General features: G+C 71.2%; 200 protein-coding genes, 1 pseudogene and 2 riboswitches (2 of these 203 running past the window's edge). Of the genes and pseudogenes, 108 read left to right on the top strand and 93 right to left on the bottom strand.

Features of this window, described 5'->3' with window-relative positions; translation table 11 throughout:
- Together ACIQWG_RS08870 and ACIQWG_RS08865 are read left to right on the top strand one after the other, a co-directional pair.
- On the top strand, window positions 1–1149 hold the 3' portion of the coding sequence (locus ACIQWG_RS08870; RefSeq protein WP_404092198.1) for an HtaA domain-containing protein. 369 nt of this gene lie to the left of the window's left edge; 1149 of the gene's 1518 nt are visible here — the last part of the coding sequence; the start codon falls outside the window, past its left edge; it ends in the stop codon at window positions 1147–1149.
- Window positions 1150–1306: 157 nt separating this feature from the next.
- Window positions 1307–1951 (top strand): PhzF family phenazine biosynthesis protein, encoded by a 645-nt coding sequence (locus ACIQWG_RS08865; RefSeq protein ID WP_404092196.1) that lies wholly within the window; start codon window positions 1307–1309, stop codon window positions 1949–1951.
- 79 nt (window positions 1952–2030) lie between these two features.
- On the opposite strand, the gene ACIQWG_RS08860 is transcribed toward ACIQWG_RS08865, so the two are convergent.
- Window positions 2031–2678: a heme oxygenase (biliverdin-producing) gene (locus tag ACIQWG_RS08860; RefSeq protein ID WP_404092193.1), complete on the bottom strand. Its 648-nt coding sequence runs from the start codon at window positions 2676–2678 to the stop codon at window positions 2031–2033.
- 130 nt (window positions 2679–2808) lie between these two features.
- Window positions 2809–3666 carry a type I methionyl aminopeptidase gene (gene map / locus ACIQWG_RS08855; RefSeq protein WP_404092190.1) on the bottom strand — a complete coding sequence of 286 codons (858 nt, stop codon included), beginning with the start codon at window positions 3664–3666 and terminating at the stop codon, window positions 2809–2811.
- A 69-nt stretch (window positions 3667–3735) separates the two neighbouring features.
- Between map and ACIQWG_RS08850 the strand changes: the two genes are divergently transcribed.
- Entirely contained in the window at window positions 3736–3966 is a 231-nt protein-coding gene (locus ACIQWG_RS08850; RefSeq protein ID WP_404092187.1) for a hypothetical protein, read from the top strand.
- Window positions 3967–3976: 10 nt separating this feature from the next.
- Here the strand turns inward: ACIQWG_RS08850 and ACIQWG_RS08845 are convergent, their stop codons facing one another.
- Window positions 3977–5311 (bottom strand): MFS transporter, encoded by a 1335-nt coding sequence (locus ACIQWG_RS08845; protein ID WP_404092185.1) that lies wholly within the window; start codon window positions 5309–5311, stop codon window positions 3977–3979.
- A gap of 98 nt (window positions 5312–5409) precedes the next feature.
- Window positions 5410–6012: a hypothetical protein gene (locus ACIQWG_RS08840; protein WP_404092182.1), complete on the bottom strand. Its 603-nt coding sequence runs from the start codon at window positions 6010–6012 to the stop codon at window positions 5410–5412.
- Window positions 6013–6118: 106 nt separating this feature from the next.
- Here ACIQWG_RS08840 and ACIQWG_RS08835 point away from each other — a divergent pair, with 106 nt between their 5' ends.
- From ACIQWG_RS08835 to ACIQWG_RS08825, 3 genes are read left to right on the top strand one after another with little or no spacing between them, the layout of a single operon-like run.
- Entirely contained in the window at window positions 6119–7192 is a 1074-nt protein-coding gene (locus ACIQWG_RS08835) for an exo-alpha-sialidase (protein ID WP_404092179.1), read from the top strand.
- 37 nt (window positions 7193–7229) lie between these two features.
- Window positions 7230–7955, top strand: a complete 726-nt coding sequence (npdG, locus tag ACIQWG_RS08830; protein WP_404092176.1) for an NADPH-dependent F420 reductase — start codon at window positions 7230–7232, stop codon at window positions 7953–7955.
- A gap of 53 nt (window positions 7956–8008) precedes the next feature.
- Window positions 8009–8194: a hypothetical protein gene (locus ACIQWG_RS08825; RefSeq protein WP_404092173.1), complete on the top strand. Its 186-nt coding sequence runs from the start codon at window positions 8009–8011 to the stop codon at window positions 8192–8194.
- Window positions 8195–8200: 6 nt separating this feature from the next.
- On the opposite strand, the gene ACIQWG_RS08820 is transcribed toward ACIQWG_RS08825, so the two are convergent.
- On the bottom strand, window positions 8201–9001 hold the full coding sequence (locus ACIQWG_RS08820) for a site-2 protease family protein (protein ID WP_404092170.1): 801 nt from the start codon (window positions 8999–9001) through the stop codon (window positions 8201–8203).
- Window positions 9002–9191: 190 nt separating this feature from the next.
- On the opposite strand from ACIQWG_RS08820, the gene ACIQWG_RS08815 reads away from it, so the two are divergent.
- Window positions 9192–12563 (top strand): AfsR/SARP family transcriptional regulator, encoded by a 3372-nt coding sequence (locus tag ACIQWG_RS08815; RefSeq protein ID WP_404092167.1) that lies wholly within the window; start codon window positions 9192–9194, stop codon window positions 12561–12563.
- A 19-nt stretch (window positions 12564–12582) separates the two neighbouring features.
- Here the strand turns inward: ACIQWG_RS08815 and ACIQWG_RS08810 are convergent, their stop codons facing one another.
- The 3 genes from ACIQWG_RS08810 to panB all read right to left on the bottom strand — a co-directional run bounded on the left by ACIQWG_RS08810 (window position 12583) and on the right by panB (window position 15459).
- Window positions 12583–13410, bottom strand: a complete 828-nt coding sequence (locus ACIQWG_RS08810; protein ID WP_404092165.1) for an ABC transporter permease — start codon at window positions 13408–13410, stop codon at window positions 12583–12585.
- A complete protein-coding gene (locus tag ACIQWG_RS08805) occupies window positions 13407–14432 on the bottom strand; it encodes an ATP-binding cassette domain-containing protein (protein ID WP_404092162.1) in 1026 nt (341 codons plus the stop codon). The genes ACIQWG_RS08810 and ACIQWG_RS08805 overlap by 4 nt, the downstream gene beginning before the upstream one ends.
- Window positions 14433–14583: 151 nt before the next feature.
- Window positions 14584–15459 (bottom strand): 3-methyl-2-oxobutanoate hydroxymethyltransferase, encoded by an 876-nt coding sequence (panB, locus tag ACIQWG_RS08800; RefSeq protein ID WP_404092160.1) that lies wholly within the window; start codon window positions 15457–15459, stop codon window positions 14584–14586.
- Window positions 15460–15648: 189 nt separating this feature from the next.
- Between panB and ACIQWG_RS08795 the strand changes: the two genes are divergently transcribed.
- The 5 genes from ACIQWG_RS08795 (at window position 15649) to ACIQWG_RS08775 (ending at window position 20826) form a co-directional block, all read left to right on the top strand.
- Window positions 15649–17238: an MFS transporter gene (locus tag ACIQWG_RS08795; RefSeq protein ID WP_404092157.1), complete on the top strand. Its 1590-nt coding sequence runs from the start codon at window positions 15649–15651 to the stop codon at window positions 17236–17238.
- Window positions 17239–17313: 75 nt separating this feature from the next.
- Window positions 17314–17943 carry a TetR/AcrR family transcriptional regulator gene (locus ACIQWG_RS08790; RefSeq protein WP_404092155.1) on the top strand — a complete coding sequence of 210 codons (630 nt, stop codon included), beginning with the start codon at window positions 17314–17316 and terminating at the stop codon, window positions 17941–17943.
- Window positions 17944–18131: 188 nt separating this feature from the next.
- Entirely contained in the window at window positions 18132–19184 is a 1053-nt protein-coding gene (locus ACIQWG_RS08785) for an endonuclease/exonuclease/phosphatase family protein (RefSeq protein WP_404092152.1), read from the top strand.
- Between the two features lie 147 nt (window positions 19185–19331).
- Window positions 19332–20552, top strand: a complete 1221-nt coding sequence (locus ACIQWG_RS08780) for an MFS transporter (protein WP_404092150.1) — start codon at window positions 19332–19334, stop codon at window positions 20550–20552.
- 1 nt (window position 20553) lies between these two features.
- A complete protein-coding gene (locus ACIQWG_RS08775; RefSeq protein ID WP_404092147.1) occupies window positions 20554–20826 on the top strand; it encodes a hypothetical protein in 273 nt (90 codons plus the stop codon).
- A 94-nt stretch (window positions 20827–20920) separates the two neighbouring features.
- Here the strand turns inward: ACIQWG_RS08775 and ACIQWG_RS08770 are convergent, their stop codons facing one another.
- The 3 genes from ACIQWG_RS08770 to ACIQWG_RS08760 all read right to left on the bottom strand — a co-directional run bounded on the left by ACIQWG_RS08770 (window position 20921) and on the right by ACIQWG_RS08760 (window position 24271).
- Window positions 20921–22855 carry a protease pro-enzyme activation domain-containing protein gene (locus ACIQWG_RS08770; RefSeq protein ID WP_404092146.1) on the bottom strand — a complete coding sequence of 645 codons (1935 nt, stop codon included), beginning with the start codon at window positions 22853–22855 and terminating at the stop codon, window positions 20921–20923.
- A gap of 130 nt (window positions 22856–22985) precedes the next feature.
- Window positions 22986–23609 (bottom strand): DUF305 domain-containing protein, encoded by a 624-nt coding sequence (locus tag ACIQWG_RS08765; protein WP_404092144.1) that lies wholly within the window; start codon window positions 23607–23609, stop codon window positions 22986–22988.
- A complete protein-coding gene (locus ACIQWG_RS08760; protein ID WP_404092141.1) occupies window positions 23606–24271 on the bottom strand; it encodes a DUF3105 domain-containing protein in 666 nt (221 codons plus the stop codon). The genes ACIQWG_RS08765 and ACIQWG_RS08760 overlap by 4 nt, the downstream gene beginning before the upstream one ends.
- 174 nt (window positions 24272–24445) lie before the next feature.
- Between ACIQWG_RS08760 and ACIQWG_RS08755 the strand changes: the two genes are divergently transcribed.
- Window positions 24446–24880, top strand: coding sequence for an RrF2 family transcriptional regulator (locus ACIQWG_RS08755; protein ID WP_404092139.1), 435 nt, complete (start codon window positions 24446–24448; stop codon window positions 24878–24880).
- A 19-nt stretch (window positions 24881–24899) separates the two neighbouring features.
- Here the strand turns inward: ACIQWG_RS08755 and ACIQWG_RS08750 are convergent, their stop codons facing one another.
- Window positions 24900–26093 carry a globin domain-containing protein gene (locus ACIQWG_RS08750; RefSeq protein ID WP_404092136.1) on the bottom strand — a complete coding sequence of 398 codons (1194 nt, stop codon included), beginning with the start codon at window positions 26091–26093 and terminating at the stop codon, window positions 24900–24902.
- 336 nt (window positions 26094–26429) lie between these two features.
- Between ACIQWG_RS08750 and glnA (ACIQWG_RS08745) the strand changes: the two genes are divergently transcribed.
- Window positions 26430–27791, top strand: coding sequence for a type I glutamate--ammonia ligase (gene glnA / locus ACIQWG_RS08745; RefSeq protein WP_404092133.1), 1362 nt, complete (start codon window positions 26430–26432; stop codon window positions 27789–27791).
- Window positions 27792–27927: 136 nt separating this feature from the next.
- Here the strand turns inward: glnA (ACIQWG_RS08745) and ACIQWG_RS08740 are convergent, their stop codons facing one another.
- Window positions 27928–28833: a LysR family transcriptional regulator gene (locus ACIQWG_RS08740; RefSeq protein ID WP_404092131.1), complete on the bottom strand. Its 906-nt coding sequence runs from the start codon at window positions 28831–28833 to the stop codon at window positions 27928–27930.
- A 138-nt stretch (window positions 28834–28971) separates the two neighbouring features.
- Between ACIQWG_RS08740 and ACIQWG_RS08735 the strand changes: the two genes are divergently transcribed.
- Together ACIQWG_RS08735 and ACIQWG_RS08730 are read left to right on the top strand one after the other, a co-directional pair.
- A complete protein-coding gene (locus ACIQWG_RS08735; RefSeq protein ID WP_404092128.1) occupies window positions 28972–29805 on the top strand; it encodes an inositol monophosphatase family protein in 834 nt (277 codons plus the stop codon).
- A 40-nt stretch (window positions 29806–29845) separates the two neighbouring features.
- Complete coding sequence (locus ACIQWG_RS08730; RefSeq protein WP_404092125.1) at window positions 29846–30442, top strand: NADPH-dependent F420 reductase; 597 nt, start codon at window positions 29846–29848, stop codon at window positions 30440–30442.
- Between the two features lie 157 nt (window positions 30443–30599).
- Here ACIQWG_RS08730 and ACIQWG_RS08725 read toward each other — a convergent pair whose 3' ends face one another.
- Window positions 30600–31043 carry a VOC family protein gene (locus tag ACIQWG_RS08725; protein WP_404092123.1) on the bottom strand — a complete coding sequence of 148 codons (444 nt, stop codon included), beginning with the start codon at window positions 31041–31043 and terminating at the stop codon, window positions 30600–30602.
- Between the two features lie 2 nt (window positions 31044–31045).
- On the bottom strand, window positions 31046–31567 hold the full coding sequence (locus ACIQWG_RS08720) for a pyridoxamine 5'-phosphate oxidase family protein (protein ID WP_404093510.1): 522 nt from the start codon (window positions 31565–31567) through the stop codon (window positions 31046–31048).
- Between the two features lie 210 nt (window positions 31568–31777).
- Here ACIQWG_RS08720 and ACIQWG_RS08715 point away from each other — a divergent pair, with 210 nt between their 5' ends.
- A complete protein-coding gene (locus ACIQWG_RS08715) occupies window positions 31778–34777 on the top strand; it encodes a bifunctional [glutamine synthetase] adenylyltransferase/[glutamine synthetase]-adenylyl-L-tyrosine phosphorylase (RefSeq protein ID WP_404092120.1) in 3000 nt (999 codons plus the stop codon).
- 41 nt (window positions 34778–34818) lie between these two features.
- On the opposite strand, the gene ACIQWG_RS08710 is transcribed toward ACIQWG_RS08715, so the two are convergent.
- Both ACIQWG_RS08710 and ACIQWG_RS08705 read right to left on the bottom strand, forming a co-directional pair.
- Window positions 34819–35802 (bottom strand): phosphatase PAP2 family protein, encoded by a 984-nt coding sequence (locus tag ACIQWG_RS08710; RefSeq protein ID WP_404092118.1) that lies wholly within the window; start codon window positions 35800–35802, stop codon window positions 34819–34821.
- A gap of 142 nt (window positions 35803–35944) precedes the next feature.
- A complete protein-coding gene (locus tag ACIQWG_RS08705; RefSeq protein ID WP_404092116.1) occupies window positions 35945–36979 on the bottom strand; it encodes a LacI family DNA-binding transcriptional regulator in 1035 nt (344 codons plus the stop codon).
- Between the two features lie 378 nt (window positions 36980–37357).
- Here ACIQWG_RS08705 and ACIQWG_RS08700 point away from each other — a divergent pair, with 378 nt between their 5' ends.
- From ACIQWG_RS08700 to ACIQWG_RS08665, 8 genes are all read left to right on the top strand, one after another.
- Window positions 37358–38626, top strand: coding sequence for an extracellular solute-binding protein (locus tag ACIQWG_RS08700; protein WP_404092113.1), 1269 nt, complete (start codon window positions 37358–37360; stop codon window positions 38624–38626).
- A gap of 131 nt (window positions 38627–38757) precedes the next feature.
- Window positions 38758–39762, top strand: coding sequence for a carbohydrate ABC transporter permease (locus ACIQWG_RS08695; protein WP_404092111.1), 1005 nt, complete (start codon window positions 38758–38760; stop codon window positions 39760–39762).
- Between the two features lie 13 nt (window positions 39763–39775).
- A complete protein-coding gene (locus tag ACIQWG_RS08690; RefSeq protein ID WP_404092109.1) occupies window positions 39776–40675 on the top strand; it encodes a sugar ABC transporter permease in 900 nt (299 codons plus the stop codon).
- Between the two features lie 218 nt (window positions 40676–40893).
- Window positions 40894–42555, top strand: coding sequence for a glycoside hydrolase family 13 protein (locus ACIQWG_RS08685; RefSeq protein ID WP_404093507.1), 1662 nt, complete (start codon window positions 40894–40896; stop codon window positions 42553–42555).
- Window positions 42556–42698: 143 nt separating this feature from the next.
- Window positions 42699–44075 carry an alpha-amylase family protein gene (locus ACIQWG_RS08680; protein WP_404092107.1) on the top strand — a complete coding sequence of 459 codons (1377 nt, stop codon included), beginning with the start codon at window positions 42699–42701 and terminating at the stop codon, window positions 44073–44075.
- Between the two features lie 115 nt (window positions 44076–44190).
- Window positions 44191–49599 (top strand): pullulanase-type alpha-1,6-glucosidase, encoded by a 5409-nt coding sequence (pulA, locus tag ACIQWG_RS08675; RefSeq protein ID WP_404092105.1) that lies wholly within the window; start codon window positions 44191–44193, stop codon window positions 49597–49599.
- A 75-nt stretch (window positions 49600–49674) separates the two neighbouring features.
- Window positions 49675–51339 (top strand): SpoIIE family protein phosphatase, encoded by a 1665-nt coding sequence (locus ACIQWG_RS08670; protein WP_404092104.1) that lies wholly within the window; start codon window positions 49675–49677, stop codon window positions 51337–51339.
- A gap of 44 nt (window positions 51340–51383) precedes the next feature.
- Entirely contained in the window at window positions 51384–51740 is a 357-nt protein-coding gene (locus ACIQWG_RS08665) for a 5-carboxymethyl-2-hydroxymuconate Delta-isomerase (protein WP_404093506.1), read from the top strand.
- Here the strand turns inward: ACIQWG_RS08665 and ACIQWG_RS08660 are convergent.
- The 5 genes from ACIQWG_RS08660 to ACIQWG_RS08640 form a co-directional block, all read right to left on the bottom strand.
- Window positions 51737–52426 (bottom strand): TetR/AcrR family transcriptional regulator, encoded by a 690-nt coding sequence (locus tag ACIQWG_RS08660; protein WP_404092101.1) that lies wholly within the window; start codon window positions 52424–52426, stop codon window positions 51737–51739. The genes ACIQWG_RS08665 and ACIQWG_RS08660 overlap by 4 nt on opposite strands.
- A gap of 56 nt (window positions 52427–52482) precedes the next feature.
- The gene (locus ACIQWG_RS08655) at window positions 52483–53505 is read right to left on the bottom strand and encodes a PDR/VanB family oxidoreductase (protein WP_404092100.1); all 1023 of its coding nucleotides are present in this window, start codon (window positions 53503–53505) and stop codon (window positions 52483–52485) included.
- Window positions 53505–54383 carry a metal-dependent hydrolase gene (locus ACIQWG_RS08650; protein ID WP_404092098.1) on the bottom strand — a complete coding sequence of 293 codons (879 nt, stop codon included), beginning with the start codon at window positions 54381–54383 and terminating at the stop codon, window positions 53505–53507. Before ACIQWG_RS08650 ends, ACIQWG_RS08655 begins: the two co-directional genes overlap by 1 nt.
- Before the next feature lie 94 nt (window positions 54384–54477).
- Window positions 54478–56403, bottom strand: coding sequence for a hypothetical protein (locus ACIQWG_RS08645; protein WP_404092097.1), 1926 nt, complete (start codon window positions 56401–56403; stop codon window positions 54478–54480).
- A gap of 70 nt (window positions 56404–56473) precedes the next feature.
- Window positions 56474–57025: a tetratricopeptide repeat protein gene (locus ACIQWG_RS08640; RefSeq protein WP_404092095.1), complete on the bottom strand. Its 552-nt coding sequence runs from the start codon at window positions 57023–57025 to the stop codon at window positions 56474–56476.
- A gap of 69 nt (window positions 57026–57094) precedes the next feature.
- Between ACIQWG_RS08640 and ACIQWG_RS08635 the strand changes: the two genes are divergently transcribed.
- On the top strand, window positions 57095–57526 hold the full coding sequence (locus tag ACIQWG_RS08635) for a hypothetical protein (RefSeq protein ID WP_404092093.1): 432 nt from the start codon (window positions 57095–57097) through the stop codon (window positions 57524–57526).
- 75 nt (window positions 57527–57601) lie between these two features.
- On the opposite strand, the gene ACIQWG_RS08630 is transcribed toward ACIQWG_RS08635, so the two are convergent.
- The 9 genes from ACIQWG_RS08630 to ACIQWG_RS08590 all read right to left on the bottom strand — a co-directional run bounded on the left by ACIQWG_RS08630 (window position 57602) and on the right by ACIQWG_RS08590 (window position 66732).
- Window positions 57602–59167: a DUF1996 domain-containing protein gene (locus ACIQWG_RS08630; protein WP_404092092.1), complete on the bottom strand. Its 1566-nt coding sequence runs from the start codon at window positions 59165–59167 to the stop codon at window positions 57602–57604.
- A gap of 204 nt (window positions 59168–59371) precedes the next feature.
- Window positions 59372–60025, bottom strand: a complete 654-nt coding sequence (locus ACIQWG_RS08625; protein WP_404092090.1) for a LuxR C-terminal-related transcriptional regulator — start codon at window positions 60023–60025, stop codon at window positions 59372–59374.
- On the bottom strand, window positions 60010–61263 hold the full coding sequence (locus tag ACIQWG_RS08620) for a sensor histidine kinase (protein ID WP_404092088.1): 1254 nt from the start codon (window positions 61261–61263) through the stop codon (window positions 60010–60012). The genes ACIQWG_RS08625 and ACIQWG_RS08620 overlap by 16 nt, the downstream gene beginning before the upstream one ends.
- A 52-nt stretch (window positions 61264–61315) precedes the next feature.
- The gene (locus ACIQWG_RS08615) at window positions 61316–62344 is read right to left on the bottom strand and encodes an SDR family oxidoreductase (RefSeq protein WP_404092085.1); all 1029 of its coding nucleotides are present in this window, start codon (window positions 62342–62344) and stop codon (window positions 61316–61318) included.
- 72 nt (window positions 62345–62416) lie between these two features.
- Window positions 62417–62968: a winged helix-turn-helix domain-containing protein gene (locus ACIQWG_RS08610; RefSeq protein ID WP_404092084.1), complete on the bottom strand. Its 552-nt coding sequence runs from the start codon at window positions 62966–62968 to the stop codon at window positions 62417–62419.
- A 248-nt stretch (window positions 62969–63216) separates the two neighbouring features.
- The gene (locus ACIQWG_RS08605; RefSeq protein ID WP_404092081.1) at window positions 63217–64140 is read right to left on the bottom strand and encodes a DUF6891 domain-containing protein; all 924 of its coding nucleotides are present in this window, start codon (window positions 64138–64140) and stop codon (window positions 63217–63219) included.
- Window positions 64141–64238: 98 nt separating this feature from the next.
- Complete coding sequence (gene glnII, locus ACIQWG_RS08600; protein ID WP_404092079.1) at window positions 64239–65270, bottom strand: glutamine synthetase; 1032 nt, start codon at window positions 65268–65270, stop codon at window positions 64239–64241.
- Window positions 65271–65540: 270 nt separating this feature from the next.
- Window positions 65541–66248, bottom strand: a complete 708-nt coding sequence (locus ACIQWG_RS08595; protein ID WP_404092077.1) for a hypothetical protein — start codon at window positions 66246–66248, stop codon at window positions 65541–65543.
- A gap of 118 nt (window positions 66249–66366) precedes the next feature.
- Window positions 66367–66732 (bottom strand): arsenate reductase family protein, encoded by a 366-nt coding sequence (locus ACIQWG_RS08590; protein WP_404092075.1) that lies wholly within the window; start codon window positions 66730–66732, stop codon window positions 66367–66369.
- 232 nt (window positions 66733–66964) lie between these two features.
- Between ACIQWG_RS08590 and ACIQWG_RS08585 the strand changes: the two genes are divergently transcribed.
- Window positions 66965–67291 (top strand): hypothetical protein, encoded by a 327-nt coding sequence (locus ACIQWG_RS08585; protein ID WP_404092073.1) that lies wholly within the window; start codon window positions 66965–66967, stop codon window positions 67289–67291.
- 448 nt (window positions 67292–67739) lie between these two features.
- Here the strand turns inward: ACIQWG_RS08585 and ACIQWG_RS08580 are convergent, their stop codons facing one another.
- Entirely contained in the window at window positions 67740–68930 is a 1191-nt protein-coding gene (locus ACIQWG_RS08580; protein WP_404092070.1) for a winged helix DNA-binding domain-containing protein, read from the bottom strand.
- Window positions 68931–69217: 287 nt separating this feature from the next.
- Here ACIQWG_RS08580 and ACIQWG_RS08575 point away from each other — a divergent pair, with 287 nt between their 5' ends.
- Complete coding sequence (locus ACIQWG_RS08575; protein WP_404092067.1) at window positions 69218–70573, top strand: DUF2252 domain-containing protein; 1356 nt, start codon at window positions 69218–69220, stop codon at window positions 70571–70573.
- 44 nt (window positions 70574–70617) lie between these two features.
- Here the strand turns inward: ACIQWG_RS08575 and ACIQWG_RS08570 are convergent, their stop codons facing one another.
- Complete coding sequence (locus tag ACIQWG_RS08570; RefSeq protein ID WP_404092065.1) at window positions 70618–71376, bottom strand: alpha/beta hydrolase; 759 nt, start codon at window positions 71374–71376, stop codon at window positions 70618–70620.
- Between the two features lie 280 nt (window positions 71377–71656).
- On the opposite strand from ACIQWG_RS08570, the gene ACIQWG_RS08565 reads away from it, so the two are divergent.
- Window positions 71657–71962, top strand: coding sequence for a hypothetical protein (locus ACIQWG_RS08565; protein WP_404092063.1), 306 nt, complete (start codon window positions 71657–71659; stop codon window positions 71960–71962).
- 74 nt (window positions 71963–72036) lie between these two features.
- Here ACIQWG_RS08565 and ACIQWG_RS08560 read toward each other — a convergent pair whose 3' ends face one another.
- The 4 genes from ACIQWG_RS08560 to glnA (ACIQWG_RS08545) form a co-directional block, all read right to left on the bottom strand.
- Window positions 72037–72630, bottom strand: coding sequence for a hypothetical protein (locus ACIQWG_RS08560; RefSeq protein ID WP_404092061.1), 594 nt, complete (start codon window positions 72628–72630; stop codon window positions 72037–72039).
- Between the two features lies 1 nt (window position 72631).
- Window positions 72632–73549, bottom strand: coding sequence for a zinc metalloprotease HtpX (htpX, locus tag ACIQWG_RS08555; protein WP_404092059.1), 918 nt, complete (start codon window positions 73547–73549; stop codon window positions 72632–72634).
- A 105-nt stretch (window positions 73550–73654) separates the two neighbouring features.
- Entirely contained in the window at window positions 73655–73924 is a 270-nt protein-coding gene (locus ACIQWG_RS08550; protein ID WP_404092058.1) for a hypothetical protein, read from the bottom strand.
- 119 nt (window positions 73925–74043) lie between these two features.
- Window positions 74044–75453, bottom strand: a complete 1410-nt coding sequence (gene glnA / locus ACIQWG_RS08545) for a type I glutamate--ammonia ligase (RefSeq protein ID WP_404092055.1) — start codon at window positions 75451–75453, stop codon at window positions 74044–74046.
- A gap of 198 nt (window positions 75454–75651) precedes the next feature.
- Between glnA (ACIQWG_RS08545) and ACIQWG_RS08540 the strand changes: the two genes are divergently transcribed.
- The gene (locus tag ACIQWG_RS08540) at window positions 75652–76119 is read left to right on the top strand and encodes an RDD family protein (RefSeq protein ID WP_404092053.1); all 468 of its coding nucleotides are present in this window, start codon (window positions 75652–75654) and stop codon (window positions 76117–76119) included.
- A 64-nt stretch (window positions 76120–76183) separates the two neighbouring features.
- Here ACIQWG_RS08540 and ACIQWG_RS08535 read toward each other — a convergent pair whose 3' ends face one another.
- The 4 genes from ACIQWG_RS08535 to lipB form a co-directional block, all read right to left on the bottom strand.
- Window positions 76184–76885: a DUF4191 domain-containing protein gene (locus ACIQWG_RS08535; RefSeq protein WP_404092051.1), complete on the bottom strand. Its 702-nt coding sequence runs from the start codon at window positions 76883–76885 to the stop codon at window positions 76184–76186.
- Window positions 76886–76932: 47 nt separating this feature from the next.
- On the bottom strand, window positions 76933–77133 hold the full coding sequence (locus ACIQWG_RS08530; protein ID WP_404092049.1) for a hypothetical protein: 201 nt from the start codon (window positions 77131–77133) through the stop codon (window positions 76933–76935).
- 257 nt (window positions 77134–77390) lie between these two features.
- Window positions 77391–78356: a lipoyl synthase gene (gene lipA, locus ACIQWG_RS08525; RefSeq protein ID WP_404092048.1), complete on the bottom strand. Its 966-nt coding sequence runs from the start codon at window positions 78354–78356 to the stop codon at window positions 77391–77393.
- Window positions 78357–78489: 133 nt separating this feature from the next.
- On the bottom strand, window positions 78490–79308 hold the full coding sequence (gene lipB, locus ACIQWG_RS08520; protein ID WP_404092046.1) for a lipoyl(octanoyl) transferase LipB: 819 nt from the start codon (window positions 79306–79308) through the stop codon (window positions 78490–78492).
- Between the two features lie 282 nt (window positions 79309–79590).
- Here lipB and ACIQWG_RS08515 point away from each other — a divergent pair, with 282 nt between their 5' ends.
- Window positions 79591–81030, top strand: a complete 1440-nt coding sequence (locus ACIQWG_RS08515; protein ID WP_404092043.1) for a regulator — start codon at window positions 79591–79593, stop codon at window positions 81028–81030.
- Window positions 81031–81051: 21 nt separating this feature from the next.
- Here the strand turns inward: ACIQWG_RS08515 and ACIQWG_RS08510 are convergent, their stop codons facing one another.
- A complete protein-coding gene (locus tag ACIQWG_RS08510) occupies window positions 81052–82434 on the bottom strand; it encodes an NAD(P)/FAD-dependent oxidoreductase (RefSeq protein WP_404092042.1) in 1383 nt (460 codons plus the stop codon).
- A gap of 170 nt (window positions 82435–82604) precedes the next feature.
- Window positions 82605–83510 (bottom strand): TIGR01777 family oxidoreductase, encoded by a 906-nt coding sequence (locus tag ACIQWG_RS08505; RefSeq protein ID WP_404092039.1) that lies wholly within the window; start codon window positions 83508–83510, stop codon window positions 82605–82607.
- A gap of 71 nt (window positions 83511–83581) precedes the next feature.
- Between ACIQWG_RS08505 and ACIQWG_RS08500 the strand changes: the two genes are divergently transcribed.
- Window positions 83582–84082: a GNAT family N-acetyltransferase gene (locus ACIQWG_RS08500; RefSeq protein ID WP_404092037.1), complete on the top strand. Its 501-nt coding sequence runs from the start codon at window positions 83582–83584 to the stop codon at window positions 84080–84082.
- An 18-nt stretch (window positions 84083–84100) separates the two neighbouring features.
- Here ACIQWG_RS08500 and ACIQWG_RS08495 read toward each other — a convergent pair whose 3' ends face one another.
- On the bottom strand, window positions 84101–85285 hold the full coding sequence (locus ACIQWG_RS08495) for a MarP family serine protease (RefSeq protein ID WP_404092034.1): 1185 nt from the start codon (window positions 85283–85285) through the stop codon (window positions 84101–84103).
- A gap of 1277 nt (window positions 85286–86562) precedes the next feature.
- On the opposite strand from ACIQWG_RS08495, the gene ACIQWG_RS08490 reads away from it, so the two are divergent.
- Window positions 86563–87306, top strand: coding sequence for a peptidoglycan recognition protein (locus ACIQWG_RS08490; RefSeq protein ID WP_404093505.1), 744 nt, complete (start codon window positions 86563–86565; stop codon window positions 87304–87306).
- Window positions 87307–87310: 4 nt separating this feature from the next.
- Here ACIQWG_RS08490 and ACIQWG_RS08485 read toward each other — a convergent pair whose 3' ends face one another.
- Window positions 87311–88450 carry a lipid II:glycine glycyltransferase FemX gene (locus ACIQWG_RS08485; protein WP_404092033.1) on the bottom strand — a complete coding sequence of 380 codons (1140 nt, stop codon included), beginning with the start codon at window positions 88448–88450 and terminating at the stop codon, window positions 87311–87313.
- Window positions 88451–88631: 181 nt separating this feature from the next.
- Between ACIQWG_RS08485 and ACIQWG_RS08480 the strand changes: the two genes are divergently transcribed.
- A complete protein-coding gene (locus ACIQWG_RS08480; RefSeq protein WP_404092030.1) occupies window positions 88632–88838 on the top strand; it encodes a hypothetical protein in 207 nt (68 codons plus the stop codon).
- 23 nt (window positions 88839–88861) lie between these two features.
- Here the strand turns inward: ACIQWG_RS08480 and ACIQWG_RS08475 are convergent, their stop codons facing one another.
- The 10 genes from ACIQWG_RS08475 to ACIQWG_RS08430 form a co-directional block, all read right to left on the bottom strand.
- A complete protein-coding gene (locus ACIQWG_RS08475; protein ID WP_404093503.1) occupies window positions 88862–89380 on the bottom strand; it encodes a DUF4240 domain-containing protein in 519 nt (172 codons plus the stop codon).
- Between the two features lie 117 nt (window positions 89381–89497).
- Entirely contained in the window at window positions 89498–90472 is a 975-nt protein-coding gene (locus ACIQWG_RS08470) for a helix-turn-helix transcriptional regulator (RefSeq protein ID WP_404092028.1), read from the bottom strand.
- 84 nt (window positions 90473–90556) lie between these two features.
- Entirely contained in the window at window positions 90557–93259 is a 2703-nt protein-coding gene (gene aceE / locus ACIQWG_RS08465) for a pyruvate dehydrogenase (acetyl-transferring), homodimeric type (RefSeq protein ID WP_404092026.1), read from the bottom strand.
- A gap of 370 nt (window positions 93260–93629) precedes the next feature.
- On the bottom strand, window positions 93630–94100 hold the full coding sequence (locus ACIQWG_RS08460) for a hypothetical protein (protein WP_404092024.1): 471 nt from the start codon (window positions 94098–94100) through the stop codon (window positions 93630–93632).
- A 117-nt stretch (window positions 94101–94217) separates the two neighbouring features.
- Window positions 94218–94349, bottom strand: a complete 132-nt coding sequence (locus ACIQWG_RS08455) for a hypothetical protein (protein ID WP_404092022.1) — start codon at window positions 94347–94349, stop codon at window positions 94218–94220.
- 57 nt (window positions 94350–94406) lie between these two features.
- Entirely contained in the window at window positions 94407–99236 is a 4830-nt protein-coding gene (locus ACIQWG_RS08450) for an HAD-IC family P-type ATPase (protein WP_404092020.1), read from the bottom strand.
- 164 nt (window positions 99237–99400) lie between these two features.
- A complete protein-coding gene (locus tag ACIQWG_RS08445; RefSeq protein WP_404092018.1) occupies window positions 99401–100030 on the bottom strand; it encodes a GntR family transcriptional regulator in 630 nt (209 codons plus the stop codon).
- Window positions 100031–100224: 194 nt separating this feature from the next.
- Entirely contained in the window at window positions 100225–102021 is a 1797-nt protein-coding gene (gene sucB, locus ACIQWG_RS08440) for a 2-oxoglutarate dehydrogenase, E2 component, dihydrolipoamide succinyltransferase (RefSeq protein WP_404092015.1), read from the bottom strand.
- A gap of 66 nt (window positions 102022–102087) precedes the next feature.
- Window positions 102088–103476 (bottom strand): dihydrolipoyl dehydrogenase, encoded by a 1389-nt coding sequence (gene lpdA / locus ACIQWG_RS08435; RefSeq protein ID WP_404092013.1) that lies wholly within the window; start codon window positions 103474–103476, stop codon window positions 102088–102090.
- Window positions 103477–103733: 257 nt separating this feature from the next.
- Window positions 103734–105269 (bottom strand): leucyl aminopeptidase, encoded by a 1536-nt coding sequence (locus ACIQWG_RS08430; protein WP_404092011.1) that lies wholly within the window; start codon window positions 105267–105269, stop codon window positions 103734–103736.
- 352 nt (window positions 105270–105621) lie between these two features.
- Here ACIQWG_RS08430 and ACIQWG_RS08425 point away from each other — a divergent pair, with 352 nt between their 5' ends.
- The 4 genes from ACIQWG_RS08425 to ACIQWG_RS08410 all read left to right on the top strand — a co-directional run bounded on the left by ACIQWG_RS08425 (window position 105622) and on the right by ACIQWG_RS08410 (window position 111444).
- Window positions 105622–107664, top strand: a complete 2043-nt coding sequence (locus ACIQWG_RS08425) for a hypothetical protein (protein ID WP_404092009.1) — start codon at window positions 105622–105624, stop codon at window positions 107662–107664.
- A 143-nt stretch (window positions 107665–107807) separates the two neighbouring features.
- The gene (gene pelF, locus ACIQWG_RS08420; protein WP_404092008.1) at window positions 107808–109328 is read left to right on the top strand and encodes a GT4 family glycosyltransferase PelF; all 1521 of its coding nucleotides are present in this window, start codon (window positions 107808–107810) and stop codon (window positions 109326–109328) included.
- Window positions 109329–109342: 14 nt separating this feature from the next.
- Window positions 109343–110791, top strand: coding sequence for a hypothetical protein (locus tag ACIQWG_RS08415; protein WP_404093500.1), 1449 nt, complete (start codon window positions 109343–109345; stop codon window positions 110789–110791).
- Entirely contained in the window at window positions 110788–111444 is a 657-nt protein-coding gene (locus tag ACIQWG_RS08410) for a spherulation-specific family 4 protein (RefSeq protein ID WP_404092006.1), read from the top strand. Before ACIQWG_RS08415 ends, ACIQWG_RS08410 begins: the two co-directional genes overlap by 4 nt.
- Here the strand turns inward: ACIQWG_RS08410 and ACIQWG_RS08405 are convergent.
- Window positions 111433–112212, bottom strand: coding sequence for an adenosylcobinamide-GDP ribazoletransferase (locus tag ACIQWG_RS08405; protein WP_404093497.1), 780 nt, complete (start codon window positions 112210–112212; stop codon window positions 111433–111435). The two genes, ACIQWG_RS08410 and ACIQWG_RS08405, sit on opposite strands and share 12 nt — an antisense overlap.
- A 73-nt stretch (window positions 112213–112285) precedes the next feature.
- Here ACIQWG_RS08405 and ACIQWG_RS08400 point away from each other — a divergent pair, with 73 nt between their 5' ends.
- A complete protein-coding gene (locus tag ACIQWG_RS08400) occupies window positions 112286–113050 on the top strand; it encodes a hypothetical protein (RefSeq protein ID WP_404092004.1) in 765 nt (254 codons plus the stop codon).
- Here ACIQWG_RS08400 and ACIQWG_RS08395 read toward each other — a convergent pair.
- Entirely contained in the window at window positions 112990–113694 is a 705-nt protein-coding gene (locus tag ACIQWG_RS08395) for a hypothetical protein (protein ID WP_404092001.1), read from the bottom strand. The two genes, ACIQWG_RS08400 and ACIQWG_RS08395, sit on opposite strands and share 61 nt — an antisense overlap.
- A 95-nt stretch (window positions 113695–113789) precedes the next feature.
- Entirely contained in the window at window positions 113790–114881 is a 1092-nt protein-coding gene (gene cobT, locus ACIQWG_RS08390; RefSeq protein ID WP_404091999.1) for a nicotinate-nucleotide--dimethylbenzimidazole phosphoribosyltransferase, read from the bottom strand.
- A gap of 216 nt (window positions 114882–115097) precedes the next feature.
- On the opposite strand from cobT, the gene ACIQWG_RS08385 reads away from it, so the two are divergent.
- Window positions 115098–115922: a class I SAM-dependent methyltransferase gene (locus ACIQWG_RS08385; RefSeq protein ID WP_404091997.1), complete on the top strand. Its 825-nt coding sequence runs from the start codon at window positions 115098–115100 to the stop codon at window positions 115920–115922.
- A gap of 97 nt (window positions 115923–116019) precedes the next feature.
- On the opposite strand, the gene ACIQWG_RS08380 is transcribed toward ACIQWG_RS08385, so the two are convergent.
- Window positions 116020–117222, bottom strand: coding sequence for a bifunctional adenosylcobinamide kinase/adenosylcobinamide-phosphate guanylyltransferase (locus ACIQWG_RS08380; protein WP_404091994.1), 1203 nt, complete (start codon window positions 117220–117222; stop codon window positions 116020–116022).
- 113 nt (window positions 117223–117335) lie between these two features.
- On the opposite strand from ACIQWG_RS08380, the gene ACIQWG_RS08375 reads away from it, so the two are divergent.
- Complete coding sequence (locus tag ACIQWG_RS08375; RefSeq protein ID WP_404091992.1) at window positions 117336–117548, top strand: hypothetical protein; 213 nt, start codon at window positions 117336–117338, stop codon at window positions 117546–117548.
- A 38-nt stretch (window positions 117549–117586) separates the two neighbouring features.
- Here the strand turns inward: ACIQWG_RS08375 and ACIQWG_RS08370 are convergent, their stop codons facing one another.
- The 3 genes from ACIQWG_RS08370 to ACIQWG_RS08360 form a co-directional block, all read right to left on the bottom strand.
- The gene (locus ACIQWG_RS08370; protein ID WP_404091990.1) at window positions 117587–118666 is read right to left on the bottom strand and encodes a S1C family serine protease; all 1080 of its coding nucleotides are present in this window, start codon (window positions 118664–118666) and stop codon (window positions 117587–117589) included.
- 56 nt (window positions 118667–118722) lie between these two features.
- Complete coding sequence (locus ACIQWG_RS08365; protein WP_404093495.1) at window positions 118723–119424, bottom strand: class I SAM-dependent methyltransferase; 702 nt, start codon at window positions 119422–119424, stop codon at window positions 118723–118725.
- A gap of 83 nt (window positions 119425–119507) precedes the next feature.
- Window positions 119508–120152, bottom strand: coding sequence for a DUF3043 domain-containing protein (locus tag ACIQWG_RS08360; RefSeq protein WP_404091989.1), 645 nt, complete (start codon window positions 120150–120152; stop codon window positions 119508–119510).
- 320 nt (window positions 120153–120472) lie between these two features.
- Between ACIQWG_RS08360 and ACIQWG_RS08355 the strand changes: the two genes are divergently transcribed.
- The 5 genes from ACIQWG_RS08355 to ACIQWG_RS08335 all read left to right on the top strand — a co-directional run bounded on the left by ACIQWG_RS08355 (window position 120473) and on the right by ACIQWG_RS08335 (window position 126947).
- Window positions 120473–121249 carry a PspA/IM30 family protein gene (locus ACIQWG_RS08355; protein ID WP_404093493.1) on the top strand — a complete coding sequence of 259 codons (777 nt, stop codon included), beginning with the start codon at window positions 120473–120475 and terminating at the stop codon, window positions 121247–121249.
- 41 nt (window positions 121250–121290) lie between these two features.
- On the top strand, window positions 121291–121569 hold the full coding sequence (locus tag ACIQWG_RS08350) for a hypothetical protein (RefSeq protein WP_404093491.1): 279 nt from the start codon (window positions 121291–121293) through the stop codon (window positions 121567–121569).
- Window positions 121570–121653: 84 nt separating this feature from the next.
- A complete protein-coding gene (locus ACIQWG_RS08345; protein ID WP_404091987.1) occupies window positions 121654–122892 on the top strand; it encodes a sensor histidine kinase in 1239 nt (412 codons plus the stop codon).
- Window positions 122893–122973: 81 nt separating this feature from the next.
- Entirely contained in the window at window positions 122974–123657 is a 684-nt protein-coding gene (locus tag ACIQWG_RS08340; RefSeq protein WP_404091985.1) for a response regulator, read from the top strand.
- 176 nt (window positions 123658–123833) lie between these two features.
- Window positions 123834–126947 carry an efflux RND transporter permease subunit gene (locus tag ACIQWG_RS08335; RefSeq protein ID WP_404091982.1) on the top strand — a complete coding sequence of 1038 codons (3114 nt, stop codon included), beginning with the start codon at window positions 123834–123836 and terminating at the stop codon, window positions 126945–126947.
- Between the two features lie 63 nt (window positions 126948–127010).
- On the opposite strand, the gene nadA is transcribed toward ACIQWG_RS08335, so the two are convergent.
- Entirely contained in the window at window positions 127011–128195 is a 1185-nt protein-coding gene (gene nadA, locus ACIQWG_RS08330) for a quinolinate synthase NadA (RefSeq protein WP_403456085.1), read from the bottom strand.
- A 328-nt stretch (window positions 128196–128523) separates the two neighbouring features.
- Between nadA and ACIQWG_RS08325 the strand changes: the two genes are divergently transcribed.
- On the top strand, window positions 128524–128880 hold the full coding sequence (locus ACIQWG_RS08325) for an iron-sulfur cluster assembly accessory protein (RefSeq protein WP_030951236.1): 357 nt from the start codon (window positions 128524–128526) through the stop codon (window positions 128878–128880).
- 70 nt (window positions 128881–128950) lie between these two features.
- Here ACIQWG_RS08325 and ACIQWG_RS08320 read toward each other — a convergent pair whose 3' ends face one another.
- Both ACIQWG_RS08320 and ACIQWG_RS08315 read right to left on the bottom strand, forming a co-directional pair.
- Window positions 128951–130714 (bottom strand): hypothetical protein, encoded by a 1764-nt coding sequence (locus ACIQWG_RS08320; protein WP_404091979.1) that lies wholly within the window; start codon window positions 130712–130714, stop codon window positions 128951–128953.
- Between the two features lie 227 nt (window positions 130715–130941).
- Window positions 130942–131151, bottom strand: a complete 210-nt coding sequence (locus ACIQWG_RS08315; RefSeq protein WP_404091977.1) for a hypothetical protein — start codon at window positions 131149–131151, stop codon at window positions 130942–130944.
- 131 nt (window positions 131152–131282) lie between these two features.
- On the opposite strand from ACIQWG_RS08315, the gene ACIQWG_RS08310 reads away from it, so the two are divergent.
- Complete coding sequence (locus ACIQWG_RS08310) at window positions 131283–132257, top strand: carbohydrate kinase family protein (RefSeq protein WP_404091974.1); 975 nt, start codon at window positions 131283–131285, stop codon at window positions 132255–132257.
- A 76-nt stretch (window positions 132258–132333) separates the two neighbouring features.
- Here ACIQWG_RS08310 and ACIQWG_RS08305 read toward each other — a convergent pair whose 3' ends face one another.
- Window positions 132334–133710, bottom strand: coding sequence for a cysteine desulfurase/sulfurtransferase TusA family protein (locus ACIQWG_RS08305; RefSeq protein WP_404091971.1), 1377 nt, complete (start codon window positions 133708–133710; stop codon window positions 132334–132336).
- Window positions 133711–133997: 287 nt separating this feature from the next.
- On the opposite strand from ACIQWG_RS08305, the gene coxB reads away from it, so the two are divergent.
- From coxB to ACIQWG_RS08285, 4 genes are all read left to right on the top strand, one after another.
- On the top strand, window positions 133998–134963 hold the full coding sequence (gene coxB, locus ACIQWG_RS08300; RefSeq protein ID WP_404091970.1) for a cytochrome c oxidase subunit II: 966 nt from the start codon (window positions 133998–134000) through the stop codon (window positions 134961–134963).
- Complete coding sequence (gene ctaD, locus ACIQWG_RS08295; RefSeq protein ID WP_404091967.1) at window positions 134960–136696, top strand: cytochrome c oxidase subunit I; 1737 nt, start codon at window positions 134960–134962, stop codon at window positions 136694–136696. The genes coxB and ctaD overlap by 4 nt, the downstream gene beginning before the upstream one ends.
- Entirely contained in the window at window positions 136693–137091 is a 399-nt protein-coding gene (locus ACIQWG_RS08290; protein ID WP_404091965.1) for a cytochrome c oxidase subunit 4, read from the top strand. The genes ctaD and ACIQWG_RS08290 overlap by 4 nt, the downstream gene beginning before the upstream one ends.
- A 131-nt stretch (window positions 137092–137222) precedes the next feature.
- On the top strand, window positions 137223–138485 hold the full coding sequence (locus tag ACIQWG_RS08285) for an Ig-like domain-containing protein (protein WP_404091963.1): 1263 nt from the start codon (window positions 137223–137225) through the stop codon (window positions 138483–138485).
- A 33-nt stretch (window positions 138486–138518) separates the two neighbouring features.
- On the opposite strand, the gene ACIQWG_RS08280 is transcribed toward ACIQWG_RS08285, so the two are convergent.
- A complete protein-coding gene (locus tag ACIQWG_RS08280) occupies window positions 138519–138920 on the bottom strand; it encodes a hypothetical protein (protein WP_404091960.1) in 402 nt (133 codons plus the stop codon).
- Window positions 138921–139066: 146 nt separating this feature from the next.
- Between ACIQWG_RS08280 and ACIQWG_RS08275 the strand changes: the two genes are divergently transcribed.
- The 6 genes from ACIQWG_RS08275 (at window position 139067) to ACIQWG_RS08250 (ending at window position 146277) form a co-directional block, all read left to right on the top strand.
- Window positions 139067–139687 (top strand): heme-copper oxidase subunit III, encoded by a 621-nt coding sequence (locus ACIQWG_RS08275; RefSeq protein ID WP_404091957.1) that lies wholly within the window; start codon window positions 139067–139069, stop codon window positions 139685–139687.
- 80 nt (window positions 139688–139767) lie between these two features.
- Window positions 139768–140580, top strand: coding sequence for a c-type cytochrome (locus tag ACIQWG_RS08270; RefSeq protein WP_404091954.1), 813 nt, complete (start codon window positions 139768–139770; stop codon window positions 140578–140580).
- Window positions 140577–141626, top strand: coding sequence for a Rieske 2Fe-2S domain-containing protein (locus ACIQWG_RS08265; protein ID WP_404091951.1), 1050 nt, complete (start codon window positions 140577–140579; stop codon window positions 141624–141626). Before ACIQWG_RS08270 ends, ACIQWG_RS08265 begins: the two co-directional genes overlap by 4 nt.
- Window positions 141623–143260, top strand: coding sequence for a cytochrome bc complex cytochrome b subunit (locus tag ACIQWG_RS08260; protein ID WP_404091948.1), 1638 nt, complete (start codon window positions 141623–141625; stop codon window positions 143258–143260). The genes ACIQWG_RS08265 and ACIQWG_RS08260 overlap by 4 nt, the downstream gene beginning before the upstream one ends.
- 204 nt (window positions 143261–143464) lie before the next feature.
- On the top strand, window positions 143465–144529 hold the full coding sequence (gene trpD / locus ACIQWG_RS08255; protein ID WP_404091945.1) for an anthranilate phosphoribosyltransferase: 1065 nt from the start codon (window positions 143465–143467) through the stop codon (window positions 144527–144529).
- Between the two features lie 119 nt (window positions 144530–144648).
- Window positions 144649–144765, top strand: a riboswitch (SAM riboswitch).
- Between the two features lie 144 nt (window positions 144766–144909).
- Window positions 144910–146277: an aminotransferase class V-fold PLP-dependent enzyme gene (locus tag ACIQWG_RS08250; RefSeq protein WP_404091943.1), complete on the top strand. Its 1368-nt coding sequence runs from the start codon at window positions 144910–144912 to the stop codon at window positions 146275–146277.
- Here the strand turns inward: ACIQWG_RS08250 and ACIQWG_RS08245 are convergent.
- The 3 genes and pseudogenes from ACIQWG_RS08245 to ACIQWG_RS08235 form a co-directional block, all read right to left on the bottom strand.
- Window positions 146232–146902, bottom strand: a pseudogene (locus ACIQWG_RS08245) (glycerate kinase); the annotation flags it as partial. The gene ACIQWG_RS08250 and the pseudogene ACIQWG_RS08245 sit on opposite strands and share 46 nt — an antisense overlap.
- A gap of 265 nt (window positions 146903–147167) precedes the next feature.
- Window positions 147168–147449, bottom strand: coding sequence for an Lrp/AsnC family transcriptional regulator (locus tag ACIQWG_RS08240; protein WP_404091940.1), 282 nt, complete (start codon window positions 147447–147449; stop codon window positions 147168–147170).
- Between the two features lie 42 nt (window positions 147450–147491).
- Window positions 147492–148277 (bottom strand): rhomboid family intramembrane serine protease, encoded by a 786-nt coding sequence (locus ACIQWG_RS08235; RefSeq protein WP_404091937.1) that lies wholly within the window; start codon window positions 148275–148277, stop codon window positions 147492–147494.
- A 163-nt stretch (window positions 148278–148440) separates the two neighbouring features.
- On the opposite strand from ACIQWG_RS08235, the gene ACIQWG_RS08230 reads away from it, so the two are divergent.
- The 5 genes from ACIQWG_RS08230 (at window position 148441) to ACIQWG_RS08210 (ending at window position 153797) form a co-directional block, all read left to right on the top strand.
- Window positions 148441–148680: a hypothetical protein gene (locus ACIQWG_RS08230; RefSeq protein ID WP_404091935.1), complete on the top strand. Its 240-nt coding sequence runs from the start codon at window positions 148441–148443 to the stop codon at window positions 148678–148680.
- A gap of 37 nt (window positions 148681–148717) precedes the next feature.
- Complete coding sequence (locus ACIQWG_RS08225; RefSeq protein ID WP_404091933.1) at window positions 148718–150061, top strand: NYN domain-containing protein; 1344 nt, start codon at window positions 148718–148720, stop codon at window positions 150059–150061.
- Between the two features lie 211 nt (window positions 150062–150272).
- The gene (locus tag ACIQWG_RS08220; RefSeq protein ID WP_404091931.1) at window positions 150273–151307 is read left to right on the top strand and encodes an NlpC/P60 family protein; all 1035 of its coding nucleotides are present in this window, start codon (window positions 150273–150275) and stop codon (window positions 151305–151307) included.
- A gap of 241 nt (window positions 151308–151548) precedes the next feature.
- A complete protein-coding gene (locus ACIQWG_RS08215) occupies window positions 151549–152571 on the top strand; it encodes an NlpC/P60 family protein (protein WP_404091929.1) in 1023 nt (340 codons plus the stop codon).
- Window positions 152572–152603: 32 nt separating this feature from the next.
- The gene (locus ACIQWG_RS08210; protein WP_404091927.1) at window positions 152604–153797 is read left to right on the top strand and encodes a hypothetical protein; all 1194 of its coding nucleotides are present in this window, start codon (window positions 152604–152606) and stop codon (window positions 153795–153797) included.
- A gap of 17 nt (window positions 153798–153814) precedes the next feature.
- Here ACIQWG_RS08210 and ACIQWG_RS08205 read toward each other — a convergent pair whose 3' ends face one another.
- The gene (locus ACIQWG_RS08205) at window positions 153815–155050 is read right to left on the bottom strand and encodes a glycosyltransferase 87 family protein (RefSeq protein ID WP_404091924.1); all 1236 of its coding nucleotides are present in this window, start codon (window positions 155048–155050) and stop codon (window positions 153815–153817) included.
- 118 nt (window positions 155051–155168) lie between these two features.
- Here ACIQWG_RS08205 and ACIQWG_RS08200 point away from each other — a divergent pair, with 118 nt between their 5' ends.
- Window positions 155169–156311: a glycosyltransferase family 4 protein gene (locus tag ACIQWG_RS08200; RefSeq protein WP_404091923.1), complete on the top strand. Its 1143-nt coding sequence runs from the start codon at window positions 155169–155171 to the stop codon at window positions 156309–156311.
- An 84-nt stretch (window positions 156312–156395) separates the two neighbouring features.
- Here the strand turns inward: ACIQWG_RS08200 and ACIQWG_RS08195 are convergent, their stop codons facing one another.
- Window positions 156396–158192, bottom strand: a complete 1797-nt coding sequence (locus ACIQWG_RS08195) for an AMP-dependent synthetase/ligase (RefSeq protein ID WP_404091921.1) — start codon at window positions 158190–158192, stop codon at window positions 156396–156398.
- 296 nt (window positions 158193–158488) lie between these two features.
- Here ACIQWG_RS08195 and ACIQWG_RS08190 point away from each other — a divergent pair, with 296 nt between their 5' ends.
- The 6 genes from ACIQWG_RS08190 to ACIQWG_RS08165 all read left to right on the top strand — a co-directional run bounded on the left by ACIQWG_RS08190 (window position 158489) and on the right by ACIQWG_RS08165 (window position 163643).
- Window positions 158489–159286, top strand: a complete 798-nt coding sequence (locus ACIQWG_RS08190) for a metallophosphoesterase (RefSeq protein ID WP_404091919.1) — start codon at window positions 158489–158491, stop codon at window positions 159284–159286.
- 143 nt (window positions 159287–159429) lie between these two features.
- Window positions 159430–159870 (top strand): SRPBCC family protein, encoded by a 441-nt coding sequence (locus ACIQWG_RS08185; protein ID WP_404091918.1) that lies wholly within the window; start codon window positions 159430–159432, stop codon window positions 159868–159870.
- 79 nt (window positions 159871–159949) lie between these two features.
- Window positions 159950–161128, top strand: coding sequence for an ArsA family ATPase (locus tag ACIQWG_RS08180; protein ID WP_404091916.1), 1179 nt, complete (start codon window positions 159950–159952; stop codon window positions 161126–161128).
- Window positions 161129–161185: 57 nt separating this feature from the next.
- Window positions 161186–161692, top strand: a complete 507-nt coding sequence (locus ACIQWG_RS08175; RefSeq protein WP_404091915.1) for a DUF5304 domain-containing protein — start codon at window positions 161186–161188, stop codon at window positions 161690–161692.
- Window positions 161693–161815: 123 nt separating this feature from the next.
- Window positions 161816–162769 carry an ROK family glucokinase gene (locus ACIQWG_RS08170; protein ID WP_383417090.1) on the top strand — a complete coding sequence of 318 codons (954 nt, stop codon included), beginning with the start codon at window positions 161816–161818 and terminating at the stop codon, window positions 162767–162769.
- Window positions 162770–162896: 127 nt separating this feature from the next.
- Window positions 162897–163643 carry an endonuclease/exonuclease/phosphatase family protein gene (locus ACIQWG_RS08165; protein ID WP_404091912.1) on the top strand — a complete coding sequence of 249 codons (747 nt, stop codon included), beginning with the start codon at window positions 162897–162899 and terminating at the stop codon, window positions 163641–163643.
- On the opposite strand, the gene ACIQWG_RS08160 is transcribed toward ACIQWG_RS08165, so the two are convergent.
- Window positions 163640–164296 (bottom strand): hypothetical protein, encoded by a 657-nt coding sequence (locus ACIQWG_RS08160; RefSeq protein ID WP_404091910.1) that lies wholly within the window; start codon window positions 164294–164296, stop codon window positions 163640–163642. The genes ACIQWG_RS08165 and ACIQWG_RS08160 overlap by 4 nt on opposite strands.
- Window positions 164289–165068, bottom strand: a complete 780-nt coding sequence (locus ACIQWG_RS08155; protein WP_404091907.1) for an alpha/beta hydrolase — start codon at window positions 165066–165068, stop codon at window positions 164289–164291. Before ACIQWG_RS08155 ends, ACIQWG_RS08160 begins: the two co-directional genes overlap by 8 nt.
- A 206-nt stretch (window positions 165069–165274) precedes the next feature.
- Between ACIQWG_RS08155 and ACIQWG_RS08150 the strand changes: the two genes are divergently transcribed.
- From ACIQWG_RS08150 to ACIQWG_RS08130, 5 genes are all read left to right on the top strand, one after another.
- The gene (locus tag ACIQWG_RS08150) at window positions 165275–165991 is read left to right on the top strand and encodes a lysophospholipid acyltransferase family protein (protein ID WP_404091906.1); all 717 of its coding nucleotides are present in this window, start codon (window positions 165275–165277) and stop codon (window positions 165989–165991) included.
- 38 nt (window positions 165992–166029) lie between these two features.
- Window positions 166030–167259, top strand: a complete 1230-nt coding sequence (gene macS, locus ACIQWG_RS08145) for a MacS family sensor histidine kinase (RefSeq protein WP_404091903.1) — start codon at window positions 166030–166032, stop codon at window positions 167257–167259.
- Window positions 167256–167948 carry a response regulator gene (locus ACIQWG_RS08140; protein WP_404091901.1) on the top strand — a complete coding sequence of 231 codons (693 nt, stop codon included), beginning with the start codon at window positions 167256–167258 and terminating at the stop codon, window positions 167946–167948. Before macS ends, ACIQWG_RS08140 begins: the two co-directional genes overlap by 4 nt.
- Before the next feature lie 137 nt (window positions 167949–168085).
- Entirely contained in the window at window positions 168086–169114 is a 1029-nt protein-coding gene (locus ACIQWG_RS08135) for a 6-phosphofructokinase (RefSeq protein WP_404091898.1), read from the top strand.
- 85 nt (window positions 169115–169199) lie between these two features.
- Window positions 169200–170195, top strand: coding sequence for a 2-hydroxyacid dehydrogenase (locus ACIQWG_RS08130; RefSeq protein ID WP_404091896.1), 996 nt, complete (start codon window positions 169200–169202; stop codon window positions 170193–170195).
- Here the strand turns inward: ACIQWG_RS08130 and ACIQWG_RS08125 are convergent.
- Together ACIQWG_RS08125 and ACIQWG_RS08120 are read right to left on the bottom strand one after the other, a co-directional pair.
- Window positions 170147–172027, bottom strand: a complete 1881-nt coding sequence (locus ACIQWG_RS08125; protein WP_404091893.1) for an anthranilate synthase family protein — start codon at window positions 172025–172027, stop codon at window positions 170147–170149. The two genes, ACIQWG_RS08130 and ACIQWG_RS08125, sit on opposite strands and share 49 nt — an antisense overlap.
- Window positions 172028–172137: 110 nt before the next feature.
- Window positions 172138–172194, bottom strand: a complete 57-nt coding sequence (locus ACIQWG_RS08120) for a trp operon leader peptide (protein WP_079033853.1) — start codon at window positions 172192–172194, stop codon at window positions 172138–172140.
- Window positions 172195–172296: 102 nt separating this feature from the next.
- Between ACIQWG_RS08120 and ACIQWG_RS08115 the strand changes: the two genes are divergently transcribed.
- Window positions 172297–173649, top strand: a complete 1353-nt coding sequence (locus tag ACIQWG_RS08115; RefSeq protein WP_404091891.1) for a class II 3-deoxy-7-phosphoheptulonate synthase — start codon at window positions 172297–172299, stop codon at window positions 173647–173649.
- 131 nt (window positions 173650–173780) lie between these two features.
- Complete coding sequence (locus ACIQWG_RS08110; RefSeq protein WP_404091890.1) at window positions 173781–174056, top strand: bacterioferritin-associated ferredoxin; 276 nt, start codon at window positions 173781–173783, stop codon at window positions 174054–174056.
- Here the strand turns inward: ACIQWG_RS08110 and bfr are convergent.
- Window positions 174053–174529: a bacterioferritin gene (bfr, locus tag ACIQWG_RS08105; protein ID WP_383417062.1), complete on the bottom strand. Its 477-nt coding sequence runs from the start codon at window positions 174527–174529 to the stop codon at window positions 174053–174055. The genes ACIQWG_RS08110 and bfr overlap by 4 nt on opposite strands.
- A 175-nt stretch (window positions 174530–174704) precedes the next feature.
- Here bfr and ACIQWG_RS08100 point away from each other — a divergent pair, with 175 nt between their 5' ends.
- A complete protein-coding gene (locus ACIQWG_RS08100) occupies window positions 174705–175337 on the top strand; it encodes a sulfite oxidase-like oxidoreductase (RefSeq protein WP_404091887.1) in 633 nt (210 codons plus the stop codon).
- A 12-nt stretch (window positions 175338–175349) separates the two neighbouring features.
- Here the strand turns inward: ACIQWG_RS08100 and ACIQWG_RS08095 are convergent, their stop codons facing one another.
- From ACIQWG_RS08095 to thiO, 6 genes are all read right to left on the bottom strand, one after another.
- On the bottom strand, window positions 175350–175838 hold the full coding sequence (locus tag ACIQWG_RS08095; protein ID WP_404091884.1) for a DUF4396 domain-containing protein: 489 nt from the start codon (window positions 175836–175838) through the stop codon (window positions 175350–175352).
- Window positions 175839–175914: 76 nt separating this feature from the next.
- Window positions 175915–176805, bottom strand: a complete 891-nt coding sequence (locus tag ACIQWG_RS08090; RefSeq protein WP_404091883.1) for a deoxyribonuclease IV — start codon at window positions 176803–176805, stop codon at window positions 175915–175917.
- Window positions 176806–176877: 72 nt separating this feature from the next.
- Window positions 176878–178815, bottom strand: a complete 1938-nt coding sequence (gene pknB / locus ACIQWG_RS08085; protein WP_404091881.1) for a Stk1 family PASTA domain-containing Ser/Thr kinase — start codon at window positions 178813–178815, stop codon at window positions 176878–176880.
- A 118-nt stretch (window positions 178816–178933) separates the two neighbouring features.
- A complete protein-coding gene (locus ACIQWG_RS08080; protein ID WP_404091878.1) occupies window positions 178934–179728 on the bottom strand; it encodes a thiazole synthase in 795 nt (264 codons plus the stop codon).
- A gap of 3 nt (window positions 179729–179731) precedes the next feature.
- Window positions 179732–179944 carry a sulfur carrier protein ThiS gene (gene thiS / locus ACIQWG_RS08075; protein ID WP_404091876.1) on the bottom strand — a complete coding sequence of 71 codons (213 nt, stop codon included), beginning with the start codon at window positions 179942–179944 and terminating at the stop codon, window positions 179732–179734.
- Window positions 179941–181110 (bottom strand): glycine oxidase ThiO, encoded by a 1170-nt coding sequence (thiO, locus tag ACIQWG_RS08070; RefSeq protein ID WP_404091874.1) that lies wholly within the window; start codon window positions 181108–181110, stop codon window positions 179941–179943. The genes thiS and thiO overlap by 4 nt, the downstream gene beginning before the upstream one ends.
- Window positions 181108–181219, bottom strand: a riboswitch (TPP riboswitch). Its footprint overlaps the gene before it by 3 nt.
- 52 nt (window positions 181220–181271) lie before the next feature.
- Between thiO and ACIQWG_RS08065 the strand changes: the two genes are divergently transcribed.
- The 6 genes from ACIQWG_RS08065 to ACIQWG_RS08040 all read left to right on the top strand — a co-directional run bounded on the left by ACIQWG_RS08065 (window position 181272) and on the right by ACIQWG_RS08040 (window position 186419).
- The gene (locus ACIQWG_RS08065) at window positions 181272–181622 is read left to right on the top strand and encodes a hypothetical protein (protein ID WP_404091871.1); all 351 of its coding nucleotides are present in this window, start codon (window positions 181272–181274) and stop codon (window positions 181620–181622) included.
- Window positions 181623–181654: 32 nt separating this feature from the next.
- Window positions 181655–182872 carry an NAD(P)/FAD-dependent oxidoreductase gene (locus ACIQWG_RS08060; RefSeq protein WP_404091868.1) on the top strand — a complete coding sequence of 406 codons (1218 nt, stop codon included), beginning with the start codon at window positions 181655–181657 and terminating at the stop codon, window positions 182870–182872.
- A 76-nt stretch (window positions 182873–182948) separates the two neighbouring features.
- Entirely contained in the window at window positions 182949–183314 is a 366-nt protein-coding gene (locus tag ACIQWG_RS08055) for an Rv2175c family DNA-binding protein (RefSeq protein WP_404091866.1), read from the top strand.
- Window positions 183315–183614: 300 nt separating this feature from the next.
- A complete protein-coding gene (gene thiE / locus ACIQWG_RS08050; RefSeq protein ID WP_404091865.1) occupies window positions 183615–184277 on the top strand; it encodes a thiamine phosphate synthase in 663 nt (220 codons plus the stop codon).
- A gap of 195 nt (window positions 184278–184472) precedes the next feature.
- Entirely contained in the window at window positions 184473–185396 is a 924-nt protein-coding gene (gene metF / locus ACIQWG_RS08045; protein ID WP_404091862.1) for a methylenetetrahydrofolate reductase [NAD(P)H], read from the top strand.
- 57 nt (window positions 185397–185453) lie between these two features.
- Complete coding sequence (locus tag ACIQWG_RS08040) at window positions 185454–186419, top strand: hypothetical protein (protein ID WP_404091859.1); 966 nt, start codon at window positions 185454–185456, stop codon at window positions 186417–186419.
- A 30-nt stretch (window positions 186420–186449) separates the two neighbouring features.
- Here ACIQWG_RS08040 and ACIQWG_RS08035 read toward each other — a convergent pair whose 3' ends face one another.
- From ACIQWG_RS08035 to ACIQWG_RS08015, 5 genes are all read right to left on the bottom strand, one after another.
- Complete coding sequence (locus ACIQWG_RS08035; protein WP_404091857.1) at window positions 186450–187967, bottom strand: phytoene desaturase family protein; 1518 nt, start codon at window positions 187965–187967, stop codon at window positions 186450–186452.
- A gap of 55 nt (window positions 187968–188022) precedes the next feature.
- On the bottom strand, window positions 188023–188637 hold the full coding sequence (locus ACIQWG_RS08030) for a DUF4126 domain-containing protein (protein WP_404091855.1): 615 nt from the start codon (window positions 188635–188637) through the stop codon (window positions 188023–188025).
- A gap of 394 nt (window positions 188638–189031) precedes the next feature.
- The gene (locus tag ACIQWG_RS08025) at window positions 189032–189661 is read right to left on the bottom strand and encodes a TetR/AcrR family transcriptional regulator (protein WP_404091852.1); all 630 of its coding nucleotides are present in this window, start codon (window positions 189659–189661) and stop codon (window positions 189032–189034) included.
- Window positions 189662–189684: 23 nt separating this feature from the next.
- Complete coding sequence (locus ACIQWG_RS08020) at window positions 189685–191769, bottom strand: YhgE/Pip family protein (protein WP_404091849.1); 2085 nt, start codon at window positions 191767–191769, stop codon at window positions 189685–189687.
- Window positions 191741–192592: an ATP-binding cassette domain-containing protein gene (locus ACIQWG_RS08015; RefSeq protein WP_404091846.1), complete on the bottom strand. Its 852-nt coding sequence runs from the start codon at window positions 192590–192592 to the stop codon at window positions 191741–191743. Before ACIQWG_RS08015 ends, ACIQWG_RS08020 begins: the two co-directional genes overlap by 29 nt.
- A 170-nt stretch (window positions 192593–192762) precedes the next feature.
- Between ACIQWG_RS08015 and ACIQWG_RS08010 the strand changes: the two genes are divergently transcribed.
- The 3 genes from ACIQWG_RS08010 to ACIQWG_RS08000 all read left to right on the top strand — a co-directional run bounded on the left by ACIQWG_RS08010 (window position 192763) and on the right by ACIQWG_RS08000 (window position 195080).
- Window positions 192763–193341 (top strand): SAV_6107 family HEPN domain-containing protein, encoded by a 579-nt coding sequence (locus tag ACIQWG_RS08010; RefSeq protein WP_404091844.1) that lies wholly within the window; start codon window positions 192763–192765, stop codon window positions 193339–193341.
- Window positions 193342–193625: 284 nt separating this feature from the next.
- Window positions 193626–194396 (top strand): methyltransferase, encoded by a 771-nt coding sequence (locus ACIQWG_RS08005; RefSeq protein ID WP_404091841.1) that lies wholly within the window; start codon window positions 193626–193628, stop codon window positions 194394–194396.
- A 291-nt stretch (window positions 194397–194687) separates the two neighbouring features.
- Window positions 194688–195080 carry a DUF3040 domain-containing protein gene (locus ACIQWG_RS08000; RefSeq protein WP_404091838.1) on the top strand — a complete coding sequence of 131 codons (393 nt, stop codon included), beginning with the start codon at window positions 194688–194690 and terminating at the stop codon, window positions 195078–195080.
- Window positions 195081–195191: 111 nt separating this feature from the next.
- Here ACIQWG_RS08000 and ACIQWG_RS07995 read toward each other — a convergent pair whose 3' ends face one another.
- The 4 genes from ACIQWG_RS07995 to ACIQWG_RS07980 form a co-directional block, all read right to left on the bottom strand.
- Window positions 195192–197579, bottom strand: coding sequence for a DUF3488 and DUF4129 domain-containing transglutaminase family protein (locus ACIQWG_RS07995; RefSeq protein ID WP_404091836.1), 2388 nt, complete (start codon window positions 197577–197579; stop codon window positions 195192–195194).
- Window positions 197576–198940, bottom strand: coding sequence for a DUF58 domain-containing protein (locus tag ACIQWG_RS07990; RefSeq protein WP_404091834.1), 1365 nt, complete (start codon window positions 198938–198940; stop codon window positions 197576–197578). The genes ACIQWG_RS07995 and ACIQWG_RS07990 overlap by 4 nt, the downstream gene beginning before the upstream one ends.
- Window positions 198940–199980 (bottom strand): AAA family ATPase, encoded by a 1041-nt coding sequence (locus tag ACIQWG_RS07985; RefSeq protein WP_404091832.1) that lies wholly within the window; start codon window positions 199978–199980, stop codon window positions 198940–198942. The genes ACIQWG_RS07990 and ACIQWG_RS07985 overlap by 1 nt, the downstream gene beginning before the upstream one ends.
- Window positions 199981–200239: 259 nt before the next feature.
- Entirely contained in the window at window positions 200240–200788 is a 549-nt protein-coding gene (locus tag ACIQWG_RS07980; RefSeq protein ID WP_404091830.1) for a beta-class carbonic anhydrase, read from the bottom strand.
- A gap of 420 nt (window positions 200789–201208) precedes the next feature.
- Here ACIQWG_RS07980 and rsmH point away from each other — a divergent pair, with 420 nt between their 5' ends.
- From rsmH to ACIQWG_RS07900, 16 genes are all read left to right on the top strand, one after another.
- The gene (gene rsmH / locus ACIQWG_RS07975; RefSeq protein ID WP_404091828.1) at window positions 201209–202165 is read left to right on the top strand and encodes a 16S rRNA (cytosine(1402)-N(4))-methyltransferase RsmH; all 957 of its coding nucleotides are present in this window, start codon (window positions 201209–201211) and stop codon (window positions 202163–202165) included.
- Window positions 202166–202243: 78 nt separating this feature from the next.
- Window positions 202244–202834 carry a septum formation initiator family protein gene (locus ACIQWG_RS07970; protein WP_404091826.1) on the top strand — a complete coding sequence of 197 codons (591 nt, stop codon included), beginning with the start codon at window positions 202244–202246 and terminating at the stop codon, window positions 202832–202834.
- Window positions 202835–202838: 4 nt separating this feature from the next.
- Entirely contained in the window at window positions 202839–204800 is a 1962-nt protein-coding gene (locus ACIQWG_RS07965; protein WP_404091824.1) for a peptidoglycan D,D-transpeptidase FtsI family protein, read from the top strand.
- A gap of 172 nt (window positions 204801–204972) precedes the next feature.
- Window positions 204973–206502, top strand: coding sequence for a UDP-N-acetylmuramoyl-L-alanyl-D-glutamate--2,6-diaminopimelate ligase (locus ACIQWG_RS07960; RefSeq protein WP_404091822.1), 1530 nt, complete (start codon window positions 204973–204975; stop codon window positions 206500–206502).
- Between the two features lie 28 nt (window positions 206503–206530).
- Window positions 206531–207937, top strand: a complete 1407-nt coding sequence (gene murF, locus ACIQWG_RS07955) for a UDP-N-acetylmuramoyl-tripeptide--D-alanyl-D-alanine ligase (protein WP_404091820.1) — start codon at window positions 206531–206533, stop codon at window positions 207935–207937.
- Window positions 207934–209007 carry a phospho-N-acetylmuramoyl-pentapeptide-transferase gene (mraY, locus tag ACIQWG_RS07950; RefSeq protein WP_404091818.1) on the top strand — a complete coding sequence of 358 codons (1074 nt, stop codon included), beginning with the start codon at window positions 207934–207936 and terminating at the stop codon, window positions 209005–209007. The genes murF and mraY overlap by 4 nt, the downstream gene beginning before the upstream one ends.
- Window positions 208989–210413, top strand: coding sequence for a UDP-N-acetylmuramoyl-L-alanine--D-glutamate ligase (gene murD, locus ACIQWG_RS07945; RefSeq protein ID WP_404091815.1), 1425 nt, complete (start codon window positions 208989–208991; stop codon window positions 210411–210413). Before mraY ends, murD begins: the two co-directional genes overlap by 19 nt.
- A 103-nt stretch (window positions 210414–210516) precedes the next feature.
- Window positions 210517–211878 carry a putative lipid II flippase FtsW gene (gene ftsW / locus ACIQWG_RS07940; protein WP_404091812.1) on the top strand — a complete coding sequence of 454 codons (1362 nt, stop codon included), beginning with the start codon at window positions 210517–210519 and terminating at the stop codon, window positions 211876–211878.
- 6 nt (window positions 211879–211884) lie between these two features.
- Window positions 211885–212976, top strand: coding sequence for an undecaprenyldiphospho-muramoylpentapeptide beta-N-acetylglucosaminyltransferase (gene murG / locus ACIQWG_RS07935; protein WP_404091809.1), 1092 nt, complete (start codon window positions 211885–211887; stop codon window positions 212974–212976).
- 28 nt (window positions 212977–213004) lie between these two features.
- Window positions 213005–213802, top strand: a complete 798-nt coding sequence (locus tag ACIQWG_RS07930) for a cell division protein FtsQ/DivIB (RefSeq protein WP_404091806.1) — start codon at window positions 213005–213007, stop codon at window positions 213800–213802.
- Between the two features lie 287 nt (window positions 213803–214089).
- Complete coding sequence (gene ftsZ, locus ACIQWG_RS07925) at window positions 214090–215289, top strand: cell division protein FtsZ (protein ID WP_404091803.1); 1200 nt, start codon at window positions 214090–214092, stop codon at window positions 215287–215289.
- A 10-nt stretch (window positions 215290–215299) separates the two neighbouring features.
- The gene (gene pgeF, locus ACIQWG_RS07920; RefSeq protein WP_404091800.1) at window positions 215300–216028 is read left to right on the top strand and encodes a peptidoglycan editing factor PgeF; all 729 of its coding nucleotides are present in this window, start codon (window positions 215300–215302) and stop codon (window positions 216026–216028) included.
- A gap of 5 nt (window positions 216029–216033) precedes the next feature.
- Window positions 216034–216753 carry a YggS family pyridoxal phosphate-dependent enzyme gene (locus ACIQWG_RS07915; protein ID WP_404091797.1) on the top strand — a complete coding sequence of 240 codons (720 nt, stop codon included), beginning with the start codon at window positions 216034–216036 and terminating at the stop codon, window positions 216751–216753.
- A 125-nt stretch (window positions 216754–216878) separates the two neighbouring features.
- Entirely contained in the window at window positions 216879–217520 is a 642-nt protein-coding gene (locus ACIQWG_RS07910; RefSeq protein ID WP_404091795.1) for a cell division protein SepF, read from the top strand.
- 51 nt (window positions 217521–217571) lie between these two features.
- On the top strand, window positions 217572–217859 hold the full coding sequence (locus ACIQWG_RS07905) for a YggT family protein (RefSeq protein WP_404091792.1): 288 nt from the start codon (window positions 217572–217574) through the stop codon (window positions 217857–217859).
- Window positions 217860–217914: 55 nt separating this feature from the next.
- A complete protein-coding gene (locus ACIQWG_RS07900; protein ID WP_404091789.1) occupies window positions 217915–219075 on the top strand; it encodes a DivIVA domain-containing protein in 1161 nt (386 codons plus the stop codon).
- A gap of 209 nt (window positions 219076–219284) precedes the next feature.
- Here ACIQWG_RS07900 and ileS read toward each other — a convergent pair whose 3' ends face one another.
- Window positions 219285–222431 carry an isoleucine--tRNA ligase gene (gene ileS, locus ACIQWG_RS07895; protein WP_404091786.1) on the bottom strand — a complete coding sequence of 1049 codons (3147 nt, stop codon included), beginning with the start codon at window positions 222429–222431 and terminating at the stop codon, window positions 219285–219287.
- A gap of 593 nt (window positions 222432–223024) precedes the next feature.
- On the opposite strand from ileS, the gene ACIQWG_RS07890 reads away from it, so the two are divergent.
- From ACIQWG_RS07890 to ACIQWG_RS07870, 5 genes are all read left to right on the top strand, one after another.
- Window positions 223025–224182, top strand: coding sequence for a TraR/DksA C4-type zinc finger protein (locus tag ACIQWG_RS07890; RefSeq protein ID WP_404091784.1), 1158 nt, complete (start codon window positions 223025–223027; stop codon window positions 224180–224182).
- 86 nt (window positions 224183–224268) lie between these two features.
- Window positions 224269–224925, top strand: coding sequence for a signal peptidase II (gene lspA / locus ACIQWG_RS07885; RefSeq protein WP_404091782.1), 657 nt, complete (start codon window positions 224269–224271; stop codon window positions 224923–224925).
- A gap of 43 nt (window positions 224926–224968) precedes the next feature.
- Window positions 224969–225913: an RluA family pseudouridine synthase gene (locus tag ACIQWG_RS07880; RefSeq protein ID WP_404091779.1), complete on the top strand. Its 945-nt coding sequence runs from the start codon at window positions 224969–224971 to the stop codon at window positions 225911–225913.
- Window positions 225910–226380 carry a GNAT family N-acetyltransferase gene (locus ACIQWG_RS07875; protein WP_404091776.1) on the top strand — a complete coding sequence of 157 codons (471 nt, stop codon included), beginning with the start codon at window positions 225910–225912 and terminating at the stop codon, window positions 226378–226380. Before ACIQWG_RS07880 ends, ACIQWG_RS07875 begins: the two co-directional genes overlap by 4 nt.
- An 88-nt stretch (window positions 226381–226468) precedes the next feature.
- On the top strand, window positions 226469–227831 hold the 5' portion of the coding sequence (locus ACIQWG_RS07870) for a Na+/H+ antiporter (protein WP_404091773.1). It continues 224 nt past the right edge of the window; the window shows 1363 of its 1587 coding nt (coding positions 1–1363); the start codon lies at window positions 226469–226471; its stop codon lies beyond the right edge, outside the window.

Genomic DNA, 227831 nt, shown 5'->3' with positions numbered 1-227831 from the left:
CGGTTCGACAGCGCGGCCGCCGAGATCACCGCGGACGTCACCAAGTCCGGTACGACCACACAGGACGTGCCGCTCGCCGACGTCACCGTGACCCGGGCGATGACCGACATGACGACGACGCTGACGAAGGAGGCCGCGGACGTCTTCGGCAGCGCGAGCTACGAGGGCGCGGCGGGCGACCCCGTGACGGTCGTACAGAAGACGCCGCCCCAGTCGCCGACCCCGACGCCCACGCCGACTCCGACGGCCACCGCCACCCAGTCCCCGAGCCCGACGCCGACCGCGACGGCCACGCAGTCCCCGTCGCCGACCGCCACCGCGTCCGAGTCCGCCTCGCCGTCCGCGAGCGCCGACCCCTCCGAGCCCGCCGCCGAGGTCCCGGCTCAGGGCGACATCGCCGACGGCACGCTCGACTGGGGCGTCAAGCAGTCCTTCCGGGCGTATGTCGTGGGCGGTGTGGCGAACGGCGAGATCACGACGTCCGGCGGCGCCTCGCAGGCCGGCGGCAACGGCGTCTTCACGTTCACCGACGCCATCGGGGCGTACGACACCGACGCCGACACCCTCTCCGCGGACTTCAAGGGCGCGGTCACCTTCAAGGGGCACAAGGGCGCCGGCGAGAACGGCGGCTACGGCCTCGACCTCACCCTGGCCAACCTCCGCGCGACCCTCGACGAGGGCACCGGCGAACTGACCGCCGATGTCACCAGCCTCGGCGAGAAGACCGAGGACGTGGTCCTGGCCGACCTCAAGGCGGGCTCGTCCGACCTGACCGCCGAGAACGACGTCATCACCGCCGACGACGTGACGGCCACCCTCACCGCGGCCGGCGCGAAGGCCTTCGGCGGCTTCTACACCGCCGGGAGCGAACTCGACCCCGTGGACCTGTCCGTGGCCCTCACGGCGGACGCCGAACTGCCGGGCGGCGACGACGAGGAGGGCTCGACGGGCGGTTCCACCGGCGGCTCCTCCGGTACGACGGGTTCGACCACCGGCGGCACCGGCTCGACGACCGGCGGCGTCACCGGCGGCCTGGCGAGCACCGGCTCCGACCTGCCGGTGGCAGCCCTGGGCACGACGGCAGCGGTCGCCGTCGCGGCGGGCGCGGGCGCGGTGTTCGCGATGCGCAGGCGCCGTACGGAGGCGTAGGGCTGCCGCCAGGAGCGGGGGCACGGGGGCTTCTCGGGCCAGGGCGGGCGCGTACTTCAGCCCTCCCCGGCCCGGGGGCGGCGGCGTACTTCAGCCCTCCCGGCCCGCCCAGGTTCCCGGGACGCCCCCGTCGCCCCGCTGATGCTTCAATGCCGGAGTGACTGACTACGACGTCCTCCGCGTCTTCTGCGGGCCGAGCGGTGGATACGGCAACGAGCTCGGCGTCGTCCGGGACGGCTCCGTGTTGCCGGACGTCGCCGGGCGGCAGGCGTTCGCGGCGAAGCTCGGTTTCAGCGAGACCGTGTTCGTGGACGACCCCGAGCGCGGGGTCATCGACATCTACACGCCCTCCGTGCGGCTGCCCTTCGCCGGGTATCCGTGCGTCGGCACCGCCTGGCTGCTGGACGTGCCCGAACTGGTCACGCCCGCCGGGGTGGTGGGCGCCCGGATCGACGGGGAGTTCTGCTGGATCGAGGCCCGCCCGGAGTGGGCGCTGCCGCGCACGCTGCGGCAGTACGGGAGCGCCCGCGAGCTGGACGCCCTTCCGGTGCCCCCGGCCGGGGACTGGGTGTACGCCTGGGCCTGGGAGGACGAGGCCGCCGGGCGGGTCCGGGCCCGTGGCTTCCCGGGCCGGGGTGACGGGGTGGAGGAGGACGAGGCGACCGGCGCCGCGGCCATCCAGCTCACCCACCGGCTCGGCCGGGCGCTCAACATCACCCAGGGCGCGGGCTCTCAGCTGCTGACGGCCCCTCAGCCGGGCGACTGGGTCGAGCTCGGCGGCCGGGTGGTCCTGGAGCGCTGACACCTGGGGCGGTTCCGGGTGCGGCCGGTCCGCACGGTACGCATGGACACCGCACGGGCACGGCCACCGTCGGGACGACTCACGCCGACAGTGGGAACTCCTCGCCCAGCGCCCGGAACACGGCCGTGTTGAGCGCGAACGCCCGCTTGCACTCCGCCACGATCCGCTGCTTCTCCAGATCGTCCGCGCGGACCCCGTCCAGCAGCTCGCGGTAACTCCGCTTGAAGGCCGCCGGGTTGGAGATCTCCTCGAAGACATAGAACCGGACGCCGTCGCCCTTGCGCGCGAAGCCCCACGTCTTCTCCGCCTTGTCGCGGATGATCTGCCCGCCGGAGAGGTCGCCGAGGTAACGGGTGTAGTGGTGGGCGACATAGCCGGCCGGCCAGTCCTCGGTGCATTCCCGTACCCGGTCCGCGTACGCCCGGGTGGCGGGCAGCGCGTTCAGGCCCGACCGCCACTGCGGGCCCCGCAGATGCGCCAGGTCGCGCTCCAGCGAGGCCAGCCGGAACAGCTCCGGCCGGACGAAGGGGCCGGCCACCGGATCCGACGCCAGCCCCTCGGAGCCGGTCTCCAGCGCCTCGTACACGAACCACAGCTGCTCGGTGTAGCGCGCGTACGCGTCCACGCCCAGCCGGCCGCCGAGCAGGTCGCTCATGAACGTCGAGGTCTCCGCCTCGGTGTGCTGCTCGTGGGACGCGGTGCGGATGACTGTCGAGAAGGAGTCCATGGGAGTATTTTCTGAGGTTAGGCTTACCTAAGTCAATAGGTTTGCCGACGCCATGTCGGTAAAAGCGTACCGAGTAAACCCGCCCTCCGCAGAGGACGGGTTCCGATGGCTTCTCCGGCTACGGCTGCGGCTACGGCAGGGTCAGGATCTCCGTACCGGTCTCCGTCACCACCAGCGTGTGCTCGAACTGCGCGGTGCGCTTGCGGTCCTTCGTGACGACCGTCCAGCCGTCGTCCCACATGTCGTACTCGTGCGTGCCCAGCGTCAGCATCGGCTCGATCGTGAACGTCATCCCGGGCTGGATCACCGTCGTCGCGTGCGGGCTGTCGTAGTGCGGGATGATCAGCCCGGAGTGGAACGAGGAGTTGATCCCGTGCCCGGTGAAGTCCCGCACCACCCCGTACCCGAAGCGCTTGGCGTACGACTCGATGACGCGGCCGATGATGTTGATCTGCCGGCCCGGCTTGACCGCCTTGATCGCGCGGTTCAGGGACTCCCGGGTGCGCTCCACCAGCAGGCGGCTCTCCTCGTCCACGTCGCCCACCAGGTACGTGGCGTTGTTGTCGCCGTGCACCCCGCCGATGTACGCCGTCACGTCGAGATTGACGATGTCACCGTCGCGCAGCACCGTCGAGTCCGGGATGCCGTGGCAGATCACCTCGTTGACGCTGGTGCACAGGGACTTAGGGAAGCCGCGGTAGCCGAGCGTCGAGGGGTAGGCGCCGTGGTCGCACATGTACTCGTGCGCCACCTTGTCCAGCTCGTCCGTCGTCACGCCGGGGGCGATCAGCTTCGCCGCCTCGGCCATCGCCCGCGCGGCGATACGGCCGGCGACCCGCATCGCCTCGACGGTCTCCGGGGTCTGCACCTCCGGACCCTTGTACGGGGTCGGCGCGGGCTTGCCGACGTACTCGGGACGACGGATGTTTCCGGGTACGGAACGGGTGGGAGACAGCTCCCCTGGTACGAGCAGCGACTGGCCAGACATGCCAGCGAGTCTAAGACAGCCGCGATGGGGGACCATGACGGTGGCGATCTCAGGCGAAAGGAGCGGGTCATGGCCCTGTTCAAGAAGCGCACGGCCGGCAAGGCCGGCGAGTGGTACTACTGCCTCGTCCACAAGAAGGTCGAGGAGGGCCCGGAGTGCCCGGCCAAGGACCGCTTCGGGCCGTACACCAGCCGCCAGGAGGCCCAGCAGGCGATGGACCTGGCCCGCGAACGCAACCTGGAGTGGGAGAACGACCCCAGGTGGCACGACGCCCAGACGGGCCGCTCGGACGAGAGCTGATCCCGGCCGGTCAGCCCTCCGCCGGCGCCGTCACGGGCGCCGGCGTGGCTGCCGCCGCCGTCCGCCGCGCACGCAGCCGTACCGCGTGCTCGTTCGTGCGCGCGTCGTACGTCATCAGCTTCGGCAGGCACAGCGCCAGCACCCCCACCGCGCCCACGCACAGCAGCCCGCCCGACCAGACGGACGCCCGCACGCCCTTCCAGGCGGCGACACCGCCCGTGTAGGTCTGGCCGAGCTGCGGGCCCACTGAGTACGACAGCAGTTCGATCCCGGCGAGCCGGCCGCGCAGCTCGTCCGGGATCGTCTGGTTCCACATCACCCCGCGGAAGATGCCGCTCACCATGTCGGCGGCGCCGCCGAACGCCAGGAACAGCAGCACCAGCCAGACGTTCGGCGAGACACCGGCCACCGCCACGGCCACGCCCCACAGCGCCGCCGCCAGCACCACGGCCCGCCCGTGCCGGTGCACCCGCGAGGTCCAGCCGCTGGTCAGGCTGACCACCATCGCGCCGGCCGGCATCGCCGAGTACATCAGGCCCAGCGACCAGGGCGCGTTCAGCTCGTCCGCGAGGAACGGCAGCACGGCGAGCGGCAGCGCGAACAGCATCGCCGCGATGTCGACGACGTACGTGCCGAGCAGCTCCTTGCGGCTCCAGGCGTAGCGGGCGCCCTCCGCGATGGCCTTCAGGGACGGCTTCGCGGCCTCGTGGGAGGCGGGGGAGGGGGCCAGGCCGACGGCCAGGGCGACGGAGACGACGAACGTCACCAGGTCCGCGCCGTACGCCCAGCCGAGCCCCGCGTACGCCACGACCACGCCGGCCAGGGCGGGACCCGCGATCCCGCCGACCTGCCAGCGCAGCGCGTTGAGGGAAGCGGCGGCCGGCAGGTGGTCGTGGGCGACGATCCGGGGCAACAGGGCGTCCAGGGCCGGGCGTTGGACCGACACCAGCGCGGAGGACAGGGCGGCGACGACATACAGCGGCCAGATCGCCGGGGTCGGCAGCAGCGCGTTGACCAGCAGGACCGCGCTGAGCAGCGCCTGCCCCGCCTCCGTCCACAGGATCAGCTTGCGCTTGTCCAGGGCGTCGGCGAGCGCGCCGCCGTACAGCCCGAACACGATCAGCGGCACCAGCTCCACGGCGCCGATCGCGCCCACCGCCGCGGCGGACCCGGTGAGCTCCTTGATCTGCACGGGCAGCGCGACGAACGTCAGGAAGCTGCCGAAGGTGGTCACCAGCCTCGCCAGCCACAGCCGCCGGAAGTCGGCGGAGGCGCGCCAGGGAGCGAGATCGGGGAGCACGGAGCGCAGGCGGGAGCGTGGCGCCGGGGTGGGGGAGTCGGTCACGAGAGGTCATGGTCGGGTCGGATAGGTGGCGAGTGCAACTTGATTTTGAGTGCCGGTGGCCGCCCGACAGCGGCAGCCACCCCTACCGTCCCGCGCGGTCACCACCGAGGCGGCGGCGGCGCCGTCAGCGACTCCGCCAGCCGCGACAGACGGTCCCGGAACCCCCCGCGCGCCCTCCCGGAGGGCCCCGCGTTCTCGCCCGCCGCCGCGCTCACCAGATGCTGCACCGTGTCCAGGTCCAGCTCCGCCCCCTCGGGCACGACCAGCCGCTCGTGCGCCATCGCGGTCAGCTCCCCCTCATCGGCGCCGAGCGCCAGCACCGTGACCCCGGCCCGCCGCGCGTCGTACACCCGTTCAAGCAGCGGAGCCTTCGGCCCCTGCGGTGACACCACCAGCAGCGTCTCGCCGCGCCGTGCGGCCGCCAACCGCCCCAGGCCGACCGCCAGATGCGCCGGATCCGACGCGCGCGCGTCGTGCCGTACGAGCGTCGGGGCCAGCTCCGGCGTCCCCGACCACGCGGCCTCGTCCACGAGATGGGCCGCCAGATGCCACGGCTCGTACTCCGGCGTGCCGACCAGCAGCAGCCCGCCCCCGTGCGCCACCGCGGACGCCCGCAGCGCCTTCGCGAACCGGCGCGTGGCCCCCAACCACTCGGTCCCGGCGAGCACTTCGCGCAACAACGCGACCCTTACGGCATCCATGCGACCGCATACTGCCGCAGCGGACCACTCGTGACCGGGAGTTCACCGGGAATTCGCCCGGCGTGGGGAAGCAGAGGGCCCGGCGGCCATGGTGAGGAGTCCGAGGATGACCGAGACCACAGTTCCCTTCCGTGCGGGTCAGGAGGGGTACGCCTCGTTCCGTATCCCGGCCGTCGTCGTCAGTGGGGAGGGCACGGTGCTCGCCTTCTGCGAGGGCCGGGTCACCTCCGCCGCCGACCACGGCCACATCGACATCGTGCTGCGGCGGTCGACGGACGGCGGCCGTACCTGGGGCCCGCTCAGAGTGGTCGCCGACAACAACTACCACCTCGCCGGCAACCCCGCCCCGGTCGTCCTCGACACCGGCCGCATCCTGCTCGTCTACATCCGCAACCACACCGCCGCCACCGAGGCCGGCATCCTGCGCGGCGAGGTCAGCAGCGCCGACGGCCGCCGGATCTGGGTGCGGTACAGCGACGACGACGGCGTCACCTGGTCCAGTTCGAAGGAGATCACCGCGCAGGTGAAGAAGCCGGACTGGCGGTGGTACGCCACCACGCCCGGCCACGCCTTCCAGCTGAGCACCGGCCGGGTCGTCGTCCCCGCCAACCACACCATCCCGCCCACCGGTGACGACATCGGCACCGAGCCCCGCTACAACAGCGGCCACTGTCTGCTCAGCGACGACCGGGGCGCCACCTGGCGCATCGGGTACATCGACGAGAACACCGACGGCTACATCAACGTCAACGAGACCACCGGCACCGAACTCCCCGACGGCCGCGTCTACTTCAACACCCGCAACGACTCCCCGTCGCCCGGCAACCGCGCCGACGCCTACTCCGCGGACGGCGGCGAGACACTGGTCAAGCCCTTCCGTCCGCAGGCCGGTCTGACCGCCCCCATCTGCGAGGGCAGCGTCCTGCAACTGCGCGACCCCGACGTCCTGCTCTTCTCCGGCCCCGCCGACTCCGCCGCCCGCGCGCTGATGACCATCCGCGCCTCCACCGACCACGGCGTCACCTGGCGGTCCGCGTACACCGCCGACGGGCTGCCCGCGGCGTACTCGGACCTCGTACGGATCGACGCCGACACGGTCGGACTCCTGTACGAGAGCGGCGACTTCGGCCCGTACGAGAACATCACCTTCCGGCGGGTGCCCGTGAGCCGCCTCACCTGAGCCGACGGGGCGGGCGGGGCGGACGTAAAGTCGGCCCATGACCTCTACCGACAGTGCACAGCAGCCCACCGACGCCCCCGCGAAGGCTCCCGCCAAGGACCCCTGGGACCTCCCGGACGTCTCCGGGCTCGTCGTCGGCGTGCTCGGCGGGACCGGGCCGCAGGGCAAGGGCCTCGCCTACCGGCTCGCCCGCGCCGGCCAGAAGGTGATCATCGGCTCACGGGCCGCCGAGCGTGCCCAGGCCGCCGCCGAGGAGCTCGGGCACGGTGTCGAGGGCGCCGACAACGCCGAGTGCGCGCGGCGCAGCGACATCGTGATCGTCGCGGTGCCCTGGGAGGGCCACGGCAAGACGCTGGAGTCGCTGCGCGAGGAGCTGGCCGGGAAGCTGGTCGTCGACTGTGTGAACCCGCTCGGCTTCGACAAGAAGGGCGCCTACGCGCTGAAGCCGGAGGAGGGCAGCGCCGCCGAGCAGGCCGCCGCCCTGCTGCCGGACTCCCGGGTGACGGCGGCCTTCCACCATCTGTCGGCGGTGCTGCTGGAGGACCCGGAGATCGAGGAGATCGACACGGACGTGATGGTGCTGGGCGAGGTCCGGGCGGACGTGGAGATCGTCCAGGCGCTGGCCGGCCGGATCCCCGGTATGCGCGGCGTCTTCGCCGGGCGGCTGCGCAACGCCCACCAGGTGGAGGCGCTGGTCGCGAACCTGATCTCGGTGAACCGCCGGTACAAGGCGCACGCGGGGCTCCGCGTCACGGACGTATGAGGCGATGGGGGACACTGGTCGAGTAGCAGTGTCCCCCGAAGGAGCCGAGTGAAATGCCCCGCCTTGGTGTCTATGCCCTGATCGTCTGTGTGCTCGCCGTGGCCGCGGCCGTGGTCTCCTTCGCGCAGGGCAGCTGGCTCGGGATCGTGTGGGTGCTGCTGGCGGGGCTGTCGTCCAACATGACCTGGTACTACGTCAGGCGGGGCAGGGACGAGCGGCGCGGCTCCGCCACGAGCTGACCCCGGTCACGAGCCGATCGTGCAGAGTTCGTTCGAGTCGCGCCAGAAGCGGAACAGGTCGTAGCCGCAGTACGTGTCGAAGTCGCTGATGCCGAGGCCGCGCAGGACGGCGTCGATCATGTCGAAGAACACGCTGTTGACCTCCGGCACCCACAGCAGCGCGAACACGAACAGCAGGCCGAACGGGGCGAACGGCTCCACCTGGCGCCTGGTCTTCTGCGAGAGCCAGGGCTCGATCACGCCGTAGCCGTCCAGGCCCGGGACCGGCAGGAAGTTCAGGATCGCCGCCGTGACCTGGAGCAGCGCGAGGAAGGCGAGCGCGAAACGGAAGTCGCGGGGGACGCCGTCCAGCGCGTCCAGCCAGAACGGGGCGGTGCACACGACGGCGAACAGCACGTTCGTCAGCGGGCCCGCCGCCGAGATCAGACTGTGCCGCCAGCGGCCCCGGATCCGCCCGCGCTCGATGAAGACGGCACCGCCCGGCAGACCGATCCCGCCCATGATCACGAAGACCACCGGGAGCACGATGCTGAGCAGGGCGTGGGTGTACTTCAGCGGGTTGAGCGTCAGGTAGCCCTTCGCGCCGACCGAGATGTCGCCGCTGTGCAGGGCGGTACGCGCGTGCGCGTACTCGTGCAGGCACAGGGAGACGATCCAGGCGGCCGTGACGAAGAGGAACACGGCCAGGCCCGGCTGCTCGGCGAACCCGGTCCAGGTGGCCCAGCCCGTCACCGCGGTGACGGCCAGGATCCCGACGAAGACGGGGCTGATCCGTCGCTCGCTGCGACGGGTGAGGGCGGTGGTCATGGGGCTCCTCGAGCACTCGTGCACGCGTGGGACCGCGTGGGGACCTGCCCGACCGTACCGGGCGTGCGGGGAAAACGTCTCGCGATGGGCGGTGGTTCCGGGGAGGGTGGGTGCCTATGGCTTCGGTCCCTGCCGTACGAACCCGCCTCGCCGCCGAACCCTGTGACCGCCCCCGCCCTCACCAGAGACAATGGATCCCGTGCGCTATCGCATTCTCGGCACCACCCAGGTACTCCGCCCCGACGGCCGCCCCGTTCCGGTCGGCGGGGCGCGGCTTCGCGCTCTGCTGACCGTGCTGGCGCTGCGGGCCGGCCGGACCGTGCCCGTAGGGCTGCTGGTCGACGAGGTGTGGGGCGGGGAGCCGCCCGCCGACGCCACGGGCGCGCTACAGGCGCTCGTCGGGCGGCTGCGGCGGGCCCTCGGGCCGGACGCGATCCTCTCGACGGAAGGCGGCTACCGGCTCGCCGCCGCGCCCGACGACATCGACCTGCACCGGTTCGAGCGGCTCGTCGGCGACGGCACGCGCGCGCTGGCCGACGGCGACCCCGCCAAGGCGGCCGGCGTCCTCGACGACGCCCTCGCCCTGTGGCGCGGCCCCGCCCTCGCCGACCTGCCCGACCACACCGCCGAGGCGGTCCGGCAGCAGACCCGCCGGCTCGACGCCCTGCGCGCCCGCCACGCCGCCGCCCTCGCGCTGGGCCACGCCGAACAGTCGCTGCCCGAGCTGACCGCCCTGTGCGACACCCACCCGCTGGACGAACCCCTCCAGGCGCTGCGCCTGCGCGCCCTGCGCGACGCGGGCCGCCCGGCGGAGGCCCTGGCCGCCTACGAGGACGTACGGCGACTCCTGGCGGACCGGCTCGGCTCGGACCCGGGGCCGGAACTGCGCTCCCTGCACGCGGAGCTGCTCCGGCCCATCGGCGGTCACGACGCCCCCCGTGCCGCGCCCGCCGCAGACCTACCCGATGCCTCCGGTGCGCCGCCCCTCGACGGTGACCGAGCCACGGCCGGTCCGACCGCCGGCTCCGACGGGCGTGCCGCGACCGTCGTGCGCGGCAACCTCCGCGCCCGCCTCACCTCCTTCGTCGGCCGCGAATCCGACATCGATGCCATCCGGGGCGACCTGGACACCGCCCGGCTCGTCACCCTGCTCGGACCCGGCGGGGCCGGCAAGACCCGGCTGTCGCAGGAGGCCGCCGAGACCGTCCGGGACCGTGCGCCGGACGGGCTGTGGCTCGCCGAGCTCGCGCCGGTGGACGACCCCGGGGCCGTGCCGGAGGCCGTGCTCACCGCCGTCGGCGCCCGCGAGACCGTGCTGTACGGCGCCGGCGCGGAGGCGATGCGGGCGGGCAACGAGCGCCACGACGACCCCGTGGAACGGCTCGCCGAGCACTGCGGCAAGCGCCGCATGCTGCTGATCCTCGACAACTGCGAGCATGTCGTCGAGGCCGCCGCCCGCCTGGTGGAGGAGTTGCTGGCACGCTGCCCGAGACTGACGGTGCTGGCGACCAGCCGTGAACCGCTCGGTGTGCCCGGGGAGTTGCTGCGGCCGGTGGATCCGCTGCCCGAGCCGGTCGCGCTGCGGCTGCTGGCCGACCGGGGAGCCGCGGCACGGCCGGGGTTCCGGATCGGGGCCGACGACGAGACCGCCGCGGCGTGCGCGGAGATCTGCCGACGGCTGGACGGCCTGCCCCTCGCCATCGAACTCGCCGCGGCCCGGCTGCGCATGCTGACCCCGCGCCAGATCGCCGACCGGCTGGACGACCGCTTCCGGCTGCTCACCTCCGGAAGCCGTACCGTCCTGCCGCGCCAGCAGACCCTGCGTGCCGTCGTCGACTGGTCCTGGGAGCTGCTGGACGAGGGCGAACGTGAGGTGCTGCGGCGGCTGTCCGTCTTCGCCGGCGGCTGTGACCTCGCCGCCGCGGAGGCCGTGTGCGGGCCGGTCGCCCTGGAGGCGCTCGGCTCGCTGGTCGACAAGTCCCTCGTGGTGGCGGCCCCCTTGGGGGACGGCGAGATGCGCTACCGGCTCCTGGAGACCGTCGCCGAGTACGCGGGCGAACGGCTCGACGAGAGCGGGCGGCGGGACGAGGCCGGCCGCGCGCATCTGACGTACTACCGCGAACTCGCCCGCACCACCGACCCGTTGCTGCGCGGCCCCGGCCAACTGGCCGCCGTCGAGCGGCTGGAACGGGAGTCGGAGAACCTGCGCACCGCGCTGCGGTTCGCCGTGTCGCACCGCGAGGAGCAGGAGGCGATGTGCCTGATCCTGTCGCTCGCCTGGTACTGGCAGATGCGTGACCTGCGGATCGAGGCCCGCAACTGGTCCCGCGAGGCCATGGCGCTCGGCCCCGACCCGTTCCCCGATCCACCGCGTCCCGCCGCCCCCGTCGAGCAGCGCTGCACGGACACCCCGCCGCCCTGGAGCGGCGAGGTCCTCGAAGAGGCCCGGCGCGGGCTCCACCTGGTCCATCTCGCCTGCATGGACACCGAGCTGGACGCCTGGCAGACCCCCGCGGCGCAGACGAAGCTGCGGTCCATCGCCGCCACCTACCAGCCCGGCCAGCCGCAGACCTGCCGCGTGCCCGGCATGCTCTGGTTCTTCGGCGTCATGCTGTCCGGGGACGTGGAGCGGCTGCGCACGATCGCGGACGCCACCGTCCGCACCTCCCGGGAGACGCCCGGCTTCGAGTGGGAACTCGCCTCCAGCCTGCAATGGCGCGCCAACCTGTACGCCAACCGCAGCGAGTGGGCGGGCGACGCCACCCGGGACGCCGAGGAGGCGCTGGAGATCTACCGGCGGATCGGCGATCAGTGGGGCACCGCCGAGGCGTACTCCGCGCGGGCCGAGTCCCATGAGCGCAAGGGCCGCTACGACCTGGCGGGGGCCGACTACGAGGAGGCGATCGAGATCGCCGGCCGGCTCGGCGCCCGTGCCCAGCGCGAGGTGCTCAAGGCCCGGCTGGGCAGCGCGCTGCTGGAGAACGGCGAGTCCGAGCGCGGCGAACGGCTGCTGCGCGAAGTGATCGCGGGGCAGGACGGCGCGAGCAACGAGGCGATGCCCTTCGCGCGGCTCGCCCTCGCCGGGTGGCTGTCGATGACCGACCGGACCGCCGAGGCACGCCGGCAGATGCGGCTGCTGCGCGAGGACTTCAAGATCGCCCACTTCATCATCTTCGACGCCTTCATCCTGGGCGGGGAGGCCTTCGTGGAGGCGGCCGACGGCCGTTACGAGGCATGCCTGGACAAGCTCCGGGTGGCGCTGGAACGCGCGGCGGACCCGCTGTCCCAGGCCATGGCCCCGTACATGCGCGCGATGTTCCTGCACATCGCGGCCGACGCCCTCGCGGCCGTCGACGGCGGGAGCCGGGCGCGCGACGGGGCCCGCTGTCTCGCGGCCGGCGACGCGCTGCTGCCGGTAGGGCACGTCCCGACGACCCTTGAGCGGGAGACGCGTGCCAGGGCCATGAAGGCGCTGCGCGCCCTGCTGGACGAGGAGGCCTTCGAGGCGGCGTACGCGGAGGGCGGCGGGCTCTCCCCCCGGGAGGCCGCCGCCCTCGTGTGACGTGTGCGCAGGGCCGACGTCAGCTCTTCGTGCGGAACTTGTGGATCGCGACCGGCGCCATCACCGCCGTGATGGCCACCGACCAGCCGAGCGTCACCCACAGGTCGTGCGCGACCGGCCCGCCCACCATCAGACCGCGCGAGGCGTCCGCCAGCGTGGACAGCGGGTTGTAGTCGGTGAAGGCCTGGAGCCAGCCCGGCATCGATGTGGTCGGTGCGAAGATCGACGAGCCGAACTGGAGCGGGAACAGCACCAGGAAGCCCATCGCCTGCACGGACTGCGCGCTCTTCATGATCACGCCCAGGGTGAGGAACACCCACATGATCGACGAGGCGAACGCCGTGGACAGGGCCACGGTGGCGAGAAGCCCCGCCCAGTTGGTGATGTCGAACCCGACCAGGACGGCGACGATCATCAGTACGGCGGTCGCGAAGAGCATCCGCAGCAGCTCCACCGAGATCTTCGCGAACAGCACCGAGCCGCGCCCGATCGGAAGCGACCGGAAGCGGTCCATCACACCGGAGTTGAAGTCCTGGCTGAAGCCGGTGCCGACGCCCTGGGACAGCGTCATGCTCATCATCGCGATCATGCCGGGGATCACGTACTGCACGTACTGGTCCTGACCGCCGCCCAGCGCCTGCCCGATCGAGCCGCCGAAGACGAACACGAACAGCAGGGTGAAGATGACCGGCATCAGCAGCGCGTCGGCCATCGACTCCGGGTCCTGCCGGATCCACAGCAGGTTGCGGCGCACCAGGGCGCCGGTGTGCCGCAGATGCGCGCGCAGCGAGATACGGGCGTCGTCGGTCGCGGCGGGCTGGGGCGCGGTCATGGTGGTGGCGCTCATACGGCGACCTCCTCGCGGTCGTCGGCGGGCACGGTGTCCTGCGGGGCACTGGCACGGTGGCCGGTGAGGGACAGGAACACCTCGTCCAGGCTGGGCAGTTCGGTGGTGATGGAGGCGAGCGTCACATCGCGCGCGGTGACGGCGCCGACGACCGCGGTCAGCTGCTCGTCGCTGAGGATCGGGACGAGGAGGGTGCCGGTGGTGGTGTCCACGGTGGTGTTCGCGAGCCCGGTGATGCCGAGGTCGTCGAGGTAGCCGGCGAGCGGCCGCAGCTGAAGGGCGTCGACCGGCCGGATCCGCAGGGTCCGCCCGCCGACCTTGGCCTTGAGCTCCTCGATGCCGCCGGCCGCGACGACCTGGCCCTTGTCGACGACGGTCAGCTCGGTGGCGAGCTGCTCGGCCTCCTCCATGTACTGCGTGGTCAGCAGCACGGTCACGCCGTCCCCGACCATCGTCTTGACCTCGTCCCACACCTCGTTGCGGGTGCGCGGGTCGAGGCCCGTGGTCGGCTCGTCGAGGAACAGCACGGCCGGCCGGCCGATCATGGAGGCGGCCAGGTCGAGCCGCCGCCGCATACCGCCGGAGTAGGTGCTGGCGGGCCGCTTGGCGGCGTCGGTCAGCGAGAAGCGCTCCAGCAGTGCGTCGGCACGCGCGCGTGCCTCCTTGCGGGGCAGATCGAGCAGCCGCCCGATCATGTACAGGTTCTCCCAGCCCGGGAGCTTCTCGTCCACGGAGGCGTACTGCCCGGTCAGGCCGATCACCCGGCGCAGCTGCCGGGGCTGCCGTATCACGTCGTACCCGGCGACGGTCGCCTGTCCGGCGTCCGGCTTCAGCAGTGTCGACAGGATCCGCACCAGGGTGGTCTTGCCCGCCCCGTTCGGTCCCAGCACCCCCATGACGGTGCCCTCACGTACATCCAGGTCCACACCGTCCAGAGCCTTGGTCTCGCCGTAGTGCTTGACCAACCCCCGCACAGAGACGGCGCTGCTCACGCCGCCCGGCTTGTTGTCGATTCGCGTCATGGGGACGACGTTGTCAGGGCCCACCGACAAACCGCCGACAAGCCACCGACAGCGGCCGACGTTCACCTGAACAAAGAGGGCAGCCCGCCGACGGGGGAAGATCGGCGGGCTGCCTTTGTGCCGCAATGGTCCAGATGCGGGAGGCCTCGGCTCAGTGCACCGAGTGCTCCTCCAGCGGGAACGTTCCGCCGACGACGTCGTCCGCGAACGCCTTCGCCGCGTCGCCCATGACCTGGCGGAGGTCGGCGTACTGCTTGACGAACTTCGGGACCCGGCCGCCGGTCAGGCCCAGCATGTCCGTCCAGACCAGGACCTGCGCGTCGGTCTGCGCGCCGGCGCCGATACCGACCGTCGGGATGTGCAGCACCCGGGTCACCTCGGCCGCCAGCTCCGCCGGAACCAGCTCCAGGACGACCGCGAACGCGCCCGCGTCCTGGACCGCCTTGGCGTCCCGCAGCAGCTGCTGGGCCGCCTCCTCGCCGCGGCCCTGGACGCGGTAGCCCATGGCGTTGACGGACTGCGGGGTCAGGCCGATGTGGGCCATGACCGGGATGCCGGACTCCACCAGCAGCTCGATCTGGCGGTGCGAGCGCTCGCCGCCCTCCAGCTTGACCGCGCCGACGCCGGCCTCCTTCACCAGCCGGGTCGCCGAGCGCAGCGCCTGCACCGGGCCCTCCTGGTAGGAGCCGAAGGGCAGGTCGCCGACGATCAGGGCGCGGGAGGTGCCGCGTACGACGGCCGCCGAGAGCATGGTCATCTCGTCGAGCGTCACCGGCACGGTGCTCTCGTAGCCGAGGTGACAGTTGCCCGCCGAGTCGCCGACGAGCATGACCGGGATGCCGGCCTCGTCGAACACGGACGCGGTCATCGCGTCGTAGGCGGTGAGCATGGGCCACTTCTCGCCGCGCTCCTTGGCGAGGGCGATGTCCCGAACAGTGATGCGCCGAGTGCCCTTGCCCCCGTACAGCGTCTTGCTGCCGTCGGAGGGCTTCGCCTGAGGCGTCTGGGCAGCCGAAAGCTGCGTCATTGCAACGGCTCCTTCATGTCATCTCGAGGCGCCCTTACGGCGTCCCCGGATCCCCTCCATGGTGGCACTACGTGCCGAGCGGTGCCAGGCCCCCTCGTGTGAGATCCACCCCGCGGGCGTCCGTAAGTTCTCGGTAAGAAAATAAGATACGAGACGGTTCCGTATCGAAAATCTCCTAGGCTCGACGACATGACTTCACCCGTCCCTGACACCGGCTCCCGGATACCGGAGGCCGTGCACCGGCGCCGCTGGGCGATCCTCGGCGTGCTGATGCTCAGCCTGCTGATCGTCGTCCTGGACAACTCGATCCTGAACGTGGCCATCAAGACCATCTCGACCCCGGCCCCGACCGGCCTCGGAGCCACCCAGAGCGAGCTGGAGTGGGCGATCAACGCCTACACCCTCGTCTTCGCCGGCCTGCTGTTCAGCGCCGGCATCCTCGGCGACCGGCTGGGCCGCAAGAAGGTCCTGCTCGGCGGACTCGCCGTGTTCGGCATCGGCTCCGCCCTCGCCGCGTTCTCCGGCTCGCCGGGCGAGCTGATCGGCTTCCGCGCGGTGATGGGCCTCGGCGCGGCCTTCGTCATGCCGGCCACGCTCGCCGTCCTGATGAACGTCTTCGAGCGTGACGAGCAGCCCAAGGCCATCGGCATCTGGGCGGGCGGCGTCGGCCTGGCCATCGCCATCGGCCCGATCACGGGCGGCGTGCTGCTCGACCACTTCTGGTGGGGGTCGGTCTTCCTCATCAACGTGCCGATCGTGCTGCTCGCGCTCGCGCTGATGCTGTGGCTGGTCCCCGACTCGCGCGACCCGAAGCCCGGGCGTATCGACCCCGTCGGCGTCGTGCTGTCCGTCGTCGGTCTCGTCCTGCTGGTCTACGGCATCATCAAGGGCGGCCAGCTCGCCAACTTCACGGACCCGAAGGTCCTCGCGACGATCGCCGCCGGCCTCGCCGTGCTCGCCGCCTTCGTCGTCTTCGAGAAGCGCAGCGACCATCCGTCCATAGACGTCACCTATTTCCGCAACAAGGTCTTCTCGGCCGCGATCGGCGTCATCGCGCTGGTCTTCTTCGCGCTGATGGGCGTGACCTTCTTCTCGGTCTTCTACACGCAGAGCGTGCGCGGGTACTCGCCGCTGGAGACCGGTCTGCTGATGCTGCCGCTCGCCGCCGCCCAGATGATCTTCGCGCCGCGTGCCCGGCTCGTCGTCGACCGGTTCGGCAACCGGGCCACGACCACCGGCGCCATGCTGCTCATCGCGCTCACGCTGGCGGCGTTCGCCACCTTCGAGGCGGACACGCCGATCTGGATCCTGGAGGTCGTCTTCTTCCTCATGGGCGCCGCCATGGCGCACATCATGACCCCGGTCAGCGTCGTCATCATGCAGGCCCTGCCCCGCGAGAAGGCCGGTTCCGCCTCCGCCCTGAGCAACACCTTCCGCCAGGTCGGCGGCGCCCTCGGCATCGCCGTACTGGGCTCGGTCCTGTCGACGGCGTACCGCGGCGGCATCGAGGACCGGCTCGCGGTGCTGCCCGAGGGTCTGCGGCACACCGCCGGCGAGTCCATCGAGGCCACGCTGGGTGTCGCCGACCGGATCGGCCCGCGCGGCGACGCCCTGGTCGGCGCGGCCCACGACGCGTTCCTGCACGCCATGCACATCACGGCCCTGTGGGGAGCGGGCGTCGCGGTGCTCGGCGCGGTGGTCGTGGCGCTGTTCCTGCCGGGGCGGCCGACGGAGCCTCAGAAGGGCGAGGAAGAGAGGGAGTTGGTGGCTTCGGAGTAGCGGAACGCCCCCGTCGCGCGCGCCGGGGGCGCACCCGGGGGACAATCAGCACACCCCATGGAAAGGACCGACCAAGTGAGCCTCGCCGACAGCCGGCCCCGGCAGGACGGGCCCGTACGGGGCCGTCCCCGCAGCGAGGCCGTGGAGCGGTCCATCATCGAGGGCGTCATCAGGCTGCTGGAGGAGGGCGTGCCGCTCGCGGAGCTGTCCATCGAGCGCATCGCCCGCACCGCCGGCGTCGGCAAGGCCACCATCTACCGCCGCTGGAACGGCAAGGAGGAGCTCTTCGTCGACGTCGTGCGCTCCGCCGAGCCCCCGGACCCCGAGCTGCCCGGCACCTCGGTGCGCGACGACCTCGTGGCGCTCATGGAGCAGTTGCGCAGGCGCGGCCTGATGACGCGTTCGTCCGTGCTGCTGCACAACGTCATCGCCCAGATGAAGAGCACGCCGAAGATCTGGCACGCCTATCACGCGACCGTCGTCGAGCCGCGGCGCAGGAAACAGCACGCGATCCTGCGCCGCGCGCAGGAGAACGGCGAGCTGCGCACCGACATCGACGTGGACGTGATGAACGACATGATCTTCGGCCCGATGCTGGTGCGGGCGGTCATGCGCCCGGACGCCGAGCTGCCGGAAGGGCTGGCGGAGCAGATGGTCGACACGGTGCTCGAAGGTCTACGGCCCGTCAGTTCGCGCACTCCGTAGCATGCATGTGCGCGTTTCGTCACAGAGCGCGCTTTCCCCCGAGGTGACCGGAACTCGCGAAGCCGACTTGTACGTCCTCGCCCCCGTACGGCCGTCATCAGTACGGCGGGAACGGAGCCGATCATCCCCTAGGGTTTCTTTGGGCGCGGGGGGACGACGGTGTGCACGGTAGGTAGTGAGGCGACGGTATGGCGCAGCAGGCGTACGTGACGGAGACGGACAGCTCAGGCTCGGGACCCGAGCACCGGGAATCCGGGCTTCGGCGCCTGCGGAGTCGGCTGCTCACGGGCTGGCGCGGTGACCCACGCGTCTGGCGGCGCGGCATCGTCCTGGCCGCTCTCGCGGCGGTCCTCGCGATGGTGATGGGGCTGCACGCGCGGATCCCGAACGCCATCGGCAACCTCGGCAGCCTGACCGAGACGTTTCTGCCCTGGCTGGGGCTGTTCATCCCGGTACTTCTCCTGCTGGCCGTGGTGCGGAAGTCCGCGACCGCGCTGATCGCCCTGCTGCTCCCGTCGGTCGTCTGGCTGAACCTCTTCGGCGGCCAGCTCAGCGACAAGACCGGCGCCGGCGGCGACCTGACGGTGGCCACGCACAACGTCAACGCCGAGAACGCCGACCCGTCCGGCACCGCCCAGGACGTCGCCGCCTCCGGCGCGGACGTCGTCGCGCTGGAGGAGCTGACGGCGGCGGCGGTCCCGACGTACGAGAAGGCGCTGTCGGCGACGTACAAGTACCACTCGGTGCAGGGCACCGTCGGGCTGTGGAGCAAGTACCCGCTGAGCGGGGTGACGCCGGTCAACATCGAGCTGGGCTGGACCCGTGCCATGCGGGCCGCGGTGACGACGCCGTCCGGGCAGGTCGCGGTGTACGTCGCCCATCTGCCGTCGGTGCGGGTGAAGATGGAGGCCGGGTTCACCGCCCGGCAGCGCGACAAGAGCGCCAACGCGCTGGGCGAGGCCATCGCCCACGAGCCGCTGGGCAAGGTCGTGCTGCTCGGCGATCTGAACGGCACCATGAACGACCGCGCGCTCAGGGCGGTCACCGCCCAGATGCGCTCCACGCAGGGCGCCTCGGGCAGCGGGATGGGGTTCAGCTGGCCGGCGTCGTTCCCCATGGCGCGGATCGACCAGATCATGGTCAAGGGCGTCGAGCCGATGAGCTCGTGGACGCTGCCGCAGACCGGCAGCGACCATCTGCCGGTGGCCGCGCGTGTGAAGGTCGACACAGCCGCGTCCTGAAAACCCCAGGTCAGCGCCGACTGGACGGGTGTGTGCCACCGGCATGTCATCTGCCGGAATACTGGGCCAGAGAGACTTTGTTCCGTACTTGAACATAAGAAGTCACGGAACTGACGCTCTCGACACCCGGAAAGGCAACGGCACTTCATGCCCCTGGCCCTGCTCGCCCTCGCCGTAGGCGCCTTCGGTATCGGCACCACCGAGTTCGTGATGATGGGCCTGCTGCCCGAAGTCGCGAACGACCTGCACATCTCGATCCCCACCGCCGGGCACCTGGTCTCGGCGTACGCACTCGGCGTCGTCATCGGCGCCCCGCTGCTCGCGGCGGTCACGGCCCGGCTGCCGCGCCGCACCGTCCTGATCGGCCTCATGGCCCTGTTCGTCGTGGGCAACGCCCTGTCCGCCTTCGCGCCGGACCACCACTGGCTGCTGGCCGCCCGCTTCCTCAGCGGACTGCCGCACGGCGCCTTCTTCGGCGTCGGCGCGGTCGTGGCGACGAACATGGTCGCGCCGGAGCGCAAGGCACGCTCCGTGTCGCTCATGTTCCTGGGCCTGACCATGGCCAACGTCGCGGGCGTACCGGTGGCCACCCTCATGGGGCAGCACCTGGGCTGGCGGGCCACCTTCCTCGGCGTGAGCACGATCGGGCTGGCGGCGATGGCGTCGCTGGCGCTGCTGATACCGCGCGCCGAGGCGCACGCCGCCCCGGCGGCCGGGCTGCGCGGCGAGCTGGCCGCGCTGCGCTCGGTGCCGGTGTGGCTGGCGCTCGGCACCACGGTCGCCGGCTTCGGCGCGCTGTTCGCCGCGTACAGCTACATCACGCCGATGCTGACCGACGCCGCCGGGTACGCCGACGCCAGCGTGACGCTGCTGCTGGCGCTGTTCGGCGTGGGCGCGACGGTCGGCAACCTGCTCGGCGGCCGGCTGGCGGACCACGCGCTGCGGGCGACGCTGTTCGGCGGGCTGGGGTCGCTGGCCGTCGTGCTGGCGCTGTTCCCGCTGCTGATGTCCACGCAGTGGAGCGCGGCCCTCGCCGTGACGCTCCTCGGCACGGCGGCCTTCGTGACCGGCTCCCCGCTCCAGCTGATGGTCATGGAGAAGGCCTCGGCGGCCCCGTCCCTGGCCTCCTCGGCCAACCAGGCGGCCTTCAACCTCGCGAACGCGGGCGGCGCCTGGCTCGGCGGCCTGGCCCTCACAGCGGGCCTCGGCGTGACGTCCCCCGCACCGACCGGCGCGGCACTGGCCGTACTGGGACTCGGCGTGGCGGGCACGGCGTACGCGGTGGACCGGCGTCGGGTGGCTCCGGCGGGGGTGCGGGAGCGTGTGGTGGCCGGGCATGTGCCGGTGCGGGAGGGGGCGTCTCGCTGAGGTGGGGCGTATCGCGGGCCTGCTGGGGTTGGGCTTCGCGGGGTGGCGTCTGTGGTGGACCGGCGGGGCGGGCGGTCGCCGCTTCTGGGCCGACGCCCAGCGGAGGTCGTGGGGGTGCCGCTCCGGGGCATCGGCGGGTGCGGAATTGGCCGGGTCGCGGCTCGGCGTGGCGGGCACGGCGTACGCGGTGGACCGGCGTCGGGTGGCTCCGGCGGGGGTGCGGGAGCGTGTGGTGGCCGGGCATGTGCCGGTGCGGGAGGGGGCGTCTCGCTGAGGTGGGGCTGGGCCTTGGGGTGAAGGTGGCCGTGGGCGCCCTGACGCCCCGCCGGCGTGGGTGATGCTTCCGTCGGCGGGGCGTGCGCAGGGGGTCAGGGGCGGTACGACTCCACGTAGCCGTTCGCGGGTGTGCCCACGCCCGTGACGTCGTCGTAGCCCTTCACGGCGCTCAGGGAGCTGTCCTTGCCGAGGCTGCGTACCGATGTCGTCAGACCGTCCGTCGCGTCATGGCCGTTGACGTAGTCGACGCGGGCCACCGCGAGGCCGGAGCCCGTCGGGTCGTCCGTGACGTCGTGGTACGCCTTCGAGCCGTAGCGCGCGTAGAGCGCCGGGTTGGCGAAACCGAGCGGCTTGCCGCCGCGGGCCTCCTGGGCGAGGGCCTGGACGGCCGCCATCACCGGCGCCGCCAGCGAGGTGCCGCCGAGCCGGTACTCGTCGTACGCCTGCGTCGTGCCGTCCGGCATGGTCTGCGTCTGGCCCACCAGGAACCCGGTGTTCGGGTCGGCGACGGCCGCGACGTCCGGGACGACCCGGTTGCCGTCGGCGCTGTTCGCCCTGGCCAGCGCGTCCGGCACGACGCCCTGCTGGTAGTACGGCTCGGCGACCGTCCTGCTCGTGCCGCCGCCCGCGCCCGAGGTGAAGGCGCCGGGGAAGTCGGTCCAGCTCCCGCCGTCCGCCGACAGGACCGCCTTCTCGGTGCCCCAGCCGGTCTCCCACAGGTACCTGTCGCCCTTGCCGACCGCCAGCGAGGTACCGCCGACCGCCGTCACCCATGCCGAACTCGCCGGGACGTCCACCTGCTTGGTGCCGCTGCTCGCGACCTCGTCGCCGTCGTCGCCGGAGGAGTAGTAGAAGCCGATGCCCTCGACCGCGCCGAACTGGAACACCTGGTCGAACACGGCCGCGAGGTCCGGCGTCTGGGCGTCCTCGGTCTCGCCCCAGGAGTTGGAGACGAGGTCGGCCAGGTGGTTGTCGACGATCTTGCCGAGGGAGTCGAGCAGGTCCTCGTCGGAGCAGGACGCGGCACCCACGTACGTGATCTGCGCGCCGGGCGCGACCGCGTGCACGGACTCGACGTCGAGCGTCTCCTCGCCGTACCAGCCGGCCGCCCCGCACTCCTCGGTCCCCGTGTACTTCGCCGGCAGGACCTGGCGCAACTGGCCGCTCTTCCAGGCCGCGTCGCCGTTGCGCCTGGCGTAGGTACCCGCGTCGAAGGCGATGGTGGGGGAGGCGTACGCGTCGGTGATCGCGATGCGCACGCCCTTGCCGGTGCGCTTGCCGGCGCCGTACGCGGCGCGCAGCTGCCTGCCGGTGTAGCCCTTGACGGCGTACGGGATCTTCGTGCCGTACGCGTCCGGCAGCGTCCTGGCCACGTTCGAGCCGTGGTACGACGAGAAGGGCCCGGCGTTGCGGAACACCGTCTCCGGCGGCGGGAGTCGGTCCTGGTGGCTCGCCAGATGGGGCGCGCTGTCGAGACCGGTGACGGTCAGGACCGCGTCCTTCACCTCGTCCGGCACCGAGGCGGTACCGGTGGGTGCGCGGTAGGTCTTCGCGCCCTTGGCGTAGTTGTGCAGCTGGGTACCGAACGCCCGCTCCGCGGCGGCCACATCACCGGCGACGGAGACATAGTGCCGGGTGACACCCGTGACCTTCAGGCCGGCGGACGTCAACCAGGTCCTCACGGCGGCCACTTGGGCCTGCGTCGCGCCGAAGCGGGCCTGCGCCTCGGCCGCGGTCAGGTACTTGCCGTACGACGCCGAGTGCGGGTCGGACACCGCCTTGGCGTACGCGGCGAGCCCGGTCGCGTCCCTGCCCCGCAGATAGACGCGGACGGCCACCTGAGCGTGGTCCGAGGCCGCGCCCCGGTCCGCCCGGGACGTGGCCCAGGCGGGCTTGGTGCCGGCGAGGGTGTCGCGGCCGTCCGCGGCGTGCGCGGCCGGTATGCCGAGCGCCATCGCGCCGGTGAGCAGAGGCAGTGTCGCCGCCAGGCTCATCGAGGCGCGCAGCGCGGCACGTCGAGATCTCATGGAACCCCCTGTGCGATTCGTTTGCGAGTGGATCACCCGAGGTGGCCACTCAAGCGGCGAACCGTTCACGTCAGGGGAATGCGCGGCTCAAGAAGGTCCCAACTACGTTAATGACACGGCCATTTCGGGGCTACGACCGCGCTTTCGAGCCCCGTTCCCGCAGCATGTCGGCCATCAGGTCGATCTCCGACCGCTGCCCGTTCACCATGGTCCGCGCGAGCCGCTTCTCGACCTCGACCCCGCACTTGTCGAGGCAGCCCTGCGCCATGTGGATGCCGCCCTTGTGATGGGCCGTCATCAACTGGAGGAAGAAGACCTCCGCCTGCTTGCCGCTGAGCGTCCCCAGCTTTTTCATCTCCGCGTCGGTCGCCATACCCGGCATCAGCGACCCCTCCCCGGCGGAGGGCATGTCACCCATGCCCATCCACGTCATCGGCGCGTCCGACGACACCTTGGGCAGCTTCCACAGATCCAGCCAGCCCAGCATCATGCCGCGCTGGTTGGCCTGCGTCTGCGCGATGTCGTACGCCAGCCTGCGCACGTCCTCGTCATCGGTGCGGTCCCGCACGATGTACGACATCTCCACGGCCTGCTGATGGTGCACCGCCATGTCCCGCGCGAACCCGGCGTCCGCCGAGTCGGCAGTCGGCGTATCGCTCGTACCACCGTCCTCGGCGACGGCGTAGGTGAGCGCGCCGACCGCTACGAGAACGGCCGCCGCCGCCCCCGTGATCCAACCGACGTGCTGCTTCACTCCGACAGACCGCCCGTGCACGCCGCGCCCGGCTCGGGCGTCTGCTCACCCTGGACGTACGTCTCGAAGAACTTGCCCACGTTCGGGTCCTTCGCGCTCGTCACCGTGCGCTGGTGCCCCCACGCGGTGAGCATGATCGGGTCCTTCTGCTTCTCGTCCGGGCTCATCAGCGTGTACGGCGTCTGCTTGACCTTCGCCGTCAGCGCCTCGATGTCGGCCTTCGACGCCTTGCTGGTGTACGTCACCCAGACCGCGCCGTGCTCCAGCGAGTGCACGGCGTGCTCGTTCTTGAGCTCCTTGTCGTAGACGTCGCCGTTGCAGTTCATCCACACCTGGTTGTGGTCGCCGCCGACCGGGGGCTCCGAGGTGTACGACACGCTCTTGGCGACATGGGTGCGCCCGAGCTCGCCCTTCCAGGTCCGCACGCCGTCCTCACCGGTGACGAACTTCCCGGTGGTCTTCGCGTCGGCCTGGGCCTTGTCGCCGTCGTCGGACTGCGACCGGACGAGGACGACCCCGCCGACCACGAGACCGGCCACGACCACCACGCTCGCCGCGATGGTCAGGATGCGGTTTCGCCGCTCACGGGCACGCTCGGCACGCCGCATCTCCTCTATCCGAGCCTTGCGTGCCGCGTTGCTCTGGTTCTTGGCGGAGCCCATGAGTGTTGTCCTTCTGGGGAAAGGGACGGTCGGGTCCGCTGATCGTAATGGGGAAGCTGTGACTTCTCGTAGAGAGGGCACGGGAAAGGGCCGGATCGGGACGACCCCGTCCGTCGGCGTGCGCCCGCCGACCGATATTTTGAACCGTGGATGCGCATTATCTACGCTGCTCGCATGCGGCTGTTGCGCTCCACCGACCTGGCACTGCGCCTCCTCATGCGGCTCGCCGTGCTGGGGGACGCCACGCCGACGACCCGCGAGGTCGCGGCGGACATGGAGGTGCCGTACACACACGCCGCCAAGGTCGTCGCCGAGCTCCAGCACATGGGCCTGGTGGACGCCCGCCGGGGGCGCGGCGGCGGGCTCTGGCTCAGCGAGCGGGGCCGTACCGCTTCGGTCGGCGCGATCGTGCGCGCCTTCGAGGGGGACGGGGACGTCGTCGAGTGCGAGGGCGACAACCCGTGCCCGCTGCACACCGGGTGCCGGCTGCGCGGCGCGCTGCGCCGGGCCCAGGAGGCCTTCTTCGCCTCGCTGGACCCGCTGACGGTGGCCGACGTGACCGCGGACCCGACCGGCCCGCTGCTGTTGCAGATCGGCCGGCACCCCTGACGGCCCTCCCGCCCCCGCGCTACCGCGCCGACCAGAGGTCCGGGCCGAACACCTCGTAGTGGATGTCGGCCGGTGCCACACCCTTCCCGATCAGCTGCGTCCGCACCGCCCGCATGAAGGGCAGCGGACCGCACAGGTACGCGCGCGTGCCCTTCGGTACGGCGAGTGGCGTGAGGTCGACCAGGCCGGTGCGGTGGCCGTCGTCGGCGTCGGCCTCGTACCAGAAGTGGACCGAGGCGTCCGGCAGCTTCCCGGCGTAGGTCTCGTGGTCGGCACGCAGGGCGTGCTCGGCGGGGGAGCGGTCGCCGTGCACGACGAGCACCGGGCCCTGGTGCCCGCGGTCCGCGAGCTGCCCCAGGATGGCGACCATCGGGGTCACGCCGATGCCGGCGGAGGCGAGCAGGAGCGGCGCGTCGGTGCCGGTGCTGTCCCCTTCGTCGAGCACGAGGTCGCCGTACGGTGCCGAAAGGAGCAGCCGGTCACCGACGCGCACGCGCGCGTGGAGGTGGTTCGAGACCTCGCCGTCGGGCGTGGCCCCGCCGTGCACCCGCTTCACACTGAACTGGCGTACCGGTGAGCCGGCCGCGGCGGAGAGGCTGTACTGCCGTATCTGCCGGGCCCCGTCCGCCAGCTCGACCTGGACCGAGACGTACTGCCCGGCGCGGAAGTCCGGTACCGGGCCGCCGTCGGCGGGCCGCAGCCGGAAGGTGGCGACGTCGGCGGTCTCCTCGACCCGTCCGACGACCTCCCACTCGCGCCGGCCGCCCTCGCCGTGCTCCTCGTACAGCCGCTTCTCGATGGCGATCAGGGCGTTCGCCATCAGCCAGTAGACCTCGTCCCAGGCGGCCGCGACCTCGGCTGTGACGGCCTCGCCGAGCACCTCGGCGAGGCCGGCGAACAGGTGCTCGTGCACCAGGGCGTACTGCTCGGCGGTGACACCGAGGGAGGCGTGCTTGTGCGCGATCCGGCCCAGCATCGCGTCGGGCCGCTGGTCGGGGTGGTCCACCAGGTACGTCGCGAACGCGGCGATCGACCCCGCGAGCGCCTGCCGCTGGGTGCCGGCCGCCTGGTTGGCGCGGTTGAACAGGTCGCGCAGCAGCTCGGGGCGGGCGGCGAACATCCGGGCGTAGAAGCGCTCGGTGATCTCGCCGATGGCCCCGCCGACGACGGGGAGGGTGGCGCGCACGGTGGCGGCGGACTGCTCGGACAGCATCGGGGGTCTCCTCAGGTTCGGCCGGGCGGTGCGACGGCGGCCGCCCGCCTCCATTAAACTTGCATCTGAGATGCAAATTAAAGCGGGGTGGGTCCTGAGCGGCCGGGCATTACGGATGTCACTCCGAGCAGGCAAGATGGGCGACGGAGCAGCGCACCGACACCGAGGCCGGGCCGGGACACCTGCCGTAGGGCAGGCGTTCGACCTGAGGTCGCCACGGCGATCAAGGTCCGCAACGCGCGCGAAACGCTGGTGTGGTGTGATGCTCAGGTGCCCGACCGCCTCCTCGGGACTCGGAGACAGGCGGCCTGACCAGCAAGGATGGGGAAGCGGAAGATGGACAAGCAGCAGGAGTTCGTGCTCCGGACCTTGGAGGAGCGCGACATCCGGTTCGTACGCCTGTGGTTCACGGACGTGCTGGGCTTCCTCAAGTCCGTCGCCGTGGCCCCTGCCGAGCTTGAGCAGGCCTTCGACGAGGGCATCGGCTTCGACGGCTCGGCGATCGAGGGCTTCGCCCGGGTCTACGAGTCCGACATGATCGCCAAGCCGGACCCGTCGACCTTCCAGATCCTCCCGTGGCGCGCCGAGGCCCCCGGCACGGCCCGGATGTTCTGCGACATCCTCATGCCGGACGGCTCCCCGTCCTTCGCCGACCCGCGCTACGTCCTCAAGCGCGCCCTCGCCCGCGCCTCCGACCTGGGCTTCACCTTCTACACCCACCCGGAGATCGAGTTCTTCCTGCTGAAGGACCGCCCGCTGGACGGCTCACGGCCGACGCCCGCCGACAACTCCGGCTACTTCGACCACACCCCGACCAACGTCGGCATGGACTTCCGCCGCCAGGCCATCACCATGCTGGAGTCGATGGGCATCTCGGTGGAGTTCTCCCACCACGAGGGCGCACCCGGCCAGCAGGAGATCGACCTGCGCTACGCCGACGCGCTGTCCACGGCCGACAACATCATGACGTTCCGCCTGGTCATGAAGCAGGTCGCGCTGGAGCAGGGCGTCCACGCGACCTTCATGCCGAAGCCGTTCTCCGAGCACCCGGGCTCCGGCATGCACACACACCTGTCCCTCTTCGAGGGCGACCGCAACGCGTTCTACGAGTCCGGCTCGGAGTACCAGCTCTCCAAGGTCGGCCGCTCCTTCATCGCCGGTCTGCTGCGGCACGCGGCGGAGATCTCCGCGGTCACCAACCAGTGGGTGAACTCCTACAAGCGCATCTGGGGCGGCTCCGAGCGCACCGCGGGCGCCGGCGGCGAGGCACCGTCGTACATCTGCTGGGGCCACAACAACCGCTCGGCCCTGGTCCGCGTCCCGATGTACAAGCCCGGCAAGACGGGCTCGGCCCGCGTCGAGGTCCGCTCCCTGGACTCCGGCGCCAACCCGTACCTCGCCTACGCCGTCCTACTGGCCGCCGGCCTCAAGGGCATCGAGGAGAGCTACGAACTGCCGCCGGGCGCCGAGGACGACGTCTGGGCCCTGTCCGACGCCGAGCGCCGCGCGATGGGCATCGAACCGCTGCCGCAGAACCTGGGCGAGTCCCTGTCACTGATGGAGCGCAGCGACCTGGTCGCCGAGACCCTCGGCGAGCACGTCTTCGACTTCTTCCTGCGCAACAAGCGGGCGGAATGGCATGAGTACCGGTCCGAGGTGACCGCGTTCGAGATGCGGAAGAGTCTGCCGGTGCTGTAAGTGCGGGCCGCACGGCTCATGGAGCGGTGAACGGCCAAGGGGCCCGGAAGCAGTGTCCGGGTCCCTTCGCCGTGACGGGCCGTTGCAGTTCGGCACGAGCGGTCAGCGGTGAGCGCGGCTCGTGAGGGTGTCCCGGCTAGGGCGCGTCGCCGGCCGCCAGCGCGGTCCGCGCCAGGTCGCGTAGCCAGACGTGTGCGGGGTCGGTGTCATAGCGCTGATGCCATGACAGGTACACCGCGGCCGGTGGCAGTTCGAACGGCAGGGGGAGCAGGGTCAGACCGAGAGCCGTGGCCGCCGAACGCGTCGTCGATTCGGGGGTCGTGACGAGGAGGTCGGAGCCGCGCACGAACTCGAACGCGGCCCCTTCGGTGGGCGCGGTCGCCACTACCCGTCGGGTGAGGTCGAGCCGCGCGAGAGCGTCGTCGAGGGCGTTGCCGAGCCTTCCGCGCCGCGAGACGGTGATGTGCTCGGCCGCGGCGTACCGCGCGGCGGTGACAGCCTCGACCCGGGTGAGCGGGTGTCCTCGCCGCACGACGATGACGTGCTGGGTCTCGGCCACCCGATCGGCGCGAATGTCAGGTGCGGTCGGGCGGTTCGCGTTCGCCTCCAGGTCGACCTCGCCGCGACGCAACTCGGGGGTGTCGACGCTCGATTCCGCGATGAAGCGCAGGCGCACCCCCGGCGCCTGCTCGCGTACGGCCGCGAGAAGCGCGGGACCACCGAGGGCGACGAGTGAATCGTGCCAGCGCAGGGTGAAGGTGCGCTCCAGCGTCGTGAGGTCGAGTTCGCGGCTCGGTGCCAGCACACCCTGGACCTGGTGCAACAGCTCGTGCACCTGTTCCCGGACGGCGATCGCGTACGGCGTCGGCGTCATCGTGCGCCCGGTGCGCACCAGGATCTGATCCCCCGTCGTGCGCCGGATCCGGCCGAGGCTTCGACTCATCGCGGGGGCGGTGACGTGCAGGCGCTCAGCGGCTCCGGCCACGCTGCCTTCCTCCAGGAGCGCGTCGAGCGCGGCGAGCAGGTTCAAATCCAATTGCATGAGAGTCATCCTAGCCGTGCTTTACATGCACTTGCAGTTAATGATGGGCCCTCATACCTTCGAGATGCGGGCGCGGGACAAGCACGGTTCTCGCCCGGTCCGCCTCATCACCCACCCTGCTCAGACGGGAGCACCGCCATGCCCGAGTCGATTCAGACCACCGGAACCGCCGCAACCGCCGGCCCCGCGTCCGACGCCGACCTGCTCGCGCAGACCGCGACCGCCGTACGCGAGGCGGCTTCGGCGCTGCGCGAGCGGTTCGGCGACGTGGTCCGCTACCAGACGCGAGAAGAACTGATGCGCGCGCTCGCCGCCAACGACGACGCGGTCCTCGACGTCCTGCGCCCCCGCCTCACCCTGCTGCGCCCGGACGCCCGCTTCGTGGAGGACGAGCTCGCGGGCGGCGCCCTGCCCCTCGGCGAATGGTGGGTCCTGGATCCGGCCGAAGGAAACGTCAACCACCTGCACGCGCTGCCGGATTGGGCGGTGACCGCCACTCTCGTGCGGGACAACCAGCCAGTGCTGACCGTGGTTCACCTGCCGTTGACCGGTGAGACCTACACCGCGCTCGCCGGCGGCGGCGCCCACCTCGACGGCCGCCCGCTGCACGTGTCCCGGACCACGGACCTCGGCCTGAGCCTCGTGGCCACGAGCCAGGCCAGGCCGGACGAGGACGAGAAGGTCGTGCGGCGTATCGGCTCCTCGATCACGGCGATGCTTCTCGACGCGCTCGTGGTGCGGACATCCGTGCCCGCCACCCTGCACCTGGTGAACGTGGCCGCCGGCCGGATCGACGCCTTCTGGCAGTTCGCCGGGGCCCGCGCGGACCTGCTGCCCGGGGCGCTGCTCGTCGCCGAGGCCGGCGGGCGGGTCACCGACGCCGAGGGCCGCCCCTGGACCCCGGAGAGCGACAGCTTCCTGGCCGCCGCGCCCGGCGTGCACGCCGAAGCCGTCACCACGCTCTCCCGCTGACTTCCACCACAACCACCAGCACCGGAAGGACCACAACACCATGACCATGATCGCCGTGCTCGGAAACGGCCGCGTCGGCGGCAGCCTCGCCTCAGCCCTCACCCGGGCCGGGCACGAGGTGACCGTGGCGGACCGCGCACCGGGCTCCGCCGCCGGCGCCGCCCGGACAGCGCAGATCGTCATCAACGCCACCCCGGGCGCCGGCTCGCTGGAGCGGCTCATCGCGCTGCGCGAGGAACTGCGGGGAAAGATCCTCGTGGACGTCTCCAACGCCACCGTCGACGGACCGGACGGACTGCCGGCCGAACTGCTCTACCCCGGCTCGAGCCTCGCGGAGCAACTTCAGGAAGCTCTCCCCGACACGCGCGTCGTCAAGACGCTCAACACGATGCTCTACACGGTGATGACCGCGCCCGCCGCGCTCACCCAGACACCGACGGCCTTCCTCTCCGGCAAGGACCCGGAGGCCAAGCAGATCGTCCGCGGGCTTCTCGCCGACCTCAGCTGGCAGCCAGAGTGGATCACGGACCTCGGCGGGATCGAGACCGCGCGGGCCGCCGAGGCCGCGATCCTGTTCGTACCGCACGTGATCCGATCCAGCGGGTTCGCGCCCTTCGCCATCTCGATCACCCGCTGAAGGCCCGACGCGTCTCCTCCTGACGACGCTGATGCCGCTGACGAGGCTGACGACGCTTCCTGACGACGACCGCAGGACGTGGCGAGCCCGACGTCGCACGGTCGCCGCAGGGCGCGGGGTTTCGTCGGCCGAGTCCCCCGCGCCCCTTCCGGGCCGGCTACTGACCCGCGGACTTCGCCAGGACCTCGTGCAGCGGCTCCGTCGCCCTGCGGCGGTACTCCTGGACCGACCAGCCGTTGCCGTCCGGGTCCTTGAAGTACATGAACGTGGCGCCGTCGTCCGGGGTGTACTGGACCGGCTCCGACACCTCCAGGCCCCGCTCCACCAGTTCCGCGTGGGCCGCCTTGATGTCGGCCACGCAGAGCTGGAGGCCCTGGTAGGAGCCGGGCTCGGGACGGGTCTCGCCCTTGGTCATGTCCCAGATGCTGTCGCCGAGCGCGATCGAACAGCCCGAGCCGGGCGGTGTCATCTGGACGATGCGCATACCGGGCATGACCTCCTGGTCGATGTCGACGTGGAAGCCGACCTTGTCCCGGTAGAAGTCACGGGCCCGGTCGATGTCGGTCACGGGCAGCGGGATCACTTCGAGGGTGAAGTCCATCGCTAGTCCTCCATGGTGAATCGCCAGCGGGTCTGGCTGAATGGCTCACCCTTACCGAAGCCGAAAACCGTGCCGGGCGCCACCGAAAAGACATAGGCCTGTCCCGCTCCGTGATGGAAGCAGCCGTTCCGTACGTCGAAGTGCCAGAAGCTGCCGTATTTCGCCTCCCACGCGTCCGCCAGCTCACGCAGCCGCGCGTCCTCGGTGATCCGTACCGCCTCGCCCTCGACCACCAGGTCGTACCCCTTGTCCCAGGTGTTCGTGCCGGTCGTCAGGACCACGTCCGGGTTGAGCGCGAGGTTCCTCGCCTTACGTTCCTCCGGGCCCGTGCAGAAGTGCAGCGCGCCCCGCGACCACACCGCGGGCAGCGGTGTCACATGCGGCCGCCCGTCCGGCCGTACCGTCGAGATCCAGAACAGTTCGGCCTCGGCCAGCCGCTTCTCGGCCTCGGCCCAGGGCGTCGCGGTGGCCGTCCCGTCGCTGTAGCGCGTGTCCAGCCGGGTGTGCGGTCGCTTGTCGGTCATCTCGGTCATCGGACGCCTCCGGATGTCTCGCCGGGTGGGGACGGGTGCGGCCCTGCGCCGCCGACTTCTCGCTCGACACGTCCCGCTCGACAGGGCAGACCGTCCCGGCCGCCGGAACTCATCGGCGCCACCGGCAGGTACTCGGGCTAGGCTCGACCGGGTACGACCTTGATCGGGCGCGTACGACCCCGATCGGACGGGAGGGCGAGCATGACGGCGCCGGGGCGCAGGAGCAGTACCTTCACGCGGCTGCTGCGACACGGATTCACCGATCCCTCGGACGCCGAGCGCCTCCTGGAGAGCGTCGAGCTCGCGCCGATCAGGAACGACCCGGTGCTCCTGGAAGCCCTCGGCGGCACCGCCGACCCCGACCTCGCCCTGCACGGCCTGGTCCGGCTGCTCGAAGCCCAGCCGAGCCCCGCCGACCAGCGGGAACTGCTCGACACCGTCATAGCGGCCAAGCCGCTGCGCGACCGGCTGCTCGGTGTGCTCGGCGCCTCCGCCGCGCTCGCCGACCACCTCGCCAGGCACTCCGGCGACTGGCAGGCGCTGGTCATGTACGAACCGCGGGACCTGCACCCCGAGGTGGAGGAGTTCGAGCAGGGCCTCGCCGACGCCACCGACCCGGTGTCGCTGCGCGTCGCCTACCGGCGCTGTCTGCTGTCCATCGCCGCGCGCGACGTGTGCGGCACCGCCGACGTGGCCCAGACCGCCGCCGAACTCGCCGACCTCGCCACCGCGACCCTGCGCGCCGCCCTCGCCATCGCCCGCGCCGCCGCCCCCGAGGACGCCGCGCAGTGCCGGCTCGCGGTGATCGCGATGGGCAAGTGCGGGGGCCACGAGCTCAATTACGTCTCCGACGTCGATGTCATCTTCGTCGGTGAGACCGCCGACGGAGCCGACGAGGACAAGGCGGTGCGGTCGGCCACCAAGCTCGCCTCGCACATGATGCGGATCTGCTCCGAGACGACGGTCGAGGGCTCCATCTGGCCGGTGGACGCCAATCTGCGCCCCGAGGGCAGAAACGGTCCGCTGGTGCGCACGCTCAGCAGCCACCTCGCCTACTACCGGCGCTGGGCCAAGACCTGGGAGTTCCAGGCACTGCTCAAGGCCCGCCCGGTGGCCGGCGACATCGAGCTCGGCGAGGAGTACGTCGCCGCGCTGGAGCCCATGGTCTGGACGGTCGCCGAGCGGGAGAACTTCGTCCCCGACGTGCAGAAGATGCGGCGCCGGGTCGTCGAGAACATCCCGGTGGCGGAGCTGGACCGGCAGCTGAAGCTGGGGCCGGGCGGGCTGCGGGACGTCGAATTCGCCGTACAGCTCCTTCAGTTGGTGCACGGCCGGGACGACGCCTCGCTGCGCAGCGGCACCACCCTGGACGCGTTGCAGGCGCTCGCGGCCGGCGGGTACGTCGGGCGGGCCGACGCCGCCCAGCTCGACGCCGCGTACCGGTTCCTGCGGTCCATGGAGCACCGCATCCAGCTCTACCGGCTGCGGCGCACCCACCTGGTGCCCGAGGACGACGCCGACCTGCGGCGCATCGGCCGCTCGTTGGGGCTGCGCGTCGATCCGGTCGCCGAGCTGACGCGCGAGTGGAAACGGCACGCGAGCGTCGTACGACGGCTGCACGAGAAGCTCTTCTACCGGCCGCTGCTCGACGCCGTCGCCCAACTCGCGCCCGGCGAGGCCCGGTTGAGTGCCGGGGCGGCGCGGGAGCGGCTGATCGCGCTCGGGTACGCCGACCCGGCCGCGGCGCTGCGGCATCTGGAGGCGCTGGCCTCCGGGGTGACGCGCAAGGCGGCGATCCAACGCACCCTGCTGCCCGTGCTGTTGGGATGGTTCGCCGACTCGGCCGATCCGGACGCGGGCCTGCTGAACTTCCGGAACGTGTCCGACGCCCTCGGCAAGACCCCTTGGTACCTACGGCTGTTGCGGGACGAGGGGGCCGCCGCCGAGAACCTCGCCCGGGTGCTGTCGGCCGGCCGGCTCGCGCCCGACCTGCTGATGCGGGCACCGGAGGCGGTGGCGCTGCTCGGTGACGGGGACGGGGGAAGAGGGCTGGAGCCCCGCTCGCGCGGGCACTTGGAGCAGGAGATCCTCGCGGCCGTCCGACGCGCGGACGGCGCCGTCCAGGCGGTGACCGCGGCGCGCGGCGTCCGGCGCCGGGAGCTGTTCCGTACGGCGGCCGCCGACATCGTCGGCTCCTACGGCACCGAGACGAAGCCGGCGGAGGCCGACCAGGGGGCGCTGGTGGACCGCGTCGGGGGCGCGGTCTCGGATCTCACGGCGGCGACGCTGGCGGGGACGTTGCGGGCGGTCGTCCGGGACGGGTGGGGCGACACCCTGCCGACCCGGTTCGCGATCATCGGCATGGGGCGGTTCGGGGGGCACGAGCTGGGCTACGGCAGTGACGCCGACGTCCTGTTCGTGCACGAGCCGCGCGAGGGCGTCGACGACCACGAGGCCGGGGTGGCCGCGAACCGGGTCGTGGAGGAGATGCGGCGGCTGCTCCAGATCCCCAGCGCGGATCCACCGCTGCTGATCGACGCCGACCTGCGGCCCGAGGGGAAGTCGGGGCCGTTGGTTCGCACGCTGAACTCGTACGCGGCGTACTACCGACGGTGGTCGCTGGTGTGGGAGTCGCAGGCGCTGCTGCGGGCCGAGCCGGTGGCGGGGGACGAGGATCTCGCGCGTCGGTTCGTGGAGTTGATCGATCCCCTGCGGTATCCCGCGGAGGGGCTCGATGAGGACGCCGTACGGGAGATCCGGCGGCTGAAGGCGCGCATGGAGTCGGAGCGGATGCCTCGGGGCGCCGATCCCAAGCTGCACACCAAGCTCGGGCCGGGTGGGCTCTCCGACATCGAGTGGACCGTGCAGCTGCTCCAGCTCCGGCACGGGTGGGCGGAGCCGGCGCTGCGCACGACCCGGACCCGGGAGGCGCTCGCCGCGGCCCGTGCGGCGGGGCTCATCCCGGACGAGGAGGCTTCGATCCTGGACGAGGCCTGGGTGCTGGCCACGCGGGTGCGCAACGCCGTGATGCTGGTGCGGGGACGGGCGGGGGACACGTTCCCCTCGGACAGTCGGGAGCTGGCCGCCGTGGGGCGTTACTTGGGGTACGAGCTCGGTCACGTGGGGGACATGCTCGACGCATACCGGCGCACCGCTCGACGGGCTCGGGGGGTCGTGGAGGATTTGTTCTACGGCGGGTGAGGCGTGCTGCCCGCGGTGGCTCATGGAGGTGCGCGTCGCACCTACGGTCTTGTCGTGGGGCGGGGTCGCGCCACGGGGTGGCCGTCCTCGGTCGGACGGTTGCCGTCGGGCAGGACGTGCTCTTCGTCGTCGCCCGCCGCCGCGGGCGGACGCCCCACGGCACGCCCCCTTCGCGCCGTGCGCGGGTGCGGCCGGTTGCGTGGCTGCGGCACCTGCCTCGGCAGCGCGTACGGGAACCTTCCGTACCAGAGGCGTGCCACCCCGTAGCCGAAGGCGAGGCAGATCAGGCCGCCCACCGCGTCCAGCCAGAAGTGGTTGGCCGTCGCCACGATCACCAGGAGGGTGCCGGCGGGATAGAGCAGGCCGAGGACGCGTACCCACGGGATCCTGGCCAGGGCGAAGATCGTCAGGCCGGACCAGACGGACCAGCCGATGTGCATCGACGGCATCGCCGCGTACTGGTTCGACACGTTCTTCAGGTCGCCGGACGCCATCGAACCCCATGTGTCGTGGACCAGGACCGTGTCGATGAAACCGGTGTTGGTCATCAGCCGTGGGGGAGCGAGCGGGTACAGGTAGTAACCGACCAGGGCCACGCCGGTCGTCGCGAAGAGGACCAGGCGGGTCGCCGCGTAGCGGCCGGGATGGCTGCGGTAGAGCCAGACCAGGACGGCCAGGGTGACGATGAAGTGCAGGGTGGCGTAGTAGTAGTTCATGCCGACGATGAGCCAAGTCACCGAGTTCACGGCATGGTTGATCGACTCCTCGAACGCCATGCCGAGGCTGTGCTCCAGTCGCCAGAGCCAGTCGGCGTTGCTCAGTGCCTCGGCTCGCTGTTCCGGGACCGCGTTGCGGATCAGTGAGTACGTCCAGTAACTCACCGCGATCAGCAGGATCTCGAACCAGATGCGAGGACGGCGGGGGGTGCGCAGCCGGCGCAGAGGACCCCGCCCCGTCTCGTCCGCGACAGGGTGCGGAACGGCCGCTTCGCGGCCTTCCAGTGTCGTCACGGTCGTTTCACCCATAGGCACAGAGTCTGCCAGACAAACCTTCCCCGACCGATCATCCCTCGGACGGGTTCAGGACGCATCCGCTACGGCGGACGTACCGTCCCGTTCTCCTACCGACGCACGGGCGGGCGCGCTTGTTCTCCGTCGCGCGGACGACTCAGGGACGGCTTCTGTCCCCGGGTGCCGAAGCCGTCGAACCGCGCACCACCAGCTCCGGCATGAACACGAACTCGCTGTGCGGCGCGGGAGTCCCGCCGATCTCTTCGAGGAGGGTGCGCACCGCGGCCTGGCCCATCGCCGGGACGGGCTTGCGGATCGTGGTCAGCGGCGGGTCGGTGAAGGCGATCAGGGGGGAGTCGTCGAAGCCCACGACCGAGATCTCCTTGGGGACCTCCAGGCCGAGCTGACGGGCCGCCCTTATCGCGCCCAGCGCCATCATGTCGCTGGCGCAGACCACCGCGGTGCAGTCGCGGCCGATGAGGGCCGTCGCGGCCGCCTGGCCGCCCTCCAGGGTGTAGAGCGAGTGCTGGATCAGCTCGGTCTCGATGACGTCCGTCGGCAGGTTCAGCTGGTCCTGCATCGTGCGGACGAAACCCTCGATCTTGCGCTGCACCGGGACGAACCGCTTCGGACCCAGGGCCAGGCCGATGCGGGTGTGGCCCAGCGAGGCGAGGTGGGTGACGGCGAGGGTCATCGCCGCGCGGTCGTCGGGGGAGATGAACGGCGCCTGCACCTTGGGGGAGAAGCCGTCCACCAGGACGAAGGGGACGCCCTGGGCGCGCAGTCGCTCGTAGCGCTCCATGTCGGCCGTGGTGTCCGCGTGGAGGCCGGAGACGTAGATGATGCCGGCGACTCCGCGGTCGACCAGCATCTCGGTGAGCTCGTCCTCGGTGGAGCCGCCCGGAGTCTGGGTGGCCAGCACCGGTGTGTAGCCCTGCCTGGTCAGCGCCTGCCCGATGACCTGGGCCAGGGCCGGGAATATCGGATTCTCCAGCTCCGGGGTGATCAGACCCACAAGGCCCTCGCTGCGCTGGCGCAGGCGTACGGGGCGTTCGTAGCCGAGCACGTCGAGTGCGGCCAGCACGGACTGGCGCGTGGTGGCGGCGACGCCCGGCTTCCCGTTGAGGACGCGGCTGACGGTCGCTTCGCTCACCCCCGCCTGAGCAGCGATGTCGGCAAGCCGTGTGGTCACGGCACTGGACTGTACCGGCCGTATCTCGCCTTGCACACCAATCGGACGCCGTGGGCGACCTGTTGACCGGCCACGCCCGGGCTGCTGCGTCATCGCGCTCCCTCGTGAAAGTGATGGCAAGAGCTTGCAGAGTCTTGCACAAGTGGCGCACATGCCGCTCCACCGCGTAAGAACAGCGTCTCACGGTGGTCGCCGTGCGGTCACGCGCGGATAACTTCAGCGGTCTCTTGCACTTTTTTTCTGCAAGGTCTTTCGTAAGTCTTTCAGCGCTGTTACGTTCACGTCGCCCGGCGGCCGCAACGGCGCAGTCGGCAACACGGCAGGGCAGGCAGACGGGGCCGCCCCTGCAACACGGGCTTTCACCCTCAAGGAGAACTCATGCGGCGTGGCATAGCGGCCACCGCGCTGGTGGCGTCCCTCGCTCTCGCGGCGACGGCGTGCGGCGGGGACGACAGCGGCAGCGACTCGAGCGGGCCGGTCACCATCACCTGGTGGGACACCTCCAACGCCACCAATGAGGCGCCGACGTACCAGGCCTTGGTCAAGGAGTTCGAGGCCGCCAACAAGGACATCAAGGTCAAGTACGTCAACGTCCCCTTCGACCAGGCGCAGAACAAGTTCGACACCGCCGCCGGCTCCAAGGGCGCCCCGGACATCCTGCGCTCCGAGGTCGGCTGGACGCCCGCCTTCGCCAAGAAGGGCTTCTTCCTTCCGCTGGACGGCACCGAGGCCCTCGCCGAGCAGGACAAGTTCCAGTCCAGCCTGATCGAGCAGGCCAAGTACGAGGACAAGGTCTACGGCGTCCCGTTCACCACGGACACGCTCGCCCTCGTCTACAACAAGGACCTGTTCGAGAAGGCCGGCGTCGAGGCCCCCAAGACCTGGGACGACCTGAAGAAGGCCGCCGCCACGATCAAGGACAAGACCGGCGTCGACGGCTACTGGGGCTCCACCCAGGCCTACTACGCCCAGACGTTCCTCTACGGCGAGGGCACCGACACCGTCGACGCCGACGCCAAGAAGATCACCGTCAACTCGGCCGAGGCCAACAAGGGCTACGAGACCTGGCTGAGCCTCTTCGACGGCAAGGGCCTGCACAAGGCCGACACCACCGCCGACGCCTACGCCCACATCCAGGAGGCGTTCGTCAGCGGCAAGGTCGCCGCGATCATGCAGGGCCCGTGGGAGATCACCAACTTCTACAAGGGCTCGGCGTTCAAGGACAAGGCCAACCTCGGCATCGCCACCGTCCCGGCCGGCTCCTCCGGCAAGGCGGGCGCGCCGACCGGCGGCCACAACCTCTCCGTGTACGCCGGCTCCGACGAGGCGCACCAGAAGGCCGCGCTGAAGTTCGTGAACTACATGACGTCGCAGAAGGCGCAGGAGACGATCGCGCTCAAGAACTCCACGCTGCCGGTCCGCGACGACGCCTACACCGCCGAGGTCAAGGCCGACCCGGGCATCGCCGGCTACCAGACCGTCCTCGCCTCCGCCCAGCCGCGCCCGGCCCTGCCCGAGTACAGCTCCCTGTGGGGCCCGCTGGACACCGAGCTGCTGAAGATCGCCGGTGGCAAGGAGTCCCTGGACAAGGGACTCGGCACCGCCGAGACCTCCATCGCCAAGCTGGTCCCGGACTTCACCAAGTGACCCGAGTGGCCGCCGGAACTCCCTGACTTCTGGGGGGAGAGTTCCGGCGGCCACCGGCCTGTGCGTCGGACTCCCTGAGCCGTACAGCCGTACACCCCTGACCTGTCGATCTTCATGAAGGTTGTCGAACCATGACAGTCGCCATCGACCGCGCGACCGGGAAACCCCGAGGTGACCGCCGGCCACGCCGTGGGCTCGGCCGGCGCCTCAAGCACGGCTACCAGAAGCACTGGTACGCCTACGCGATGATCGCCCCGGTGGTGGTCGTCCTCGGGGTGCTCGTCGTCTACCCCCTGGTGTACGGCTTCTACCTCACCCTCACCGACGCCAACAGCCTCAACAGCGCGCGCACCATCGGCGTCAACGAGATCGAGGCCACCTACAAGTTCATCGGCTTCGACAACTACGCCGACATCCTGTGGGGCGAGACGGCCTACGACCGCTTCTGGTCGCACTTCATCTGGACGATCTTCTGGACGGCGGCCTGCGTCACCCTCCACTACACGATCGGCCTCGGCCTCGCCCTGCTGCTCAACCAGAAGCTGCGCGGACGCACCCTGTACCGGCTGATCCTGATCCTGCCGTGGGCCGTGCCGACGTTCGTCACCGTCTTCGGATGGCGGTTCATGCTCGCCGACGGCGGCATCATCAACTCGTTCCTGGAGACGCTCCACCTGCCGACACCGCTGTGGCTGGAGGACACCTTCTGGCAGCGGTTCGCCGCGATCATGGTCAACACCTGGTGCGGTGTGCCCTTCATGATGCTCTCGCTGCTCGGCGGGCTCCAGTCCATCGACTCCTCGCTGTACGAGGCCGCCGAGATGGACGGCGCGAGCCGGTGGCAGCAGTTCCGCTACGTCACCCTGCCGGGCCTGCGGTCGGTCAGCTCCACGGTGGTTCTGCTCGGCATCATCTGGACCTTCAACCAGTTCGCCATCATCTTCCTGCTGTTCGGCGACACCGCCCCGGACGCGCAGATCCTGGTCACCTGGGCCTACTACCTCGGCTTCGGACAGCAGCCGCGTGACTTCGCGCAGTCCGCCGCCTACGGCATGCTGCTGCTGGCCATCCTGATCGTCTTCACCTCCTTCTACCGCCGCTGGCTGAACCGCAATGACCAGCAGCTCGCGATCTGAGGCAGGAGTCCCCATGAGTACGACCACTGTGGAGAACCCGGTGAACGAGCGGGACTCCGTGACCACCGCCGCCCCGCGCGGGGCGCGCCGCCGCGGCCTCGGCACCTCCGTGGCCTCCCACGCCATCCTGATCGTGGCGAGCCTGATCGCGCTCTTCCCCGTGGCCTGGCTGGTCTTCCTGTCCCTCGGCCCGGACAAGGACGACTACCTCCACCCCGGCGGCATCTGGAAGAAGATGACGCTGGACAACTACACGTACGTCCTTCAGGAGACCAAGTTCTTCGACTGGCTGACCAGCACCCTGATCGTCACGCTGGGCACCACGCTGATCGGCGTCATCATCGCCGCCACCACCGGCTACGCGGTCTCGCGGATGCGCTTTCCGGGCTACAAGAAGTTCATGTGGGTGCTGCTCGTCACCCAGATGTTCCCGGTGGCGGTACTCATGGTGCCGATGTACCAGATCCTGTCCGAGGTCCAGCTCATCGACAACTACCTCGGTCTCATCCTCGTCTACTGCTCGACGACCGTGCCGTACTGTGCCTGGCTGATGAAGGGCTACTTCGACACGATCCCGTTCGAGATCGACGAGGCGGGACGGGTCGACGGGCTGAGCCCCTTCGGCACGTTCGCGCGACTGATCCTGCCGCTCGCCAAGCCGGGCCTGGCGGTCGCCGCGTTCTACAGCTTCCTCACGGCCTTCGGCGAGGTCGCGTTCGCCTCGACGTTCATGCTGTCCGACACCAAGTACACCTTCGCGGTCGGGTTGCAGACCTTCGTCAGCGAGCACGACGCGCAGCGCAACCTGATGGCCGCGACGGCGGTGCTCATCGCCATACCGGTGTCCGCGTTCTTCTACTTCGTGCAGAGGAACCTGGTGACCGGGCTCACGGCGGGTGGCACGAAGGGCTAGAACGCCGGTTCCTCAGCGCCCCGTCAGGGGCGCGGGGAACTGCGCGACCAGCCCCGACGGCGCCGCACCAGAACCCGAGGCGGTCGCGGTGGCCATCCGACCCCGCTGCCACCGCGACCGCCTCGTCATCACCGCTGCATGCACACCCTGACCCCATGACCCTTCCCCCGCTCTCGGATTCGCTCCAGCGTGGGGACCCCCACCGCACCAAGGACGCCATGAGCCAGCAGCACTCCGCCATCGCCCCGGCCCCGAACCCCGCCAAAGCCAAGCGCGGCGACTGGTGGCGGGACGCGGTGATCTACCAGGTCTATCCGCGCAGCTTCGCCGACAGCAACGGCGACGGCATGGGCGACCTGGAAGGCGTACGCTCCCGCCTGCCCTATCTGCGCGACCTCGGGGTGGACGCCGTGTGGCTCAGCCCCTTCTACGCCTCACCGCAGGCCGACGCCGGCTACGACGTGGCCGACTACCGGGCCGTCGACCCGATGTTCGGCAACCTGCTCGACGCGGACGCGCTGATCCGCGACGCCCATGAGCTGGGGCTCAGGATCATCGTCGACCTGGTCCCGAACCATTCCTCCGACCAGCACGAGTGGTTCAAGCGGGCCGTCGCGGAGGGCCCCGGCTCCCCCCTGCGGGACCGCTACCACTTCCGTCCCGGCAAGGGCAAGAACGGCGAACTGCCGCCCAACGACTGGGAGTCGATCTTCGGCGGCCCGGCGTGGACGCGCGTCGAGGACGGGGAGTGGTATCTGCACCTCTTCGCGCCCGAGCAGCCCGACTTCAACTGGGAACACCCGGCGGTGGGGGACGAGTTCCGCTCGATCCTGCGCTTCTGGCTGGACATGGGTGTCGACGGCTTCCGGATCGACGTGGCCCACGGCCTGGTGAAGGCGGAGGGCCTGCCCGACCTCGGATCCCATGATCAGCTCAAGCTGCTGGGCAACGATGTCATGCCGTTCTTCGACCAGGACGGCGTGCACGTCATCTACCGCCAGTGGCGCACGATCCTCGACGAGTACGCGGGCGACCGCATCTTCGTGGCCGAGGCCTGGACCCCGACCGTCGAACGCACCGCGAACTACGTCCGCCCGGACGAACTGCACCAGGCCTTCAACTTCCAGTACCTGTCGACGGAGTGGGACGCGGCGGAACTGCGCACGGTCATCGACCGCACCCTGGAGGCGATGCGCCCGGTCGGCGCCCCCGCCACCTGGGTCCTCTCGAACCACGACGTCACCCGGCACGCCACCCGCTTCGCCAACCCGCCCGGCCTCGGCACCCAGATCCGCACGGCCGGCGACCGCGAGCTCGGCCTGCGCCGGGCGAGGGCGGCGACCCTGCTGATGCTCGCGCTGCCCGGCTCGGCGTACGTCTACCAGGGCGAGGAACTCGGCCTGCCGGACGTCGTCGACCTGCCGGACGAGGTCAGGCAGGACCCGGCGTACTTCCGGGGCGCCGGGCAGGACGGGTTCCGTGACGGCTGCCGGGTGCCGATCCCGTGGACGCGCACGGGATCGTCGTACGGCTTCGGCACGGGCGGCAGTTGGCTGCCGCAGCCGGCGGGCTGGGGCGAGCTGAGCGTCGAGGCCCAGACCGGCGACGGCGACTCCACCCTGGAGCTGTACCGCGCCGCCCTGGCCACCCGCCGTGCTCAGCCCGACCTGGGCGCCGGTGAGTCGGTGGAGTGGCTGAAGGCGCCCGAGGGCGTCCTCGCCCTCCGGCGCGGCGAGTTCGTGTGCGTCGCCAACACCGGCGGCGAGTCGGTGACCACCCCGTCCTACGGCCGTGTCCTGCTCGCCAGCGGTGAGATCGGCGAGACGGGCGGCGAGGTGAAGGTGCCGGGGGACACCACGGTGTGGTTCACGACCGCCTGATCTGACGGTTCGTCCGCTCCGCAAGTTCTTTCGTTGAATTTCACACGGCCCGCTGCCCTTTTGGGCAGCGGGCCTCTAACATCTGGCCACCGCAAGGTTTCTGAAAGATTGCAGCAAGAACCTTCAACGGAGAAGGACCCCACATGGCCAGCAACAGAACCCTCGCGAGCGCGCTCGCGCTCGCCGCGGCGGCGACGGTCGCCGCCCCGGTCACCGCCCATGCCTCCCCTCCCGGCACCAAGGACGTCACCGCCGTCCTCTTCGAGTGGAACTTCGCCTCGGTGGCCAAGGAGTGCACCAACACCCTCGGCCCCGCCGGATACGGCTACGTCCAGGTCTCCCCGCCCGCCGAGCACATACAGGGCGCGCAGTGGTGGACGTCGTACCAGCCGGTGAGCTACCGGATCGCCGGGCGCCTCGGTGACCGCACGGCCTTCCAGAACATGGTGAACACCTGCCACGCGGCCGGTGTGAAGGTCGTCGTCGACACCGTCATCAACCACATGTCCGCCGGCAGCGGCACGGGCACGGGCGGCTCGTCGTACACCAAGTACAACTACCCGGGCCTGTACTCGTCCTACGACTTCGACGACTGCACCGGCCAGATCAGCAACTACCAGGACCGCTGGAACGTCCAGCACTGCGAACTGGTCGGCCTCGCCGACCTGGACACCGGTGAGTCCTACGTCCGCGGCGCCATCGCCGGGTACATGAACGACCTGCTCTCGCTGGGCGTCGACGGCTTCCGCATCGACGCGGCCAAGCACATGGACGCCGCGGATCTCGCCAACATCAAGTCCAGGCTGAGCAATCCGTCGGTGTACTGGAAGCAGGAGGTCATCCACGGCAGCGGGGAGGCCGTCCAGCCCACCGAGTACACGGGCAACGGCGACGTCCAGGAGTTCCGCTACGCCTACGACCTCAAGCGGGTCTTCAACAACGAGAACCTCGCCTACCTGAAGAACTACGGTGAGGGCTGGGGCTACATGAGCAGCGGTGTCTCCGGTGTCTTCGTCGACAACCACGACACCGAGCGCAACGGCTCCACGCTCAGCTACAAGGACAACGCCAACTACACGCTGGCCAACGTCTTCATGCTGGCCTGGCCCTACGGCGCGCCCGACATCAACTCCGGCTACGAGTTCTCCGACACGGACGCCGGTCCGCCCAACGGGGGTTCGGTGACCGCCTGCTGGCAGAACGGCTGGAAGTGCCAGCACAACTGGCCGGAGATCAAGTCGATGGTCGCGTTCCGCAACGCCACCCGCGGCCAGTCGGTGACCAACTGGTGGGACAACGGTGGCGACGCCATCGCCTTCGGGCGGGGGAGCAAGGGCTTCGTGGCGATCAACCACGAGTCGAGCGGCCTGAGTCGCACCTACCAGACGTCCCTGCCCGCCGGGACGTACTGCAACGTGCAGAACAACACGGCCGTGACGGTGAACTCCAGCGGTCAGTTCACGGCCACGCTGGGCGCCGACACCGCTCTGGCGATCTACGCCGGCAAGAGCGGCTGCTGAGCGCTCAACTGAAAGTTCTTACCGATGGTTTCAAGCCTCTTGCTGTAAGTGTTGCGGCGGCGATACGGTCGCGCGGGGTCGGACCCAAAGAGCCGTCATCGCAAGGAGCCCATCTGTGATACCGAGATGGCCGACGCCGTCGAGGCGTCGAACCGCCCGTACCGGACGGGTCGCTGCGGTCACCGTGACCGCGCTGGCCGCAGCGCTCGTCCAGCCCCTCGCGGCGCGGGCGGACACCCCGCCCCCGCCCCCCTCCGACGCCAGGCTCGCCGCCGAGCCGGCCCGGCACGACGCCACCCGCGACCAGTTCTACTTCGTCCTGCCGGACCGTTTCGCCAACGGCGACACCGGCAACGACAAGGGCGGTCTGACCGGTTCGCGCCTCGCCACCGGGTACGACCCCACCGACAAGGGCTTCTACCAGGGCGGCGACCTCAAGGGCCTGACCAAGCGCCTGGACTACATCAAGGGCCTCGGCACCACCGCCATCTGGATGGCGCCGATCTTCAAGAACCAGCCCGTGCAGGGCACCGGGAGCGACGCCTCCGCCGCCTACCACGGTTACTGGATCACCGACTTCACCCAGGTCGACCCGCACTTCGGCACCAACAAGGACCTGGAGACGCTCATCTCCAAGGCCCACGCCAAGGGCATGAAGGTCTTCTTCGACGTCATCACCAACCACACGGCCGACGTCGTCGACTACCGGGAGAAGTCCTACGACTACCTCGCCAAGGGCGCCTTCCCGTACCTGACCAAGGACGGCAAGCCGTTCGACGACGCCGACTACGCGGACGGCAAGTCCGCCTTCCCGGCCGTCGACAAGGACTCCTTCCCGCGCACCCCGACCGTCCCCGCCGCGAAGAAGGACCTCAAGGTCCCGTCGTGGCTCAACGACCCGACGATGTACCACAACCGGGGCGACTCGACCTTCGCCGGCGAGAGCTCGGCCCACGGCGACTTCTCCGGCCTGGACGACCTGTGGACCGAGCGTCCCGAGGTCGTCAGCGGTATGGAGAAGATCTACCAGCGCTGGGTGCGCGACTTCGACATCGACGGCTTCCGGATCGACACCGTGAAGCACGTCAACATGGAGTTCTGGACCCAGTGGGCCACGGCCCTCGACTCCTACGCGGCCGAGCAGGGCCGTGACGACTTCTTCATGTTCGGCGAGGTCTACTCCGCCGACACCTCCGTCACCTCGCCGTACGTCACCCAGGGCCGCCTCGACGCCACCCTCGACTTCCCCTTCCAGGAAGCCGCACGGCAGTACGCCTCCCAGGGCGGCAGCGCGGGCGAACTCGCGGGCGTCTTCGGCGACGACTACAAGTACACGACCGACAAGGCCAACGCCTACGAGCAGGTCACCTTCCTCGGCAACCACGACATGGGCCGCGTCGGGTACTTCCTGAACCAGGACAACCCGCAGGCCACGGACGCCGAGCTGGTGAAGAAGGCCAAGCTCGCCAACGAGCTGATGTTCCTCAGCCGCGGCAACCCGGTCGTCTACTACGGCGACGAACAGGGCTTCACCGGCGCCGGCGGCGACAAGGACGCCCGCCAGACCCTGTTCGCGTCGAAGACCGCCGACTACCTCGACGACGACCAGCTCGGCACCGACCGCACCCACGCGAGCGACGCCTACGACACCAGGGCCCCGCTCTACCGGCAGATCAGCGCCCTGTCCCAGCTCCGCAGGGCCAACCCGGCGCTCGCCGACGGCGTCCAGACCGAGCGCTACGCGGCCGACGGCGCCGGCGTCTACGCCTTCTCCCGCACCGACGCGAAGACCGGTACGGAGTACGTCGTCGCGTTCAACAACGCGGGCGACGCGAGGACGGCGACCTTCGCCACCGGTTCGGCCGGCATGACCTTCAAGGCGATCCACGGCACCGACGGCTCCCTCAGGAGCGGCGCCGACAAGAAGGTCACCGTCACCGTCCCCGCCGGTTCGGCGGTCGTCTACAAGGCGGCCGGCAAGCTCGCCGTGCCCGCCACCGCGCCGACGATCACGCTGAAGGCCCCGGCCGCCGGCGCCACCGGCACCGTCGAGGTCGGCGCCGATGTCGACGGCGGACAGCTCAACCGGGTCGTCTTCGCCGCCCAGGCCGGAAACGGCAGGTGGAAGACGCTGGGCTCCGCCGACCACGCCCCGTACAAGGTCACCCAGACCATCGGCGCGGACGTACCGGCCGGCACCGCCCTGCGCTACAAGGCCGTGGTCATCGACACCGCGGGCCGCACCAAGAGCGCCACGGCGGCCTCCACCACGGGCACCCCGCCCGCGCCCGAGACCCCCACCGCCTCCTCCCGCGACTACGCGGTCGTCCACTACAAGCGCGCCGACGGCGACTACGCCAACTGGGGCCTGTACGCCTGGGGCGACCTCGCCGAGGGCGAGTCCACCACCTGGCCGGACAGCCACCCCTTCATCGGCCGTGACTCCTACGGCGCCTTCGCCTACGTCAAGCTGAAGCCCGGCGCCTCGTCCGTCGGCTACCTCGTCATCGACAAGGACGGCAACAAGGACGTCTCCACCGACCGCACGATCGACGTCACCAAGACCGGCGAGATCTGGGTCGAGCAGGGCAAGGAGGCCGTCCGCACCGAGAAGCCGGCGGCCGACTACCCGGCACCGGACAAGTCCAAGGCCGTCCTGCACTACCACCGCGCCGACGGGAACTACGACGGCTGGGGCATGCACACCTGGACGGGTGCCGCGAACCCCACCGAGTGGTCGAACCCCCTGAAGCCGGTGAAGACTGACAGCTATGGTGCGGTCTTCGAGGTACCGCTCACCGACGGTGCCACCAGTCTCAGCTACATCCTCCACAAGGGCGACGAGAAGGATCTGCCCTCCGACCAGTCGCTCGACCTCACGGCCAACGGCCACGAGGTGTGGCTGTTGAGCGGCCAGGAGAAGTACCTGCTCCCGCAGCCGGCCGGGTCCGCCGCCGCGCTCGACCTGACCACCTCCAAGGCGGTCTGGATCGACCGGGACACGGTCGCCTGGAACGGCTCCGACGCGGCCGCCTCCACCCAGCTGCTGTACAGCCGGGACGGCGAGATCGCGGTGAAGGACGGCGCGCTGACCGGCGACGCCAAGTGGCTGCGGCTGTCGAAGACGTCGCTCACCGACGCCCAGAAGGCGAAGTTCCCGCACCTGAAGGACTACACCGCCTGGTCCGTCGACCCCCGTGACCGCGACCGGGTCCGCGAGGCCCTGCGCGGCCAGGTCGTCGCCTCCCAGCGCGCGGCCAACCGGGCCGTGCTCGCCGCGACCGGCGTCCAGATCGCCGGTGTGCTCGACGACCTGTACCCCGCGGCGACGAAGGCGGACCTCGGACCGGTCTTCGACAAGGGCCGCCCCACGCTGTCCGTCTGGGCGCCCACGGCACAGTCGGTGAAGCTGGAGATCGGCGACTCCACCGTCGCCATGAAGCGCAGCGACTCCACCGGCGTCTGGTCCGTCACAGGCTCCAAGTCCTGGAAGAACAAGCCCTACCGGTACGTCGTGAAGGTCTGGGCGCCCAGCGTCCGCGAGGTCGTCACCAACAAGGTCACCGACCCCTACTCGGTCGCCCTCACCGCGAACTCCCAGCGCAGTCTCGTCGTCGACCTCGCCGACCGGCCCCTGGCGCCGAGCGGCTGGTCGACGTACACCAAGCCGAAGGCGGTGCCGCTGAAGGACGCGCAGATCCAGGAACTGCACGTCCGGGACTTCTCGGTCGAGGACCGGACGGCGAAGAACCCCGGCGGCTACCTCGCCTTCACCGACAAGCTCAGCGACGGCTCCCGGCACCTGCGGAAGCTCGCCGAGGCGGGCACGTCGTACGTCCATCTGCTGCCGGCCTTCGACATCGCCACCATCCCCGAGCGGAAGTCCGACCAGGCGAGCCCCGACTGCGACCTCGCCTCCTTCCCGGCCGACTCCGACCAGCAGCAGGAGTGCGTGGCGAAGACCGCCGCGAAGGACGCCTACAACTGGGGCTACGACCCGTACCACTACACGGTGCCGGAGGGCTCGTACGCCTCCGACCCCGACGGCACCGCGCGTACCGTCGAGTTCCGCGAGATGGTCAAGGCGCTCAACGAGGACGGTCTGCGGGTCGTCATGGACGTCGTCTACAACCACACGGCGGCGAGCGGCCAGGCGGACACCTCCGTCCTCGACCGGATCGTCCCCGGCTACTACCAGCGGCTCCTCGCCGACGGCTCGGTCGCGAACAGCACCTGCTGTGCCAATACCGCCACCGAGAACGCCATGATGGGCAAGCTGGTCGTGGACTCGATCGTCACCTGGGCCAAGGAGTACAAGGTCGACGGGTTCCGCTTCGACCTGATGGGCCACCACCCGAAGGCCAACATCCTCGCCGTCCGCAAGGCCCTGGACGAGCTGACCCTCGCGAAGGACGGCGTCGACGGCAAGAAGATCATCCTGTACGGCGAGGGCTGGAACTTCGGCGAGGTCGCCGACGACGCCCGCTTCACCCAGGCCACGCAGGCGAACATGGCCGGCACCGGTATCGCCACCTTCTCCGACCGGGCGCGGGACGCCGTACGCGGCGGCGGGCCCTTCGACGAGGACCCGGGCGTGCAGGGCTTCGCCTCCGGGCTCTACACCGAGCCCAACTCCTCGAAGAGCAACGGCACTCCGGCCGAGCAGAAGGCCCGCCTGCTGCACTACCAGGACCTGATCAAGGTCGGCCTGTCCGGCAACCTCGCCGACTACCGCTTCACCGACACCGACGGCAAGGAGGTCAAGGGCTCCGAGGTCGACTACAACGGCTCACCCGCCGGTTACGCGGCCGCCCCCGGCGACGCCCTCGCCTACGCGGACGCGCACGACAACGAGTCACTGTTCGACGCCCTCGCGTTCAAGCTGCCCGCCACGACCGGCGCGGCCGACCGGGCCCGGATGCAGGTCCTGGCCATGGCCACGGCGACCCTGTCGCAGGGCCCGGCGCTCTCCCAGGCCGGCACCGACCTGCTGCGCTCCAAGTCGCTGGACCGCAACTCCTACGACAGCGGTGACTGGTTCAACGCCATCCACTGGAACTGCGCCGACGGCAACGGCTTCGGGCGGGGGCTGCCGTTGGCGGCCGACAACGCCTCCAAGTGGCCCTACGCGAAGCCCCTGTTGGGCACGGTCAAGGTGGGCTGCGAGCAGATCGAGGGCGCCTCGGCGGCGTACCGGGACCTGTTGCGGATCCGTTCGACGGAGGGCGCCTTCTCGCTCGGTACGGCCGAGCGGGTGCAGTCGAAGCTGTCCTTCCCGCTGTCCGGCAAGGACGAGACACCCGGTGTGATCACCATGCGGCTCGGCGACCTGGTCGTCGTCTTCAACGCGACGCCCGAGCGGCAGGAGCAGCGCGTCACCTCGCTCGCGGGGGAGGGGTACCGGCTCCATCCGGTGCAGGCCTCGGGCGCGGACCCTATCGTCAAGTCGGCTTCCTATACGGAGGAAACGGGCACGTTCGCCATTCCGGGGCGTACTGTCGCGGTCTTCGCGCGAGCCCTCTGATACGGCACTAGCGTGAGTGGGGCGGGCCCGGTCGACGGGTCCGCCCCACTCACGCCTATCCGAGGGCAGCCGACGATGGACGGTTACGGCAAGCGGTCGGGCGCGACCGTGATGGTCGTCGATGACGTCCCGACCAACCGCTACGCCATGGGCGCCGTACTGCGCCGGGCGGGCCATGACGTCGTACCCGTGGGGAGCGCGGGCGAGGCGCTGAGCGAGCTCGACGTGCGGCTGCGGGCGGGCGCCTTGCCGGACGCGGCCCTCGTCGACATCGGGCTGCCCGACATGAACGGCTTCGACCTGTGCCGCCTGGTCAAGTCCCGTCCGTCCACGTCCGCGCTGCCCGTGGTCCACTTCTCGGCGATGGCGATGGACGCGGGGGACCGGTGCCGGGGGCTCGACGCGGGCGCCGACGCCTATCTGACCGTGCCGGCCGAACCCCGGGAGATCCAGGCCGTCATCCAGGCGGCGGTCCGCAGGGCGCGCCGGGGCACCGCCGCCGAGACGCTCGCGCACCGGCTGACCATACTGTCCGAGGCCATCGTCACCGTGCAGACCGCGCGCTGCCTGGGGGAGCTGGCCGACGCGGCGGCCGCGGGCGCGGCCCGGCTGACGGGGACCCCCGCGGTGGTCTTCGTCCTGGGCCCGGAGGGCGAGGCGCACCGCGGCACCTCACGCAGCCGGCTCGCCGTGCCCGACGCGAACGCCTACGACACGGCGGCACGGCTGATCGCCCGGATCGCGCAGCGTTGGTCCGGCCGAAGCGGCGTGCACAGCACGGTGGTCCCGGCACAGCTGTGGCCGACGGGCTTCTTCCGCCCGGGCATCCGGGAGGACGCCCACCTGATACTGGCCTCGGCCCGGGAGAGCCGCGCCAGGGTGTGCATCGCGACACCGGCGGCCACAACGCCCCCCAGGGCAGCGACCAGCCACGACCCGGCCGCGGCACTTCCCGTCGCGCCACTCCCGGCGGAGCACCCCGCGGAGCGCCTCGCCCAGGCCACCGCGCTCGCCGCCGAGCCGCTGCTGATGTACCAGGCGGAGCGGGACATCGCCCTCACCCTCCAGCACAGCTTCCTGCCGCAGCCGCACCGACTGCCGCATCTGCCGGGCGTCGACCTCGTCGTGCGGTACGTGCCCGCCTCCCGGCTGACCGAGATCGGCGGAGACTTCTACGCCGCCCTGCGCACCTCGGACGGGGTGCTCACCGCGGTCGGGGACGTCGTCGGGCACTCGCTGGACGCGGCCACCGTGATGGTCGAGATACGGCACGCGCTGCGCGCCTACTGCGTCGAGGAGAGCGACCCGCGCGCGCTCGCCGAACGGCTCGACCGGATGCTGCTGCACTACCACCCCGAGGTCACCGCCACGGTCTGCCTCGCCCTGGTCGACCCCGGCACGGGGCGGGTCCGGATCGCCAACGCGGGCCACATCCCGCCGGTGATCGTGCGGCAGGAGGGCAAGGCCGAGTACGTGCCGGTGGGCGGTCCGCTGCTCGGGCTGGGTCTCGACCGGCCCGAGCCGACCGAGCTGGTGCTGAACCCGAAGGACCGTCTGCTGATGGTCACCGACGGCCTCATCGAGACCCGGGGCATCGACCTCGCCGACTCCATGGAGCAGCTGCGCACGGCCGCCGCCGACGCCCCGGCCGGCCTCGACGGGCTGTGCGACACCCTGCTGGGCTGCTTCGGGCACGACCGGGAGGACGACATCGCGATGCTGGCGCTGCGGTTAGGGTGAGCGCTGCCGACGTACAAGCATCAACATCTCTTGGGGGCGTGCTCGTGCCGCAGATCACCGTCGACTACTCGGAACAGCTCACGGACGGCTTCGACCGGCCCGGTTTCGCGCGGGCGCTGCACACCGCCGTGGTCGAGATCGCGGCCGCGAAGCCGCCCGCCTGCAAGACGCAGTTCCGCGGCGGCCAGGACACCACCGTCGGCGACGACACCGACGGCCACGCCGTCGTGCACGTCACCCTGGGCCTGCTCGCCGGCCGCACCGACGAGACGAAGGCCCGGCTCACCGAAGCCGTACTGGAGTTGCTGCGGCAGTACGTGAAGCCCGCCGAGGGCCTCGTGCTGCACGCCTCCGCCGAGGTCCGCGACCTCGACGCCTCCTACCGCAAGTTCGACAGCTAGGACGCCAGCGCGATCAGCCGGGTGACCAGGTCGGCGAACGGGCCGTCGGCCGGCTCCTCCTTCAGCATGCCGCGCAGCAGCGTGCCCATCTCCTCGTCCTGGGCGGCGCTCACGGCGGCCAGCGCGGCGAAGTCGTGCACGAGCTGGACCTCCAGCTCGCCGCGCGGGATGCGCCGGCCGTCCAGCCAGATCAGCGCGGTCGACTCGGCGAGCGAGATCCAGGAGCGGACGACCAGTTCCAGTCGCGCCGGCGGATTCTCCACGCGTAGGTGCGAAAGAATCTGGACATACGCGGCCTGCCGGACGGAGTCGATCAGGGCGTTGGTCGCCGTCGAGCCGACCGCCGGGCCGCCGCGCATCAGCGCCGAGAAACCGGGGCCGTGGTCGTCGACGAAGTCGAAGAACCGCCGCATCACCCGCAGCAGCCGCGCCCCCAGCGGCCCGTCGTGCGGCTCGACGAAACGGCCCGCCAGTTCCTCCGAGGCCCGCTTCAACGCGGCTTCGTACAGGCTGAGTTTGCCGGGGAAGTAGTGATACACCAGCGGCCGCGAGATGCCCGCGGCGGAGGCTATCTCGTCGATCGAGACATCGTCGGGCGAGCGCTGGCTGAACAGTTCGAGGGCGACGCCTATCAACTGCTGCCGCCGCTCCTCGACTCCCATTCTTCGCCGTACCCCGGTAGTCATACGAACACCTTACCGATCGATTCCGGCCCCGAACGGACCGGACCGACCGCGGTTGTTCACATGTCCAGTACGAGCCGGTCACCCAGGGCCCGCGACACACAGATCAGCATCGAGTCACCGCGCTCCGCGTCGGTCAGCAACTCGTCCCGGTGGTCCACCTCGCCCTCCAGAACCCGCTGTTGGCAGGTCCCGCAGAAGCCCTGCTCGCAGGAGTAGGCGGTGTTCGGCAGTTCGGCGCGTACGGCGGCCAGTACCGTCGAGTCGGCCGGCACGGTCAACGTCCGCCCGCTGCGCCGGAGTTCCACCTCGAAGGCGCCGCCGGCAGCGGCTCGCGGTGTGAACCGCTCCAGCCGGACCGACGGCAGGCGCCCCGCCACCGCGGCCATCAGCCCCTCCGGCCCGCAGCAGTACACGGCGGCGCCCTCGGGCACGTCCGCGAGGAACGCGTCGACGTCCGGCACCCCCTCCACGACCGTCACCCGGCCGGCGCCAAGCTTCTCGACCTCCTCCAGGAACGGCATCGAGGCACGGTCGCGCCCGCAGTACAGCAGTCGCCACTCGGCGCCCTCGGGCAGCGCCCGCAGCATCGGCAGCACCGGCGTGATCCCGATCCCGCCCGCGACGAAGACGTACGAGCCCGCCTCGACCAGCGGGAACCGGTTCCGCGGCCCCCGCACCTCCAGCTCCATGCCCGCGCGGACCTGCTCGTGCACCTCGCGCGAGCCGCCCCGCCCGTCCGGGACCAGCCTGGTCGCCACCGTGTACGACGAGGTGTCCTCCGGGTCGCCGCACAGCGAGTACTGCCGCACCAGCCCCGACGGCAGCACGAGGTCGAGATGCGCGCCGGGCTCCCAGCGCGGCAGATCGTGCCCCTCCAGCCGTAGCAGTACGACCCCTTCGGCGGCCTCCTCGCGCGCGGCCACCAGCACCCGCAGCGCCCGCGACCGGGGCCGCCCGGACACCGGCTCCTCCAGGGCGGGCATCGGCCACAACGGCGAGACGCGGATACGGCGGCGCATCGCCCGTCGCGCGAGCAGGGCGGCCCCGGCGACGACGGCGACGGTCCTCAGCTTCGGCATCAGGCGGCACCCTTCTCCGCGGCGAGGGCGGCGGGCGAGGTGGCGAGATAGGCGACCGCCTGCTGGGTGGAGCACTCCTGCGAGGGGTGATAGGCCCGGCTCAGATACCGCGGGATGGATCTGAGCATGTCCCCGGCCGCGGGAAGCGTGCCGTGCCTGCCGCGGACGTAGAAGTCCTTGAAGGTGGCCCGGCCGTCGACGAGGGTCGGGTCGTTCTCCATGAAGAACCGTGCCCCGCGCTGCCAGAGGAAGACCAGAGCCGTGAACGCCGTCGCCCAGGTCCGCACCCGCCGCCGGTAGTCCCCGTCGACGTGCGTGAACAGGTCGAAGGCGACCGAGCGGTGCTCGACCTCCTCGGCGCCGTGCCAGCGCAGCAGGTCCAGCATGGTCGGATCGGCGCCCCGGCGGTCCAGTTCCTCGGCGTTGAGCACCCAGTCGCCGAGGAAGGCGGTGTAGTGCTCGATCGCCGCGATGAGCGCGACCCGCTCCATCAGCCACCAGCGCCGCGCCCGGCCCGGCGGCAGCGTACGGTCGCCGAGCAGCTTCTCGAAGAGCCAGTCGACCTGCGCGGTGTACGGCGTCGGGTCGAGCCCCTGCTCCCGCAGATGGGGCAGCACCTCGTCGTGGGCCTGGGAGTGCATCGCCTCCTGCCCGATGAACCCCAGGACGTCCTCACGCAACTGCTCGTCGCGTATGTACGGCAGCACCTGCTTGTACACGTGCACGAACCATCGCTCACCGGCCGGCAGGAGCAGATGCAGCACATTGATGGTGTGCGTGGTGAGCGGATCCCCCGGCACCCAGTGCAACGGGGTGTCGTCCCAGGAGAAGGACACCTTGCGGGCCTTGAGCGGCACCCGGTCCTGCGTATTAGACATGGCGTCAATGTACTGACGGGTAAGTCCCGGGTGAAGCCCCGTGCACGACGTTGTTTACGCGACTGTCAGCAAGGGCTGCTCGCAGCCGCGCCGCTCACTTCAGTCCGCCGATCGACCGCCCGTTCTCCAACGTGCCCTTCAGCTCGGCCTGCGCACCCTGCTTCGCCCGTACGGTCAGCAGATTGCTCCCGGCGCTGCCCCGCACCCCGCCCGTGGCGCGGATCGACTCCGTGTCGCGGGTGCCCGCCGCCATCAGGTACCAGTCGCCCGCCTTCGCCTTCCACAGCACCCCGGCCAGCACATGCGGATCCCGCGCCCCGCACGCCGGCACGTTCTGCGCCTTGGCCACGACTGCCGCCTGGGGGGTGCCCGGCGTGCGGAACTGGGCCAGCACCCGCTCGCCGCCGCCTCGCCAGGTCTCGGCGCGGGTGCACGACCAGTCCGCCGCGCCGCTGCCGTCGGGCAGCGTCTGCCGGGCGAACGACCAGGAGTTGACCGTGCGCACACCCGCGGAGCGCAGCGCGCCCAGCCAGCACGAGGAGGGCGCCCAGGCGTGCAGCGCCCGCGCGCCGGTCACGTCCTGCGCGGCCCCGGGGCGGCCCGAGGTGAGCCGGGCCGGGACCAGTTCGGCCAGGTCGGTCAGCAGCCGGGTGCCGGCGCTGTCGGTCACCTGGAGGACGTTCCACGAGGAGCAGGCGCCGGCCTGCTGGGAGACGGGACTGGACAGCGGTGAGGTGACGCCGTCGGTCACCGTGAGGTCCATGGCCCCGGAGTCCGGCTTCAGCAGGTCCCGCTCGGCCGCCCCCTTCACCCAGGGCGCCAGCAGATAGCGGACGTTGCCGTCGGCCCGGCTCAGCACCACCGCGCTCGCCTCCGCCCTGGTCGCGCCGTCGACCCGGGAGAAGTCCAGGGCGGCACCGGCCGTGCCGTCGGCCGGCTCGGCGTAACGCGCGATGCGCAGACCGTCGTAGAGGATCACCACGCGCGCGGTGTCGACGGTCCCGGCGAACAGCAGCTGCGGGGCGCCGGGCGGGCCGCCCGCGGGGGTGCCGGGTGTCGCCGAGACGGTGACCGTCTCACCGGGACGGGCCCATACGGCGAGGGCCCGGCGCAGCAGGGCGGAGTCGCCGGTCAGGTCGCCGCGCGCGGGCCACACGGAGTAGTCGGTACGGGCGGCGGACTGCCAGGCCAGCGCGGGGACCTTCGTCAACTGGGCCGGGTCCAGCGCGGCCTCGGCCGCCGGGTTCTGCGCATACGAGGGCGCGGCGGGGCCGTCGGGGGCCCAGCCCTCGCCGGGCAGGCCGAGCAGCGCACCGCACACGAGCAGCGCGGCACCGGCGGCCAGCGCGGCCCGCAGATGCTGCCTGCGCCGCATCAGGTCGGTCGGCCGGGCCTGGAGCGAGCAGGGGTCGAACTCGGGGGAGTCGAGCAGCGCGTACTGCGCCGGGACCTCGTCGGCCTCGTCCAGCGCGTCGTCCACGTCCTCGACGCCGGCCGCCGCCAGGATCTCGCGTACGTCGCCGTCCGGGAGCTTCTCCAGGCCGCGCAGGACGTAGGCCGCCCGCGCCGGGCCGGACAGCGCCGACAGCCGCTGGTCCAGGGCGAGTTCGTCGGCGCCGCCCGACCGGGGGAAGAGGCGCAGGCCCCAGACCTGGGGCAGCAGGGGCGGCAGTTGGGAGCGCTTGGGCCAGGCCGCGCGGACCAGGGGCAGGCCCGCCTCCAGCGCCGTACGCAGGACGCGCAGGCGGAGGAAGGTGTACCCCGGGTCGCCGTCGCGGCCCGTCGCCTGGGCCGGGATCACGGGCGTGGCCGAGGCCCGGCCGCGGGGCAGAGCGCGCTGGGTGAGGGAGTGCGCGGTCACCACGCGCCGGTTGCGGCCCAGGCTCGGCGGCAGCACCAGGTAGGCCAGCCGGACCAGACGCGGGTAGTGCTCGACGAGCGCGGCCTCGGCCCGCTCGACGTCGACGACCGGCTCGGCCGGGGCGGGTGCGGGGCGTGAGGCGACATCCTGTGACTGCACGTTCAGCAGAACGAGCGAATCGGCGGTTGGTCACCGTCACCAGGGGGCGCTGGGCGGTCGTGGGCCCGGTTCAGGCCTCGGGCTCCACCAGTGCTCGGGCATAGTTCGTCATGGACCGCTGATACCGGGGCAAATGCCCTGCGAGCGCGCCGAGTACGAGAGACAGACCCTCCCGGTCCCGCCCGAGGCTGGACAGGCACAGCGCCAGGGTCGCCCGCACCGCGTCGTCCAGCTCGTCGGAGGGCGCGTCCAGCTCGGGTGTCAGCAGCTTGACGCCCTCCTCCGCCTGTCCGATGTTGCGCAGCGAGCTGGACAGCTGGATCTTCGCCCGCCGTCCCTCGTAGCCGCTCAGTCCGCGGGCGAGGGCCTCCCGGTACAGCGGCACGGCCCGGTCCGAGTGACCCGTCGAGTCCCAGGCGCAGGCCTCCTCGAACGGGCCGAGGGGGCTGTCGGCGGGCAGTTCGGCGACGAGGGCGTCGATGACGGCCCGGAAGTCGGCCGCCTCCTCTTCGCGGTAGCTGTCGAAGGTCGCCCATGCCGCGGTCACGCGGTCTTCCCAGTCCTGGTTCACCGGGCCACACTCGCACACCCGTGCCCGTGAGAGCCTCTGAATTGAGCGCATCGCCCACCACAGCCGTATGGGAGGCGAGGGCCCCGCCGGGGCTCTGTGCGGCATGGACCGGAGGAACGGATGAGACTGACCCGACCGATGCTCGCGCTGACCGGCGCGGTGGCGGTGCTCGCGCTGGCCGGCTGCGGCTCCGGCGGCGACCAGGAGGCCGAGGTGCCGCAGACGGCGACCGGCAGCCTGGAGCATCTGGCGGCCGTGGCGAAGTGCGACCCGAACATGCAGACCGACGCGGACACGATCCGCCAGGCCATCTGCAAGACGGGCAAGGAGAAGTACATCCTCGCCACCTTCGCCACCGACCGCGGTCAGCGCGAGTGGATCAACCAGGCCAAGGACTACGGCGGGTACTACCTCGTCGGCCGCAAGTGGGTGGCCGTCGGCCACGAGGACGTCGTGGCGGCGCTGCGCGGAGAGCTGGGCGGGGACATCGAGATCGGGACCGACCACTCCGGCGGCCACTCGGGCGGCCACTCCGCCTCCCACCAGGGCTGACCGGCACCGACCCGGACACGCGAAAGCCGGCGGTGGGAGATCCCACCGCCGGCTTCCTCGTGTTCCCGGTGCGGACTACTGGCAGTCCTCACCACTGTTGATGCACTGGACCACCTGGTTCATCAGGTCTTCGGACATGAAGTTGATGAAGTCGTTGTGGTCGGTGATCGGCTTGTGCAACTGCTCCGGGAAGCCGTCCACCGCGAACGGGTTCACCAGCTGCCCGTTCTCGATCTGCGGGGCGGGAACGTCGTAGACCAGCTTGGCCTGAAGCTGGGGGATCGCCTGGAAACCGTTGGCGCAGGTGCCGTCCGCCTGGACGAAGGCCACGTGGTCACGGTGGTTGGCGCTGTCGATGTTCTGGCCGTCCCAGCAGCTCTGGAAGTTGGACGTCCGCACCACCGAGCTGCCCTCGGGGCAGATCGGGTACTGCTCCGTCAACTGCCGGTCCTCGAAGCCGGTGCAGCTCCAGGAGGTGTTGGCGTTCGCGAGACCGTTGGTGAAGGCCTTGGCGTCACCGGTGATGATGCGCAGGGCCGTCGGCATCGCCACGACCTCGCTCGTCCTGTTGCCGACGAACTTCAGCTCCGCCTGGGAGGCGCGCAGGACCGTGCCCACGTTGCCTTCCAGACCGCCACCGGCCTCGTTGGCGTCCGCCTCCTGCGAACCGTCCTGAAGACGCAGCACCGGCCAGTAGTACGTGGACTTGTCGTCCTGGTTCTGGCAGCTGGTGTCGGCCTGGAGGAACTCCTCGTCGCTGGTGAAGGCGTCGTTGTCCTGGTTGCCCACGTAGTCGTGGCGGTGGTGGGCACCGTTGTCGACACCGGGAGCGACGATGATGTTGTCGGTGTTGGCGTTGCCGTTCTCGTTGGTGCCGCACTCGGTGGTGAAGGTACCCGTCGAGCCGGAGTCGCCGTTCGCCGCCAGACCGTTCTGGAGGTTGCGGGAGTTGGGCTGGACGTCCTCGATGTTGACGAAGTCCTGCGCCACCGGGCCGTTGCCGGCCTGGCCTCCGTTGCCCTCGGGTACCGGGTCGAGGCCGTTGTCCTGACCCTGGTCCTGACCGCCGTCCTGACCCTGGTCCTGACCGTCGTTGTTCTGGTCCTGACCGTCGTCGTTCTGGCCGCCGTCGTTGTTCTGACCGCCACCGTTGCCGTTGTTGACCTGGTCGGCCGGGACGCCCTGACACTGGGCGAACTGGCCGAGTCCCCGCGGCGCCTTGCCGCCGGATCGGTTGATGTTGATGCCGATACGGTCCAGGGTCGCCACACGCTTGGACTTCAGCGGGCCGAGGATGGCGTTGTCGACGTAGCTGGAATCACCTGCCTGGGCCTGACGCGTGTCGGCGAGACGCGCATAAGCGTCCGTGATCTGTTTGTCGAGAAGGGCCAGCTCCTTGGCGACCCCTTGCCGCGCGCCCCTCGGTACGTTCCGCAACTTCTGCCCGACATCGGGGCAGTTGATGGTCGCGACCTGGGCGTTCGTGGACTTCGTCCGGTTCCACCCAGAGTTGTTGTCCTCGTGCGCCGAGGCATAGAAGTTGGCCCATACAAGCCCGCCCCCACCGAGCGCTAGGGCTGCCGATGCGGCTATGGCCTTGGTGGCCAGCGGCGTACGGCGTTTTCTTGTGTTGCGTCCCATGGAACTCCTCTGACTTCCTTTTTCGGGGGCATCGAGGGCGCCCGACAGGAGTGAAGCGGCTCCCATTCATACGGAGGCCGTCCCAGGGGTGTTCAGTCGTCCCGGAAATCGTTGAAAGATTCGTGAGAACGCTGTGTGCTCAACCGCCTCTGAAATACCAGGAGTTGTTGATCCCGCACGAGGGGTGAATGAACGAGTCCGGTTTTACCGGCCGTGGTCGAGATACGCGAGAACGGCCAGCACGCGACGGTTGTCGTCGTCCGACACCTCCAGGCCCAGTTTGGCGAAGATATTGGCGGTGTGCTTGGCGATCGCCCGTTCCGTGACCACGAGCCGCTCGGCGATCGCCGCGTTCGTCCGTCCCTGCGCCATCAGCTCCAGCACCTCCCTCTCGCGGGGCGTGAGCCGGGCCAGCGGCTGGTCGCCGGCCGCCCGGCGGCTCAGCAACTGCTGGATCACCTGCGGGTCCATCGCCGTACCGCCCGCCGCGACCCGCCGTACGGCGTCCACGAACTGGTCCGCGTCGAACACCCGGTCCTTCAGCAGATACCCCACCCCGCCACTGCCGTCGGCGAGCAGCTCCCGCGCGTACAGCTGCTCCACATGCTGCGAGAGCACCAGCACCGGCAGTCCGGGCCTGTCGCGCCGGGCCGCCAGGGCGCATTGCAGCCCCTCGTCGGTGTGCGTCGGCGGCAGCCGTACGTCGACCACGGCGACGTCCGGGTCCAGCTCGGCCAGCGCGCGGCTCAGCTCGGGGCCGCTCTCGACGGCCGCCGCGATCTCGAAGTCGTAGGCCTCCAGGAGCCGGACCAGCCCGTCGCGCAGCAGGAACAGGTCTTCGGCTAGGACAACGCGCAAGGAATCTCCATGGTCACCATGGTGGGGCCGCCCACCGGGCTGCTGACGGCCAGGACGCCGTCGAATGTACCCAGTCGCCGTTCGATCCCGGCCAGGCCCGAACCGGCCCCGATCACCGCGCCGCCCCTGCCGTTGTCGGTGACGCCGATGCGCAGCATGCCGTTCGTGTGGTGCAGGTCGATCCAGATCCGGTCGCCGCCCGCGTGCTTGACGGCGTTGGTCAGCACCTCGCTGACCGCGAAGTACGCCGCCGACTCCACCGGCGCCTCCGCCCGCCCGGACAGCTCCACGTTCACCTCGGTGGCGATCGGCAGCCGCAGCGCCAGCGCCCGCACGGCGTCGCCCAGTCCGCGCTCGGCGAGCACCGGCGGGTGGATGCCGCGCACCAGGTCGCGCAGCTCGGCGAGGGCCTCGGCGGAGGACCGGCGGGCCTCAGCCACGAGCTGCTTCGCCTTCGCCGGGTCCTTGTCGAGCAGCATCTCGATGGTGCCGAGGTCCATGCCCACCGCCACCAGCCGGGCCTGCGCCCCGTCGTGCAGATCGCGCTCGATCCGGCGCAGTTCGGCGGCGGAGGTGTCGACGGCGTCCCTCCTCGTCTCCGTCAACACCCGCACCCGTTCGGTGAGTTCACCCTGGTCGGAGCCGAGGACGGCGCGGGTCAGCAGGAAGTGGACCTGGAGCAGGCGCGCGGTGAAGAAGTGCGCGAAGAACAGCAGGACGAGCGCGAGAGCCGCGGCGCCGAGCGCGGACGTCTGATCGGTGACCCGTACGAAGCCGTACCAGTACCCGTCGGGCAGGATCCGCCACAGCCCCGCCGCGATCGCGAACCCCTCCAGCGGATAGACGACCAGCGCGGCCGGCAACACAGCCGTGATGAACCCCGCGGTCATGTCGACCGGCAGCCACAGCAGGTCCCGCCAGGTCGCCGGATCCCTCAGCATCCCGAAGGTCCGCGTCCACGGACCCGCGCCCTTCGGCAACGCCCGGTACGTGGGCGGGATCCGCACCCCGCCCCACTCGGCCGCGAGCACCCGCCGCCAGTCGGCGAAGATCCGCACCCCCGTCAGCACCCACGGCGTCGTGACGATGCCCACGCCGATCGGGATGAGCACGAGGGACACGAGGGAGAGGACGAAGCAGAGGACGGCTCCCGGGAGGGAGACCAGGGCCAGCGCCAGCCCCCGGAGCGCGGCGATCCCCAGGTCCCTCGGCCGCCCGCTTTTCGTGTCGTCGGTCATGGCGTCAGTCTCGCGGAGGCGCCGGCGGCGGTCACGGGGCCGAGCCCCCGGATCAGGGGGTGGTGCCAGATACACCCTCCCCGTCCGCCGCGAGCACCTTCGCCTCCACCTGCGGATCGAGCCCCTTGAACGTCCGGTTCTCCCGCAGGGGCGCGGTACCGCCGAGGCTCTGGAGCCACCGCCAGGTGTCGGCGACGGTCTCCTCGACGGGCCGGCAGCGCAGCCCCGTGGCGACCGCCCGGGACACATCGGCACTGTGCAGGGCGTCATGCATGTCGCTGCCCGGCGGCACCCACACCGGCAACTGGGTCCACGGCTCGATGCCCGCGTCCAGGATCACCTCGGGCTCGGTCCAGCGCAGCTCGGCGCTGCCGCCGACGGCCGCCGTACAGGCGTCGAGCAACTCGCCCATCGTGGCGTGCCCTTGCCGGCTCATCAGGTTGTACGGCCCGCTCAACTCCTGTTCCACCGCCCCCAGAACCCACTCCGCGAGGTCGCGGACGTCGACGTACTGGAGGGGAAGGTCCCGGGGCCCGGGCGCCAGCACCGGACCGCCGCGCGCGATCCGCCCCAGCCACCAGGGCAGCCGCCCCACGTTCTCGTACGGTCCGAGCAGCAACCCGGCCCGCACCAGCACCGAGCGGTCCGACCCGAACGCCTCGACGGCGGCGAGCTCACCGCCCCGCTTGTCGCGCGCGTAGTCGGTCCGCTCGGCGTCCGCCTCGGCACCCTCCACCAGCGGCGCGTGCTCGTCGTAGCCCGCGGGCGGGGCCCACTCGTACACCGAGCAGCTCGACACATAGACATACCGCCCGGCGCGGCCCCGCAGCAGCCGCGCCGAGTCCCGTACGGCACGCGGCGCCGCCGACCAGGTGTCCACGACGGCGTCCCACTCGTCCTCGGTCCCGGCGAGGGCGGCGAGGCCCTCGGGCGCGGTGCGGTCACCGAGCAGCGACCGCACCCCGGCCGGAGGCTCGTGCCGTCCCCGGTGGAAGACGGTCACCTCCCAGCCCCGCCCGAGAGCCGCCTCCACGACGGCCCGCCCCGCGAACTCCGTCCCACCCAGCACCAGAAGTCTCATACCGCCGACTCTGCCCGGGGCCGGCGCCGGACGGAACAGGGCTCTGCCGTCAGCAGAGGGCGGCCGGCGGGATCAGCGCCCGGCCGGCGGCGCGTACTTGTACCCGACCCGGCGGACGGTCCGGATGGTGTTCCGGTGCTCGGCGCCCAGTTTGCGGCGCAGCCGGGCGATGTGGACGTCGACGGTGCGGCCGTCGCCCACATGCCCGTAGCCCCACACCGTGGTGACCAGCTGATCCCGGGTGTGCACTCGGTGCGGGTTGGCCACCAGATGGGCGAGCAGCTCGAACTCCAGGTAGGTCAGATCGAGTTCACGCCCGTCGACCGCCGCGGTACGCCGTCCGGAGTCGACGGTGACGAGCGGGTCGCCGCCGATCTCGGCAGGCTCCGGGACCGGCGGCTGCCGGTCGGCCGGGACGAGCACCAGGTAGCCGATCATCGGCGGCTGTCCCGGCAGCGCGGGCAGGGCGTGCGGGGGAGCGGGCAGCCAGGTGGCGCCCGGGGGCAGGAGGTCCGCGATGTCGATCACCTCGTCCCGGTCCACGGCGCGCAGATGCTGCCGTGTGCCGTTGGACGAAGGAGAGTTGAGCGTGGCGGCGGAGGACAGGGAACGAGTGGTCGCCATGAGAGGTCAGCTCTTTCGCGCGAGAGGTCCGTCGTGGGAAGGAACGTCGTTCGCGCTGGCCGAAGGCCGGGGGTGACGGCTTTAGAGGGCCCGCGCGTTCACCGCGCGGCAACACACCCGGTCGAAGTCGTGGTGCTGACGGGAAGGCCAGAAGGGCTCCAGGTCATGGCGACCCGTCGCGGAGTGTTTCTGGAAGCCGGCCATGACCCCATTGAAGCAGACACCCGCTCGGCGCGGGACCCTTCGTCTCAGCCCTCCAGCCGTTTGTCCCAGGTCAGCGGTGTGACGTTGATCGCCTGCTGCGGGGAGCCGTCCCACTGCGTGGACAGCCCGGCCCCGGCGAGCGCGGCGACGACCTCGCGCCCGACACCGGTGGTGGTCTCCTCGGAGCCGTCGAACCCGCCGTAGTAGAGCGACAGTCCGTGCCCCTCGGCGGCATGCTCGACGACCTGCTGGTGGAAGAAGACGAAGCCGCGCGCGTCCTGCCGCTCGGCGCCGATCTCCGCCATGCCGCAGCTTCGGCAACAGGTGAAGTTCTCCCGGGCGGTGATGCCACTCGCCTCCAGCGCCCGGAAGGCCTCGGTGAGCCGCTCCGGATCGGTCACGCCCTGCCATGCCGCCTGCTCGTCGAGTCTCTCCCGCCACAGCCGGTCGACCAGCTCACGGGCCTGCGCGCCCGACACGGGCCGCTCTTCCTCGTCGTCGACCAGATACTCCTCGGCGGCCTCGGCGAGCGCCGCCCGGTCGTCGTACCCGCACCGCAGCAGCGTGCGCACCCGGCCCTCCACCTCCGCGCGCACCGCGTGGGGAAGCTCCGGCACCTCCTGCGGCGGATCCACGGCGACCGGCGTCCAGGTGAACCCCTCGCCCCAGCCGTCCCGCTGGAGCGCCCACCCCACCAGCGCGTCGGCCACCGCCTCGGTGTCCGCCACCACGGTGCCGAAGAAGCGCTCCCGGCTCTCGCGGTACTCCAGCCGGTAGTCCCCGCCGCGCTCGTGCCACACCTGGGCGAACACCTCCGGCACGTCCGGTATCCGCTGCATCACCAGCCAGCGGTCGCCGGGCTCCCCGAGCCGTCGCACGACCTCTCGCAGCCGCTGCTGGGACGGCCGCGCATACGTCTCGCCGTACTCCGTCCCGACCTTGACGGCCGGCCCCCGTTCGCTCTCCATGTCCCCCACCATGACACCCGCCACTGACATCGCGATCACCGCACGACGAAGGGGCGCCCACCAACGGGTGGACGCCCCTTCGCGAAACCCTGCGCGGATCAGACCTGGCCGGCCTTCTCCAGCGCGGAGCAGCACGTGTCGACGAGCAGGCGGGTCACGACGTAGGGGTCGACGTTGGCGTTCGGACGGCGGTCCTCGATGTAGCCCTTGCCGTCCTTCTCGACCTGCCACGGGATGCGCACCGAGGCGCCGCGGTCGGAGACGCCGTAGGAGTACTGGTCCCACGGGGCGGTCTCGTGCAGGCCGGTGAGGCGGTCGTCGATGCCAGCGCCGTAGTTCTTGACGTGGTCGAGCGGCTTGGAGCCCTCGCCGAGCGACTCACAGGCGGTGACGATGGCGTCGTAGCCCTCGCGCATCGCCTTGGTGGAGAAGTTGGTGTGCGCTCCGGCGCCGTTCCAGTCGCCCTTCACCGGCTTCGGGTCCAGCGTCGCGGCGACGCCGAAGTCCTCGGCGGTGCGGTAGAGCAGCCAGCGGGCCACCCACAGCTGGTCGGAGACCTCCAGCGGCGCCAGCGGGCCGACCTGGAACTCCCACTGGCCGGGCATGACCTCGGCGTTGATGCCGGACAGGCCGAGGCCCGCGGCCAGGCAGTTGTCCAGGTGCGCCTCGACGACGTCACGGCCGAAGATCTCGTCGGCGCCGACACCGCAGTAGTAGCCGCCCTGCGGGGCCGGGAAGCCGCCCTTGGGGAAGCCGAGCGGGTAGCCGTCCTGGAAGAACGTGTACTCCTGCTCGATACCGAAGATCGGCTCCTGCGCGGCGAACTTCTCCGCCACCTCGGTCAGCGCGGCCCGCGTGTTGGACGGGTGCGGGGTGAGGTCGATGTTCAGGACCTCGCAGAGCACCAGGATGTCGTCGCCGCCGCGGATCGGGTCCGGGCAGGTGAAGACCGGCTTGAGCACGCAGTCCGAGGCGTGACCCTCGGCCTGGTTGGTGGAGGACCCGTCGAAGCCCCAGATCGGCAGCGCGTCCAGACCGGCGGGCTCACCCGTGATGATCTTCGTCTTCGAACGCAGCTTGGCCGTCGGCTCGGTGCCGTCGATCCAGATGTACTCAGCCTTGAAGGTCACGGGCCACATCCTTCGGGGGTGTGTCTAGGCGCACTTGCGGGTGCTGCGGCGCTGCGGCACTGGGGCGCCGCTCTCGATGCCCGCGAGCCTGTCAACAGGCGATTTCCCGGTCATTGCTCCGATGTGAACCCCGTGTTACCTGGTGTTCGTGTGCTGCGACTCACGCAGCGGCGGCTGTGCCGAGCGGGGCCCGTACACGTACGCGGGCCCTGCCACCCGTGGCCGCGAGTGGCAGGACCCATGACACGTACGAGGTTGATGCTCCGCGTCTCACCCCACCTTCTCGATCACCGCACGGCGGATGAGGAACTTGCCGGGCTCGCGGACCTGCTCGAAGGCCGCGTTGTTGAGCAGCACACAGCTGCCGGAGACCGAGGTGACCTCCACCGTCGTGGACTTGTTGTTGTCCAGGTTGGTGACCTTCAGCTGGGTGCCGGCCGGGAACTGGCTGCTGGACGCGGCCGGAGCCCCGCCCTCGCCGGAGAGGGTGACGGTGGACCCGTTGCAGACCTGCTGCCCGGATGCCGCGCCGCCGCCGGCGTTGCCCGCGTTCTCGTCGTTCCCGGCATTGCCCGCGTCTCCGGCGTTGCCGGCGTCTCCCGCGTTGCCGGTGTCCCCGGCGCCCGCCGCGGGAGCGCTCGGCTGTGCGGCCTGGGAGTCCTGAGCCGACTCCCCGGCGACACAACCGGACGCTTCCTGCTGGACCTTGATCTGCGCGATGACGGCCTCGCGGTTGGCGATCCGGGCCTGCGACTGCGCGTCGGGATTGGCCCGTTGCCCCTCGATGAACTTCTCGTTGTTGCCGAGAGCCGTGGCGAGCCCCTGGCAGACGGTCGAATCCGCCGCGGACTTGACCGTCGGGGTCTGCGAGGCGTTCGAGGTGCTGGCCATGACGAAGGCACCGCCACCCGCCACCGTCGCCGCACCGACCAGCAGTGCGATCTTCTTCTGCGTGCTGAGGGTTCTCCTGCGCGACATGCGCGCCTCCTGGGGGGTAGGGGAGCGTACGTCGCTATGTACGAGATACCGAACGGTGTTACTCAGCGGTCACGGCAGTCGCTGAAGTAACGTACGTCACACCGCCCCTGACGTCTCGTCAACTCCTGCGAGACAGGGCGTCCTGTACGGCCTCGTCCGTGCGGCCGACCAGGGCCGTGCCGTCGTCCGCCGTGATGATCGGCCGCTGGATCAGCTTCGGGTGCTCGGCCAGCGCCTTCACCCACCGGTCCCGCGAAGCCTCGTCCCGCGCCCACTCCTTGACCCCGAGCTCCTTGGCGACGGCCTCCTGGGTCCGGGTGATGTCCCACGGCTCCAGTCCCAGCCGGTCGAGCACCTCCCGGATCTCGTCCTCGCTCGGCACGTCCTCCAGGTAGCGGCGGACGGTGTAGTCGGCTCCCTCGGCGTCGAGCAGGGTGAGGGCGCTGCGGCACTTGGAACAGGCCGGATTGATCCAGATCTCCATGCGGCCAACGGTATCCCGAGGGGGCGGTGTTCGAATTTTGCGCCCTCCTGGACGCGGCTCCCGGTGCGGGTGTGACGCGGTGGCAACTACGTTTCTGACCAGCGCATTTCCTGGACGTTCTGCCTCTGTTCCGGACTCCCCGATGTCAGTGGCGGGCACTAGAATGTACGTAGTGTTCGAGAGCGTCACCGGGGACCCCGGCCGACGCTCTGACCGCGACAGGAGGATGCCTGTGCCCGCTGCCGCACTGAAGCAGAAGCCCGCCCGCAAGCCGCTGCCCACCCAGTCCACCGCCAAGCACCCGGTGCTGCTCGATCTGCCCTACGCACCGCTGGAGAAGCGGCCCCTGCCGCCGGGCCGCCCGCGCGAGTGGTACATCACCCACAACCGTCGCCTCAAGGCCCTGCGCCTGGCGATAGCGCTGCTCGACTCGGGCGTCTACATGCCGAACCAGGCACGCGACGAGACGATCCGGGACACCGCGGAGACCATCGGCGTCCATCCGCCGTCGGACACGACGTGCCACATGGTCCGGGCGCTGATGCGGTACGCGCGGTAAGCCGTGACGCCGGGCGCCGTCCATTGTGGAGGGCGCCCGGCGTTGTGTCGTCGCCGTCGGGTGTTCGCAATCTCCGGACGGCTGGAACGGAGGGTCGCCGACCGGCTTCTCGTTTCGCCCGCGCTCGCTCGGCCCGCGCCTCCGCCGGGGAAATGCTGCGTCGGCTGCGGCTTTCGGTCGCGGGGCGGGTGAAAGGGATCCGGCGAGCGGGCACAAGGGTCGCCTCAGCATGACAACTCCCGCTTCAGCGGCGTCTGGAGCCGCGAGCGGGACATGACCGCGTCAGCGCGACAACTCCCGCTCCATCGGTGTCCGGAACCGAGGGCCACCCGGGCTGGTCTCCCCTGCGTCCGTGCTTGCTCGGCCTGCGCCGGGATGCTGCGTGGGCCGCGCCTCTCGGGGACGCGGGGTGGGTTGAACGGACCGGTGAGCGGGGGCAAGGGGCGCCTCAGCGCGACAACTCCCGCTCCAACGGCGTCCGGAACCTGGGCGTCACCCGAGCCGGTCCCACCCACCCCCGCACCCGCTCCACCTCAGCCGCGATCGTCGCCTCGGCCGTGTCGCGCTCCGCCTGCTCCAGGTCCGCGAGGAGCCGCCAGGCGATCTCGCCGTCCGGGCGCTGGGCCCACGCGCCGACGACCCGGCCGTTCCACCACACCGTCGGGCCCACATTGCCGCTCCGGTCGAACAGCGACGGACGCAGCTCCGGCGGCAGGTACCAGTCCCGCTGCTGCCATCCCATCGCGGTCGGGTCGAGCCCCGGCAGCAGTGCCGCCCACGGTTCCTCGGGGCCGGCCACCGGGTCGACGTCACCGTCGAGGACGTAACCCGTTCCCTCGTCGAGGGACACGGCCCGTGCCGCGATCGCCGTGAGCGCCCGGCGCACCTCCGTCACCCGCCACCCCGTCCACCACTTCAGGTCGGCCTCCGTGGCGGGCCCGCACACCGCCAGCCAGCGCCGCAGCAGCTCCGCCTGCGCGTCGGCCACGTCCAGCTCGGGATGGGCCGGCGCCACCGCCCACCGGAACTGCGAGGACGTCCAGGAGCCCAGCGGCCGTCCCCGCACGACCTTGCCCTCGACGCCGAGCACCCGCAGCAGCCGCGTCGCGACGGTGTGCACGCCCTCGTAGCTCTTGCCGGCCGCGTACACGAACTGCTCGCGCAACCGCGGTTCGTCCTGGGCGAGTTCGGCCGCCGTAGCCTGCCCGCGCCGGGCGAGCGCGGCCAGGGCCGACTCCTCGACCTCCTTCAGCCAGGCCGCGTCCGGGGCCCCCGCCTTGGCCATGTCCTTGACCAGCAAGGCCCGCTCCCGGGCGGCGACCGCGAGGCCGGTCGAGGCGTGCACGACGGCCGTGAGCTCGGTGGGGAACACGAACACGGTGTGCCGCATGCCGTGCATCCGGACCAGCGTCCGCTCCTCGTACAGCGCCCGCTCGGTCTCGGTGACCGTCTTCGCGGGGTCCGCGAGCCGCGCGCCCACGGCCAGGTACACGGTGGCCGGATCGGTACCGTGCAGCGCGACCAGTGACTCGGCGACCTCGGCCGGTCCCTTCGCCCGCGCCACCCCGGCCAGCCGGTGCCGCAGCCCCAGCCGGGCCCGCCGCTCCGCCACGCCGATGTGCCGCACCCCGTCACCCATCCCGGCCTCCACCCGTCACCACCGAAACACCCCTGTCGGCATCTTGCCGGACCCCACTGACAACGGCCTCGGCGCAGCGGAGGAACCAAGCTCTGCGTCCGCCCCCACCTCCACCCCTCCCGTCACCCGAACCGCCTCCCCGACGTGCGCTCACCCTGCCCTCGCACTTCACTGCAAGACAGGAGGTGACGGACCGCCCCAACGGGCGGCGCCACTGCGGGAGGTGTGATGGGGTTCGGTACACGACAGGCGGAGTGCGGGACGGCCGGGCGCAGGGCCGTCGATTCATGACGAGCCCGATCACCCCCGCCGACCGTTTCGTCCGCGGCAAGGGCGCCCGCAAGCGCGCCCCCCGCTCCGCGCACGGCGCCTGGATCCCCTCCGTCGACCGGCCGGACCCCGTCGCCGTACTGGAGCGGCAGGGACGCGACCGGCTGCCGGAACTGTTGCCGGTCAGGTACGGGCGGATGGTGTCGTCCCCGTTCGCCTTCCTGCGCGGCGGTGCCGCCGTGATGGCCGCCGATCTCGCCGCCGCACCGCACACCGGTCTCACCGTGCAGCTGTGCGGTGACGCCCACCTGCTCAACTTCGGCCTGTACACCTCCCCGGAAAGCGCCCTGCTGTTCGACGTCACCGACTTCGACGAGACGTTTCCGGGCCCGTTCGAGTGGGACGTCAAACGGCTCGCCGCCTCGGTCGCGGTGGCCGCCCGGGACAACGGCCACCCGGAGGCCAAGGTGGCCCGCGCCGCGCGGGAGGCCGTCACGGGGTACCGCATCGCGATGCGCCGGCTGGCCCGGCTCGGCGAGCTCGACGCCTGGTGCACCCGCGTCGACGCCGAGCGGCTGCTGCCCGTGGTCCGCTCCGCCCACCGGCACCCCCACCACCACGTCGAGGACAGTCTCGGACGCGCACGCCGCCGTACCAGCTTGCGGGCCTTCGGCAAGCTGACCGAGACGGTCGACGGTCGCCGGCGCATCATCCACGACCCGCCGCTCCTCGAACGCGCGGGCACCTCCGACATGGCCTCCCTGCGCAAGATCTTCAGCGACTACCGCTCGACCCTCTCCGAGGAACGCCAGCTGCTCCTCGACCGCTACCGCTTCGTCGACGCCGCCCGCAAGGTCGTCGGCGTCGGCAGCGTGGGCCTGCGCTGCTTCATCGTGCTGCTCGCCGGACGCGACGCGGGAGACCCGCTGTTCCTCCAGGTCAAGGAGGCACGGCAGTCCGTGCTGGAGGCCCATCTGCCGAGCGGGCCGTACGTCCACCCCGGCCACCGCGTCGTCGCGGGCCAGCGGCTGCTCCAGGCCGGCGGCGACATCTTCCTGGGCTGGATGTCGGGGCCGCAGGGGCGGGCGTACTACTGGCGTCAGCTGCGCGACACGAAGGGTTCGACGGACGTGGCGGGGATGGGCCCGGACGAGCTGAGCGCCTACGCCCGGCTGTGCGGCACCGTCCTCGCGCGGGCCCATGCCCGCTCCGGCGACCGCATCGCCATCGCGGGCTACCTGGGCGGCGCCGACACGTTCGACCACGCGGTGGCCGAGTTCGCCCTGGCCTACGCCGACCAGACGGTCACCGACCACAAGATCCTCACCAACGCCGTCGAGGCCGGGGTGGTCAGGGCCGCGCCCGAGATCTGACGTACGGACGTACCCGAGGTCTTCGAACTCCTACGGCCGCACGCTCACGACCGCGCGTGGCGCGAGGCCGGTGCCCGGTCGCCGAGACCCGCCAGCACGGTGGTCACGAACTCCCGCCGGTCCTCGGCGTGTTCCTCGAACCACGACCCCAGCATGTGCTCGGCGTCCGGCACATCGAACCGTGTGAACCGGGCGCGGGCGGCCAGCGCGTCCTGCACCGCCTCCGTCACCTCCGGCGGGATGATCACGTCCGTCCCCGGCACCGCGAGCACCGCCCGCCCTTCGTACGCCCGCAGCACATCCAGTGCGGGCGCTCCACGCCAGCCGCCCGGCCGGCGGATGATCTCGCTGAACCGGCCGTCCCCCTCGCCGAACGGCACGTCCCACGCCTCCCGCGCGTACACGGCGGGCGCGCACAGCCCCACCGCGGCCACCCGGTCCCCGTAGTGCCCGACGAGATCCGTCACCGTCTGTCCGCTCATGCTGAACCCGACGAGCACCAGCGGGCCGCCCGCCGGCACATGCGCGTCGATGACGGCGACGGCCTGCTCGAAGCGTCGCCGCAGGCTCAACTCACCCAGCGCACCGGTGCTTTCGCCGTGCCCCGAGAAGTCGAAGGCGAGCCCCCGGCAGCCGCGGGCCACGAAGTCGGCGAGCATCGGCAGCAACCGCTCCTTGCTGCCGACGCCGGCGCCGTGCAGCAGAACGGCGGTCGCCGTCTCCGGGCCGGCGGTGTCACCGCCGTACACCCCGCTGAGCAGTTCACCGTCGTAGGCGCATGTGAAAGAGGAGAGCTCGGTCATGGGCCCATTCATTCACAGCCGTCCCGGCCGTCCGGCCGCAGGGCCACTCGGGTCGCACCGGGTGAACTCCCGCCCCCGGAAAAGGAGATGCACACCGAGTGACCGCCTCCCTACCCTGGACATGCGTAACGGAGCTGTTCGCGCCGCTTCTCGCAGAGAAGGCGTCACTCTGCGGGTGCGGGGCTACTCTCTACGCACCGACGGACGGCCGCCCCTCCCCAGCGCCCCGTCGGGGACACGCACACCGCTCAGAACCGACCCACGCTCACGGAGGCCCGTGATGGGCACCATCGTCATGTCCGGGACCGTCGTCCTGGTGATCCTTGGATTCGGAAACCACGTCTACTGGCTGGCCGCGGTCGCTGTGCTCTTCCTGTACCTGCACTACGGCCGCAGCTCCTCCGCGCCGAGCGGCGGAGCCGGGGGTGCCGGCGGCTCCGGGGGAGGGGCCCCGTCGGCAGGCCCGATGCCTGCGGACTACCGCGCCTACCGCGACCGCCGCGACAAGCAGGCCAAGTGGGAGCGCCGCTACCGCCGCGAGCGCCCCCTGGAGTCCCGCCGTCAGGAGCGCGAGAAGAGCAAGTGAGACCACCTGTGGTGGTGACAGCCGAGGCAAGCGGCTGAGGTGCCCCCGGTCATGGGCCGGGGGCGCCCCCCACCTCACAGACCGGGGGCGCCCCACACCGGGAACCAGCGGCTCAGGTCCTGCTCGATCCGCAGATCGTTCCCCAGCACCGCCTTGACCCGCAGCTCCAGCGGGTTGTCGCGCCGCTGTGCCGTGCCGGGCAGCGGCGCGAAGGGGTAGAAGGTGCCGCGCTTGTAGAGATAGACGAGCGCGAGCCGCCGCCCCCGCTCGCCCTCCTCGTCCTGGAATCCCGCCAGCGAGCACAGCAGCTGCGGGCCGAAACCGTTGACCTCCATCGCGCTGTTCACCGCGTGCAGGTCGTTGACCAGCTCCGGCAGCTGGTCGGGGCCGCGCCGGGACACCAGCCACGAGTAGCCGTAGTCGTCCCGCGTCAGCTCCACCGGCCGGCCCTCGCGCTCGGCGTCCGCGTCCAGCAGCGCCTGGACCTCACGGTGGGTCTGCTCGAAGGCGGCGCCCTCGACCGTGGCGAAGCAGACCGCGCCGCTGCCCGTCGGCCGGAACCCGGCCGCCGCCTCCAGCGTCACCGCCGCCGACGGCAGCCCGAAGAGCTGGTCGAGATCGGGTACGACCGGTTTCGTACGGCCGAGCAGGATGTCCAGCAGTCCCATCTCACGCCCCTCCGGGAGTCGCCGCCTCGCCCAGTTCGGTGGAGATCCGCCCCAGCTGGTCGAGCCGCTGCTCCAGGCTCGGGTGGGTGGAGAAGATCTGCGCGATGCCGGGCTCCCGGCCGAGCGCCGGAGTGAAGTAGAACGCGTTGAAGGCCTGCGCCGTCCGCAGGTCCTTGGACGGGATCCGGGCGATGTCGCCGGAGACCTTGGTCAGCGCCGACGCCAGCGCCGAGGGCCGCCCGGTGAGCAGCGCCGCGGCCCGGTCGGCGGCCAGCTCCCGGTACCGGGACAGCGCCCGGATCAGCAGGAAGCTGATGGCGTACACCGCCGCCGACACCCCGAGTACGGCGGCGAGGATCGCGGCGGTGTTCTGGTCCCGCCGCCCGCCGCCGAGGAGCTGGCTGTAGAGGGCGAACCGCACGATCAGCCCCGCGATCACGCCCAGGAACGAGGCGACGGTGATCACCGCGACGTCCTTGTGCGCGACATGCGACAGCTCGTGCGCGAGCACACCCTCCAGCTCGTGCGGCTCCAGCCGGCGCAGCAGCCCGGTGGTCACACAGATCACGGCGTTGTCGGGGTTGCGTCCGGTGGCGAACGCGTTCGGCATATCCATGTCCGATACGGCGACGACGGGCTTGGGCATGTCGGCGATGGCACACAGCCGGTCGATCACCCCGTGCAGCTCGGGGTACTCCTCCCGCTCCACGACCCGCCCCCGCATCGCGAACAGCGCGATCCGGTCGGAGAACCAGTACTGGGCCCCCAGCAGCCCCGCCGCGACGACCACGACGAGCACCCAGGACTTCAGCAGCACGATCAACGCGGCGACGAACGCCACGTACAACAACCCGAGCAAAAAGAGAGTGATCCCCATCCGGGCGGTCAACCGCCGATCACTCCGGAACCGGCTCTGCATCTCGCATCACCCCGCGCACTCAGGCACTCGTCCCTCTGCCAGTGTGCACCCGACCACGCCCATGAACGGGTCCTGATCGGCCCTAGGAGCAGCAAAGAGCCGGTATCAGTACGTGCGGAAGTTGACGTAGCCCAGCAGGACGATCAGCGCCGCGACGCAGCCCAGGACGATCGCCGTGGACACCCAGCCCGACCGGCGCTGCCGCCGCGCCACATGATCGGCCTCGCCTCGGAACGGCACCGGACCGGGAGGGTTCTCCTTCCAGCGGGCGGCGAGCATACGGGCCCGCGCCGAGGGCTCCTTGTGCTCGGCGTCGTCGGCCCACCTCAGGTCGAACTCATGTTCCTGATCGTCGTGCTCGTGCCGCTCCGGCATCCCATACACCCCCGTGTGGTCTCCTCGGCAGAATAGAACATACGCCCGCGCTCCCGCTGTAGGTACAACAGCGGGGGCGCGGGCGTTCATGCCTCGACGAGGTGCTCGTCAGGCGTCGATCACACGTCGAAGTACAGCTCGAACTCGTGCGGGTGCGGACGCAGCTGGAGCGGGGCGATCTCGTTCGCGCGCTTGTAGTCGATCCACGTCTCGATCAGGTCCGGCGTGAAGACGTCGCCCTGGAGGAGGAACTCGTGGTCGCGCTCGAGGGAGTCGAGGACGGCCGGGAGGGAGGTCGGGACCTGCGCGACGTTCGCGTGCTCCTCGGGAGCCAGCTCGTAGAGGTCCTTGTCGATCGGCTCGGCCGGCTCGATCTTGTTCTTGATGCCGTCCAGACCGGCCAGCAGCAGGGCCGAGAAGGCCAGGTACGGGTTGCCGGAGGAGTCGGGCGCACGGAACTCGACGCGCTTGGCCTTCGGGTTCGACCCGGTGATCGGGATACGCATCGCGGCCGAGCGGTTGCGCTGCGAGTACACCAGGTTGATCGGCGCCTCGAAGCCCGGCACCAGACGGTGGTACGAGTTCACCGTCGGGTTGGTGAAGGCCAGCAGCGACGGGGCGTGCCGCAGGATGCCGCCGATGTAGTAGCGGGCGGTGTCCGACAGGCCCGCGTAACCGGCCTCGTCGTAGAACAGCGGCTGGCCGCCGGTCCACAGCGACTGGTGCACGTGCATGCCCGAGCCGTTGTCACCGAAGATCGGCTTCGGCATGAAGGTCGCGGTCTTGCCGTTGCGCCAGGCCACGTTCTTCACGATGTACTTGAAGAGCTGAAGGTCGTCGGCGGCGGCGAGCAGCGTGTTGAACTTGTAGTTGATCTCGGCCTGGCCGGCGGTGCCCACCTCGTGGTGCTGGCGCTCCACCTTCAGACCGGCACGGTCCAGCTCCAGGGAGATCTCGGCACGCAGGTCGGCGAAGTGGTCGACCGGCGGGGTCGGGAAGTAGCCGCCCTTGTAGCGGACCTTGTAACCCCGGTTGTCCTCCAGCGCACCGGTGTTCCAGGCGCCCGCCTCGGAGTCGATGTGGTAGAAGGACTCGTTCTCGGACGTCTTGAAACGGACGCTGTCGAAAACGTAGAACTCGGCCTCCGGACCGAAGTACGCGGTGTCCGCGATACCGGTCGAGGCGAGGTAGGCCTCGGCCTTCTTCGCCACGTTGCGCGGGTCACGGGAGTACTGCTCGCCCGTGATCGGGTCGTGGATGAAGAAGTTGATGTTGAGGGTCTTGTCGCGGCGGAAGGGGTCGACACGGGCCGTCGACAGGTCGGCACGCAGCGCCATGTCGGACTCGTGGATCGCCTGGAAACCGCGGATCGAGGATCCGTCGAAGGCGAGCTCGTCGTCCGGGTCGAACGCCTCGACGGGCACCGTGAAGTGCTGCATGACGCCCGGCAGGTCGCAGAACCGTACGTCGACGAACTTGACGTCCTCGTCCGCGATGAACTTCTTGGCCTCGTCGGCGTTCTGGAACATCCAGCTCCTCCTACTCCCGACCGTCCGTGCCGGGGTGGTAGTTCGTTCGTGCGGCCCGTGCGGTGGCACACGCTGACTTCGACCCTAGGGACGGGTGATTTCTCGGGCGTGACCCGTTTGTTTCACCCACGTTAACCGGACATCCCGTACCTCACCCCACCTGTCCGTATCGCAAAACGGGCACAGTACCGTGGTCGGGTGGACAAGAGGCAAGCAATCGGATCCTGGCTCTCCGGCCCCCGCGCGGCCGCCGAGAACGCCGGTGTCGACTTCGGATACCGGGGTCAGCAGCTCGGCCTGCCGGAGGAGGGGCCGGGCTCCATCGCCCGCCCGGGACGACGGCTCGGAGCACTCGCCGTGGACTGGGGGATCTGCGTCCTGATCGCATACGGTCTCCTCACCGACGGCTACGGTCAGGCGACCAGCAACTGGGCCCTGCTGCTCTTCTTCGTCATGGGCGTCCTGACCGTCGGCACGATCGGCTTCACCCCGGGCAAGCGCCTCTTCGGCCTGCGCGTGGTCACCCTGGAGACCGGCACGGTCAACCCGCTGCGCGCCCTGCTGCGCACGGCCCTGCTGTGCCTGGCCGTCCCGGCCCTCATCTGGGACCGCGACGGCCGCGGGCTGCACGACCGGCTGGCGGGGACCGTCGAGGTGCGCATCTAGCGGTCGTACGACGAAGGGGGCGCCCGGTGTGGAACCGGGCGCCCCCTTTCTCGTACGAGGGGAATCAGCGGGCCTTCGGCCCGCCCTTCGGCAGCTTCATGCCCTTCGGCATGGGCCCCTTCGGCAACGGCATGTTGCTCATCAGGTCGCCCATGGCCTTCAGCCGGTCGTTGGTGGCGGTCACCTGGGGGCCGGTCAGCACGCGCGGCAGCTTGAGCATGGTGGTCCGCAGCTTCTTCAGCTCGACCTGGCCCTCGCCCGTGCCCACGATCAGGTCGTGCACCGGCACGTCCGCGACGACGCGGTTCATCTTCCGCTTCTCGGCGGCCAGCAGGCTCTTCACCCGGTTCGGGTTGCCCTCCGCGACCAGCACGATGCCCGCCTTGCCGACGGCCCGGTGGACCACGTCCTGGCTGCGGTTCATCGACACCGCGGGGGTCGTCGTCCAGCCCCGGCCGATGTTGTCCAGCACGGCCGCTGCGGCGCCCGGCTGGCCCTCCATCTGCCCGAAGGCCGCCCGCTCGGCCCGGCGCCCGAACACGATCGCCGACGCGAGGAAGGCGAGCAGCAGGCCCAGGATGCCGAGATAGATGGGGTGACCGATCAAGAAACCGATCGCGAGGAAGACACCGAAGGTGACGATTCCGACTGCCGCGAGTACAAGACCGATCTTCTTGTCGGCCCTGCGGGTCATCTTGTAGGTCAGAGCGATCTGCTTCAGTCGCCCGGGGTTCGCAGCGTCCGCTGCGGGTTCCTTCCTCGCCATGCCACGAAGTCTACGTGGCCCCACAAGCGCCTACGACGGCAGCGTCCTCAGAGGCGGGGAGCGGGGGTCTGCTCGAGGACGCGCTGTGCCTCGACGCGGTCCTTGGCGCGGCGGCGGTCCTCCAGTACGGACGTCCAGGCGTTGCGACGGGCGGTGCGCTGGCCGCTGCTCATCAGCAGCGACTCGACGGCACGGAGTGCAGTGGTGAACGACGGAATGGCGGTGGCGCGAACCGGCGCGGCCTGCATGGTGGAGGTCCCCCCTCGGGAATGACGGCTTCGGTGAGTGGTGCACGGGGCGTACAACCAGAGTCACTGATTGGTGTTACCAGGGCGTGACCGACCGGTCAAACACCAATGAAGCCTTAATGCGCCGCCCGAAAAGCTTGACGCGGCCCTGACGGTGCCCCTATCTGCGGGGACGTCCAGGACCGCGTCAACTCGTCGCTGTCGGGGGGTGTTTGCTTGTGCGCGGATTCACACGCGCACGGTGGCACCCCGTGCCATCAGACCGCCTGGGAGGCGATGTACGTACCCCGCTTCTCGACCGCCATCTGGTACAGCCGGCCGGCCCGGTACGAGGAGCGCACCAGCGGTCCGGACATCACGCCGGAGAAGCCGATCTGCTCGGCCTCGTCCTTCAGCTCCACGAACTCCTGCGGCTTGACCCAGCGCTCCACGGGGTGGTGCCGCACGCTCGGGCGCAGGTACTGCGTGATGGTGACCAGCTCGCAGCCCGCGTCGTGCAGCTGCTTCAGCGCGTCGCTGATCTCCTCACGGGTCTCGCCCATGCCGAGGATCAGGTTGGACTTCGTCACCAGGCCGTAGTCGCGGGCCTCGGTGATGACCTTCAGGGAGCGCTCGTAGCGGAAGCCGGGGCGGATGCGCTTGAAGATCCGGGGGACCGTCTCGACGTTGTGCGCGAAGACCTCGGGGCGGGAGGCGAAGACCTCCTGGAGCAGCTCCGGCACGGCGTTGAAGTCCGGGGCGAGCAGCTCGACCTTGGTGCGGCCGGCCTCGCGCCCGGCGGTCTGCTCGTGGATCTGGCGGACCGTCTCGGCGTACAGCCAGGCGCCGCCGTCCGGGAGGTCGTCGCGGGCGACGCCGGTGATGGTGGCGTAGTTCAGGTCCATGGTGACCACGGACTCGCCGACCCGGCGCGGCTCGTCAAGGTCGAGCGCCTCGGGCTTGCCGGTGTCGATCTGGCAGAAGTCGCAGCGCCGGGTGCACTGGTCGCCGCCGATGAGGAAGGTCGCCTCGCGGTCCTCCCAGCACTCGTAGATGTTCGGGCAGCCGGCTTCCTGGCAGACCGTGTGCAGGCCCTCGCTCTTCACGAGGTTCTGCATCTTCGTGTACTCGGGGCCCATTTTCGCCCGGGTCTTGATCCACTCGGGCTTGCGCTCGATGGGGGTCTGGCTGTTGCGGACCTCCAGGCGCAGCATCTTGCGTCCGTCGGGTGCGACTGCGGACACGACCGGCTCCCTAGCGATTGATTCTTCGGCGTCACCCAGGGTACGCCCGTTGATTTGTTGCCCGGCGTGGGCGCTGACCTTTGCTGGGGGCTGCCGCCCCCAGCCCCCCGCTTCGGCCTGAACGGCCTCGTCCTCAAACGCCGGACGGGCTGACAGACACCGGCGTCTTCTCCACCGACCGCGGCTTCAGCTCGGCGTTCTCCAGTACGTCCTTCAGGTGCCGCTCGACGACCGGCAGCACCTCGTCGATCGTGACGTCCCGGCCGAGCTCGTTCGACAGCGAGGCGACGCCCGCGTCGCGGATCCCGCACGGGATGATCCGGTCGAACCACTTGTTGTCCGGGTTCACGTTCAGCGCGAAGCCGTGCATGGTCACGCCCTTGGCGACCCGGATGCCGATCGCCGCGATCTTGCGGTCCTCGCGCCGCTGGCCGGCGTTGGAGGGGGCGTACTCGGGGCCGTCCAGACGCGGGTCGAACTCCTCGTCGGTGAGGCGGGGGTCGAAGTCCAGGGCCAGGCCGCCGAGCGCGGGGCGCTGCTCCACCGGGTCGCCCAGCACCCATACGCCGCTGCGGCCCTCGACCCGGGTGGTCTCCAGGCCGAACTCCGTGCACGTGCGGATCAGGGCCTCCTCCAGCCGCCGTACGTGCGCCACGACGTCCACCGGGCGGGGCAGCTTCTGGATCGGGTAGCCGACCAGCTGGCCGGGACCGTGCCAGGTGATCTTGCCGCCGCGGTCGACGTCGATGACCGGCGTGCCGTCCAGGGGCCGCTCGTTGTCCGCCGTGCGCCGGCCCGCCGTATAGACCGGAGGGTGTTCGAGCAGCAGGACCGTGTCGGAGATCTCGTCCTCGAACCGGGCCGCGTGCACCCGGCGCTGCTCGTCCCACGCCTGCTGGTACTCGACGGCGTCCGCGCCGAATCCCATGCGGACGAACCGCAACTCACTCACGGCAAGCGCCTCCCTGGAAGCAGCCTTGAAAGTCGTAAGGCACAAAGCGTGCCTACGCCACTGTACGACCGGGGCGTTCGAGTGCGGTCTCGCGGTCTGCGTCAGCCCGGTAGGGCAATCCTCACACGATCGGATGAATAGGCGGCGTAATGTGCGATCGACTGCTTACTCTCCGCTACATTCGCGCCGTTCGAGAGGCCAAAAGGGCAGCTCACCGGCAATCCGGGCACTCGGTGGCCGTATGGCTCTGCGAGGCCCGAAAGGCAGGAGACCGCACCGCAGATGACGGAACGACCCGCGCAGCGCACTCCCAACCGCCAGCTCGCCGCGCTCATCGCAGAAGCGGGATTCTCCAACGCGGGTCTCGCCCGCCGAGTGGACCAGCTCGGCCTCGAACACGGGCTTGATCTCAGATACGACAAGACATCGGTCACCCGCTGGCTGCGCGGACAGCAGCCGCGCGGCACCACGCCGGCCCTCATCGCCGAGGTCTTCACACGCCGCCTCGGCCGTCGGCTCAGCGCCCAGGACCTCGGGCTCGACGCCTGCGCGCCCGTGTACGCCGGGCTGGAGTTCGCCGCGTCGCCCGAGGAGGCCGTCGACATCGTCAGCGGACTGTGGCGCAAGGACTCCGGCAGCCACGCCGAACTCCGCAAGATCGCCTTCACCCCGGCCGGGCTCGTCGTGCCCAGCCGGGACTGGCTGATCGGCCGCGCCGACGACAAGGTCGCCCGCGGCGAACCGCTCGCCCGCATCCCGGCCCAGGTCCGTCCCGCGGCGGTGCCCCGCCAGCGCGGCCAGGCCGAGCGCGGCCCCGGCCAGAAGGTCACCGGCGGCGACATCGCCGCGCTGCGCTCGGTCGGCGAGCTGTTCCGCTCCCTCGACGACATGTACGGCGGCGGCCACGCCCGGCAGGCGCTCGTGCGCTATCTGGAGCACGAGTGCGAGCCGATGCTGCGCGGTACCTACGGCGAGCAGACCGGCCGCCGCCTGTTCGCGGCCGCCGCCGACCTCACGCGGCTCGCGGGCTGGACGTCGTACGACATCGCCGCGCACGGGCTCGCGCAGCGGTACTTCGTGCAGTCGCTGCGGCTCGCCCAGGCCGCGGGGGACCGGCCCTACGGCTCCTACGTCCTGGTCACCATGAGCCGCCAGGCCGTCTATCTCGGGCACGGCCGTGAGGCCGTCCAGCTGGCCCGGGTGGCCCAGCAGGGGGTGGGCACGGGCGCGCCGCCGGTGGTGCAGGCACTGCTGCACGCCTGCGAGGCGCGCGGGCACGGCGTGCTGGGGGAGGTGCGCGCCTGTACGGCCTCCCTGGTGCGGGCCGAGCGCGCCCTGGAGGCGGCACGTCCCGGCGACGACGTGCCGTACTGGGCCCGGTTCTTCGACGAGGCGCAGCTGGCCGACGAGTTCGGGCACTGTCACCGGGATCTTCAGCAGTTCCGCGCGGCGGCCCAGCACGCCGAGCGTTCCCTGCAACTGCGGGCACCCGCCTATGCCCGCAGCCGGCTGTTCTGCCGCGTGGTGCTCGCCTCCGCCCGTCTGGGGCTCGGTGAACTCGACCAGGCGTGTTCCCTGGGGGCGGAGGCGGCCGGACAGGCTGTCGAGATGCGGTCGGTGCGGGCGATCGAGTACGTCAAGGACTTCGAGCGGAGGTTGGAGCCGTATCGGGACGCGGCGCCCGTGCGGGGGTACCGGGACAAGGTCGCGGCGCTGTTGTAGGCCGCGCCCGCGCGGGGTGTCTCAGGCCGCCGCCCTTAACGGCTCCGCCCGGTGCATCGAGCCCGCCGCGCCCAGATCCGACAGGATCGCCGCGGCGGCCCGGTGCGCCGAGTGGAGCGCGCCCTGGACCGTGCTGGTGTCCCGGTGGTCGCCGCAGACGTACAGGCCGGCCAGGAGGCGCACCGGGCGGCGCAGGTCGTGCGGTGGGCGCATCGCCGGGACGGCCTCCGGGGTGTGCTGCACGGCGAGGGTCTCCCAGCGGGCCGTGGAGGTGCCGTAGAGGCGGGACAGGTGCATCCGTACGGCCGTGTCGATGTCGGGCGGCGGGGTGCCCAGCACCGTCGAGGAGATCAGGGCCCGGCCCGCCGGGGCGCGGGTCGGGTCGACCTGGCTGATCACCGCCGTGTGCGCGACCGGGCCGCCCCGGTCGGCGTCCAGCAGGAGCGCGGCGCCGGTGGTGGGCGGTTCGTCGGTGGTGTGGTGGACGACCGTCACCGGATGGAAGTCCGGCACCCGCAGCCCCGGCAGCAGTTCGGCGGCGGTCCGCGCGTCCGTCGCCACCAGGACGGCCCGGCACCGTATCTCGCCGTGCTCCGCCGTGGTCACGGACGTCGTGGCCACCGAGGTGACCCGCACCCCGGTGTGCACGGTCCCCGGCGGCAGTGCCTGCGCCAGCAGCTCCGGCAGAGCCTCCGCGCCGCCCTCGGGCACGCACAGCCGCCCGCTGGCGAAGGCGCGCAGGGCCAGATCCGCGCAGCGGCTGGACGTCGCCAGCTCCGGGTCGCACAGCAGGGCGGCCAGCAGCGGCCGCAGGAAGCCGTCGATCGTGCGCGCGGGAAGCCCGCGTGCCGCCAGGGCCTCGGCGGCCGGCAACTCCGGTCGGGCCAGCAGCCGTTCGACCGGGGAGGAGGCGAAACGGGCGAGTGCGGCGCCGAGTCGGGCCTGGTCCACGGCGGAGCCCAGCGGGGCGCCCGCGCGCACCCTCGGGATCGACGCCTGTCCCGCGACGCCCCGCACGGACGAGGGCCGAGGGGCGCTTGCCAGGGCGCGCACCGCGTGCAATGCGCCCCTCGCGCGCCTGGCGCCCATCGCGCTCGGCACCGCTCCCGCGCGCTGCCGACGTCCGTCGCTGTGCAGCAGGACACCTGGCGCGAAGGGGCGCAACGCCAGGTTGTCGAGACCTGGGGTCAGGCGTAGTTCGGGATACGACGTGGACAGCAGTTGCCCGATCCGGTCGAGCCGGAACCCGTCGACCTTCTCGGTCGCCATGCGGCCGCCCGGGCAAGGGGCGGCCTCCAGGACTGCCGTCGTTATTCCTGCGCTGGTCAGGCGATGTGCCGCGGAGAGTCCGGCGACCCCGGCTCCCACGATGACGACGTCCGCCTGGTACGCGGGCTCAAGCACGTGCCCCTCCTCGAGGTTGCGCGGCCGGTGGAGACGTCATGCCCCCAACAGGCTCCGGGAATACCCGAGTTCGGGACGAGGTTAGGGCGGTGATCGGTCAGCAACAGTCGCGCATCGACAGAGCACGGTCGCACGGCGGTCGCATACGGACTTCCCGGTCCGGTCGGCGGTCACCTCGCCGCGGCCCGGATCGCCCCCTCGATCTCCGGGAACGCGAAGGTGAACCCTGACTCCAACAGGCGGGTGGGCAGCACCCGTTGACTGCCGAGAACGTCCCCCGCCATCTCGCCGAGCACTGTCCGCAGCACCGGCGCGGGCACCTGGAACAACGTGGGCCGGTGCAGCACCCGGCCCATCGCCTCGGTGATCTCACGGTTCGTCAGCGGCTGTGGGGCGGTCACATTGAACGGGCCGGACAGGTCGTCCCGGTCGATCAGATGCCGGATGGCGGCCACCTCGTCGTGCAGCGAGACGAAGGACCAGTACTGCCGCCCGTCGCCCAGCCGCCCGCCGACGCCGGCCTTGAACAGCGGGAACAGCCGTCCCCAGGCCCCGCCGTCGCGGGCCACCACCAGCCCCGTGCGCGGGAACACCGTCCGCACGCCCGCCTCGCGCGCGGGCGCCGCCGCGCCCTCCCAGTCGACGACCAGCGAGGGCAGGAAACCCTCGCCGGGCGGGGCGCTCTCGTCGACGGCCCGCTCACCGGTCTCGCCGTAGTAGCCGATCGCGCTGCCGTTCACGAAGACCCGCGGTCGCCGCTCCGGCTCCAGTGAGGCCATGGCCTCGGCGAGCGCCGCCGTGCCCCGCACCCGCCCGGACCGCAACGTCGCCTTGTACGCGTCCGTCCAGCGCCGCGAACCCACGTTCGCCCCCGCCAGATTGACCACCGCGTCGCACCCCGCGAGCCCCGCCGCGTCCACGGACCCGCCGTCCGGGTCCCACCGCACCTCGTCCTTGGACCTCGGCGCGCGGCGCACCAGCCGTACCACTTCGTGCCCGTCGTCGAGCAGGGAGCGCACCAGAGCACCGCCGATGAGGCCGGAGGAGCCCGCCACCAAGATTCTTGAACGTTCCATGAGATCCATCCTGCCCGTGACCCGATAAAGCCCTGGTTGGCATCCCTTCCCCCGGACGTAGGGTGGCGCTCATGCCCGCACCGCACCAGTCGCCGAACATACGCATCGCCCTGCCGGACGACGACGAGGAACTGTCCGCCCTCGACCGCGGCACATGGTCCACGCTGCACGCGGTCACCCCACGCCCGCAGCCGCCGTACGCCCCCTTCTTCGACGAGCGCCACGCTCCCGGCGACCACCTCGTCGCCGAGCTCGACCGCCACATCGTCGGCTATGTCCGGCTGGCCTTCGCCACCCCGCTCGTCTCCAACGCGCACGTGCGGCAGATCCAGGGCTTCGCCGTCGCCGACGAGGCCCGTGGCCGGGGCGTCGGCCGGGCGCTGATCCGCGCGGCCGTCGAGGAGGCCCGCCGCAGGGGCGCGCGCCGCCTCACCCTGCGCGTCCTCGGGCACAACACACCGGCGCGCAAGCTGTACGAGGCGGAGGGGTTCGTGGTGGAGGGGGTGCTGCCGGAGGAGTTCTTCCTGGACGGCCGCTATGTGGACGACGTGGTGATGGGGCGCATGCTCTGACCGCCCTCGCGGCCTGCCTCAGGAGGTGACCAGTTCCCCCGTGTCCACGGGTGCCGTCGCGTTCGCGGCGCGTTCGGCGTCCGCGGCGACCTCGGCCGCCGTCAGGACGTAGCCGGTCTCGTCGTCGGAGGTGGAGCGGGCGAAGACGACGCCGAACACCTTGCCGTCGGTGGTCAGCAGCGGGCCGCCCGAGTTGCCGGGGCGCACGGTGGAACGGATCGAGTAGATCTCGCGGGTGACGGTGTCGTCGTTGTAGATGTTCTGGCCCGTCGCCTGTACGCGGTTCGCGACCGTCGCCGCCTGGAGGTTCAGGTCGCCGTCCTCCGGGTAGCCCGCGACGACCGCCGAGTCGCCGCGCGAGGCGTCGTCGTCGAATCCCAGGACGGGGGCGCGCAGCTCGGGGACGTACAGCACCGCGACGTCCCGCGCCGGATCGAAGAGCACCACGCGTGACTCGTACGACCGCCCGACGCCGCCGACCCGGACGGCGGGCGCGTCGATGCCGGCCACCACGTGGGCGTTGGTCATCACATGCTCCGGGGCGTAGACGAAACCGCTGCCCTCGCGGCCCTGGGTGCCCGAGGCGCCCTCGATCTTGACGGTGCTGAGCTTGGCCGCGTTGGTCGCGGCCGCCGTCACGCTGTCGCCGGAGGGCTCGGCGACCTCGGCGGTGGACTCGTTCTCGAACGGGTTGAAGACCTGTGGGAAGCCTGCCTCGGTGAGCGCGGAGGTGGCGCGGGAGAACCAGGCCGGAGTGGTGTCCGGCATGGCGTCCTGCACGGTGCCGAGGAGCCGGGAGTCCCGGATCGCCGCCGTGAGCACCGGCGAGGAGGACGCGGCGAGGACGCTGGCCGCGACCCAGGCCACGATCAGCACGGCCACCGAGTTGGCCACGGCGCCGCCGACGCCGTCGGCCACCCTGAGCGGTCCGCGGTCCAGCTCCCGGCGCAGCCGCAGCGCCAGCCGTCCCGCCAGCTCGTGCACCACCACGGCCGGCACCAGCACGGTGAGCACCGCGGTCACCGTCGCCTGCGTCGTGCCCGGCGTGACCAGGTCCATCATCCACGGCAGGATCCATACGCCGATCACCGCGCCGCCCACGAAGCCGGCGAGCGACACACAGCCGGCGACCAGTCCCCGGCGGTAGCCGGACGCCGCGTAGGCCAGGATCACCAGCAACAGCAGGATGTCGAGCAGGTCCACTGAGCCGCCTTTCTCTCGGACCCCTTAGTACGCGCGTCAGCCGCCCGTTGATCAGCACACACGCCCACGCAAACCGGGAACCGGCCACGCTGCGTGCACCAGGAGAAACGCCCTGGACCGGGACGATGGTTCCACCGCGTGTCACACCACACATCGCGGGCGGACGGGATCCGTCGGACAGTAGGACCATGCGTGTCTTCCGACGGGTCACCCGAGGGGTCTTCCCAGGCACACGGGGGAGACGAAGACCTCGTGCCGTACGAATACCTTGGGCTGCGCGGATGTGGGAGGCGGGGTGGGTCGCGCGGAGTGGGGGAAGCGAGGGGGAGGGGGCTGGTGTCTCGCCTTCGGTGGAGGGTGGGCGGGGAGGGTCGGATGCGGGGGATGGCGGGAGTGCCGCGCACGCAATCGGTGCGGGGTCTGTAGCGGGATCGGAACGGACGGCCCAGAAGGCCGAGGGCCAGGCGGGCTCCGGCCGGGCCGAGGGCGATGTGCCCGAAGTCCGGGAGCGGCCCGAGGGCCCTGAGCCGCCCCAGGCCCGGCGCAAGGCCCGGATCAGGCGCCGGCTTCGCATCGAGCGGCACGGAGCGATCCTGCGGCCGTCCGGAGCCGAGCCGGGGACCGGAGTCCCGCAGACAGCCGCCGGGACAGGGCCGTGGGCCGGTGCTCAGGAGACGTCCGAGCCGCGGCAGCCCGTCGGCATCCACCGGACACCTCCGGATCAGCGGCCGATTGGAGCCCCGGAGAGCGAGCCACCGGCTGGTACGCACCGGACACCCCCGGATCGGCAGCCGACCCGAGCCCCACGGACACCCGAGGCCAGGCCACCGGCTGGTCCCCACCGGACGCCGGAGGCTCAGCAGCCCGCCGGCACCCACCAGACACCCGGGCCCGGGCAATCGGCCGAGCCCGCCCAGACTCAACGGCCGGCCGCCACCCCCCACACCTCCACCCCCAGCCCGTCGACAGCCGACCCCCATGCCCCCCGTATGCACCGGAAGTCCCGCTCCAAGCTCCGGGCCGAGCGGGGGCGGGAGCGAGGGGTGCGGGGGTCCGGCGCAGGGCAGGTGCCCCGGATTCGGCGGCAGCTTCCCTACGAGCGGCAGGGCCGGTTTCGACGGCGGCCCGCGTACGGGGCCGGCAACCCCGGCGAGGCCGCCCGCTCGGCGCGGGCCGCGCGTCCGCACCGGTGGATCGAGGCCCGGCTGGAGCCCTTCCTCCGGCAGCAGCGTCGGATCTGGTCGCGGAGCGGTCCCGGGGCTCGTGTCCCCGTCGGGCTGCTCGTGGTGCTCGCCTGTCTTCCGGGGCTCGCCGCCCTGTTCGCGCTGGTGCTCTGCGCGCGCGGGGTCGAGCGGAGCGTCGAGGCGGGCGAGCGGCCCGTCGCGGCCCGGCAAGCGGGGGCGTACCGGGCGCCCATGCCGCGCATCGTGCCGCGGACGGCCTGGCTGGACGGCGACGCCCGGCGGGCGCAGCCGCCCCCTCGGTACGACGACGAGGTCGTCGCCGTGTTCGTGCATCACACCGACTCGCCCAACGGATACGACTGCGCCGACGTCCCCCGCATCATCCGGGACGTGTACACCGGCCAGACCGGCTCACGCGACTGGGACGACATCGGCTACAACTTCCTCGTCGACCGCTGCGGCACCGTCTACGAGGGCCGCGCGGGCGGCATCACCCGCCCCGTCACCGGCGCCCACACCCAGGGCTTCAACCACCGCACCACCGGCATCGCGGCCATCGGCACCTTCACGGCCGGCGTACCCGTGCCCAAGGCGATGACCGACGCGATCGCCGCGATCGCCGCCTGGAAGCTGGGGCTCTCCGGCACCGACCCCCGCTCGGCGGTCCGGCTCACCTCCAGCAACAGCCACAGCCGCTACTCCGCCGGCACCAACGCCACCTTCCCCGCCGTCGCCGGCCACAGCATGGGCTACATGACCAGCTGCCCCGGCGCGGCCCTGAGCGCCCGCATCCCGGAGATCAGGGAGGCCGCCGCCCGCCTCCAGGGCAGGCCCTGAGCGCTCACCGGCGCCCCAGATAGACCCCCACCGCCCGCTGGAGCGCCTTCCCCTGGCTCCCCACCGGCCGCTCCCACTCCCCGAGGTACTCCACGGCCCTGCCGCCCGCCCCCGTCTTGAACAGCAGCCGCCCGAGCAACCGGCCCTCGGTCAGGCTCGGCGTGACGGAACGCAGGTCGTACGTCCGTGCCCCCGCCTGCCGGGCGTCCCCCAGCATCCGCCACAACAGCGCGCTGCTCGGCCGCAGTTCCCGCCCCCGTCTACCGGAGGCGGCGTACGAGTGCCACACCCGGGAACCGACGCTGATCATGAGCGCCGCGGAGAGCACCTCACCGTCGTACTCGGCGACGTAGAGCCGCAGCCGGTCCTCGTCCACGGAGTTCAGGGCCGCCCACATGCGCTGGAAGTAGCTCAGCGGGCGGGCCCGGAACCCGTCGCGTTCGGCGGTCGCGGTGTACAGACGGTAGAACTCCGGCAGGTCGGCGGCCGTGGCCCAGGACACATGCACACCCGCCCGCTCCGCCGTGCGCAGGGACTGCTCCCAGCGCGGGGCGAGCGCGTCGCGCAACTCGTCCATCGAGCGCCCCGCCAGCGGCACATGGCAGCCGTAGCGCGGCTGACCGAGGCCGAAGCCGCTGCCGTGCCCCTCCGCGCACCGCCGCCACCCGAGCCGCCCCAGCCGCTCCGCGACGTCCAGCGCCTGTCCGTCGAGGCCGTCGGCGGGCAGATCGTGCAGATCGCGTACGTCGGGGTCGGCGACGCCCGCCGCGACGGTGTCCGCCTCCCAGTGCCGTACGACCAGCGGCGGTCCGATCCGGAGCGAGAACGCCCCGCGCCCCTCCACATGGGCGACCAGGGCGTCCAGCCAGCGGTCCACCCGTGGCGCCCGCCAGTCGATCCCGGGGCCGTCCGGGAGGTAGGCGAGGCAGCGCCGGGTGCCGGGCAGCGGGCGGTACAGGACCAGCGCCGACGCGATCAGGACCTCACCGGCGGGCCCGTCCTCGAACCAGCCGACGCTCTCGGAGTGCCAGCCGGGCTTCACATCCGCCCACTCGGGAATCTGGAGGTGGCTCGCGTCGGGGTACAGCCGCAGATGGGCCAGGTGGTCCTCGCGCGTGATCTCCCGTACGTACGGGCTGGTCATGGGCTGAATGCTCCTGTTCGGGGCGGCCACCGTAAGCCGGAGATCACACACCGGGTCAAGAGACGGAGAGTGAACCTTCCCGGAAGGCACAACCCTCACAGGCTTCTCGTAGCGGGCTCAAGGGGCGCCCCGAGACAGCCTTCCTATCGTCATGGACACGTACCGACCGGAGGTGGGGATCATGAGCAGCAGCAGCGGTGGCGGTAACAGCGGCAAGCGTGTCTGGACGGTCGTCTGCGCGGTCGCGACCGTCGTCCTGGGGCCGGCCGCCGTCACGGCCTCCGCGCTGGACCAGGCCAACAAGGCGCCGATGCACCACGCGGTGAGGGCCGAGCAGACCCAGGCGTACATCCCGTCCGACCCGAGCCGGAGGCGGGTCGTGGCCTGAGGTGCGGCCGGCGGTCCGAGGCCTCAGTCCTTGAATCGCTCCCACAGCCTGGGGAAACGCTCCGCGAGCGCCCGCTCGTTCTCGAAGTCGACCGGCGCGCCCCCTGGTTCCGGGGGCGCGGGCGGGATGCCGAGGTCGGGGGCGACCGTGCCGGTGAGTTGCTCGTACGCCTCGTCCGCGGCGTAGCCGAGCTCCTCGCCGTCGCCGTCGAACTCCTCGTCGAAGTCGTCCAACAGGTCGGCCAGCGAGTCGGGGTCGTGCACCCCGCCCTCGTACACCTCGCGGCCCTGGCCGATCAGCCAGCACCGGAAGAAGTCGAACGCGTCGTCGCTGGCTCCGTCCAGCAGGACCCAGGCGGCGCCCCACAGGTCCCAGGTGTACGCGCGGTTGTAGCGGGCCTCGAAGTGACGGGCGAAGTCGAGCACCGCGTCGGGGTCCCGTTGGAGAAGCCGTTCCACCAGCAGGTCGGCCTGCTCCTCCGGGTCACCCTCGGCGCCTTCACGGGTGCCGTCCACCAGCTCCCAGAACTCGGTCTCGTCCATCACGGGTCAAGCATCGGCCCTGGGCGGGTGGGGCGCACGTGGAGTGTGGCGGATTGTTATGCGCGATCTCCCGAGCGCCTTGCGGCACCCACGGCACGGAACCCCGTTGTCCCCCCCTCACCCGCGATACAGCTCAGCCAGCCGTATCGCATCGTCGGCGAACCGCTCCCTCAGCTCCGGCGGCGCCAGCACCTCCACCTCCGGACCGAGCGCCGCGAGCTGGGTGTGGGCGACCTCCTCGGACTCCACCGGCAGCGTCAGCGTCACCCAGCCCTCCCCGTCCGGGACACCGGCCGTCTCCAGTGCCTCCCGCGCGGACCCCGGATCCACGGTGTACGGCAGTCTGCGCACCCCGCCCGGGGACACCCGCACCACCACCTCGGCCCGCAGCAGGGACCGCGCGAACTGCTCGGCCCGCTCCTCCCAGAAGCCCGGCAGATCGAACTCCTCGTCCCGCTCGAACCGCTCGTCACCGCTGTCCACGGCGGTGAACCGGTCGATCCGGTACACCCGGAACACCCCATGCCCCGCCACCCGGGCGCACAGATACCAGACGCCCGCCTTCAGCACGAGCCCGTACGGCTCCAGCTCCCGCTCGACCTCGCTCTCCCCGCGCCGGTACCGCGCCACGATCCGCCGGTCGTCCCACACCGCGTCCGCGACGGCCGGCAGCAGCTCGGGAGTCTTCGGTTCCTTGAACCAGTTCGGGGCGTCCAGATGGAATCGCTGGGTCGCCGTACGGGAGGCGTCACGCAGGGAGGGCAGCAGCGCGGCGGACACCTTCAGCCGCGCGGCGGACGCGGCGTCCTCCAGCCCCATCTCCCGCAGCGCGCCCGGCACCCCACTGAGGAACAGCGCCTCGGCCTCGCTCCGCGCGAGCCCCGTCAGCCTGGTCCGATAGCCCCCGATGAGCCGGTACCCACCGGCCCGCCCCCGGTCCGCGTACACCGGAACGCCCGCCTCCGACAACGCCTGCGCGTCCCGTGTCACGGTCCGCTCCGACACCTCCAGCTCGCGCGCCAGCTCGGCGGCGGTCATGGACGGCCGGGACTGGAGCAACAGCACCATCTTGATCAGCCGGGCAGCGCGCATACGGCCATGATGCCGGGGCCCACTGACAACGAAGGGGTACGGCAGCCGCCGTACCCCTTCGTCGAGGACCAGGAAGGTCAGCCCTTACAGGCCGTACTTCTCCCGCGCCTCCTTGACCGCCGTCGCCTTGACCTCGCCCCGCTTCGCGAGCTGGGCCAGGGCCGCCACGACGATCGACTCGGCGTCGACGCCGAAGTGGCGGCGGGCCGCCTCGCGGGTGTCGGACAGGCCGAAGCCGTCGGCACCGAGGGAGGAGTAGTCCTGCTCGACCCACTGCGCGATCTGGTCGGGGACCTGGCGCATGTAGTCGGAGACGGCGAGGACCGGGCCCTCGGCGCCGTGCAGTGCCTGACGGACGTACGGCAGGCGCTCCTCGCCCCGCAGCAGCGCCGCGTCCGCCTCCAGGGCGTCCCGGCGCAGCTCCGTCCAGGACGTCGCCGACCAGACGTCGGCGGCCACGCCCCACTCCTCGGCGAGCAGCCGCTGCGCCTTCAGGGCCCAGTGGATCGCCGTGCCGGAGCCGAGCAGCTGGATGCGCGGGGCGTTCGCCGGCACGGTCACGCCCGCCGACTCCGCCGTGTTGAAGCGGTACAGGCCCTTGACGATGCCCTCGTCGATCCCGCTCACCGCCGGCTTGGCCGGCTGCGGCAGCGGCTCGTTGTAGACGGTGAGGTAGTAGAAGACGTTCGGGTCCTCGTCCGGCGCCGCCTCGCCGTACATCCGGCGCAGACCGTCCTTGACGATCGCCGCGACCTCGTAGGCGAAGGCCGGGTCGTACGTCAGCGCCGCCGGGTTCGTCGCCGCGATCACCGGCGAGTGACCGTCGGCGTGCTGGAGGCCCTCGCCCGTCAGGGTCGTACGGCCCGCCGTCGCGCCGACCAGGAAGCCGCGGCCGAGCTGGTCGCCGAGCTGCCACATCTGGTCGGCCGTGCGCTGCCAGCCGAACATCGAGTAGAAGATGTAGAACGGGATCATCGCCTCGCCGTGCGTCGCGTACGCGGTGGACGCGGCGATGAAGTCGGCCATCGAACCGGCCTCGGTGATCCCCTCGTTGAGGATCTGGCCGTTCTTGGCCTCCTTGTAGTACATCAGCTGGTCACGGTCGACCGGCTCGTACGTCTGGCCCTTGGGGGAGTAGATCCCGAGGGACGGGAAGAGCGACTCCATACCGAAGGTGCGCGCCTCGTCGGGGACGATCGGCACCCAGCGGCTGCCCGTCTCCTTGTCGCGGACCAGGTCCTTGACCAGGCGGACGAAGGCCATCGTGGTCGCCACGTTCTGCGAGCCCGAGCCCTTGTCGAAGGAGGCGAACGCCTTGTCGGCCGGGGCCGGCAGCGGGGCCACCGGGTGGACGCGACGGGCCGGGGCCGGGCCGCCGAGGGCCGCGCGGGTCTCCTGGAGGTAGCGGACCTCGGGCGAGTCGGCGCCGGGGTGGCCGTAGGGCACGACCCCGTCGACGAACTGGGCGTCGGAGATGGGCAGCTCGAGAAGGTCACGCATGTTCTTGAACTCGTCCACCGACAGCTTCTTCATCTGGTGGTTGGCGTTCTTCGACGCGAAGCCCTCGCCGAGGGTGTGGCCCTTGACCGTCTGGGCCAGGATCACGGTCGGCGCGCCCTTGAACTCGACGGCGGCCTTGTAGGCGGCGTACACCTTGCGCGCCTCGTGGCCACCGCGGGAGAGGTGGAAGCACTCGAGGATCTTGTCGTCGCTCAGCAGCTTCGCCATCTCGACGAGCGCCGGGTCCTTGCCGAAGAAGTCCTCGCGGATATAGGCGGCGTCGCGGGTCTGGTACGTCTGCACCTGCGCGTCGGGTACCTCGCGCAGGCGGCGTACCAGCGCGCCGGTGGTGTCGAGCTGGAACAGCTCGTCCCACGCCGTGCCCCACAGCGTCTTCACGACGTTCCAGCCGGCGCCGCGGAACTGCGCCTCCAGCTCCTGAACGATCTTGAAGTTGGCGCGGACCGGGCCGTCGAGGCGCTGGAGGTTGCAGTTGATGACGAAGGTCAGGTTGTCCAGGCCCTCGCGGGAGGCCAGGGCGAGGGCCGCCGTGGACTCCGGTTCGTCCATCTCGCCGTCGCCGAGGAACGCCCAGACGTGGGAGTTCGAGACGTCCTTGACGCCGCGCGCGGTCAGATAGCGGTTGAAACGCGCCTGGTAGATCGCCGACAGCGGGCCGAGGCCCATGGAGACGGTGGGGAACTCCCACAGCCAGGGCAGGCGGCGGGGGTGCGGGTACGACGGCAGGCCGTTGCCGCCGGCCTCCTGGCGGAAGTTGTCCAGGTGCTGCTCGGTGAGACGGCCGTCGAGGAAGGCGCGGGCGTAGATGCCGGGGGAGGCGTGGCCCTGGATGTAGAGCTGGTCGCCGGAGCCGTCCGCCTCCTTGCCCTTGAAGAAGTGGTTGAAGCCGGTCTCGTAGAGCCAGGCCGCGGAGGCGAAGGTGGCGATGTGGCCGCCGACGCCGTGTTTCGAGCCGCGGGTCACCATGGCGGCCGCGTTCCAGCGGTTCCACGCGGTGATCCGGCGCTCCATCGCCTCGTCACCGGGCGCGGACGGCTCGGCGGAGGTCGGGATGGTGTTGACGTAGTCGGTCTCGAGGAGCTTGGGCAGCGCGATGCCGTTGCCCTCGGCCCGTTCCAGCGTGCGGCGCATCAGGTACGCCGCGCGATGCGGCCCGGCAGCCTTGGCGACCGCGTCCAGCGAGGCCTGCCATTCGGCGGTCTCCTCGGGGTCGCGGTCAGGGAGCTGGTCGAGCTCGCTCGGCTGGATGGCGTTGGGGTCGGTCATGTCGCCGCCTTCCTCAGTCGAAGGGGGTTCCCTCGTCGTCAAGGGTTCGGGGGTGCCCTAGGTCTTTGGCAGGACAGGGCGGGCGGACTTCGGTGCGGGGTCGATGTGTGACTCCGTCGCGTGTCCGTCGGCGACTGTAACTCGCTGATCGATGATCGATCAAAGGTTGGCGACCCAAAAGGGCTCGATCGCGAGAAATTGGCATCCGGTGCCGGACCATCAGGCACGCGGTGCCGTGTTTTCCCTGCTCACCTGAGTTGCGGGCGGCTAGCTTGGGCGGCCCGCGTCGACCGGAGGCGCTGAACGTCGGTGGGGTCCCGGCGGCCTTCTCGGTGCCGGGATCCCAGCGACGCTCAGGAGGCGGGCGTACTCACCCGGTGACCGTCCGCCCGGTCGTGCCCGGGTCCGCCCGTCCGGTCGTGGACGGCGGGCCCTCCTGGTCCTGGGCGTGGTCCCGTTCCATGTGCTCGTGCTGTTGGCGGTGGCGGGAGGACTGCTCCCGGGTGATCACCTCGGTGGCGGCGCCGACGGCCACCGCGACCGGCCAGGCCATCGCTCCGGCGACGGTCATGCCGCCGAGCAGGCCGTAGAAGGCCAGCTTGCGGGGTGAGGGGACCAGGGAGGTCGCCGTCGCCGCCGCCGAGGTCGCGGCCGTCGAGGTCGCCTTGCGGGCGCCCGAGAACATGTCGCCCGGCGTCACATAGGGAATGGGGACCCGTGGGTGCGCGGTGTGCAGGTGCACCACCTTGCCGCCGGACCGTTTCCGGTCGGCCTGGCCGTTGCCGGCCTCGGCCGGGGTGGACTGGTCCGCGTGCCGGGTCTGCGTCTGTGGGGAAGTCATCGCCGTCCTCCCCTGCTCGGGGATGGGGGTACTGGGTCTTCCCAGCCGCCTTCCATGACCTCACCCGGCTAAACCCGACCTGACCGGACACTTCGCCCAGGTCGGCGGGGGCGCGGATCAGGCCGTGGCCGCCACCGGGCGCCCGCTCGTGCCGAACGCCTTCCAGAGCTGCATGGCCAGGCGCACCAGGACCGCCTCGAGAAGGGCGATGGCCACCTGGGTCAGGATCGTGCTGAGGATGTGCGGCATGATCAGCCGCCTTTCATGTGCGTCGTACTGGGTACGACTCCTTTGTCCGGCCCGATGTCATCCGGCGGACCGCACCCGGGTGTCTTCAGGGTGAACTTTCCCCAGCGTGCCGATGGCGCCCCTGGCCGCCGCGGGCACCAGCACCGACCCCGCCGCCGTCGCCAGCGCGATCGTCCAGCCCGCCGGGCCGAGCGGCCGGCTGCCGAAGAAGTGGCTGAGCCCCGGCACGGTCACGACCACGCCCAGCACCACCAGGGACCCCGCCACGGCGATGGCGACCACCGGATCGCGGCCCGCGTCCTGAAGCGTCTGGAACAGCTGGGACGTCACCAGGGCGACCAGCGCGACGGTGTCGGCGCGCGCCCGGGTACCGGTCGCACGGGCGATGATCCAGGCGGTGCCGGCCGCGACGGTGGTGACCGTGGCGCGCAGCCGGATGTGCCGGGTCAGGGCCTGGCCGAGCGAGGCCTCCGGGCCCTCGGCGAGCAACTGGTCCCGGTCGGCGGCGGGCGGCCGGGCCGCGATGGCCATGGCGGGCAGCATGTCGGTGAGCACGTTGACCAGCAGCAGCTGGCGCGCGTTCAGCGCACTGCGCCCGGTCAGCAGCGTGGTCGCCAGGGTGAACGCGATCTCCCCCAGGTTGCCGCCGAGCAGGATCCCCAGCGCCTTGCGCACCGAGGCCCACATGGCCCGTCCCTCGACGAACGCGTCGACGATGGTCTCGATCCGGTCGTCGGTGACGACCATGTCGGCCGCGGCCCGAGCGGCCGGCGTCGCCCGTGAGCCGAGCGCGATGCCGACGTCGGCGATCCGGATGGCGGGCGCGTCGTTGGCGCCGTCGCCGGTGACGGCGACGATCCGGCCGGCCGAGCGCAGCGCGCTGACGATACGGACCTTGTGCGCCGGGGTGGTCCGGGCGAACACGGTGATGTCCGGCAGCGTCCTGGCCAGCTCCGCGTCGTCGAGGGCGTCCAGCTCCGCCCCCGTCATCAGGCGCGGCTCCTCCTCGGGGCGCAGCTCCCGGGCGATGGCGGCGGCCGTGCTCGGGTGGTCCCCGGTGACCATGACGATCCGCACCCCGGCCCGGGACAGCCGGTCCACGCTCTCGGCGGCGGTGGCCCGCACCGGGTCGGCGAGCCCCAGCAGCCCCAGCAGACACAGGCCGTCCACGCCCTCGTCGTCGAGCTCGCCGTCGTCGTGCGGGGCGCCCTCGGGCAGCACGCGCTCGGCCACCGCCAGCACCCTCAGACCGCGTCTGGCCAGCCGGTCGACCTCCGCCTCCGTCTCCTCGCGCACCCCGTCGTCGAACGGCCGCGTGACGTCCCCCCGGCGCACCCGGTCACAGCGCGCCAGCACGACCTCCGGCGCGCCCTTGACGACGATCCGCGCCTCGCCGTCCGTCCGCCCCCGCACGGCGTGGAAGCCACGCCCCGGCTCGAACGGCAGCTCGGCGAGGCGCTCCCAGGTGTCCGTACCCAGCCCGGCCGCGCGGGCCGGAGCCGCGCCCAGCAGCTCGGCCCCCGCCGCGATGGCCCGGTCGGTGGGATGGGTGAGGTCCGCCGCGGCCCCCGGCGGCCCGGCCAGGGCGGCCGTGGCGACGATCCGCCGCAGCGCCGGCCCGACCCGCTCCGGCGCACCGCGCTGCACACCGTCGGAGACCTGCTGAAGACTGATCCGGCCCTCGGTGAGCGTGCCGGTCTTGTCGAAGCACAGCACGTCGGTGCGGCCCAGTGCCTCGATGGTGGAGGCGCTGCGGACCAGGGTGTCGCGGGTGGACAGCCGGCGGGCCGCCGCCAGCTCCGCGACCGTGGCGACGAACGGCAGCCCCTCCGGTACGGCCGCCACGCACAGGCTGACCGCCGAGCCCAGGGCCGAGCCCAACGGCCGTCCGCGCAGCATGTCGACGGCGAACAGGACCACGCCCGCGCCGACGGACAACGGCAGGAACCAGCGGCCCAGCGCCTTCAGCCGCCGCTCCACCCCGCTCTCCGGCGGTCCGCTCTCGGGGCCCGCCTCGCCCGCGCTGCCCGCCTCGGTGGCCGTGCCGGTGGCCACGACCACGCCGAGCGCGTGACCGGCCGCCACCGTCGTGCCCTCGTACAGCATCGACGTGCGGTCCGCGACCGCGCGGGCCGAGGTCGGAGCCGCGGTCTTGGTGACGGGCAGCGACTCGCCGGTCAGGCTGGACTCGTCCACCTCCAGCCCCTGGGCCCGCACCACCCGGCAGTCCGCCGGCACCGAGTCGCCGGCCCGCAGCTCGATCACATCGCCGCGCACCAGGTGCTCACCGGCCGTCTCCACCGCCTCCGCCCGGCCGGGCCGCAGCACCCGCACCCGCACCGAGGTGGCCTCGACCAGCCGCTCCGCCGCGTCGTCGGCCTGCTGCCGCTGCACCCCGCCGACCAGCGCGTCCACGCCGAGCACCCCGCCGATCAGCACGGCGTCCAGCACGGAGCCGAGCGCCGCCGAGATACCGCCGCCGATCGCGAGGATGGGGGTGAGCGGATTGGCCAGCTCCTCCGCGACCCGGCCGATCAGGGTGACGGCGCCGTCGTGGTGGTCGTCCCCCTCGAACTGGCGGCGCCGCGCGGCCTCCGCCTCGTCCAGACCCCGGGACGAGGTACCGAGCCGGGCCATCACCTGACGTACCGCCATCGCGTGCCAGGGGGTGTGCCCGGTGGCCGCCGGCGCGGGGCGGCCGTGCAGCCGCCACCCCGCCCAGAGACCGGCCGACATCCCGGCGATCGTCACGCCGTCGGCCACCAGCCGGGCCCGTTCCCAGGCACGCGGACGGGGCACCAGCAGCGCGAGCGCCGAGCCCGCGGCGGCACCGGCGCCCTCCAGCCGGGCGCACAGCCTGCTGATCCGCCGGGCCTCCGGCAGAGCGGTCAGCAGCAGGTGGACGACATCCGGTGGGGCGGCGACATCGGCGTCCCAGGGCACGTGCCGGGGGTCGGAGATCGACCCGAGGCCCAGGTCCGCGCGGACCAGGGCACGCCGGGTGCGCGCCGAGATCACGGCCACCCCGTGCCCCTGGGCCTGGAGGGACCGCACCAGCGCGGCCGTGCGCCGGTGCCCGGTCGGCACGGCCTCGTCCAGACCGAAGCGCAGATGCAGTCCGGGCGGGCCGCCCACCAGCCGCACCCGGCCGCACTGCTGTGCCGCGCGCACCAAGTGGTGGGCCAGCGGATGCAGTTGGGGAACCAGAGCGGCCACGGCCACCGGCATCCCCTCCCGCACCACGAGTACGACCCGCGCCCCCCGCTCGCCCCACTCCCGGGCCTGCGCGACGGCGTCCGGGGGCAGCGCGCCGGTGTCCGGCACACCGTCGGAGGGGTCGTCGAAGGGCCGCAACTCCCAGCCGCGCGGCCGCGGTTCGGGGGCGCCGACCCGCTGCCGGCTTCCGGCCGTCCCCTCCGCCTCCACCAGCTCGTGGATCCGTACGTGGATCTCGTCGTCGCCGGGCCCGCCGTCCGGACCTCCGGGCTCGGCGGCGTCCCCGGGTCTCCTGCTCTCCGGGATGCCCTGCGGCTGACCCTCGGCGGGCGGGGAACCGGGCGTCGGCAGGAGCAGCACGCCCTCGACGGTCCAGTCGCGGCCGGCCAGCACCCGGGCGTCGAGCACCACGGTGTCGATCCGGTCCAGGCGCCGCAGCACCTCCGGGCGCAGCACCAGGGCGCCCCGGTCGGACACGGCCCGGCCCACCGTGGCGGCGAACGCCTCGCGGCCGGACAGGGGCCCGCGCGGCGTTCCCGCGATCAGCAGGGCGATCCCCCGGTCGTGGCTCAGCGTGCTGAGTGTGGTCAGCCCGTACGCCGCGAGCGCCACCGGCGCCGCCACGTTCGCGTACCGCTCGCCCGGGCCCGGCGGCAGCGGCGCGGGGCGCTTATGGGCCGGCACCGCGTCATGGCGGTACGTCCCCTCGTGCACGGCCAGCCTGCCCGCCCACTTCGCCCACGCCGTGCGCCGTGCCCGCACCTCCGCGAACCGGGCGGCGGCCAGCGTGGCGGCCACCGTGGCGCCGAGCGGCCGGAAGGTCAGCGTCGTCGCCAGCAGGTTCGCCACGGTGAAGCCGCGTTCCGTGGCGGTGTAGCCGATCCGGCGGGCGAGGCCCTCGCGCAGGGGCGGCGTGGACTCCGCGAGCTGGATCGCCGACAGCACCAGCGGATGCAGCCCGCGCAGCCGCAGCGCGTCCCCCACCGCCGTGACCCCGACCGCCAGCACCCCGGCCCCGAGCCGCACCGCCGCACCGACCTGCGCCCGCGGATCCCCGGGGTAACCGACGGTGGGCCGCCCCCGGTCCGCACCGCCCGGCCCTCGGGCCGCGTCACGCGGCGCGCCCTGCCGGCCGGCCGCGCCGGACGGCGCGCTCGGCGCTTCGGTGGCCTCGCCGGGTGTGCTCCGCTCCTCGGGTTCGCGGTGTTCCGCGTCCTGCGCCTCGGCGGCGTCCTGTCCCTCGGCGGCCTCGCCCGGTGCGCTCTGTCCGTCGGCCCCGTCACCGACCGAGGCATCCGCCGCCGCGACCATCCCGGCGATGGCGTCCAGGTCGGCGTCCGGTCCGCAGCCGACGTACACGCAGCCCAGCGTGCCGTTCACCTCGGCGCGGCTCACCCCCGGCATCCGGCGCAGCGCCGCCTCCAGGCCGCGAGCCGCCGTCACCGTGCCGGGCTGTCCCAGCCGCCGGAGCTCGATCTGCACGCCTCCGGAGGTGGGCCACAGGCCGGGCGCACCGCCGCGCACCAGCGGCCCGAGCACCGGCAGCACCCCCGGTACGGCACCCAGTCCCCGAGCCACAGCCCGTGCCACCGTCGCGGCCGAGGCCACCGTGCCGAGCGTGGAGGGCAGTACGGACCCGGCGAGAACGGAGGTGAGCTGGGTCCAGATCACGCGGCCTCCACCTCGGCGACGGGAGTCGTGAGCACCGCCGCCTCGGAGGGAGACACGGCTCCCACCAGTATTGATGCGCCTCAACAACCCCGCTCGTCACAGCGGACTCCGGCTGGGCCGGGTGGAGGAGTGCCCTCGTCGCACCCGCTGAGCGCTGGGGCCTGTCAGCCCTCGTGCCGCGGAGCGCACCCGAGCACATGCGCCTTGACGATCTCGGCGATCCGCGGATCGCGGCGCTGGAACGCCGCCACCAGCTCCTCGTGCTCCTCCGCGTACGACTGCTGCACGGTCCCCAGCCACCGGATCGACAGCGCCGTGAACACCTCGATGCCGAGGCCCTCCCAGGTGTGCAGCAGCACGGAGTTGCCCGCCGCGCGGACCAGTTCCCGGTGGAAGGCGACCGTGTGCCGCACCTGGGCCGTGCCGTCGGCCAGGCGGTCGGCGTCGTAGAGGGCGGCGACATGGGGTTCGAGGGCCGAGCAGTCCTCGGCGAGGCGCGCGGCCGCGAGTTCGGCGGCGATGGCCTCCAGACCGGCCCGGACCGGGTAGCTCTCCTCCAGGTCGGCGGCCGTCAGATTCCGTACCCGCACGCCCTTGTTGGGCGCGGACTCGATCAGCCGCAGCGACTCCAGCTCGCGCAGGGCCTCGCGCACGGGCGTCTGGCTGACCTCCAGCTCGGTCGCGATCCGCCGCTCCACGATCCGCTCGCCCGGCTGCCAGCGACCGCTGATGATCCCCTCCAGGATGTGCTCGCGGATCTGTTCGCGCAGCGAGTGGATGACGGGGGCGGTCATGAGGGCTCCTTAGACGGGGCCCACAGGCCCCCGGGGGCGTTTTGACGTTTAGACAATACGGCCGGGACCCCGCGCGGGAGGGGCGCACGGGGGCGCTTTTGCGCAGGTGAGACGAGACTTACACACCTGCATGGCGATGCCCCCGCCCGGAGACTTCCGGACGGGGGCATCGAACAGCCGTACCCAGGAGGGGGTTACAGGCCGAGCTCGACCTCGAACTCGCCCGCCTCCAGGATCGCCTTGACCGCGGTCAGGTAACGGGCCGCGTCGGCGCCGTCCACCAGACGGTGGTCGTAGGAGAGGGTCAGGTACGTCATGTCGCGGACGCCGATGACCGTGCCCTCCTCGGTCTCGATGACCGCCGGGCGCTTGACCGTGGCACCGATGCCGAGGATCGCGACCTGGCCCGGCGGCACGATGATCGTGTCGAAGAGCGCGCCGCGCGAACCGGTGTTGGAGATCGTGAAGGTCGCGCCGGACAGCTCGTCGGGCGTGATCTTGTTGGCGCGGACCTTGCCGGCCAGCTCCGCCGTGGCCTTCGCGATACCGGCGAGGTTGAGGTCGCCCGCGTGCTTGATGACCGGGGTCATCAGGCCCTTCTCGGAGTCCACCGCGATTCCGACGCTCTCGGAGTCGAAGTAGGTGATCGTGCCCTCGGCCTCGTTGATCTTGGCGTTGATGACCGGGTGGGCCTTCAGCGCCTGGGCCGCCGCCTTCACGAAGAACGGCATCGGGGAGAGCTTGACGCCCTCGCGCGCGGCGAAGGAGTCCTTGGCCTGCGCACGCAGCCGCATCAGGCGGGTGACGTCGACCTCGACGACCGAGGACAGCTGCGCCTGCTCGTGCAGCGCCTTGACCATGTTGTCGCCGATGACCTTGCGGATGCGCGGCATCTTGACGGTCTGGCCACGGAGGGGGGAGACCTCCAGGGCCGGCGCCTTCTTGGCGGCCGGAGCGGCGGCAGCGGCCGGAGCCGGGGCGGCAGCGGCGGCCTTCGCGGCCTCGGCGGCGGCGACGACGTCCTGCTTGCGGATACGGCCGCCGACGCCGGTGCCCTTGACGGTGGCCAGGTCGACGCCGTGCTCGGCGGCGAGCTTGCGCACCAGCGGGGTGACGTAGGCGCCCTCGTCGGTCGGCTTGGCGGCGGCCGGAGCGGCCGGAGCCGGGGTGACCGGAGCCGGCGCGGCCGGCGCGGGGGCCGGGGCGGCGGGCTGGGCCGGAGCCGGGGCGGCAGCGGCGGGGGCGGCCGGAGCGGCCGGAGCCGCGGGGGCAGCCGGAGCCGCGGGCGCGGCCGGGGCGGCCGGAGCCGGAGCGGCGGCGGGGGCCGGAGCCTCCTGGGCCGGGGCGGCGGCCGGAGCGGCACCCTGGGCGCCGATGACGGCCAGCTTGGCGCCGACCTCGGCCGTCTCGTCCTCGCCGACCACGATCTCCAGCAGGGTGCCGGACGCGGGGGCGGGGATCTCGGTGTCGACCTTGTCCGTCGACACCTCGAGCAGCGGCTCGTCGGCCTCGACGCTGTCACCGACCGACTTCAGCCAGCGGGTGACGGTGCCCTCGGTGACGGACTCGCCGAGCGCGGGCAGGACCACGTCCGTGCCCTCGGCGCTGCCGCCGCCGGCGGCGGCCTCGGCGGTGGGCGCCGGGGCCGGGGCGGCCTGCTCGGTGGACGGGGCCGCGGCCTGCGGGGCCGGCTCCGGCTCGGCGGCCGGGGCGGGCTCGGCGGCGGGGGCCGGGGCGGCAGCGGGCGCACCGGAGCCGTCGTCGATCAGGGCCAGCTCGGCGCCGACCTCGACCGTCTCGTCCTCGGCGACCTTGATGGAGGCCAGGACGCCGGTGGCCGGCGAGGGGATCTCGGTGTCGACCTTGTCGGTGGAGACCTCGAGCAGCGGCTCGTCGGCCTCGACGCGCTCACCCTCGGCCTTCAGCCAGCGGGTGACAGTGCCCTCGGTGACGCTCTCGCCGAGCGCCGGAAGGGTTACGGAAACCGCCATGGTTTCGGTTGCTCCTAACGAATTGCGGAAGTCTGTGTCGTCGCTTCGACGTGTTACGACCGAGGGTCAGTCGTGCGAGTGCAGCGGCTTGCCGGCCAGGGCCAGGTGGGCCTCGCCGAGCGCCTCGTTCTGCGTCGGGTGGGCGTGGATGAGCTGGGCGACCTCGGCCGGCAGCGCCTCCCAGTTGTAGATCAGCTGGGCCTCGCCGACCTGCTCTCCCATGCGGTCGCCGACCATGTGGACGCCGACCACCGCGCCGTCCTTGACCTGGACGAGCTTGATCTCGCCCGCGGTGTTCAGGATCTTGCTCTTGCCGTTGCCCGCCAGGTTGTACTTCAGAGCGACGACCTTGTCCGCACCGTAGATCTCCTTGGCCTTGGCCTCGGTGATACCGACGGAGGCGACCTCCGGGTGGCAGTAGGTCACGCGGGGGACACCGTCGTAGTCGATCGGAACGGTCTTCAGACCGGCCAGACGCTCCGCCACCAGGATGCCCTCGGCGAAGCCGACGTGCGCGAGCTGGAGGGTCGGGACCAGGTCGCCGACCGCCGAGATCGTCGGGACGTTCGTGCGCATGTACTCGTCGACGAGGACGTAGCCGCGGTCCATGGCGACGCCCTGCTCCTCGTAGCCGAGACCGGCGGAGACCGGGCCGCGGCCGACGGCGACCAGCAGGACCTCGGCCTCGAACTCCTTGCCGTCGGCGAGGGAGACCTTGACGCCGTCCTGGGTGTACTCGGCCTTCTGGAAGAAGGTGCCCAGGTTGAACTTGATGCCGCGCTTGCGGAACGCGCGCTCCAGGAGCTTGGAGGAGTTCTCGTCCTCGACCGGGACGAGGTGCTTCAGGCCCTCGATGACGGTCACGTCGGAGCCGAAGGACTTCCACGCGGAGGCGAACTCGACGCCGATGACGCCGCCGCCCAGGATGATCGCGGACTTGGGCACGCGGTCCAGGACGAGGGCGTGGTCGGAGGAGATGATCCGGTCGCCGTCGATCTCCAGGCCGGGCAGCGACTTCGGCACGGAGCCGGTCGCCAGCAGCACGTGGCGGCCCTGGACACGCTGACCGTTCACGTCGACGGAGGTGGGGGAGGACAGTCGGCCCTCGCCCTCGATGTACGTCACCTTGCGGGAGGCGACGAGACCCTGGAGGCCCTTGTACAGGCCGGAGATCACGCCGTCCTTGTACTTGTGGACCCCGGCGATGTCGATGCCCTCGAAGGTGGCCTTCACACCGAACTGCTCGCTCTCGCGGGCCTGGTCGGCGATCTCGCCCGCGTGGAGCAGGGCCTTGGTGGGGATGCAACCCCGGTGCAGGCAGGTGCCGCCGACCTTGTCCTTCTCGATCAGGGCGACGTCCAGGCCCAGCTGCGCCCCGCGCAGGGCCGCGGCGTAACCACCGCTACCACCGCCGAGGATCACTAGGTCGAAAACGGTGCTGGCGTCGTTCGCCACGTCACGTCCTCCATGCATGTGCGCCGTACGCCGGTCTGCGTCGACCGGGCGGCGGCTGGTGTCCGGCCGCTCTTTCTTCGGCCCTGTGGTGGGGGCCCTGTCCTGCCGAGCCCCATCTTCGCACTTGTCCACACCGAACGAGACGCCGGGCCGGTGTGTGAGACGTCCCACGTTCAGTTGAGCGCGCGGGGAAAGCGCTCATGGAAAAGGGGGCTCCGCCCTACCCGCGCGCGGAGCCCCCTCGGTCCAGTACGACGTCAGCCCAGGTCGCCGGCGGCCGTCAGCTCGGCCAGCCGCACCAGCGTGCGCACGGCGGACCCCGTACCACCCTTCGGCGTGTACCCGAAGGGGCCGCCCTCGTTGAACGCCGGCCCCGCGATGTCCACGTGGGCCCAGGTGATCCCCTCGCCCACGAACTCCCGCAGGAAGAGGCCCGCGACCAGCCCGCCGCCCATCCGCTCACCCATGTTCGCGATGTCGGCGGTCGGCGAGTCCATCCCCTTGCGCAGGTGGTCGGGGAGCGGCATCGGCCAGGACGCCTCGCCGACCTCCTCGGCCGCCTCCACGATGGCGGAGCGGAACGCGTCGTCGTTGGCCATCACACCGAAGGTGCGGTTGCCGAGCGCCAGCACCATCGCGCCGGTCAGCGTCGCCACGTCCACGATCGCGTCCGGCTTCTCCTGCGAGGCGGCCCACAGGGCGTCGGCGAGCACGAGCCGGCCCTCGGCGTCGGTGTTGAGCACCTCGACGGTCTTGCCGCTGTACATCCGCAGCACGTCACCGGGACGCACCGCCGACCCCGACGGCATGTTCTCGGCGAGCGCCAGCCAGCCGGTGATGTTCACCTTCAGCCCGAGCCGGGCGGCGGCGACGACGGCGGCGAACACGGCGGCCGCCCCGCTCATGTCGCACTTCATCGTCTCGTTGTGGCCGGCCGGCTTCAGCGAGATGCCGCCCGAGTCGTAGGTGATGCCCTTGCCGACCAGGGCGAGGTGCTTGTCCGCCTTGGAGGGCGTGTACGACAGCTTCACCAGCCGCGGGCCCGCGGCCGAGCCGGAGCCGACGCCGAGGATGCCGCCGTAGCCGCCCTTGGTCAGCGCCTTCTCGTCGAGCACCTGCACCTTGATGCCGTGCTCCTTGCCCGCGGCCGTGGCGATCGCGGCGAAGGACTCGGGGGTGAGGTCGTTGGGCGGGGTGTTGATCAGGTCGCGGGCGCGGTTGAGCTCCTCGGCGACGGCGGTGGCGCGCTCGACGGCGGCCTTGTGCTCCTTGTCGCGGGGCTTGGCGCCGAGCAGCGCGGCCTCGGCGAGCGGCGCCTTGCCGTTCTTCTTGCCCCGGGCGCCGTCGGCGTCGCCGTTGTCCTTGTAGACGTCGAAGGAGTACGCGCCCAGCAGCACGCCCTCGGCGACGGCACCGGTGTCACCGGAGTCGCCCAGCGGCAGCGCGAACGCCGCCTTCTTGGCGCCGGTGAGGGCGCGGGCGGCGACGCCGGCGGCCTTGCGCAGCGCCTCCCCGTCGTACTCGGCGTCCTTCTCGGGTGCGGTGCCCAGTCCCACCGCCACCACGAGCGGGGTCTTGAAGCCGGCGGGTGCGGGCAGCTTCGTCACCTCGCCCTCGGCGCCGGAGGCACCGAGGGTCTCCAGGACGCCGGCCAGCTTGCCGTCGTAGGCCTTGTCCACGGCTTCCGCGCCAGGGGCGACGACCGGGCCCTGGGCGCCCTTGGCGACACCGATCACGATCGCGTCGGCTCGCAGGCCGGGCGCCGCGGCGGTGCTGAGAGTGAGAGCAGTCACGGTGGTGAAATCTCGCTTCCGATGTGAAGTTGCGTTGGCCGAACAGTGTGGGTCGACCGGGCCCGACGGCCGACCCTAATTCCGACCTGCGGATGCGGTGGCAGCGGGGCCTTCCCCGGTACGGCGAACACTCGGCATGAGCCTACGCTCGTGTGAGCGTTCGCTCATTCTTTCGGCCGTTCACCTGTCGGTGGCGTCACGGTCATTTCTTGATCCCGGCACCCGGTGAGCTGAGTCACACTCGTCTGGTTCCGGCGAGCGGCTCGCTCGCCGCTTTGCATGATTTCCACGGATCCTCCGCCGATGCACCGCAAGCGGCCACAAGGGGATCTTCTGGGGGGAAGGACTTTCCATGGCGCACACCGCGCACAGACGGAGAAGCCGCAGAAACGCCGTCGCCGTACTGGCGGCCGCGGGTCTGCTCACGGTCGGTCTCTCGGCGCCAGGCGCCGCGGCCGCCGTGGAACCGCGCGTCGATCTCAAGGTGCTGGTGGTGGACAACGGGGAGAGCCCCGTCCAGGCCATCACCGCGCAGTTGAAGAGCACCGGCATCCCGTACACCACCGTCGACCTGAACGCGGCGAACCGCCCGACCATCACGCCCGCGTTCCTCAGCGACACCGTCAGCGGCAGGCCCCGCGCCAAGTTCCAGGGCGTCGTACTGCCCAACGAGGCGCCCTTCGGGGCGGGTTCGGCCGAGCAGACCGCGCTGGAGAACTACGAGCGGACCTACGGCATCCCGCAGGTCGACGCCTACACCTGGGCCCACCCGGGCGTCGGCCTCGACTACACCAGCGAGGGCGGCTGGTCGGGGACCCTGGACGGCCACGAGGCGTCCGTGACGACCGCGGGCGGGGCCGGGTACTTCGGCTATCTCGACGGCGCCTTCGCCTTCGAGGACAACGACCCGTCCGTGCCCGAGAGTTACGGCTTCGTCGCACGGCCGCGCGCGGGCTTCACCAGCTATGTCGACGTGCCCGTGCCGGGTGGCTCGGGGCGCGGCAGCCTGGTCGGCGAGTACACCGCTGACGGGCGCCGCCAGCTCGTCGTGACCTTCGCGTACAACGAGTACCAGAAGCAGTTCCGCGTCCTCGCCCGCGGCATCGTCGAATGGCTGACCCAGGGCGTCCATCTCGGTCAGGCGCGCAACTACTTCGCGGTGCACGTCGACGACGTCTTCGCGTCCGACGCCCGCTGGGACGCCGAGCGCAACTGCACTCCCGGCGACATCGACTGCGTGGGCGGCGGTGGCGAGGAGGCCCCGCCGATCCGGATGACCGCCGCCGACGCGGTGTACGCCGCGCAGTGGCAGCGGGAGCACGGATTCAAGCTGGACATGGTCTACAACGCCGGCGCCGGCGAGGAGTGGAAGAGCGAGAACGGCGGCACCGACGCCCTCACCGACCGGCTGCTCGCGGACCGGACGCAGTACCGCTGGATCAATCACACCTACACGCACCCGTTCCTCGGCTGCGTCCAGGACACCTCGACCGTGCCGTGGAGCTGCGCGAAGAACGCCGACGGCTCGACGCGGTACATGAGCCGCTCCGAGATCTCGGCGCAGATCAGGAACAACCACAACTGGGGCCTCGCCAAGGGGCTCCCGCTCGACCGCACGGAACTGGTGACCGGCGAGCACTCCGGTCTGAGGACCCTGCCGCAGCAGCCCGACGACAACCCCAACCTCGCCGGGGCCCTCGCCGACAACGGCGTCAAGTGGATCGCCTCGGACAACTCCCGTGAGCCCGCGCAGCGTTCGGTCGGAGCCGCGCTCACCGTGCCCCGGTACCCGATGAACGTGTACTACAACACGGGCACCGACGCCGAGATGGCCGACGAGTACAACTGGATCTACACCTCCGCCGCCGACGGCGGCAGCGGCATCTGCGAGACGAACCCCGCCTCCACCTGCCTGGACGAACCACTGGACACCGCCACCGGCTATGACGACCACATCGTCCCGCAGGAGGCCCGCATCGCCCTCGGGCATGTGATCGCCAACGACCCGCGCCCGCACTACGCCCACCAGTCCAACCTGGCCGAGGACCGGACGCTGTACCCGGTCATGAACAAGGTGCTCGCCGACTACCAGGCGCTCTTCGCCGCCGACACCCCGGTGGAGAACCTCGCGCAGAGCGCCATCGGCACCGAGCTCCAGCGCCGCGTCGCCTGGCAGAACGCCGTCGCCAAGGGCTCCGTCACGGCGTACCGCATCGGCAGGACGGTCACTGTCAACGCCCCGTCCGGGACGCAGATCCCGGTGACCGCGCCGGAGGGCACCAGGAAGCAACTCCTGCTCGGGACTTCCGCGTTCGGGACGCCGTACGCGGGAAGGCGCTCCGCCTGGACCAAACCGGAGTTCCTGCAAAGCGCCGTCACTTTGCACCTGCCGTAGGGGCAGCGCCCCGGCAGGGGCGCGGGGCCGTATCGATGTGCGGCTGCCGCCGCGTGGGCGCGACCAGCGACCACGCGGCGGCAGCCGTGATCCGGAGCGCGGCCCCGCACATCATCCGCACCACAGGGGGGAGCCGCGCAGCGATGCGCACGAGCCGCCACGTCACCATGCTCACCGAAGGCACCTACCCGCATGTCCACGGCGGCGTCAGCACCTGGTGCGACCAGCTCGTCAAGGGCATGCCCGAGGTCGACTTCCACATCGTCTCGCTCACCGGAACCGGCCGCGAACCGGTCACCTGGGAGCTGCCGCCCAACGTCCGACGGCACACCTCCGTACCGACCTGGGGCCCCCGTCCGGGGCGCGAACGAGCGCCGTACGGCCGGGCCCGGCGCCGTTTCACCGACTCCTACGAGCGTTTCCTGCTGTCCTTCCTCGACCCCGCAGCCGGTGGCGACTTCGGCGACGCCCTCGACGAGCTGGCCCGACTCGCCCGCGACGGACGGCTGTCGGCGGCCCTGCGGACGGAATCCGCGCTGCGGTCGCTGATGTGGATCTGGACCATGCCGCATCTGCCGACCGCGACCGCCCGCCCCACCGTGCACGACGCCCTGACCGCCACCGACCTGCTGGAACACGCGCTGCGCCCGCTCGGGGTCCGAGTCGCCGAGGAATCCGTCGCGCACGCCGTCAGCAGCGGCCTGGCGACCCTCCCGGCGCTCGCCGCCCGCAGGCTGGACGGCGTGCCCTTCCTCCTCACCGAGCACGGCATCTACCTGCGCGAGCGCTACCTAGGCCACCGCGGCGAGGCCCGGCGCTGGCCCGTGAAGGCGTTCATGCTCGGCTTCTACCGCGCGCTGAACTCGCACGGATACCGCACGGCCGACCTGATCACACCCTGCAACCAGTACAACCGCCGCTGGGAGGAGCGCGGCGGCGCCGACGCCGACAGGATCCGTACCGTCTACAACGGCGTCGACCCGCACGCCTTCCCGCACGCCGGTCCCGAACCCGACGTCCCCACCCTCACCTGGTGCGGCCGGGTCGACCCCATCAAGGACCTGGAGACCCTGCTGCGGGCCTACGCCATGGTCCGTGCCGAACTCCCGGAAACCCGGCTGCGGTTGTTCGGCCCGGTCCCGCCCGGCGGCGAGGCCTACCGCACCAGGCTGGAGAAGCTCGCCGCCGAACTCGGCGTGACGGACGGCCTGGTCTTCGAGGGCCGCATCACCGAGGTCTGGCGCGCCTACGCCGCCGGACACCTGGTGATGCTGTCCTCCATCTCCGAAGGCTTCCCGTTCTCCATCATCGAGGCCATGTCCTGCGGCCGTACGACCGTCTCGACCGACGTCGGGGGAGTGCGCGAGGCCGTCGGCGACACCGGCCTGGTGGTCCCGCCGCGCGAGCCGGAGAAGATGGCCGCGGCGGCCCTGACCCTCCTCCGCGACGACGAACGCCGCTTGAAACTGGGCGAGTTGTCCCGGCAGCGGGTGATCGACCGGTTCACGCTGCGCCGCTCGGTGGACAACTTCCGGGCCATCTACCAGGAACTCGCGGGCAGCGCCGAGGTGTACGAGCCCACGCTGGAGACGGTCGCCGACTGGACCCTCGAACTGCGCGACCCCTGGTACGAGAAGGTCGCGACGGACGGAACCGGCTGGTGAACGGAGGCATGCGGATGCCGCCCGGCTCCCGCCCCCACACCCTGCCCGCGATCCCACGCCCGCGCGCCAAGCCGAGCTGGGCACAGGCCGACCCCATCGACGAACTCGCCGCCCGCCTCGACGACTTCATAGCCGCCGCCGTCCACCCGGACGAGATAGCCGCGCTGCTGGAGTCCGACGGCCTGTCGGACGACCAGATCCGCGAGCGCTACGGCGTGCGGAACTCCTTCGCCCTCGCCGAGGAACTGTACGAGCGGGTCGGGCGCCGCTACCCCGAGCCGGACGGCCCGGCCGACGACCCGTGGCGGATGGATCTGCTCGGCTGCCTGCTCCGAGGCGTGGTCTTCGCCCTCCCCGGCCTCGGCTACGTCCTCGGCGCCCCGCTCCTCGCGGGCCCGAGGGACGACTACGGCCTCCCGGCGGGCACGGTCCCGCTGCTGGCCGCCGCCCTGTGCGGCTGGACCTGGAACCAGGGGCTGGCCCATCGGGCGTACTCCTGGCTGGGGTTGGGCGATCGAGCGGCCGGCCGCCGCTCGCTGCTGTTCGGCGCGCCGGTGGGTGTCCTGCTGGGGACCCTGGTCGCGTTCGCGGCGGGCGGTACGGGCGATCCGGCGGCGATCGCTTTCGCCGCCGGCCAGTCCTGCTACCTCGGCGCGGCCACGGTCCTGCTGGTCATGGGCCGCGAACGCGCCCTGCTGGCGGCCTTGTCGCCGATGGCGGCGGGCGCGGTGTTCGCCATGGCGGAGGCCGTGCCGGACGCCGTGAGGATCGTCCTGCTGCTGGGCTCCCTGCTCGCGGTGGCGATCCTCGGCCTGCTCGAAGTGGCGCCCGCCGCGCGCACTCCGATCGGCCGCCGGGGGCGGGCGACGGCCCCCCGCCTCGCCGCCTCCCTCCCGCACGCCCTGTTCGGCCTCGCCACCGGTGTCCTCGTGCTCCACGCGGCCCTCGGCGACGTCCTCGCCGACGACCTGACCGGGACCGGCGCGGTCGCCGCCCCGGCCGCCGTCGCCCTGACCCTCAGCATGGGCCCCGCCGAATGGCTCCTGAACCGCTTCCGCAGCGCAGGCCTGGCGGGCCTGCGTTCCAGCAGCACCCCGAGGGCCTTTCGGCGGAGGGCCGTGCTCGCCGTCGTACGGTGCCTGACCGGCTATCTGACCGCCCTCCTCGCGCTCGCCCTCGCCACCTCCGCGCTGTGGCCCGGAACCCCCGGCGCCTCAGCCGTCCGGCTCGCCGGCCTGCTCCTGCTGGGCGTGGTCCTGTGGACGGGCCTGCTGCTCCAGTCCTTCGGCGCGGTGCTCGGCGCGACGACGGTCTGCTGCGTCGCGGCCCTCGCCCAGACCGCGGCCGTGGTGACGCACACGGGCAGCCCGCACTGGATCGCCCTGATCGTCCACGGGACGGCGGCGGCGGCCCAAGGCGCCCTGGTCTGCGCCCTGCTGGGGAGGGCGACCGCCCACCGATGAGCACGCTGCTGATCCCCTACTACGAGCACCCGTCCGTGCGCCCCGCCGAATGGGACGCGATCATCGCGGCGGCGCCCCGCCTGCACGGCGTCGTACTGAACCCGGCCAGCGGCCCCGGCGCGACGCCCGACCCGGCGTTCGCCGAGGTCGCGGCCCGGCTGCGGACCGCGGGGGTGCGAGTGCTGGGCTACGCCGACACCGACTACGGCCGCCGACCGTACGCCGACGTCGTACGCGACATCGCGCGGCACCGCGACTGGTACCGCGCGGACGGCGTCTTCCTCGACCAAGTCGCCGCGGGCCGCGCGGAGTTCGCCCACTACCGACGGCTGGCGGCTGCCGCCCGGTACGCCGGCTGCGACACCATCGCCCTGAACCACGGCACCGCCCCGGACCCGTCCTACGCCGGGATCGCCGACCTGCTGGTCACCTTCGAGGGCACCTGGGCGACGTACCGCGCCCTCGGCCCGCAGGTGTGGCGCGGCGCCGGGGGAGCGCGCGTGTGCCACCTGGTGTACGGCGTCCCGGCCGACGTCGACCTCGCGGAGCCGGCGCGTGCCCGGGGAGCCACCGTGCACTGCGCGGTGCCGGGGACGGGCGATCACCCCTGGGGCACCTTGCCGCATGCACTGGAGTTCGGATCAGCCCAGTGACAGCACCACGAGCGCGGTCGTCGCCGCCGTCTCCGCCAAGCCGCCGAAGACATCACCGGTGATACCGCCGAAGCGGCGGACGCAGTGCCGCAGCAGCAGTTCGGCGACGGCGAGCGCGACCGGCACCGCCAGGGCGGTACGGGCGATGTCGTCCGTCCCGAGCAGCGCGCCCGCCGCCGCGGCGACCCCGGTCACGGCCAGGGCGACGGCCAGCGCGCCCCGTACCGGAACCACGCCGGCCACCGCGGCTCCGAGCCCCTGCGGCCGGGCCGGGGGCACGCCGGTGCGGGCGGCGAGGGTGAGGGCGAGACGGGCGGTGACGGCGGAGACGACGGTCGCGAGGGCGCCCCGGGCCCAGGAGTCGTCGTAGAGCCGCGACAGTGCGGCCACCTGGGCGAGCAGCACGAACACGAGCGTGATGACGCCGAACGGCCCGATGTCCGACTGCTTCATGATCCGCAGCGCGTCCTCGGCGGGCTTGCCGCTGCCGAGTCCGTCGGCGGTGTCGGCCAGCCCGTCGAGATGCAGCCCCCGGGTGAGCACGGCGGGGACGGCGGCGGCCCCGACGGCGGCGAGCAGGGAGCCGGCGCCCAGGAACAGCAGAAGCACGGCGACGGCGGCGGCACCGCAGCCGAGCACCCCCCCGACGAGCGGGGCGCACAGCATCCCGCCGCGTGCCGCCTCCCGGTCCCAGCGGCTCACCCTGACGGGGAGGACGCTCAGGGTGCCGAAGGCGAAACGGAGGCCGTGCAGGGGCGGCGGGGTCATGGACACCGCCGCAGACTAGCCCGGACGTCCTACCCGCCAGGCGGCCCACCCCCGGCGGGAAGACACTGAGAGCATGGGTGACTGGTGGCAGCGCAACATCATCGAACCGGGGAAACTGCCCCTGCTCCTGGCCCTGGCCGCCTTCGTGGTCACCTTCGTGGTCACCCGCGTCATCACCCGCATGATCCGGGCGGGCAAGGGGCCCTTCCGCAACATCGAGACCGGTTCCGTCCACGTCCACCATGTCGTGCCCGGGATCGTGCTCACGATCATCGGCGGATTCTGCGCGGTCGCCGGTGGACAGCGTGGCTTCGGCTCGGCGACCGCCGCCGTGGTCTTCGGGGTAGGCGCGGGGCTGGTCATGGACGAGTTCGCGCTGATCCTGCACCTCGACGACGTCTACTGGACCGAGGACGGCCGCAAGAGCGTCGAGATGGTCGTGCTCACCGCCGCCCTGGCCGGGCTGCTTCTCCTCGGCTACGCGCCCTTCGGGGTCAACGACCTCAACGACCAGGAGACGCAGAGCCGCGGGACGGCGCTCGTCACGATCGCCGGCAACTTCCTCCTCGCGTTGATCGCCCTGGCCAAGGGCAAGGCCCGGATCGCGATCTTCGGGGTGATCATCCCCTTCATCGCGCTGTTCGGCGCCGTCCGTCTCGCCCGGCCCACGTCCCCCTGGGCGAAACGCTTCTACCGCCGCCGCCCGCGGGCCCGCGCCAGGGCCCAGCTGCGCGCCTACCACCACGACCGGCGCTGGGCCGGCCCCAGCCGCAAGTTTCAGGACTGGATCGGCGGCGCCCCCGACGCGGCCCCGGACCGGGCCCTGGAACGCCGCTGACGCACGGCCGCCACGGCGCACAGCACCAGCACCGCCGCGACAGCCGCCAGATGCTCCTTTCCGGCGAGGTTCGGATCCAGTACGACCTCGACGACCAGCGCCGCGATCACCGCACCCGCCGTGGCGTACGCCCTGTACCGCCACGCGAGGAACACCGCCAGCCCCACCACGGCCGCCGACGGTCCGGTGTCCACGACCCGGGCGTCCGAGGCGGGCAGTCCGAACGGGTGGTCGGGACCGAGCGCGATGCCGACGCGCGCGTAGAGGGTTCCGGCGAGGGTCGCGACGTAGGCGATCAGGAGGGTGCGCCACCAGCCCAGGCACATCTCGGCGATCCCGAACACCACGAGGATCTGCGTGAGCGCACCCCACACCGGCAGATCGACGGCCGGCACGAACAGGGACAGCGGGGTCCTCAGGAGCGCCTGCCACGCGGGGTCCTCGGCGCGCACGGCCCCGAGGTTCTGGACGGGCCGGTACCCCCAGGACTGGTTCTGCGCGAACTGCGTCAGTCCGGTCAGACAGACCGCCCCCACGGCCATGGGCGCGGCCCGCCAACGCCGCGTCAGCAACGCCCTTCGCACGGCGAGATACCACGCCCCCCACTCGGCGCGGGCCCAGCGGCCGAGGGTGTCAACGCTCACGAACGTCGAGCATATGAGCGTATGCCCGGGTTTTCCCGTCGTGACAGGACCCTCGACGGCGGCGCGGACCGCCGGTGCCGGACCGCCCGAAACCCCTACTCCGCCTCGGCCGGCTCCGCCGCCTCCGTGTCTTCCGTGTCCTTCGGCTGCTCCGGCAGCTCCGCGGCCAGTGCCGCGGCCGCCTGCACCAGCGGCAGGGCCAGCAGCCCCCCGGCTCCCTCGCCGACCTTCACGCCCTGGTCGAGCACCGGCTCCAGGGCCATCCGGTCCAGCGCCTTCGCCTGCCCCGGCTCTCCGCTGTCGTGCGCGGCCAGCCACCAGTCCGGTGCCCGGAACGCGATCCGCTGCCCCACCAGCGCACACGCGGCCACCACGATCCCGTCCAGCACCACGGGCATCTTCCGGACCGCGCTCTGGAGCAGGAACCCGGTGATCGCGGCGAGGTCGGCGCCGCCCACCGTCGCGAGCAGCTGCAACTGGTCCCCGAGCACCGGCCGGGCCCGCCGCAGCGCGTCCCGGATCGCCGCGCACTTGCGCATCCACGTCAGGTCGTCGATGGCGAGGCCGCCCCGTCCGGTCACCACGGACGCGTCCGTCCCGCACAGGGCCGCGACCAGCACCCCGGCCGCCGTGGTCCCGCCGACGCTCACATCGCCGAGCACCACCAGATCCGTACCGGAGTCGGCCTCCTCGTCGGCCACCGCCATCCCGGTCCGGAAGGCGGCCTCCACCTCCTCCGCCGTCAGCGCGTCCTCGACGTCGATCCGGCCGCTGCCGCGCCGCACCCGATGCCGTACGACCGACTCCGGCAGCGACTCCGGGGCGCAGTCCAGCGCCATGTCGACGACCCGCACCGGGACCCCGAGCCGCCGGGCGAGCACGGACACGGGCCGGCCGCCCTCCAGGATCTCCCGCACCAACTCCCCGGCCCCGCCCGCGGGCCGCCCCGACACGCCCAGCTCGGCCACGCCGTGGTCACCGGCGAACAGAACGACCCGCGGCTGTTCGATCGCCCGCACCGGCACCGCGGACTGTGCCGCCGCCAGCCACTCACCCAGTTCGTCGAGGCGGCCCAGCGCCCCGGGCGGGACGATCTGACGCTCACGGCGCGCCTCGGCGTCACGGCGCACCCCACCGTCGGGGCGCTCGATCAGATCAGAGAAGTCGTCGAGATTAAGCGAGCTCATTCGCCGAACAGTACCGGCCCGGGTCGAACAGAACGGCGCCACATGGCCACCACGGGCCTCGCCACGTCACCCCCGCTTCCACGCGACGTCGTTGCACCCAAGATCGGCATCCCATACGTTCCGTTTTGCAGTGGATTGTCGGGGCATGCTCGCACCGTTCTCGCACCGCCTCCGCCGTACGCCCCACTCGTACGCCCCCACGCCCGGGAGCCACCCATGACCGCGACCGCACCCTCCGAACGCCCCGCCGCCGACTGCGCGTTCACCCTCACCGCGTGCCGGGAGCACACCTACGTCCCCCGCCACCTGGGGCTCACCAGACGCGGGCCACGCCGGCTGAGAGCCGCGGCCCGGGTGGCGCTCGCCTTCCCCGAGCCGGAGAGCTGGCTGGATGTGGGCACCGGCTACGCCCGCTTCCCGGAGACGGCGAAGGAACTCTTCCCGTACACGGCGTTCGACGGCCTCGACCCGACCTACCGCGTCCTGCACGCGCGCGTGGCCGAACGCGTGGAGGAGGCCCATGTCGGCACCCTCACCGACCGGCGCATCACGGCCCGGCTGCGCGGCCGCTACGACGTCGTCAGCATGTTCCGCCACCTGGAACACGCCCGCGACCCCCGCGAGGAACTCCGCGCCGCCCTCGCCGTGCTGCGCCCCGGCGGCCATCTCGTCCTCGAACTGCCCGACCCCCGCAGTCTGTTCGCCGCCCTGCTCGGCGGACTCTGGGTCCCGCACAGCCCCCCGGGCCATCTGCACCTGCTGCCGATGGAGACGTTGTGCGAGGAACTGCGCGCCCAGGGCTGCACGGTCGTCCGCACGGACCACCGCACCGCGCACATCCCCTACGACCTGGCCGCCGCGACCTCACTGGTCCTGTCCCACCTGCTGCCCTCCGTACTGTCGAGCCTGGGCGCCCCCCTGGTGGCCGTGGCCTGGACCCTGGACCACCTCCTGGCCCCGTTCCTGCGCCACACCCGCTTCGCAAACGCCTACCGGGTCATCGCCCGTAAGGAACCAACCCGAGCCGAAGCGCCCCGATAGGGGCGCGGGGCGGGGCCGTATCGATACGCGGCTCCGCCGCGCGGGCGCGACCAGCCACCACGCACCCGCAGCGGCCCGACGACGATCCGCGGCACCCTCACCCGCGAAGCACCACCGCCTGCCCCGCCACCACCAGCACCACCTGCTCGCACTCACTCGCGAACGCCGCGTTCAGCCGCCCCAGCTCGTCCCGGTACCGCCGCCCCGAAGCCGTCGCCGGCACGATCCCCGAGCCCACCTCGTTGGACACGGCCACCACCGTCCGCCGAGTCGCCCGCACCGCCTCCGTCAGCTCCCGCACCCGCTCCCGCAGCGCCTTCTCCCCGCCGTCCGCCCACATCGCGTCGTCCCAGGCCCCGACGGAGTCCATCGCATCCGTGAGCCACAAGGACAGACAGTCGATCAGCACCGGCGCCCCACCCTCGGAGAGAACCGGCACCAGGTCACACGTCTCCGCCGTACGCCACGACCCCGGCCGCCGCTCCCGGTGCACGGCGACCCGCGTCGCCCACTCGTGGTCCCCGCCCCGGGTGCCGCCGGTCGCGACGTACAGCACATCGGGGAAGGCCGCCAGCCGCCGCTCCGCCTCGACCGACTTCCCGGACCGGGCGCCGCCCAGCACCAGGGTCCGCCGCGGCACGTCGGGCACGTCCTCGTACGCCCCCACCATCAGGGTCGTCCCGTCCGGCACCGCCCGCGCCCCGGCCGCGGCCAGCCGCCGCAGCAACTCGGCGCCGGGCGGCACGTCATGGTCCAGATGGACGGCGATGACATCCGTCGTCGGCCCGACGGCCCCCACCGCACGCAGCTTGGCCAGCGCGTCCGGCCGCCCCACGACATCGGCGACCACCATGTCGTACATCCCGGTGGCCCGCTCCTCCAGCCCCGCCGGCGCACCCCCCGGCGGCAGATACAGCAGCCGCTGCCCGTCCGGCCCGGTCACCGCGTACCCCGTCCCCGGCGCGTCCATCGCCACCGCCCGCACCCGATGCCCCGTCAGCAGCGCCAACTCCCGCCCGTCCGGCACCCGCCCGGGCTGCGGCACCCCCGCAGGCACCTCGACGGCGGGCCCGTCGTGCGGATGCGACAGCAGCACCTGCCGTACGTTCGCCAGCGAACGCCCCGCCCGGGCCGCCGCGAACGCCGCCCCGGGCGTCAGATCGAGCAGCAGCGCCCCGTCCACCAGCAGCGCGGTGGCCGCCCGCGCGTCATCGCCGAGCGCACTGGCACAAGCCGCGCACGGACAGTCGGGGCGGGGGAGTCCCGCGGGGGCACCGGTGCCGAGGAGAGTGAGTTCCACGCGACCGATTTTCTCGTGTCCGCGCAGGTCTCGCGCATCCGACTAGGCTCAGGAGAGGAGCCGGACCAAGATCCGGCTTTCACTCTGCCTGTGCTGAGACCTTGGAGGCGTACATGGCGGCATGGACGTGGCGGTTCGAGAAGGCCGACGGGGCGGAGGTCCAGCCCGCGGTGCAGCCCGAGGAGTTCACCACCCAGGGCGACGCCGAATCCTGGATCGGGGAGCACTGGAAGGCGCTGCTGGAGGGCGGTGCCGAACAGGTGCGGCTGTTCGAGGACGCCACGGAGATCTACGGTCCGATGAGCCTGAGCGCCGCGGAGGCCTAGCCGGTCGGGCGGGGGTCCCAGGACCCTCGCCCACCCCGTCACTGCTCGCCCAGCGTCACATCCGCCTTCTTCTCGTCGCCGTCACGGGTGTACGTCACCGACGTCCGCTCTCCCGGCTGCTCGGTGGCCAGCGCCTCGGACAGCGAGGTGATGGTGGTGATGTCCGTGTCGCCCAGCCGGGTGATGATGTCCCCGGGCTCCAGACCGGCCTTGTCGGCCGCACCTCCCGACTGCACCTCCACCACGGCCACGCCCGCGGCCTGGAGGTCGTCGTTCACGACGGTCCGCCCGGTGATGCCGAGCGCCGCCCGGCCCGAGTCGGTCACCCTGCCGTCCTGGACGATCTGCCCGGCGATCGTCCGCACCGTGGAGGCAGGGATCGCGAACCCGATGCCGGGTGCCGTACCGCCCCCCAGGTCGGGGTCGGTGGCGGCGAGGGTCGGCACGCCGACCACCTCGCTGTCCAGGTTCACCAGCGCGCCCCCGCTGTTGCCGGGGTTGATGGCCGCCGAGGTCTGCACCATGTTGGCGATCGTCGCGCCCGTACCGCCGTCGTCGCCTCCCTCGGTGACGGTCCGTCCGGTCGCCGAGACGATGCCCTGCGTCACGCTGGACGACAGACCCAGCGGCGAGCCCATGGCCAGCACGATCTGCCCGACCTCGACGTCCGAGGAGTCCCCGAACCTCGCCGCCCGCAGCCCGTCCGGCGGGTCGTCCAGCTTGATGACGGCGAGGTCCTGCTGCGGGTACGAGGAGACGAGGTTCGCGGTGAGCTGGTTCTCGCTGTTGGCGGTCGTCACCCGGAAGGTCTCCTCGTCACCGACGACATGCGCGTTGGTGACGATGTGCCCCTGGTCGTCGTACACCACGCCCGACCCCAGATCCTGCGGGCCCTGGATCTGCACGACCGACGGCAGCACATCCTTGATCACCTTCAGATAGCCGTCCTGAAGATCGTCGGCCGCCGTGACCGTCCTCGGCACCGCGGCCTGCGTCGTCGAGTCCTCCTCCCGCGAGGACGAGGACGTGGACGTGCAGGCCGAGACCAGGCCGAGGCAGCACAGGAGGGCGCAGGCGGAGACGGACGGCCACCGGGCACGGAAACGCCGAGGATCCATGCCCCGAGTCTCGCCGCGGGAGGGGGGTCAGGCGCGTGCTGCTCACCCGAACGGGATCAGCCGCGCACTCCGCACAGATGCAGCAGCGCCGCCACACCGCGATAGGGGTCGGTCTTCCCGGCCCGCTCCTCGACCGCCAGCAACGCCTCCGGGTCCGCCGGGACCTCCGCCTCGTCGGCGGCCGTGTCGGTGAACACCCGCACCCCGTACCAGGCGTGCAGCGGAGCCCCGATCCCCGCGAGCGTCGCGGTCAGGTCGGACAGCCGGTCGGCCCGTACGTCCAGGCCCAGCCGATTGCGATAGGCGGTGGTGTCGAAGGCCGACAGGGCCCCGGCCCAGTCCCCGCCGAGCCCCGGCCGCATGGCGAGCGCGTCGCCGTTGCGCACCAGGAGCGAGAGCAGCCCGCCCGGGGCCAGCATCCGGGCCAGCCCGGCCAGCATCGGATCGGGCTCGTCGATGTACATCAGCACGCCGTGGCACAGCACGAGGTCGAAGCTGCCCGGCAGGAAGTGCACACCGGTGTCGCGTCCGTCGCTCTGGACCAGGCGGACCCGCTCCCGGATCCCCTCCGGCTCACCGGCCAGCTCCTCGCGGGCCGCCGCGATCATGCCGGGGTCCTGCTCGACGCCGGTCACCTGGTGCCCGGCCCGGGCCAGCCGCAGCGCCTGCGTGCCCTGGCCCATCCCCACGTCGAGCACCCGCAGCCGTTGTCCGACCGGGAACCGCCCGGCTATCTGCTCGTCGAGCTGGCGGGCCACCAGCTCCTGCCGTACGACGTCACGCAACCCACCCAGCCCGCTGAGCCACGCCTCGGCCGCACCCCCGGAGAAAGCCGCAGCGCTCAGGGCCGCTCTCCACGCTTGACCTGCGGCTTGGGCAGCCGCAGCCGGCGCATCTGGAGGGAACGCATCAGGGCGTAGGCGACCGCGCCGCGCTTGTTCTCGTCCGGGAAGCGCTCGGCGAGCTGCTTCCGCAGCCGGAAGGCCGTGACGAACGAGTCCAGCACGATGAGCACGATCACGATCAGCCACAGCAGCAGCGCGATGTTCTGCAACGCCGGCACCTGGACCAGGCTCAGCACGAGGATGACCACGGCCATCGGGAGGAAGAACTCCGCGATGTTGAAGCGCGAGTCGATGAAGTTGCGCGCGAACCGGCGGACCGGACCCTTGTCACGGGCCGGCAGATACCGCTCGTCGCCCCCGGCAAGCGCCTGGCGCTGCTTCTCCAGGGCGGCCCGGCGCTCCTCGCGCCCGCGCTTGGCGGCCTCCTTACGCGTCGACGGCGTCTGGGCGACGCTGCGACGGGTGGTCTGGGCCTCACTGCGCTTGGGCGTGGGGCGGCCCTTCGGGGCCTCGGGGTGACGGGTCTGAGTGGAGTCGGTCACCAGCGCCTTGTCGGCGGACTGGGCCTTCTCTTCCTTCGCACGGCTACGGAACACAAAACCCAAGGGTACGGGGTGCCAGGGGTTGGACCCCAGCCCCATGGGGAACGATCCGGCAACACCAGTCGTCGTAGGGGGACAGAGGGGACGTTGCAGACGGTTCGTCCGGCGGCCACGGGGGAGGCACCTGGGCGGCACCGGATGGTCACCCATGGGCCCGCCCATGAGCCACCCGGGGGTCACCTACTCCTTACGCCGGAGCGGGACCGTCGGCAGTCGTCCTTGGGGATGAGCGCATCCGTCCCCGAACAGTGCGGTAATGGTTGCAGGGCCCGTACTGTGGGTTCTGTCGCAGGAGCTGGTTGGAGTCCGTCAGAAGGGGGCGCGCGAAGCCCATGAGCGGTGTCATGAAGCGTATGGGGATGATCTTCCGCGCGAAGGCGAACAAGGCCCTTGACCGGGCCGAGGACCCGCGCGAAACCCTCGATTACTCGTACCAGAAGCAGCTGGAGCTGCTCCAGAAGGTACGCCGGGGCGTGGCCGACGTCGCCACGTCGCGCAAGCGGCTGGAACTCCAGCTGAACCAACTCCAGCAGCAGTCGACGAAGCTGGAGGACCAGGGCCGCAAGGCGCTCGCGCTGGGCCGCGAGGACCTGGCCCGTGAGGCGCTGTCCCGCCGCGCCGCGCTCCAGCAGCAGGTGACCGACCTGGAGACCCAGCACGCGACCCTCCAGGGCGAGGAGGAGAAGCTCACCCTCGCGGCGCAGCGCCTCCAGGCCAAGGTCGACGCCTTCCGCACCAAGAAGGAGACGATCAAGGCCACGTACACGGCGGCCCAGGCCCAGACCCGGATCGGCGAGGCCTTCTCCGGCATCTCCGAGGAGATGGGCGACGTCGGCCTGGCGATCCAGCGTGCCGAGGACAAGACGGCCCAGCTCCAGGCCCGCGCGGGAGCCATCGACGAACTCCTCGCCTCCGGCGCCCTGGACGACCAGTCCGGCATGCACAAGGACGACATCCAGGCCGAGCTGGACCGGCTCTCCGGTGGTACGGATGTAGAGCTGGAGCTACAGCGCATGAAGGCGGAGCTGGCGGGCGGTTCGTCGGCCGGCCAGCAGGCCATCGAAGGCGGTTCGGGCCAGTCGCAGCAGCAGTCCCAGCAGCAGCCGCAGGACACCCCGCGCTTCGACAAGCAGTAGCCGACGGCCGGGGCCACGCCGAGGAGGGCGAGATGGGCGACATGATCGTCCGGATCATGGGTGAGGGGCAGGTGCAGCTGTCCGACAGCCACCTGCCCGAGCTGAACAAGCTCGACGACGAGCTCCTTGCGGAAATGGAGAACGGCGACGGCCCCGGCTTCCGCCGCACCCTCACCGCACTCCTGTCCAAGGTCCGCGAACTGGGCGAGCCCCTGCCCGACGACTCCCTGGAACCGTCGGAACTGATCCTGCCGTCCCCGGACGCGACCCTGGAGGAGGTCCGGGAGCTGCTGAGCGACGACGGCCTGATCCCGGGCTGAGCCGTCCCGTCCCGGCCCGTCCGGTCTTCGCGGACGAGGCCCGTTCGTTCCGAGCACCGGACGGACGCCGTACCGTAATCAGACGTGAGCATCCTCGAACGAGCCCGGCGCCATCTGAAGGCGCACCCCCTGGCGCTGGACGCGGCGTTGGCCGTGGGTGTGCTCGCGTGCATGGTGGCCGGCTCGTTCGTGGACCCGCACCGGGACGACGGGGTCACCTGGGCCCTGCGCACCCCGGACCTGCTCAGCCTGCTGCTCATCACCCTCGGCTCCGCGGCCCTGGTCTTCCGCCGCCGCGCCCCCCTGAAGGTCCTCGCCGTCACCGGCGCCGTCTCCCTGGTGGAGTCCGTCACCGGCGACCCCCGCGCCCCCGTCGCCATGTCCGCGGTGATCGCCCTCTACACCGTCGCCTCCACCACCGACCGCACCACCACCTGGCGCGTCGGCCTGCTCACCATCACCGTCCTGACCGGCTCCGCGATGCTCGCCGGCCCGCTGCCCTGGTACGCCCAGGAGAACCTCGCCATCTTCGCCTGGACCGGCATCGGCGCCACCGCCGGCGACGCGGTCCGCAGCCGCCGTGCCTTCGTCACCGCCATCCGCGAACGCGCCGAACGGGCCGAGCGCACCCGCGAGGAGGAGGCCCGCCGCCGCGTCGCCGAGGAACGCCTGAGGATCGCCCGCGACCTGCACGACGTCGTCGCCCACCACATCGCGCTGGTCAATGTGCAGGCCGGCGTCGCCGCCCACGTCATGGACAAGCGCCCCGACCAGGCCAAGGAGGCCCTCGCCCACGTACGCGAGGCCAGCCGCTCCGCGCTCAACGAACTGCGCGCGACCGTCGGCCTGCTCCGGCAGTCCGGCGACCCCGAGGCCCCCACCGAACCCGCTCCCGGCCTGGACCGCCTCGACGAACTCGCGGGCACCTTCCGCAGCGCCGGTCTCCGCATCGAGGTCGCCCGCGCCGACCAGGGCACCGCGCTTCCGGCCGCCGTCGACCTGGCCGCCTACCGGGTCATCCAGGAGGCCCTGACCAATGTGCAGAAGCACGCGGGCCCGGACGCCAAGGCCGAGGTCAGTGTCGTCCGGGTGGGCCCGAACGTGGAGATCACCGTCCTCGACGACGGCGCCGGCGAGGACGACACGACCGACGGCGGGGGCCACGGCCTGCTCGGCATGCGCGAGCGCGTCACCGCCCTGCGCGGCACCCTCACCACCGGCCCCCGCTACGGAGGCGGCTTCCGGGTCCATGCGATCCTGCCGGTCAAGAGCCGAACGCGCACGGTGGAAGAGGCCGTACGACCGGCGGAGGGAGCCGTATGACCAGGGGCCGGGTCCGCGCGGGCCGCACCCCCACCGCCGTATGACGACCGATCACCGCCACCGCCCCGCAGAGGACCCCGCATGACCATTCGCGTCCTGCTCGCCGACGACCAGGCCCTGCTCCGCAGCGCCTTCCGTGTGCTGGTCGACTCCGAGCCCGACATGGAGGTCGTCGGCGAGGCCTCCGACGGGGCGGAGGCGGTGCGGCTGGCCAAGGAGCAGCGCGCGGACGTCGTACTGATGGACATCCGGATGCCCGGCACCGACGGCCTCGCCGCCACCCGCATGATCAGCGCCGACCCGTCCCTCGCCCAGGTCCGTGTCGTCATACTGACCACCTTCGAGGTCGACGACTACGTCGTGCAGTCGCTGCGCGCGGGGGCCTCCGGCTTCCTCGGCAAGGGGTCGGAACCCGATGAACTCCTCGCCGCCATCCGTATCGCCGCCGGTGGCGAGGCGCTGCTCTCCCCGGCCGCCACCAAGGGCCTGATCGCCCGTTTCCTCGCCCAGGGCGACCACGCCGACGACGGCCGCGACCCGGCCCGCGCCGAGCGGCTCGACGCCCTCACCGGCCGCGAGCGCGAGGTCCTGGTCCAGGTGGCCGGCGGGCACTCCAACGACGAGATCGCCGAGCGGCTGGAGGTCAGCCCGCTGACCGTGAAGACCCACGTCAACCGGGCCATGTCCAAGCTCGGCGCCCGTGACCGGGCGCAGCTCGTGGTGATCGCGTACGAGTCGGGGCTGGTACGTCCAAGGGTGGAGTGAACTCGACGGCGCATACTGCGCCGGGAGTAGGCGCGGGATAAGGAAATGGACCTGGGGCCTAGGAAAAGGGCCTCCGCGATGGCTCAGGGTGTAGGGGCGGGCGCTCACATGTGCGCCACAGTCGCTCCTGCCACTCCTGCAAACTTCTGCGGCTCACAGAAGAGAGACCCTCACCCATGTCCTGGCTGTCCCGATTCAGCCTCGCCCAACGTGCCCTGATAGGCCTGATGTCGATCATCGCGATCGCCTTCGGCGCCATCGCGATCCCCCAGCTCAAGCAGCAGCTGCTGCCCTCCATCGAACTGCCCATGGTGTCCGTGCTGGCGCCGTACCAGGGCGCTTCCCCGGACGTGGTCGAGAAGCAGGTCGTCGAGCCGATCGAGGACAGCCTCGAAGCCGTCGACGGCATCACCGGCGTCACCTCCACGGCCAGCGAGGGCAACGCCGTCATCATGGCGTCCTTCGACTACGGCCCCGACAACCAGCAGCTCGTCGCCGACGTCCAGCAGGCCGTCAACCGGGCCCGCGCGCAGCTCCCGGACGACGTCGACCCGCAGGTCATCGCCGGCTCCACGGACGACATCCCGACCGTCGTGCTCGCCGTCACCTCCGGCGACGACCAGCAGGCCCTCGCCGACCGGGTCGACCGGACCGTCGTGCCGGACCTGAAGGACATCGACGGCGTCGGCCAGGTCACCGTCGACGGCGTACGCGACCTCCAGGTCACCGTCACCCCGAACGAGTCGAAGCTGGCGAAGGCCGGCCTGACCTCGGCGGCCCTCTCCGAGGCGCTCAAGGCCGGCGGTGCCACCGTCCCGGCGGGCTCCTTCGACGAGGACGGCGACAACCGCACGGTCCAGGTGGGCGGCGGCTTCACCTCGCTCCAGCAGATCGAGGACCTGATGGTCGCCGGCGAGGACGGGAAGAAGCCGGTCCGCCTCGGCTCCGTCGCCACCGTCGAGCAGGAGCAGTCCCCGGCGGACTCCATCACCCGCACCGACGGCAAGCCGTCCCTCGCCGTCACCGTCACGATGGACCGGGACGGCAGCGCCGTCGCCATCTCGGACGCGGTCGAGGACAAGCTCGCGAAGATGCGCAAGGACCTCGGCTCGGACGCCACCGTCACCGTGGTCAGCGACCAGGGCCCGGCGGTGAAGAAGTCCATCGACGGCCTGACCACCGAGGGCGCGCTGGGTCTGCTCTTCGCCGTCCTGGTCATCCTGGTCTTCCTCGCGTCGATCCGCTCGACGCTGGTGACGGCGGTGAGCATCCCGCTCTCCGTCGTCCTGGCCCTGATCGTGCTGTGGACGCGCGACCTCTCGCTCAACATGCTGACGCTGGGCGCGCTCACCATCGCCATCGGCCGGGTCGTCGACGACTCGATCGTGGTCCTGGAGAACATCAAGCGCCACCTCGGCTACGGCGAGGAGCGCGAGGACGCCATCCTCAAGGCGGTCCGCGAGGTGGCCGGCGCGGTGACGTCGTCGACGCTCACCACGGTCGCCGTGTTCCTGCCGATCGGCCTGGTCGGCGGCATGGTGGGCGAGCTGTTCGGCTCGTTCAGCCTGACCGTGACGGCGGCCCTGCTGGCGTCGCTGATCGTCTCCCTGACGGTCGTGCCGGTGCTGTCGTACTGGTTCCTGCGCGCCCCCAAGGGCACTCCGCAGGACGCCGACGAGGCCCGCCGGGTGGCGGAGGAGAAGGAGGCGAAGAGCCGGCTCCAGCGGATCTACGTCCCCGTCCTGCGGTTCGCGACCCGGCGCCGGCTCACCAGTGTGCTGCTCGCGATCGTGATCCTGATCGGCACGTTCGGCATGGCGCCGCTGCTGAAGACGAACTTCTTCGACCAGGGCGAGCAGGAAGTGCTCACGGTCAAGCAGGAGTTGAAGCCGGGCACCAGCCTCTCGGCGACCGACGAGCAGGCGAAGAAGGTCGAGCGACTGCTCGCCGACACCAAGGGTGTCAAGAACTACCAGGTGACGGTCGGCTCGTCCGGCTTCATGGCGGCCTTCGGCGGCGGCACCGACACCAACCAGGCGTCGTACCAGGTGATGCTGGAGGACTCGGCGTCCTACGACGACGTACAGGACCGTATCGAGTCCGGTCTGAAGAAGCTCGACGGCATCGGCACCACCACGATCGCCGCCGGTGACGGCTTCGGCGCCCAGGACCTGAGCGTCGTAGTGAAGGCGGCCGACGCGGACGTGCTGCGCAAGGCGTCCGAGCAGGTCCGCGAGGCGGTGGCCCAGCTGGACCACGTCACGGACGTCACGAGCGACCTGTCGCAGAGCGTGCCGCGGATCTCGGTGCGGGCCAACGACAAGGCGGCCGCGGCGGGCTTCGACGACCAGACCCTCGGCCTCGCCGTCGCCCAGGCGGTCCGTGGCAACACGGCGGCCCAGGCGACCCTCGACGACACCGAGCGGGACGTCGTCATCAAGTCGGCGAAGCCGGCGACGACGCTCAAGGAGCTTCAGGACCTGCGTCTGGGCCCGGTGAAGCTGGGCGACATCGCGGATGTGAAGCTGGTGGACGGCCCCGTCGCGATGACCCGGATCGACGGCCAGCGCGCCGCCACCATCACGGCGAAGCCGACCGGCGACAACACGGGTGCGGTGAGCGCGGACCTCCAGTCCGAGATCAACCAGCTGACGCTCCCGGCGGGCGCGACGGCCTCCATCGGCGGTGTCTCCGAGGACCAGGACGAGGCGTTCGTCAACCTGGGCCTGGCGATGCTGGCGGCGATCGCGATCGTCTTCATGCTGCTGGTGGCGACCTTCCGCTCCCTGGTCCAGCCGCTGATCCTGCTCGTCTCGATCCCGTTCGCGGCGACGGGCGCGATCGGTCTGCTGCTGGCGACCGGCACGCCGATGGGCGTCCCCGCGATGATCGGCATGCTGATGCTGATCGGCATCGTGGTGACGAACGCGATCGTGCTGATCGACCTCATCAACCAGTACCGGAAGCAGGGTTACGGCGTCGTGGAGGCGGTGATCGAGGGTGGCCGGCACCGTCTGCGGCCCATCCTGATGACCGCGCTCGCGACCATCTTCGCCCTGCTGCCCATGGCCCTGGGTGTCACCGGCGAGGGCGGCTTCATCGCCCAGCCGCTGGCCGTGGTGGTGATCGGCGGTCTGATCACGTCCACCCTGCTGACGCTGCTCCTGGTCCCGACGCTCTACGCGATGCTGGAGCTCCGCAAGGAGCGCCGGGCGAAGAAGCGCGCGGCGAAGCGGCAGGCGAAGTCGCAGGCCGCGGCGGAGCCCACGCCGGAACCGGCGCAGGTCTGACGCCATGACGAAGGGGGCCGCACCTTGCGAGGTGCGGCCCCCTTCACGCGTTGCCCGCGCCGGCTACGGCAGCGCCAGCATCCGCTCCAGCGCCAGTTTCGCGAACGCCTCGGTCTCCTTGTCGACCTCGATCCGGTTGACCAGGTTGCCCTCGGCCAGCGACTCCAGGGCCCAGACCAGATGGGGCAGGTCGATGCGGTTCATGGTCGAGCAGAAGCAGACCGTCTTGTCCAGGAAGACGATCTCCTTGCCCTCGGGCGCGAAACGGTTCGCCAGCCGGCGGACCAGGTTCAGCTCGGTGCCGATGGCCCACTTGGAGCCGGCCGGGGCCGCCTCCAGGGCCTTGATGATGTACTCGGTCGAGCCGACGTAGTCCGCCGCCGCCACGACCTCGTGCTTGCACTCCGGGTGGACCAGGACGTTCACCCCCGGGATGCGCTCGCGCACGTCGTTCACCGAGTCCAGGCTGAAGCGGCCGTGCACCGAGCAGTGGCCGCGCCACAGGATCATCTTCGCGGCCCGCAGCTCGTCGGCGGTCAGCCCGCCGTTCGGCTTGTGCGGGTTGTAGACGACGCAGTCCTCCAGGGACATGCCCATGTCGCGGACGGCGGTGTTGCGGCCGAGGTGCTGGTCCGGCAGGAAGAGCACCTTCTCGCCCTGCTCGAAGGCCCAGTCCAGAGCCCGCTTCGCGTTCGACGAGGTGCAGATGGTGCCGCCGTGCTTGCCCGTGAACGCCTTGATGTCCGCGGACGAGTTCATGTACGACACCGGCACGACCTGCTCGGCTATGCCGGCCTCGGTCAGCACGTCCCAGCACTCGGCGACCTGCTCGGCCGTCGCCATGTCGGCCATCGAGCAGCCGGCGGCGAGGTCGGGCAGGACGACCTTCTGGTCGTCGGAGGTCAGGATGTCCGCCGACTCGGCCATGAAGTGCACGCCGCAGAACACGATGTACTCCGCCTCCGGGCGCGCAGCCGCGTCCCGGGCCAGCTTGAACGAGTCACCGGTCACATCGGCGAACTGGATGACCTCGTCGCGCTGGTAGTGGTGGCCGAGCACGAAGACCTTGCTGCCGAGCTTCTCCTTGGCCGCGCGGGCGCGCTCGACCAGGTCCGGGTCGGACGGCGAGGGGAGGTCGCCCGGGCACTCGACGCCACGCTCGCTCCTCGGGTCGGCCTCACGGCCGAGCAGCAGCAGGGCGAGGGGCGTCGGCTGTACGTCGAGCTCCTGGGTCTGGGCGGTGGTCACGACACGCACCCTTTCTGTTCTGCGGCTCGCCGGCACCGGGAAAGTCCGGACCCGGCGGGTCAAGCGGGGCATCTACTACGACTTCTCGTCGGATTGACGTTATCTATCATAACCGCTTCACGTCAGTTTGACGACGGCCATCATGTCGATGTGACGTGAATCCCGGGGCGAGCCCCCGTATTCCCGCATCAGACGTTTTCCGCTGCGCGCGGCGTGTGCGAGCATGAAGAGGACCCGAAAAGACAAGTGCCCGGCCCGGAATGAATCCGCGGCCCCGCCGGTTGCAACCGTCGGCAAGCAGTCTCCGTACAACCCGGGAGAGATGTAGATGTCCGTATCGGACGAGACCAGCACCGCCACCGACGGCATCATCCTCAGTGACGCCGCCGCGGCCAAGGTCAAGGCGCTGCTCGACCAGGAAGGCCGCGACGACCTCGCGCTGCGGGTCGCCGTTCAGCCCGGTGGCTGCTCCGGCCTGCGCTACCAGCTCTTCTTCGACGAGCGCTCGCTCGACGGCGACGTCGTCAAGGACTTCGGCGGGGTCAAGGTGGTCACCGACCGCATGAGCGCTCCGTACCTGGGCGGCGCGTCCATCGACTTCGTGGACACGATCGAGAAGCAGGGCTTCACGATCGACAACCCGAACGCGACGGGTTCCTGCGCCTGCGGCGACTCCTTCAGCTGAGCCCCGCCCACCCGCAGAAAGGCGGCGACCCCCTCCGACGGGGTCGCCGCCTTCCCGTGTCCGAGAGCCCCTACCGGGCCCCGGACGTCTCCGGCAGCCGGGCTCCCGGCTTCTCCAGCGGGACCTGCTGACCGTCCGATCCCACGACCTCGCGGTCACCGAGCGACTCGTCCAGCCGAACGGTCTCGTGGAAAACCTTGGCGATCATGATGCAGACCGTGTCCGGCTGCGTGGTCGCGGTCACCCGGACCGTCACCCGGTCCCCGCTCTCGCTCGCCTTCACGTCGTACTCGGAGCACACACCGCCCGTGAAGGCCACGGTCAGCTCCTTGCCGTCGACGGTGTAGGCGTCCACCGGCACGTTCTTCGTGACCGGCGCCGAGGTCGGCTCGTCCTTCGGGTCGCTCGGCCGCGGAGTCGGCTGCCCCGACGGCTCCTGCGAGGGAGTGGACGAGGCCAGGTACTTGGGGTCGACCGCCGGATGCGTCACCGTGAAGCTGTCCTGAGCGCCCGGCGTCCGCACCTCGAACAGCCAGGACGGCACCAGCGTCTGCCGCGCGTTCACATAGTGCGTGGCCAGCCCGAACACCGCCTTCTCGACCGTGACGGTCTCCCTGGACGGCGCACTCGCCGAGGCCCCCGTGTCACCGCAGGGCGCCTCCATCCGGTCCTTCAGCGGTACGGGGCTGGCACAGCCGCCGATGCCCATGCGGTGGTCGGTCCCCGGCGCCGCGTTCATCAGGCCGAGCGTCCTGTCGGCATCCAGCACGGGGTACGTGTCCCCCTTCACCGGCGCCTTCAACTGGCCGCTTCCGCCCACCACCTCGCCCTGGGCGCTCACCGTCACCCCGGTCGTCCAGCCGTACGTGGGCAGCCCGCCGACCACGGGGTTGGCGTTCACCGCCCGCTGGGCGCCCATGACCTGGCTCGCGTCCAGCTTCGCGTCGTCCTGACCCACCGCCTTGAGCACCGGAGCGGCGGCCTTCTTCGCGACGGCCTCGCTCACCGGATCGCCGCCCTGACCGGCCGGGGACTTCGCGCAGACGGTGGTGCTCTCGCAGGCGTCCGGGCCCGCCGCGTACCGGTAGAAGGTCCAGGTCCCCGGCGCCTGCTTGTTCACCTGGAGGCTGGGCCCCGCCCCGTCCGTCGCCCCGACCTTCCAGGTCTGCCCCTGCGCGACCGGCTTCCCCTCCACCCCGAGCGCCTCGGCCAGCCGCGCCACCTCGTCCGCGCCGACCTCGCCCCCGGCCCGGTACACCGGCGCCGACCCGGGCCCGTCCGGCAGCTCGCCGTCGGCCTTGTAGGTGACGCCGTAGGGGTTGGGCTCCCCGGGTGCGATACCGCTCCTGCCGCCTTCGCTGTCGCCCCCGGTGTAGCCGTCGAGGTGGAGCAGCGGGGGAGTGTCGTCGCCGGACGCCCCGGACGACGTACCGCCGTCCGACCCGCCGGCCGTGTTGGCGGCGATGTAGGCGCCGCCGCCCCCGACGAGCAGGACGGCCGCGGCGACGGACGCGATGATCGCGGGGGAGCGGCGACGGGAGCCGGTGTCGTCGTGGTGTTCGTGGTCGGGGGTGGCGTCGCCGACGGGAGGCACGGGAGGCACGGGAATCTCCGAGGCCTCCGCGGACTCCGCCGAGGCCTCGTCGGTCTCCGGCACGCCGTCCGAGGCGCTGTCCGACGCTTCAGCGGCGTCGGCGGCCTCGGCGGCCCTCTCCTTCTCCTCGTCCTTGGCGGCGAGCCCCTCGGCACCGACGGAGTCCTGCCGCGCCCGTGCCTCCTCCGCGTCCTTGCCGGAGGCGCCCGCGTCGTCGTTGTCGGGTCGCTCGGTGTTCACCGCATCGCTCCTTCGGCTGCGCACATGTCCCATGACCCTGACCCGCCCCTGCCAAGAAGGTCGGTCCATCGGGTCGTATCCCGCATCCCCTTTACGGGGGACAGCGATGGGACGCAGCGGGGGAGCGCACGGTTCCCCGAACTCGCGCCGAAGCCGCCGAACCGCGCGGATTCGGCCTTGGAAGCCCCACAGATGGCCCGACCGGTCGTCCGATCGGGCCGGCCCGGTCAGTCCCCGTAGTCGGACATCGCGTCCAGCAGCCGCGCCGACCTCGACGGCACGCTCACGCCGTGGATACGCGACGGGGAGACCGGACGGGAGAGCGCACGGTCGGGAACGGCCCAGTGCGGAGCCATCCGCGCACAGTCACCGAGCAAAGACGCCAGGCCGGCCTCCGGGTCTACCGGAGCGGGGGAGCGGACCTCGAATTTCGTCATAGCGGCACCGTAGGCACGCTGGAGCCCGCGAAGAAAGATCTACTATCGGGTAGTTTTGCCTGCTTCTACGTCCCGTTCACGAACGGTAGCGTGGAATGTCAACCCAACCTCCCCGCAGGAGACTCCACGCCGTGCGCATCGCAGTCACCGGCTCCATCGCCACTGACCACCTCATGACCTTCCCCGGCCGGTTCGCCGACCAGTTCGTCGCGGACCAGCTGCACACGGTCTCGCTCTCCTTCCTGGTCGACAACCTGGACGTACGCCGGGGCGGCGTAGGCGCGAACATCGCCTTCGGCATGGGCCAGCTGGGCACGAACCCGATCCTGGTCGGCGCCGCGGGCGCCGACTTCGACGAGTACCGGGCCTGGCTGGACCGGCACGGCGTCGACACCGGCTCGGTCCGCATCTCCGAGACCCTGCACACCGCCCGCTTCGTCTGCACCACCGACGCGGATCACAACCAGATCGGCTCCTTCTACACGGGCGCGATGAGCGAGGCCCGGCTGATCGAGCTGAAGACCGTCGCGGACCGCGTGGGCGGCCTCGACCTGGTCTCCATCGGCGCCGACGACCCCGAGGGCATGCTCCGGCACACCGAGGAGTGCCGCTCCCGCGCGATCCCCTTCGCCGCCGACTTCTCCCAGCAGATCGCCCGGATGAACGGCGACGAGATCCGGATACTGCTGGACGGGGCGACCTACCTCTTCTCCAACGAGTACGAGAAGGGGCTCATCGAGTCCAAGACCGGCTGGTCGGACGAGGAGATCCTGGGCAGGGTCGGCCACCGGGTCACGACCCTCGGCGCCCGGGGCGTACGCATCGAGCGCCGGGGCGAGGACCCGATCGAGGTCGGCTGTCCCGAGGAGGAGCGCAAGGCCGACCCCACGGGCGTCGGCGACGCCTTCCGCGCCGGGTTCCTGTCCGGACTGGCGTGGGGCGTGTCCCTGGAGCGCGCCGCGCAGGTCGGCTGCATGCTCGCCACGCTCGTCATCGAGACGGTGGGCACGCAGGAGTACCAGCTGCGCCGGGCGCACTTCATGGACCGGTTCACCAAGGCGTACGGGCATGACGCCGGTGAGGAAGTGCGGGCGCACCTGGGCTGAGCCCGCGGGTCCGTCGTCGACTGCGGGTGCGTGGGGACCGGTCGCACAGGTCCCCGCGCCCCTGGGAGCAGGGCGTTCAGCTCACCCGGCGCACGACGTACGCCGTCCCTCGTTCCGTCGGCTCCTCGCCCACGTACTCCTGTCCCCGCATCTCGCACCACGCCGGAATGTCCAGCCGGGCGGCCTCGTCGTCCGACAGGACCCACACCAGCCCGCCCACCGGTACGTCCCCGATGACCTTCGCCAGCTCGATGACCGGGATCGGGCAGAGCTTGCCCAGGGAGTCCACGACCAGGACGTCGTCCCTCATGAGGGTCTCGGCCGCCGGCGCCCCCAACTTCTCCCGCACGCCCGCCACCGCCCCCGGCAGCACCTCCAGGAACCGCTCCACGTCCTCCGCCGCCGTCCCGAACGGCAGGGACACCCGCACGTTCCCCTCGCTCAGCACCCCCATGGCCTTCAGCACATGGCTGGGCGTCAGCGTGCTGCTCGTGCACGAGGAACCCGACGAGACCGAGAACCCGGCCCGGTCCAGCTCGTGCAGCAAAGTCTCCCCGTCGACATAGAGACAGGAGAAGGTGACGACACCGGGCAGCCGCCGCTCGGGATCGCCGACCACCTCCACGTCCGGCACCAGCGCGGGCACCCGCGCCCGGATCCGTTCCGTCAGCTCCCGCAGCCGTACCGTCTCTTGGGCCGCCTCGGCCCGCACCGCCCGCAGCGAGGCCGCCGCGGCGACGATCGCCGGGATGTTCTCGAACCCGGCCGCCCGCCCCGACTCCCGCTCGTCCGCGGGCCCTTGAGCGGCGAACCGCACGCCCTTGCGTACGACGAGCAGCCCGACCCCCGACGGACCACCCCACTTGTGAGCACTCCCGGTCAACACCGACCAGTCACCCTCGACGCGCCCCCACCCGAGTGACTGGGCCGCGTCCACCAGCAGCGGCACCCCGGCCTCCCGGCACGCGGCGGCCACCTCCGCCACCGGCTGCTCGGTGCCCACCTCGTGGTTGGCCGACTGAAGACACGCCAGGGCGGTGTCCGCACGCAGGGCCTCCCGGTACGCCCCCACGGCCACCGACCCGCCCCGGTCCACCACCACCTGAGTGACCGAACCCCCGCCGGCCTCGTGCGCGTCAGCCGCATGGAGCACAGAGGAGTGTTCGACGGCGGACACGATCAGGTGACGTCCGACGCGACGGCGACCCGCCAACACCCCGGCCACACCCGAGTGGACGGCCCTTGTCCCCGATGAGGTGAACACCAACTCATCGGCTCTGCACCCCACGGCCTCGGCGGTCGCCTCCCGGGCGGCGTCGAGAAGCATGCGCGCCCGTCGCCCCTCCCGGTACAGACGGGCGGGATCAGCCCACCCCTCGTCGAGGGACGCCTGAAGAGCTTGCCGGGCGACAGGATGAAGAGGAGCACTGGAAGCAGCGTCGAAGTAGGCCACACGGCAACGCTAGACGTCCGTTCGCCGGGGCGCCCAAAAGGGGCGCGGGGCGGTGACATCTGCGGCTCCGCCGCGGGGCGCGACAAGCCGCGACGGGCCTTCAGCCGCCAATCAAGCGAACCCCCCACTCGAGTAGGCCCCCCTCCCCGCGAACCCCCGGAGGGCGTCGGCTAGGGTTTGGTCCGCATAAACATCCAAACCCCTGCCCGACGCAGGGCGGCGACCGACCAGCGAGAAGGCCAGGCCGCAGCCGATCCGCGCGGGCGAGACTCTCGGGAAGGCGCTACGTGAGTCCCAACGGCTCCGACCGCTCGCCGCGGCGCCCGATGCGGCGGAAGCTGCTGCAAGGCATGACTGCGGGCCTGGTCCTGGCTACAGCCACCGGTTGCTCGTACAACTGGGAGGACTTCCCCCGTCTTGGTATGCCCACCCCGACCACGGAAGAGGCTCCCCGGATCCTCTCCCTGTGGCAGGGGTCGTGGGCGGCCGCGCTCGCCACAGGCGTGCTGGTCTGGGGCCTGATCCTGTGGAGCACCGTCTTCCACCGGCGCAGCCGCACCAAGGTCGAGGTTCCTCCGCAGACCCGGTACAACATGCCGATCGAGGCGCTGTACACGGTGGTCCCGCTCATCATCGTCTCGGTGCTCTTCTACTTCACGGCCCGCGACGAGACGAAGCTGCTCAGCCTCAAGGACAAGCCCGACCTCACGGTCAACGTCGTGGGCTACCAGTGGAGCTGGGCCTTCAACTACGTCCAGCCCGTCGACGGTTCCACGGGCAACGCGAAGACCGACAAGAACCTGGCGGCCATTCCGGACCGGTTCAAGGAGGACTTCCCGGCGAACGCGGGCGGTGTCTACGACGCCGGCACCCCCGGCACCCGGAACCCGCAGACGGGCAACCCGGGCCCGACCCTGTGGCTGCCCAAGGGCAAGACGGTCCGCTTCGTCCTCACCTCGCGCGACGTCATCCACTCCTTCTGGGTGGTGCCGTTCCTGATGAAGCAGGACGTCATCCCGGGCCACACCAACGCCTTCGAGGTGACCCCCAACCGTGAGGGCACCTTCCTGGGCAAGTGCGCCGAGCTGTGCGGCGTCGACCACTCCCGGATGCTGTTCAACGTGAAGGTCGTCTCCCCCGAGCGCTACGAGCAGCACCTCAAGGACCTCGCCAAGAAGGGGCAGACCGGTTACGTTCCCGCCGGCATCGCGCAGACGAGCCACGAGAAGAACCGGGAGACGAACAACCTGTGAGCATCCTCAACGAACCCCAGGGTGCCGCGGCAGCTGAGGACTCGTACGAGAACGAGCTGCCGGTCCGGCGCAGGCAACCCGGCAACGTCGTGGTCAAGTGGCTCACCACCACCGACCACAAGACGATCGGAACGCTGTACCTCGTCACGTCGTTCGCGTTCTTCGTGATCGGTGGCGTGATGGCGCTCGTCATGCGCGCCGAACTCGCCCGGCCCGGTCTTCAGATCGTGTCGAACGAGCAGTTCAACCAGGCGTTCACGATGCACGGCACGATCATGCTGCTGATGTTCGCGACGCCGCTGTTCGCCGGCTTCGCGAACTGGATCATGCCGCTCCAGATCGGTGCGCCGGACGTGGCGTTCCCGCGGCTGAACATGTTCGCCTACTGGCTCTACCTGTTCGGCTCGCTCATCGCGGTCGGCGGTTTCCTCACGCCGGACGGCGCGGCCGACTTCGGCTGGTTCGCCTACTCCCCGCTGTCGGACGCGGTCCGCTCCCCGGGCATCGGCGCCGACATGTGGATCATGGGTCTGGCCTTCTCCGGCTTCGGCACGATCCTCGGCTCGGTCAACTTCATCACCACCATCATCTGCATGCGCGCCCCCGGCATGACCATGTTCCGCATGCCGATCTTCGTGTGGAACGTGCTGCTGACGGCCGTCCTGGTCCTGCTCGCCTTCCCCGTCCTCGCGGCGGCGCTCTTCGCGCTGGAGGCGGACCGCAAGTTCGGCGCCCATGTCTTCGACTCGGCCAACGGCGGGGCCTTGCTCTGGCAACACCTCTTCTGGTTCTTCGGCCATCCAGAGGTGTACATCATCGCCCTGCCATTCTTCGGAATCATTTCCGAAGTGATCCCGGTCTTCTCGCGTAAGCCGATGTTCGGCTACATGGGTCTGATCGCGGCGACCATCGCGATCGCGGGTCTGTCCGTGACGGTGTGGGCGCACCACATGTACGTCACCGGAGGCGTGCTCCTACCGTTCTTCTCCTTCATGACGTTCCTGATCGCCGTACCGACCGGCGTGAAGTTCTTCAACTGGATCGGAACGATGTGGAAGGGCTCGTTGTCCTTCGAGACACCGATGCTCTGGGCGGTCGGCTTCCTCATCACCTTCACCTTCGGTGGTCTGACCGGTGTCATCCTGGCCTCGCCGCCGATGGACTTCCACGTGTCCGACTCGTACTTCGTGGTGGCGCACTTCCACTACGTCGTCTTCGGCACGGTGGTGTTCGCGATGTTCTCCGGCTTCCACTTCTGGTGGCCGAAGATGACCGGCAAGATGCTCGACGAGCGGCTCGGCAAGATGACCTTCTGGACGCTGTTCGTCGGCTTCCACGGCACCTTCCTGGTCCAGCACTGGCTGGGCGCCGAGGGCATGCCGCGTCGTTACGCGGACTACCTCGCGGCCGACGGCTTCACCGCCCTGAACACGATCTCGACGATCAGCTCGTTCGTGCTCGGCGCGTCGCTGCTGCCGTTCTTCTACAACGTGTGGAAGACCGCCAAGTACGGCAAGAAGGTCGAGGTCGACGACCCGTGGGGCTACGGCCGCTCGCTGGAGTGGGCCACGTCCTGCCCGCCGCCGCGGCACAACTTCCTCACCCTGCCGCGGATCCGTTCCGAATCCCCGGCGTTCGACCTGCACCACCCTGAGATCGCCGCTCTCGACCAGCTCGAGAACGCCCCTCACGGTGAGAAGGCCCTTTCTGGTGGCAAGGAGGCCGGCAAGTGAAGATCCAGGGCAGGATGTTCATGTGGCTGAGCTTCTTCGTGCTCGCCATGGCGGTCGTCTACGGCGTGTGGTCGAAGGAGCCGGCCGGTACCACGGCCCTCTTCCTGGCCTTCGGCCTGTGCATCATGATCGGCTTCTACCTGGGCTTCACCGCCCGGCGGGTCGACGCGGGCGCGCAGGACAACAAGGAAGCGGACGTCGCGGACGACGCCGGCGAGGTCGGGTTCTTCAGCCCGCACAGCTGGCAGCCGCTCTCCCTCGCGATCGGCGGAGCGCTCGCCTTCCTGGCCATCGCGGTCGGCTGGTGGCTGCTGTACTTCTCCTTCCCGCTGATGCTGGTCGGCATCTGGGGCTGGGTCTTCGAGTACTACCGCGGTGAGAACCGCACCCAGTAACACGAGCTGAGCTCATCGGGAGCCCGGACACTCCGTCAGGAGGGTCCGGGTTCCTGCGTTTGCCGTAGTCACGATCACCCGTACGCCTTATCCGGCGCGCCGTGGCCGACGCCGCTTCCTAGCGTGAGGCCATGAGCAAAATACCGAGCAAGGGCACCGTCATAGGCTGCGCGCTCCTGCTGACCGCGGTCGGCGCGGGCGCCGCCGGATGCAGCAGCGACGGCAATCCGCTGTCCGCCGAGCCGTACGACGCGGCGGACCAGATCGCCTTCAACGGCCCCTCGGGCGACGGCGAGAAGGCCGACCCCGACAAGCCTCTGGAGGTCACCGCGGAGGACTCGGACGGCCGGATCACGGACGTCACCGCCAGGGACGCCTCAGGACGCCATGTCGCGGGCGAACTCTCCGCCGACGGCACCCGGTGGCACAGCACCTCCCCGCTCGCCGCCAACGCCCGCTACACGGTCCGTGTGAGCACCGAGGACGAGGACGGCGCGCCCGGCCGCAAGGTCCTCACCTTCGAGACCAGCAAGCCGACCTCCAAGAAGCACCTGACGGCGACCTTCGGTCCCAAGGCGGGCAAGTACGGCGTCGGCCAGCCCGTCACGGCCGAACTGAGCCGGCCGGTCAAGGACAAGAAGCAGCGCGCGATCGTCGAGCGGGCCCTCAAGGTCGAGTCCGTACCCGCGGTCGAGGGCTCCTGGCACTGGGTGGACGACAAGGAACTCCACTACCGGCCCAAGGAGTACTGGCCGGCCGGAGCGAGCATCCAGGCCCGCAGCAACCTGGAGGGCATCAAGATCAGCGACCGTCTGTGGGGCGGCAAGGTCAAGCCGCTCAGAATCACCACCGGCGACCAGGTCATCGCCGTCACGGACGCCGGCTCGCACCAGTTGACGCTCTACCGCAACGGCGAGGAGGTCAGGTCCATACCGGTCACGACCGGCAAGGCGGGCTTCGAGACCCGCAACGGCGTCAAGGTCGTGCTGGGCAAGGAGTACTTCGTACGGATGCGCGGCACGAGCATCGGCATAGCGGAAGGCTCCGCGGAGTCCTACGACCTACCCGTCTACTACGCCACCCGGGTGACCTGGAGCGGCGAGTACGTCCACGCGGCCCCCTGGTCGGTCGGCTCCCAGGGCTCGGCCAACGTCAGCCACGGCTGCACCGGCATGAGCACCGCCAACGCCGAGTGGTTCTTCGACAACGTCCGCGAGGGCGACATCGTGAAGGTCGTCAACTCGTACGGCAACACGATGGAGCCGTTCGGCAACGGCTTCGGCGACTGGAACCTCGACTGGAAGAAGTGGCGAGGCGGCAGCGCCCTGGTCAACGGCGCCCCCGACGGCCCCAGCCCGTCGGAGCGAGCAAGGCTGAGGCCACAGAGCGTCTGAACGTCTCAGGGGTGACGCCGCCGCATCGAAACCCTAGGCGCTCTGAAGTCTCTTGGTCCGCAGCAGAGCGGCGAGCGCCTCGGCGAACTCCACCGGCTCCACAGGCAACGTCACAGCCGCCTCGGCGCGGCTCCAGGTGGCCAGCCACGCGTCCTGCGGCCGCCCGATGAGCAGCAGCACCGGCGGGCAGTTGAACACCTCGTCCTTGATCTGCCGGCAGACCCCCATGCCCCCCATGGGTACGGCCTCACCGTCCAGCACACAGACGTCGATCCCGCCCTTGTCCAGCTCCTTGATGACGGCGGCCGGCGTCGCGCACTCCACGAACTGCACCACAGGCACGTCCGGAGCGGGCCTGCGCCCGGTGGCCAACCGCACCTGCTCGCGGGTGTTGGAGTCGTCGCTGTAGACCAGCACCGTGGCGGTCGGCTGCATTGTTCCTCCGTGACGTCTGCGTCCTAGGGGACAGGCCCGTTGGGCCGGATGCTACTCCTCTGAACACCACGTCAACACCGGTATGAACGGCCGAGACACTCCGAACGGCACCCCCCGGAGTGAGGGCGGGATAAGCGACCGACATAATGTCGGTCGTGGCGACAGCAACGACAGTAGAAACCGGGCACGCGCACCCGTCGGTCAACCGGCCGAACCTCACCAGCGTCGGAACCATCATCTGGTTGAGTTCCGAGCTGATGTTCTTCGCGGCCCTCTTCGCGATGTACTTCACCCTGCGATCGGTGACAGGCCCCGAGTTCTGGAGTGAGAAGGCCGAGGCCTTGAACTTCCCGTTCTCGGCGACGAACACCACGATCCTGGTGCTCTCCTCTCTCACCTGCCAGCTCGGCGTCTTCGCCGCCGAGCGCGGTGATGTGAAGAAGCTCCGGGGCTGGTTCATCGTCACCTTCATCATGGGTGCGATCTTCATCGGCGGTCAGGTGTTCGAGTACACCGAGCTGGTCAAGAAGGACGGGCTCTCGCTCTCCTCCGACCCCTACGGCTCGGTCTTCTACCTGACCACCGGCTTCCACGGCCTGCACGTGACGGGCGGTCTCATCGCCTTCCTGCTGGTCCTCGGCCGCACGTACGCGGCTCGGAGGTTCACGCACGAGCAGGCGACCGCCGCGATCGTCGTGTCCTACTACTGGCACTTCGTCGATGTCGTCTGGATCGGCCTGTTCGCCACGATCTACATGATCAAGTAGTCGGGCCCGATCCCGCGCGCGTTCAACAAACGCACATACCGCAAGCATCGACGCAGAAGATCCTGACACCGGGGTAATCCGTGAAAAAGCTCTCCGCACGACGACGCCATCCGCTGGCGGCGATCGTCGTCCTACTCCTCGCGCTGGCGTGCACGGGGGGGCTGTACGCCGTGTTCGCGCCCGCGGACAAGGCGCAGGCCGAGGAAACCGCCCAGTCCCTCACCATCGAGGAGGGCAAGAAGCTCTACACCGTCGGCTGCGCCAGCTGCCACGGAACCGGTGGTGAGGGCACCTCTGACGGGCCGAGCCTGGTGGGCGTCGGCGCTGCCGCCGTCGACTTCCAGGTGTCGACGGGCCGTATGCCGGCCGCCACCTCCCAGGGCGCCCAGGTCCCGGCGAAGAAGAACATCTACTCGCAGGCCGAGATCGACCAGCTCGCCGCGTACATCGCCTCGCTGGGCGCGGGTCCCTCCGTCCCCACCGAGGAGCAGTACGGTCCGGAGGGAGCGGACATCGCCAAGGGTGGCGAGCTCTTCCGCAACAACTGCGCCCAGTGCCACAACTTCACCGGCAAGGGCGGCGCGCTGACGAAGGGCAAGTACGCCCCGAGCCTCGAGGGTGTCGACCCCAAGCACATCTACGAGGCCATGCAGACCGGCCCGCAGAACATGCCGTCCTTCCCCGACACCACGCTGTCGGAGCAGAACAAGAAGGACATCATCGCGTACCTGCACGCGGTCAACAGCGACGAGACGGTGAACCCGGGTGGACTCGAACTGGGCGGCCTCGGGCCGGTCAGTGAGGGCCTCTTCGCCTGGATCTTCGGTCTCGGCGCCCTGATCGCGGTCGCCATCTGGGTCGCCGCTCGGACCGCAAAGGCCAAGAAGTCATGAGTAGCCAAGACATTCCAGAAGAGAACCTGCCCGCCGAGCACGACGCTCGGGTAGCCGTGGCCGACGAGAAGAACCCCTTCGCCGACCCCGGCCTGGCGCCCCACGAGCACCGGGTCCAGGACATCGACGAGCGGGCCGCCAGGCGGTCCGAGCGCACGGTCGCCCTGCTGTTCACGGTGTCGATGCTGGCCACCGTCGGCTTCATCGCCTCGTACGTCGCGATCCCGCACGACAAGTCGATCTTCGTCTTCCCGATCGGTCACCTCAACGCGCTGAACTTCGCGCTGGGACTGACCCTCGGTGCGGCGCTGTTCTGCATCGGCGCGGGCGCGGTCCACTGGGCCCGCACCCTGATGTCCGACGTGGAGGTCGCGGACGACCGGCACGCCATCGCGGCCGAGCCCGAGGTCAAGGCCAAGGTCATGGCCGACTTCAAGCAGGGCGCCAAGGAGTCCGCGCTGGGTCGCCGCAAGCTGATCCGCAACACGATGTTCGGCGCGCTGGCCCTGTTCCCGCTCTCCGGCATCGTCCTGCTGCGTGACCTCGGCCCGCTGCCCGGCACCAAGCTGCGCCACACGCTCTGGTCCAAGGGCAAGCTGCTCGTCAACATGAACACCAACGAGCCGCTGCGTCCCTCGGACGTCGCGGTCGGCTCCCTCACCTTCGTCAAGCCGGAGGGCCTGGAGGAGCACGACCACGACTTCCAGAACGAGATCGCCAAGGCAGCCCTGATGATCGTCCGGATCCAGCCGGACGACATCAAGGACAAGCAGTCGTACGAGTGGTCACACGAGGGCATCCTCGCGTACTCGAAGATCTGCACCCACGTCGGTTGCCCGATCTCCCTGTACGAGCAGCAGACGCACCACGTGCTCTGCCCCTGCCACCAGTCCACCTTCGACCTCGCCGACGGTGCCCGAGTGATCTTCGGCCCCGCCGGCCACGCCCTGCCGCAGCTGCGCATCGGCGTGAACGACGAGGGCTACCTCGAGGCGCTCGGCGACTTCGAAGAGCCCGTCGGTCCTGCATTCTGGGAGCGCGGATGAGCACTACAGAGACCACCGAGTCCCGCTCTCGCGGGAAGGCGCCGGCCGGCGAGCGCGTAGCCGACTGGGCCGACGGCCGGCTGGGGATCTACTCCCTGGCCAAGGCCAACATGCGCAAGATCTTCCCCGACCACTGGTCGTTCATGTTGGGTGAGGTCTGCCTCTACAGCTTCATCATCATCATCCTCACGGGTGTGTACCTGACGCTGTTCTTCCACCCGTCGATGAACGAGGTGGAGTACCACGGCAGCTACGTCCCGATGCAGGGCCAGCTGATGAGTGAGGCGTTCAGCTCGACGCTGCACATCTCCTTCGACGTGCGCGGTGGTCTGCTGATCCGGCAGATCCACCACTGGGCGGCGCTGATCTTCCTCGCCGGCATGTTCGTGCACATGATGCGTGTGTTCTTCACGGGCGCGTTCCGCAAGCCGCGTGAGATCAACTGGCTGTTCGGCTTCCTGCTGTTCGTCCTGGGCATGTTCACCGGTTTCACCGGCTACTCGCTCCCGGACGACCTGCTCTCCGGCACCGGTGTCCGCTTCACCGAGGGCGCGATCCTGTCCATGCCGATCGTCGGCACGTACATCTCGTTCTTCCTCTTCGGCGGAGAGTTCCCGGGCGTCGACTTCGTGGCCCGGTTCTACTCGATCCACATCCTGCTGCTGCCGGGCATCATGCTCGGTCTGGTGGTCGGCCACCTGATCCTGGTCTTCTACCACAAGCACACGCAGTTCGCGGGCCCCGGAAAGACCAACAAGAACGTCGTCGGCATGCCCCTGCTGCCGGTGTACATGGCCAAGGCCGGAGGCTTCTTCTTCCTGGTCTTCGGTGTCATCGCGGTCATCGCGGCCATCGCACAGGTCAACCCGGTCTGGGCCATCGGCCCCTACCGTCCGGACATGGTGTCCACCGGCGCCCAGCCCGACTGGTACATGGGCTTCGCCGAGGGTCTGGTCCGCTACATGCCGGGCTGGGAGATCAACTTCTGGGGCCACACGCTGGTCCTGGGTGTGTTCATCCCGCTGGTGCTGTTCGGCCTGGTGCTGATGGCGATCGCGATCTACCCGTTCATCGAGTCCTGGGTCACCGGCGACAAGAGCGAGCACCACATCCTGGACCGTCCGCGCAACGCCCCGACGCGTACCGCGTTCGGCGTCGCCTGGGTCACGGTCTACATGATCGGCCTGGTCGGTGGTGGCAACGACCTGTGGGCCACCCACTTCCACCTGTCGATCAACGCCGTCACCTGGTTCGTCCGGATCGGCTTCTTCGTCGGACCGGTCCTCGCGTTCATCATCACCAAGCGGATCTGCCTCGGCCTTCAGCGCCGGGACAAGGACAAGGTGCTGCACGGCCGCGAGTCGGGCATCATCAAGCGCCTGCCGCACGGTGAGTTCATCGAGGTCCACGAGCCGCTCAGCCAGGACGCGCTGTACACGCTCACCGCGCACGAGCAGTACCAGCCGGCCGAGATCGGCCCGACGGTCGACGAGAACGGCGTCGAGCGCAAGGTGAAGGGCTCCGAGAAGCTCCGCGCCAAGCTCAGCAAGTCGTACTTCGGCGAGGACGGCCAGATCCCCAAGCCGACGGTCGACGAGTACAAGGAGATCACGAGCGGCCACGGCCACCACTGATCGCAGCGCACGCCACGGTTGAGGGCCCCGTCCGTTGTACGGACGGGGCCCTTCGCCGTGCCCTGGGCATCCCCTGGGGCTGTGCAGACGGGCCCCTGGTCCGGTCTTCGGGCGGGGCCGTTCTCCGGGTTCCCCGGGTGGATAGGGTGGACCTCGTTGAGATTCTCGTCCCGTAGTGCGGGACGCCTGATCCTGGAGCGGCTTATGAGCGCTGTGACCCCCGCTGGAGGCGACACCGCGGCGGGCCGCTCCTGGCCCCTGCTGCTGAACGGCCTGCTGAACGGTCAGGACCTGGCCGCCGACGACACCGCGTGGGCGATGGACCTGATCATGCGCGGCGAGGCGACGGACGCGCAGATCGCCGGGTTCGTCGTGGCGCTGCGGGCCAAGGGCGAGACGGTGCAGGAGATCACCGGACTCGTGCGGACGATGTACGAGCACGCCAACGTGATCGAGGTGCCGGGGCAGACCGTCGACATCGTCGGCACGGGAGGCGACGGCGCGAAGACCGTCAACATCTCCACCATGTCGGCCATCGTGATCGCCGGCACCGGCGCGAAGGTCGTCAAGCACGGCAACCGGGCGGCGTCGTCGGCGTCGGGTGCCTCGGACGTGCTGGAGAAGCTCGGCGTCAATCTGGAGCTGCCCGTCGGACGGGTCGCTCAGGTCGCCGAGGAGGCCGGGATCACCTTCTGCTTCGCGGTGAAGTTCCATCCGTCGCTGCGCCATGTGGCCGCCGCGCGCGGGCAGTTGGGCATCCGGACCACCTTCAATGTGCTCGGTCCGCTGACCAACCCGGCGAAGGTGCGGGCCCAGGCGGTCGGCGTGGCCGACCCGCGCATGGCACCGATCGTCGCGGGCGTCTTCGCCGAGCGCGGCAACTCCTCGCTGGTGTTCCGCGGCGACGACGGCCTCGACGAGCTGACCACGACGGCCACCTCCCGCGTCTGGGTCGTGCGCGACGGCAAGGTGACCGAGGAGTCCTTCGACCCGCGTGACGTCGGCATCGAGCTGGTGCCGGTGGAGGCGCTGCGGGGCGCGGACGCCTCGTACAACGCGGATGTGGCACTGCGCCTGTTGAACGGCGAGACCGGGCCGGTGCGGGACGCCGTCCTGCTGAACGCGGCGGCGGCCCTGGTGGCGCTGGAGCCGACGGACGCGCCGCTCGCCGAGCAGATCGGGCTCGGCATGGCGAAGGCCGCGGAGGCGATCGACTCGGGAGCGGCCAAGCGGACGCTGGACCGTTGGGTGGCCGCGAGCAACGCGTAGGGCCTGTCGTTTGGACGCCGGCATGATCCAAACGACAGGTCCTGGCCCGCATCGACGTCGTCCCGCGATCCGGACATGGGTTGCGGGACGACGATCATTTGACGTAGCGTCCTTGACCAGGTCATGAGTGACAGTCATGAGGCCCCGGCCGACTGTCCGGCAACCCTCCGTCCGTGGCGGGGTGCCCCGGGTGAAGACCAGGCCGTAGGCAGTGAGGTCTACGGCAAGCGCGGGCCCCTCTCGAAACCAGGGGTCCTGGTCGTTCGAGGGAGTCTTCCGTGAGCAAGCGAATGCGATAGGGCCGCCGAGCCCCGCCTCCGCACACCCATTTCACCTGTTCCGGAATCTTGATTCTTCCCTCACCTGTCGGGAGCCCTCCCATGTCTGTCTCCACTGCTGCCTCCGTCCAGGGCATTTGTGCCCCGCTGCCCGTTCTGGGGGGTGATGTCACCGTCCCGCTCGTCACGGGCGGCGAGGTCACCTACGCGGCGCTGGACTACGCCGCCAGCGCCCCCGCCCTCCAGCGCGTCTGGGACGACGTCGCCGCCTACGCGCCGTACTACGGCAGCGTCCACCGCGGTGCCGGGTACCTCTCGCAGCTCTCCACCGACCTGTTCGAGAACGCCCGCCGCACGGTCACCGAGTTCCTGGACTGCCGGGACGACGACCAGCTGATCTTCACCCGGTCCACCACCGACTCGCTGAACCTCCTCGCCGCCGCCCTCCCGGTCGACTGCCAGGTCTTCGTCTTCGAGACCGAGCACCACGCCTCCCTGCTGCCCTGGCGCGACGCCCAGGTCACCTACCTCAACGCGCCCCGCACCCCCCGCGAGGCCGTCGAGACCCTGGAGCGCGCCCTCGCCGACCGCGACCCCCACGGCCCGGCCCTGGTCTGCGTCACCGGCGCCTCGAACGTCACCGGCGAGCTGTGGCCCGTACGGGAGCTGGCCGCGGCGGCGCACGCGCACGGCGCCCGGATCGTCCTCGACGCCGCCCAACTCGCCCCGCACCACCCGGTGAGCGTCCGCGACCTCGACGTCGACTGGGTCGCCTTCTCCGGCCACAAGCTGTACGCCCCGTTCGGCTCCGGCGTCCTCGCCGGCCGCGCCGACTGGCTGCGCGAGGCCGAGCCGTATCTCGCGGGCGGCGGCGCCAGCCGCAAGGTCACCCGGCGCGAGGACGGGGGAGTGGACGTCCAGTGGCACGACAGCGCCGCACGGCACGAGGCCGGCTCCCCGAACGTCATCGGCGCCTACTCCATCGCCTCCGCGTGCAAGGCCCTGACGGAGGCGGGCTTCGACACGCTCGTCGCCCGTGAGCGGTACCTGATCGAGAAGGTGCGCGCGGGCCTCGCCGAGGTGCCGGAGGTCCGCGTCCTCTCCCTCTTCGGCGACGACGCACCCCGCGTCGGTGTGATCTCCTTCGTCGTCGACGGCTGGAACAGCTCCCACTTCGCCGCCGCCCTCTCCGCCGAGTACGGCATCGGCGTGCGCGACGGGCTGTTCTGCGCCCACCCGCTGGTCCGGACGCTGCTCGGCAGCGACCCGCAGGCCCAGGGCGAGTGCGGCGCCCCCGAGGCCGCGCCGGGCGAGAAGTCCCTGAACGCCATCCGGGTGAGCTTCGGGGCCGGCACGCCGGACGAGCACGTAGAGCGGTTCGTGACCGCCGTGAAGGAGCTCGTCACGGACGGCGCCCGGTGGAACTACCGCACGGAGGACGGTCGTTGCGTACCGGACACCTCCGCGTGAACCGATAGCCGGGCGCCCAACAGGACCATCCGCAGGGCTGGCCCGGCCGCGTCCGCGAGGAGTCCGGAGGCCGGCACCAGGGCCTCCGCGAGGGCCGTCGGAGCCGGCAGGATCCGCTGAACGCGTCCACGCCGGGCACGTCGTGCGCGCCCTCGCCCAGCGTGCCCGCCGGCGCGAGCCCCGGCCGGCCGTACACCTCGGCCCGGCGGGCCACCTAGGCCGGGATCTTGCCCTTGGGTGTCCGGTGGTCCAGGGCGCCCTCGGCGGTGACCACCAGATCAGCGCGCCCGAGCCGGGCGTGGAGGTCGAGGTGGTCGCGGAGGACGTCGAAGCGGGGGAGGAGCCGGGCCGGACTGGCCGATCCGGGCGAGCCGCGTCAGCGCGCCTCCGCCGGGGGGAGCTCGAAGCCGTCGGCGTCCAGCGGCGGGCGCCGAGGGTCTGGGAGCGCGCCGGCGCCCCCGTCGGACGTACCGGAGTCGCCGCAGCCGATCAGGATCCGCCGTACGCCGGTGTCCAGCGCGGCGCGGATCGGCTCGCCGACGCCGTACGTCGTCGTGGCGCCCGGGTCGCGCGGGGCGTGCGGGACGAGGGGGAGCCCGGCCACCGCCGCCATCTCCACGACGGCCAGGCGCGGTGGCCGTACGCTCGTCGGCGACCACCAGCCGGATCAGGCCGATCACGGCGTCCGGCGGCACGCGGCGCACGCCGTCCGGTCGGTCACCGGGGGCCGGGAGACGGCCTCGTCGCTCGGCGTCGGCGTGGGGGAGGGAGCGACGTCGGGCGGCCTCGGCTGGAAGGTGGTCGTGTCGTCGGCACCCGGCCGCCGGGATGTGCCCAGGATGAAGAACGCGTCACCCTGGGCGGCGTCACCGCGTCACCGCGTCACCGCGTCAGCTGTCCAGTCCGATGGCGAACGCGGCCTCGATGTCGTGCTGGGAGTACGTCCGGAACGCCACGTGCGTGTCGGTCCCCTCGACGCCGGGGATCTTGCTGATCCGGCCCGGGATGACCTCGGCCAGGTCCTCGTGCTCCGTCACCCGCACCATCGCGATCAGGTCGTAGGTGCCGGTGACGGAGAAGACCTCGGTCACGCTCTCCAGCGAGGCGATCCGTTCCGCGATCTCGGGGATCCGGTCCACGCTGGTCTTGATCAGGACGATCGCGGTGATCACGGCTGGTTCTCTCCCTCGGGGGCCATTGCTGGGGCTCTCACCCTACTCGCGGCCCGGCCCGCCCGGTCCTTCCGCCGGGGGTCCGGGGGTCGGCCCCGGGGAGGGCGCGGCAGCGGGCCGCCCGAACCGGGCCCACGCATAGCCGAAGCCCAGCCCGAAGCCCACCAGGTGCGCCAGATACGCCACCCCCGGCCCCGGCGCCGCCCGGCCCGCGGCCACCCACTGCACGGCCACCCAGAAGGGCAGCACCACCCAGGCCGGGAAGCGCAGCGGCAGGAACAGCAGGAACGGCAGCAGGCTTGTCACCCGCGCTCCGGGGAAGAGGAACAGAAGAGCGCCGAGGACCGCCGAGATCGCCCCCGACGCGCCGACCAGGGACTGGGCGGAGTCGTCGTTGGCGGCGGCGTAGCCCAGCAGGGCCAGATAGCCGCAGCCCAGGTAGAAGAGCGTGAACTGGACGCGGCCCATCCGTTCCTCGGTCATCACACCGAACACATAGAGGAAGAGCATGTTGCCGAGCAGGTGCACCCAGCTGCCGTGCACGAAGAGCGCCGTAGCGGGGGTGAGGGCGGCCCGGGGGGAGCCTTGGAACAGCTCGACGGGCACCACACCCCAGCGGTGGAAATAGGCCCGCTGCGCGGCGACCAGCGCCTCTCCCGAGCCGTACGCCGGATTGACCCCCGCAGCCGGTCCGACCAGGAACAACAGGCAGCACAGGGCGATCAGGCCGTACGTCACCGGCGCCGGTGAGCGCAGCGCGGCACGGACCGAGCGGCCCGCCCTGCCGCACCGAGCTCCGAAACGCGCCACGCTCCAGTTGCCGATCATGAGTACAGAGCATGACGTAACCGGACGCAGCCGCACAGACCGCCTCGCCGCCGGGCACAGGCGGGCGACGAGTACCCGCCAGGCCGTAGGGTTACGAGCCACACGCACCGGGCACGGCGCGTCACAGACAATAGAAGGCCTGGAAGAAAAGAGCGCAGTCACGATGACGGTTCCCCTCCCGACCGACACGACGCGGTGGCGCTGCACGCTCTGCGGCAACCTCACGCGTTTCGACGTGACGCGCTCGTCCAAGGTCGTGGAGTACGTCCATCTCGATCTGGCCGGTGAGCCGAAGATCGAGGAGCGTGAGGTGCTCAGTGAGACGATCGAGTCGGTGCGCTGCCGCTGGTGCAACGCGGTCGACAAGGTGGAACTCGTGGACAGGCCGGGCGCCGACTCCTGAGGGGAGCCGGTCCCGCACAGGCATTGGGGTGTGACGGATGGTGGAGACACAAGGCGGGGGGCCGGACGACGGCGCCGCTGAGGTGCTCGACCGTCCGCTGCCCGACGGTGTGCGGCGCAAGGTCGTACAGATCGTGTCCGACGGCTTCGGCGGGCTGACCGTCGGCGAACTGCCCGCACAGCTTCGGCAGTACGCCAGATTCGCGCCGAACCGGCGGGCCAAGTTCGCCGGCAACGCGATGGCCGCCGCGCTGGAGACCGATCCGCTGTTCCGCCAGCGCATCGGCGAGAAGCTCAGAGAGGTCCAGCCGGAGCTCACCGGCGCCCTCGACTCAGGCTCTGCGCCCCCGGCCGCGGACCCGCTCGACGTGGCGGCCGCGGCCTATGTTCTGCGGCCCACCGGTTGGGTCAAGCTCGTCACCGCGGCCGGCGAGGAGGCTCAGCGCGCCGACGCCGAGCGTGCCGACGAGGAGAGCCGGGCCGAGCTGGAGCGGCTGCGCGAGGAGCTCGCCCAGGCTCGCGAGCACACCCGGCACGAGACCGAGCGGCTGCGCGTCGAGCTGGACGCGGCCAAGAAGGAAGCCGAATCGCTTCACCGCAAGCTGCGCTCCGCGCTCAGCGACGTCAAGCGCGGCGAGGCCGCCCTGCGCAAGGTCCAGGGCGAGATCGAGAGCGTACGGGCCGAGGGGCACACCCAGGTGTCCGCGGCCGAGAGCGAGACCCGGCGGCTCAAGGCGCGGCTCAGCGAGGCCGAGGCGGCCCTGGAGGCCACCCGCAGGGCGGCGCGCGAGGGGCGCAGCGTCGAGGACATGCGGGTACGGCTGCTCCTCGACACCCTGCTGGACGCCGCCCAAGGGCTGCGCCGGGAGCTGGCGTTGCCGCCGGTCTCGGTTCGGCCCGCCGAGACCGTGGACGCGGTCGAACCGGGACGAATGACCCCGAAGGACATCGCCGCGCGGGCTCTGTCCGAGAACGACCCCGCGATCCTCGACCAGCTACTCGCCCTGCCGCAGGCGCACTTGGTGGTCGACGGCTACAACGTCACCAAGACGGGTTATCCGCAGATGCCGCTGGAGAAGCAGCGCCTGCGGCTGCTCGGCCAGCTCTCCCAGCTCGCCGCGCAGACCGGCGCCGAGGTGACCTGTGTCTTCGACGGGGCCGAACTGGCCGCGCCGGTGCTGCTGGCCCCGCCGCGCGGGGTGCGGGTGCTGTTCTCCAAGCCCGGAGTGACCGCCGACGAGCTGATCCGCCAGCTGGTGCGCGCCGAGCCGCCGGGCCGTCCGGTCATCGTCGCCTCGACCGACCGCGAGGTCGCCGACGGGGTGGCGCGCGCCGGAGCGCGGCCGGTGGCTTCTGTGGTGCTTCTGAAGCGCCTGTCCTGAATAGGTCAACGTACAGGCGCATTGCCCGAATTGGACCGGTCGTCACGCAACGTAGCGTCAAGCGCGCGTCACCGCATGTGAGTTGTGTGTAAAGAATGACGTGTGTGACGAGATTTTTCGTGTGAGGATTTGATCTGATCACAACCGGGTCACTAGGGTCGGGCGTCGAACCTCCGAGCGGGTGATCACTCACAAGAAGGGTTTCACCTCAGTGGCGTCCCACCGTCGACCCAAGCAGCCGAGCCGAGCACGCGTGACCGTGCTGACCACCGCGGCGGCTGCTGCCGTGGCCATCAGTGCGCAGGCGGCCAACGCGGCCCCCAGCGAGAAGCCGAGCAAGGACGAGGTCAAGGCCAAGGTCGACAAGCTCTACGAGCAGGCCGAGCAGGCCACCGAGAAGTACAACGGGGCCAAGGAGAAGCAGGAGAAGCTCCAGAAGGAGATCTCCACCATCCAGGACAACGTGGCCCGCGGTCAGGAAGACCTGAACGAGCTGCGCGACTCCATGGGCCTGGCCGCCGCCGCCCAGTACCGCACCGGCAGCATCGACTCCTCCGTCCAGCTGTTCCTGTCGTCCGATCCGGACGACTACCTGGACAAGGCGTCCACGATGGACCAGCTGAGCGCCCAGCAGGTCGACCAGCTCAAGAAGGTCCAGGACAAGCAGCGCGAGCTGTCCCAGCAGCGCTCCGAGGCCGCCGAGAAGCTCAAGGACCTCTCTTCCACCCGCACCGAGCTGGGCAAGAAGAAGAAGCAGGTCCAGGGCAAGCTCGCCGAGGCCCAGAAGCTCCTGAACTCCCTGACGGCCGCCGAGAAGGCCGCCCTCGCCGCCGAGGAGCAGCGCGCCAGCCGCTCCGCCGCCGACCGTGTCGACCTCGGCAACACCGGGGCCGCCTCCGGCCGCGCCATGGCCGCCTTCCAGGCCGCCCAGAGCGTCATCGGCTCGCCCTACGTCTACGGCGCCTCCGGCCCGTCCTCCTTCGACTGCTCGGGCCTGACCTCCTGGGCCTTCGCCCAGGCCAGCGTCGCTATCCCGCGCACCTCGCAGGCCCAGGCCAACTACGGCACGCGCATCTACAGCCAGTCAGAGCTCAAGGTCGGCGACCTGGTCATCTTCTACAACGACCAGCACCACGTCGGCTTCTACGCGGGCAACGGCCAGGTCCTGCACGCGCCGCGCACCGGCACGGTCGTGCGCTACGAGTCGATCAACAACATGCCGTTCCAGTTCGGCGTCCGCATCTGACCCCGGCCGAACGCCCGCAAGATCAACACAGGGTGCCGCCCGAACGAGCGAATTCCGGCACCGCCGCCTGACCCCACGCCCCGCCGATGACCTGCGTCAGAGGCGGGGCGTCACTTTGCGTGCCCACGGCGGTCGTTGGTCGCCGCCCCCGCACGGAGCTACTGTCTGCCGCGTTTCCCCGTCGCCCCCGTCGGCGGCCCGGGGAAGGTCCTTGTCGTCAGCGGAAGGAGCGCGGCTTCCCGTGGGGTCCCATCGTCGCCTTGCATCGCCCGGGTTCGACCGGGGCGCCAACGCAGCGCTCTGCGTCATGTCGGCCGCCGCCGCGGCCCTCGGGGTCACACCGGCCACGGCCGCGCCTCAGGACGACACCAGGGCCAAGGTGGACCGCCTCTACGAGGAGGCCGAGAAGGCCACCGAGGCCTACAACAAGGCCGACGAGCGCGCCGAGGGGCTGCGTGAGCAGGTGCGCCGGGCGCAGGACCGGATCGCCCGTCAGCAGGAGGACATCAACTCCATGCGGGACGTGCTCGGTTCGCTGGCCGGCGCCCAGTACCGCTCCGGCGGGCTCGACCCCTCCCTGGCGCTGCTGCTCTCCGACGACCCGGAGGACTACCTCGACAAGGCCGCCGCGCTCGCCCGGATCACCGCGCACCAGGCCGGCGAGCTGAGGAAGCTCCAGGACGCCATGCGCGAACTCGCCCAGGAGCGCAGCGAGGCGGCCGGGAAGCTGGTCGAGCTGGAGAAGAGCCGCAAGGCCGTCGCCGTCCACAAGCGGACCGTCGAGCGCAAGCTCGCCGAGGCCCGCAGGCTCCTCAACTCCCTCGACGCCGGCGACCGTGCGGCCTACGACCGGGCCTCCCGCTCCGGGCGCTCCGCCATGGCGGGCTTCGAGGGCCTCGGGGGCGCCGTCCCGGCCTCGGGCCGCGCCGCGGCCGCCGTCGCCGCCGCCCAGGCCGCGCTGGGCAGGCCGTACGTCTGGGGCGCCAACGGGCCCTCCGGCTTCGACTGTTCGGGCCTGATCCAGTGGTCGTACGCGCAGGCCGGCGTCTCGCTGCCGCGCACCTCGCAGGGCCAGCGCCACGCCGGCCGGCAGGTCCCGCTCTCCCAGGCCCAGCCCGGCGACATCGTCACCTACCGCTCCGACGCCAGCCATGTCGGGATGTACATGGGCAACGGCCAGGTGATCCACGCGCCCTACCCGGGGGCGCCGGTGCGCTACGACCCGGTGGGCATGATCCCCGGGGCGACGGTCACCAGGGTCTGACCTCCGCGCCCTCGCCGCCGTACGATCGGGAAGTGGCTGGTCGAAGGCGGGCGTCGGGAACGCGAGTCGTCGTGGCGCTCTGTCTGCTGCTCGTCTCTCTGGTGGGCTGCGGCGGGCGGCCCACGAGCGACGGCGCCAGGACCGACGTACAGCGCCTCCTGGACCACCGGGCCGCCGCGGTGGTGGACCACGACGAGGCGGCGTATCTGCGTACCGGCGCGCGGGACCGGTTCGACAACCTGCGCGCGGTGCCCCTCGCCGACTGGTCGTACCGGCTCACCGGACTGAGCCGCACCGGCGACACCGCACGCGCCGACGCCGAGCTCCGCTACCGCGTCCAGGGCTACGACCGGGCTCCCGTCCGGGTCGGCCGCACCCTGGACCTGGAGCTGGACGCGTCCGGCCACTGGTACGTCGAGTCGGAGCGGCCCGCGAAGGGCTCCGCCGAGCAGCTGTGGGACCAGGGCGAGGTGAGCGTCGTACGGGGCGAGCACAGCCTCGTCCTCGGCGTCGGGCAGTCCACCGGCCGGCTGCGGTCGTTCGCGCGGCTGGCCGACCACGCGGTGCCGGCCGTGTCCCAGGCCTGGGGCTCGAACTGGTCCCGGCATGTCGTCGTCCTCGTGCCGAGGTCACTGAACGGCATGGCCGGGCTGCTCGGGGCGCCCGAGTCCTCCTACCGCGGGATCGCCGCGGTCACCACCGGCGAGACCGGCGCCCGGGCCGGCGCCCCCGCGGACCGGATCATCCTCAACCCCGACGCGTACGGCGTGCTCGGCGACACCGGCAAGCAGGTCGTGCTCACCCACGAGACCACCCATGTCGCCACCCGCGCCCACACCGCCCCCGCCACCCCGCTGTGGCTCTCCGAGGGGTACGCCGACTGGGTCGGCTACCTCGGCAGCGGCCGCTCCCCGTCCCAGGCGGCCCCCGAACTGGGCCGCGCGGTCGCCGAGGACCGCACACCCGAGGGCCTCCCGGCCGACGCCGACTTCGAGTTCGCGGGCGACGCCACCCGGCTGGCCCGGGCCTACGAGGGCGGCTGGATGGCCTGCCGCATGATCGCCGACCGCTGGGGAGAGGTCAGACTCGCCGAGTTCTACCGCTCCGTCGGCGCCCACGACCGCCGGGCGGGCGCGGTCGAGGCCGCCCTGGAGGACGTACTGGGGACATCGCTGGAGAAGTTCACGGCGGAGTGGCGGGAGTACCTGCGGGCTCAGCTCGTCTGATCCGGCGGCTGCCGGCGTCAGGAGGGCAGGGACGTTTCCCTCGCGCGGGCCGGCTGAGCGGGTACGGGCGTGGGGGCCGGACGGGCGGCCGTCGTGCGCCAGAGTTCGCGGGCGGCGAGGAGGGTGGCCGCGACCAGCAGGCCGTTGCGCAGGAACAGCAGGGTCACGCCGAGGCCGTCGCTCGCGACGACATGCGAGAAGTAGACGGGGAACTCCAGGACCGTCACCAGCGATGCCGCGAGGACCAGGGAGACCGGCAGCCGCATCCGGCTCTCCCGGAAGCACAGGCACACCGCGGCGAGGCCGACCAGCCACACCAGGTACTGCGGGCTGATGACCCGGCTCGTCGTCGTGAACATCAGCACCCCCACGAAGGCCGCGTCCGCGAGCGTGCGCGCCTCGAACCGCCTCGCCCGCAGCCGCCACAGCAGCAGCCAGCCGAAGGCGAGCCCGCTCAGGACCAGGGCGGCCGAGCTGACCACGTCGACATACGGGCCGAGGAACTCCACCGAGCCGTAGTTCAGCAGCACCTGGCCGTCCCAGCCGTACTGCCGGGCCACATGGAAGACCAGCGCGCCCAGCGACTCCACCTCGGTGCCCCGGTCCCGCTGGAAGGTCAGGAAGGCGAAGGCACCGGGCATGGTGAAGGCGAACACCGCCGACAGGGCGCCGGCGGTCAGCGCCGCCCAGCCCCAGGCGGCGCGCCCACGAGCCGCCAGCAGGAGCAGCACCGGCCACACCTTGAGCATCGCGCCGAAGGCGGCCAGCGAGCCCATCAGCCGGGGACGACGGGCACCCGCGAGCAGCGCGGCCACGGCGACGGCGGTGACCATCACGTCGTAGCGCGCGTACACGGTCGGTCCGAGCAGCGGTACGCCCGCCACCCACACCCAGGCCCCGCGCACGCTGCGGCCGGGGCGCAGGCCCGCGTACAGCAGGAGGAGCAGCACCGCCAGGTCGGCGGTGAAGGCCAGCACGAAGAAGGCGGACGGGTAGTCCAGCCAGAACACCAGCGCCGGGGAGAGTATCGGCAGGGCCGCGGCCGGCGGGTACTGCCAGGTGACGTCGTTCAGCGGGAACGTGCCGGTGCGCAGCACGTCGTACCAGCCCTGGTAGATCACCGACACGTCGCTGGTCACGTCCGGGCCGGGAAAGACGTACACCTTGAACACGAAGAGCAGGAGGATCACCCTGGTCAGGGCCCAGATCGCGAGAAGCCGCGCCAGGGACCGCCGCGTGCCCGTCGTCTCCACCAGATCCCCTGCCGCTCGCTTCCCGCCTGAGTGGACATGATGTCGTGTCCGGCTGTGAGCGGGCCACACACGCGGCCGGGCCCCGCTGTGAACAGCGCCTTCGATAAGGTCGGCGGCGATGCACAAGACCCTGATCGTGACCAACGACTTCCCGCCCCGCCCCGGCGGCATCCAGGCGTTCCTGCACAACATGGCGCTGCGGCTGGACCCGGAGCGGCTGGTCGTCTACGCCTCCACCTGGAAGCGGAGCCGCGAGGGCGTGGAGGCCACCGCCGCCTTCGACGCCGAGCAGCCCTTCACGGTCGTACGGGACCGTACGACGATGCTGCTGCCGACGCCCGGGGCGACCCGGCGCGCGGTCGGGCTGCTGCGCGAACACGGCTGTACGTCGGTGTGGTTCGGGGCCGCCGCCCCGCTCGGCCTGATGGCGCCCGCGCTGCGCAAGGCGGGCGCCGAGCGCCTCGTGGCCACGACCCACGGCCACGAGGCGGGGTGGGCCCAGCTGCCCGCGGCCCGGCAACTGCTGGGGCGGATCGGGGAGTCGACGGACACGATCACCTACCTGGGCGAGTACACGCGCTCGCGGATCGCGACCGCGCTGACGCCGGACGCGGCCTCGCGGATGGTGCAGCTGCCGCCGGGCGTCGACGAGAAGACCTTCCATCCCGGGTCGGGCGGCGACGAGGTCCGGGCGCGGCTGGGGCTGACGGACCGGCCGGTGGTCGTGTGTGTGTCCCGGCTGGTGCGCCGCAAGGGGCAGGACACCCTGATCCTGGCCATGCCCCGCATCCTGGCCGCCGAGCCGGACGCGGTGCTGCTGATCGTCGGGGGCGGCCCGTACGACAAGGACCTCCGCAGGCTGGCCCGCGAGACGGGCGTCGCGGACTCCGTCCACTTCACCGGCCCCGTCCCCTGGTCCGAACTGCCCGCCCACTACGGCGCCGGCGACGTCTTCGCCATGCCGTGCCGCACCCGCCGCGGCGGCCTGGACGTGGAGGGCCTCGGCATCGTCTACCTGGAGGCCTCGGCGACGGGCCTGCCGGTGGTCGCGGGCGACTCGGGGGGCGCGCCGGACGCCGTCCTGGACGGCGAGACGGGCTGGGTGGTGCGGGGCGGCTCCCCGGAGGAGGCGGCCGACCGCATCACCGCACTCCTCGGCGACCCGGAGCTGCGCCGCCGGATGGGGGAGCGGGGCAGGGAGTGGGTCGAGGAGAAGTGGCGCTGGGACCTGCTGGCGGAGAAGCTCCAGACGCTGCTGTAGGGCGACGCCCGCGCGGATCGCCCGCCGGACGCACGAGGGCGCGGGTCCTCGTGGAGGACACCGCGCCATCAGCGGGCAGGTCGGCTACTTGGCGTAGATCGCCTCGATCTCGTCCGCGTAGTCCTTCGCCACGACGTTGCGCTTGAGCTTGAGCGACGGCGTCAGATGACCCGAGTCCTCCGTGAACTGGGCGGGCAGAACACGGAACTTCCGCACCGATTCCGCCTTCGACACCGCGGCGTTGCCGTCGTCGATCGCCGACTGGATCGCGGCCAGCAGGTCCGTGTCCTCGCGCAGCGACGCCGCGGTGGAGCCGGCCGGCTTGCCGTGGTCGGCGCACCAGCGCTCCAGGAACTCCTCGTCCACGGTGACCAGCGCGCCCACGAACGGCCGGCCGTCGCCGACGACCATGCACTCGGCGACCAGCGCGTGCGCCCGGATACGGTCCTCGATCACGGCCGGAGCGACGTTCTTGCCGCCCGCGGTGACGATGATCTCCTTCTTGCGGCCGGTGATCCGGAGGTAGCCGTCCTCGTCGAGGGTGCCGATGTCACCGGTGTGGAACCAGCCGTCCTGGAGCGCCTCTTCGGTCGCGCCCGGGTTGTTCCAGTACTCCTTGAACAGGTGCTCGCCGTGCAGCAGCACCTCCCCGTCGTCCGCGATCCGCACCACGGAACCCGGCAGCGGCTGACCGACCGTGCCGATCTTCTGCCGGTCCCAGGGGTTGAACGCGGTCGCCGCGCAGGACTCGGTCAGACCGTAGCCCTCCAGGACCGTGAAGCCGATGCCGCGGAAGAAGTGCCCGAGCCGCTCGCCGAGCGGGGCGCCGCCGGAGATGGCGTACTCGCCCTTGCCGCCGAGGACCGCGCGCAGCTTGCTGTAGACCAGCTTGTCGAAGACCTTGTGCTTGATCTTCAGGCCGACGGCCGGGCCGGACGGGGTGTCCAGCGCCTTGCTGTAGGCGATCGCCGTGTCCGCGGCCTTGTCGAAGATCTTGCCCTTGCCGTCGGCCTGCGCCTTGGCGCGCGCCGAGTTGTAGACCTTCTCGAAGACCCGCGGCACGCCCAGGATCAGCGTGGGACGGAACGCGGCCAGCTCGTCGGTGAGGTTCGCGATGTCCGGTACGGTGCCCAGCTTGATCGGCGCCATCATCGGCGCGACCTGCACGAGGCGGCCGAAGACGTGGGCCAGCGGCAGGAAGAGCAGGACCGAGCACTCGCCGGTGCGGAAGAGCGGCCGCAGCCGCTCCACGATGTTGCCGCACTCCGCGAAGAAGCTGCGGTGCGTCAGCACACAGCCCTTGGGGCGGCCCGTCGTGCCGGACGTGTAGACGATGGTGGCCGGGTCGTCGGCCTTCGCCAGCGAGCTGCGCTCCTCGACCGTGGCGTCGCTGATGTCCTGCCCGAGCCTGCCCAGCTCCTCGACACCGCCGGCCTCGATCTGCCACACGTGCTTGAGCGCGGGCAGCCGGTCACGCACCGACTCGACGGCCGCGGTGTGCCCGTCCAGCTCCGTGATCATGGCGGTCGCGCCCGAGTCGCCGAGGATCCACTGCACCTGCTCCGGCGAGCTGGTCTCGTAGACCGGCACGGTGACCGCGCCCGCCGACCAGATCGCGAAGTCGAGCAGGGTCCACTCGTAGCGGGTGCGGGACATCAGGCCGACCCGGTCGCCCGGCTGCACGCCGGCGGCGACGAGTCCCTTCGCGGCCGTGCGCACCTCGGCGAGGAACGCCGTGGCAGTCACGTCCTGCCAGGCACCGCCGACCTTGCGGGCGATGACGGCCACGTCCGGGTGCTGCGCGGCGTTTCTGCGGACGATGTCGGTCAGATTGCCGTCCGCAGGGACCTCGTACAAAGCCGGAAGGCTGAACTCGCGCAAGACTGCTGCTCCTCATAGGGCGCCGGCGCCACGACGTTGTGCGATGCGACGGTGCGGTCCAAGGCTCGGGCAGGTGCTCAGGGATTCACATGTTGAAATCCTGAGCACGACTGGACTGCCCGGACGTTACCCGCCGGTATGGCTTCTTCGACAGGGGGGTCCGGCGAGATGTTCGCCGCGTCACACGGATTGGTGTTTCTGCGCGCACAGTAGTCGAGCGCTCTGACGACTGGCCAGTAACCGTCGGTTCGGCCGCCACTGTTCACGTATGCCGCACACGCCTACCCTTGATCGCCATGGCACCGACACCGACGGGAAACCGCAGCACCCGCGTTCATGTGGTCAGCGACGTCCACGGCAACGCCCGCGACCTGGCCAGGGCCGGCGAGGGCGCCGACGCCCTGATCTGCCTCGGCGACCTGGTGCTCTTCCTGGACTACGCCGACCATTCGCGCGGCATCTTCCCCGACCTGTTCGGGGTGGAGAACGCCGACCGCATCGTGGAGCTGCGCACCGCCCGGCGCTTCGAGGAGGCACGTGAGTTCGGGGCGCGCCTGTGGGCCGGGGTCGGCTCGGACCGGCGCGGGGTGATCGAGAAGGCGGTGCGCAAGCAGTACGCCGAGTTGTTCGCGGCGTTCCCGACACCGACGTACGCCACCTACGGCAATGTCGACATACCGCCTCTGTGGCCGGAATACGCCGGGCCCGGCACGACCGTGCTGGACGGGGAGCGGGTCGAGATCGGCGGCTGGACCTTCGGCTTCGTGGGCGGCGGGCTGCGCACCCCGATGCGTACGCCGTACGAGATCAGCGACGAGGAGTACGCGGCGAAGATCGAGGCCGTCGGCGAGGTGGACGTGCTGTGCACGCACATTCCGCCGGAGGTCCCGGAACTCGTGTACGACACGGTCGCGCGGCGCTTCGAGCGGGGGAGCAGGGCACTGTTGGAGGCGATCCGCCGGACCCGTCCCCGTTACTCCCTGTTCGGCCATGTCCATCAGCCGCTGGTCCGGCGGATGCGGATCGGGGCGACGGAGTGCGTGAACGTCGGGCATTTCGCCGGGTCGGGCAAGCCGTGGGCGCTGGAATGGTGAGCGATCGCGGAGGCGGCGCGCGCTTTCGCGACGGGGGCGCAGGTGGGGGTGAACTGGGCCGGTCGGGCGCGCGGTAGCCTTCACGCTGCGCACGCGTGCGCACCACGACTTCCTACCGGCCCGCATCTGGAGGAGCCACGGCGATGGCGGAACACACCAGCTCGAGCATCACGATCGAGGCGGCACCGGCCGACGTGATGGGGGTGATCGCCGACTTCGCCCGCTACCCGGACTGGACCGGCGAGGTGAAGGAGGCGGAGGTCCTCGCGGCCGACGACCAGGGCCGCGCCGAGCAGGTCCGCCTGGTCATGGACGCCGGGGCGATCAAGGACGACCAGGTGCTCGCCTACACCTGGACCGGCCCGCACGAGGTCTCCTGGACCCTGGTGAAGTCCCAGATGCTGCGCTCCCTGGACGGCTCGTACATCCTCAAGCCGGCCGGCGCGGGGTCGACCGAGGTCACCTACCGGCTGACGGTGGACGTCAAGATCCCGATGCTCGGCATGATCAAGCGCAAGGCCGAGAAGGTCATCATCGACCGGGCGCTGGCGGGGCTGAAGAAGCGGGTGGAGTCGGAGAGGTAGGGGTTCGCTCCCGGGTGCGTGGGGTACGCGGTTGCGACCGTCCAGCCACCTGCTCCGACGTCCGTTACGGTTCAGCCCCATGCGCACCATCCTGATCACGGGCCCCGGCGGCAGCGGCCGTACCACTGTCGCCGCCGCCACCGCGCTCGCCGCCGCCCGTGCGGGCACCCGCACCCTCGTCCTCAGCGCCGACCGCACCGACACCCTGGGCGCGGCACTCGGCGCCCGCACCGGACCGGCCCCGACCCGGGTCGCCCAGAACCTCTCCGCCTGGCGCCCCGACGCCGCCACCGGCTTCCGGGACGACCTCGCCGCCTTCCAGGAACGCGCCACCACCGCCCTCGACCTCCTCGGCGCCTCCCGGCTCGACCCGGAGGAGGTCACCCCGCTCCCGGGCGCCGAGGAACTCGCGCTGCTGCGAGCCCTGCGGGACGCGGCCCTCGCCGAGGCCCACGACCTCCTCGTCGTCGATCTGCCCGCCACCCCGCACGCCCTCGCCCTGCTCTCCCTCCCCGAGGAACTGCGCCGCTATCTGCGCCGGCTGCTCCCGCCCGAACGGCAGGCGGCGCGTGCCCTGCGGCCCGTCCTGGGGAAGCTGGCCGGCGTCCCGATGCCCGCGGAGTGGCTGTACGAGACCGCCGCCCGCTGGGACGTCGAGCTCGCCGCGACCGAGGCCGTCGTCGCCGACCCCCACACCGTCGTACGGCTGGTCGCCGAACCCGGACCGGGCGGCGCCGACGCCGTGCGCGCCGCCGGCCTCGCCCTCGCCCTGCGTGGACTGCGGCCCGACGTGCTGATCGCCAACCGGGTGCTGCCGGAGCGGGAGGCGCCGGCCGGCAGCTGGCTCGCCGGGCCCGTCGTCCAGCAGCGCAAGGTCCTGGAGGAATGGCGGGAGGACGGTCACGACGTGCGGGGCGTCGCCCACCTCGGACGGGACCCGCGCGGCGCCGACGACCTCGAAGCGCTCGCCGTGCCCGCCGTCAACGCCACGTCCTCCACCGTCGAGTGGCCCGTCACCGACCGGCTCGCCGAGGAGGGCGTCCTCGTCTGGCACATCCCGCTGCCCGGCGCCGTACGCGACGAGCTCGACCTCATCCGGCGCGGCGACGAACTCGTGCTGGCCGCCGGGCAGTTCCGGCGTATCGTGCCGTTGCCGTCCGCCCTGCGCCGGTGCGCCGTGGACGGGGCCGCGCTGCGCGAGGGCGAGCTGCGGATCCGGTTCGCGCCGGATCCCGCTCTGTGGCCTCGGACCCGGTGAAGCAGGTACGCCCGTTCGGGTAACGTCGTAGAGACGAACCGTAGTCAGGAGTCCGTCATGAGCGAAGAGCTCCCCCCGTCCGACGCCACCGAGCCCGAGGCCGTCGACGAGGTACGGGCGACCGACGCCGACGCCTGGGCGACGGCGTGCGCCGAGGACCTCGCCGAGGAGAAGGCCCGCCGCCGCGCCGAGTACGGGACGCCGCCCGGCTCGGCCGCCGAAGAGCTGCGCAAGTTCGTCGACGCCGTGGCGGACAAGCTGTCCACGATCCAGTCCCCGCTGCTCGGCTCGGTCGCCGGCCCCGCCGCCCAGCAGGTGGTCAAGCAGGTCGTGCAGCAGGCCAAGGCCGCCGTCGACCCCGTCATCGACCGCAACCCGGACGTCTTCGACCACCTCGCGGCGGCCGGCAACGAACTCCTCGCCGCCTACCGCTCCGCGGTCCAGAACCAGGAACGGCGCTGGACGAGCGGCCCGAACGACACCCAGGAACTGGACGAACTCGACGACGACAAGCGCGACCCGGGTGAGGGCACCGGCCCCGGCCAGCGCATCGACCTCGACTGACGGAGCACCACGCGGAGCACGACCCCCTCTGCGAGCCGGTCCGCCGGGCGGACGACGGGAATCCCTCGGGAGGGCCTCGGGTACGGTTGGCCGTAGCGGGGCTCGACCGAAACTGAGGGATTCATGGGACTCACCATCGGCGTCGACATCGGCGGTACCAAGATCGCGGCCGGTGTGGTCGACGAGGAAGGCAACATCCTCTCGACCCACAAGGTGCCGACCCCGGGTACGCCCGACGGGATCGTGGACGCCATTGCCTCCGCCGTCGAGGGAGCACGGGCCGGGCACCAGATCGTCGGCGTGGGCATCGGCGCCGCCGGTTACGTGAACCGGCAGCGCTCCGAGGTCTACTTCGCGCCGAACATCGACTGGCGCAACGAGCCGCTGAAGGAGAAGGTCGAGGCCCGCGTCGGCCTCCCCGTCGTCGTGGAGAACGACGCCAACGCGGCCGCGTGGGGCGAGTACAAGTTCGGCGCCGGCAAGGGCCACCGCAACGTCATCTGCATCACGCTGGGCACCGGTCTCGGCGGCGGCATCATCATCGGCAACAAGCTGCGCCGCGGGCACTACGGCGTGGCCGCCGAGTTCGGCCACATCCGCATGGTGCCGGACGGCCTGCTGTGCGGCTGCGGCTCGCAGGGCTGCTGGGAGCAGTACGCCTCCGGCCGCGCCCTCGTGCGCTACGCCAAGCAGCGCGCCAACGCCACCCCGGAGAACGCCGAGATCCTGCTCGGCCTGGGCGACGGCAGCCCCGAGGGCATCGAGGGCAAGCACATCTCCATGGCCGCCCGCCAGGGCGACCCGGTCGCCGTCGACTCCTACCGCGAGCTGGCCCGCTGGGCCGGCGCCGGCCTCGCCGACCTGGCGTCCCTGTTCGACCCGTCCGCCTTCATCGTCGGCGGCGGCCTCTCGGACGAGGGCGAACTGGTCCTCGACCCCATCCGCAAGTCCTACAAGCGCTGGCTGGTGGGCGGCAACTGGCGTCCGGTGGCCGACGTCATCGCCGCCCAACTGGGCAACGAGGCGGGGCTGGTGGGCGCCGCGGACCTGGCCCGCGAGCCCGACCCGATCATGTAGCCGGCTTCTCGGTCCATAGGGCCTTTGCCGGCCCTCAGGGGCGCGGGGAACTGCGCGACCAGCCACAACGAACCGGCTGTCGCGCACCGGCCTCGCGCCCCGAGCCATCGGGCGTACATTGATCCACATGGCGCTGTTGCCCGAGTCCCAGACCGACCCCGACGGTTCCGCGGTCGTCCGCGTCCTCAGCTACAACATCCGCTCCATGCGCGACGACACAGCCGCCCTGGCCCGTGTCATCAGCGCCTGCGACCCCGATCTGGTCCTCATCCAGGAAGCCCCCCGCTTCTTCCGCTGGCGCAAGAAGCTCTCCCGCCTGGCCCGCGCGTCGAACCTGGTGATCCTCACCGGCGGTGCCACGGCCGCGGGCCCCGCGATCCTGTGCAACCTCCGGGCCACGGTGGAGTTCTCGGAGGACGTGCTGCTCCCGCTCACCCCCGGTCAGCACCGGCGCGGCTTCGCCACGGCGGTCGTCCGCTTCGGCGGCGCCCGCCTCGGCGTGCTCTGCTGCCACCTCTCGCTCCAGAAGGACGAGCGCTACGAACAGGCCGGCATGCTGCTCGACCGCCTCGCCGGCATGGGGGTGGAGCACGCGGTCGCCGGCGGCGACCTCAACGACCGCCCCACCGGCCGCACCTTCCGCCGCCTGGCCGGGGCCCTCCAGGACTGCTGGGCCACCGCACCCTGGGGCGACGAGTACACCTCGACCCCGCTCGACCCCCACCAGCGCATCGACGCGATCTTCGCCGCCGAGGGCGTCGAGGTGCTCGGCTGCGGAGTGCCCGTCGGGTATCCCGGCATCACCCAGACCGACCTGAGGGCGGCCACGGACCATCTTCCGGTCCTGGCCGCCCTCAGAATCCCGGCGTCCTAGACGACGGCTCCGCGCCCCGGATCGTCGTCGTCCTCGTCGTCCGTCTTCATCCGCATCACCAGCGTGGCGAACCCGCCCAGGAACCCGCCGATGCCGAGCGTGGCCAGCCACCAGGTCATGTCCCAGCCGAGCAGTACGGCGAGCAGCAGCAGGACCGGCCCGCCGATCACCGCGAGCCAGGCGAACTTGGCGGTCGGGTCGGCGGCGGGCAGCGGCGGCGGCTCCGGCGGGACGAAGTGGCCCTCGTCGTCGACGTCGAAGTCGTCCTCGGACGGTTCGGGCACGCTGTAGTCGCGGGGGCCACCGACGCCGGGCGCGAACGACACCGAGCTGCCGAGCGGCTTGGCAGGCTCGGCCTCGCCGGGCTCGTCCCGCTGCTCGGGCTGCTCGGCCCGCTCGCCGGTCTCGGTCTTCTCGGCCGTCGGACTCCTGTCCGTCCCGCCGCTCGTCTCGTCGTTCGCTCCGGAGTCCGGCAACGCCAGGTCCTCGATGGACTTGAACGGCTTCGCGCCCGGCGGGTCGGTCGGTTCGTCGCCGTAGCCGGCGACGATCGCGGCCCAGGCGGCGTCCTCGTCGAACGGGACGTGCTGCTCTTCCGGCTCGCGATCGTCGCGGTCCTCGCGCCTCTCGCGGTCGGAGTCGTGCTCAGCCACCTGCGGTCGTCCCTTCTCTGCCGACACCGGTCGCGACCCGGCCGATGAATCCGAGGCTCTCCTCGAAGATCCGGTCCGCGTCATGGTCCAACGTCGCCACGTGATAACTCTGTTCCAGCACGATCTCCGTTACGTCCGTGGAGGACACCCGGCTCAGGATCCGCGCGGAGTCCACGGGCGGCACGATGTGGTCCTGCCGACTGCGCAGAAGCAGCAGCGGCTGCGTGACCTGCGGCAGTTCGCCGTCGACCTGTCGGAAGAAGAGCCGCAGCGAGTGGGCCGAGTGCAGCGGCACCCGGTCGTACCCGATCTCGACACCGCCCTCCCTGGCGATGTCGCCGGCGATCCCCGGCACCGTACGGACGAAGTGGCGGGAGACCGGCAGGGTGTACGCGGCCGCTCCGTGCACCTTGATCGCCGGGTTGACGACCATGACGCCGGCGACTTCCGCGCCGTGCTTCGCGGCGAGCCGCAGGGCCAGCGCGCCGCCCATGGACAGCCCGGCGACGAAGACCCGCTCGCAGCGGTCGCGCAGGTTGCGCAGCTCGCGGTCCACCCCGGCGTACCAGTCCTGCCAGCCGGTGAGCCGCAGGTCCTCCCAGCGCGTGCCGTGCCCCGGCAGCAGCGGCAGCGAGACGGTGAGCCCGCGCTCGGCGAGATACTCCGCCCACGGGCGCAGCGACTGCGGGGAACCGGTGAAGCCGTGACAGAGGAGGACCCCGACCTCCCCGCCCTCGTGGCGGTACGGCTCGGCTCCAGGAAGGACCGGCACCTTACGGTCTCCTGTTCATGAGAGGGACGGCATGGACGGGTGCGACGAGATGAACCCACGCGGCGGAGCCGCCGATCGATACAGCAGGTGTCCTTCACCGTACGCGACCGCACTGACACCGACCAGGGCCGTCGGGCTCATTGACAGCGCTCCGGGTTAAGGTCTGAGCGACACAAACAGGAGGCACTCGGTTGTTGTACGGCGCGATGAAGGTGACCATCGGGGGACCGCTGAAGGTCGCCTTCAGGCCCTGGGTGGAGGGTCTGGAGAACGTTCCCGCCGAGGGCCCCGCGATCCTGGCGAGCAACCACCTCTCGTTCTCCGACTCGTTCTTCCTGCCCGCGGTCCTCGACCGCAAGGTGACCTTCATCGCGAAGGCCGAGTACTTCACCACCCCCGGCGTCAAGGGCAGATTGACGGCGGCCTTCTTCAAGGGCGTCGGTCAGCTGCCCGTGGACCGCTCCGGAGCGCGCGGCGCGGGTGAGGCCGCCGTCAAGAGCGGCCTCGACGTCCTGGAGCGCGGTGAGCTGTTCGGCATCTATCCCGAGGGCACCCGCTCGCCCGACGGCCGGCTCTACCGGGGCAAGCCCGGCGGCCTCGCGCGGGTCGCGCTCGCCAGTGGGGCGCCGGTGCTTCCGGTCGCCATGATCGACACGGAGAAGATCCAGCCGCCGGGGAAGGTCATGCCCAAGCTGATGCGCCCCGGCATCCGGATCGGCAAGCCCCTGGACTTCCGCCGGTACCAGGGGATGGAGCACGACAGGTTCGTGCTCCGCGCGGTGACCGACGAGGTCATGTACGAGATCATGAAGCTCTCCGGCCAGGAGTACGTCGACATGTACGCGACCGCCGCCAAGCGGCAGATCGCGGACGCGGCAAAGGCCGAGAAGGAACAGGCGAAGAAGGCCCAGCAGGAGAAGTAGCGGGCCGGGGGGCCCGATGACAAGGGGGGTGGGGGGCCGTGGCCGAGCGTGAGCGGGTCATGCGCATGTCCGTGGAGCAGCCGCTGTGGCGTGCGCTCACCGGATACCGGGTGCTGACGATGGTGTACGCGATCGGACTCTTCGTCAGCGCCTACGACGAGGTGGCCCGCCCCTGGGTGGCCGTCGCGTACTTCGCCGTACTGTCCGTGTGGACGCTGGCCACGCTGCCACGCGTCGCCAACGCCGCGAACTGCACCAAGCGTTTCCTGACGGCGGACCTCACCATCGCCCTGGCCGGGATCCTGCTCACCCGCATCGCCGAGTCACCGGAGCGGATCGATGCCGGGGCACCGACGCTGCCGTCGATATGGACCGCCGGCTCCGTGCTGGCGTTCGCGATCAAGGGCGGCTGGCGCTGGGCGGCCTTCGCCTCCACGCTGGTCGCCGCCGCCAACCTGGTCCACCGCTCCGGCGTACCGACCCGCGACACCGTCCACATGGTGCTGCTGGTCTGGATCGCCTCCATCGCGATCGGCTACGTCGTCGAGGTGGCCCGCGCCTCCGAGCGCACCCTCGCGCGCGCCCTGGAGATCGAGGCGGCGACCCGGGAACGCGAGCGCCTCGCCCGGGACATCCACGACAGCGTCCTCCAGGTGCTGGCGATGGTGCAGCGCCGTGGCGCCGTCATCGGTGGCGAGGCGGCCGAGCTGGGCCGGATGGCCGGCGAGCAGGAGGTGGCGCTGCGCACCCTGGTCTCGGGCGGGCTGGTGCCCGTCTCGCGGGTGTCGGAGGACGCCGCCGAGGGTGCCGTCGTACGGGCCGTGCGGGAGCCGGACGACGACTTTGGTCCCGTCGACGTCCGCGCGCTGCTCGCCCCCTACGCCGGTGCGAGCGTGAGCCTCGCCGAGCCGGGGGCGCCGGTGCCGCTGCCGGCGGTCGCCGCGCGCGAGCTGGCCGCCGCCGTGGGGGCCGCCCTGGACAACGTCCGCAGGCACGCGGGGGAGCACGCGCGCGCGTGGATCCTCGTCGAGGACGAGCCCGACGAGGTGATCGTCACCGTCCGGGACGACGGCCCCGGCATCCCCGAGGGCCGGCTCGCGCAGGCCGAGGGCGAGGGGCGGCTCGGAGTCGCTCTGTCGATCCGGGGACGACTGCGCGACCTCGGCGGCAGCGCCGAGCTGCTCTCGGTGCCCGGGCAGGGCACCGAGGTGGAACTGAAGGTACCGAAGGACAGCAGCGCTTCCCGGGGGAAGGCGGAGCAACGATGACGGACACCACGAGCGCCCAGCAGGACCCGATCAGGGTCATGGTCGTCGACGACCACCCCATGTGGCGCGACGCGGTCGCCCGCGACCTGACCGAGTCCGGCTTCGACGTGGTCGCCACGGCGGGCGACGGCGACCAGGCCGTACGCCGCGCCAAGGCCGCCGCCCCCGACGTCCTGGTGCTCGACCTCAACCTGCCCGCCAAGCCCGGCGTCCAGGTCTGCAAGGAACTCGTCGGCCACAACCCGGCGCTGCGCGTCCTGGTCCTGTCCGCGAGCGGCGAGCACGCCGATGTCCTGGAGGCCGTGAAGTCCGGCGCGACCGGCTATCTGCTGAAGTCGGCGTCCACGGAGGAACTGCTGGACGCGGTGCGCCGCACCGCCGTCGGCGACCCGGTGTTCACGCCCGGCCTGGCCGGTCTGGTCCTCGGCGAGTACCGCCGCCTCGCCTCCGAACCGGCGCCCGCCGCCCAGGACACCGACCAGCCGGGCGCCCCGCAGCTCACCGAACGTGAGACGGAAGTACTGCGGCTCGTCGCCAAGGGCCTGAGCTACAAGCAGATCGCCGAACGCCTGGTCATCTCCCACCGCACGGTCCAGAACCACGTCCAGAACACCCTCGGCAAGCTCCAGCTGCACAACCGGGTGGAGCTGGTGCGGTACGCGATCGAGCGCGGACTCGACGACGAGTGACCCACCGGCGTCGGCTTGACGCCGCGTAAACCGGACACCCGGCCATTCACCGGAATTGCCGGTACGACCCATCCCGCTGTGACCTGGCTCACCATTAGCGTGGCCTCACCAGGCAACCGCGGCGAAGGGACATTTCCATGCGGGTCGGAGTACTGACCGGAGGCGGCGACTGCCCCGGTCTCAACGCCGTCATCCGGGCCGTCGTCCGCAAGGGCGTCCAGGAGTACGGCTACGACTTCGTCGGCTTCCGGGACGGCTGGCGAGGTCCGCTCGAGAACGACACCGTCCGTCTCGACATCCCCGCCGTGCGCGGCATCCTGCCCCGCGGCGGCACCATCCTCGGCTCCTCGCGCACCAACCCCCTCAAGCAGGAGGACGGCATCCGGCGCATCAAGGAGAACCTCGCCAAGCAGGAGGTCGAGGCGCTCATCGCCATCGGCGGCGAGGACACCCTGGGCGTCGCCACCCGGCTGTCCGACGAGTACGGCGTGCCCTGCGTCGGTGTGCCGAAGACGATCGACAACGACCTGTCCGCCACCGACTACACCTTCGGTTTCGACACCGCCGTCGGCATCGCGACGGAGGCCATCGACCGGCTGCACACCACCGCCGAGTCCCATATGCGGGTCCTGGTCTGTGAGGTGATGGGCCGTCACGCCGGCTGGATCGCCATCCACTCCGGACTGGCCGGCGGCGCCAACGTCATCCTCATCCCCGAGCAGCGCTTCGACGTCGACAAGGTCTGCGCGTGGATCACCTCGCGCTTCAAGGCGTCGTACGCCCCGATCGTGGTCGTCGCCGAGGGCGCCATGCCCAAGGACGGCGACATGGTCCTCAAGGACCAGTCGCTGGACTCCTTCGGACATGTCCGGCTGTCCGGGGTCGGCGAGTGGCTGGCCAAGGAGATCGAGAAGCGCACCGGCAAGGAGGCCCGCACCACGGTCCTCGGGCACATCCAGCGCGGCGGCACCCCGAGCGCCTTCGACCGCTGGCTGGCCACCCGCTTCGGCCTGCACGCCATCGAGGCGGTCCGCGACCGTGACTTCGGCAAGATGGTCGCCCTGCGCGGCACGGACATCGTGCGCGTCCCGATCGCGGACGCCACGGCCAAGCTGAAGACGGTGGACCCGAAGCTGTACGAGGAGGTCGGGGTGTTCTTCGGCTGAGGTCCGGGCCCGCCTCGGCTCACCGGGCGCCCGGGAGGCCGTGGGCCGTATATTCGGCCCACGGCCCAGTGAAACGGGAGCAGCCTTGGAGATTCTCGCCTTCGGCGTTCAGGCGGACGAAAGGCCCCTGATCGAGCGGGCCTTCCAGGGCCACCACGACATCCGCTGCCTGGACGTCTTCCTCAACCGGGACACCGCTCCCATCGCCACCGGCCACGAGATCGTCTGCACGAGCGTCAACTGCGACCTCGGCGAGCACGTCCTCGGGACCCTCGCGGCTGGCGGCACCCGGATGGTCGCCCAGCGCTCCACCGGCTTCAACAACATCGACCTCAAGGTCGCCGGCCGCCTCGCCATGACCGTCGCCCGGGTCTCGTACTACTCGCCGTACTCCGTGGCCGAGTTCGCGTGGACCCTCGCCATGGCGGTGAACCGCCGTATCGTGCGCGCCTCCACGCGCACCCGCGACTTCGACTTCCGCCTCGACGGCCTGATGGGCCGCGACATGCACGGCCGGACCGCCGGGATCCTCGGCACCGGAAAGATCGGCGAGGCCTTCGCCCGCATCGCCCACGGCTTCGGTATGAAGCTGCTCGGCTGGGACGTCGCCGAGAACCCCGCCTGTATGCAGCTCGGCATGCGCTACGTCCCCAAGGAGCGCCTTCTCGCCGAGTCCGACCTGGTCAGCCTGCACGTCCCGCTGATGCCGGAGACCAGCCGGCTGATCGACGCGGACGCCCTGAGGGCGATGAAGGACGACGCGATCCTGGTCAACTCCAGCCGGGGCGGCCTCATCGACACCGCGGCCCTCGTCGCCGAGCTGCGCGAGGGCCGCTTCACCGGGGTCGGCCTCGATGTCTACGAGGCGGAGGCCGGGCTGTTCTTCCTCGACAAGTCCCTCCAGGCGATCGAGGACGACACCCTGGCCCGCCTTGTCACCTTCCCGAACGTCCTGGTCACCTCGCACCAGGCGTACTACACCGAGGACGCGGTCGGTCAGATCGTCGAGGCCACGCTGAAGAACGTCCTCGACTACACGGCGGGCCGCCGCTCCGAGAACGTGCTGGTGCCGCGCAACTGAGCCACCAGCTCGCGCACCACGGCGGCCCCGTTCAGCGTGAGGACCGACTCGGGGTGGAACTGCACACCGGCGAAGCCGGGCCCGCGCAGGGCATGCACCTCCCCGTTGTCCGCGCGGCTCACCTCGACGCCGTGCGCGGCGAGCTCCTGCCGGGCCTCGTCGTCGCAGCGCGCCACGAAACTGTTGTAGAAGCCGACCGTCTCCTGCCGCCCGAACAGGTCGATCGTGGTCTGCGCGCCCTGGTACGGCACTTCCTTGCGCACGATGTCCAGGCCCAGCTCGGCCGCGATCAGCTCATGGCCGAGGCAGACGCCGAGCACGCCGTGCCGGTGGCCGCCGACGACCTCGGCGGTGAGGTCGCGCAGGAAGCGCATCTTGGGGTCGGTCAGATCGGAGGGATCACCCGGCCCGGGGCCCAGCACGAGGGGCCCCTCGTGCGCGAGCACCGCGTCCCGCAGCCCGGGCTCGTCGTAGCGCCGGACGGACACCTCCAGGCCGCCGGCGCGCAGCACATGGGCGAGCATCGCCGTGAAGGTGTCCTCGCCGTCGACCATCAGGGCATGTCCGGCGAGCTCCGCCGACCGCTCCTGCATCCGCAGCCAGAACGGGGCCAGCGAGGCCCGGCGCCCGTCCAGCGCGGCACGCACGCGCGGGTCGTCGGCGAGACGTACGCGCGCGTGCTCCTCCCGCGGCCGACCCGGCCGTACGCCCAGGGCCGCCAGTACGCCCGCCGCCTTGGCGTGCGTCTCCGCGACCTCGCTCGCCGGGTCCGAGCCACGCACGAGGGTCGCGCCGACCGGCACCCGCAGCCCGCCGTCGGGGCCGATGTCGGCGGTACGGATCAGGATGGGGGAGTCGAGGGTCTGGGCCCCGCCGGAGTCGCGGCCGAGCAGGGCCAGCGCGCCCGCGTAGTACCCGCGCCCGCCGACCTCGTGCCGCTCGATCACCCGGCAGGCGTTCTGCACCGGTGAGCCGGTGACGGTCGCCGCGAACATGGTCTCCCGCAGGACCTCCCGCACATCCAGCGAGGACTTCCCGCGCAGCTCGTACTCGGTGTGCGCGAGGTGCGCCATCTCCTTGAGCCGGGGCCCGACCACGACCCCGCCCATGTCACCGACGGTGCACATCATCTTGAGCTCCTCGTCGACGACCATCGACAGCTCCTCGATCTCCTTGCCGTCGGCGAGGAAGCCGAGCAGATGCTCGGGCGTCGGGCCCTCGGCGGGATAGCGGTACGTCCCGCTGATCGGGTTCATCACGACGGTCCCGCCGGACATCCGGACGTGCACCTCCGGGCTGGCCCCGACCAGCGTCCGCTCCCCGGTGTGCACCACGAACGTCCAGTACGCGCCCCGCTCGCCCTCCAGCAGCCGCCGGAACAGCGCCAGCGCGTCGGCCCGCCCGAACCCCGGGATCTCCCCCTCGTACGTCCGCCGGATCACGAAGTTCGCGCCCTCGCCCCGCCCGATCTCCTCCCGCAGCACCCGCCCGACGATCTGCGCGTACTCCTCGTCGGCCACGTCGAAGGCGCCGTTCTCGACGCGCACGTCGTGTGACGGGAGCTGTTCCAGGGCCTCGGCGAGCGGGACGCCGTACGACTCCTCGGGGGTGAGCACCGCCAGGGGGGTGCCGTCGTCGCGGACGTCGAAGCCGCGCTCGCGGATCTGCCGGAAGGGGACGAGCGCCAGGCCCTCCTCGGGGAGGTCGGCGAGGCGGTCGCAGGTGGCGACCGGGCCGACGAGGACCTCGATCAGTTCCTGGTCGTGGCCCGGGGTGCGACGGCGCAGCAGGGCGAACGGGCGGGGATCGTCCAGCAAGCCGAGCAGGTTCATGGGTCCGTGCTCCTTCTCCGTGGATCTGTGGATGCGGTGGAGAGGAACGACCCCGGGAAACACCGAAGGCCGCCCCTCGGGCGGCCTTCGCGAAGTCTTCGTACGCGCAGTCAGCGGGCCGCCGGATGAGCGGTCCACCACCAGTTCTGGATCGAGTGCGCGAACATGCCCCGCACCCTACCCCAGGTCCGCTGTCCGAGTCGTGTACCTCGTGTCTCAATTGCTGGGCATGGGGCTGGACGCCCGACACGACCCCGTAATGTTGAGGCGTGACCGTGAACGCTAAGACCAGCGCCAGCGCTGGCAACACCTGGCGAGACCTGCCCGCGGCGCAGCAGCCCGAGTACCCCGACCTTGAGGCTCTGCGCGCAGTCGTTGCGGAGCTGGAGTCGTATCCGCCGCTCGTCTTCGCGGGCGAGTGCGATCAGCTGCGCGCCCGGATGGCGGCCGTCGCCAAGGGAGAGGCGTTCCTCCTCCAGGGCGGCGACTGCGCCGAGGCCTTCGACGCGGTGTCCGCCGACCAGATCCGCAACAAGCTCAAGACCCTGCTCCAGATGGGCGCCGTGCTCACGTACGCCGCCTCGGTCCCGGTCGTGAAGGTCGGCCGGATCGCCGGCCAGTACTCCAAGCCGCGCTCCAAGGGCACCGAGACCCGCGACGGCGTGACCCTGCCGACGTACCGCGGCGACTCGGTCAACGGCTTCGACTTCAACGAGGCCGCCCGCGTCCCGGACCCCGAGCGCCTGAAGCGGATGTACCACGCGTCCGCCTCCACGCTGAACCTGGTGCGCGCCTTCACCACCGGCGGCTACGCCGACCTGCGCCAGGTGCACGCCTGGAACCAGGACTTCGTGAAGTCGTCCCCGTCCGGCCAGCGCTACGAGCAGCTCGCCCGCGAGATCGACCAGGCGCTGAACTTCATGCACGCCTGCGGGGCCGACCCGGAGGAGTTCAAGACGGTCGAGTTCTACTCCTCGCACGAGGCGCTGCTGCTGGACTACGAGTCGGCGCTGACCAGGGTCGACTCCCGCACCGGGCAGCTGTACGACGTCTCCGCGCACATGGTGTGGGTCGGTGAGCGCACCCGGCAGATGGATCACGCGCACATCGAGTTCGCCTCGCGGATCCGCAACCCGATCGGCATCAAGCTCGGCCCGACGACGACGGCCGAGGAAGCGTTGCAGTACATCGAGCGCCTGGACCCCGAGCGGGAGCCGGGCCGGCTGACCTTCATCGTCCGCATGGGCGCCGACAAGATCCGCGACCGGCTTCCCGAGCTGGTCGAGAAGGTCACGGCGTCCGGTGCCACGGTGGCCTGGGTGACCGACCCGATGCACGGCAACACCTTCGAGGCGGCCTCCGGCCACAAGACCCGCCGCTTCGACGACGTGCTCGACGAGGTCAAGGGCTTCTTCGAGGTCCACAAGGCCCTCGGCACCCACCCGGGCGGCATCCACGTGGAGCTCACCGGCGACGACGTCACCGAGTGCGTGGGCGGCGGCGACGAGATCTTCGTCGACGATCTGCACCAGCGGTACGAGACGGCCTGCGACCCGCGCCTGAACCGCAGCCAGTCCCTGGACCTGGCGTTCCTCGTCGCGGAGATGTACAGGGACCAGTAGCCGGGGCGCCTGTTACCGGATGCTTCAGCAAACAAGTGGTGGGGCGCGGATCACATTCGATCCGCGCCCCACCCCACTTTTACGGTTCCTGTGCGACGGGTAAGGTTAGGTTAGCCTCACCGATCAAGGGGATGGCACTTCGATCCCGCCGGGAGGTGAACCGCGTGTACGTCTGTAGTTGCTTCGGGGTCACCGAGCAGCAGGTGAAGAAGCACGCGGAGGACGGCGCCTGCACCCCCCGCCAGATAGCGTCCGCCTGCAAGGCGGGTACGGACTGCGGCTCGTGCGTACGCCGTATTCAGGCAATCCTGGGCAGAGGCGCGTGCCCGCGCCGCGACCTGGTCGACCGGGGTGAGCCGGTGCTCTCCGAGCTCGAAGAGCTGGAAGAGCTCGACGAAGCCGCCTAGCTCGGCTGCTCGATCTGCTGCGCGATGTAGAGCGCCTCGCCGAGCTTGTCGATGAGTTCCAGCTGGGTGTCCAGGTAGTCGATGTGGTGCTCCTCGTCCTCCAGGATCGACTCGAAGATGTTCGCGGACGTGATGTCGCCCTTGGTGCGCATCACCTCGATACCGCGCTTGAGGCGGTCGATCGCCTCCACCTCGACCTGTCGGTCGGCCTGGAACATCTCGGTCACCGTCTGGCCCACCCGCACATGGAACAGCCGCTGGTAGTTCGGCAGGCCGTCCAGCATGAGGATGCGCTCGGTGAGCTTGTCCGCGTGCTTCATCTCATCGATGGACTCTTCACGCGTGTACTTGGCGAGCTTGGTCCAGCCTTTGTTGTCCTGGATCCGGTAGTGCAGCCAGTACTGGTTGATCGCGGTGAGCTCGCCGGTCAGCTGCTCGTTCAGGAATTCGAGGACCTCGGGGTCGCCCTGCATCGCAGAGGCTCCTTCCAAGCGGGGGAACTGGCAGGTTGCGCCGCATGATTGCACCGGCGGGAAAGATCGTCCAGTAAGTCTTCACTTAGTAAGTAAGTGCATGCTTAGCCCGGTTTGACGGGTATCGCGGAGGGTGAGGTCAGGTGCACTGCTTCCGGTCTGTCAGGATGGAGCCATGGGTCAGCCGGTGGAGCGCGAAGGTGGAACAGCAGCACACTCCGAGCTCCCGCCGGGCCAGCGGTTGCAGCGCGGCTGGCCGGTCACGCACTACGGCCCGGTCCCGAAGTTCCGTCCCGAACGCTGGGAGTTCAGGGTGTTCGGGGCCACCGCCGACGGCGAGAAGCACTGCTGGACCCACGAGGAGTTCGCGGCCCTGCCGTACACCACCGTCGTCGCCGATCTGCACTGCGTCACGAAGTTCAGCATGCTCGGCGCGGAGTGGGGCGGCATCCCGGCCCGAACGATCCTGGAGATCGCCCCGCCCGCGCCGGCCGTCACCCATGTGATGGTCTGGGCCGAGTACGGCTTCAGCTCCAACCTCCGCCTGGACGACTTCGCCTCCGACCGCGCGATCTTCGCCACCCACAAGGACGGCGAACTGCTGACGGCGGAGCACGGATTCCCCCTCCGTCTGGTCGTCCCTCATCTGTACGCCTGGAAGGGCCCCAAGTGGGTCCGTGGCGTGGAGTACATGACCGCCGACCGCCGCGGCTTCTGGGAGGAGCGCGGCTATCACAACATCGGCGATCCCTGGAAGGAACAGCGGTACTCGTACCAGGAGGAGCCCGGGGACGGCCCCGAGCTCTGACTCCGTCCCTGGTCAGCCGTGGTACTGGTGCACCACCGCGTGCCCCTTGCCGCGGCCGATCATCCACTTGTTGACCGGGGTCGTCAGCGCGAACGCCACCGCCAGCGCGATGGCCAGCACCCACCAGAACAGCGGGTCGGTGAGTTCGGCGTCCATGGCGCCCGGCCACAGCACGATCACACCGTTGTCGACCAGCTCCATCACCGCGATGGACAGGGTGTCCGCCGCCAGCGCCACCTTGAGCGCGGCACGCAGGCCGACGCCCGCCTTCAGCACGCCGCGCAGGGTGAGCGCGTAGCCGAAGAAGAAGGCCAGGGCGATCGCCAGGATCAACGTCGGTACGGTGCCCCAGCCGAGCGCGGTGCCGATCACCATGCCCAGCACCTCACCGATGGCACAGCCGGTGAGACAGTGCAGGGTGGCCTGGGCGGCCATCGCCCAGCTGCTGGTGGCCGCTGCTTCGTGGTGGTGAGCGTGTGCCGTGTGCGCCTCGTGCCGCATGAGTGCCCCCAATGTCAGGTCACGGTTCCTGCACCGAGCAAGAACCGTATACCCCCCTGGGGTATTCCGTAACGGTCTACGCGTCGCGAAGTTTCTTCAGCCGCTCCACGTCAGCCGCGTGCCCTTCCTTCCCGCCGGGCGTCTCGATGATCAGCGGTACGCCCTCGGTGGCCGGGTGCGTCATCAGCGCCCGGAACGGGTCCTCGCCGATGTGACCCGCGCCGATGTTCTCGTGCCGGTCCTTGTGCGCGCCCACGACGTCCTTGGAGTCGTTGGCGTGGATCAGCTTCAGCCGGCCCTCGCCGACCGTGTCCACCAGCAGGTCGAGCGTCTGGTGCATCCCGGACGGGCCGGTCAGGTCGTGGCCGGCGGCGAAGATGTGGCAGGTGTCCAGGCAGACGCCCAGCTTCGGATGGGCGTCCAACGCCTCGAAGTACGGCCCGAAGTCCCAGGTGCGCGAGCACAGCGAGAAGCCCTGTCCGGCCGTCGACTCCAGCAGCAGGAAGGGGTCGTCGTCGGTCAGCTCGTCCAGCAGCGGCAGCATGTGCTCCCGTACCTGCTTCAGGGCCACCGAGCGCTCCCGGCCGCCGGTCGCGCTGCCCGTGTGCACGACGACGCCCAGCGCGCCGATCTCCCGCCCGCGCCGCAGCGAGTGCCGCAGCGACTCCACCGACTTCTCGACGGTCGCCTCGGTGTGCGAGCCGAAGTTGATCAGATACGGCGCGTGCACGTAGGCCGGGATCGACTCGGCCTCGCACACCGCGCGGAACTCCTCGTCCTGCCGGGGATTCCCGGCCGGGGTGGCCCAGCCGCGCGGGTTGGCGACGAAGACCTGGACCGTCTCGGCCCTGAGGTCGTGGGCGTAGGTGAGCCCGACGGAGCTGAGGCCGCCGGCCACCGGGACATGGCCGCCGACGGGATTGCGGGAGGGGCCCGTCAGGGCGGTACCGGACTGCTGACTTCTCACCCGTTCAGGGTGTCATGCGGTCCGGCCCGCTCGATCACCGCCCGACCACCGGCCGGCCCCGGCGGGACCGTGTCACCGGATGGTGATCGTGATCGTCGACCCCTTCGGTGCCGTCTCCCCGCCCTCCACGGACTGCTTCTTGACCGTGTCGCCGAACAGGCCGAGCAGGCCGCGGTCCTCGTCGACCTCGAAGCCGGCGCCCTCCAGCGCGGCCGTGGCGTCCTCGACGCTGTCGCCGATTACGTCCGGGACCTCGATCATCTCGGGGCCCTTGGACAGCGTGAGCGTCACGGTGTCGCCCTCGGCGGCCTGCTTGCCCTCCGCCGGTGACTGCTGGGCGACCTGGCCCGCGTCGAACTCGGAGTTGACCCGCGCGGCGGCGACCTTCACCTTCAGACCGGTCTCCGCCAGGTCGGCCTTCGCGTCGGCGAGGCTCTCACCGGTGACATCCGGGATGTCGACCGGGCTGCCCTTGCTGACGGTCAGCGCGACCGCGGAGCCGGAGCGGACCTCGGTGCCGTCGCCGGGCTCGGAGGAGATCACCGAGCCCCGGGTGACGTCCTCGTCGAACTCCCGCGTGACCATGCCGGGTTGGAGGCCGCTCTCCTTCAGCTCGCTCCTCGCCTTGGCCAGCGGGTAGCCCTGGAGGTCGGGCACCTTCACCGTCTTCGGTCCGGCCGAGATGACCAGCGACACCGAGTCGTTGTGCCGTATCCGGGCGCCGGTCTTCGGGTCCGTGCTGATGACGGTGCCGCGCTTGACGGTGTCGCTGTAGGAGCGCTCCACCTTGCCGACGTCGAGCCCGGCCTCCTCCAGCCGGTCCCGGGCTTGCGCCTCGGTCTTCGACAGCAGCGGCGGGACCTGGGTGAACTGGCCGGAGTTGATGTACCAGATGCCGACGCCCAGGCCGAGGGCCAGCAGGACGGCGGCGACCACGACGAGCGGCCCGCGCGGCGCGCGCGAGGTGCGCGACCGGCGCCGGGGCGGTAGCGGCGGCGGGGACTCCAGCCGGCTGGTCCGGTTGAAGACGGCCTCGGGCTCGTCGTCGTTCACCGGCAGGGGGCGCTGGATGTTCAGGGCCCGGGGGAGCACGCTCGTACGGTCGTCCGCGTTGCTGTGCTCCGCCGACAGTGCCTGCGGCGGCACCGCGTCCAGCTGGTCCTCGCTGAGCGCGGCGCGCGTCTCCCGGGCCTGCGCGAGCAGGGCCACGGCGTCGTAGGGGCGGAGGTCCGGGGTGCGGGCGGTGGCCGACGCGACCAGCTCGTCCAGCTCGTACGCCAGGCCCGGAACGGCGGCCGAGGGCGGCGGGACGTCCTCGTGCAGGTGCTTGTAGAGCACCACGGCCGGGGAGTCCCCGTCGTGCGGCTTGTCGCCGGTGAGCATCTCGTAGAGGACGACACCGCACGCGTACACGTCGACGCGGGCGTCGGCGGCGCCCGGCTGCTCTATCTGCTCCGGCGCGAGATAGGAGACGGTGCCGAGCACGGCACCGGTGGTGCTGGTCACGGTGTCCACGGACCGCACGAGCCCGAAGTCGGCGACCTTGACCCGGCCGTCGTCCCCTATCAGGACGTTCTCCGGCTTCATGTCGCGGTGCACGAACCCGGCCCGGTGCGCGGCGCCGAGCGCGGCGAGCACCGGCTCCAGGATGTCCAGGGCGGCCCGGGGCTGGAGTGCCCCGCGGTCGCGCAGCACGTCACGCAGGGTGCAGCCGGCGACGTACTCCATGGCGAGATAGACGTACGACCCGTCGGTGCCCTGGTCGAAGACCTGCACCACGTTCGGATGCGCCAACCGGGCGACGGACTTCGCCTCCCGGATGAACCGGTCGACGAACACCCCGTCGACCGCCAGCGCGGGATGCATCACCTTGAGCGCGAGCACGCGGTCCAGGCGGGTGTCCACGGCCCGGTAGACCGTGGCCATCCCGCCGACCGCGATCCTCGCGTCCACGCGATACCGGCCGTCGAGCACCTGCCCGACCAGAGGGTCTTGAAGGGTCGTATCCACGCAGGTGAGTGTACGAGCCGACACTGACACGGCTCTCGGTTCGGCCGGGATCGGGGCGGGACTGAAGCGGACCTGTGACGGACGCCTCATGGCCGAAGGCTTTCCATCGAACGCGTGTTCAGAATGCGGGGCGCTCCGGGTCCAGCCGTGCCATGCCCTCGACCGGCGACGACGCCTCCGCGAAGTGCCGCCGGGGAATCCGGCCCGCTCGGTGCGCCAGCCGCCCCGCCTCCACCGCGTGCCGCATCGCGTCGGCCATCAGCACCGGCTCCTGCGCCCGCGTCACCGCCGAGGCGAGCATCACACCCGCGCACCCCAGCTCCATCGCGAGCGCCGCGTCCGACGCCGTACCGGCACCCGCGTCCAGAATCACCGGCACGCGCGCGTGCTCCGTGATCAGCTGGAAGTTGTGCGGATTGCGGATGCCGAGCCCCGAACCGATCGGAGAGCCCAGCGGCATGATCGCCGCGCAGCCGACGTCCTCCAGTTTGCGCGCCAGCACCGGATCGTCATTGGTGTACGGCAGCACGGTGAACCCGTCGTCCACCAGCGTCTCGGCGGCGTCCAGCAGCTCGATCGGGTCCGGCAGCAGGGTCCGCTCGTCGGCGATGACCTCCAGCTTGATCAGTTCCGTACCGAGCGCCTCGCGCGCGAGGCGGGCGGTCAGCACGGCCTCGCCCGCGGTGAAGCACCCCGCGGTGTTGGGCAGCACCCGGATCCCGAGCTTCTCCAGCACGGACAGCACCGACCCGTGCACCGAGGGGTTCACCCGGCGCATCGCGACCGTCGTCAGCTCCGTCCCGGACGCGACCAGCGCCCGCTCCAGGACGTCCAGGCTGGGCGCCCCGCCGGTGCCCATGATCAGTCGGGACGTGAAGGACGTGTCGCCGATGACAAAGGGATCGTCGGCCATGGGTCAGCCTCCTTGGACGGCGGTGAGGACCTCGACGCGATCGCCCTCGGTGAGGGGCGTCGACGGCCACTGCGCGCGCGGGACGACGGTTTCGTTCAGGGCGGCGGCGACTCCGGAGGGCGCCGCGGTGAGGGAGCGCACGAGAGCGTCCAGGACGGTGCCCGGCTCGATCCGCCGGTGCTCGCCGTTGACGGCGATGGTGATCTGCTCGCTCATGCGGGCTGCTCCACGAGTGCGGCGGCGTCGAAGCGCCGGGGAGTGAACGGCCGGGCCTCCTCCGGGAGTTCACCGGTGGTCAGGACGTGCGCCATGGCGTCCCCGGTGACCGGCGTGAGCAGCACACCGTTGCGGTAGTGCCCGGTGGCCAGCGACAGCCCCGCCAGCTCGGTCGGGCCGAGCAGCGGCGCGTTGTCGGGGGAGCCGGGGCGCAGACCCGCCCGCGTCTCGGTGAGCGGCAGTTCGCTGATGCCCGGCAACAGCTCATGGGCGTCGCGCAGCAGCTCGTACACCCCGCCCGCGGTCACCGTCGTGTCCCAGCCCAGCTCCTCGCTGGTCGCGCCGACCACGAGTTCGCCGTCCTCGCGAGGCACCAGGTAGACATGGCTGCCGCGGACCACGGCCCGCACGGTGCGGCTCAGGAACGGCGCGTACCGCTCGGGCACGGACAGCCGCAGCACCTGTCCCTTCACGGGCCGCACGGGCGGCAGCACGCCGTCCGGGACGCCCGCGAGCCGACCGCTCAGGCTGCCCGCCGCGAGGACCACCTGCCCCGCGCTCACGGTCGCGCCGTCGCGCAGCACGACACCGGCCGCCCGCTCCCGCACCACCGACAGCCGTTCGGCCCACGAGCGGTGGAAGACCACCCCGGCCAGCTCGCACGCGGTCACCAGGGCCTGCGAGAGGCGCCGTGGGTCGATCTGGTGGTCCCCGTCGATCCGCAGCCCGCCGCGCACACCCGGCGCGAGCATCGGCTCCAGGCGCCGGCACTCCCGCCCGGACAGCCACTCGGCCTCCAGCCCCGACTGCCGTTGCAGCGCGTGCAGTTCGCGCAGGTCGGCACGGTCGTCGGCGTCCAGCGCGATGGCGAGGGTGCCGCACCGGCGATAGCCGAGGCCGTGGCCGGTGAGATCGGTCAGCTCGGCCGCGAAATCCGGGTAACGGCGGGCCGAGGCGAGGCTCAGGGCGAGCAGCGGCTGCTCGCCGTGGTGCACCTCCGAGACGGCGGCCAGCATCCCGGCCGCCACCTGTGCGGCCCCGCCGCCCGGTTCGGGGTCCACGACGGCCGTGGCGAGGCCGCGCTGTGCGGCCCGCCAGGCCGTGACAAGGCCGATGACTCCGCCCCCGATGACAAGGACGTCTGCTGTGTCGGACGTAGGCGACATGGGCGTCCAGCCCCTCCCTTCGCCGGCATGACCCGGATCAGGTTCGTACGGTCGGAGGCCGCCAGCCTCCCTCTCAGCCCGGTGCGTCCGGGCTCCCGCGAGTGCTTTACGTTGGCCACCCTAGCTCTTGGTTCCGCGCCTCTGTAAGGGAGCTCGTCGTCATGGCCCGCTCGCTCGACGGTCTCGTACTCGCCCCTGTCGCCGACCAAGCCCCAGGTCAGGTGGGTACGCGCACCCGGTTCACCTACCACGAGAAGGACGGGGAGATCTGGGCCGAATACGCGGGCGGCGACGTCGTACGCGGGTACCTGGTGGGCGCGAGGGAAGGCGACCGGCTGGACTTCCGTTACGTGCAGCTGAAGCGCGACGGGACGACCGCGTCCGGCCACTGTGTGTCGACGGTGGTGGAGCTCGCCGACGGCCGGGTGCGGCTGGAGGAGACCTGGGAGTGGGAGTCTCGGGCGGGCAGCGGCACCAGCGTTGTGGAGCAGGTCACTGAGCACGACTCCTGACTGACAAATTGTCAGTTGTCTATGGTGATCAGGTGAGCGAGCAGACGACGCAGTCGCAGCGGTCCGTGGTCGTAGCCGGCGCTGGCATGGCCGGTGTGCAGACGGCGGTCGCCCTGCGCGAACAGGGCTTCACCGGCACCATCACGCTGATCGGCGCCGAGCCCCATCAGCCGTACGACCGGCCGCCCCTGTCCAAGGCCGTACTGCTCGGCAAGGCCGAGGGCTCCGCCTTCGACGTCGACTTCGAGGCGCTCGGCATCGACCTCCGCCTGGGTCGCGAGGTGGCGGGCGTGCGCACCGCCGACCATGAACTGGACACCGAGGCCGGGCCCGTCCCGTACGACGTCCTGGTGCTCGCCACCGGCGCCGAACCGATCCGGCTGCCGGGCGCGGAGGGGGTCCCCGGCGTGCATCTGCTGCGCACCCTGGACGACGCCGAGCGGCTGCGGCCGGTGCTCGCCCGACAGCACGACATCGTGGTCGTCGGGGCCGGCTGGATCGGCGCGGAGTTCGCCACGGCCGCGCGCGAGGCGGGCTGCGCGGTGACGGTCGTGGAGGCCGCCGACCGGCCGCTCGCGGGCGCGCTGCCCGCCGAGGTGGCCGCGCCGATGACCACCTGGTACTCGGACAGCGGAACCCGGCTGCGCACGCGCACGCGCGTGGAGCGCGTCGAGCCCGGCGCGGTCGTCCTGGACGACGGCTCACGGCTGCCCGCGGGCGCCGTAGTGGTCGGCATCGGGGCCCGGCCCGCCACGGCCTGGCTGGCGGGCTCCGGAATCGAGCTCGGCGCGCACGGCGAGGTCCTCGCCGACGAACGCCTGCGCACCTCCGTGCCGGACGTCTACGCGGTCGGCGACTGCGCCTCCTTCCCCTCGGGGCGCTACGGCGAGCGTCTGCTGGTCCACCACTGGGACAACGCCCTCCAGGGCCCGCGCACGGTCGCCGCGAACGTCCTCGGCGAGACCGCCGCGATCTACGACCCCGTGCCGTACTTCTGGTCCGAGCAGTTCGGCCGCTTCGTCCAGTACGCCGGTCATCACGCCGCCGCCGACGCGACCCTGTGGCGCGGCGACCCGTCGGGCCCGGCGTGGAGCGTCTGCTGGCTGCGGGACGACCGTCTCGTCGCCCTCCTGGCGGTGGGCCGGCCGAGGGATCTCGCCCAGGGGCGACGGCTGATCGAGTCGGGCACGCCGATGGACGCGCGGCTGCTGGCGGACCCGGCGAGGCCGCTGAAGGCGGCGAAGGCGTAGCGCGTTGAGGCGACAGCCCCGCCCTCGCGGACCGGCCTGACTTCCTACTGTCAGTGGCAGATGGCAGGCTTGTTCCGTGACCGAGATTGACGCAAAGATCGATGCTCTCGTCCCCGCCTGGCTCACCCTGCCCGACATCGCCGAACAATTCGGCGTCGAGGTGACGCGCGTCCGGCAGCTGGTCAAGGAGGGCCAGCTCATCGCCGTACGCCGTGGTGAGAACCGCGCGCTGCACGTCCCTGCCGCCTTCATCGACGGGGACAAGGTCGTCAAGGGCCTGTCCGGGACCCTGACGCTGCTGCGGGACGACGGCTTCACGGACGAAGAGATGCTGGAGTGGCTCTTCACCCCTGACGAGAGCCTGCCCGGCACCCCCGCGCAGGCCCTCAGTGAGAACCGTGGCACGGAGGTGAAGCGCCGCGCCCAGGCGCTCGCCGTCTGATCCGAACCAGCGAATCCGAACATCGTCCGGCGTACGGGCCGGGCTCGCGGGCCGCGGTCGCGGTACAGCGCGCCCGGTTTCCGGGCAGGCCGAGGCACAGTGCCCGGCGGGCCGCGCGGGTGACCGAACGGCCGCCGCACAGGTGGCCGGGGCCCTGGGCCCGACCCGTACGCCACCGCCACGACGGCACCGCCGCAGCCGCCGGCAGGTGCCGTCCGCGCGCTCGGCTCCGGCTACCGTGCCTCCGTCCGGCACCCGCCCGACCCACCCGCCCGGCAACCCGACCACAGGGGGCACCGCATGTCCGACACCGTCACCGCAGACAGCGTCCGCAGTCAGCTCGCCGACGCCCGGCTCTACCTCTGCATGGACGCCCGCGAGCGGCAGGGCGACCTCGTGGAGTTCCTGGACGCCGTGCTGGCGGGCGGGGTCGACATCGTGCAGTTGCGGGACAAGGGCATGGAGGCGGCCGAGGAGCTGGAGCACCTCAAGGTCTTCGCCGACGCCTGCGCCCGGCACGGCAAGCTCCTCGCGGTCAACGACCGCGCCGACGTGGCGCACGCCGCCGGTGCCGACGTCCTGCACCTGGGCCAGGGCGACCTCCCGGTCCCCGCCGCCCGCGCCATCCTCGGGGACGACATCCTGATCGGCCGCTCCACACACGCCGACACCGAGGCCGACGCGGCCGCCGCCCAGGACGGCGTGGACTACTTCTGCACCGGCCCCTGCTGGCCCACCCCCACCAAGCCCGGCCGCCACGCCCCCGGCCTCGACCTGGTCCGGCACACCGCCGCCCTCGGCACGGACCGCCCCTGGTTCGCCATCGGCGGCATCGACCTCGGCAACCTCGACCAGGTGCTGGAGGCGGGCGCCCGCCGCGTCGTCGTCGTGCGGGCGATCACGGAGGCCACGGACCCGGGCGCCGCCGCGGCGGAGTTCGCCAAGCGGCTGCGGCAGGCGTAGGTCCGGGCGGACGACCACGCCGCACGGCGGTAACCCGCCCTCGCGTCTCACTCTGTGGTCCGCGCGCTCGAGTTCCGGTGGACTTGGGCTTGAATTCCGCCCTTGTTTGTCCAAGGGGCGGACAACAGTCCGACAAATCAGGCAAATATCCGTTGTCCGGTTGGGGGACCGGGGCCCCCTGGCTAACCTGCGAGTATGGCCCTCGGCACCGCATCCATCAGGTCGGACCACGCTCGTACCGTGCGCGAGATGCTCGCGACCGGCAAGACGACGTATTCCTTCGAGTTCTACGCCCCCAAGACCCCGAAGGGCGAGCGGAACCTGTGGAACGCTCTGCGCCGGGTCGAGGCCGTCGGACCCGACTTCGTGTCCGTGACCTACGGGGCGGGCGGTTCCACCCGTGCCGGCACGGTCAAGGCGACCGAGGCCATCGCCTCGGACACCACGCTCACCCCGATCGCCCACCTCACCGCCGTCGACCACTCGGTTGCCGACCTGCGCAACATCATCGGCCAGTACGCCGACGCCGGGATCCGCAACATGCTGGCGCTGCGCGGCGACCCGCCCGGCGACCCGCTGGGCGACTGGGTGCGGCACCCGCGGGGCCTCCGCTACGCCGCCGAGCTCGTCGAGCTGATCAAGGCCTCCGGTGACTTCTGTGTGGGTGTCGCCGCCTTCCCGGCGATGCACCCGCGCTCCGACGACTGGGACACCGACGTCGCGCACTTCGTCGACAAGTGCCGGGCGGGCGCGGACTACGCGATCACGCAGATGTTCTTCGAACCGGAGGACTATCTGCGGCTGCGCGACCGGGTGTCGGCCGCCGGCTGCGACACCCCGATCATCCCGGAGATCATGCCGATCACCAGCGTACGGTCGCTGGAGCGGATCCCCTCCCTCACCAACGCCGCCTTCCCGGCCGCCCTGAAAGAGCGGATCCTCACAGCCAAGGACGATCCCGCGGCTGTACGCTCCATGGGGATCGAGTTCGCCACGGAGTTCTGCGCGCAGCTACTGGCCGAAGGAGTGCCAGGACTGCACTACATCACGCTCAACAACTCCACGGCGACGCTGGAAATCTACGAGAACCTGGGCCTGCACCAACCCCCGCAGGCCTAGACCGGCCGTCCTGATATACGTCACACTGCGTAGGCGGCCACTGGGAGAGGGGCGTACATGGGCTGGACGGTCCTCTACATCGCGTTCGGCATCGTCGCGCTGTGGCTGCTGGGCGAAGTGCTGTTGCAGTACAAGGCGCGGTTGCGCTGGCGGCTGCTCGCATTCGTCGGCTTCCTCGGCGTCGTGGTCGGGGTACTGATCCCGTCCGTCATCGTCATCGGTCTGGGCGCGGCGGCCTTCGCTGTCGGTCAGACCTACGTCACGCTGTCGTTCCGCCGCGGCTTCTCGGCCGGCTGGGCGGTCTCCGCGCCGGCCCTGGGCCCCCTCGGCAGCAAGCGCCGCCGCGACGAACCGGACCGGCAGGAGCCGACCCTGGAGGTCTCCGACCTGGAGGCGTCCGAGCACGGCTTCGAGGGCGACGGGAACAGGTACGGCCAGGACGGCGCCGGCTACGGCGACGACTACGACCGCGACGACGTCTTCACCCCCTCGCGCGCACAGCCCTCGGCCGCGGAGACGACCGCCGTCTACGAACCGCAGCCCATGCCGGACGACACCGGCTCGTACGGCATATACAACGACCCCGCTTATGCCGCCGCCGACCAGAACTACGCGGCCGCCGGCCAGCCCCAGGACCAGTACGCGACGGCCGACCAGGGCTACGCGTACGACGCCTACGCCGGCTACGACCAGCAGCAGTACGGCTACGACCCCAACGGCCAGCAGCAGTACGCCGCCTACTCCGACCCGTACATCGGCAATCAGACCTACGGCGGCGCCTCCTACGACGCCTACGGCCAGCAGCAGTACGGCCAGCAGGGCTATGGCCAGGACCAGTACGCCACCGGCACCTACAGTGAGACGACCCCGCCCGGCGGGGTCTGGGTCCCGCAGCAGCGCACCGACGAGGCCTACGGCGGCGAACTCCCGCCGGAGCAGCAGTACGGCTACGACCCCAACGGCCAGCAGCACGGGCAGGGCCAGGGGCAGGGGCAGGGGTACGACGAGCAGTACCGTTTCTGACGGCCCCGCGCCGCCCCGCCCCCGCGCGGATCACTGAGAGCCGCGGAACTCCGGCCCCTCCACGATCAGCCCCGCCACCAGCGCGCCCGACATACCGGCGTGCGGGAGCCCGCCGCCCGGGTGGGACCAGCCGCCAACGGTGAACAGACCGGACACGGCCGTGCTGTTGGACGGATACAGCAGACGCCCGTCGGCCGCGGCCAGTGCCGGTGCCGGAACCGCTCCGCCCTCGGCGGCCGTCGTCTCCGCGATGTCGGCCGGGGTGCGCACCTCCTGCCAGAGGAGACGGTCCCGCAGGTCCGGCACGGCACGCTCGGCCGCCGAGATCAGGTGCTCGGCCTGCCGGTCGAAGAGCTCCGCTGCCGCCCGGCTCCCCTCGGCCCCCGCCGGAACCGTCGACGTGAGTGTGATCGCCTCATGGCCGGCGTCCGGAACCAGTGCCGGGTCGTCGGGCCGCAGCACGGTGACCGTGGGCCGCTCGGCCATGCCCCCGGCCGCTGTGCCGAACAGGGCGTCCAGCTCGGCCTCGCGGTCCGGTGCGTGCACCACCGTGCGGTGCGCCGTACCCTCCGGGCGGCCACCGCGCAGCGCCAGCTGCACCGTCAGTCTGCTCGCCGCCGTGCGTCGGGGCGCGACCTCGCCCTCGCCGCGCAACGCCGTACCCCGGACCAGGCGGTCCAGCACGCCTGGCGCGACCCCGCAGACCACGAAGTCGGCCTCGACCACGGGCCCTTCGGCCAGCTCCAGCCCCCCCGCCCGACCGTCCTTCTCCAGCACCCCGGCGACCTCCGCACCGAAGCTGAACTCGACCTTCCGGGCCACGCAGCGCTCGTACACCGCCCGCGCCAACTCCCGTATGCCGCCGCGCACATACCAGGTCCCGAAGGCATGCTCCAGGTACGGCAGCACCGCCGCGCTCGCCGGGGTCTCGCGGGGATCGAGGCCGTACGCCACCGCGTGGCTCTCCAGCAGGGCGACGAGCCGGGGGTCACGCAGCTCCCAGGCGCCGACCTCGGCGAGCGTGCCGGCCCGGCGGGTGCGCAGGAGTCGCTTGTGCGGGACGGACGGATAGGGCTCGCGCTCGGCCAGCACCTGCCAGTTCGGCCACAGGGGCTCCTCCAGCAGCGGCCTGCGTGTGCGGTCCCAGGCCTCGCGGGCCCGGACCAGGAAGTCACCCCAGCGCCCGCCCGTGCCGCCGCCCAGTGTCTCGTCCAGGGCGGCCACCACACCCGCGCGCGAGGCGTTGGGCAGCGAGACCTCGATGCCGTCCGCGAAGATGTGCCGCGCGGACGGGTCGACCTGGACCAGCTCGACGCACGCCTCCAGCGGCTCCTTGCCGGTCTTGAGGAACAGATCGCGGTAGACGGCGGGGAGCGGGAGCAGCCCCGGTCCGGTGTCGAAGCCGAAGCCGTCACGCTCGAAGCGGCGCACCGCTCCGCCGTACGTCTCCGTACGCTCGTACACCGCCACCCGGTGGCCCGCGACGGCCAGCCGGGCAGCGGCCGCCATGGCGCCCATCCCGGCGCCGATCACCGCAATCCTTGCCATGTCAGGGACTTTATCGGCCGCCACTGACATCGGCCGCCGGGCCTCGGAGGGCAGCTCAGCCGGGCTGCTGGGGCACTGCCCGGGCGAGCCGCTTGCGCGCCCGGCGCTCGGCCCTGCGCCGGAGGAAGCGGCGGATCCGCGAGACCAGGAAGCAGAGCAGGAACACCCCGGCGAGCAGCAGGACTCCCGCGACCGCGGCCGCCGCCACCGGATGGAAGATCGCGAAGGTGATGACCGCGGCCACCCCGAGATCCTCGGCGAGGCTCACCACGACGTTGCTGAAGGGCTCGGGCGAGGTGTTGACCGCCATCCGCGTCCCCGCCTTGACCAGGTGGCTCACCAGCGCCGTGGAACCGCCGACCGCCCCGGCCGCCAGCTCCGGCACCGACCCGCTCTGCCCGGCGAGCAGCGCCGCGACGACCGCCCCGGACACCGGCCGGATCACCGTGTGCACCGAGTCCCACGCCGAGTCCACGTACGGGATCTTGTCGGCCACGGCCTCGCAGAGGAACAGCACACCGGCCGCGATCAGGACGTCGGGCCGTTGCAGCGCCTCGGGCACCTCGTCGGTCAGCCCCGTCGCGCCGAATATGCCGAGCAGCAGGACCACGGCGTAGGCGTTGATACCGCTGGCCCAGCCGCTCGTGAACACCAAGGGGAGTACAGACACGGGGGCGATCGTAGCCAGTCGGCCGCACCGGGGCCTGGGCGTGCGTGCGCAGCCCTGAGTACGCGTACCTAGCCGGTGAGATGAGTACGCGCGCGGATGGGGCGCGACCTGCGTGAACGAGAGAGTGGAGGCACGGAGAAGGGGATCGGCTCCGGTACCGGCGACACGGGGCGCCGGAACGGGGCTTCCCCGGATCCGCTCCTTCCGCCGGCCCGGTGTCGGCGGGAGTGAGACGGGGGACCCGGGGGACGGCCCAACGGGGGTCCAGGGGGACACGGGGGAGTACGGGGGAACGGGGGAGCACGAGAGGGCGCCGGTTCGAGCGTGGCCCGCGGGGGACGCGGCCAGGCTCGGACCGGCGTTTTCGTGTGCGCGCGTGCGCGCGCCGAACGCCTCAGCGGCGTCCGCTCACCCGGCCCTGCAACAGCCGGGACAGCGCCGCGTGGACGTCGTCCAGGGAGCGCTCCGGCTGGAAGGACTGCCAGTCCAGCGCGGCGACCAGGACCATGCCGACCAGCGCGGCGGCGGTCAGCGGGACGTCGATCTCGTCGCTGAACTCCCCGCTCTGAACGCCCTCGCGCAGCACGCCCTCGACGACCGCCACGGCCTGCTGACGGACCACCATCAGCGTGGACTGCCAGGCCCGGTTGGTCCGCCACAGCTCGGCGACGTACAGCTGGGTGAAGGACGGGTAGCGGTCGATGAAGACCAGCCCCGCGCGGATCATCGCGTCCAGGGCGTCCACCTTGTCACCGCCGTCCCGGGCGGTCTGATCGGCTGCCTCCCGGAGCGACGCGGTGAGCAGGCCCACTCCGTGCCGCAGCAGCTCCTCGAAGAGGACCGACTTGCTCGCGAAGTTGTAGTAGACCGTGCCCTTCGCCACCCCGGCCCGCTCGGCGATCTCGTCCACCGTGGTGGCGGAGAAGCCCTGCTCGGCGATGAGCGTGACGGCCGCCTCGTAGAGCTTCTGCCGGGTGGCCTCACGGCGCGTGCTGCCGCCCGACGCGGCGTTGCTGCTTTCCATGGGCCTGATTGTCCCGCGCGCGGTCACAGGCTCAGCTCCGGGTGCAGCCGGTCGAGCGTCCACACCTGGCGGCGCCGGGCCGACAGCGCGGTCAGCGCGAGGGCGCCGGCGGTGAAGGCGGCGAGCACCACACACGCGTGCCACACCGGTCCCAGCCCGCCGCCCGTGATGAGCCTCCTCAGCGCCTCGACGACGTAGCTCATCGGCAGGAAGGGGTGGATGGCGTTGAAGAAGCCCGGGCTGGTCTGCACGGGGTAGGTGCCGCCCGCCGAGGTCAACTGGAGCATCAGGAACGCCAGGACGAGGATCCGGCCGGCCGCACCGAAGCGCGCGTTGAGCCACTGCACGATCGCCGCGAAGCACGCCGTCACCAGGAACAGGAAGCCCACCGTCCCGGCCGCCCGCGCCATCTCCAGCCCGATCGCCCAGTGCAGCACCGACATCAGGGCCACCGTCTGGAGCACCCCGATCGCCACCACGGGCAGCCACCCGGCCAGCGCGATCCGCCACGCCGGGGCGCCCGCGGCGAGCGCGCGCCGGTTCATCGGCGCGATCAGCATGTACGCCACCATCGCGCCGACCCACAGGGACAGCGGGATGAAGTACGGGGCGAACCCGGTGCCGTAGTTGGGCGCCTTGTGCAGGTCCTTGGACAGCAGCTGAACCGGGTCGGCCATGACCTCGGTGCGCTGGTCGCGGTCCTGCTTGTCGTAGTCGGGGATGCGCCCCGCACCGTCGTGCAGCCCGTCCGAGAGCTTGCCGGAGCCGTCGACGAGCTTGTAGATGCCGCCGTTGAGGTCGTACGCGCCGGTCTTCAGCTCGCCCACACCGGTGTCCAGGTCGGCCGCGCCGGTCCGGGCGTCGCCGAGCCCGGAGTGCAGCTTCTTGGCGCCGGCGGCGACCTTCGCGGCGCCCTGGTTCAGCTTGTTGATCCGGGTGACGGCGTCATCGAGGTTCTCGGAGAGGCGGGGCGCGCGGTCGGCGAGCGCCTGGGCCTGCTTCTGGAGGGTGGCGAGGTGCTTGTCCAGCGTCTTCAGGTCGCCGTCCTGGTCGGCGATCAGCCTGTTGAGGTCGTCGGCGATCAACGCCACGTCCGCGACCGACTGCTTCGCCTTCTTCAGATCGGAGCAGGCCGGGTCCGGCAGTACGGCGTCCTCACAGCGCGCCTTGTAGATGACGTTCAGCGCGTCGGAGGCCTTGTGGGCGCCCTTGGCGGCACCCGGAGCGCGCTCGGCGAGGTCGTCGAGGTTGTTCCGGATGGCTCCCGAGGTGTCGGCGACGAGTTGGGCGGTGTCCCCGATGGTCTTCTCGTTGTCCTGAAGGAACGGGCCGATCTTCTGATCGACGCCGTTGACCTTGTCGGCCAGCGTCCGGGTGCCCTCCGCGACCCGCCGGGAGCCGTCCTCCAGATCGCCCGCGCCCGTGTTGAGCTTCTTCAGGCCGGTCGACAGCTTGCCGCTGCCCTGCTTGGCGTCCTTCAGCCCGTCGGCGAGGTCCTTGGAGCCCTTCTCCGCCTTCCCGATGCCGCCTTCGAGCCGGTCGGCGCCGTTCGCCGCCTTGACCGTCGCACCGTGGATGTCGGAGAACGACACGAAGATCCGGTCCAGGAACGACCGCGACGCCTTGGTGGACGCCGCCTCGCGCACCTCGCCGAAGACGGTCCGTGAGATCTGCCCGACGATGTAGTTGTTCGCGTCGTTCGTACGCACCTGGAGGGCGCCCGTCTCCGGCGAGTCGCCCGAGCTGGAGGCGATCCGCTCGCTGAAGTCGGCCGGCATGGTCAGCGACAGGTAGTAAGTGCCGTCCTCCACACCCTTCTTGGCCTCGGCGGCGCTCACCTCGCGCCAGTCGAAGACATCGCTCTCGCGCAGCCCCTTGGTGATGTCGTCGCCGGCCGTGAGCTTCTTCCCCTCGACGGCCGCCCCCTTGTCGTCGTTCACGAGCGCCACGGGGATCCGGTCGAGACGGCCGTACGGGTCCCAGAACGACCACAGGTACAGCGCGCCGTACAGCAGGGGCAGCACCAGCAGCGCGACCAGGGCGGCGCGCGGCAGCTTCCCCCGGCCGAAGCGCCTCAGCTCAAGCGCGGCCAGCCTCGGCGAGCGCATCGGCGGCCTCCTTTCCGGGTTCCTGCGAGTCCTGCGTGTTCTGCGAGTCCTGGGTGTCCTGCGAGTCCTGGGCCTCCTGTGCGGGCCGGGATTCCGGGGATTCCCCGGTGGGTGACGCCTCGTCAGCCGCTTCCGTGGAGACCTTGACCGTGCCGTCGGGAGCCTCGCTGCACACCGCCACGACCGTGGTCCCGGTCTCGGCGATCGACGTCAACACCGCCCAGATGTCGGCCCGTTCGGCGTCCGAGAGCTTGAGGTCGGTGTCGTCCACGCCGAGCAGCCGCGGACGGGCGATCAGCGCCAGCGCGATCGACAGCCGCAGCGCCTCCGGACGGTCCAGATCGCGTACGGCCGTACGGGCGCCCTTGGGCAGCGCGTCCGGGTCCAGGCCCGCGGCCGTCAGCGCGTCCTCGATCCGCCGCTTCTCGTCGGCCCGCCACTCGGCACGGGGGCGCAGCAGCCCGCGCACGGAGTCGCCGAACCGCCGCTGGAGCAGCGCCCGTTCGTGCAGATGCTCGGCGACGGTCAGGGCCGGGTCCAGGTCGGTCACACCCGGGACATGGGCCAGGGCGCTGACGCGCCGTACCGCCGCCATGCGCTTGGGCAGTGCCGTCCCGCCCACTGCGGCCGTGCCCTCGGTGGGCTTCATCCGGCCCGTGAGGGCCAGCAACAGGCACGTACGGCCGGTGCCCGACGCCCCCTCGATCGTGATCAGCGAGCCGGGCTCGGCCTCGAAGGAGACCCCGCGGAACGCCCATCCGCGGGGCCCTTCGAGCCCGAGACCCAGGGCCGTGACGCCGACTCCGGCCACGGTTCCCCCCATCCCTGCCCCCATTCCCCAATTGAACTGACTGGTCAGTGCAAAACTTAGTCCGAACTGTCGATCGAAGCAAAAGTGCAGGTCAGAACGGATTGTCAGTGCCATACCTCACGATGGGCACATACGGCATCCCGTATCGGGCATGCCGTCACACAGACGACAGGAGGTTCGTCATGGCCAGCTATCACGCAGCAGCCGCCCGCCGGCGCCGCGCCACCGGCCCTGCCCCCTCACTGACCGGCCCGGCGAGCGACGTGCACCCCGTGCTCCGCCGGACCACGGCCCCGCCCGCCGCCCTCGACCTGCTCGCCCAGGCCCGTGCCGGACTGGACGAGGCCACCGTTCTGGAAACGCCGAACGAGCGCTACGCGACCGCCCACCTGGCCGCCCTGCGCACCGCCGCCGCCGTGCTCGCCGCGCGGGGGCGGGCGGAGCCCACGCCCAAGCGCCGGGCCCGCATCAGGAGCGCTTGGGAAGTGCTCCCCGAGATAGCGCCCGAACTCACCGAGTGGAGTGCCCTGTTCGCCTCGGGCGCCCGGCGCCGCGCCCGGGCCGAGGCGGGCATCCAGGGCGCGGCCAGCCGCCGGGACGCCGACGACCTGATACGCGACGTGGCGATGTTCCTGCGCCTGGTGGAGCGGATGCTGGTGCTCCAGCCGGTCCTGCCCCAGCCCCGCCCCGACACGGATGCAGAGGCGGGGGAGGTGGGCGGCGTTGGTCGTGGGCGCGAGGAGATGCCGGACGCGGGCTGAGGGGCCACCGGCGGGCGCCGTGCCGCACCGGGGACGGCGCCCTTCCCGGGGCCCCTGACCGCCGTCGGGTGCCGACGCCGGGCCGTTAGCGGAGCCGATCCTGTCCGCCGGGCGAGACGCACGGCGGCACCCGGCACCGCGATGGCGGGGTGGGACGCCGCAGGCAATAGGGTGGAGGGCGCCTGAAGCCTTCCCGCACCCGTGACCCGGGCCGGGGCAGGCATCCGTTCAGCCCGTTCGCTCCGCCGTGCAGACGGCGGTGCCGCGCCGAGGAGTCATACGCCGTGTCGGACCCGATGCGCCCCCGCGCAGCTCTCCGTACAGCAGTGGTGTGGGAGGTCCTCCAGGACGCCCTGGACCGCCGTGTGAAGGCCACGGGGCGGCAGGCGCTGGACGTCCTCGACACCGGCGGCGGCAGCGGCAACTTCGCCGTGCCCCTGGCCCGCCTCGGCCACCGTGTCACCGTCGTCGACCCCAGCCCGAACGCGCTCTTCGCCCTGGAGCGGCGTGCCGCCGAGGCCGAGGTCGCCGACCGGGTGCAAGGCGTGCAGGGCGACGCCCACGGCCTGTTCGACGTGGTCGAGCGCGGCGGCTACGACGTCGTGCTGTGCCACGGCGTCCTGGAGTACGTCGACGACCCCGCAGAGGGCCTGCGCAACGCGGTGGCCGCCCTGCGCTCCGAGGGCGTCCTCAGCCTGCTCGCCGCCGGACTGGGCGGTGCCGTGCTGGCGCGGGCCCTGGCCGGTCACTTCAAGGAGGCCAAGCAGGCCCTCCGGGACCCGGCCGGCCGCTGGGGCCAGGGCGACCCCATGCCGCGCCGGTTCACCGCCGAGCAGCTCACCGAGCTGGTCGAGCGGGCCGGGCTGAGAGTCGGGGCCGTGCACGGGGTGCGGGTCTTCGCCGACCTCGTCCCCGGCGTCCTGGTGGACACCGAGCCCGGGGCTCTGGAAGCGCTGCTGAAGCTGGAAGAGGCGGCGGCCGAGCTGTCCGCGTTCCATGCCGTGGCCACCCAGCTCCATGTGCTCGGCGAGACGGGGGAGACCGCGGAGGCCTGAGCCGCCCGCTGTGAGCGTGCCGCAGGGGTGCGCCTTGATCAGGGACTTGGCTGCACATGGAGTACGCCACAGGCCCCCCGATCGGACGCTCGTCGCCGTATGATCGAGGGAGACCGTTCCGGCATGACGGGCCGGCTGCTGGGGAATGAAGATCTCAGCGAGCCGGAGCGTCCATGCCGGAGCCCGGTTGGCCAATTGGCGTAGAGGGGCGGGTTTCACGGGGGCGATTCCCTGCCTATCCTGAAGGGACCCCCCGGGTCGCCCCGGCGACTGCACGATGAGGAGGACTCCGTGCCGCTCTCGGAGCACGAGCAGCGAATGCTCGAGCAAATGGAGCGAGCGCTGTACGCCGAAGATCCCAAGTTCGCGACAGCGCTTGAGGGAAGCGGGCTGCGTACGTACACCCGGCGACGGGTCTACCAGGCGGTCGCGGGCTTCCTCGTAGGTATCGCGCTCCTCATGGCTGGAATGGTCGCCAAGCAGGTGTGGCTGAGCGTGGTGGGCTTCCTCGTCATGCTGGGCTGTGCGGTACTCGCGGTGACCGGATGGCGCAAGGCCCCCAAGCCGGGTGAACAGCCCGCCGGCGGCCCGCACGCCCGTCGCCAGCCACGTCAGAAGCGCTCCGTGATGGACCGTATCGAACAGCGCTGGCAGCGCCGCCGCGACGAGCAGGGCGGCCATTAGCTCGACGAGCAGCTCCTAGGCAGACGCAGGGGGTGACCACCGGTTGGGTGGTCACCCCCTGACGCATGTCCTTGACCCGGACACACGGTTCGGCCCGGTCGGGCCGAACCATCAGCCCTGCTGCTGCCCCGACGCCGAAGTCCTGCGCAGTGTAGGCCGGGCAGCGGTCGCGCGCCTCTTGATGTCGGTCCACCAGTCGGTGAGCGCCCACACCGCCCGCGCGCTGGACCGAGGCGCCAGCAGAGCCCGCAGGTTGGCCGTCCGGCTCGCCTTGGACCGGAGCTCGGCCGCCACGCGGCGCACATCCTCCGCGAGACCGGCCGGCGGCCGGGGGCTCGGGGCGTAGAGAACCTGCTCCACCGCGTCGGCGACCCGGTGCACCGAGTCCGCGGCCGACGGGTCGAGATGGCCCAGTCGGACGATGCGCGCGGCCGTCTTACGGGGCGTCTGGGAGTCGTCCGGCGGGATGCCGAAGTCCCAGGCGGTGTCCGTCAGTTCCTGCCAGACCGCCAGCGTGTGGAGCGACACCTCCGACTCGGTGCGCCCATGCGCCCCCAGCCGTACGGCTCTCGTCCGCAGCCGCCACAGCATCGGCCCCGACGGGATCAACAGCGCCGCGGCCCCGCCGAGCGCCCACGCCAGGAGGACGTACCACCTGGGGCCGTCGCCGCCCGCGGCCACCACGGCCTCCGGGGACTCGCTGGCACACAGCTCCGCGTTCCGCCCCGCGCAGCCCTGGCTCGTCGAGGGAGTGGCGGAGGGCCCGGTGCTGGTCGACTGCGAGGGCCGCGCCACGTCCGGGAGCGTGGAGCCAGGGACGTCCGACTGGGTGTACGACGGCACCGAGCCACGGGTCGGCGTCGGCTCGAAGCGGGTCCAGCCCACCCCCTCGAAGTACAGCTCGGGCCAGGCGTGCGCGTCCCTCAGTCCGACCGACACCGAGTTGTCGCCCTGCGGGGTGCCCGGCGCGAAGCCCACCGCGACCCGGGACGGTATGTCCAGTGAGCGGGCCATCGCCGCCATCGCGAAGGAGAAGTGGACGCAGAAGCCCTGCTTGTCCCGCAGGAAGCGGGAGATGGCCTCGGGGCCGCTGCCGACCTTCACGTTCGTGTCGTACTGGAACCCGCCGGTGGTGGCGAAGTACTCCTGGAGCTTGACCGCCTCGTCGTAGTGGCTGGTCGCGCCCTTGGTGATCTGGCGCGCGGTGCGGGCCACCGCCGCGGGCAGTGAGTCGGGGAGCTCGGTGAACTCGCGCTTCAGCGCGGCCGGCGGCTCCGGGGCGCCGGCGAGCTGCTTGGCCGTCGGCTGCACATCGAGGCTGCGCACGGTGTACGTCACGCCGCGGGTGGTCTGGCGGCGGTCGCCGACGACCGTCATGCCCAGCGGTTCGTACCGCCACCTGCCGTCGACGTCCACGTCACTCGGCGGGTACGGCATCGGCAGCCAGTTCTGGGCGTACCAGTCCGCGGCCGAGACGGTCGTCTCGATCTCCGCGCGGCGGACGTCGGGGCCGAGGCCGAAGGGCGTGGGGAACTTGTCCGGCACGGCCTCGATGTTGCGTTTGGACGGCTGCCAGGTCGTCCCGTCGAAGTCGTCCAGGGACACGATCCGCAGGTACAGGTTCGACAGGTCCGCCGTGTTGGTCTTCAGGGACAGGACCTCGCGGTCCTCGTCCACGTTCAGACTGTCGCGCAGCGACACCAGCGGGTTCACCGCGGATATGGTGCCCCCGCCCCCGCTGCCGGATCCCACCCCGGTGCCCGCGGCGTCCAGCAGGCCGCCGTTCATCGCGGGCAGGCCGAGCGGCACCACCAGGGCGATGCCCAGCGCGACCATGCCGATGCGCCGGCCGGTGCGGACCGGCGCCACCGCGCCGCTCGACTCCGCACCCGGTGTCTTCGGCGCCCCGCCGAAGACGCGGCCCCACTGCGAGAGCCGGTCGCGGCCCTCGGCCAGGAGCAGCATCAGATAGCCCATGGCGGCGACCAGGAACCACAGCCAGTCCGCGCCGCCCTCGGACAGCCCCGCGGCCACCGAGTACAGCGCCAGCAGGGGCAGCCCGGCCGGCGCGGCGCTGCGGAACGTCACCGCCAGGGTGTCCACCGCGAGGCCGATGATCAGGACGCCACCGATCAGCATCAGCCGGATGCCGTCCGACAGCGGCGCCGGGATCGAGTACCGGCTGACGTCGTCCGCGCCGGCCCGCAGCAGGTCGCCGAAGTGGGCGAAGGCCTCCGGACCGGGGATCACACCGATGATCGCCTGCCGGCCGGCGAAGATCAGGGTCAGCAGCATCAGCGCGACCAGAGCCTGTGCGGCCACCGTCAGCGGCCGGGCCAGCGGCACCCGTCGGGTCGCCATGCCCACGGCTGTCTGGACGGCCAGCAGCAAGATCGCCTGCAACAGCCAGGTGGCCGGGGAGACCAGCGGCACCAGCGCGCACGCGGCCATCAGCGTGGCCGCCGCGGCGCACAGCGCCATCCGGGTGCGCCCGCTCATGCCCGTCCCTCCCCACCACCGGTGGCGGCGAGCCCGGTGCGCTCCCGGTCCGCCTGGCGCCACAACTCGTTCAGCGGGGCGCCCCGCGGCACGCTCAGGGCCGTCCAGCCCGCCTCCCGCAGCATCCGAAGCCGCTCCTCGCTCCTGTCCGACGCGCCCGGCACATCGGTCGGTTCCCGCACCCAGGACCCGCTGTCCAGCACGAAGGCCACCGCGCCGCCACTGCGCTGGCGCATCTTGGCGGCCACCGTCGCCTGCTCCTCGTCCAGGTCGCCGAAGAAGGCGACCAGCAGCCCCTCGTTGCCGCCGCGCAGCACGTCGTACGCCCGCGACAGGCCGGCGCCGTCGGAGTGGTCGATCACCGCGAGGGTGTCCATCATCAGCCCGGCCGCGTCCGCCGACTCCTGGCTCGCGCCCGCGAAGCCGTCGGCGCCCTCGCCGGGCACCGAGCTTCCGGTGTCGGTCAGCAGCCGGACGGAGAAGCCCCGCTCCAGCATGTGGACCAGCACGGAAGCCGTGCCCGACACGGCCCACTCGAAGGCCGAGTCCGGGCCCGCGCCCTGGAAGGCCGTGCCCCGGGTGTCCAGCAGCACCGTGCAGCGGGAGCGCTGCGGCTGCTCCTCGCGGCGCACCATCAGCTCGCCGTAGCGCGCGGTGGACCGCCAGTGGACGCGGCGCAGGTCGTCGCCGTAGCGATAGCCGCGCGGGATCACGTCGTCCTCGCCGGCCAGCGCCAGCGAGCGCTGCCGGCCGTCGCCGTACCCCTTGGCCTCGCCGCCGAAGCGCACCGGCGGCAGCGGCTCCACGCGCGGGATGACGGTCAGGGTGTCGTACGTCGAGAAGGAGCGGGTCAGCTCGCACATGCCGAACGGGTCGCTCAGCCGCAGCTGCAACGGTCCCAGCGGATAGCGGCCCCGCAGGTCGGAGCGGACCCGGTAGGACACCTCCCGGCGGCCGCCCGGCTCCACCCGGTCCAGCACGAAGCGGGGCCGCGGGCCGAGGACGTAGGGCACCCGGTCCTGGAGCATCAGCAGGCCCGTGGGCAGCCGGGAGACGTTGTCCATCCGCAGGTGGACGCGGGCCTCGCTGCCGGCGGGCACGCGCGCGGGGGAGAGCCGGCGGCTGCCCGCGACCCGGTAGCGGGTGCGGTACAGCACCGTCGCGCAGACCAGGGGCAGCACCGCGAGCAGCAGGCCGACCCGCAGCAGGTCGCTCTGGCCGAGGACATAGGCGCAGATGGCGGCCGCGACGCCGGCGGCGAAGAAGGAGCGGCCGCGCGTGGTCAGACCGGCCAGTGCCGTACGGACCCCGCTCTTCTCACCGCGGTCCGGCTCGACCTGGCCCGTACTGCCGGAGGTCATCACATCCTCCGCGGCGGCTGCTGGCCGTACCCCGGAGTGCCGCGGCCCAGGCCGCCGAAGCCGCTCTGCTGCTGCGGCGAGGCGGGTACCGGGGTCCGCTGGAGGATCTCCTGGACGACCTGCTCGGCGGTCCGGCGGTTCAGCTGGGCCTGGGCGGTGGGCAGCAGGCGGTGCGCCAGGACGGCCACGGCGAGGGCCTGCACGTCGTCCGGGAGCGCGTACTCCCGGCCGCTGAGGGCCGCCGAGGCCTTCGCCGCGCGCAGCAGATGCAGCGTCGCGCGCGGGGAGGCACCGAGTCTGAGGTCGGGGTGGTTGCGCGTGGCCGAGACCAGCTCCACCGCGTACCGCCGGACCGGCTCGGCGACATGGACGCCGCGGACGGCGTCGATCAGCTTCACGATGTCGTGCGCGTGCGCCACCGGCTGGAGGTCCTCCAGCGGCGACACCCCGCCGTGCACGTCCAGCATCTGTAGCTCGGCCTCCACGCTGGGGTAGCCGACGGAGACACGGGCCATGAAGCGGTCGCGCTGGGCCTCGGGCAGCGGGTACGTGCCCTCCATCTCGACCGGGTTCTGCGTGGCCACCACCATGAAGGGGCTCGGCAGTTCGTAGGTCTGCCCGTCGATCGTGACCTGGCGTTCCTCCATGGACTCCAGCAGCGCGGACTGGGTCTTCGGCGAGGCGCGGTTGATCTCGTCGCCGATCACGATCTGCGCGAAGATCGCGCCCGGCTTGAACTCGAAGTCCTTGCGCTGCTGGTCCCAGATGGACACACCCGTGATGTCCGACGGGAGCAGGTCCGGCGTGAACTGGATACGCCGCACCGAGCAGTCGATGGACCGCGCCAACGCCTTCGCAAGCATGGTCTTGCCCACGCCAGGGACATCCTCGATCAGAAGATGTCCCTCGGCGAGCAGTACGGTCAGCGAAAGCCGTACGACCTCGGGCTTGCCCTCGATCACACCCTCCACCGAACTGCGGACGCGCTCCACAGTGGCGGTCAGATCAGTGAGGCTCGCTCGATCGTCATAGGTCGTCACCCGGCCCTCCTCGGCCCGTTCTTTCCGGGCCGACGCTCTTTCACGCGGACCGGCCCACCCCTGGAACACGGACACCACGCGTGAAACGTTCCGCGTGTTGCCACACTCGCATTCTTGCTGCCGTTACCGATTCGTGTCACTCGCCTGTGGACAACTGCCTGCGTTATGTCGCGTCTTACGACCTTTTTGGCACGCCCGAGCGCAAATTGACAGCGGAACGACAGCTACGGCGGAACGTTACGTGGCGTGCGGCGAGCGGCTACGCGGGGTCGATCTCGCGCAGCAGACCCGTCCGCACGTCGAAGACGAAGCCCCGCACGTCGTCGGTGTGCAGCAGGAACGGCGAGGTGCGCACGCGCCGCATCGACTGCCGTACGTCCTGGTCGACGTCCCGGAACGACTCCACCGCCCACGCGGGCCGCTGCCCGACCTCCAGCTCCAGCTCGCCCCGGAAGTCCTCGGTGATGCTCTCCAGCCCGCAGCCGGTGTGGTGGATCAGGACGACGCTGCGGGTGCCGAGCTTGCGCTGGCTGATCGTCAGCGAGCGGATGACGTCGTCCGTGACCGCTCCGCCGGCGTTGCGGATGGTGTGGCAGTCGCCGAGCTCCAGGCCGAGCGCGGCATGCAGGTCGATGCGGGCGTCCATGCAGGCCACGACGGCCACCTGGAGGACGGGGCGGGCGTCCATGCCCGGGTCGGTGAAGGCGGCGGCATAGCGCTCATTGGCGTCGACGAGGCGGTCGGTGACCGTGCCGCTGGGGGCTATCGCGCTGTCGGGGCCAGTGGGAACCGATGCAGAAGTCGTCATACCCATGACGTTACTGGTCACGTCGAGACCGGTCCTGTTGTGGGAGGGGACAAAGAACGTCAGCGAGCCTTGTTGTGAGCTAACCCACAGGGGTGGCGTGAGTACGCCCATACGAGCCATTTTCCGGGCCGAGGGACTCCCGCGGAACCCCGAGCGGCGACGCGCAGGCCGGTTGATTGACCGTGCGACCCCGTGGACTAAAGTGACGCGGAGCGGGAGTGGAGACTCCCTGCTGGACTGTTTTCCCCGGAGACCCCGGCGTTTTTTCCGGAGCTCTCCCCGCGTGCGCGGCGCGTACGTACGGCTCGGCCTCCTCCCGCTCCCGGTCGGCTGACGCTTCCGGCGCCGGCAGGCCGCCCCTTTCACCGGGGATGGGCGGGGACCCGGCGGTGCGTACGGCGCCGGATCAGAGAGGGCCCCTTGAGTCAGAGTCGACATGTCCCGGTGATGCTCCAGCGGTGCCTGGACCTGTTGGCCCCCGCCCTTCGGCGGCCCGGAGCCGTCGTCGTCGACTGCACGCTCGGGCTCGGCGGCCACAGCGAAGCGCTCCTGGAGCAGTTCCCCGAGGCCCGGCTCGTCGCCCTCGACCGCGACAAGGAGGCCCTGCGGCTGTCCGGGGAGCGCCTGGCCCGGTACGGAGAGCGCGCGAGCCTGGTGCACGCCGTCTACGACGAGCTCCCGGAGGTCCTGGAGCGGCTCGGCCTCACGCGCGTACAGGGCGTCCTGTTCGACCTCGGTGTCTCCTCCATGCAGCTCGACGAGGCCGACCGCGGCTTCGCCTACGCCCAGGACGCCCCGCTCGACATGCGCATGGACCAGACGACCGGCATCAGCGCCGCCGAGGTCCTGAACACCTACCCGCCCGGTGAGCTGGTGCGGATCCTGCGCGCGTACGGCGAGGAGAAGCAGGCCAAGCGGATCGTGGCCGCCGTCGTGCGGGAGCGTGAGAAGGAGCCGTTCGACCACAGCGCCCGGCTCGTGGAGCTGATCCGGGACGCGCTGCCGCAGGCCGCCAAGCGCACCGGCGGCAATCCGGCCAAGCGCACCTTCCAGGCGCTGCGCATCGAGGTCAACGGCGAGCTCTCCGTGCTGGAGCGGGCCATCCCGGCCGCGGTGGCTGCCCTCGACGTCGGCGGGCGGATCGCCGTCCTGTCGTACCACTCGCTGGAGGACCGGCTGGTCAAGCAGGTGTTCGCGGCCGGCGCCGCCAACACCGCGCCGCCCGGCCTGCCCGTAGTCCCCGAGCAGTACCAGCCCCGGCTCAAGCTGCTGACGCGGGGTGCCGAACTTCCCACCGAGGAAGAGGTCGCCGAGAACCGGCGCGCGGCACCGGCGCGCCTGCGCGGGGCCGAGCGCATCAGGGAGTCCATCGAATGACGGACGTGAGGCAGGGGCGGGCGTCCCGGTCCGGGATCCGAGCACGTGAGTTGGAAATCCGGACCTGGGGGAGGGCGAGTGAGTAGGAAACCCGAACTGAGGGGCCGGGCCGCCCGGCTGGCCCGGCTCTTCCCGCCGGGCGCCGGGCAGGCCGCCCGCGCCCCCTTCGTCCTCCTCGTCGTCCTGCTGCTCGGCGGCGGCCTCATCGGCCTCCTCATGCTGAACTCGGCGCTCAGCGAGGGGGCGTTCAGGCTCGACGACATCGAGCGGGAGTCGAAGTCCCTCACCGACGAGGAACAGTCCCTCCAGCGGGACATCGACGCCTACTCCGCACCCGACGCGCTCCAGCGCCGCGCCCGTGAACTGGGCATGGTCCCCGGTGGGGACCCCGCGTTCCTCAACTCCGACGGCACGGTCAAGGGCGTCCCCAGCGCCGCGCCCACCGGGCAGATCCTCGGACGCAGCCCCTTCGTCCTCGCCCCCGAGGCCCTCGCCGGCGATCCCGCGATGCCGCCGGCACCGAGCCCGACCTCCGCGACCACCCCGGGCGCTTCCCCCCAACCCGCGGCCACCCAGGGCAGTTCCGGATCCGTGCCCGGGTACGCACCCCCCGCCCAGCAGTCCGCCCCGTCCGCCCAGTCCTCCACGTACCCGACCCCCGGCAGGTGAGGAAGTGTCCGACAGGGAACCGCCGCGCCGCCGTGTGCCCGGACCCGCCAAGCCCGCCCGTGCCGGTGGCGCCCAGCGGCGCCCGGGCCCAGGCGCCCGCCCGGCCCGCCGCCCGGCACGGCCCCGCCCCGGGGCCCCCAGCACCATCCGGCTCGGCAGCCCCCGTCCGCGGCTGCGCATGGTCGGCCTGGCCCTGACCCTCGTCCTGATCGCCTTCGTCGTACGGCTGCTCCAGGTGCAGGGCGTCGACGCGAGCACCTACGCGGCCAAGGCCGAGAAGAACCGCTACGTCGGCTACACCCTGGCCGCCGAGCGCGGCGGCATCACCGACCGCAACGGCGTGGCACTCGCGGCGAGCGTGGACGCGTACGACATCACCGCCGACCCCACGCTCTTCTCCCGCGAGCAGCTGAAGATCGACGACGGACCCGAGCAGGCGGCCGCCCTCCTCGCGCCGATCCTCGGCCAGGAGCCGGAGACGATCGTCAGGAAGCTGCGGCCCGCGAACAAGAACCTGCGCTACACCCTGCTGGCCAGCCGCCAGACCCCGCAGGTCTGGAAGCAGATCAAGGACCTGAAGAACGCGCTGGCCACCAAGGCCGAGACGGACAAGAGCGCGGTCAACGTCCTCGGCGGCGTCCTGTCGGTCGCCAGCAGCAAGCGGGTGTACCCGAACGGCGATCTCGCCGCCGGGATACTGGGCTGGGTCAACGCCGACGGCAAGGGCGGCGGCGGTGTCGAGCAGCAGCTGAACAAGGAGCTGTCCGGCAAGGACGGCGAGATCCGTTACGCCCAGTCCGGCGGCCGTCAGGTGCCCACCGTGGGCTCCACCGAGACGCCCGCCGTGCCCGGCAGCGACGTGGAACTCACCATCGACCGCGACATCCAGTGGGCCGCCCAGAACGCGATCACCGAGCAGGTGGCCGAGTCCCGGGCCGACCGCGGCTATGTGATCGTCCAGGACACCCGCACCGGCGAGATCCTCGCCATGGCCAACTCGCCCGGCTTCGACCCGAACGACCTCTCCGAGGCCTCCAGCGCCAACATGGGCAACGCCGCCCTCCAGGACGCCTACGAGCCCGGCTCCACCGCGAAGGTCATGTCGATGGCCGCCGTACTGGAGGAGAACGTGGCCACGCCCGGCACCCATGTCATCGTGCCCAACCGGCTGCACCGCGGCGACCGGCTCTTCAAGGACGACATCGACCACGAGACCTGGAACCTCACGCTCAACGGCGTGCTCGCCAAGTCCAGCAACATCGGCACCATCCTGGCCACCGGCCAGCTCGGCAAGACCCAGCCGCAGTCCAACAAGGTCCTCTACGACTATCTGCGCAAGTTCGGCCTCGGCAGCTACACCGGGCTGGGCTTCCCGGGCGAGACGCGGGGCATCCTCGCCGCCCCGGACAAGTGGTCGACCTCGCAGCAGTACACGATTCCTTTCGGCCAGGGCCTGTCCCTCAACGCGATGCAGGCGGCCTCGATCTACTCGACCATCGCCAACGGCGGCGTACGCGTCGAACCCTCGCTCGTGCGCGGCACCAAGGGTCCCGACGGACAGTTCACCGAGGCCGCGAAGCCCGAGAAGACCCGGGTCATCAGTGCCAGGACGGCCAGGACGCTCGCCCAGATGCTGGAGTCGGTCGTGGACGACCGGGAGGGCACCGGCACCAAGGCGCGCATCCCCGGCTACCGGGTCGCGGGCAAGACGGGTACGGCGAACCGCGTGGATCCGGCCACCGGGAAGTACCGCGGCTACACCTCGTCGTTCGCCGGCTTCGCGCCCGCCGACAAGCCCCGGATCACGGTCTACTGCGCCATCCAGAACGCCACCCAGGGCAACTACTTCGGCGGCCAGATCTGTGGCCCCATCTACAAGAAGGTGATGGAGTTCGCGCTGAAGACCCTCCAGGTCCCGCCGACCGGAGCCAAGCCCGCCAAGCTCCCGGTCGCCTACAAACCCTGACCACCCCGATCAGCACCGAGCAGCCAGGAACCACCTCGTGACAACGATCACCCCCGATTCCGGGAACCAGGGCGAGCCCCGCCCCTCACTTCGCTCTCATGCCGGTGCGCCCGGTACGCTCACCGCCGTGCCACACGCTGATCAGTCCCAAACCACCCAGAAGGGGCACCCCGTGACGTATCCGGGACCGCCCAGGCCGGCCCAGGTCTCCGCCACACCCCTCGCGGAGCTCGCCGACCAGCTGGGTATCCCCGCGCCGACCGGCGACGACGGTTCCGCCGAGGTCACGGGCATCACCCATGACTCGCGCGCCGTCCGCCCCGGCGACCTGTACGCCGCCCTCCCGGGCGCCCGCCTGCACGGCGCCGACTTCGTCACCCAGGCCGCCGGCCTGGGCGCGGCCGCCGTGCTGACCGACCCGACCGGCGCCGAGCGCGCCGCCGAGACCGGCCTGCCGGCCCTGGTCGTCGAGGACCCGCGCGGACGGATGGGCGAACTGGCGGCCACGATCTACGGCCACCCCGGCCGCGATCTGCTCCAGATCGGCATCACCGGCACCTCCGGCAAGACCACCACCGCCTACCTCGTCGAGGGCGGCCTGAAGACGCTCCGGTCGACCGGCCTGATCGGCACGGTCGAGATGCGCATCGGCGACGAGCGCATCAAGTCCGAGCGCACCACGCCCGAAGCGACCGACCTCCAGGCCCTGTTCGCCGTCATGCGCGAGCGCGGCGTCGACGCGGTCGCCATGGAGGTCTCCAGCCACGCACTGGTCCTCGGCCGGGTCGACGGCTGTGTCTTCGACATCGCGGTGTTCACCAACCTCAGCCCGGAACACATGGAGTTCCACTCCGACATGGAGGACTACTTCCGGGCCAAGGCGCAGCTGTTCACGCCGGAACGCAGCAGGTTCGGCGTCGTCAACGTCGACGACGAGTACGGCCGCCGGCTGGCAGAGGAGGCCACCGTCCCGGTCGTCACCTACTCCGCCGAGGGCCACCCCGACGCCGACTGGCGGGCCGAGGACGTCGAGGTCGGCCAACTGGACTCGACGTTCACCGTGATCGGCCCCAAGGGCGAGCGGATCGCCGCCAAGTCCCCGCTGCCGGGCCCCTTCAACGTGGCGAACTCCCTCGCCGCCCTGGTCGCCCTGGCCGCGGCCGGCCTCGACCCGCAGACCGCCGCCGACGGCATCGCCGCCGTGCCGGGTGTGCCGGGCCGGCTGGAGCGGGTGGACGCCGGACAGCCGTACCTCGCGGTCGTGGACTACGCCCACAAGACCGACGCCGTCGAGTCGGTGCTCAAGGCGCTGCGCAAGGTCACCGAGGGCAGCCTGCACATCGTGCTGGGCTGCGGCGGGGACCGTGACCGGACCAAGCGGGAGCCGATGGGCGCCGCCGCGGCCCGGTTCGCCGACACCGCCGTACTGACCTCCGACAACCCCCGCTCCGAGGACCCGCTCGCGATCCTCGCAACCATGCTCCAGGGCGCGGCGTCCGTGCCAGTACACGAGCGTGGCGAGGTCCAGGTCTTCGAGGACCGGGCCGCCGCGATCGCCGCCGCCGTCGCGCGCGCACAGCCCGGGGACACCGTGCTGGTCGCGGGCAAGGGCCATGAGCAGGGCCAGGACATCGCCGGAGTGGTCCGTCCCTTCGACGACCGCCAGGTGCTTCGCGAAGCCATCCAGAAGACCCAGGGATGAAATCCCGCATGATCCAGGGGATGAACTTGTGATCGCCCTCTCTCTCGCCGAGATCGCAGAAGTCGTCGGCGGGCAGACGCATGACATACCGGATCCGTCGGTCCAGGTCACCGGACCCGTCGTCCGGGACTCCAGAGAGGTGGAGCCCGGCAGCCTCTTCGTCGCCTTCGTCGGCGAGCGCGTGGACGGCCACGACTTCGCGGAGGCCGTCGTGGCGGCCGGCGCGGTCGCCGTCCTGGGCTCGCGGCCCACGGGCCTGCCGACGATCGTCGTGGCGGACGTCCAGAAGGCCCTCGGCGCCCTCGCCCGCCATGTCGTACAGCGGCTCGGCGCGACCCTCGTGGCCCTGACCGGCTCGGCGGGCAAGACCAGCACCAAGGACCTGATCGCCCAGGTGCTCCAGCGCAAGGCGCCGACCGTCTGGACGCCGGGCTCGTTCAACAACGAGATCGGGCTGCCGCTCACCGCCCTCAGCGCCACCGACGAGACGCGGTTCCTCGTCCTGGAGATGGGCGCCCGGGGCATCGGCCACATCCGCTATCTCACCGACCTGACGCCCCCGCGGATCGGCCTGGTGCTCAACGTCGGCACCGCCCACATCGGCGAGTTCGGCGGCCGTGAGCAGATCGCCCAGGCCAAGGGCGAGTTGGTGGAGAGCCTTCCGGAGGACGGCGCGGCGATCCTCAACGCCGACGATCCCCTCGTACGGGCCATGGCGTCCCGTACGAAGGCGAAGGTGATCCTTTTCGGAGAGTCCGGCGAAGCGGACGTACGCGCCGAGAACGTCCGACTCACGGACAGCGGACAGCCTTCCTTCATGCTTCACACACCCTCCGGGTGCAGCGATGTGACCATGCGCCTGTACGGTGAGCACCACGTGTCGAACGCGCTCGCCGCGGCCGCCGTCGCCCATGAGCTGGGCATGTCCGCAAGTGAGATCGCCACCGCGCTCTCCGAGGCGGGCTCCCTCTCCCGCTGGCGTATGGAGGTCACCGAGCGCCCGGACGGCGTGACAGTCGTCAACGACGCCTACAACGCGAACCCCGAGTCCATGCGGGCCGCCCTCAGGGCCCTGGCGGCCATGGGCAACGGGCGCCGTACGTGGGCGGTGCTCGGCAAGATGGCCGAGCTCGGGGACGAGGCGCTCGCCGAGCACGACGCGGTCGGACGGCTCGCCGTCCGGCTCAACGTCAGCAAGCTCGTCGCGGTCGGGGGCAGGGAAGCGTCCTGGCTGCAACTGGGCGCATATAACGAGGGTTCGTGGGGTGAGGAGTCGGTGCACGTGTCCGACGCACAGGCGGCGGTCGACCTGTTGCGCAGCGAGTTGCGCCCGGGGGACGTCGTGCTCGTGAAGGCGTCCCGTTCGGTCGGTCTGGAGAGTGTCGCCGAGGCGCTGCTCGCGGGCGGTACCGAGGGTGAGGTTGCCGCCCGATGATGAATCAGATCCTGTTCTCAGGAGTCATTGGTCTCTTCCTCACCCTGGTCGGCACCCCGCTGCTGATCAAGCTGCTGGCCCGCAAGGGCTACGGCCAGTACATCCGGGACGACGGCCCGCGCGAGCACCACAGCAAGCGCGGTACGCCGACCATGGGTGGTATCGCCTTCATCCTGGCGACGATCGCCGCGTACTTCCTGTCCAAGCTGATCACCGGCAAGCCGCCGACGTTCTCCGGCGTCCTGGTCATCGGGCTGATGGCCGGCATGGGCCTGGTCGGCTTCCTGGACGACTACATCAAGATCGTCAAGCGGCGCTCGCTGGGTCTGCGGGCCAAGGCCAAGATGGCCGGCCAGCTGCTCGGCGGTATCGCCTTCGCGGTGCTCTCGCTCCAGTTCGCGGACAACCGCGGCAACACCCCGGCCTCCACCAAGCTCTCCTTCGTGCAGGACTTCGGCTGGACCATCGGCCCGGTGCTGTTCGTCATCTGGGCGCTGTTCATGATCCTCGCCATGTCGAACGGCGTGAACCTGACGGACGGTCTGGACGGCCTCGCCACCGGCGCCTCCGTGCTGGTCTTCGGCGCCTACACCTTCATCGGCGTGTGGCAGTTCCAGGAGTCCTGCGCCAACGCGCAGACGCTGTCCAACCCGGGCGCCTGTTACGAGGTACGAGATCCACTCGACCTGGCCGTAGTCTCCTCGGCGCTGATGGGTGCCTGCCTCGGCTTCCTGTGGTGGAACACCTCGCCCGCGAAGATCTTCATGGGTGACACCGGTTCGCTGGCCCTCGGTGGCGCGCTCGCCGGTCTCGCCATCTGCTCGCGCACCGAGCTGCTGCTCGCCATCCTCGGCGGCCTGTTCGTGCTGATCACCATGTCGGTGGTCATCCAGGTCGGCTCCTTCCGGCTCACCGGGAAGCGCGTCTTCCGAATGGCGCCACTCCAGCACCACTTCGAACTCAAGGGCTGGTCAGAAGTACTGGTAGTGGTCCGCTTCTGGATCATTCAGGGCATCTGTGTGATCGTCGGACTGGGCCTCTTCTACGCGGGATGGGCAGCGGACAAGTGACCGACTGGCAGGGGAAGATCGTCACCGTCGCCGGGCTCGGCGTCTCCGGGATCCCGGCGGCCAAGGTGCTGCACGGCCTCGGCGCGAAGGTCACCGTCGTCAACGACGGCGACGACGCACGCGCGCGTGCCCAGGCCGAGGAGCTGGAGGCGCTCGGCATCGCCGTCCGCCTCGGCGACGGAGCCACCCTGCCCGAAGGCACCGAACTCATCGTCACCGCGCCCGGCTGGAAGCCGGACAAGCCGCTGTTCGCGGCGGCTCGTGAAGCGGGCGTCGAGATCTGGGGCGACGTCGAGCTCGCCTGGCGGCTGCGCGGCCCCGACGCCGCGCCCTGGCTGGCCGTCACCGGCACCAACGGCAAGACCACGACCGTCCAGATGCTGGCCTCGATCCTGAAGGCGGCGGGCCTGCGCACCGCCGCCGTCGGCAACATCGGCGTCTCCCTGCTCGACGCGGTCCTCGGCGAGGAGCAGTACGACGTCCTCGCCGTGGAGCTGTCCAGCTACCAGCTGCACTGGGCGCCCTCGCTGCGCGCCCACTCGGCCGCGGTGCTGAACCTCGCCCCGGACCACCTCGACTGGCACGGCTCCATGGAGGCGTACGCCGCCGACAAGGGCCGTATCTACGAGGGCAATCGCGTCGCCTGTGTCTACAACGTCGCCGACAAGGCCACCGAGGACCTGGTGCGCGAGGCGGACGTCGAGGAGGGCTGCCGGGCCATCGGCTTCACACTGGCCTCCCCGGCTCCGTCCCAACTCGGCGTCGTCGACGGCATCCTCGTCGATCGCGCCTTCGTCGAGGACCGGCAGAAGAACGCCCAGGAACTCGCCGAGGTCTCCGACGTCGACCCGCCGGCCCCGCACAACATCGCCAACGCCCTTGCGGCGGCGGCCCTCGCCCGCGCCTTCGGGGTGCCCCCCACGGCCGTACGGGACGGGCTGCGGGCCTTCACCCCGGACGCCCACCGCATCGCGCACGTGGCGGACGTGGACCAGGTCGCCTACGTCGACGACTCCAAGGCGACCAACACGCACGCCGCGGAAGCGTCGTTGGCGGCGTACGAGTCCATCGTGTGGATCGCGGGCGGGCTCGCCAAGGGCGCCGTCTTCGAGGAGCTGGTCGCCAAGTCGGCCGAGCGGTTGCGCGGGGTCGTCCTGATCGGCGCCGATCGTGGCCTGATCCGTGAAGCCCTGGCGCGACACGCGCCGGAAGTACCCGTCGTCGACCTCGACCGGACCGACACTGGGGCGATGCTCGCGGCAGTCCAGGAGGCCCGGCGACTCGCTGTTGCCGGAGACACGGTGCTGTTGGCACCTGCTTGTGCCTCGATGGACATGTTCGCCAACTACAACAAGCGCGGTGACGCGTTCGCGGAGGCGGTTCGCGAACTCGGCGCGGGCGCCTGACGGCGGGTCTCGGCCACAGCGGGTGCTTCGGGACCCTTGGAGGGACGCGTGACTCGGATGTGGCCGGACGGTTCGTACGCCCACGGCGTGGCGGTGAGCGCCGATGCCCACTAGCCGTACGGGACGGCCGCCCGTACAGCGAGCCGTTCGCCGGCCCGTCGCTCAGCGGCCGTCGCGCGACAACGCCGTACGGCGGCTGCACACGCGCCTGCACCGGGCGTGGGACCGGCCGCTGACCGCGTACTACCTCATTCTCGGCGGCAGTCTGCTGATCACCGTGCTCGGTCTGGTGATGGTCTACTCGGCCTCCCAGATCACCGCGCTCCAGCTGTCCAAACCGGGGTCGTACTTCTTCCGCAAGCAGTTGCTGGCCGCCGTGATCGGCAGCGTGCTGCTGTTCGTGGCCTCGCGCATGCCCGTGAAGCTGCACCGGGCGCTGGCCTACCCGATCCTCGCGGGCGCCGTCTTCCTGATGGCGCTGGTGCAGGTGCCCGGGATAGGAGTCGCGGTCAACGGCAACCAGAACTGGATCGCCCTCGGCGGCTCCTTCCAGATCCAGCCCAGCGAGTTCGGCAAGCTGGCGCTGGTGCTGTGGGGTGCCGACCTGATCGCCCGCAAGCAGGACAAGAAGCTGCTGAGCCAGTGGAAGCACATGCTGGTGCCGCTGGTGCCGGTCGCCTTCATGCTGCTCGGGCTGATCATGCTCGGCGGTGACATGGGTACGGCGATCATCCTGTCGGCGATCCTGTTCGGCCTGCTGTGGCTGGCGGGGGCGCCGACCAGGCTGTTCGTGGGCGTGCTGTCGGTCGCCGGTCTGATCGGCCTGGTGCTGATCAAGACCAGCCAGAACCGTATGGCCCGGCTCCAGTGCCTGGGCGCCACCGAACCGCGTGGCGGAGCCGTCGACTGCTGGCAGGCGGTGCACGGCATCTATGCGCTCGCGTCCGGCGGAATCTTCGGTTCCGGGCTGGGTGCGAGTGTGGAGAAATGGGGTCAACTCCCCGAAGCCCACACCGACTTCATCTTCGCCGTCACCGGTGAGGAACTGGGCCTGTCAGGGACGCTGTCGGTGCTCGCCCTCTTCGCGGCTCTAGGCTATGCGGGTATCCGCGTGGCCGGACGCACGGAGGACCCCTTCGTGAGATATGCCGCGGGAGGCGTGACCACCTGGATCACCGCGCAAGCAGTGATCAACATCGGTGCGGTGCTCGGTCTGCTGCCGATCGCCGGAGTCCCTCTCCCGCTGTTCTCGTACGGAGGATCAGCCCTGCTGCCGACCATGTTCGCCATCGGGCTGCTGATCGCCTTCGCACGCGACGAGCCCGCTGCGCGGGCAGCGCTTTCCGTGCGGCAACCCCGCTTTGGTAGAAAGCGTGCGGGAGGCGCCGCGCGAGACCGGGGGCCTCGGAGATGGAACACGATGCGACGGCGTGCCTCGGCGGCGCGTACGTCCGGAGAGCGGTGAATTTCGGTGCATGTCGTACTCGCCGGTGGGGGGACCGCCGGCCACATCGAGCCCGCGCTCGCCCTCGCGGACGCCCTGCGCAGGCAGGATCCGACCGTGGGGATCACAGCCCTGGGCACGGAACGCGGCCTGGAGACCAAGCTCGTTCCACAGCGGGGCTATGAGCTCGCGCTGATCCCGGCGGTACCGCTGCCGCGCAAGCCCACCCCCGAACTGATCACCGTCCCGGGCCGGCTGCGCGGCACGATCAAGGCGACCGAGCAGATCCTGGAGCGCACCAAGGCGGACGCCGTGGTCGGCTTCGGCGGCTATGTCGCGCTGCCCGGCTATCTCGCCGCCAAGCGCCTCGGTGTGCCGATCATCATCCACGAGGCCAACGCCCGCCCGGGCCTCGCCAACAAGATCGGTTCGCGGTACGCCGCCCAGGTGGCCGTCTCCACTCCCGACAGCAAGCTCCGCAACGCGCGTTACATCGGTATCCCGCTGCGCCGCACCATCGCCACCCTCGACCGGGCCGCCGCCCGCCCCGAGGCCCGCGCGATGTTCGGGCTCGACCCGAACCTGCCCACGCTGCTGGTCTCCGGCGGCTCGCAGGGCGCCCGCCGCCTGAACGAGGTCGTCCAGCAGGTCGCGCCCTGGCTCCAGCAGGCCGGAATCCAGATCCTGCACGCGGTCGGCCCGAAGAACGAACTGCCGCAGGTGCACCAGATGCCGGGGATGCCCCCGTACATCCCGGTACCGTACGTGGACCGGATGGACCTCGCGTACGCCGCGGCCGACATGATGCTCTGCCGCGCGGGCGCGATGACCGTCGCCGAACTCTCCGCCGTCGGACTCCCGGCCGCCTATGTCCCGCTGCCCATCGGCAACGGCGAACAGCGGCTGAACGCCCAGCCGGTGGTCAAGGCCGGCGGCGGACTGCTGGTCGACGACGCGGAACTGACGCCCGAGTGGGTGCAGCACAACGTCCTGCCCGTGCTCGCCGACCCGCACCGGCTGTACGAGATGTCCCGCGCCGCAAGCGAGTTCGGCCGCCGGGACGCCGACGACCTGCTCGTCGGCATGGTGTACGAGGCGATCGCCTCGCAGCGCCGCTAGGAAGCGTATGGACGAAAGGGCAGGGAGCGTGGCCGGACCGACGACCGCCGAGCGCGGTGAGAGCCAGCAGGAGTCGTCCGACCCGCCCCTCGCCCGGCGGCGGTTGAGGCTGCGCCGCCTTCGTACGATGATCATTCTTGTTGCTGTGCTCGCGCTTCTCGGCGGCGGATCGGTCTGGGCCCTCTATGGTTCCCAATGGCTGCGCGTCGAGCGCGTATCGGTGGCCGGGACCCGGGTTCTGACGCCCGAGCAGGTCCTCGAAGCGGCCGACGTCCCCGTCGGGCAGCCGTTGATTTCCGTCGACACCGGTTCGATCGAGGCCCGACTGCGCCGGAAATTGCCGCGAATTGACGAGGTCGACGTCGTCCGCTCCTGGCCCCATGGAATCGGCCTGAAAGTGATGGAGCGTACTCCGGTTCTCGTCGTTCAAAAGGGCGGAAACTTCATCGAAGTGGACGATGAAGGTGTCCGTTTCGCCACAGTTTCTACGGCCCCGAAAGACGTTCCCGCACTGGAATTGGCGGTGTCCCGGTCCAGCTCCGCCGCGGCGAGCCTGCGCCGTTTCGGCGAGGCCCGGTTGGTGCGGGAAGCGGTGCGGGTGGCCGACGCTCTTCCGGCCGCCGTCGCGCGCGGCACCCAGGTCGTCAAGGTCCGTTCCTACGACGACATCTCATTGGTACTGAGTGGCGGCACGACGGTCGCCTGGGGAAGCGGGGAGAAGGGCGCGGCGAAGGCTCGGGCACTCAACGCTCTCATGAAAGCCTCGCCGGATGCGCGGCACTTCGATGTCAGCGTTCCCACCGCCCCTGCGTCAGCCGGGAGTTGACGCACATCAGCGCAGGCCAGCACCCTGGTTGGGCAGCGACATGGCTGATCACATAGGGTGAAAAGAAAAACGGGAGGTTCGGCGTGTTCGTTGAACGTGCGCCACTTGTCGACTTAGTGTCCTGTTCAGAAGACTTCAAGGAACAGACACACTGGTAACCCTAAACTTCAGGGTTAGGGTTCGGGTCGGCGCTACGGACCGTCCCATTCGGCATCAGTCGCCGGTTCGCGAAGCACAGCGCTTCTCGCGATCCGACGACCCGTAACTCGAGGCGAGAGGCCTTCGACGTGGCAGCACCGCAGAACTACCTCGCAGTCATCAAAGTCATCGGTGTCGGCGGCGGTGGTGTCAATGCCATCAACCGGATGATCGAGGTCGGTCTCAAGGGCGTCGAGTTCATCGCCATCAACACTGACGCACAGGCGCTGTTGATGAGCGACGCCGACGTCAAGCTCGACGTCGGCCGTGAACTCACCCGCGGACTCGGCGCCGGAGCCAACCCGGCCGTCGGCCGCAAGGCCGCCGAGGACCACCGCGAGGAGATCGAGGAGGTCCTCAAGGGGGCCGACATGGTCTTCGTGACGGCCGGTGAAGGCGGCGGCACCGGCACCGGCGGCGCGCCCGTCGTGGCCAACATCGCCCGCTCCCTGGGCGCCCTCACCATCGGTGTGGTCACCCGCCCGTTCACCTTCGAGGGACGGCGTCGCGCCAACCAGGCCGAGGACGGCATCGCCGAACTCCGCGAAGAGGTCGACACCCTCATCGTCATCCCGAACGACCGGCTGCTGTCCATCTCGGACCGTCAGGTCTCGGTCCTCGACGCCTTCAAGTCGGCCGACCAGGTCCTCCTCTCCGGTGTCCAGGGCATCACGGACCTCATCACCACCCCTGGCCTCATCAACCTCGACTTCGCCGACGTCAAGTCGGTCATGTCCGAGGCCGGTTCGGCCCTCATGGGCATCGGCTCGGCCCGCGGCGACGACCGCGCGGTGGCCGCGGCCGAGATGGCGATCTCCTCGCCGCTGCTGGAAGCCTCCATCGACGGCGCCCGGGGCGTGCTGCTCTCCATCTCCGGCGGCTCGGACCTCGGTCTGTTCGAGATCAACGAGGCCGCCCAGCTGGTCAGCGAGGCCGCCCACCCCGAGGCCAACATCATCTTCGGCGCGGTCATCGACGACGCCCTCGGCGACGAGGTCCGGGTCACCGTGATCGCGGCCGGCTTCGACGGCGGCCAGCCGCCGGCCCGCCGGGACAACGTCCTCGGCTCCACCTCGTCCTCGGCCCGCCGCGAGGAGCCCACTCCGGTACGGCAGCAGCCCGAGAGCCGTCCGTCCTTCGGCTCGCTCGGCAGCGTCACGCCGAAGGAGGAGCCGGAGCCCACGCCGGAGCCGGTGGCCGACATCCCGGTGGCCCCGCCGGTCCCGTCGTCGCGCAGCTACGCCGACAGCGCGGCCGAGGAACTGGACGTCCCGGACTTCCTTAAGTGATCCTTCAGACGTGATAGCACAGCGTGACACCGTGAGCGGCGCGCACTTCGCCTTCACCGACAGGTGGGGCGGGGTGAGCGCCGCTCCGTATGAGGAGCTCAACCTCGGTGGCGCGGTCGGCGACGACCCCGGGACGGTACGGACCAACCGCGAGCTCGCCGCCAAGTCGCTCGGACTCGCTCCGGGTGACGTCGTCTGGATGAACCAGGTGCACGGCAGCGATGTCGTGGTGGTCGACGGCCCCTGGCGCGATCGTCCGGTGCCCGACGTCGACGCGATCGTCACGACGCGGCGGGGTCTGGCCCTCGCGGTCCTCACGGCCGACTGCGTGCCGGTGCTGCTGGCCGACCCGGTCGCCGGGATCGTCGCGGCGGCCCACGCGGGGCGGCCCGGCATGATCGCCGGGGTCGTCCCGGCCGCGCTACGCGCGATGACCGAACTCGGCGCCGACCCGGCCCGGATCGTCGCCCGTACCGGCCCGGCCGTCTGCGGCCGGTGCTACGAGGTGCCCGAGGCGATGCGCGCCGAGGTGGCCGCCGTCGAGCCCACGGCGTACGCCGAGACGAGTTGGGGCACGCCCGCGGTGGACGTGACCGCCGGGGTGCACGCGCAGCTCGCGCGCCTCGGATTGCGTGACCGTGCGCAGTCGCCCGTGTGCACCCTGGAGTCGGGTGACCACTTCTCCTATCGCCGCGAGCGCACCACGGGGCGACTCGCGGGATATGTCTGGTTGGACTGAGAGACATGACGGACCGCAAGGGCGAACTCGCCACAAATCTGGCGAAGGTGGAGGAACGAATCACCGCCGCGTGCGTCGCCGCCGGGCGCAAGCGCGAGGAGGTGACTCTCATCGTCGTCACCAAGACCTACCCGGCGAGCGATGTGCGGATCCTCTCCGAGCTCGGGGTGCGCCATGTCGCGGAGAACCGCGACCAGGACGCGGCACCCAAGGCCGCCGCCTGCTCGGACCTGCCCCTCGCCTGGCACTTCGTCGGCCAGTTGCAGACCAACAAGGTGCGATCCGTGGTCGGTTACGCGGACCTCGTGCAGTCCGTCGATCGTTCCAAGCTGGTGACGGCCCTGTCGAAGGAGGCCGTACGGCAGGAGCGTGAGGTGGGCTGTCTCATCCAGGTGGCCCTGGACGCGGGGGCGAGCGAGAGGGGCGAGAGGGGTGGTGTGGCGCCCGGCGGCATCGCGGACTTGGCCGACGTCGTCGCGTCGGCACCGGGGCTGCGGCTCGACGGACTCATGACCGTCGCCCCGCTCACCGGTGAGTACGCGGGTCGCCAACAGGCGGCGTTCGAGCGGTTGATGGATTTGTCGACCGACCTGCGCAGAGCCCATCCGGCTGCGAACATGGTGTCGGCAGGAATGAGTGCGGATCTCGAAGAGGCGGTGGCGGCGGGTGCGACACATGTGCGCGTCGGCACTGCGGTACTCGGAGTCCGCCCCAGGCTCCGGTAACGTCGCCAAGAAGTCGGACCACAGCAGAAAATATGGTCAATGTCGCCGAAAGGCGGGCGTAACGACCGTGTGGATCGCAGGCACTTGGCAGTCGCCGATCCACCACAGAGCGGAGGACTCAGAGCATGGCCGGCGCGATGCGCAAGATGGCGGTCTACCTCGGCCTCGTGGAGGACGATGGGTACGACGGCCGGGGGTTCGACCCCGATGACGACTTCGAGCCCGAACTGGACCCGGAGCCCGAGCGGGACCACCGACGGCACGAGCCGTCGCATCAGTCACACAGCGCACATCAGTCCCAAAGGGACGAAGAGGTGCGAATCGTTCAGCCGCCCGCACCGCGTGAACCGGTGGCCCGAGCGGCTTCGCTAGCCGCTGAATCGAGTCGTCCGGCGCGTATCGCGCCCGTGGCATCCATCACACAAGAACGCGCAAGCCTGGAGAAGAACGCACCGGTGATCATGCCCAAGGTCGTGTCGGAACGAGAGCCGTACCGGATCACCACACTTCACCCGCGGACCTACAACGAGGCCCGTACTATCGGGGAACACTTCCGTGAAGGCACCCCGGTGATCATGAATCTGACTGAGATGGATGACACAGACGCGAAGCGACTTGTCGACTTTGCGGCCGGTTTGGTGTTTGGTCTTCACGGCAGCATCGAGCGGGTGACCCAGAAGGTGTTCCTGTTGTCTCCTGCTAACGTCGATGTCACGGCGGAGGACAAGGCCCGCATCGCAGAGGGCGGGTTCTTCAACCAGAGCTGAGACGCACCACCGGAAGAACAGCACGGAACAGGGGAGAGGGAAGCACCAGTCATGAGCGTGGTCTTGCAGGTTCTTTACATCGCGCTGATGGTGTTCCTCATCGTGCTCATCTTCCGGTTGGTCATGGACTACGTCTTCCAGTTCGCCCGCTCATGGCAACCCGGCAAGGCGATGGTGGTCGTTCTGGAGGCCACCTACACTGTCACTGATCCACCGTTGAAGCTTCTGCGGCGGTTCATCCCGCCGCTGCGTCTCGGGGGCGTGGCGCTCGACCTGTCCTTCTTCGTACTGCTGATCGTCGTCTACATCCTGATCACGTTGGTACGGGGCGCGATGTGAACGATGTGACAGATACGGTCTTGCCGACTGCCGACGACTACGTTGAGGTGAAGAGATGCCGTTGACCCCCGAGGACGTGCGGAACAAGCAGTTCACGACCGTCCGCCTCCGAGAAGGCTATGACGAGGACGAGGTCGATGCCTTCCTCGATGAGGTCGAAGCCGAACTGACGCGCCTGCTCCGCGAGAACGAGGACCTGCGCGCCAAGCTGGCCGCGGCCACGCGTGCTGCTGCCCAGAACCAGCAGAACATGCGCAAGCCTCCGGAGGGGCCCGGCGGTCCGCAGGACCAGCAGCAGGGCGGAATGCAGCAGGGCGGAATGCCGCAGCAGGGTGGCATGCCGCAGCAGGGCATGCGTGGTCCCGGGGCTCCCGTCCCCGCCGGGATATCGGGCCCGCCGCAGCAGCAGATGGGTGGCCCCATGGGTGGTCCGCCCCAGCTGCCGAGCGGCGCCCCGCAGCTGCCCGCCGGTCCCGGCGGTCAGGGTGGCCCGCAGGGTCCCGGTCCGATGGGCCAGGGTCCGGGGCCGATGGGCCAGCCCCCCATGCAGCAGATGGGCGGCCCGATGGGCGGTCCTATGGGTGGCCCGATGGGCGGTCCCGGTCAGGGCGGCCCCGGTGGCGACAGCGCCGCGCGCGTTCTGTCGCTCGCCCAGCAGACCGCCGACCAGGCGATCGCGGAGGCCCGTTCCGAGGCCAACAAGATCGTCGGCGAGGCGCGTTCGCGTGCCGAGGGTCTCGAGCGTGACGCCCGTGCCAAGGCCGACGCCCTGGAGCGGGACGCGCAGGAGAAGCACCGCGTCGCGATGGGCTCCCTTGAGTCCGCCCGCGCCACGCTGGAGCGCAAGGTCGAGGACCTGCGCGGCTTCGAGCGCGAGTACCGCACGCGGCTGAAGTCCTACCTGGAGTCCCAGCTGCGTCAGCTGGAGACCCAGGCGGACGACTCGCTCGCCCCGCCGCGCACCCCGGCCACCGCGTCCCTCCCGCCGTCCCCGGCGCCCTCCATGGCACCGGCCGGCGCGAGTGCCCCGTCCTACGGCGGCAACCAGACGATGGGCGGCGCCCCGTCCCCGGCTGCTCCGTCCTACGGCGGTCAGCAGCAGATGTCCCCGGCGATGACCCAGCCGATGGCTCCGGTCCGGCCGCAGGGTCCCGGCCCCATGGGTCAGGCCCCGTCGCCGATGCGCGGGTTCCTCATCGACGAGGACGACAACTGACGGTTGGTAGTACGCCTCAGGCGTCGGCAGCGTTCAGGGCGGGGCCCCGGATTTGATCCGGGGCCCCGCCCTTTTGCTACGCGTGTTCACGGGGTTTGCGGTCTTTGTTCGGGGTTGGGTGTGGTGTCCGACGTACACAACGCCGAAGGCCCGGAACCACCAAGATTCTTTGGTGGTTCCGGGCCTTCGGTCGTTCGGCCGGGGGCCGGCTACTGCTTGCGCAGGCGGAACGTCAGGCTCAGGCCCTCGTCCGTGAACGGGGAGCCGTAGCTGTCGTCCGCCTCGCCCTGGGCGAAGTCCGTGGCGAGGACCTCGTCGGAGATGAGTCCACGGTGCTCGGTCAGCGCCGCGATCGTCGCCGGGTCCGTCGCCGTCCAGCGCAGGGCGATCCGGTCGGCCACGTCCAGGCCGCTGTTCTTGCGGGCCTCCTGGATCAGACGGATCGCGTCACGGGCGAGGCCCGCCCGGCGGAGCTCCTCCGTGATCTCCAGATCCAGCGCGACCGTCGCGCCGGAGTCCGAGGCCACGGACCAGCCCTCGCGCGGGGTCTCCGTGATGATCACCTCGTCGGGCGCCAGCGTGACCGTCTCGCCGCCGACCTCCACCGACGCCGTGCCCTCGCGCAGAGCCAGGGAGAGCGCCGCCGCGTCCGCGTTCGCGACCGCCTTCGCCACGTCCTGGACGCGCTTGCCGAACCGCTTGCCCAGGGCGCGGAAGTTGGCCTTGGCGGTGGTGTCCACCAGGCTGCCGCCGACCGTGGACAGCGACGCGAGGGACTCGACGTTCAGCTCCTCGGTGATCTGGGTGTGCAGCTCGGGGTCGAGGGCTGCGAAGCCGCCGGCGGCGATCAGGGCACGGGACAGCGGCTGGCGGGTCTTGACGCCCGACTCCGCGCGCGTGGCACGGCCGAGCTCGACCAGCCGGCGGACCAGGACCATCTGCTTCGACAGCTCCGGGTCGATCGCCGACAGGTCCGCCTCCGGCCAGGAGGAGAGGTGGACCGACTCCGGGGCACCGGGGGTCACCGGGACGATCAGGTCCTGCCACACCCGCTCGGTGATGAACGGGGTCAGCGGGGCCATCAGCTTGGTGACCGTCTCGACGACCTCGTGCAGGGTGCGCAGCGCCGCCTTGTCGCCCTGCCAGAAGCGGCGGCGCGAGCGGCGGACGTACCAGTTGGACAGGTCGTCGACGAACGCCGAGAGCAGCTTGCCGGCGCGCTGGGTGTCGTACGTGTCCAGGGCCTGCGTCACCTGGTCGGTGAGCGCGTGCAGTTCGGACAGCAGCCAGCGGTCCAGGACCGGGCGGTCGGCGGGGGCCGGGTCGGCCGCGGAGGGCGCCCAGTTCGACGTACGGGCGTACAGGGCCTGGAAGGCGACCGTGTTCCAGTACGTCAGGAGGGTCTTGCGGACGACCTCCTGGATCGTGCCGTGGCCCACGCGGCGGGCCGCCCAGGGCGAGCCGCCGGCCGCCATGAACCAGCGGACCGCGTCCGCGCCGTGCTGGTCCATCAACGGGATCGGCTGGAGGATGTTGCCCAGGTGCTTGGACATCTTGCGGCCGTCCTCGGCGAGGATGTGGCCGAGGCAGACCACGTTCTCGTACGACGACTTGTCGAAGACCAGCGTGCCGATCGCCATCAGCGTGTAGAACCAGCCGCGGGTCTGGTCGATGGCCTCGCAGATGAACTGCGCCGGGTAGCGGGCCTCGAACAGCTCCTTGTTCTTGTACGGGTAGCCCCACTGCGCGAACGGCATCGAGCCCGAGTCGTACCAGGCGTCGATCACCTCCGGCACCCGCGTGGCCGTCTTCGCGCACTGCGGGCAGGCGAAGGTGACGTCGTCGATGAACGGGCGGTGCGGGTCCAGGTCCGACTGGTCGGTGCCGGTCAGCTCGGTGAGCTCCGCGCGCGAGCCGACGACCGTGAGGTGGTCGTCCTCGCAGCGCCAGATCGGCAGCGGGGTGCCCCAGTAGCGGTTGCGGGACAGCGCCCAGTCGATGTTGTTGTTCAGCCAGTCGCCGTACCGGCCGTGCTTGACCGTCTCCGGGAACCAGTTGGTGTTCTCGTTCTCCTGGAGGAGGCGGTCCTTGACCTCGGTGGTGCGGATGTACCAGGACGGCTGCGCGTAGTACAGCAGCGCGGTGTGGCAGCGCCAGCAGTGCGGGTAGCTGTGCTCGTACGGGATGTGCCGGAAGAGCAGACCACGCTGCTGGAGGTCCTCGGTGAGCTTTTCGTCCGCCTTCTTGAAGAAGACGCCGCCGACCAGGGGGACGTCGTCCTCGAAGGTGCCGTCGGGGCGGACCGGGTTCACCACGGGCAGGCCGTACGCGCGGCAGACCTTGAGGTCGTCCTCACCGAAGGCGGGGGACTGGTGGACCAGGCCCGTGCCGTCCTCGGTCGTGACGTACTCGGCGTTGACCACGTAGTGGGTGCCGCCGTCGGTCTCCGGGAACTCGACCAGCTCGAAGGGGCGCTGATACGTCCAGCGCTCCATCTCGGCGCCGGTGAAGGTCTGGCCGGTGGTCTCCCAGCCCTCGCCGAGCGCCTTGGCGACCAGCGGTTCGGCGACGACGAGCTTCTCCTCGCCGTCGGTGGCGACGACGTAGGTGACCTCGGGGTGCGCGGCCACGGCCGTGTTCGAGACGAGCGTCCAGGGCGTGGTCGTCCACACCAGGAGCGCGGCCTCGCCGGCGAGCGGGCCGGAGGTGAGCGGGAAGCGGACGTACACCGAGGGGTCGACGACCGTCTCGTAGCCCTGCGCCAGCTCGTGGTCGGACAGGCCGGTGCCGCAGCGCGGGCACCAGGGGGCGACGCGGTGGTCCTGGACGAGCAGGCCCTTGTTGAAGATCTCCTTCAGCGACCACCAGACCGACTCGATGTACTCGGGCTCCATGGTCACGTACGCCTCGTCGAGGTCGACCCAGTAGCCCATGCGGGTCGTCAGGTCGGAGAAGGCGTCGGTGTGGCGCAGCACGGACTCACGGCACTTGGCGTTGAACTCGGCGATGCCGAACGCCTCGATGTCCTTCTTGCCGGAGAAGCCGAGCTCCTTCTCCACCGCCAGCTCCACCGGGAGGCCGTGGCAGTCCCAGCCGGCCTTGCGGGCCACGTGGTAGCCCCGCATGGTGCGGAAGCGGGGGAAGACGTCCTTGAAGACGCGGGCCTCGATGTGGTGGGCGCCGGGCATGCCGTTGGCGGTGGGCGGGCCCTCGTAGAACACCCACTCGGGGCGGCCCTCGGACTGCTCCAGGCTCTTGGTGAAGATCTTCTGCTCGCGCCAGAATTCGAGCACCGCGTGCTCGAGCGCGGGCAGGTCGACCTGGGCGGGCACCTGGCGGTACGTCGGCGTTGTCATCAGCGAGCTTCCTCCGGCGGACTTGCTGCCTTCCGTCCGGAGGGACGAGAGCCGAGTCATTCCCTACGCCGGTTGCGGCGCGCTCCCGCGGTACCACCCTCCTTGGCCCTCCGACGCGGGGTGTGCGTCGGCGAGCCCCCTCATTGGGGTCGCGATGCCGGTTCTACTGGCCTCGGGAGGCTTTCTTCCGGCGGCTCCGGGGTGATCTTCACGTCGCGCTCGCCCCCGGGCTTCCACCGTCCCCGGGTCGCTCTGGGCTGCGTACGCCGCTACTCGTCCCCATCCACGCTTTTCGCTCCGCCCAGTGTACGGCGCCGCACGGACAGCGGCCGACCGGATTTCCGGGGTGTGGGGGCGGGGGGAGGCTTCGGTCCGCGGTGACCCGAATGGTGCGGTACGCGTGTTCGGATTCTGGGACGTCCGGCTCGGCTGCATACCCGGCGGGGAGCTGGGCACAACGCATGCAGGTCGGCCGCGCGACATGCGCGAGGCGGGCGAATCGGGCGGTGTGCCCCGTTGCCGCGGGACTCAAGTCGATTTATCGTCCCAGCACGATTCGCGTGCAAGATCACAATATGTGAAGGGGCCGCGGCATGGTGGCGAAGAAGACCGCCGTACAGCAGTCGGCGTCGAGCAGGTCCACCAGTGCCTCCGGCGGTGCGGCCAAGGATGCGGGTGGGAAGAAGGCCGCGCAGGCGGCGACCGGCCAGGCGGGGGGCGGGAAGCCTGTGAAGACGGTTCGGGCTGCCGCCGAGGGCTCCGGCACGGCCGGGAAGAAGCCCGTGAAGAAGGCCGTGAAGAAGGGGGAGGCCACGAAGGGGGAGGGGACACAGGCGGCCGGGAAGAAGGCCGTCGCCGCGAAGGCGGAGGCGATCGAGGGGGCCGGGAGGAAGGCCGCCGTGTCGAAGACCGTTCCCAAGGAGACCGTTCCCAAGGAGATCGCGGCCAAGGAGACCGCGGCCAAGAAGGGGGGCGCCGAGAAGGGCGCTGCCAAGAAGGCCGCCGCTTCCAAGAGTGCCGGGAGCGCTGCCGGGGGCAAGGCGGCCCGGTCGGAGAAGGCCGCCGGGCCGGCCAAGGACGGCGCCGCCGAGCCGGGCACCGCCAAGAAGGGCACCGCCAAGAAGAGCGCGGTGAAGAAGAGCACCGCCAAGAAGAGCGCCGCCGGGAAGAGCGAGGGCGCGCACGGGGCGGCCGGGGCCGGTGCGGTCGCCGGGAGCAGGGCCAAGAAGGTGGGCGCGGCGCAGGCCGCGGAGCAGACGGGAGCCACGACGGTGGTTGCGAAGAAGACTCCTGGCACGGCCACGGCGGCCAAGACCGCTGTTCCGAAGGCACGCGTCGCCGCGGCGGTGGAGCCCGGCGAGCTCGCGGTGCGCCCCGGTGAGGACCCCTGGACGCCGGAGGAGGTCGAGGAGGCACGGGCCGAGCTGATGGCCGAGGTGATGCGGCTCCGGGACGAGATCACGTCCTCGGAGCAGTCCCTGGTCGGCCTGATGCGGGACTCCGGGGACGGCGCGGGCGACGACCAGGCCGACACCGGCGCCAAGAACATCACGCGCGAGCACGAGCTGGCTCTCGCCGCCAACGCCCAGGAGATGCTCACCCAGACCGAGCGGGCCCTGGAGCGGCTCGACGCGGGCACCTACGGCCTGTGCGAGAACTGCGGCAACCCGATCGGAAAGGCCCGTATGCAGGCATTTCCGCGCGCGACCCTGTGTGTGGAGTGCAAGCAGAAGCAGGAACGGCGGTACTGACCGGAACAGCGGCTGACCGGTACCCGGGGGCCGCGGGACGTGCCGTACTCTCGTCCTCAGTCAGGTACCTAGGTCGAGGGACTCACGTGGCAGAGGCGGAGCGCATCATCGGTACGCCGGATACCCCAGAGCCGGCGGGAGCCGAGCCGGAGCAGTCCGACGCGGACGCCAAGGCCGCCGGCGACGCCGGGCAGACGGCGTCGGGCGAGTCGGCCGACGGTGACGCCGCGACGGATGCTCCGGCCGAGCGGCCCAGGGGCAAGCGCCGGATCGCGGTGCTGTTCGGGGTCGCCGCGTTCGCGTACGCCCTCGACCTGGTCAGCAAGATGATCGTGGTCGCCAAGCTGGAGCACCACCCGCCGATCGAGATCATCGGGGACTGGCTGAAGTTCGAGGCGATCCGCAACGCGGGCGCCGCCTTCGGCTTCGGCGAGGCCTTCACCGTGATTTTCACGGTGATCGCGGCGGCCGTGATCGTGGTGATCGCCCGGCTGGCACGCAAGCTGTACAGCCTGCCCTGGGCCATCGCGCTCGGATTGCTGCTCGGTGGGGCGCTCGGCAATCTCACCGACCGGATCTTCCGCTCGCCGGGCGTCTTCGAGGGCGCGGTCGTGGACTTCATCGCGCCCAAGCACTTCGCCGTGTTCAACCTCGCGGACTCGGCGATCGTGTGCGGCGGCATCCTGATCGTGCTGCTGTCGTTCAGGGGGCTCGACCCGGACGGGACCGTCCACAAGGACTGAGCGCGCGGTCGGGACTGTCTCACCCGTCCGGCATACTCGACGGGTGAGCACGATTCCCGAGATCCGAACCCTGCCCGTGCCCGACGGACTGGAGGGCGAGCGCGTCGACGCCGCCATCTCCCGCATGTTCGGCTTCTCCCGTACCAAGGCCGCGGAGCTCGCCGCGGCGGGGAAGGTCACGGTCGACGGCTCGGTGGTCGGGAAGTCCGAGCGGGTGCACGGCGGGGCCTGGCTCGAGGTCGAGATGCCGGGCGCGCCCGCGCCGGTGCAGGTCGTGGCCGAGCCGGTCGAGGGCATGGACATCGTGCACGACGACGATGACATCGTCGTGATCGTCAAGCCGGTCGGCGTCGCCGCGCACCCGAGCCCCGGCTGGTCGGGGCCGACGGTCATCGGCGGGCTCGCCGCGGCCGGGTACCGGATCTCCACGTCCGGGGCCGCCGAGCGCCAGGGCATCGTGCACCGGCTCGACGTGGGCACCTCGGGCCTGATGGTCGTCGCCAAGTCCGAGTACGCGTACACCTCGCTCAAACGCCAGTTCAAGGAGCGCACGGTCGACAAGCGGTACCACACGCTCGTCCAGGGGCACCCCGATCCGACCAGCGGCACCATCGACGCGCCCATCGGCCGCCACCCCAACCACGACTACAAGTGGGCGGTCACGGCCGACGGCAAGCCGTCGATCACGCACTACGACCTCATCGAGGCGTTCCGTGCGGCCTCGCTGCTCGACGTGAAGCTGGAGACTGGACGCACCCACCAGATCCGCGTCCACATGGCCGCCCACCGCCACCCCTGTGTCGGCGACCTCACCTACGGCGCCGACCCGACGCTCGCCAAGCGGCTCGGGCTGACCCGCCAGTGGCTGCACGCGGTGCGGCTCGGCTTCGAGCACCCGGGGGACGGGGCGTGGGTCGAGTTCGAGAGCGACTACCCGGCCGACCTCCAGCAGGCCCTGGACCAGGTGCGCGAGGAGACTTGGGCATGACCTCACCGTCCTACGTCGTACGCGAGGCCGACGACCCCGCCGACCGGGAGGCGTGCTTCGCGGTGCGCAAGGAGGTCTTCGTGGTCGAGCAGGGCGTCCCGCAGGAGATCGAGTACGACGCCTACGACGCCGAAGCCGTGCATGTGCTGGCGATCCGGGAGGACGGCGTGCCGCTCGGGACCGGACGGTTGCTGCACGGCGAGGCGGCCGCGGCCAAGGTCGACGGCGATCCGTCGGTCGGGTCGCTGGGCCGGCTCGCGGTGAACCAGGCGGCGCGCGGGCTCGGCGTCGGGGCGGCCCTGGTGCGGGCGATCGAGGAGGCCGCACGCGCGCGTGGCCTCGCGGCCGTCGACCTGCACGCACAGACGCATGCCCTCGGGTTCTACGAGCGGCTGGGATACGTGGCGTACGGGCCGGAGTTCCCCGACGCGGGGATACCGCACCGGGCGATGCGGCGCGCTCTGTAGCCGAGGGGCCCGTAGCCGCTGGTGAGAGAGGCGGCGTGGCAGGCTTGGGGCCTGCCTTGTGGATGCCGATGTCACCGGAGCGCTGACCGTGGATCAGTTGGCCCTGTTGTTCGTGCTGTTGCTCGGCGCTGTGGTGAGTGTCCCGGTGGGGGACCGGTTCGGGTTGCCGGCACCGGTGCTGATGACCCTGCTCGGGATCGTCCTGGCACTGCTCGACTTCGTGCCGAACGTGGACGTGCCGCCGGACCTGATCCTCCCGCTGCTGTTGCCACCGCTGCTGTACGCCGCCGTGCGACGGACCTCGTGGCGGCAGTTCGCGGCGAATGTGCGGCCCATCTTCCTGCTGGCCGTGGCCCTGGTGTTCGTCACCACGTTCTCCGTGGCCGCGGTCGCCCACGCGATCGTGCCGGGGCTGCCGCTGGCCGCCGCCGTGGCGCTCGGCGCGCTCGTCGCGCCGCCCGACCCGGTGGCCGCGACCGCCGTCGCCGGGCAGCTCGGGCTGCCCCGGCGTCTGGTCTCCATCCTGGAGGGCGAGGGCCTCTTCAACGACGTGACGGCCATCGTGCTGTACCACGTGGCCATCGCCGCCGCCGTGAGCGGCAGCTTCACCGCGTGGGAGGCCGGACTCGACCTGGTGCTCTCCGCAGTGGTGGCGCTGGCCGTCGGGCTCGCCCTGGGGTGGGGCGCCAACAAGCTCATGGATCTGCTCGGGGACGCCACCCTCCAGATCGGCCTCTCGCTGCTCGTGCCGTACGCCTCGTATGTGCTGGCCGAGGAACTGCACGGCTCCGGGGTCCTCGCCGTGCTGGTCACCGCCCTGTTCCTGGCCGAGTACGCCACCGATGCCGACGACGTGCTGACGCGGCTCGCCGGGCACGCCTTCTGGGACATCGTCGACACGCTGGTCACCGGCGTCGCGTTCGGGCTGATCGGGCTCGAACTGCACATCGCGGTGCGCACGGCGTCCGGGCGCTGGCAGGAGATGCTCGGCTGGGCGGCCGCGGTGGTCGGTGTCGTCGTACTGGTGCGACTGCTGTGGCTGCTGCCGGCCACCTGGCTCACCAAACGGCTGCACGCGCGGCGGGACTACGACGAGGAGATCCCGATGAGCTGGCGGGAGACCGTCGTGATGTGGTGGTCGGGGATGCGCGGCGTCGCCTCGGTGGCGCTGGCGCTGGCCATCCCGCTGGAGACCGACTCGGGCGCCCCCTTTCCGGACCGGAACGAGATCGTGTTCATCGCGTTCGGCGTGATCATGGCGACCCTGCTGCTCCAGGGGCTGACCCTGCCCTGGCTGGTGAAACGGCTCGGGGTGCGCGCGGACAGCGAGCGGGAGAAGGAGTTCGAGAAACAGCTGGCGGTCCGCGCCGCGAAGGCGGCGAAGCGGAGGCTGCGGGAGATCGAGGCCGTTGAGGACCTGCCCGAGGAACTGTCCGAGCAGATGCTGCGGC

Origin of the sequence: Streptomyces sp. NPDC098781 (assembly GCF_044759995.1) — a bacterium.
Lineage (GTDB): Bacteria > Actinomycetota > Actinomycetes > Streptomycetales > Streptomycetaceae > Streptomyces.
The sequence above is the reverse complement of the archived record's forward strand: the minus strand, read 5'-3'. Positions and strand labels throughout refer to the sequence as shown.

What these genes read in the sequence shown, in the direction of transcription:
- ACIQWG_RS08135 (WP_404091898.1), top strand. Translation starts at nt 168,086, where the DNA reads ATGCGGGTCGGAGTACTGACCGGAGGCGGCGACTGCCCCGGTCTCAAC.
- ACIQWG_RS08280 (WP_404091960.1), bottom strand. Translation starts at nt 138,920, where the DNA reads ATGCAGCCGACCGCCACGGTGCTGGTCTACAGCGACGACTCCAACACC.
- ACIQWG_RS08840 (WP_404092182.1), bottom strand. Translation starts at nt 6,012, where the DNA reads ATGGATGCCGTAAGGGTCGCGTTGTTGCGCGAAGTGCTCGCCGGGACC.
- htpX (WP_404092059.1), bottom strand. Translation starts at nt 73,549, where the DNA reads ATGCAGAGCCGGTTCCGGAGTGATCGGCGGTTGACCGCCCGGATGGGG.
- ACIQWG_RS08275 (WP_404091957.1), top strand. Translation starts at nt 139,067, where the DNA reads ATGTCGGTCGTGGCGACAGCAACGACAGTAGAAACCGGGCACGCGCAC.
- ACIQWG_RS08250 (WP_404091943.1), top strand. Translation starts at nt 144,910, where the DNA reads ATGTCTGTCTCCACTGCTGCCTCCGTCCAGGGCATTTGTGCCCCGCTG.
- ACIQWG_RS08405 (WP_404093497.1), bottom strand. Translation starts at nt 112,212, where the DNA reads ATGACCCCGCCGCCCCTGCACGGCCTCCGTTTCGCCTTCGGCACCCTG.
- ACIQWG_RS08265 (WP_404091951.1), top strand. Translation starts at nt 140,577, where the DNA reads ATGAGTAGCCAAGACATTCCAGAAGAGAACCTGCCCGCCGAGCACGAC.
- ACIQWG_RS08575 (WP_404092067.1), top strand. Translation starts at nt 69,218, where the DNA reads ATGACGAGCCCGATCACCCCCGCCGACCGTTTCGTCCGCGGCAAGGGC.
- ACIQWG_RS08860 (WP_404092193.1), bottom strand. Translation starts at nt 2,678, where the DNA reads ATGGACTCCTTCTCGACAGTCATCCGCACCGCGTCCCACGAGCAGCAC.
- ACIQWG_RS08140 (WP_404091901.1), top strand. Translation starts at nt 167,256, where the DNA reads ATGACGGACACCACGAGCGCCCAGCAGGACCCGATCAGGGTCATGGTC.
- ACIQWG_RS08470 (WP_404092028.1), bottom strand. Translation starts at nt 90,472, where the DNA reads ATGCGCGCTGCCCGGCTGATCAAGATGGTGCTGTTGCTCCAGTCCCGG.
- ACIQWG_RS08565 (WP_404092063.1), top strand. Translation starts at nt 71,657, where the DNA reads ATGGGCACCATCGTCATGTCCGGGACCGTCGTCCTGGTGATCCTTGGA.
- ACIQWG_RS08325 (WP_030951236.1), top strand. Translation starts at nt 128,524, where the DNA reads ATGTCCGTATCGGACGAGACCAGCACCGCCACCGACGGCATCATCCTC.
- ACIQWG_RS08835 (WP_404092179.1), top strand. Translation starts at nt 6,119, where the DNA reads ATGACCGAGACCACAGTTCCCTTCCGTGCGGGTCAGGAGGGGTACGCC.
- ACIQWG_RS07995 (WP_404091836.1), bottom strand. Translation starts at nt 197,579, where the DNA reads ATGAGCGGGCGCACCCGGATGGCGCTGTGCGCCGCGGCGGCCACGCTG.
- ACIQWG_RS08370 (WP_404091990.1), bottom strand. Translation starts at nt 118,666, where the DNA reads ATGGATCCTCGGCGTTTCCGTGCCCGGTGGCCGTCCGTCTCCGCCTGC.
- ACIQWG_RS07875 (WP_404091776.1), top strand. Translation starts at nt 225,910, where the DNA reads ATGACCTCACCGTCCTACGTCGTACGCGAGGCCGACGACCCCGCCGAC.
- ACIQWG_RS08415 (WP_404093500.1), top strand. Translation starts at nt 109,343, where the DNA reads ATGCCGCCCGGCTCCCGCCCCCACACCCTGCCCGCGATCCCACGCCCG.
- ACIQWG_RS08095 (WP_404091884.1), bottom strand. Translation starts at nt 175,838, where the DNA reads ATGCGGCACGAGGCGCACACGGCACACGCTCACCACCACGAAGCAGCG.
- ACIQWG_RS08825 (WP_404092173.1), top strand. Translation starts at nt 8,009, where the DNA reads ATGCCCCGCCTTGGTGTCTATGCCCTGATCGTCTGTGTGCTCGCCGTG.
- ACIQWG_RS08230 (WP_404091935.1), top strand. Translation starts at nt 148,441, where the DNA reads ATGACGGTTCCCCTCCCGACCGACACGACGCGGTGGCGCTGCACGCTC.
- ACIQWG_RS08170 (WP_383417090.1), top strand. Translation starts at nt 161,816, where the DNA reads ATGGGACTCACCATCGGCGTCGACATCGGCGGTACCAAGATCGCGGCC.
- ACIQWG_RS08315 (WP_404091977.1), bottom strand. Translation starts at nt 131,151, where the DNA reads ATGACGAAATTCGAGGTCCGCTCCCCCGCTCCGGTAGACCCGGAGGCC.
- ACIQWG_RS08475 (WP_404093503.1), bottom strand. Translation starts at nt 89,380, where the DNA reads ATGGACGAGACCGAGTTCTGGGAGCTGGTGGACGGCACCCGTGAAGGC.
- ACIQWG_RS08385 (WP_404091997.1), top strand. Translation starts at nt 115,098, where the DNA reads ATGACCGCGACCGCACCCTCCGAACGCCCCGCCGCCGACTGCGCGTTC.
- ACIQWG_RS08425 (WP_404092009.1), top strand. Translation starts at nt 105,622, where the DNA reads ATGGCGCACACCGCGCACAGACGGAGAAGCCGCAGAAACGCCGTCGCC.
- ACIQWG_RS08670 (WP_404092104.1), top strand. Translation starts at nt 49,675, where the DNA reads ATGGACGGTTACGGCAAGCGGTCGGGCGCGACCGTGATGGTCGTCGAT.
- ACIQWG_RS08065 (WP_404091871.1), top strand. Translation starts at nt 181,272, where the DNA reads ATGGCCCGCTCGCTCGACGGTCTCGTACTCGCCCCTGTCGCCGACCAA.
- ACIQWG_RS08685 (WP_404093507.1), top strand. Translation starts at nt 40,894, where the DNA reads ATGAGCCAGCAGCACTCCGCCATCGCCCCGGCCCCGAACCCCGCCAAA.
- glnA (WP_404092133.1), top strand. Translation starts at nt 26,430, where the DNA reads ATGGACAAGCAGCAGGAGTTCGTGCTCCGGACCTTGGAGGAGCGCGAC.
- ACIQWG_RS08650 (WP_404092098.1), bottom strand. Translation starts at nt 54,383, where the DNA reads ATGTCTAATACGCAGGACCGGGTGCCGCTCAAGGCCCGCAAGGTGTCC.
- ACIQWG_RS08410 (WP_404092006.1), top strand. Translation starts at nt 110,788, where the DNA reads ATGAGCACGCTGCTGATCCCCTACTACGAGCACCCGTCCGTGCGCCCC.
- trpD (WP_404091945.1), top strand. Translation starts at nt 143,465, where the DNA reads ATGAGCGCTGTGACCCCCGCTGGAGGCGACACCGCGGCGGGCCGCTCC.
- ACIQWG_RS08400 (WP_404092004.1), top strand. Translation starts at nt 112,286, where the DNA reads ATGGGTGACTGGTGGCAGCGCAACATCATCGAACCGGGGAAACTGCCC.
- ACIQWG_RS08515 (WP_404092043.1), top strand. Translation starts at nt 79,591, where the DNA reads ATGACGGAACGACCCGCGCAGCGCACTCCCAACCGCCAGCTCGCCGCG.
- ACIQWG_RS08445 (WP_404092018.1), bottom strand. Translation starts at nt 100,030, where the DNA reads ATGACCGCCCCCGTCATCCACTCGCTGCGCGAACAGATCCGCGAGCAC.
- ACIQWG_RS08605 (WP_404092081.1), bottom strand. Translation starts at nt 64,140, where the DNA reads ATGGAGAGCGAACGGGGGCCGGCCGTCAAGGTCGGGACGGAGTACGGC.
- ACIQWG_RS08580 (WP_404092070.1), bottom strand. Translation starts at nt 68,930, where the DNA reads ATGGGTGACGGGGTGCGGCACATCGGCGTGGCGGAGCGGCGGGCCCGG.
- ACIQWG_RS08760 (WP_404092141.1), bottom strand. Translation starts at nt 24,271, where the DNA reads ATGGGCTCCGCCAAGAACCAGAGCAACGCGGCACGCAAGGCTCGGATA.
- ACIQWG_RS08375 (WP_404091992.1), top strand. Translation starts at nt 117,336, where the DNA reads ATGGCGGCATGGACGTGGCGGTTCGAGAAGGCCGACGGGGCGGAGGTC.
- ACIQWG_RS08595 (WP_404092077.1), bottom strand. Translation starts at nt 66,248, where the DNA reads ATGTCGCGCAGGAGAACCCTCAGCACGCAGAAGAAGATCGCACTGCTG.
- ACIQWG_RS08735 (WP_404092128.1), top strand. Translation starts at nt 28,972, where the DNA reads ATGCCCGAGTCGATTCAGACCACCGGAACCGCCGCAACCGCCGGCCCC.
- ACIQWG_RS08820 (WP_404092170.1), bottom strand. Translation starts at nt 9,001, where the DNA reads ATGACCACCGCCCTCACCCGTCGCAGCGAGCGACGGATCAGCCCCGTC.
- ACIQWG_RS08150 (WP_404091906.1), top strand. Translation starts at nt 165,275, where the DNA reads ATGAAGGTGACCATCGGGGGACCGCTGAAGGTCGCCTTCAGGCCCTGG.
- bfr (WP_383417062.1), bottom strand. Translation starts at nt 174,529, where the DNA reads ATGCAGGGCGACCCCGAGGTCCTCGAATTCCTGAACGAGCAGCTGACC.
- ACIQWG_RS08710 (WP_404092118.1), bottom strand. Translation starts at nt 35,802, where the DNA reads ATGGGTGAAACGACCGTGACGACACTGGAAGGCCGCGAAGCGGCCGTT.
- ACIQWG_RS07910 (WP_404091795.1), top strand. Translation starts at nt 216,879, where the DNA reads ATGGCCGGCGCGATGCGCAAGATGGCGGTCTACCTCGGCCTCGTGGAG.
- ACIQWG_RS07915 (WP_404091797.1), top strand. Translation starts at nt 216,034, where the DNA reads ATGACGGACCGCAAGGGCGAACTCGCCACAAATCTGGCGAAGGTGGAG.
- ACIQWG_RS08535 (WP_404092051.1), bottom strand. Translation starts at nt 76,885, where the DNA reads ATGGCGAGGAAGGAACCCGCAGCGGACGCTGCGAACCCCGGGCGACTG.
- ACIQWG_RS08260 (WP_404091948.1), top strand. Translation starts at nt 141,623, where the DNA reads ATGAGCACTACAGAGACCACCGAGTCCCGCTCTCGCGGGAAGGCGCCG.
- ACIQWG_RS08505 (WP_404092039.1), bottom strand. Translation starts at nt 83,510, where the DNA reads ATGGAACGTTCAAGAATCTTGGTGGCGGGCTCCTCCGGCCTCATCGGC.
- ACIQWG_RS08810 (WP_404092165.1), bottom strand. Translation starts at nt 13,410, where the DNA reads ATGAGCGCCACCACCATGACCGCGCCCCAGCCCGCCGCGACCGACGAC.
- ACIQWG_RS08285 (WP_404091963.1), top strand. Translation starts at nt 137,223, where the DNA reads ATGAGCAAAATACCGAGCAAGGGCACCGTCATAGGCTGCGCGCTCCTG.
- cobT (WP_404091999.1), bottom strand. Translation starts at nt 114,881, where the DNA reads ATGAGCTCGCTTAATCTCGACGACTTCTCTGATCTGATCGAGCGCCCC.
- ACIQWG_RS08590 (WP_404092075.1), bottom strand. Translation starts at nt 66,732, where the DNA reads ATGGAGATCTGGATCAATCCGGCCTGTTCCAAGTGCCGCAGCGCCCTC.
- ACIQWG_RS08110 (WP_404091890.1), top strand. Translation starts at nt 173,781, where the DNA reads ATGGCACTTCGATCCCGCCGGGAGGTGAACCGCGTGTACGTCTGTAGT.
- ACIQWG_RS08530 (WP_404092049.1), bottom strand. Translation starts at nt 77,133, where the DNA reads ATGCAGGCCGCGCCGGTTCGCGCCACCGCCATTCCGTCGTTCACCACT.
- ACIQWG_RS08725 (WP_404092123.1), bottom strand. Translation starts at nt 31,043, where the DNA reads ATGGACTTCACCCTCGAAGTGATCCCGCTGCCCGTGACCGACATCGAC.
- thiS (WP_404091876.1), bottom strand. Translation starts at nt 179,944, where the DNA reads ATGAGCGAGCAGATCACCATCGCCGTCAACGGCGAGCACCGGCGGATC.
- ACIQWG_RS08660 (WP_404092101.1), bottom strand. Translation starts at nt 52,426, where the DNA reads ATGACTACCGGGGTACGGCGAAGAATGGGAGTCGAGGAGCGGCGGCAG.
- ACIQWG_RS08640 (WP_404092095.1), bottom strand. Translation starts at nt 57,025, where the DNA reads ATGCGCTCAATTCAGAGGCTCTCACGGGCACGGGTGTGCGAGTGTGGC.
- panB (WP_404092160.1), bottom strand. Translation starts at nt 15,459, where the DNA reads ATGACGCAGCTTTCGGCTGCCCAGACGCCTCAGGCGAAGCCCTCCGAC.
- ACIQWG_RS08175 (WP_404091915.1), top strand. Translation starts at nt 161,186, where the DNA reads ATGAGCGAAGAGCTCCCCCCGTCCGACGCCACCGAGCCCGAGGCCGTC.
- ACIQWG_RS07980 (WP_404091830.1), bottom strand. Translation starts at nt 200,788, where the DNA reads ATGACGACTTCTGCATCGGTTCCCACTGGCCCCGACAGCGCGATAGCC.
- ACIQWG_RS08730 (WP_404092125.1), top strand. Translation starts at nt 29,846, where the DNA reads ATGACCATGATCGCCGTGCTCGGAAACGGCCGCGTCGGCGGCAGCCTC.
- ACIQWG_RS08340 (WP_404091985.1), top strand. Translation starts at nt 122,974, where the DNA reads ATGACCATTCGCGTCCTGCTCGCCGACGACCAGGCCCTGCTCCGCAGC.
- ACIQWG_RS08770 (WP_404092146.1), bottom strand. Translation starts at nt 22,855, where the DNA reads ATGAGATCTCGACGTGCCGCGCTGCGCGCCTCGATGAGCCTGGCGGCG.
- ACIQWG_RS08740 (WP_404092131.1), bottom strand. Translation starts at nt 28,833, where the DNA reads ATGCAATTGGATTTGAACCTGCTCGCCGCGCTCGACGCGCTCCTGGAG.
- thiE (WP_404091865.1), top strand. Translation starts at nt 183,615, where the DNA reads ATGTCCGACACCGTCACCGCAGACAGCGTCCGCAGTCAGCTCGCCGAC.
- ACIQWG_RS08680 (WP_404092107.1), top strand. Translation starts at nt 42,699, where the DNA reads ATGGCCAGCAACAGAACCCTCGCGAGCGCGCTCGCGCTCGCCGCGGCG.
- ACIQWG_RS08780 (WP_404092150.1), top strand. Translation starts at nt 19,332, where the DNA reads ATGCCCCTGGCCCTGCTCGCCCTCGCCGTAGGCGCCTTCGGTATCGGC.
- ACIQWG_RS08080 (WP_404091878.1), bottom strand. Translation starts at nt 179,728, where the DNA reads ATGGCCGACGATCCCTTTGTCATCGGCGACACGTCCTTCACGTCCCGA.
- map (WP_404092190.1), bottom strand. Translation starts at nt 3,666, where the DNA reads ATGTCTGGCCAGTCGCTGCTCGTACCAGGGGAGCTGTCTCCCACCCGT.
- ACIQWG_RS08355 (WP_404093493.1), top strand. Translation starts at nt 120,473, where the DNA reads ATGATCTTCCGCGCGAAGGCGAACAAGGCCCTTGACCGGGCCGAGGAC.
- ACIQWG_RS08500 (WP_404092037.1), top strand. Translation starts at nt 83,582, where the DNA reads ATGCCCGCACCGCACCAGTCGCCGAACATACGCATCGCCCTGCCGGAC.
- ACIQWG_RS08190 (WP_404091919.1), top strand. Translation starts at nt 158,489, where the DNA reads ATGGCACCGACACCGACGGGAAACCGCAGCACCCGCGTTCATGTGGTC.
- ACIQWG_RS07900 (WP_404091789.1), top strand. Translation starts at nt 217,915, where the DNA reads ATGCCGTTGACCCCCGAGGACGTGCGGAACAAGCAGTTCACGACCGTC.
- ACIQWG_RS08020 (WP_404091849.1), bottom strand. Translation starts at nt 191,769, where the DNA reads ATGCGCTCGCCGAGGCTGGCCGCGCTTGAGCTGAGGCGCTTCGGCCGG.
- sucB (WP_404092015.1), bottom strand. Translation starts at nt 102,021, where the DNA reads ATGGCGGTTTCCGTAACCCTTCCGGCGCTCGGCGAGAGCGTCACCGAG.
- ACIQWG_RS08750 (WP_404092136.1), bottom strand. Translation starts at nt 26,093, where the DNA reads ATGCTGTCCGAGCAGTCCGCCGCCACCGTGCGCGCCACCCTCCCCGTC.
- ACIQWG_RS08805 (WP_404092162.1), bottom strand. Translation starts at nt 14,432, where the DNA reads ATGACGCGAATCGACAACAAGCCGGGCGGCGTGAGCAGCGCCGTCTCT.
- ACIQWG_RS08570 (WP_404092065.1), bottom strand. Translation starts at nt 71,376, where the DNA reads ATGACCGAGCTCTCCTCTTTCACATGCGCCTACGACGGTGAACTGCTC.
- murD (WP_404091815.1), top strand. Translation starts at nt 208,989, where the DNA reads ATGGGCAGCGGACAAGTGACCGACTGGCAGGGGAAGATCGTCACCGTC.
- ACIQWG_RS08460 (WP_404092024.1), bottom strand. Translation starts at nt 94,100, where the DNA reads ATGACTTCCCCACAGACGCAGACCCGGCACGCGGACCAGTCCACCCCG.
- ACIQWG_RS08785 (WP_404092152.1), top strand. Translation starts at nt 18,132, where the DNA reads ATGGCGCAGCAGGCGTACGTGACGGAGACGGACAGCTCAGGCTCGGGA.
- ACIQWG_RS08100 (WP_404091887.1), top strand. Translation starts at nt 174,705, where the DNA reads ATGGGTCAGCCGGTGGAGCGCGAAGGTGGAACAGCAGCACACTCCGAG.
- ACIQWG_RS08025 (WP_404091852.1), bottom strand. Translation starts at nt 189,661, where the DNA reads ATGGAAAGCAGCAACGCCGCGTCGGGCGGCAGCACGCGCCGTGAGGCC.
- ACIQWG_RS08550 (WP_404092058.1), bottom strand. Translation starts at nt 73,924, where the DNA reads ATGCCGGAGCGGCACGAGCACGACGATCAGGAACATGAGTTCGACCTG.
- ACIQWG_RS08850 (WP_404092187.1), top strand. Translation starts at nt 3,736, where the DNA reads ATGGCCCTGTTCAAGAAGCGCACGGCCGGCAAGGCCGGCGAGTGGTAC.
- npdG (WP_404092176.1), top strand. Translation starts at nt 7,230, where the DNA reads ATGACCTCTACCGACAGTGCACAGCAGCCCACCGACGCCCCCGCGAAG.
- glnA (WP_404092055.1), bottom strand. Translation starts at nt 75,453, where the DNA reads ATGTTCCAGAACGCCGACGAGGCCAAGAAGTTCATCGCGGACGAGGAC.
- thiO (WP_404091874.1), bottom strand. Translation starts at nt 181,110, where the DNA reads ATGTCGCCTACGTCCGACACAGCAGACGTCCTTGTCATCGGGGGCGGA.
- ACIQWG_RS08630 (WP_404092092.1), bottom strand. Translation starts at nt 59,167, where the DNA reads ATGGGACGCAACACAAGAAAACGCCGTACGCCGCTGGCCACCAAGGCC.
- ACIQWG_RS08350 (WP_404093491.1), top strand. Translation starts at nt 121,291, where the DNA reads ATGATCGTCCGGATCATGGGTGAGGGGCAGGTGCAGCTGTCCGACAGC.
- ACIQWG_RS08700 (WP_404092113.1), top strand. Translation starts at nt 37,358, where the DNA reads ATGCGGCGTGGCATAGCGGCCACCGCGCTGGTGGCGTCCCTCGCTCTC.
- ACIQWG_RS08755 (WP_404092139.1), top strand. Translation starts at nt 24,446, where the DNA reads ATGCGGCTGTTGCGCTCCACCGACCTGGCACTGCGCCTCCTCATGCGG.
- ACIQWG_RS08485 (WP_404092033.1), bottom strand. Translation starts at nt 88,450, where the DNA reads ATGACCAGCCCGTACGTACGGGAGATCACGCGCGAGGACCACCTGGCC.
- ACIQWG_RS08185 (WP_404091918.1), top strand. Translation starts at nt 159,430, where the DNA reads ATGGCGGAACACACCAGCTCGAGCATCACGATCGAGGCGGCACCGGCC.
- ACIQWG_RS08480 (WP_404092030.1), top strand. Translation starts at nt 88,632, where the DNA reads ATGAGCAGCAGCAGCGGTGGCGGTAACAGCGGCAAGCGTGTCTGGACG.
- ACIQWG_RS08455 (WP_404092022.1), bottom strand. Translation starts at nt 94,349, where the DNA reads ATGCCGCACATCCTCAGCACGATCCTGACCCAGGTGGCCATCGCCCTT.
- ACIQWG_RS08180 (WP_404091916.1), top strand. Translation starts at nt 159,950, where the DNA reads ATGCGCACCATCCTGATCACGGGCCCCGGCGGCAGCGGCCGTACCACT.
- ACIQWG_RS08695 (WP_404092111.1), top strand. Translation starts at nt 38,758, where the DNA reads ATGACAGTCGCCATCGACCGCGCGACCGGGAAACCCCGAGGTGACCGC.
- ACIQWG_RS08225 (WP_404091933.1), top strand. Translation starts at nt 148,718, where the DNA reads ATGGTGGAGACACAAGGCGGGGGGCCGGACGACGGCGCCGCTGAGGTG.
- ACIQWG_RS08125 (WP_404091893.1), bottom strand. Translation starts at nt 172,027, where the DNA reads ATGAACCTGCTCGGCTTGCTGGACGATCCCCGCCCGTTCGCCCTGCTG.
- ACIQWG_RS07905 (WP_404091792.1), top strand. Translation starts at nt 217,572, where the DNA reads ATGAGCGTGGTCTTGCAGGTTCTTTACATCGCGCTGATGGTGTTCCTC.
- ACIQWG_RS08040 (WP_404091859.1), top strand. Translation starts at nt 185,454, where the DNA reads ATGGGCTGGACGGTCCTCTACATCGCGTTCGGCATCGTCGCGCTGTGG.
- aceE (WP_404092026.1), bottom strand. Translation starts at nt 93,259, where the DNA reads ATGACCGACCCCAACGCCATCCAGCCGAGCGAGCTCGACCAGCTCCCT.
- ACIQWG_RS08010 (WP_404091844.1), top strand. Translation starts at nt 192,763, where the DNA reads ATGGCCAGCTATCACGCAGCAGCCGCCCGCCGGCGCCGCGCCACCGGC.
- ftsW (WP_404091812.1), top strand. Translation starts at nt 210,517, where the DNA reads ATGCCCACTAGCCGTACGGGACGGCCGCCCGTACAGCGAGCCGTTCGC.
- ACIQWG_RS08360 (WP_404091989.1), bottom strand. Translation starts at nt 120,152, where the DNA reads ATGGGGCTGGGGTCCAACCCCTGGCACCCCGTACCCTTGGGTTTTGTG.
- ACIQWG_RS08620 (WP_404092088.1), bottom strand. Translation starts at nt 61,263, where the DNA reads ATGACCGACGACACGAAAAGCGGGCGGCCGAGGGACCTGGGGATCGCC.
- ACIQWG_RS08815 (WP_404092167.1), top strand. Translation starts at nt 9,192, where the DNA reads ATGGATCCCGTGCGCTATCGCATTCTCGGCACCACCCAGGTACTCCGC.
- ACIQWG_RS07990 (WP_404091834.1), bottom strand. Translation starts at nt 198,940, where the DNA reads ATGACCTCCGGCAGTACGGGCCAGGTCGAGCCGGACCGCGGTGAGAAG.
- pelF (WP_404092008.1), top strand. Translation starts at nt 107,808, where the DNA reads ATGCGCACGAGCCGCCACGTCACCATGCTCACCGAAGGCACCTACCCG.
- ACIQWG_RS08335 (WP_404091982.1), top strand. Translation starts at nt 123,834, where the DNA reads ATGTCCTGGCTGTCCCGATTCAGCCTCGCCCAACGTGCCCTGATAGGC.
- ACIQWG_RS08165 (WP_404091912.1), top strand. Translation starts at nt 162,897, where the DNA reads ATGGCGCTGTTGCCCGAGTCCCAGACCGACCCCGACGGTTCCGCGGTC.
- ACIQWG_RS08690 (WP_404092109.1), top strand. Translation starts at nt 39,776, where the DNA reads ATGAGTACGACCACTGTGGAGAACCCGGTGAACGAGCGGGACTCCGTG.
- ACIQWG_RS08200 (WP_404091923.1), top strand. Translation starts at nt 155,169, where the DNA reads ATGCACAAGACCCTGATCGTGACCAACGACTTCCCGCCCCGCCCCGGC.
- mraY (WP_404091818.1), top strand. Translation starts at nt 207,934, where the DNA reads ATGATGAATCAGATCCTGTTCTCAGGAGTCATTGGTCTCTTCCTCACC.
- ACIQWG_RS08635 (WP_404092093.1), top strand. Translation starts at nt 57,095, where the DNA reads ATGAGACTGACCCGACCGATGCTCGCGCTGACCGGCGCGGTGGCGGTG.
- metF (WP_404091862.1), top strand. Translation starts at nt 184,473, where the DNA reads ATGGCCCTCGGCACCGCATCCATCAGGTCGGACCACGCTCGTACCGTG.
- ACIQWG_RS08560 (WP_404092061.1), bottom strand. Translation starts at nt 72,630, where the DNA reads ATGGGACTGCTGGACATCCTGCTCGGCCGTACGAAACCGGTCGTACCC.
- ACIQWG_RS08035 (WP_404091857.1), bottom strand. Translation starts at nt 187,967, where the DNA reads ATGGCAAGGATTGCGGTGATCGGCGCCGGGATGGGCGCCATGGCGGCC.
- ACIQWG_RS08655 (WP_404092100.1), bottom strand. Translation starts at nt 53,505, where the DNA reads ATGCCGAAGCTGAGGACCGTCGCCGTCGTCGCCGGGGCCGCCCTGCTC.
- ACIQWG_RS08720 (WP_404093510.1), bottom strand. Translation starts at nt 31,567, where the DNA reads ATGACCGACAAGCGACCGCACACCCGGCTGGACACGCGCTACAGCGAC.
- ACIQWG_RS08235 (WP_404091937.1), bottom strand. Translation starts at nt 148,277, where the DNA reads ATGATCGGCAACTGGAGCGTGGCGCGTTTCGGAGCTCGGTGCGGCAGG.
- ACIQWG_RS08015 (WP_404091846.1), bottom strand. Translation starts at nt 192,592, where the DNA reads ATGGGGGGAACCGTGGCCGGAGTCGGCGTCACGGCCCTGGGTCTCGGG.
- ACIQWG_RS08795 (WP_404092157.1), top strand. Translation starts at nt 15,649, where the DNA reads ATGACTTCACCCGTCCCTGACACCGGCTCCCGGATACCGGAGGCCGTG.
- ACIQWG_RS08615 (WP_404092085.1), bottom strand. Translation starts at nt 62,344, where the DNA reads ATGAGACTTCTGGTGCTGGGTGGGACGGAGTTCGCGGGGCGGGCCGTC.
- ACIQWG_RS07890 (WP_404091784.1), top strand. Translation starts at nt 223,025, where the DNA reads ATGGTGGCGAAGAAGACCGCCGTACAGCAGTCGGCGTCGAGCAGGTCC.
- ACIQWG_RS08715 (WP_404092120.1), top strand. Translation starts at nt 31,778, where the DNA reads ATGACGGCGCCGGGGCGCAGGAGCAGTACCTTCACGCGGCTGCTGCGA.
- ileS (WP_404091786.1), bottom strand. Translation starts at nt 222,431, where the DNA reads ATGACAACGCCGACGTACCGCCAGGTGCCCGCCCAGGTCGACCTGCCC.
- ACIQWG_RS08610 (WP_404092084.1), bottom strand. Translation starts at nt 62,968, where the DNA reads ATGGCGACCACTCGTTCCCTGTCCTCCGCCGCCACGCTCAACTCTCCT.